The organism is Priestia sp. HNGD-A6 (genome assembly GCF_045784335.1).
GTDB lineage: Bacteria > Bacillota > Bacilli > Bacillales > Bacillaceae_H > Priestia > Priestia zanthoxyli.
Genome location: NZ_CP138621.1, coordinates 3,192,672 through 3,423,357, shown reverse-complemented (window position 1 = coordinate 3,423,357; position 230,686 = coordinate 3,192,672). Strand labels below are relative to the sequence as shown.

Sequence of the window (230,686 nt, the reverse complement as noted above, 5' to 3'; positions counted from 1 at the left end):
ATTCAAATAGAATAAGACTGACTGTGTTAGTCAGCCCTATTCTTTTTAAAAACACTTTTATTTTTTGAATTCAGTCATTGGGATATAGCCCATATCTTCTACTTGCTTAGCAAAGTCTTTACCAGATACATAATCAATGTACTCTTTTGCACCATCTTTTGGCTCACCGTTTGTAATCATGTACTCATAAGACCAGAACGGATATTTTTTAGAAACAATATTTTCTGTTGTTGGCTCCACACCATCAATATTAAGCATTTTTAAACTTTCTTTTTTATCGCCAATTAAATACGACATAGCAAGGTAACTTACTGCTCCTGGAGTTGAGTTTACTGATTGTTCAACCGCTCCGTTTGAATCTTGAGCTGTACCAACGCTGTCATTTACTTTTGCGTCACCCATTAATGTTTTCTCAAATGTAGCACGTGTACCAGATGATGCTGGACGGTTGATTACGTTAATTTTTTCGTCGTTTCCGCCAACTTCTTTCCAGTTTTTAATTTCACCAGAGAAAATCTTTTGAATTTGCTCTTTTGTTAACGATTCTACTTTTACATCTTTATTTACAACAAGTGCGAACCCAATGCCCGCTACTTTCGTATCGACAAGTTTATCTGCTTTTGATTTATCTTCGATTTTATCGGCTGCTGGAACGTCAGAGTTTCCAATGTCAACTGCTCCTGATGCTACTTGGTTAACACCAGTTCCACTACCTCCACCTTGTACCGTTACTGAAAGGTTTGGATATTTTTCCGTAATTCCATTCGCTGCTTCTTCTGCAAGTGGTTGTAAAGCTGTAGATCCCGCCGCTGTTAACGTACCTGACACTTCTTCTTTGCTGCCCGAACCACTGTCGTTGCTTGCTCCGTCTTTACCACATGCTGCTAGTGCTCCTACCATTAAAAAAGCTGCTAATGTTACTTTAAAACCCTTTGTTTTCATTACATTACCCTCCAATAAATATATGTGTAATTAGTACTAGTCCTTTGTACTCGAACAACAGGTACAAGACACATTATACGAGTAGATTGTTGTCTTTATATGAAGTGAATTTTAAGTTACTGTAAACTTACTTATTTGGGGTTTATTTTTTCTTATTTCTATCAAAACCCTTGATATATAAGACTTTCTGAATATTACTGTAGAAGATACAACAGAAAGAAAGCCAAAACGTAAATTTTATGTAAATAAAGCGTTAAATAAATTTACATAAATCTCTTTTTTTACTACAGTGTAAATTCACCATCAAGCCATATTTTTCAATTTATTAGTACTTTTTATACATATCAAACAGAAGATTCCATCCAAAGCATAAATAGAACAGATATTTCCATAAAAAAAAGAAGGCTGCAATAGCCTTCTTTTTATTGATCACCTACGCGGCGAATCTTAATATTACTTAATAATTCATTGATAACATGACCGCCCATAATTAATCCCGCTACAGATGGAACAAAAGCATTAGAAGATGGGGGCATTTTCGCTTTTCGAATTTGCGCTTGATCGTTTCCTACTTCTTTGCGAACTTCTTCGCGAATAACGATTGGACGTTCATCAGAAAAAACGACGTTAATTCCTTTGCGAATTCCTTCTTTACGCAGACGAGTACGAACCACTTTTGCAATCGGATCTGTATGCGTCTTTGAAATGTCTGCAATTTTAAAACGTGTTGGATCCATTTTATTCGCAGCACCCATACTTGAAATAATCGGAATATCACGTTTTAAACATTCTTTCATTAAATGAATTTTATACGAAATCGTATCGGATGCATCCACTACAAAGTCCGGTTTGTAACTAAAGAACTCTTCATACGTTTCTTCCGTATAAAACATTTGAAGAGAAACGACGTCACAGTCTGGGTTAATATCCAAAATACGCTGTTTCATTAATTCTGTCTTGGGCTGACCTACCGTCGAAAGCAGCGCATGAATTTGACGATTTACGTTTGTAATATCAACATCGTCTTTATCTACAAGAATTAAACGACCTACTCCTGACCGAGCCAAAGCCTCAGCAGAAAACGACCCTACTCCTCCTATCCCTAAAATAGCAACCGTGCTGCCTTTTAAAGTAGCTAACCCTTCTTTTCCTATCGCCAGTTCATTACGCGAAAACTGATGCAACATGTTAAAACACTCCTCTATTAAATACACCAACGTGTATGATTAATTCAAATAAACAACGAAATTGACTATACCATATTTTTAGCAAAACGAACATGAGCATTCGATATTTCTCCATAAAAAAACTCTATGCAAATCATTACATAGAGGATTTCTTATATGTATGCTAGTCCCGATCGTGCCGTCTCGAGTGCCTTCGTTTTGAACCCGCTCTCGGCAGGTGGGTGCTCTGCTTTAACCATTGTAAGTCCTCGAGATGAGGCATGTACGCTCGTTAAAAACTCCGAGCTCCCAAGCAAAAAATTGTTCGGTCAAAACTGGATTAAGGACGAACACATCAGGACTATTTAGTTCTTGAAAGTATCTTATCACAGAAAAAATCACTTTGCAATTAATAAGTAAAACAAAAAAAATCGAGCCTGTCGTGCTCCAGTGACAGGCTCGATTTAACAGATGGTTTAATCGATTACGCTTCTGTTTTTTGCTTTTTTACCTGCAAATGCAGCTCATCTAATTGCGCTTCACTTACTTCACCAGGTGCGTTTGTTAATAGACAGCTTGCACTTGCTGTTTTAGGGAAGGCAATTGTATCGCGCAAGTTTGTACGTCCTGCTAAAAGCATAACCAAACGGTCAAGACCTAACGCAATTCCGCCGTGAGGAGGAGTACCGTATTCAAATGCTTCAAGTAAGAAACCGAACTGCTCATATGCTTCTTCTAATGTAAATCCAAGCGTTTTAAACATTTTTTCTTGAATATCACGCTCATAAATACGTAAAGATCCTCCGCCAAGTTCGTAACCATTCAACACTAAGTCATATGCTTGTGCACGGACTTGTCCAGGATCGCTTTCTAACATTGGTAAATCTTCACGAACTGGCATTGTGAATGGATGATGAGCCGCGTAGTAACGGTTGTCTTCTTCGTCATGCTCAAGAAGAGGCCAATCTGTTACCCATAGGAAGTTAAATTTCGTTTCATCAATAATCCCTTGTTCTTTTGCAAGCTTTAGACGAAGAGCGCCAAGTGCATCTGCTACAACTGACTTTTTATCAGCTACAAATAAAAGTAAATCTCCTTCTTCCGTTTGAAGAGCTTCAGCAAATTGCTTTTGCTCATCTTCGTTGAAGAATTTTGCAATTGGTCCTTTTAAGCCGTCTGCTTCAACTTTCAGCCATGCTAACCCTTTAGCACCGTAAATTTTCACGAACTCTGTTAAAGCATCGATATCTTTACGTGAATAGCTAGAAGCGGCACCTTTTACGTTAATCGCTTTTACTTCTCCGCCGTTTTCAACTGCTGCGCTAAATACTTTAAACCCGCAGTCTTTCACAAGCTCTGATAAGTTGACTAGCTCCATTTCAAAACGTGTATCCGGCTTATCTGAACCATAGCGGCTCATCGCTTCATCATATGACATGCGCGGGAAAGGCGTCGTTACATCTAAATCTTTTACGCGCTTCATTACTTTAGACATCATTTCTTCCGTCATTGTCATGATGTCCTCTTGAGATAAAAATGATGTTTCAATATCGATTTGAGTAAATTCAGGCTGACGATCTGCACGCAAGTCCTCATCGCGGAAGCAGCGAGCAATTTGATAATAACGCTCAACTCCGCTTACCATTAACAGCTGCTTAAAGATTTGCGGTGATTGAGGAAGAGCATAAAACTCACCTTCGTGTACGCGGCTCGGCACAAGATAATCACGTGCACCTTCTGGCGTGCTTTTTGTTAAAATAGGTGTTTCAACATCTAAAAAGTCATTTTGATCTAAGAAGTCGCGAATTGTTTTTGTAATGTCATTGCGCATTTTAAGCGTGTTAAACATTTCAGAACGTCGAAGATCTAAATAACGATATTTTAATCGAACATCTTCTGATACTTCGGTTTGATCCGCAATGGCAAAAGGAGGTGTTTTGGCTTTATTCAACACCGTAATTTGCTCAGCGTGAACTTCAATTTTACCTGTTTTTAAGTTCGGGTTAACGGTTCCCTCTTCACGAGCTACAACAGTTCCCTGCACTTCCAGTACGAATTCATTACGTACATCTTCAGCAATTTTTAGCGCTTCAGCAGATTTTTCAGGATTAAATACAACTTGCACAACTCCGCCGCGGTCGCGTAAATCAATAAAAATTAATCCGCCTAAATCACGGCGCTTTTGAACCCACCCTTTTAATAGAACTGTTTCGCCAGTTGCTTGTTCTGTTACATCTCCACAGTAGTATGAACGTTTTGTCATCATGGTTCCCCCTTATACTTGTTCCTGCAAATAGCTAACCAATTGATCAATTGACACTTCTTGCTGTTCGCCAGATTCCATATTCTTTACGTTTACAACTTGTTTTGCTAGCTCATCTTCACCTAGAACAACAACAAATTTTGCTTGTACACGATCGGCTGCTTTGAACTGAGCTTTCATTTTTTTATCTTGATAATCTTTATCTGCTACAAAACCTGCACGTCGAAGCGTATTTACAATTGAAACAGATTTTTCTTTCGCCTCATCGCCCATTGTCACTACATAGCAATCTACGCCAGTTTCTACCGGAAGCTCAATTCCTTCTGCTTCCAATGCAGATAATAAACGTTCAATGCTTAAAGCGAATCCGATACCTGGTGTTTCAGGTCCGCCGATTTCTTGAATCAGCCCATTATAACGGCCTCCGCCGCAAAGAGTTGTAATGGCGCCAAATCCTTCTGCTTCACTCATTAGTTCAAATGCTGTGTGATTATAATAATCTAACCCGCGTACTAGCGTCGGATCTACAACATAGTCAATGTCTAAATCGGTTAAGTACTGCTGTACTTTTTCAAAATATTCTTTTGAATAGTCGTTTAAATAATCAAGAATAGACGGCGCTGTAGCCATCAGTTCATGGTCACGATCTTTTTTACAATCTAAAATACGAAGAGGATTTTTCTCCAATCGGCTTTGACAGTCGCTGCAAAACTCTCCGATGCGAGGTGCAAAGTGATCGATAAGTGCTTGACGGTGAGCTTGACGACTTTCTGTATCTCCTAAACTGTTAACAACCAGCTTTAATTTTTTTAATCCAAGCGATTGGTAAAAGCTCATTAACAGGGCAAGAACTTCAGCGTCGATAGCTGGATCATTTACCCCTAATGCCTCTACGCCAAACTGAACGAATTGACGGAAACGTCCCGCTTGAGGTCGTTCATAACGAAACATAGGACCGATATAAAACAGCTTCGTTGGCTGCGTTGGATTTCCAAACATTTTATTTGAAACAAATGATCGTCCAACTGCAGCTGTTCCTTCTGGACGAAGTGTTAAGCTGCGGTCGCCTCGATCCTTAAATGTGTACATTTCTTTTTGCACGATATCCGTTGTTTCTCCCACTCCGCGCAAAAATAATTCAGTGTGTTCAAACATTGGTGTACGAATTTCTTGGTAGTTGAACGCACGGCAGATTTCTCTTGCTCGCTGTTCAACAAACTGCCAATATTCTACTTTGCCCGGTAAAATATCTTGTGTGCCTCTAGGTATTTGAACTGACATAACGTGATATGCCTCCTATATTTAAAATTTACAATACAAAAAAACTCTCGCCTCTACTATTTTTCCATAGTAGGGACGAGAGTTAATCTCACGTGGTACCACCCTAATTGAAACATATGACATGTTTCCACTCATTTCGTTAACGCACGAACACGTTCATCTCCTACTAAGTTTCCCTTTTCAGAGTGAAGCCTCCTGAGTGTTCTTTCATAAAGTCATCATGTAGAAATGCTTTCAGCCTAAGACATTTCCTCTCTAGCCATGTGTCATCTTTACTACTTTTCTCGATCTTTGGCTTATCAATATAAAAATGTTATACATTCATTTTAATTTAGCAATTGCTTTCTATATTACGAATGAAATGAGCAGTTGTCAAGCACCTTTCATGTTAAGAGCGGTCTAATTGTTTTCTTAGTTTCTGAATATCTCGAAGCGTTAAACCAAATTCAGAAGCCAATTCAAGGGATGAGGCTTCACTTTCTCTATCAATAAAATCATGAAAATGAATGCCAAATACCGGATTTACCTGCTGAAATGATTGTTCACCTTTTTCACTAAACTTCATCGTTTCTTCCTCCCTGCCTACACTTACTTATCCTTTTATTAGCATTGCCCAAAAAAGATGTTTTTACATAAGAGAAAGGATTTTTTTTCTTTTCATCGAATACTCTATTTTGTTATAAAAAGGAGGTCTATCTATTCGCCATCTTAACATGAAGTCTGTATCTGTTTTGGCTGCAAGTATCCTTTTGTTACTGTGCTCTTCCTCATTTGAGCGCCCAAATGTACCGGTGCATCAACCCATTGTTGTAACAGCTGACTCTCTTCATGTACGCAGCGGTCCAGGACGTTCATTTTCAATTACAAATAAATTGACGAAGAATACAAGACTATCCGTTTCAGACCGTCAAGGAGATTGGTATTATGTAGAAAGCTCGGGTATTCAAGGCTGGGTGTTTAAAAAATTCACGAAAACCGTAGCGCTCCGCAGCGTTCAGCCTAGCATGCAAGTAGCGCAGCGCCAGCCTGTTTATACGCTGAGTAAAAGCTTGCAGCACCTAAAGGGCAAAACCATTATTATTGATGCAGGCCATGGAGGAAAAGACAAAGGAGCCATCGGCACACAGGGCACATATGAAAAAGATCTCACTCTCCGAACAGCGCTGATTTTACAAAACAAACTTCAAAAAGAAGGCGCACACGTCATTTTAACCCGCACCCGTGATGAGTACGTTCTGCTTTCACAGCGCACGCTGCAATCGACTAAAGCAGATGCTTTTATAAGCGTTCACTACAACAGTACGAACAGCTCACAGCTAACTGGCCTTATGACGTATTATTATCATCAGCATCAGGACAGTCCACTCACACATTCTATTCATCAGTCACTCATTGAACATGCAAAATTGAAAGACAAAGGAGAACGATTTGGAAACTATTATGTTCTTCGCGAAAATACACGTCCGAGTACATTAATTGAACTGGGCTTTTTAAGCAACGAACGGGAAGAAACGTATATTAATTCCATCAGTTATCAGCAAATGATTACATCCGCTATCGCTGAAGGATTAAATCACTACTTTCAAAGCAAAGAAAAAACGCAGACTCATCTTTGAGCCTGCGTTTTTTCTTTGCTTTCTACAATAAGTGTGACCGGTCCGTCATTCGTAAATGATACGTCCATCATTTCGCCAAATGCGCCGGTTTCTACTCGAATATTTTTTCCTGATAATACTTTATTAAAATAGTTGTAAATCGTTACAGCATGATCTGGCCTAGCAGCTTCCATAAAGTTTGGTCTTCTGCCTTTTCGGCAATCTCCGTAAAGCGTAAATTGAGATACCGATAAAATTTCTCCTTCTACATCTAGAAGCGACAAATTCATTTTGCCAGACTCATCTTCAAACACTCGCAAATTTACAATTTTGTCTGCTACATACTCTGCATCGGCTTCAGTATCCTCGTGGGTAATACCGACTAAAAGCATATATCCGTGCTCAATCTTGCCGACCGTCTCGCCTGCAACAGTTACTTTTGCATTCTTTGCTCTTTGTACGACTACTCTCATGTATAACGACCTTTCTTAATGCATAATTCGGCGAACTGAATAAATGTCTCGAAGCTGCTTAATGCGCTCGACCACTTTATGAAGATGACTGATGTTATGAATAGAAATTGACATATGAATCGTAGCCATTTTGTTTCGGTCCGATTTTCCTGAAACGGCTGAAATATTCGTTTTAGTCTCGTTTACAACCTGCAGAACTTCATTTAGTAAGCCTCGACGGTCGTAGCCCGAAATTTCAATTTCCACATTAAACTCTTTGCCTTCTTTAATATGTGTTTCCCACTCTACAGGAATAAGACGGCTTTCAGCATCATCTGTGTGAACGTTTAAACAATCTGCTCTATGAACAGATACTCCCCGCCCCTTTGTAATAAAACCAACAATCTCATCTCCGGGAACTGGATTACAGCATTTAGACAAGCGAATCAGCATGTTCTCTACACCCGGTACGATAACACCGGAATCTTTTCGTTTATGCTGGCGAACACGTTTAGCCGCAGTGTCGCGTGCAATGTCATCAATTTGGATCTCTTGTTCTTGATCGCGCTGCTTTCTCCACTTCTCGGTTAAACGATTAGCTACTTGAGCCGCAGTTAATCCGTTATATCCAATAGCTGCATACATATCATCTTCATTTGAGAAATTAAACTTCTCCGCTACTCGTTTGATATTATCAGCTGTTAATACTTCTTTTAAGTCAAACTCCATTTGACGAATTTCTTTTTCAACCAGCTCTTTGCCTTTTTCAATATTTTCATCGCGGCTTTGCTTTTTAAAGAATTGGCGAATTTTATTTTTGGCTTGAGACGTTTGAGCAAGCTTTAACCAGTCCTTGCTTGGACCATATGAATGCTTAGACGTCAAAATTTCGATAATGTCCCCCGTTTTCAAACGGTAATCAAGCGTAACCATCTTGCCGTTGACTTTTGCTCCAATGGTTTTATTTCCGATTTCAGAATGAATACGATAGGAAAAATCAATTGGAACAGAACCCGAAGGAAGCTCAATGACGTCGCCTTTTGGCGTAAAAATATAAACCATGTCAGAAAACAAATCAACTTTTAGAGATTCCATAAACTCTTCCGCATCGTTTGCATCATTTTGAAATTCTAAAATTTCTCTAAACCACGTTAACTTTTCTTCAAATGAAGCATGCTCAGCTGTTTTTCCCTCTTTGTAAGCCCAGTGAGCAGCAATTCCATACTCAGCAATTTGGTGCATGTCAAATGTTCGAATTTGAACTTCTAACGGATCACCTTTTGGTCCGATAACCGTCGTATGAAGAGACTGGTACATATTTTGTTTTGGCATCGCAATATAATCTTTGAAACGTCCTGGCATTGGTTTCCAGCACGTGTGAATGATCCCTAACACCGCATAGCAGTCTTTAATGCTATTTACAATAATGCGCACAGCTAGTAAATCGTAAATTTCATTAAACTGCTTGTTTTGCAGTGCCATTTTACGATAAATGGAATAAATATGTTTTGGACGTCCTGAAATTTCAACTTTAATCGACACTTCATCTACTTGCTCACGAACTTCATCAATAACTTCAGCCAAATATTGCTCGCGTTCCGCACGCTTTTTCTTCATCAAATTGACAATGCGATAATATTGCTGAGGATTTAAGTAACGTAAAGCTGTATCTTCAAGCTCCCACTTAATTTTTGAAATACCAAGACGATGAGCAAGAGGAGCAAAAATTTCAAGCGTTTCATTTGAAATGCGTCGCTGCTTTTCCTGTGGTAAATGCTTCAGCGTACGCATGTTATGAAGACGATCCGCAAGTTTAATCAGTATGACTCGAATATCTTGAGCCATTGCCACAAACATCTTGCGGTGATTTTCAGCCTGCTGCTCTTCTTTAGACTTATATTTAATTTTCCCAAGTTTCGTTACGCCGTCTACTAGCATTGCTACTTCTTCGTTAAAAGCTTTTTCTAAATCCTTTAGTGTTATCTCTGTATCTTCGACCACATCATGTAGAAATCCAGCTGCAATTGTTGCTGGATCCATATCTAGATCAACTAAAATTCCTGCGACTTGAATCGGGTGGATAATATATGGTTCACCCGACTTGCGATATTGTTCTTTGTGAGCTTCTTTTGCAAAATCATATGCTTTTTGTACAAAAGCCACGTCTTCTTCATTTAAATATCGCTTCGTATTGTCAATGACCTGTTCCGCTGTTAGGACTTGCTCATTTGCCATGAAATCACCTTTTATCAACTAGCATTTTTAATTCATATTGTAACTATTATCTTGAAAAAATCCAAGGATGTAAAGCCTTTGCGTCTAATTTATGAAATTTACATCATTTCCATTTTACGTATTCACGTTTTTTAACGAAAAAAGAGCACCTGTATCAGGTACTCTTTTTTATGTGATCGTTCTTCTTAATACGTCATTAATGTGAATACATCGTAACCGTCTAGTTTGTCACGGCCGTCAAGGTAAGAAAGTTCAATTAAGAACGCAGCTCCAACAACAATTCCGCCTAATTCTTCAACAAGCTTAATTGTCGCTTCAATTGTACCGCCTGTTGCTAATAAATCATCTGTAATCAACACGCGCTGACCTGGCTTAATTGCATCTTTGTGAATCGTTAATACGTCTTTACCGTATTCTAAACCGTAATCTACTTTAATTACTTCACGCGGTAATTTTCCTTCTTTACGAACAGGTGCAAAGCCGATACCTAACGCATATGCTACTGGACAACCAACGATAAATCCGCGAGCTTCCGGTCCTACGATAATATCAACTTGTTTATCATTGGCATATTTTACAATCTCATCCGTTGCGGCACGGTATGCGTCACCGTTATCCATTAATGTTGAGATATCTTTAAATGTAATACCTGGTTTTGGCCAGTCAGGTACAATTGTAATATAATCTTTAAAATTCATTCTAATGTTGCCTCCTCATTCAATCGAACGCTTAAAAATATCTTGAAATTGATTTTTAAGCTGTACATATGACGTATAAATAAAGTTTTTTTCTATTTCAATCTGCTGCTGCTTTTGGCGATAAGTCGCAGATTCTATTAAATCACGTTTCGTAGAATTTTTCACTAACGAAATTAAGCCATTGTTTATTGTAACAAATTCTAACTCAAAAAACACCTTTGCCATAAAATCAATCGTTTCTTTCGACCAGCCCTTATGAATTGCTAAATCTTCTTTGTAGCGTTTTAAATCAAAAGGACCCTTTTTCGCTAAAAAGCCGTAGAACCATTTAAAGTGATCGCGAGTTGGGATTGTATCAAAATAATGGTCTTCTTCCGTTAAGAAAATAGCGTATATCCTAGAAGGAATACCTTGGACAAACAAAGCTTCAAGCCACTTCTGTGACGGAGGCAAATCTAATAAAACGATCTGTTCCCCTGCAAACATGCATGCTTTTGCCTGTTCTTCATTTTGAATAAGAACAACATGTTCCATCGGCAGCATCGACTTGTATTTATCAATTGTTGAATCGTGAAAAGCAACAACTTTCATTTGATCTGTGAATACCTGTTCAAAGAAACGTTTGACATCAACCGCGCTGCGATAATCAAACATCTGCCACTCATCTACAGAGATATCTTCTACCATCAGCTGCGGTTTGCGCATATTGTTCCACTCATTAATAGATAGTTCACCTACTAATGATACCTTAGCTATAGGAGATACTTCATCTAATATATAGCCTAACCCAAATCCTACTGCATCAACCGATACACCGCTGTCTTCAAATACGAGTTTTAAATGATTTTTATTCGCGCCAATTTTCCGCATAGATGTTGTATGAACATCTTTAATGAGAACTTTTGGCTTCGGATTATGCATACCAAATGGAGCAAGCGCACTCATTTGTTCAATGTTTTCCAGCGTAATTTCCTCTGTTTTGCATACTGTATCAACTGATGTAATTGGAATAAAGTCCTGTTGAGTTAACACGTTGCTTGCTTGTTCATTAAGGCGTCTGCGCAGTTCTTCTACATCCTCGCTGTTTAACGTCATGCCAGCTGCCATTGGATGCCCTCCAAAATGCGGCAAAATGTCACGGCATTTAGATAAGTTCGCGAATAAGTCAAAGCCTTGGATACTTCTTGCTGAACCTTTAGCAATATGGTTTTCAGAGTCAACACTTAATACAATTGTTGGTCTGTAGAACTTTTCTACGAGCCTAGAAGCAACAATTCCAACAACGCCTGCATTCCATCCTTCTCCCTCTACAATAAGAACGCTATTTTCATCCGGAGGATACATACTTTCAACAAATTCAACGGCTTCTTCCGTAATATCATTTACGATTTGCTGCCTTTCCTTGTTTAACGCATCAATTTCTTTAGCTAAACCTTTTGCTTCTTCAGCATTTGTTGTCATAAGCAAATGAACAGCTGGACCAGCATCTTGAAGACGTCCTACTGCATTAATGCGAGGAGCCATGGCAAATCCAATTGTATCTTCAGTAATTTCTTCGCGTTTTACTCCACATACGCTCAGCAGCGCTTCAATTCCAGTACGCTTCGTGAGCTTGAGATAGTCAAGACCTTTGCGAGCAATTAAGCGGTTTTCGTCGACTAAAGGAACTAAGTCAGCAATCGTCCCAATCACTGCTAGTTCTAACAAATGTTCCGGAAGCTCCCCTAACAGCGCATGAGCGAGTTTAAAAGCCACTCCTACACCTGCCAGTTCTTTAAATGGATATGTACTTCCCGGAAGCTTTGGATGAATAATTGCATACGCATCGGGTAAAACCGGACCCGGCTCGTGGTGATCAGTAATAATTAAATCAAAATCTAATTCACGTGCATACGCCGTTTCTTCGACTGCCGAAATACCTGTGTCTACCGTAATCACCAGCTGATAGCCGCCTGCGTTTATTTTATCAAATGCTGCCTTATTCGGCCCATAACCTTCTGTAAAGCGATTAGGAATATAAAAATCAGTATCAGCGCCGAGCTGCTGTAAAGCAGATAACATAACTGAAGTACTGCTGACGCCGTCCGCATCGTAATCTCCATAGATCATAATTTTTTCATTATGATCAATTGCTTGCTGAATACGAGCTACTGCTTTGTCCATATCGTGCAATAAAAACGGATCGTGGAACGTTTGTGCATCAACGTGTAAAAACTCACGTGCCGCTTCTACTGTTGTCATGCCTCTATTAAGTAATAACGAAGCTACTAGAGGTGTAATATTGAGGTTTTCTACAAATTCATTAACAAGTTGTTCATCACATTCTTGAACATTCCAACGTTTTTTTGACTGTAACATGTCTCTTCACCCCTTAACCCACATTATTATACTAGAGTGGATGAAATGGAGCAACGAAAGAAAATAAGCATATTTTTCTGACAGTGCGCCTTAAATTTTCACGTACAAAAAAAACGTGCGAACACTTCGCACGTTTTTGAATTACTTGCTTTCTACTTCTTTTTGTTCCTCACGCTTCAACTGTTTACCTTTCCACACAAGCCATAGCTGCGCAGCAATAAACACAGATGAATATGCACCAAGAATTAAACCTACTAACAGGGCAATTGAGAAGTTTTGAATGGACTCACTTCCGAATACAAGAAGTGCTACAACTGCAATCACAACTGTTAACACGGTATTCATCGAACGAGTAAACGTTTCGCGTAAACTTAGATTTACGATAAATGCCAAATCGTCGAACGTTTTGGATTTGAATTTCTGCATGTTTTCACGAATGCGGTCAAATGTAACGATTGTATCGTTAATTGAGTAACCAACAATAGTCAAGACAGCGGCGATAAACGTTAAATCTACCTCTAACTTTGTTAAGCTAAAGACCGTAACGATAAAGAACGCATCATGCAACAGAGCAAGCACGGCTGCAAGCGCCATGTAAAACTCGAATCGAATCGTTACATAGATGATAATTCCAATTGAAGCAATCACGATCGCCATCATTGCATTTTTCGCCAGTTCTTTTCCAACTGTCGGCGAAACGGTGCTTACGTTTGGTTCAGAACCGTATTTGTCTTTAAAGTGGTCTTTTAAATTGGCAATTTCTTTTTTATTCAAGACCCCAACTACACGTACGACACCCGTATCATTACTTTTTCCTGTAATAACTATGTCATCCGTTTTGATATCAAGAGACTTCATTTCACGCTGTATCTCAGCCTGCGTAACGGTATGATTTGCTGGAATCTCTATACGAGTTCCACTCGTAAAGTCAATACCGAGGTTCAGCCTAAACACAGCAACCGAGATAATACCGATAATCACGAGCACGCTTGAGAATGTGAAGAACGCTTTACGGTATTTAACAAAGTCAATTTTATCCCACGCTGTAGGTAAAACGGTTGTGCCGTCATCTTTGCTTAAATCGTGAATTTGCTCTTTCTTCACGCCAAAGTATCCTGGTTTTTTATCAAACCAGCGGCTGTTTACTAAAAGGCTCATTAGTAAACGAGTACCATAAACAGCAGTTACAAAGCTTAGCACAATCCCGATCATTAATGTTGTTGCAAATCCCTTCACTGAACTTTGACCATAAAAGAACAGTACAAGAGCCGCTAACATTGTTGTAATATTGGCATCAAAAATGGTCGCAAGTGAGCGACGATTTCCTGCCCGGTAAGCCGATATAACAGACCTTCCTGTTTTCAGTTCATCTTTAATCCGCTCGTAGGTAATAATATTCGCATCTACTGCCATACCTACGCCGAGAATAAGAGCCGCAATCCCTGGAAGCGTCATAACCACGTGCATCCAGTCAAATACAACTAAGTTTAAGTAGATATAAAAACTGAGTGTAATAACGGCAATAAGCCCCGGTAAACGGTAGAAAAACAGCATGTAAAGGAAGATAATTCCGATGCCGATAATACCCGCTAGTATAGTCGTATGAAGAGCTTCTTCTCCAAACTGCGCTCCAACGGATGTAGAGTATAGCTCATCTAATTTAACTGGCAGCGACCCGGCATTTAACAATTCCGCCAGCTGCGTTGCACTTTTCACTGTGAAGTTTCCACCTGAAATTTCAACATCTGGCTGTGTTAACACGCTGCTAACAGAAGCTGCAGACAGGTACTTCGGATTTTGTTTTGCTGATTCTTTTTGGTACGAGTCTTTTCCTTCTTCATAATCCAGCCAAATGACAATTAAATTGTTAGGTGCTGGTTTTTGAGAAAGCTCTCGCGTAATCTTTTCAAATTTTTTCGCATTTTTTAACTTTAGTGAGACGCTAGGCTGATTGCTTTGGTCAAACGATTGCTTTGCCCCGCCTTGCGCTAAGTCTGTACCATCCATCAGCACCTTATCGTTCACGTCACGGAACGTTAAGTTTGCTTGAGTTGATAACAGATCCCTAGCTTGCTTTTGATTCGTGACACCAGCTAGCTGAACACGGATGCGGTCGTTTCCTTCAATTTGAATGCTGGGCTCACTAACTCCCAGTACATCGACACGTTGACGCAGCGCTTCAACCGTGCTGTTAAGTGCCTTTTTGTCAATGACATCGCCTTTTTTAGCTGGACTGACTTTATATAAAATTTCAAATCCACCTTGAAGGTCGAGGCCAAGTTTAATATCTTTTGTAATTCCAGTCATCGTTGTTCCGATTGTACTAAACACAAGCAGTACTAAGAGGAAAAAGGCAACGATACGTCCTCTTTTAACCATCGACAGAAAATCCTCCTTCTTATGTAAAAAACATGAAATGATAACAATAGATAAATGACCAATCTAATTATCATTCATAACCTAATGTCTGTCAAATAAAGACCTTATCAAATTTTAATACATGTATTTTACAAACTCTACTTTAATAATTCTTTCCAGTCTTCTCCATTATTAACACTTGAGAACATATCAGATTTATAAGATTCAATGGTTACATAGCTCATCACCTGCGTGATCTTAACAGATAAAATATCATTTACAACTTGATGGAGAGATAGCTCCTTTTCTTTTTTCCATTTTTTCATTTCCAAATAACTCAATAAATCGTTCTCCGTTACTTCTTCATATCCGAGCATATGAAATTCTTCCATTTTGCTGGATACGACAGGCTGTATAAGTTCTTTCGAAGCTGAAATAAATGGATGTGTCATATTGATCCTCCTTTCCGTTTGACATTTTGCGTAAAATTTCTTTCTCGTATGAGGAATACTTGTCATGCTTGGACACCGACGGCGCATATATTCACTGTATAAACCTCAAGAAAGCAGTGAGTATATGTCTAAATTTTTACAGGGAACTATTATTTTAATAATTGCTGGCTTAATTACACGTGTACTCGGGTTTGTCAATCGAATTGTGGTGGCTCGAATGATTGGAGACGAAGGTGTGGGACTTTATATGATGGCGGTCCCCACACTGGTATTAGTAATCACCTTAACACAGCTTGGGCTACCGGTTGCCATTTCAAAGTTAGTGGCAGAAGCAGAAGCTTTAGGTGACAGGCATAAAATAAAAAAAATACTTGTCGTCTCTTTAAGTATTACGTGTACGCTGAGCGTTTTATTTACGCTCGGACTAATATTATTCGCTCCCGTTGTAGCAAAAACCTTCTTTACAGATTCACGTACGATCTATCCGCTGCTTGCGATTATTCCTGTTATTCCGATCATCGCCGTGTCGTCTGTCATTCGCGGATATTTTCAAGGAAAGCAGCAAATGAAGCCCGCTGCTTATTCTCAAATTATTGAACAAGTGGTGCGAATTACGTTAATTGCTGTCTGTACAAAAGCATTTTTACCTTATGGAATTGAGTACGCCGCGGCTGGCGCTATGCTCTCTTCGGTATTTGGAGAGCTCGCTTCCCTGTTTTACATGGTGTTTATGTTCAAGCGAAAGAAGAAAATAACGGTAAGACGAAAATTTTTTGCTTCTTTACATGCGGGCAAAGATACGTTCCTTGACTTAATGCGAATCGCTCTTCCCACGACAGGAAGCCGCATGATTGGGTCAATTTCTTGGTTTTTAGAACCTATTGTAGTAGCTCAAAGTTTAGCAATTGCAGGAGTAGCGACAGCGGTAGCAACGAAGCAGTACGGAGAATTAACAGGCTTTGCACTCCCTCTCCTGATGCTGCCTTCTTTTGTAACGGTGTCTCTATCCACTTCTTTGGTTCCCGCAATCAGTGAATCTCTTGCACAGAATCAAATGAAACAAATCGAATATCGGCTTCATCAAGCTCTCCGCTTGTCGTTTGTAACAGGCGGACTGGCCGTTGTTGTTCTTTATGTATTTGCTAATCCGGTAATGGAATTGATGTATGGTTCTGACAAAGCTGCTATTTTTGTCAAAGTCATGGCGCCTTTTTTTATCTTTTATTACTTTCAAGGGCCGCTTCAAGCTGTTCTGCAGGCGCTAGACCTTGCAAAAGCCGCCATGATTAACAGTTTTATAGGAGCAGCGGTCAAAACGTCTCTTATCTTCTTACTCGCAACTCAGCCCAATCTAGGCATTATGGGAGCTGGCCTTGCAATTGTTGTGGGAATGATGCTTGTCACTCTTTTACATCTGTCTACGGTCATGAAAAAAATCACGTATAAGCTTCATGTGTTTGAGTATCTTCGCAGCTTTGCTGTAATGGGCATATCAGGCTTTATTGGACACTTTGCTTATATGAACCTTTTCACTTCCATCCCGTTAAGCTTACGAACCATTTTATCAATTGCACTGACAAGCTTTGTATATGTACTGTTTTTGCTGCTTTTTAGACTGATAACAAAAGAAGAATTAAATCGCTTTTCTGTTTTACGTTATTTTAAACGAAAATAAAACGCGGAGCACTCCGCGTTTTATTGTTTCACATCTATTAAATCTATAAAAAATTTTCCGTTGTCGTAGCTGCAATATGAAATCTTGTCTAAATTTGAATGCCCCAGTTTCTCTAACTCCTGCCTTAACCATTCCGTTGTTTTATGTTCATGCAACAGATGCTCTTCTTGAATAACGCCGTCAATGATAAAAGGCAAATTCAAATTGCCTTTTTTACCTGATTGCTGATCTTTTTCAAACACGGATAGCCTTCCTGAAGATTCTAAAATAGCAAATTCAACATCAGCTACATTTTTTATATTTTTATCTCGCAGCTGCACAAGCAAATCATTGAAGTTATATCGCTGCCTTTTCATTTCATGTTCATTTATTTTTCCATTTTCAATGATAATACTAGGTTTACCATCAATAAAATTTCGCATTCGATTGCTTTTAAGAGACCATATAGCTAAACCAATTTGAATAATAAGAAGCGTTAACATCGGAAGAATTGAATACAGCAAAGGATCTTTTGGGTTTTCAATAGCCATTACTGCCATTTCAGCAATCATAATAAAGACAACTAAATCCAAAATGCTCAGCTCTCCTATTTCCCTTTTGCCCATAACGCGAAAAATAATTAAAACTACTACATACAAAAGCACGGTTCGCGCAACCATGATTAATAGTTCCACTGCAAAAACCTCCTTTATGTATTCCCTTGTAGTTTGTACCATTTATTTTAAAATAGCCTTACTTTTATGCGTCTATTTTGAAGTCATCCCGAATATGCTCGTACTAAGGGTTCACCTATCTTTTTATTTCATGAGGGGGAAACAAGTTGGGTGCAAAACGAATGAGCAACGCTGTATTTGCAGGGGTAGCAACAATCTTAGTGATGGCTTTAGCGATTAGCATTATCTTTTCGCTTATTTTAAAATTCACATCGCTTGAAGAACAGTCCGTACGTTTATTTTTACTTATTCTCTCATTTATTACACTGTTTATCGGAGGATTTATCGCAGGAGGACGAAACGGTTCAAAGGGACTGCTTGTTGGAGGAGCCACTGGTATTTCTTATTCTTTTTTAATGTTTTTGCTGCAATTCCTCGGCTATAGTCACCTGTTTTCTGCACAGCAGCTTTTATTTCACGCTGGGTTTATTGGAGTCGCTATTCTCGGGGGAATTGTTGGCGTAAACATTGCCGGTTCACGAGAAGCATAAAAAAACGTCACGTACATGTACGTGACGTTTTTTTATTAATCTACGCTTCTTACTTCACGAATAGCATTGCGGTCAAATGTTAATTTTGAACCGTCAGTGCTGCGAACCACAACTTGTGACTCATCGATTGCTTCTACCAAACCATGCATACCGCCAATTGTAACAATCTTATCACCTTTTTTAAGTGCTGATTGCATTTGCTGTACGTTTTTTTGACGTTTTTGCTGTGGACGGATTAACAAGAAATAGAAAATGACAAACATTAAAAGTAATGGCCAAATATTTTGTAAAACACCCATGAAAACTCCTCCTTTTATTTATATTATCAACAGGTACTCATTCATAAATTTGATGAAAATTCCTGTAGTGACCTAGAAATTCTTTGCGTCTGGGCCGTTAAACCCATATTTTTCAAAGAACTCATCGCGGAAATCGCCAAGTCGGTCTTCGCGAATGGCTTCACGGACTTGCTCCATTAAGTTTAGCAGAAAATATAAGTTATGGTAAGATGTTAAACGAATTCCAAACGTTTCATTACAGCGAATTAAGTGGCGAATATACGCTCTTGAATAATTTTGACATGTGTAGCAGTCACAGTTTGGATCAATCGGACCGAAGTCTTCTGCATATTTGGCATTTTTAACAACAAGACGACCTTCACTTGTCATAAGCGTTCCGTTACGTGCAATACGCGTTGGTAATACGCAGTCAAACATGTCAATCCCGCGAATTGCCCCATCAATTAACGAGTCAGGTGATCCTACTCCCATTAAATAACGAGGTTTATCAGTTGGCAAGTATGGGGTCGTAAACTCTAGCACACGATTCATCACATCTTTTGGTTCTCCAACTGACAGGCCTCCCACAGCATAACCTGGGAAGTCCATTGATACTAAATCAGCTGCACTTTGACGACGTAAATCTTCAAACTCTCCGCCTTGAACAATTCCAAAAAGACCTTGGTCTTGAGGGCGGCTGTGAGCCTCAAGGCATCGCTCTGCCCATCGGCTAGTACGCTCTACTGAACGTTTTAAGTAGTCATACTCTGCTGGATAAGGAGGGCATTCATCAAATGCCATCATAATATCAGATCCAAGCGCATTTTGAATGTCCATCGCTTTTTCTGGAGATAGGAAAAGCTTGTCTCCATTCAAATGGTTGCGGAAATGAACGCCTTCTTCTTCAATACGGCGCAAATCGCTTAAACTAAAAACTTGGAAGCCGCCTGAATCTGTTAAGATAGGACGATCCCAGTTCATAAATTTATGCAGACCACCTGCTTTTTTAACAATTTCATGACCTGGACGAAGCCATAAATGGTACGTATTACTTAAAATAATGCCTGCCCCCATTGCTTTTAAATCTTCCGGAGACATTGTTTTTACTGTAGCTAATGTGCCTACTGGCATAAAAATAGGCGTTTCAAATGAACCATGAGGCGTGTGGACAATACCTAAACGCGCTCCTGTTTGTTTACAAGTTTTTATATGTTCGTAACGAATTGCTGTCATTGATGTATTCCTTTCATGTTAAATTACAAAATTAGCATCGCGTCGCCGAAGCTGAAAAAGCGATACTTCTCTGCTACAGCTTGTTCATAGGCAGAAATGACGTTTTCTCTTCCTGCTAAGGCACTTACAAGCATAATGAGCGTAGATTTTGGAAGATGGAAGTTTGTAATCATTCCATCAATTGCTTTAAATTCATACCCTGGGAAAATAAAAATATTGGTCCAGCCTGAAGAAGCAACAAATTTTCCGTTATGCTCAGTTGCAATTGTTTCAAGAGTACGGGTAGAAGTTGTACCTACTGAAATAATGCGTCCGCCTTTTTCGCGTACGCTGTTTAGTAAAGCCGCGGTTCCTTCACTCACTTGATAAAACTCTGCGTGCATATCGTGCTCTTCTAAGTCGTCAACGCTGACTGGACGGAACGTACCTAATCCGACATGAAGCGTTAAAAATGCAATATGCACGCCTTTTGTTTTTAACTGTTCAAGCATCTCTTCTGTAAAGTGAAGACCTGCTGTTGGCGCTGCTGCAGAACCTTGCTCACGGGCAAAAACCGTTTGATAGCGCTCTTGATCATCCAAACGTTCTTTAATATAAGGCGGCAGCGGCATTTCTCCTAACTGTTCAAGCACCTCATAAAAGATGCCTTCATAGTTGAATTCTAGCAAACGTCCGCCTTGATCGCTCGTTTCTTTGCATACAGCAGTCAGACGTCCGTCACCAAACGAAATAACCGTTCCTTCTTTTACTCTCTTAGCCGGTTTTACAAGCGTCTCCCACGTATCGCCTTGCGTTTGCTTTAAAAGCAATACTTCAATATTAGCACCTGTATCTTCTTTTGTGCCAAATAAACGTGCAGGAAGAACACGCGTATCGTTTAAGACTAAACAATCTCCTTCTTGCACATAATCAAGAAGGTCATGAAACATATGATGTTTCACATTTCCTGTTTCTTTGTTTAATACCATGAGTCTTGATGCATCTCGCTGCTCAAGTGGTGTTTGCGCAATCAATTCTTCTGGTAAATGAAAATCAAATAAATCTACTTTCAAAATGTTCACCTGTTTCTACTTAATTATTTAAACCTGCCAATTACATAAAAAATAAGTGATAACACAACGCTTACTAGGATACATGTCACAATCGGGAAATAAAAGGTTGTATTTCCTTTTTTAATAAAAATATCGCCAGGAAGCTTGCCAACGAACTGCCATAACAGCCCGATGACTACTAAAATGCCTCCTAATGTGATCAGCATCTTAGGCATATCATTCACTGATCAGGCACCTCCAGCTGAAAATGATCATAAACCAAAGGAGTCACAATTCGTCCTCGAGGCGTTCGCTGCAAAAAGCCAATTTGTAGTAAATAAGGCTCGTATACATCTTCAATCGTGTGAGATTCTTCACCAATAGTAGCTGATATTGTATCTAAGCCTACAGGCCCGCCTCTAAATTTTTCAATAATCCCTCTTAATAATTTATGGTCAATATGATCAAGACCTAAACGGTCCACCTGTAACATTTCTAATGCTTCAGTAGCAAGGGTTTCAGTTATAGCTCCGTCTCCTTTTACCTGGGCAAAATCTCTGACTCTTCGAAGCAAGCGATTCGCAATACGTGGAGTTCCCCTAGCACGCCTAGCCATCTCAAACGTCGCTTTCTGATCAATCTCTACATCTAAAATAGCTGCTGTTCTTTCTACTATCGAAGCAAGATCTTCTTCTTGATAGTATTCCAAACGGCTTAAAACGCCGAAGCGATCACGTAAAGGAGAAGATAAAAGCCCTGCTCTTGTTGTTGCACCTACTAGCGTAAACGGAGGCAAATCAAGACGGACAGAACGTGCACTCGGCCCTTTTCCAATCACAATGTCCAAACAGAAGTCTTCCATTGCTGGGTACAGTACTTCTTCAACTGAACGATTTAATCGATGAATTTCATCAATAAAAAGCACATCTCCAGGCTCTAAGCTGGTTAAAACCGCGGCTAAGTCGCCTGGACGCTCAATGGCTGGCCCTGAGGTCGTTCGGATTTGCACGCCCATTTCATTAGCGATAATAGTGGCAAGGGTTGTTTTACCTAATCCTGGAGGACCATATAAGAGCACGTGATCTAACGTTTCGCTTCGCATTTTGGCAGCTTTAATAAAAATGTCAAGATGGGATTTTACTTTATGCTGACCAATATACTGCTGTAAGGTTTGCGGCCGCAAACTTTGCTCGATGATTTCTTCTTCACCAAGAACATCTCCCGTTACAATACGATCGTCCATTTTACTCCTCCCTTACTTATTGTTTCAATAATCGTTTTAGCGCTTCTTTAATATACTGATCTGTTGTCATCGTTTCCTTCATTAAAGCTGGAACAATTTTTTTGATTTCTCTTTCCGCGTAACCTAATACTTTAAGTGCTTCAATCGCTTCATCGAGTGCTTCTGAACTTTGAGATTTGACTTCTTGTGCGTCCAAATCTGCAAATAAAGAAGGAACGGCATCTGGCACAATATCATGCAGCTTTCCTTTTAAATCTAGAATCATCTGTCGAGCTGTTTTTTTACCTACTCCTGGAAACTTAACTAAAAACTTCTCGTCTTCCTCTTCCACAGCTTGGACAACCTGCGCTGGATTACCTGACGCTAAAATAGCTAAACCGCCTTTTGGGCCGATTCCTGACACGCTAATTAACTTCATAAATAAATCCTTTTGTTCTCGTGAAGCAAACCCGTAAAGTGCAATTACGTCTTCTCTTACATATTGATAGGTGTAAACCGTTTTTGGTTGTTCATCAATTGAAAACACGTATGGATTCGGCGTAAAGACCTGATAGCCTATTCCGTTGTTTTCAATTACTATATACTCAGGATTTATATATGTAACCGTGCCTTTGATATAATCAAACAATAAGCTCTCTCCTTACTCACGTACGCGCGGGCAGTGACCTTCCATCTTACCTATGAAGAGTCCTGCCCGCATCGTTCTCTATTTTCCTTTACAGTTCCTTTTAAAAAGACGTTCAAGAGAACGTTCGCCTCTTTTCATCTTTGTCAACCCACTTTTACAATAGCTGTAAAAAATAGAACCGCCCACTTTTATTGATGAATGACCTTTTAAGTTATATACAATACTAGACTGCTGAATACCATTTTAACATATCGCCAAAAGCAAATAGAAGCAATTTAGAATGTTGAATTCAATAATTATTTTACCATACTAAAAAACGGCTGCTTGATCGAAAGCGGCCGCTGCTGGAGCTGATAGATTTTATAGAAATTAATGAGGGAAAGATATTCATCTTTTGATTGAACGCGAATACCTTTCTTTAATTGTTCATGCTGATAGCTTTCAAGCCTTTTGATGTCAATTTGAAAAAACGACTGTATAATGTGCTGCGACGAAGCTGGCTTGCCTTCAAATGCTGAGAGAATACCGTTAACAGAAAGCCCTACGTAGCCGTTGTCTTTTAAAATAGGTGAAATATCGTCTATGCTTGTTCTAAAAACTAGCTCTCGATCGGTTTCTTTAAGCAGTCGCCAATTTTTATATTTTTTCATTAATTGTTTTTTTGTCATAGAAGGGCTTTTGATCATCTCTTGACTTACGACTCCATCCACATACACGCGCTCAAGAAATAATGTCATCGGCTCCTTTTCATTCGCATCTGCACGGTATGGCATTATACAAAGCACAATACTTACTAGCATTAAAAAAGCTGCTTGATGAATGACTTTCTTCACTCACCTTCACCTCACACGTTAATCATACTCTTTTTAGTATTATCTAAAAAGGTTTTGTGAAAATCTACACTAATAGTTTGACCTACTTATTTTCTTTTATCCTCTTATTTTATGAAGCGAATCCTTTTCACGATATTATGTTAAGAAAACATGGAGTATTTGTTACATTTGCACACTATTTGTAAAATTTTCTCTTAAACGTTTTAATTAAATTTTCGCAGGGTATGTACATAGTGGAAGTAATTGTAAGGACTTCTATTATCTATTTTCATAAAAAAGGGAGCTGAAGTAATGAGAATGAATAAACGTGTAGTCGGAACTTTTTTTTCAGAAAAAGAAGCTTTAGATGTTATCCATAATTTAAAACGTCAAGGTTATCGAGAAACAGACATCATGGTCATTTCTAATAGTAAAAGCAATACATTTCAAATAGGTCATGATACAAATGTAATTATTGAAGCTGGTTCGCCTGCCGTAAGTTCATTAGCTGGCGTCATGATGGATAACTTTTTTACCATGATGACAGGCGGCATGGGGCTCAAACAAGGAAGCGGCTTGAAATCAAAATTAATCCGCATGGGCATCCCAGACATCTCAGCCGTGCAGTGCGAGACAGATGTAGCTGCTGGTAAAATTCTAATTTTGATAGATGCCGTAAGCTCTGAACAAACTCCAGCGTACGGAACCTATACGGAACACAACGAGCATAGAGCTGTCCAACTGCGTGAAGAAAAATTAGATGTCTTAAAAGAACGCGTTCAAGTAGGTGAAGTAAAACTCCACAAAAAAGTAATAGAGGAAGAAAGAACTGTACACGTTCCTGTTACAAGAGAAGAGTTTTATATTGAACGCCGCCCTGTAATTGACGGAGACTATAACGCTGGCCCACTTACAGAAGATGAAATTATTCGTGTTCCAATCATGGAAGAACGAGTAGAAATAACCAAAAGACCAGTTATTGTTGAAGAAGTAATTATAGGAAAAAAACTTATTCAAGAAACAAAAGAATGGACTGAAACGATTAAGAAAGAAGAAGCAAGCGTAGAACCTGATGGACTCGCGAGCCCTGAAGTATACGAAAATATGATGAACTATACAGACCATACTTACGCTCAAGTTTCTGCAGCTCTAGCAAGCGACGTGGAAGCTGAATACGAAAATAGTCAGACAACTAACAACGAGAAGCCAAACACACAAGCTAATAAGACAAGCTCTTCTGCAAAAAATGTTAAAAATACAAAAAGTGTCGCTACGGCACCAGCAGATACGCAAAAAAGAGAAGGTCGCCTCAAACAAAACGAAACTAACGCTCAAAATGAAGAAGCGGAATCTAAAACAACAAACAAATCTGCTTCTAACAAGAAAAATTAATAGTTACATGTTCGAGGAATAGCTGCCTGGCTTCAATGGCAGCTTTTTTATATGTATTCTCATCAAAAAAACAGCCGTCCTTCACAGACAGCTGCTTCTTCATTTAACGATGTTTATGATTGACATTCTCATCGACTGATTCAAATAGACCATTGAAATTAGTTTGAATCGTATTTCGGTCTTTTCCATTTCGAATATCGTCATCAAGAGAACGAGCATTCATAAATACATCGTGATCTACTTTTACTTGAACATTGTAGTCCTTCGCAATAGGCTTTACTTTATCGAGCACATTTTGTCTTAAACGGCCGTTATTTATGTCTTTGGCAGGATCCACAGCAACTAATAGCTGATCTCCACGGACAACGGCGCGACTATTTTCTACACCTTTAACGCTTGCAGCTCGATCAGCCACTTTTTCCGTAAAGTCTCTTGGATAATCTTCACCATAATACATATTAGCCACGCCATTTGTACGATCATTTGTATTATTGATGTTTCCATAAGGGTTTGTCGGATTGTCAAAACGTCCATCACTTACGTTTAACGGATAATTAGGTGTTCCATTCCCATCTAAAACTTCAGTCATTGGACCTTTCGGATTATCTACGCGATGTTCATTCGCTTTTTCATTTGTATGATACCCAACAGGCTGTGTCGTATCTGTATAGCGTTGTTCCATACCTTGGTCTTTGTTATTGCAAGCGCCAAGTCCCATCATACATGCAAAAGCTAAAGAAGTTGCTACATACCTATTCAACATAATCGCCCCCTAATTTAAGCTCCATTTACTCTGAGCTTACTATTAGGATTAAAAGACAAGCCGTTTCTTATTCGATGAAGTGTTTATAAACTCTTTACATGTCATGTAGGTTTTGTAAGTGCTGGTAAATCACTCGATAAAACCGTGTACGCTGTGACCATTCTTCAACTGATTGCTGCATTAACCTTTGACGGTTTGCCCATGATAAAGCAGAGGGGTTTATATTCCAGTTTCTCATCAGCATCGATGGAAATAGCAAAGAAGCAAGAAAAAAACGCTGCTTGCTTAATTCTTTTATTTTCGAGTGTTGAAGTAGTTCTTTCATCGACCACTGGACGTAAGGCAAAAAGCGCTGGGCCAGCTGAACATAGTCATAAAGAGCAGGAGCTTTAGCCGCTAAGTCAAAATCAATCATAACAATACCCAAGTGGTTTGTTTTCAAGAAATTATGTGAAGCAACATCACCATGAATAATGGAATAGTTCAACCCTCTATCTTTGAAGCGCTCCATTAAGACTAAAGCTTTTTCTCCCCAAGTCACAATATCTTTATATACATGAAATTGATTAAATTCTCTAAATATGTGTGATGCTTCTTGAAAAGAAGAAAGCCGCTTTTTCCATTTTAAAATAAGATCATACTCAGAAAGCTTTGTATACGCGGCTATTTTCTTTTTATGAACTTCTCCATGATAGCGGCTCAATGCTTGTAATACTTCTTCTCGATCCTGAAAACTTTCATACGTTACCTCTTTTACTTGCTTAACAAAGGGCATCATCGCCCAATACAAATGACGGTCCTTTATATAAAGTTCACCTTGTGGGTAAGCTTCGAAATTAACAGCGTACCCTTGTTGAATCTGAGATAAAAAATGATAAACATGTTCAATTTTACCTTTATCTCTGTAAGCTTTTATTACTTTTTTTCCTTTATTCGTATCCGCTATGATGACATGAGGCTTTTTCATACGGTAGGTCTCAACTTGAATATCTCTTTTTTTCAAATAGAGAAAGAGACGATTTAAATTAAAATCGTCTCGTGTATAATAATCAATCCTCATCTTCGTCGTACTCATCATATTCTGGAATACTAAATGCATTTGGGTCAAACGCAGGATACGGAGGTACACCAATCATGCCATATGGGGCTGGATAGGGTGCCCTTGGGTCCTGAAAGCCATAAGGTACCTGCTGCTGGTACTGTGGATAAGGCTGCTGTGGTGCATAGTCGTCAGGTCGTGGTTCACCGCAGCCGCAGTCTCCTTGCTGCTGTGGCGCATAGTGCTGCCCATAATGGTAAGGCGCGTTTCCAAAACCTTCGGAAGAACTTTCATAATGGCCACCTGTCATAGCTCCTTGCACTTGTGGATACATCGGTGCTTGATGATAGGCCGGATAAACGGGCTGCTGATATCCCCATGGAGGCGGACAAGGAGAACATTGTACCGGTCCATAGCAGCTGTGTGGCATCATTGGATACATTGGCATCGGTGCCATGTGAGCGCCCATTGCATGTTCTTCAAACGATTCGTTTTCATAACCGTGATGATACATTGGAGCCTGTTGATACATTGGCATTGGATATGGCTGCGGTGCATACATTGGCGGATGACACGGCATATAATTAAATCCGCAGCCTGGCATCACAGGCGATATTGGCATGATTGGGTAACATGGCATTTGAGGAGGCATTTCTATACTCTCCATCTCAGGACTTTCTGGCGATTCATGCTTGGGTAGTTCTTTTGGTGCTTCTTTTTTTGGAGCCTGCATCGCCATATTAACTGTGTAATAATTGTTAATATCAATCTCAGGTGCAATTGGCTTTAATTTAGGAAGCTTTGGCGCAACTGGCATTTCTTTTTTAGGCTGAACAATTGGTGCTTCTTTTTTAGGCTGGGCGACCGGCGCTTCTTTCTTTGGCTGCGCAATCGGCGCTTCCTTTTTCGGTTGAGCAATCGGTGCTTCTTTTTTAGGCTGGGCAATTGGTGCTTCTTTTATCGGTTGCATAAACGGTGTCTGAGCAGGCTGATTAGCTGACTTTTTCTCATCTGGACTTTCATCAATTTCCGTTACTGGATAAGCTTTTGTGGATTGGTCACTATAAGGGTGTTGAACTTTAGGCATTTCTTTTATCCCAGGTGAAGGAGCTCCTTCTTTTTGAACAGGCACTCCGCTTGTCGGCACTTTAATTTTCATTCCAGGCATGATCATATCTGGATTGCTTAATTGAGAATTCGCTTTTTTTAACTCTTCAAAATTAACCCCATACTTTTCAGCGATTTTCCAAAGGGTATCCCCTTTTTGAACGATATGGATTTTCAACGTCATTCCCCTCCCGAGTAGAGTCTCTGCCATCTATATGTGCAAAATCAAAGTAAGTTCTGTTTGTTCATCACAAGATATGCCTTGAACCATTTTTTTATTCATTTTGCCCACAGTTTGGTTCAAGTTTTTATGATAAAGAAAAAAAGACTTATCAACACAAACAATATGTCAATAAGTCTTCTTTTAGACCTTCTTTGTTTAATTGTCTTAAAAATCTTTATGCTCGTTCTAACATATTCGTTAGGGCTTTGATAGCACCTTCTGCTGTATGTTTATCCACCTTGATTTGATTTACTTCTTTTCCTTCTTCGATGCTTTCTAAAGCCCACAGCAAGTGAGGCAAATCAATTCGGTTCATCGTCAAACAAGGACACATATAGGGATTAAGTGAAACAATTTCTTTATCCGGATGACTATTGATAATCCGTTTCACTAAGTTCATTTCCGTGCCAATGGCCCATTTAGAGCCTGAAGGAGCTTGTTCAATTGTATCAATAATATATTTTGTAGAACCTGCATAATCTGATTTTTGCACCACTTCATGGGAACACTCTGGATGAACAATAATATTCATCCTAGGCTGCTTCTCGCGTAAATAATCAATATTTTTAACCGTGAAATTTTCGTGCACAGAACAGTGACCTTTCCATAGAATCACCTTGATGTTGTTTATATCGCCTTCATATTCAAGTATTTCTTCAATAGGATTCCAAATGGCCATTTCATCTAGTCCAACACCTAAATCATAAGCCGTGTTTCTGCCCAAATGCTGATCTGGTAAAAAGAGAATGCGCTCTTTTTTAGAAAATGCCCACTCCACCATATTTTTTGCATTTGAAGATGTTACTGTTGCACCATCATGTTCGCCTACAAAAGATTTAATTGCAGCTGTAGAATTTACATACGTAAGCGGAATAATCGTATCTCCGAAAAGATCCTGCAAGACAGGCCATGCCTTTTCTGTTTGCTGAATAGTAGCCATATCAGCCATTGAACAGCCAGCTCGCATATCGGGTAAAATGACTTTTTGGTTTTCATCTGTTAAAATATCAGCTGTTTCTGCCATGAAGTGAACGCCGCAAAACACAATATGCTCAGCTTCTCTATTTTCAGCCGCTATTTGAGCCAGCTGTAAGGAGTCTCCTACCGCATCTGCAAACTCGTACACTTCGTCTTTTTGATAATGGTGGCCGAGCAGAAACAATTTGCTTCCCAGTTTTTTCTTGATTTCTAATACTCTTCTTTTCATTTCATTTTCTGTGAGCTCCGTATATTTAGCGGGCAGCGTTTGCTGCTGAAGCGTTTGTAATAAACTCATCATTTTCTGTTCCCCTTTCTGTTAATAAGTCCAAGCTGATATCGATAGACCCTGCTGAATGCGTTAAAGCTCCCAGTGAAATATAGTCCACTCCGCTGTCTCTATAAGAATGGAGCGTGCCAAGCGTAATTCCACCGGATGCTTCTGTGACAATATGAGCGGGAACCAGCGGTATCCAATCTTTAATGACTTCTGGAGAACAGTTATCGAACATAATGACATCTGCTCCTGCCTCTATTGCTTCTAGCAATTGACTTTTATTTTCAATTTCTACTTCCACCTTAACCATATGTCCAAGCTGCTCTCTTACTCTCACAACAGCGTCTAGAATAGATCCTGCATGTGCAATATGGTTATCTTTTAACATGACGCCATCGTACAAGCCAAAACGATGATTATAACCTCCTCCAGCACGAACGGCATACTTCTCTAACATTCGCAGACCAGGGGTTGTTTTTCGCGTGTCACATATGCGGGTATGTGAGCTGCCAAGCATCGCTACGGCTTTGTGCGTCATCGTGGCAATTCCGCTCATTCTTTGAAGTAAGTTTAAAATTACCCGTTCACCGGTCAAAATAGATCGCATGGATCCTGAAACGGCAGCTATTTTATCTCCAGGCTTAAGAACATCTCCATCTTTTTTTTCGAAATCCACTTTCACATTAGGGTCTATTAAATGAAATCCTTCTTTAATCAATTCTACTCCTGCAATAATACCTGATTGCTTTGCCGTAAACACAGCCTTCCCTTGGTCAGACGGAGAAAAAATAGCTTCACAAGTTAGATCTCCATCTCCAATGTCTTCTATAAAAAAAGACTGCAACAGCGTTTGTAATTTCAACGTGTTCATTGTGCTACCTCACCTTTCTTTTTAGATTTCCTTGCTTATAAAATCAATGATTGTTTTGTTGAAGCAGCAGACTGCTTAATAATTCGCTTATGCTCCCACTCTTGCTTTTCATGTGGAAAGTCACTTCGGTAATGACCTCCTCTACTTTCTCTTCTTGCAAGAGAGGACTCGGCAATAAGCAGACCTGCAGTTAGCATATTGCAGATGGTTGCAGCTTCCCTCGAATATATAACTTCTTGATCAAGAGGTATTCCATCCAAATAATTTGTGAATTCATGCACAATGGTAGCCAATTCGTTTTCATGACGAATGATTCCTACACAATCCATCATTTTATGCTGAATTTGTCTTGTGGCAGGCAGTATTTTAGGCATGCCTTTATAGACGTAACGAACGGGAGTATAACGAGATACCGTTCTCGCTTTATGTAAAATATGACGCCCTGCCCGTTTTCCGAATACAAGACACTCTAACAATGAATTGCTTGCTAGACGATTTGCTCCATGAACCCCTGTAGAAGAAACTTCCCCCACGGCATACAATCCTTCAACACTTGTTTGTCCGTAAGCATCTACTTCAATTCCACCCATTAAAAAATGTGCGCCCGGAGTAACAGGTATTCGTTTTTTGTCCAATTGAATTTTATACTTTCGACACAGTGCCGTAATCGTAGGAAATTTTTGTTCAAAATGAGCCACTTTTTCAATGTCTAAAAATACGGATCTTCCTTTTTTCATTTCATTAAAAATCGTCCTTGCTACAACATCTCGCGGTGCTAAATCCTTAAAGAGATGAACGCCTTCCATTATGCGTTCATTCCATTCATTTACCAGTACACCACCTTCACCTCGAACCGCTTCGGATACTAGACCTTTCGCTTCCTTTTGATACAAAAGGGTCGGATGAAACTGAACAAATTCTAAGTCCGCTAATTTTGCTCCAGCCCTGTACGCAAGCGCTAGCCCATCTCCTGTCGCAAGCGGCTGGTTAGATGTATGCTTGTACAAAGCGCCGATTCCTCCGGTAGCAATAATGGTTTGGCGAGCATAATATATAGTAATTTTGTTGTTTTCACCTTGTCCGATAGCACCTCTACACGTTCCATCTACAGTTACTAAATGCTGAATCATTTCGTTTTCAATCACTGTAATATATGGCAGGACTTCTTTTTTCAAAAAAGCGAACAGCGCTTGTCCTGTTGCATCCCCACCTGCATGCAGAATACGATTGACACGATGGGCTCCTTCTTTTCCAAAATGCAGCGTACCATCTGGATTTTTATCAAACTTCATTCCTTTATGAATCAATTCATTTACTACAGCCGCACCTTCTTCCACTAAAGTGCGTACCGCTTGTTCATTGCAATGCTTATTGCCCGCAATCAACGTATCATAGAGATGTTCACTCCAGTGATCGCTGCTTCCAATAGCAGCTGCTACTCCGCCTTGAGCAAGAACTGAGTTATTGCGGTCAATTTTCCCTTTCGTTACCATTACAACTCTGTTATGACGACACAGTTCATAAGCTGCAGAAAACGCTGCTAATCCGCTTCCAATAATTAAAACATCCGTCTCTAACATTTTACACCTCTTTATTTACATGTGTCTTGACACCTATATTTACATATTATTAAATGAAAGACAAGAAGTTTTTTTATCGGGGGGAGAAAATGATTTATCTGGACTATGCAGCAACAACGCCAATGAGACAAGAAGCAATTGAGGTATATACTGAAGCGGCAACGAGCTATTATGGAAATTCCAGCAGTCTTCACACACTTGGAACACAAGCAGAGAATCTGCTTACACTATGCAGAAAAAAATTAAGTCTGTTAGTAAATTGCCGAGAGGATGATCTTTTTTTTACAAGCGGGGGAACAGAAGCTAATTACTTAGCTATTCACTCTCTTTTAAAAGGAAACACTAGCAAACGAAAACATTTGGTTACAACGAAGCTTGAACATTCTTCAGTTCTTCATACGTTGCAGCAGCTTGAAAAAGAAGGCTTTTCCTTATCTTACGTACCTGTAGATCAAAACGGCGTTGTGTCTGTAGACGACTTAAAGAAGACGATTCGACCTGACACTGTGCTAGTAGCCATTCAGCATATCAATCATGAGCTCGGTACAATTCAGCCAGTTGAGGATATTGGCCATTTTTTATCTAAAAAAGAAATTCTCTTTCACTGTGATTGTGTTCAATCTTTCGGTAAGCTTCCTATTGATGTTAAAAAGCTGAAAGCTGATAGCATCTCAGTTTCTAGTCATAAAATTTACGGACCAAAAGGTGTAGGAATGGTATACATGAATTCAAGTTCTTCTTGGAAGCCTATTTATCATAAAGCAACTCATGAAAAAGGCTTTCGCCCTGGGACTGTAAATACCACAGGCATTGCTGCCTTTACTGCAGCAGCTGAATGCGCATATGCAGAAATGAAGACCGCCAGAAGCCATTATGAGCGCTTAAAATCGTACTTACTGGAAAAACTAGAATCTCTTGCTCCTTTTATAGAGGTAGAAGGCCTTGGGAACTCTCATTTTCCTGGAATTATTGGACTGACATTTTCAAACATACAGGGTCAATATGTTATGTTACAATGTAATCGTCACGGAATTGCTATATCTACGGGAAGTGCCTGCCATGTAAATCAGCAGGAACCATTAGCTTCTTTACTTGCGATTGGCAAATCGACTGCGAATGCTAAGAACTTTGTACGTCTTTCATTTAGTCAACATTCAACGTTTAAGCATATTGATCGACTCATATCCGTTTTTCATTTATTACAGCAAGAATTTATGACAGTGTAAAAGGAGGGATTAAAGGTGCCAGGAACTCAAAAGAAAATTCTTGGAGAAGAAAGAAGAGAACTTATTCTACAATGGTTACAAACAGAGAATAAACCAATGACGGGCAGTGAGCTTTCGAAAAGAACAAACGTTAGCCGCCAAGTCATTGTACAAGATATTTCGCTGCTTAAAGCTAAAAATGAGCCCATTATCGCAACAAGCCAAGGATATATTTATATTCAAAATCCATCTCAAACTACCGTGCATCAGCGAATTATTGCCTGTCAGCATACGCCAGAAGATGCTGAAAAGGAGCTTCTCCTGCTTGTTGACCACGGCGTTCTCGTAAAAAATGTAACCGTTGAACACCCTGTGTATGGTGAATTAACGGCTTCCGTTATGATTCAAACACGAAAAGAAGTAGAAACGTTCATAAAAAAAATTCAAGAAACAAACGCAACTTATTTATCTCAGTTAACAGAGGGGATTCACCTTCATACAATTGAAGCAGATACAATTGAAAAACTGAATGCTGCCTGCTTAGCTCTTGAAGCGGAAGGTTATTTAGTTTCGAATGAGTAAAAAGGTGTTATAACAAAAAAATCCCGCTTTAAAGCGGGATTTCTGTTTCAAGTAGTGTATGAGGATAGCTTCCTAACAGCTCTACGCTACAGCCTAGTGCCTCAAGTTCAGCCATAGCCCCAGGAATTAATACTTCATCCATTTTTTGTTCAATATCAACGATAAAGAAATAGTTTCCAAGCCCTGTTTTCATGGGACGGGATTCAATTTTAGACAGATTTAGCTTACGCCAAGAGAAAGCTGAAAGCACTTGATGAAGCGCTCCTGCCTGATCAGATGGAAGTGTAATCATTAACGTTGTCTTGCACCCGTTTCCAGCTAAAAATGGCACCTCTTGTCCTCCATCTTTATGCAAAATAACAAATCTTGTTGTATTATGATCATAATCATGAATGTTCGGGCAAGCAGTATGTAATCCATATTCACGGGCTGCTAATCCATTCGCAATAGCTCCAATATTAAGCTCAGGGTGTTCGCTTACATATTTAGCAGCAAACGCCGTTGATGTCATCTCTTCTACTGCAGTTGACGTACATTCTCCGTGTAAAAATTTATGACACTGCGCAATTGCATGAGGATGAGAATAAATCGTTTCAATGTTTTTCCACTGTTCTGCATGAGATGGATGAACCATTAAATGCTGACGAATTGGAAGCACAATTTCTCCAACAATCGGCAGACGACGTTCGTGAATGAGATAATCAAGTGTTAAATTTACAGATCCTTCAAGTGCATTTTCTAACGGTACAATTCCATACTCAATTTCTCCTTTATCCACTGCATCAATGCATGCTGGAATTGTTTTGTATGGAATATGGTCGTGCTGTTTAAATACGCCTTGGACGGCCACATGTGTAAATGTTGCCTTTGGTCCTAAATATCCTACTTTCCCCACAATCATGCCTCTCCTTATCTATATCTGTTTACCATTATGCCCCTGAACCAAGCACGTCCACTTTATCTACAAACTCTAAGCTTTTCAGTCTTCGCAGCATTTCATTTAACTCAACACTCATACTTGCTGTATCTAATGAAAGAGTTACGTTGGCACGCCCTTGTAAAGGAATGGTTTGGTGAATTGTTAGCACATTGCATCCTGATGATGCAACGGTGCTCAATAAATGTGATAAAGTTCCTGATCGATCTTCAATATGAAAAAATAGTGAAATAATGCGCTGTTTGACAACCGTCTGAAACGGAAAGACCGTGTCGCGGTACTTATAAAAAGCACTGCGACTCAAGTCTACGGCTTGTACAGCATCTGCTACCGACTCAGCTTTTCCCCGTTCAATTAACAGCTTCGCATCCAATGTTTTTTTCATCGCTTCCGGTAATACATCTTCGCGAACTAAATAAAACTGCTTATCGCTCTTATGCAAGTAAAGCCCCTCCCCTTATCCTATGAACAACAATTAGTCGATAAATTCAAATTCATATTCAAACAGCTTTACAATGTCGCCATCTTTTGCTCCTCGTTCACGAAGGGCTTCATCGACGCCCATGCCTCGAAGCTGGCGCGCGAATCGACGAACTGATTCTTCACGTGAGAAGTCAGTCATCTTGAATAATTTTTCGATTTTTTCACCGCTTAATACGTATGAGCCATCGCTATCACGCGTAATAACAAATTCCACTTCTTTCTTTTCATGCTTGTACAGTACGCGGTGCATAGATAGATCTTCCTCTTCTTGCATTGGGAATTCCGGCGTAGTTTCTACAAGATCAGCTACTGTAAATAACAGTTCGCGGATTCCATCACGCGTTGCCGCAGAAATTGGAAAGATTTTCACTTCGTCCCCTACTTTTTCTTTGAATGCAGCTAAATTCTCTTCGGCTTGCGGGATATCCATTTTATTTGCTACCACTACTTGCGGACGTTCCGTTAAACGCATATTATACTGACGCAACTCTTCATTAATAGTTAAGTAATCTTCATATGGATCACGGCCTTCTAAACCTGACATATCGATTACATGGACAATCACGCGGGTACGTTCAATGTGACGTAAAAACTGATGACCTAATCCTACACCTTCATGTGCACCTTCGATTAGCCCTGGTAAATCTGCCATCACAAAACTGCGATTATCTTCTGTCTCAACTACTCCCAAATTCGGATTAATTGTTGTAAAATGATATTCAGCAATTTTTGGCTTTGCAGCAGACGTTACGGATAATAACGTTGACTTTCCAACACTTGGGAAACCAACTAATCCTACATCGGCTAATACTTTTAATTCAAGAATGACATTTCTCTCTTTACCTGGCTCTCCATTTTCTGAAAGCTCCGGTGCTGGATTTGCAGGTGTAGCAAAACGCGTATTCCCACGCCCTCCGCGTCCACCTTTAGCAATCACTGCACGCTGGCCGTGCTCAACTAAATCAGCAATCGTTTCGTTCGTATCTTCATCCAACACAACGGTACCTGGTGGAACTTTTACAATCATCGGCTCAGCGTTACGTCCGTGCTGTCCTTTTGACATTCCATGTTCACCACGGCTTGCTTTAAAGTGACGCTTATAACGGAAATCCATCAGCGTACGTAATCCTTCTTCTACTTCAAAAATGACATCTGCACCGTGACCACCGTCACCACCTGCAGGACCTCCTTTTGGTACGTACTTTTCGCGACGGAAGGCAACCATTCCATTTCCTCCGTCGCCACCTTTTACATATACCTTGACCTGATCTACAAACATTTCTTTTTCACTCCGTTCTATATCTTAGCTCTTGCCATAGCAAAAGCGCTTTTAACTTATTGTGAGCATAAGGCTAAATTCATCTTCAGACATATGCTGTTCAACCAATGCAACTCCTTGAGCGCACTCATAACATTGTAGCTTGTTTTGTAGCTTCTGTATATCTGTTAGTATTCCACTAAAGTCAAAAAAGAAACGAATTCCCTGTTCTTCAATGCATACTGAAATACTCAAATAGTTTTCTGCATGATAATCAACATACTTTTCGAGTGCTTCTGTCAAATAGCAACACCAGTTGTATACGAACTCATCGTATTGTGATAAATCCTTCAATTCTCCAAGCACTTCCACATCTAAGCGAACAGCATGGTTATTCCAATGATAGGTCATAACAAAGCCCGCAAACAGTCGCATATTGATGTTTGTTAACTTGGATTCATGTTTGGATTCATTTACAATTTCTTCAATGATTTCATTCGCTCGATCAAGCCGATTCAACGCTAGATTGCCTTTGATTAATTGCAGCTTATTTAACCAATCATGCCGCGCGTATCTTAATACCTCTACGACATCCCATTCTTTTTCCATCTTAGCACTCCTAACTTTGACTCGAGCATAAGTATTTCACAACGCTGACAAACATCTCGTATCAATCTTCTTAGATATGTTCGATTATAACAAATTCCAATGGGTAATAGGTGAAATATTCTACAAAAAGAAAACTCTAACCTACTTGGGTTAGAGTTTTCTTTTTGTATCTTATGCTTCTTGAGCAACAGGGTATACAGATACTTTTTTACGGTCACGACCGAAACGTTCAAATTTAACGATACCGTCGATTTGAGCGAATAAAGTATCATCTCCACCACGACCTACGTTTGCACCTGGGTAAATTTTAGTACCGCGTTGACGGTATAAAATTGAACCACCAGATACGAATTGGCCATCAGCACGTTTAGCACCAAGACGTTTCGAGATTGAATCACGACCGTTTTTAGTACTACCTACTCCTTTTTTAGAAGCGAAGAATTGAAGGTCTAATCTTACTAACATGACATCCACCTCCTGTTTAGTTGTCGTTAATTTTTATATAATTACTGTAATCTAATTCGATCGTTTTCAGTGAAACAACCATACCTTCTAATAGCAATTGAATCTGTTCCAATGTGAACGAATCCACATCTTTCGGAATCTCACAACGGAGATAGCCACCATCTCCACCTTGCTCTAAGTGCGGTTCAACCCCACTTATTGAAAAGATAGCATTAATTGTTCCAAATGAAACTGCAGATGCTCCCGCACAAACAAGATCTTTTCCGTGTTCGGAAAAGTCAGCATGTCCACTCATCGTGAACCCGTCAACTTTCTTATTTGCATCACGAGAAATCGTCACCTTAATCATTTGTTATAATTACGCGTTGATAGCGTCGATTACAACTTTTGTGTAAGGTTGACGGTGACCTTGCTTACGACGATAGTTTTTCTTTGCTTTGTATTTAAATACAGTGATCTTTTTAGCGCGACCTTGTTTTTCAACTTTAGCCGTAACTGTTGCACCTTCTACGAAAGGAACACCAACTTTCACGCTGTCGCCACCTACAAATAATACTTTGTCAAAAGTAACTGTTTCGCCTTGTTCACCAGCAAGTTTTTCAACGTAGATTGCTTGACCAGCCTCTACTTTAATTTGCTTACCACCAGTTTCAATAATTGCGTACATTCTCTGCACCTCCTCTAAAAACTAAGACTCGCCATCACAGGTGTTCAAGTGAACTTAAAACCTGTTCTGAGCGGTTGTAGCACGGGTGCTACAAACCAACATATTAAATCTTACTACAAATCAAAGGTTAGTGTCAATTGGAATTCATGTTTTCTTCTAAAAATTTATATAGAAGCAGAGACCCTTTTTTGAATCTGCTCTTTCGACCCCAATTGACGCAAAACAAATGCGTTTGTATAATCATCGCTTGGCGTAAGATATACGGTTTTTTTAACCATTTTCTCTAGAGCTTTGAGAAACCCTTGAGCTTTCATTTCATTTATAACATCACTTCGCGTCTCAATCCAAATAGCCTCTTCTTCCGCGCCGCGATGTTCCCAAATTACACGTTCAATTTGAAAAGCAACCGTTTTGGAATCAATCATTTTACCGGTTCCTTCACATACTTCACAAGGCATAGTTAATGTTGACCCAATGCTATTGCGCACTTTCTTCCGCGTTAATTGCAATATGCCGAGCTCTGTAAAGCCAACTACATTCGTCCGCACTTCATCTTGTTCACATAGCTTTTTCATGTACCTTTCTACTTCTGTCCGATCTTCTTTATGAGACATATTTATAAAATCAATTAAGATCATGCCGCCTAAGTGACGTAATTGCATCTGTTTGGACAGTTCATACGCAGCTTCCATATTTGTTTGAAGCATCGTCTTTCGAATATTATCTTTTCCTGAAAACTTCCCCGTGTTCACGTCTACGACCGTCATCGCTTCCGTTTCGTCAATAACGATATAACCTCCACTTTTGAGCCACACGATTCGCTTTAAAAGCTTCTCTATTTGCCGTTCCACATCATAAAAGGAGAAAATATTTTCATTTCCTTTATAGTACTCTATTGACGAGTTAGGGTAGGCAGCTTGAAGATGTTGATATAAGTCAAAGTCATCTACTACTATCCCGTCAATTCCTTGTTGAAGTGCAGCTTGCACTCTTGTTTCGAGAAAATCTTGTCCTTTGCTGACTAGGGCAGGAGCTTTCATTCCCTGTGTCTGTCGTTCAAGGCGCTCATATTTCTTCTGTAGCTCTTTTATTTTGTGTTGGACCGCAGCTTCTGATTTTTCCTCAATCGCTGTTCGAAATAAAAAGCCTTCCATCCCCTGTTTTAACCGCTCGCCAAGCTGTTTCCACTGTTGGCGTTTTGGCTCATCTATTTTTTTGGATACAGCGACATAGTTTCCGTGCGGTAAATATACAAGCTCATCAGAAGAAAATTCAATAATACCCGTCAGCTTCGGCCCTTTTGTTCCAATGCCTTCTTTTACAACTTGAACCAATACTTTTTCTCCTTCACGAATAAAAGCAGACATCGGCTGCTGATCCTTGTGAGGATTATTTGACTGCTGATAGGATACAAGTTCATTTCGATGAATAAATCCGTTCATTGATAAACCAATATCGATAAAGGCTGCTTGCATATGCGGCAGGACTTTTACGACTTTACCCCAATATATATCACCAATAATTTGATTCTCGCTTTGTTCTTCTAAATATATTTTTTCTAGTGTTTTATCGTTTATCACGGCTATACGTTTGGAAGAAGTAGCCGCGTTAATGATACATGCCTTCACATACATTGCCTCACTTTAATCTAAATTCATAGGAAAAAGTTCGGTCAGTGCAACCGAACTTTTTTCATTCTATTCTATGTTACTAGAAATCAGTAAACTGTTACAAGTTCATCTAGTGGGCTATTTGTTCTTTTTTCTACAAAGTAAGCGTGTAAAAGTTCATTTTCATCAATTTGTACATGCTCGCCTGTTTGAGATGTAGCAATAATCATATGCTTACAACCTCTTTGGAATTTTTGCAGGACTTGATGGAGCGTCTCACTGGTTGATACACTTAGCGTTTTTAAAGCTCCAATTGGATGCTCTTTTCCATGATACCTCTCCAACAAAAAGCGCATGTAGACAAATTGCCTGCTCTTCCATTCCAAATATCCGGATATAATTAAAAATGAAATAACAATCCATAAGTGCAGCTGAAAAGGATGCATAATGACGGCGTAGATAATACCGATAGCTAAAAAAAACGTTGATAACCGGAGTGCAAGCTTATGCGCTTCTAAAAATGGTAAAGAACGACTGCACATTAAAAAAAGCAGCTTCCCTCCGTCCAATGGCCAAATGGGCAAAAGGTTAAACAGTAAAATTACTGTGCATTGAAACATAAATTGCTCATACGTTTCCAAAGACAACACATTTATTTTCATTAATAAGAAAGCAGCTCCAAACATCCAAAGATGCTGAAGAGGTCCACTTATTGTCACAATAAACTCTTCTCGAAATGGACGATTACCATGTTCATCTACTTCTGCTACTCCTCCAAAAGGTAAGAGCATAATTCTACGAATTCGCCAAGAAAAACACTGAGCCGCTACGGCGTGGCCCAGTTCATGAATAATTACAATAATAAATAACAAAAAAAGCTGCTTTACCGTAGCCGTTAAGATACCAATTACGAAAATCCCCCAAAACAATGGATGAATGTGAATTTTCATCAATAACGAAAAAGCACTATTCAAATTGAATCACCTGACTAGGATCCACAAACTTATCGCCTTTTTTAATAGCAAAATAAAACGTTCCAGCATCGCCTTTTTTACTGTTTTCCACAATTCCTACTTCTTTGCCTTTATTCACAAAATCATACATGCTAACATTGATTTTTTTGAGCTGTCCATACCAAGTTTCAGTTCCATCGGCATGTTGAATAATAACGGTATTCCCAGTATCATCACGTTTTCCTACATACCTTACAATACCTTCACTCATTGCTTCTACAACAGAATCCACTCCTGTTTGAACCGTCACGCCTTGCTTACTTTGAGCAAATGTTTCCGTTACTTTCCCTGAAGCTGGAGTAGCGTATTCTCCGCTTACACTTTGCTCCGTTTTGCTAGACTCCTTATTCGGCAGGAGCGTTAACGGCTTCCCAAACTTATCTTCATACCAAGAGGAAACAGCCGCAAACTGAAATTCTTTATCCATTGTTTGTTGAACCACCACTCTGGCCTGTTCAAAAGCAGGAGAAGCGTTCTTGAACATAATCCCTACAATTAACACTAAGCAGGCCGAAGCTAAAATTTTAAATAAAAAGCGTTCTTTTCGAAATAACGGGTGATATTCCTTTGCTGATGGTGTGTATTCAACCGCAGAATAATCCATCGATCCATATTTTTCTTCTTCACTCATTAAGGACGTATGAAGAGGTTCTTGAGGAAGACGCTTCGTTGTATTTAATTGTTTTCGCTTGCGCTCAGCAATTCGTTTACGGATTTCATCAGCACGTCGATTCATGATTCATCATTCTCCTTGTTCTTATCGTATAATCAACTATATGACTTGTCCGTAGAGCTTATGACAGCTTGACCCTACAAAATCACACAAATAAAAAAAGCTTCCTCTATCGGAAGCTTTTTAAGAACGAACACCAAAGAATCGTTTAATACGTGCAAACATTCCCTTATCTTCTTCATCTAACGATTGAAGAGGAACCGTTTCACCTAGAATACGTCTTGCAATATTACGATATGCAATTGATGCTTTGCTTGATGGATCCATGACAATTGGTTCACCGTTGTTAGAAGCACGAATAACATTTTCATCGTCAGCAACGATTCCAATTAAATCAACAGCCAGAAGCTGAGAAATTTCTTCCACGTCCAGCATGTCTCCATTTTTCATCATATGACTACGGATTCGGTTAATAACCAGTTTTGGAGATTCGATATCCTCTTGCTCCAATAATCCAATAATACGGTCAGCATCACGAACAGCTGAAACTTCCGGTGTTGTCACAACGAGTGCCTTATCAGCGCCAGCTACGGCATTCTTATAGCCTTGTTCAATACCAGCTGGGCAATCAATAACCACATAGTCATAGTCTTGCTTTAACTGAAGAACTAACTCTCGCATTTGTTCTGGTTGAACAGCTGTTTTGTCACTCGTTTGAGCAGCAGGAAGTAAGTACAAACATTCAAAACGCTTGTCCTTAATCAAGGCTTTTTGCGGTTGGCATCGACCTTCTACCACGTCTACAAGATCATAAATAATACGATTTTCAAGCCCCATTACAACATCCAAGTTGCGTAAGCCGATATCAGTGTCTACTAGACACACGCGCTTTCCAGCTAATGCTAGAGCAGTACCTAAATTGGCTGATGTCGTTGTTTTTCCAACTCCACCTTTACCAGACGTAACAACAATAGCCTCTCCCACTGTCAAATTCTCCTTTCTACCCTGGTCAAATTCGGTCTTAGATGCGGTAAAGCTTGCACGCGATCTATCACCATTTGATCATTATCATCTAAGTATGCACATTCCATTATATTCTCTTCCTTCTCACTGCGCTCTTCTTCTGATCGGGTAATGATATCAGCAATGCGCAGCTGTGAAGGTTTCATTAACGATGCAGCAATAACAGCGTTTTTATTGCCGCGATATCCTGCATGAGCAATCCCTTTTAAAGCACCTAATACAAATAAATTTCCTCCAGCTACAACGGTTCCTCCGGGATTTACGTCTCCGACTAGAAGCAAATCGCCTTCTACATGGAGAACCTGTCCTGAACGAACTACCTTTGTAACAGATACTAATTCACTTTCTTCTCTTACTCGGACTGCATCTTGCTTTAAAATAACGTTACTATCAATTTGTTTAACTACTAAATACTGATTTTCTTCTATGAGCGCCTTCAATTCGGTTTCCTGCTCTGTAGTTAAATAACGATTTCCGATTTTGACATACACTGTGACGATTTGATCGGCATCGCCATGCTTATTTGTCAAAAGCTTCGTCTTAAGTTCCGTCAAAAGCTCTGCAAATGAACATGTATCATTGAGATGCAACGTTAATCCATCTTTTGTTCCTTTAATTGTCACATTTTGTTGCTTTTGTTTATTCAAGACGCTCACCTCAACGAATATATAATTTCGACAGAGACTTACTCAATTCCTTTTTTTCGTTTCTTCAATCAGCATTTTTATCACATCACGAACGAGAAGCTTAATATATTTTCGGATCAGCGTTCATCGATAAATTTAGCGAAATATTGAAAACATCTTTGAAGCGGAAATGCAAAAATGAGTGCAAATATGGCATTTAAAATGATGGTTGCGTAAAATCGCTCTTGCAAGAAGCGACCAATGGTCATATCGGATATATTAATAATGCTATTAATTCCATATACATAAAACTCAATAATGGCTACAGCTAATAGCGACATGCAGATTACGATAAGCGTATTTTGCTGAAAAATCTTCATTAGTTTTGATACGATATAGCATACGGCCGGCAATCCAAGCGCGTATACTCCTAAGACATCCGTAAAGGCAATATCGTACATGAATCCAAGGATTACCCCATATAGCATCGCTTGCTTTGGGTGATAATACACTGCCATAAAAGCCAGTACCACTACAACAAAGTGAGGCGATAGAATCCAGTCTCGCCATGGTGATGCCATGGCGACAAAATTAACAAAGATACTTTCAAACATAAAAACGACAAGCACGAGAATAGGAAGGACAAACCGCTTCATCAGTTAGCCTCCTCCGCCCCTAAATCGTCTTCAGCAGCGGGCGCACTTCTTTTAGCTACAACTACGTTATCTAAGTCATACAAGTCAGCAGCAGGTTTGATATAAGCTTTTTTCGTTAATCCATATTCATCAGGCTCAATTTTTGTGATAACGCCAATTGGAAGATTGCTAGGAAAAATGCCGTCTTCTTGTCCTAGACCGGACGTTACTACTTTTTGCTTTTCTTTAATATCAGCATCAAAAGGAATACGACGCATAACAAGCGCCTGTTCTTTATCATCATAGCCTTCAATTAAACCAAACACTTCTTTTTTAGCCTGAATTTTAGCAGATACACGGTTTGTACGATCTGATGAACTAATTAACTGCACAGTAGATGTGAACTTAGATGCATGCTTCACTTTACCAATCAGCCCTTCAGGAGTCATAACAGCCATATTTTCCTGTACATTATGAACCGTCCCTTTATCAATGGCAATTACCTCATGCCAACGGTCTGGATTACGAGCAATAACTGTTGCTTCGATTGGATTGTATTGACTTAAATCCGTTTTTTTGTCGAGCTGTGCTCTTAATTTTTTATTTTCTTGCTGCAAAGCGTTGGCTTTCGTTTCTAATTGCATGCGTTCGTCTAAACGGGCTTTTAATACCTCGTTTTCTTCGTATGTACGCTTTAAGTCACCTACATTCTGAAAGAAACCCGCTACAAATTGTGCGGGTTCATTAAAGGTAGCCTGAACAAGACCAACCGTATCTTTGACAAACTGTTCAGGCCACGTTACATTTTTACGACCATTTAACGAAAAACCAATCAATGCCACTAATACAATAATACTGACCAATAAAATAACTAAACGTTTATTTAAGAAAAATTGTGGCACGATCTACACCTCTTAATATTTAGCGATATGAATCGCTTGTACGATTTTTAAATAAATCAATGTGTTCTAACGCTTTACCAGTTCCAATTGCAACACAGTCAAGCGGATCTTCTGCGATGACAACCGGCATATTTGTTTCTTCACTAATAACTTTATCTAAATTACGTAGCAATGCGCCACCGCCTGTTAATACAATACCGCGATCCATAATATCTGCCGCAAGTTCAGGTGGTGTTTTTTCTAATGTACTTTTTACTGAATCGACAATAGAAGCCACTGTATCTTTTAGTGCTTCTGCAATTTCTTCTGCTGAAATTTCGATTGTTTTCGGTAGACCTGTTAGTAAGTCACGTCCGCGAATTTCCATGTTTTCAATACCTTCTGGAATTCCGGCAGAACCGACTTCTACTTTTAATGCTTCTGACGTACGCTCACCGATCATTAAATTGTAATTCTTGCGAATATATTGAATAATCGCTTCATCCATCTCGTCCCCAGCGATACGGATTGACTGACATGTTACGATTCCGCCTAAAGAAATAATCGCAACTTCTGTTGTTCCTCCACCAATATCTACTACCATACTTCCCGTTGGCTCCCAAACCGGTAGATTGGCCCCGATTGCTGCAGCAAACGGTTCTTCAATTGTATACGCATCACGCGCGCCAGCCTGACGAGTCGCATCAATAACGGCACGCTTCTCAACAGCTGTAATGCCAGAAGGTACACAAACCATTACATACGGCTTACCCGCAAACAAACTTTTTGTTTTTTGAGCTTGATTGATGTAATATTTCATCATCGTCGCAGTTGTTTCGTAATCTGCAATAACTCCATCTTTCATTGGACGAAGGGCTACTACGTTCCCAGGTGTACGACCAATCATATTTTTTGCATCGTTACCTACCGCAACGATTTGTTTTGTATCAGTTTGCAAAGCCACAACAGACGGCTCACGCACAACAATTCCTTTTCCTTTTACATAAACGAGCGTATTTGCAGTACCCAAATCTATTCCAAGGTCTCTAGTACCGATTCCAAACATGTGTCTCTTCCTTTCTCTTACCAAAATGCAAAGGTAAAAATTCCATAATTCAATTTCTTCATTTCATAAGTAACATTTTTTATTTTCTATACTTTTTTCATAGATGTCAACGCCAAATATTGTATGATAAAAAGTCATACTTTGTCTATTAATAACGAATGATTGTAAAGAACTTGTCATTTAAAATCATGACTACTATTATAACCCAAGGATTTTAAAAAGCATAGCCTTACATGTATCCTTTTTCTTTTAAACTAATATATTTTCGATCTCCGATAATTAAATGATCTAACAATTCAATTCCTATGATAAATCCGCACTCTTTTAAGCGCTTCGTTACCTCTATATCTTCTCTGCTGGGAGTAGGGTCGCCGGAGGGATGATTATGAATACAAATAAGAGATGCAGCTGAACGGCGAAAGGCTTCTTTAAATACTTCTCTTGGATGGACAATAGATGAATTGAGGCTTCCGATAAAAATGGTTTGCTTGTGGAGAACTTGATTTTTCGTGTTGAGGTATAAACAGACGAAATGCTCTTGGGACAGCACGCGCATTTCTTCCATCACATAATTAGCTCCGTCTTCAGGGCCATGAATGGTATATCGCTCACTAGATTTCCGCTGTACAATCCTCTTACCTATTTCAATAGCCGCTATAATTTGAATCGCTTTTGCGGGTCCGATACCTTTAATATTCATCATTTCATCAAGCGATGCATGCTGTAAAAGTTGAAGACCTTCAAAATGCGTTAATATGCGATTGGACAGCTGAAGAACAGATTCATCTTTGGTTCCGGTGCGCAGCAAAATAGCAATAAGCTCGTGGTTAGAAAGACTAGAAGCACCCATTGCCACAAGGCGCTCTCGAGGTCTTTCATCTTGAGGAAAATCTTTAATTAGCAATGATTGATCCAATTTCGTCACTCCTTTTTAGTAGACGAAACCGTATTGTTTTAGCTCACGTATTGTTCGGGAGAGCGGCAAGCCCACCACGGAGAAATAGTCTCCTTCAATTTTTTTAACTAGCGCAGCACCGAGCCCTTGAATTCCATAAGAACCAGCCTTGTCCATAGGCTCTCCTGACTCTACGTACTGTACGATTTCATCTTGTTCAATCGGCCAAAACTCTACATCAGTTTGTTCATAAAACGTATGAACTTTTGCATTTGATACGAACGCTACTCCAGTTAACACCTGATGTTTTTGACCTGACAGCATCGTAAGTGTTTCAATCGCTTCTTGTTTCGTTTTTGGCTTTCCTAAAATACGATTGCCATATACGACAACTGTATCGGCGCCTAGGACCATATCCTCTTTATAATGCGAAGCGACGTCCACTGCTTTTTGCCTAGCTAAATCCATTACTACCTCGGACGGAGTGTATGATGGATTGACGATTTCTTCAATTGTACTAACGTGAACGGTAAAGGGAATGTGAAGCTGCTGAAGTAATTCTTTTCGACGAGGAGAGCCTGAGGCTAAAATTAATGTTTGTTTCATACATCTCACCTTTGCATTTTGATTTTAAAAAAGAAGGACACACCGTTATTTTAGCAATTTCATCTCTAAATGACAATAAACAAGTGAGGCAGCATTACACTACCTCACCTGTTAAGACGTTACAAGGCTTTCATACTGCTGAAGAGCTTTTAACACGTATCGCTGAGCAAGCCAAGCGTCTTTACTGCTTTTATTGTCTTCATATGAAGATAGAGAAGCCGCAGCCTTTTGAAGGGTGCTCACCATGGTTTTAATGTCTTCATTTGACGCTTCTTTCTGAACTTTTGTCAGCTCTTTTTTCAAAGATTTGATATCGGCTACCCGCTCTCCCTCAATCGCTTTAACAGATTGATCTAAGAGATTAGCCATAAACGGCTGCGCTGTTGTTATAACCGTTTGATCTTTTTTCCCTAATTCGCTAGTGGGCTTAATTTCATAAGACTTTACATATACATCTTTACCTTGTTGTTTATACGTTTTACTAAGTGCCTTTGCTTTTTCCTCTCCAGTGGCAGCACCAACGACAAGAGAATAGGTTTTAGGTGAAAAAATCTCGCCTGCTTCGTTCTCTTCTTTCCATTTATCCATTGCTTTATTTGCAGCAGCTTTTGATGAAAAAGCACCTGCTTGCACAATGTAAAAGGAAAAAGGGTCTAAAGTAGAAGCAGCAGCTGACGTATCCTTCGATTCCTGTTCGCTTTTCTTTTCAGCTTTACCAACACTTTCAGTGGCAGACGCTGTTTGAGCAGCTTTTTCTTCTTTCGCTCGCTCACTTGTTTGTGCTTTGCTTACAGGCTGTTCGCTTCCTGTCATCATTTTCACACCAACCATACCAATGCCGCTGCCTATTCCGACTGCTAGCAATACAATCACAGCCGTTCGTTTGATCACACCGCCGTTTACTGTTTTAATCGAAACATTTTTAGGATGTAATCGCGGCTTTTTCTTCTTTTCATTTCTTACATCTTCAATAAACACCACTTTATTTTCTTCCACATGAGAATCTTTGGATGCCGGTTCCGGAAGAACCCACGTAAATTCGTCTTTTTCCGGCGCTTGTTCATCCTTCTCATCCTTAGATTGACCATTGATTTTAATTGAAATTTTTCGTTCCTGCTTGTCCACTGCCCCACCGCCTTTAGTTAACGTAGTCTTAGTACCGGTTGTAAGCTGAGGTAAACCGACATAAAACATACACTTTTTTCCATGCTATCATAGAAGAAAAAAAAAATAACAAGACATTTGTCGTCTTGTTACAAAAGGTTTTCGCTATTTAGTTACAGAAATTTTAACTTTGTCGAAGACTTGAAGCTCAATAAAAATAGTTGCTAACATACCAATCTATCAATTCGTTTCCATGAAAATAAGCAGCGATTGTCCCTATAAAAATAAAAGGAACGAAAGGAATTGGTACACCTACCTTTGCCTTTTTCATTAACAATGCTCCTATACTAACGGTTCCGCCTATTAATATAGCTAAAAAAAGTGATAGCAAAACAAGCTTTACTCCAAGCACAATACCAATCAAACCATACAATTTAATATCTCCTTCTCCAAGGCCTCCTCTGCTGAGAAATGCGATTAGAAAGAGGAGAAAAAATGCGATTCCTCCTCCCATTAAAGAATCACTCCACGAAGTTAATGGAATGAAAAGACGCTCAAGAAGAAAGATAGGCAAAAAGAAAAGCAGCACCTTATTTGGGACAATCATATAGGCTATATCTGAGACAACGATAATTGTTAAAAAAGAAACAAAAGTTAATATGACAATCAGTTCTAACGTCATATTCAATTTTAAAAAAGCATATACAAATAAACTTCCTGTCGAAAATTCTACGAACGGGTAGATGAAGGAGATTTTTTTGCGACACATACTACATTTTCCTGCATTTTTAATGTAGGAGACTACGGGGATTAACTGTTGTGGAGAAAGAACGTATAAACAGTGTGGACAATGAGATCTTGCAGATAAAATAGATTTTCCCTGAGGAATTCTAAGGCCTGCTACGTTGTAAAATGAACCTAGAGTGATACCTGAAACGAATAGATAAAGGTAAATTATACTCATACGACTCCTTCCATTTCAGGGGTATAGAATACTAACTGTAGATTTTCTTTTGAATGGGGCAATGTATCTTTTCCTTTTAAATAGCTGCCAATAAACGGTATGAGAAAAGCTGCTAGAAGACCTATTACGATAACCAGTATAATCACTTGCGTGAGAGAAAGTCCTTTATTCTCTTTTGACAGTTTATTCATTTCCACACCTCTCTTTTATTGATTAGTATCAAACAGCTCCTTCATTAATAAACTGAATCTTAATACCCATAAAAGTCATATTCTGTATGCCTCCTTCCTTAAAACACACCTTTTATAGGTAATAAGGATTATACCACTAAAAAACAAAAACAGCATAAAAAAACGTCTGCAAAAGCAGACGTTTTTTAATAGTAAGGAGCCATAAATAAGTAGACAATTACACCTGTAAGGCTTACATAAAGCCAGATTGGCATTGTCCATCGCACAATTTTTTTATGTTTTTCAACTTGCATTGTCCAGCCCCACACAAGTGCAAACAGTGCCAGCGGAACGATAATCGCTGCTAAGAAACTGTGTGTGATCAAAATAAAGAAGTAAATGGGACGAACAATTCCTTCTCCACCAAACGTAGCTGTTTCCGTTGAGATATAGTGGAACGTTAAATATGAAACTAAAAAGAGCAGTGTAGAAGTGAATGCCGCTAAGATAAACCCTCTATGAGCATTGATGTTTTTTCTAAAGATTGAAATCAACGCTGCAACTAAAAAAATAAACGTAAAACTATTCAAAATAGCATTTAACCGTGGAAAGATAGTCAAATCAAAACTTACTTTTCCTTGATAGCCAATATTCGAAAAGAATAGCAGTAAGATAATAACATTCGCTATCACTGAAAAGGTAAGAATAATACCGGTAAAGTTTTTATTACTTTTCGGTACAATTTTTTCATTATTCTTACTCATGTTAACAATCTCCTTATTTAGTGATGTACATGTTTATTATATATCACTTACCTAGGGGGTGAAAGTGACAATACTTTGAACTTAGTGCTTCCTTATTATTTGTATCCCTTTCTTACATTATGTTAAAAGCAGCAAGATTTCACTTGCTGCTTCTGCTCATTTGAGAAGAAAGGCCCGCACTTCTGATATAAAATACAGAGACCCTGTAATCACGACCATGTCTTGTTCACCTGTCGCCTTTTCCTTTACGTAAGCAATTGCTTTTTTCCACTCCTCGTCCATATGCTTATTACGATGAGTACTCATCTCATAAAGTTCCCCAGCTGCGCGAGCACGAGGAAAGTCAAACGACGTAAATGTAATACTTGCAGCGATTGTTTCAAGTTCTTGGACCATTCGATCAGCGCTTTTATCATTTAAGCAGCTGAAGATTAAATGAATGTTTCGATCTTCATAATGAAGGCGTAAAGTAGATAACAAGCTATCAATGCCTTCTGCATTATGAGCCCCGTCAATAATCGTTAAAGGATGCTCATTTACTATCTCAAAGCGGCCGTTCCACTTTGTATGCTGAATCCCTTTTATCATTTGCTCATTGGAGATAGAAAGCTTTTTCTTTTCTTTTAAATAACAAACGGCCATCACAGCCAAAGCTGCATTTTTAACTTGATGATAGCCAAGCATATTTAATTGCAAGTGTTCAAATATACCATACGGCGTTTTTAACGTAAAGCCTTCTCCATTTGCTAAGGGCTCATAGTTTTCAATTTTAAATTCTTTTCCTAACACAAATAACGAAGCCTGCTTCAAATTTGCCTCTTCTGTAATGACGTCAAGCGCCTTTACTTGCTCTGCACCAGTAATAATAGGGACTTCTTTTTTAATAATCCCCGCTTTTTCTGCTGCAATTTCTTCTACCGTATCACCTAGTATCGCCATGTGATCAAATCCAATGTTTGTAATAATACTCACCATAGGATTCACAACGTTTGTTGAATCATATCGTCCCCCAAGACCTGTTTCAAACACAACATAGTCAACTGAATCATGATAGCCGAAATAAAGAAAAGCCATGATTGTAATCACTTCAAATTCCGTAGCTGACCCTAAGTCCGTATGTTCTAGTCGCTCCACTACAGGCTTTACTTCCTGAACAAGAGCGGTCATTGCTTCATTTGAAATAGGCTGTCCATTCACGCTAATCCGCTCATTAAATGTTTCGATATAAGGGGAAGTAAACGTTCCAACTTTATACCCTGCTTCTTCTAACATATTTCGCAAATACGAAACAGTAGAACCTTTACCATTCGTCCCAGCAACGTGAATAGCATTTATATTTTGCTGCGGAAAATCAAGCTGCTCTAGCATCCATTCCATTCGTTCTAACCCCGGCTTGATTCCAAAGCGAAGTCTGTTATGAATCCAATCAAGCGCTTCTTCATATGTCGTTATCATCTTTTATTCACCTTTCTTTTCCATCGCTATTATTATGTAAAGAAAAAGCGTCGCTATACAAGCCACGCTTTTTCTGTTGGTTTATTAACCCATTGATTATCCGCGTAATTCAGCAATACGAGACTGAACAGCTTCACGTTTTTCAACGTAATCTTGCTCTTTTGCACGCTCTTCTTCTACTACTTTAGCAGGCGCTTTTGCAATAAAGCCTTGGTTGTTTAATTTCTTTTGTACACGTTCTACTTCTTTGTTTAACTTATCGTATTCTTTTTCTAAACGGGCGATTTCTTCTTCGATATTAATTAAACCTTCAAGAGGTAAAATTAATTCTGCGCCTGTTACAACAGCAGTCATCGCTTTTTCATCTAATGAAACATCGGTTGAAATCACAAGCTCACTTGGATTACAGAAACGTTCTACATACGCACGATTCTTTTCAAGCTGACTTTGAATATTTTCATCTTTAGCTTTAATAAATAATTTTACTTGTTTGCTCATCGGCGTGTTCACTTCAGCACGAATGTTACGAACAGCACGGATAATATCTACAAGTAAACGCATATCGTTAGCAGCTTCTTTATCCGAAAGCTCAGCGCGTACTTCCGGCCATTTAGCTACTGTAATTGATTCACCTTCATGCGGCAAGCTTTGCCAAATTTCTTCAGTAATAAACGGCATGAATGGATGTAAAAGTCGCATTGTGTTATCAAGTACATAAGCTAAAATTGAGCGAGTGGTCTTTTTAGCTGCTTCATCTTCTCCGTAAAGAGGAAGTTTAGCCATTTCAATATACCAATCGCAGAAGTCATCCCAAATAAAGTTATAAAGAATGCGTCCAACTTCACCAAATTCATATTTGTCAGCTAATTTTGTTACGTGCTCAATCGTTTCATTTAAGCGCGTTAAAATCCATTTATCCGCAACTGACTTTTCGCCTGATAAATCAAGCTCTTCAAATGTGATGCCGTCCATGTTCATTAATGCAAAACGAGAAGCATTCCAAATTTTATTTGCAAAGTTCCACGTCGCTTCGACTTTTTCAAAGCTGAAGCGTAAATCTTGTCCCGGTGAGCTTCCTGTAGATAAGAAATAGCGAAGAGAATCTGCACCGTATTTCTCGATTACTTCCATTGGATCTACGCCGTTACCAAGTGATTTACTCATCTTACGACCTTCAGCATCTCGTACAAGACCGTGAATAAGTACATCGTCAAACGGACGTTTACCCGTAAATTCAAGACCTTGGAAAATCATACGAGATACCCAGAAGAAAATAATGTCGTAGCCCGTTACAAGCACATTTGTTGGGTAGTAGCGTTTGAAATCAGCTGCATCCACATCCGGCCAGCCCATTGTTGAGAACGGCCATAGCGCTGAACTGAACCATGTGTCTAATACATCTGAATCCTGTTCCCAGTTTTCGATATCTGCTGGAGCCTCATGATCTACGTATACTTCTCCAGTTTCTTTATGATACCAAGCTGGAATGCGATGTCCCCACCAAAGCTGACGCGAAATACACCAGTCGCGAATATTTTCCATCCAGTGTAAGTATGTCTTTTCAAAACGATCAGGCACAAAGTTTACTTTTTCTTCTTGTTTTTGAAGATCTACTGCTTTATCTGCTAACGGCTGCATTTTTACAAACCACTGAGTTGATAAATAAGGTTCAACAACGGCACCGCTTCGTTCACTGTGACCTACTGAATGCATGTGGTCTTCAATGTTGAACAATACGCCGTCTTCTTGAAGGTCTTTAACAATTTGCTTACGGCAAGCAAAACGATCCATTCCTTCATATTTACCTGCTTTGTCATTCATCGTGCCGTCTTGATTCATCACTAAAATACGCTCTAAATTATGACGGTTTCCAATTTCAAAATCGTTCGGGTCATGAGCAGGCGTAATTTTTACCGCACCAGAACCGAATTCCATATCTACATAATCATCGCCTACGATTGGAATTTCACGACCTACAATCGGAAGGACAACCTTTTTGCCGATTAAGTGCTTATAGCGATCATCTTCAGGGTGAACAGCTACAGCCGTATCTCCTAGCATTGTTTCAGGACGAGTTGTTGCGATTTCAATATGTCCAGAACCATCTGCCAACGGATAGCGCATATGATAAAACGCACCTTGTACATCTTTGTAAATAACCTCGATGTCTGAAAGAGCTGTTTTTGTAGCTGGATCCCAGTTAATAATATATTCTCCGCGATAGATTAACCCTTTTTTGTAAAGCGTTACGAATACTTCGCGCACTGCTTTAGAAAGGCCTTCATCAAGCGTGAAGCGCTCGCGTGAATAGTCTAAGCCAAGTCCTAGCTTCGACCACTGCTGGCGAATAAAGCTTGCATATTCTTCTTTCCATTTCCACGTTTCGGCTACAAAATTTTCGCGGCCTAGATCGTAGCGGCTTTTCCCTTCGCTGCGAAGCTTTTCTTCTACTTTTGCCTGCGTTGCAATCCCCGCATGGTCCATGCCAGGAAGCCATAAAACGTCATAGCCTTGCATGCGCTTCATACGCGTTAAGATGTCTTGTAACGTTGTATCCCAAGCGTGGCCTAAATGCAGCTTGCCCGTTACGTTTGGGGGTGGAATTACAATTGTATATGGCTCTTTTTCAGGGTCATTTGTTGCTTCAAAAAACTTCCCGTCTAACCAATACTGATAACGATTTTCTTCAACGGCTTTTGGATCATACTTCGTTGGAAGAGTCACTTCTTTTTCAGACATAATGTATACCTCCATAATATAAAGTTTCAGTCTTTAGAAACTGTGTAAAGCTTTTATAAACATAAAAAAACTCCTTTCCTAATAAAAGGACGAAAGGAGTTGATTTCGCGGTACCACCTTTTTTTATAGACGTATCCCGTTTGATAAGCCTATACACTTCATTTCATAACGGTTGATTAACCGGCTTTTTCTACTGAGCTATGCAGCTGTTCAAAAAAGCTACTCATAGGCGACATTCCGAGTGCACATTCTTAAGAAATCTCACAGCAGCTGATTTCTCTCTCTGAAAGACGAACATCCCGTACTCTTCCTATTCACTGTATTTATGTATGAATTTCTCTTAATTATACTATATGAAAAAATGTTGAATCGTCAATAATCTTCTCCATTTTTTTATGATTATATTCATAATTTTTTTGTTCTGCTCTTTATTTTTTCATTCACTCGCTAATTTTGGAAATAAAATGAAAAGTCCGCTCAAAAAAATGGCACCATTTCTTTCTTTTTTCATATACTTACTTTAACCTGGGCACGTGGATTGAAAGGGGCATGTACAAATGAAGAAACGAATAAATGTAAATTCGTATCAGCTGCAGCGGTGGCTCAAAACAGCAGGAGCGGCTTGTGGACAGTTTATTGTTCCTTTAACAATTTTTCAAGGTATACGTACACTATTCTTCCCCACAACCTTTGATGTACTGTTGTTGGCACTGCTTGCCATACTAGCGGTTGCTTTATATTCGGACTGGATTTAAAAACCCAAGCGCTATTCGTTCGCTTGGGCTTGTGCAGCTGCTTCCGCTGCCATTTTTTTTTGCTGATCTACTTCAAATATTTTAATATTGAGCTGTTCAATGTTTTTCGTCAGCCAGTATGCTCGAATAAATGACTGCATATGTTCAAGCTCCGTTTTACTTTCTTTATGCTGCCTATATTGAACGATACACTGATACAAGGGCTCTGGAAACGCTAAATAACTGTGCAAAAGCAGTCTTTCCTCTTCTCTGAGAGCAAAATGTTTTTCATACGTACTAAACCACTCATAGCTGTCATAGGTAGTTACTGGGTACGTGCGAAGAGTACGGAAATAAAATGAGACCAAATCATAAATCGGTGAAGCATCTTTTGCATGTTCAAAGTTAATAAAAAAACCATTTCCCCGTTCGTCATAGATAAAATGTTTAGCCGATAGCTTTCCATGAGACGTAACTAGCCGGATCTTTTCCTTTTCTTCCATTTCATCGTTCCACTGATCGAGCTTTCCAAAACCAAACTCAAGCGCTCTTGTCATTTCATAATAAAATGTACAGTAATGCAATTCAAACGGGGACATATACACTTTCTTCTCGCATTCTACTACGTACTGTTTCAGCTCTTCCTGACGTTTTTCCCACGTTTCTTTCATCGATGTATAATGATTTTCTATATCTTCTTTTTTTACTTCTACTTCCTGCGCCGAAGCGCCGTGAAGCTTAGCAAGCTCTTGAAATAATTTATGATATCGAATATCACGCTCTTCGGTTGGGTTATTTGGGAGCCACGGCATTAAGTAATACGAGCCGCTTTCATCTGAAACAATGGGCTGAGAACGCTTCGTTTGATAAATAGGGACAAAGCCCATCCACCCTTTTTGATACACGTTCTGCAACTTTTGAATGAAGTTCTGATTTCGCTCTTGATGATTCGCCATTTCTTTAAGCGCAAATACGCCAGTTTTTGTATAGACTTTTTTTACTTTTCCGTAGTCTTCGATAAAGTCAACATCTAAGTCATATTCTTTTAACAATACTTTGTAGTCTGCTACTGTCCGCTGCATCTATATTCTCCTTCCTCGTAAAAAATAAAGAAAACAGTTAAGACATTATATGCGTCAAAACTGTTTTCTTTCCGACTTTAACGAACGGGAATATTTAAGATGCTTCCTTCTTCCAGCTCATATTCATCTCCTAAATTATTCACTCGTAAAATGTTTTGTACATTCGTATTATAGCGGTTTGCTATCGTATCAAGCGAATCTCCGTCTTGAACAATACAAAGCTTCCACGTTGAAAAAGCTTCTTCTTCCCGCGAAAAGAGCTTTGTTAAATAAAGGGCGTTTTCATTTCGGCCGCTTTCATTTTCTTCTTTCCGAAATTCAACAATAATCTTTTCCTTTTCTTGCTCAGCCTCTTGTTGAACGTCAGCATACGTATTTAATTCACTAGCTTGCGATTCTTCGAAGCTTTCTTGCTCTTGACGAAGCTGAAAGAGCTCAATCACGTTGTCTTCTCTTTCTTCCTCGATTGGTGCCTCTTTTTTCACTTCGACTTCAAATGGTTCATATGCTTCCTCTTCATATTCCACGACCGGCTCAGCACGAGATTCTTTTTTAAATACAGATGAAAAATAACTAGGAGGCTTTTCTGAATGATCTTCTTCAATAGCCTCTGCCTCTAAAAGTGCGGGAGCTTCACGATAGCTTACGTCAAACTCTTGCTCCTCTTGTTTCTCTTCTTCTTGAGCAAAGTTTTCAGTATATACCTCTTCAGCATCGTCTGCTTCTTCATAGGAGACGATGTGCTGTTCTTCCGCAAACTCTTCCTCTTCTTCTCGTTCTTGTTCTTCATGCTGTTCCCCGTACAATCCTGTGATGGACAAGTCAGCCATTAGCTGCAGCTGATTTGTGCCTGGTAATTCATAATCAAATAAATCAATAGATACATATACATCTTCAATACTTTGAATACGATTTTTAGGAATGGTAATATCAACAGGAAATTGATGTGATAATTCAGCCGTTCCGTCTTCACGGACAGAGATAGATTGCACTTGATTCTCATTTGTATATTCGCGTAACGAGTGCTCTCCCTCGTACGTTTCGTATTCACCTGTTAATTGTAATGCTCCTCGAATAGACACATATTGGTCATATTCTTGAATAGATACTTGAGGCTCTAAGGAGATAGACAAAAGTTGTGAGACTTCCTGTCCTTTTTGAAACCATACTGATTCTTCTACGGAAAAACGCAGACATGATAAATTATCCTGCGACAAATTGTTCTCCCCCTTCCAACACCCGCCAGGTAATAGCGCGGTCATTAAAGATGTATGAACAAATAAATTAAAATATGTCTTGAAAACTAAAAAAGCTTACGGAATCCTCCGTAAGCTTCTTTATAAAAGTTATTTCTATTTAGCTGTTTATCCACGCAACTTTGAAAAAGCTTTTTCAGCTGCTGCAATTGTATGTTCAATGTCTGCATCTGTATGAGAAGTTGATAAAAACATTCCTTCGAATTGAGAAGGAGGTAAAAACACGCCTTCATTAGCCATTTCACGATAGTAAGCTGCAAAATAATCTAAATTCGATGTTTTCGCTGTTTCGTAATTTATGACCTGTTCGTTTGTGAAGAAGAAACCGATCATTGAACCAGCTCGGTTTACGGTAAACGGCACATCATATTTTTCAGCTGCTGCCATCAATCCTTCTTCTAAGCGATCTGCTTTACGAATGAACTCATCGTAGGATTGAGGTGTCAGCTGTGTTAATGTCTCGTATCCAGCTGTCATCGCAAGCGGATTACCTGATAATGTACCTGCTTGATAAATCGGGCCGCTTGGTGCAACTCGCTCCATAATTTCAGCTTTACCACCGTAAGCACCTACTGGTAAACCACCACCGATTACTTTTCCTAAGCAAGTTAAGTCAGGCGTAATGTTGTAGTAGCCCTGTGCACAGTTGTACGCTACGCGGAACCCTGTCATTACTTCATCAAAAATGAGCAGTGAGCCATATTCTGATGTGATATCACGAAGCCCTTGTAAGAAACCTGGCTGCGGCGGTACCACACCCATATTTCCTGCTACCGGTTCAACGATTACTCCGGCAATGTCATCTCCGAATTCTTTAAAAGCATATTGTACGCTTTCTAAATCATTGTACGGCACTGTAATCGTGTTTTTAGCGATTCCTTCAGGCACTCCCGGGCTATCTGGTAGGCCTAACGTTGCAACGCCTGAGCCAGCTTTAATGAGAAGAGAGTCACCGTGTCCATGGTAACAGCCTTCAAATTTTAAAATTTTGTTGCGGCCCGTATAGCCACGCGCTAAACGCAGTGCGCTCATCGTTGCTTCCGTACCTGAACTCACCATACGGACGATTTCGATTGAAGGAACGCGCTCAATCACAACTTTAGCGAGCTCATTTTCAATTAATGTTGGTGCACCAAAGCTTGTACCAGATTCCGTTACTTTTTTTACTGCTTCAACTACTTGATCGTTGGAATGTCCGTGAATTAAAGGTCCCCATGATAAGACGTAGTCAATATATTTGTTGCCGTCAATATCGTAAATCGTAGCGCCTTTTCCTCGTTCCATAAAAATAGGATCCATATCTACTGATTTAAATGCACGAACAGGACTGTTTACTCCACCCGGCATTAGTTGCTGCGCTTCTAAAAAAGCTGCTTTTGACTTTTCATAACTTCTCATGTGTAAGCCTCCTTAATTACTTGTCAGATAACCAGCGTGCTGCGTCTTTAGCATGATACGTTACAATTAAATCCGCTCCTGCACGCTTCATGCTAATTAATTTTTCAAGAACAATCTCTTTTTCATTTACCCAGCCGTTTTGAGCTGCCGCTTTAATCATTGAATATTCACCGCTCACATTATAAGCCACTACAGGTAAATTAAACGTATTTTTCACATCGCGCATAATATCTAAATATGATAGAGCTGGTTTTACAATTAAGAAATCTGCTCCTTCTTCGACATCAGATTCCGCTTCTCGAAGTGCCTCTAAGCGATTAGCTGGGTCCATTTGATATGTTTTACGGTCTCCAAATTGAGGAGAAGAATGCGCTGCATCACGGAATGGTCCGTAAAAAGCAGATGCATATTTAACAGCATAAGACATCACCGGCACATCTTCAAATCCAGCTTCGTCTAGACCGTGGCGAATAGCTGCCACGAAACCGTCCATCATGTTTGAAGGCGCAATAATATCCGCTCCTGCTTTAGCTTGACTAACCGCTGTACGCGCTAGTAAGTCAAGGCTAGGATCGTTTAAGATTTTTCCGTCTTCAATTACACCACAGTGGCCATGATCTGTGTATTGACACAAGCATGTATCTGCGATAACAACAAAATCTGGAAAATTTTCTTTAATTTGACGAATACCTTTTTGGACAATTCCGTGGTCATGGTATGCCTGTGAGCCGACCGCATCTTTTTCAGCGGGAACACCAAATACCATAGCTGACTTGATTCCTAAATCGACTAACTCTTGGATTTCATCATTCAAGTAGTCTAAAGAAATTTGATCCACACCTGGCATTGATTTTACAGCATTTCTTTTTTGTTCACCTTCTACAATAAAAATAGGATATATAAAGTCTTCCGGATGTAAATGTGTTTCACGTACAAGCGCACGCATATTTACAGAATTACGAAGACGACGATGACGTGTAAATTGTAAATCTTTCATGTTAAAATCCTCCTTTATTATTCAAAACAACTAACCAACATATCTATCATACCATTTATTGTGTATGTGTTAGGAACAAGATGCTTAATTCCATATTCGCTCGCTGTCTGACTCGTAATAGGACCGATGCAAACAACTTTGGTTTCATTTATAAGCTCAAGCCAATTCGGAATATCTTTAACTAACTCGACAAAAAATCTCACTGTAGAAGAACTTGTAAAAGTAATGGCATCAATTCCTGTTTCTAAATGTTGCTTAACCAAGCGTTCAGAGCCTTGATTTCGAATGGTCTGATATACAACTAAATCCGTTACCTCACACTCTTTTAACCCATCTTTTAAAACAGAGCGGGCTAATTGTCCTCGTACAAGGAGAACTCGCTCGTGATGTAACACATTTGCTTTTAACGACTCAAGAAGTGATTCGGCAACGTATTCTTTTGGAACAAGTTGCACGTTAACATCGTATTTTTCCAGCAATTTTGCGGTTTTTTCTCCAACCGCAGCCACTTTTAATCTTTTTAAAGCACTCCGACTGATATTTAACTCTTTTAGCCATTCAAAGAAAAAAGAAATGCCGTTTTGACTTGTAAAAACAATCCAATCAAAACAGTCAATCGACAGCAGGACATCTTCCACTTCTTTTTCATTGTTAGAACGTGCAAACGTGAGGACTGGTAAGCTTAAAGGTATGCCTCCAAGCTTTTTAATCTGTGCTGCAAATGAATGAGCCTGCTTCGCTTCTCTTGTAATCAAAACTTTTTTCAAAAAAAGAGGAGCCTCATGACTCATTATTTGTCCAGCTCCTCTTTTACGCGGTCAATTAAAAGCTTAGCTCCTTGAGATGTTAAGCGACTAGCAGCTTCTGAACCGATAGCAACGGGGTCTTTTCCCGTAATGTGCTCTTTATAAATCGTTTTGCCATCAGGAGATGCGACTAGCGACGTTAGCTCAATATTTCCACCGTCTACTATACGCCCATATCCCGCAATCGGCACTTGGCATCCGCCTTCCATCTCTTTTAAAAATACGCGTTCAGCTCTAACAGCACGAGCCGTTTCATCATGATTTAGAGTTTGAAGAAGCGATAATAATTCATCGTCATTTTCTCGGCATTCGATAGCTAAAGCTCCTTGTCCTACAGCAGGAACACTTATTTCCGGCTCTAGGTACTGAGTGACCGTATCTCTCGACCAGCCCATACGAGATAGTCCTGCAGCGGCCAAGATAATCGCATCGTAATCTTCATTTTTTAATTTCTCTAGGCGTGTATCGATATTTCCTCGAATCCATTTAATTTCGATATCTGAACGCATAGATAGAAGCTGTGCCCCTCGACGCAAGCTGCTTGTCCCAATCACAGCACCGCTTGGCAGCTCCTCAAATCGCTCACCATTTTTTGAAATAAGCGCATCACGGTGATCTTCTCGTAAAGGAATACATCCAATCGTTAATCCTTCTGGCAAAACAGCCGGCATATCTTTCATACTATGAACGGCCATATCAATTTCTTTATCTAACATGGCTTGTTCAATTTCTTTTACAAAAAGACCTTTACCGCCTACTTTGGACAGCGTTACATTTAAAATTTTGTCCCCTTTTGTCACCATTTCTTTAATTTCAAACTCAAAAGGAAGACCTTGTTTTTTTAACTGTTCAATGACCCACTTGGTCTGTGTTAACGCAAGTTTGCTTCGACGAGAGCCGACAATAATTTTTCGCATGTTGTCCTCCTAATTACGAACCCCAAAAGTGAAAATTCGATAAACTGCCAAATAAAAAGAAATTAATAAGTAAGACTAAGAACAATCCAATATTCCACATCGCGATTGCCTTTCCTTGAATACCTCTACGCAGTCTAGCATACAAGTAAGCGCTGTATGCAACAAACATTAAAAATGAACCTAACACTTTTGTATCGTACCAATGAAAATCTACGTATTTAATATAAGCCCATATGATTCCTAAGATTAACGAAAGCAATAACAGCGGTACACCAATTAAAATTAATACATAGGACATGTAATCTAGCTTTGTTAAATCTTCAATTCTTAGCAAGCGCTTGCCCCATTTCTTCTTTTTCAATAAATTATACTGAACAAGATACAGAGCAGAAAAAACAAAAGAAACTGAAAAAGCGCCGTAAGATAAAATAGCCATGGTAATATGGATGATTAATAATTCTGACACAAGGCGCTCCGACTGGACAGCCGTGTATGTTTCAAGTGGAGCAAACGTATGAATAGCCATAATTAAGAAACCAATCACATTTGTAAAAAACACCATAAAATCAACGCGGAACAGGCGATTAATCACAAGTGAAAGAGTAATTAACACCCACGCGTAAAAATACAGCCCTTCAGAAACAGTAAGAATAGGAAACCTTCCCGTCTCAAACATTCGTAAAATTAAAAAGGCTGTTTGCAAAACCCATACAATAGAAAGTAACCAGAAGGCTATCGAGTTTGCCTTCCGGTTATTTTGTACAAAATCAATAAAATATAATAAAACGCTCACCGCGTATAAAATCACAATCAATTCATAGATTCTGGTTAATTCCATATCAACCATTATTCAATCCTCACTTAAGACTGATAAGCTACTGAATGAGACGTAATCGATGTATGAAGCTGCTCTTCTTTTTCTTTTTGCAAAGCAACTTCCTGTTCAATATTAAAAATCTTCATGAACAGCTCTAAAGACTCTTCAGCATGTTTCTCTCCAGCCAATTCTTTCGCGTGTAAAATTGGATCGCGAAGAAGTTGATTAATTATACTTTTTGTATGTTTATTTAACACTTTGCGCTCACGCTCAGATAAATCTGGGAGCTTACGATCAATGCTTTTCATCGTTTCAGCTTGAATGGTAAGTGCTTTTTGACGAAGTGCAGAAATAACAGGTACAACGCCTAATGTACCAAGCCAAGACTTGAAAGCAACAATTTCAGCTTCAAGCATAATTTCAATTTCATCCGCAGCTTTTTGACGCTCTTGCAAATTAGATTCTACAATCCCGTTTAAATCGTCGATATCGTATAAAAAGACCGTCTCTAGCTCATCTAGTTCTGGATCTAAGTCACGCGGAACGGCGATGTCTACCATAAACAATGGACGACCTTTACGCGTACGCTCTGCTTCACTCATCATTCGTTTCGTTACTACATAGTCATTAGCTCCTGTTGAACTAATTAAAATATCTGCTTCGCTTAAAGCATGTTGAAGATCAGCAAATGGTTTGGCTTCTCCAGAAAAACGGTTTGCTAGCTCCTGTGCCTTTTCAAATGTTCGATTCACTACCGTTACTTTTTTAGCTCCGCTGCCATATAAATTCTGCACGGCCAGCTGACCCATTTTTCCCGCACCAAGAATCAATACGTGTTTAGATGATAAGTCTCCAAAAATCTTTTTAGCAAGCTCTACGGCTGCGTAGCTGACAGAAACTGCATTTGCACCAATTTCTGTTTCATGATGAGCTTTTTTGGCTAATGTCACAGCTTGTTTAAACAGCTGATTAAAAACCGTTCCAATTGTTTCTTCTTCTTGAGCAAGCAAAAAGCTTGAACGCACTTGTCCAAGAATTTGTGTTTCACCAATCACCATTGAATCTAATCCACATGCTACTCGGTATAAGTGTTCGATGGCTCCATCATTTTCATAGATCGTTAAATAAGGCGAAAACTCTTCTTTATCTATTCCGAACCATTCAGCTAAAAATGCTTTTACATAATAACGGCCCGTGTGTAATTGATCAACAACAGCATAAATTTCCGTACGATTGCATGTTGAAACAATGATGTTCTCCAAAATGCTTTTTTGGCCGCTTAACGTTTTCATGGCAGATGCTAGTTCTTGCTCATTAAAACTAAGCTTTTCTCTTATTTCAACAGGGGCTGTTCGAAAGTTTAAGCCGACTGCTATAATATGCATTTGTACATACCCCCTATAATTGAAATGTGCTTATTTATCCGAATTTGACGGGCAGTAACCCCTAAATTTCCAAAGAGCTACAGTGAGATAACTGCCCGTAAAATCCGGCGTTCTTCATTCTACTATTCGTAAAAACCGGCGGACATTACACAGATGTAATCTTCGGCTTATCTCTAACTATTATAACATGTTCTATAAGTCATTCGAAAAAAAAATGTGAACAGTCTTTGAAAACATGTGTTAAGATATTAACTGTTATTCCGTAATAAATTGTATCAAAAAAGCAGCGTTTTATCACGTTTTCTGTTTTGAAACACCTGGAGGTTACTATGAAAAAGCAATCAATGTTTTTTGGTGTCTTACTAGTTGGATTTGGAATCTTTTTCTTACTGAATGAACTACATATGAGCATTGCAGCAAAGGTATACACGTGGCCTGTACTGTTAATTTTAATAGGAGCGGCACTGTTAACTGAGTCTGCTTTATCTCAAGATCATTCAAACTTGCTTGCAAGTTACATATTAATCACTTTAGGTATTCATTTCTATGTAAGTGAACAAATTCCCTTTTGGCCTACGAATATTAGCATGGTCGTTTTTATGGTGGCCATTAGCTTTTTACTCAGTGCTAGAAAAGCCAAATCGGGCTTTTTCCAAGGCGGCACCCTTTTAATTATTGCCATTTTAATGATGTTTTCAGACCGTCTTAAACTATTTTTGCCAAAAGTTGAAGACGGCGTAAATTATTTAACAACCTTCTGGCCTATTTTATTGTTACTAGTTGGGCTATATTTATTATTTTTCAAACGAAAGTAATCTATGTAAACAAGTTAAAAAAATGGAACGTTTGACTCACTTCCTGGTAGAGTGATGATAAACGTTCCATTTTTTTAGCTTCTATTCCTTTGTTTAGTGAGTCATGCGATACTGCAAAGATTTCCACGCTTTATCTTTTCCTTCACCTGTTTCAGATGAGAAATGAATTAATTCATCATTTGGATCTAAATCCAGCGTTTCTCTCACTACTTTTAAGTGCTTCTGCCATTTTCCTTTAGGAATTTTATCGGCTTTCGTCGCAATAACCATAACGGGAAGGTCATGGTGCTTCAAAAACTCATACATCATAACGTCATCCTTTGAAGGAGCATGGCGTAGATCAACAATCATTAACACAGCTTTAAGCTGCTCACGATTTGTTAAATACGTTTCAATCATTTTCCCCCATGCTTCACGCTCTTTTTTAGACACTTTTGCAAATCCGTAGCCAGGTACGTCTACAAAGTGAAGGATTTCATTAATTAAAAAGAAGTTAAGCGTTTGAGTTTTTCCAGGCTTAGACGACGTACGCGCTAAGCTTTTGCGATTGAGCATCTTATTAATAAAAGATGATTTTCCTACATTTGAACGGCCTGCTAACGCAAATTCTGGCAGGTTTTCTTTAGGATATTGTTCAGGGCGTACGGCACTGATAACAATATCGGCTTGAGTTACTTTCATTTTACCTCTCCTACTAGCGCATGTTCCAATACTTGGTCCACATGTGACACAAGAACGATGTCTAATTCCTCTTGTACACTGTCAGGGATATCTTCAATATCACGTTCATTATCGTGAGGGATTAATATTTTAGTTAATCCGGCACGGTGTGCACTAAGTGACTTTTCTTTTAAACCACCGATTGGTAATACGCGACCTCTTAGTGTAATTTCTCCTGTCATTCCTACTTCTCTACGCACTGGTTTACCCGTTAGTGCTGATACTAGAGCAGTGGCAATGGTAATTCCTGCAGAAGGTCCATCCTTTGGTACAGCTCCTTCTGGAACATGGATATGAATATCATGTTTTTCATAAAACTTCTCATCAATTCCTAGTTTCTCTGCATTTGAACGCACGTAGCTAAATGCCGCCTGAGCTGATTCTTTCATCACGTCTCCAAGCTTTCCGGTTAGCACTAGTCTTCCTTTACCAGGGGATAAGCTTACTTCAATGGCCAGCGTGTCTCCTCCTACAGTTGTGTAAGCAAGACCTGTAGCAACACCAACTTGATCTTCCGTCTCAGCCTGTCCGTAGCGGAACCTAGGCTTACCAAGGAATTCTTCAAGCGTTTTGGCCGTCACCACCACGCGCTTTTTCTCACCAGAGACTACGATACGAGCTGCTTTTCGACAAATGGAAGCAATTTCGCGTTCAAGGTTACGAACACCAGCTTCTCTCGTATATAAACGTATGATTGCTGTTAAGGCGTCATCGCGAATCTGCAAATTGCCCTTTTGCAATCCGTGATTTTCTAGCTGGCGCAGCAATAGGTGACGCTTCGCGATTTCAAGCTTTTCCAGCTCCGTGTAACCAGCAATTTGAATAATTTCCATTCGATCGCGCAGCGGCCCCGGAATCGTAGCTAAGTTATTAGCTGTAGCCACGAACATCACTTTTGATAAATCATACGTTTCTTCTATATAGTGATCGCTGAAATTATGATTTTGTTCAGGATCCAATACTTCTAACAAAGCAGAAGACGGGTCTCCTCGGAAATCATTTGACATTTTATCGATTTCATCAAGCAGAAATACAGGGTTAATCGTTCCTGCTTTTTTCATTCCTTGAATAATGCGTCCAGGCATAGCTCCCACGTACGTGCGACGATGACCGCGGATTTCTGACTCATCTCTCACACCGCCTAGAGATACTCGTACAAAATGACGATCTAGAGACGTAGCAATTGAGCGGGCTAGGGATGTTTTCCCTACGCCAGGAGGTCCTGCTAAACATAAAATAGGGCCTTTAAGAGATTTTGTCAACTGCTGCACGGCTAGATATTCTAATACGCGTTCCTTCACTTTTTCAAGGCCATAGTGCTCATCGTTCAGCACTTGTTCAGCATTATGAATATTGAGCGTATCTTCCGTTTCGTTTGTCCAAGGTAGCGCAATCAACCACTCGATATAATTTCGAATGACTGAGCTTTCAGCGGAGGTAGCAGGAATTTTTTCATAGCGATCCAATTCTTTAAACGCCACTTGTTTGACATGGTCCGTCATCCCACTTGCTTCAATTTTTTCGCGAAGCGTTGCTACTTCTCCTGTCTTTCCTTCTTTGTCTCCAAGCTCTTTTTGAATCGCCTTCATTTGCTCACGAAGATAATACTCTTTCTGAGTGCGTTCCATTGATTTCTTTACACGCTGTCCAATTTTTTTCTCCAGCTGCAAAACTTCTTGCTCGTCTTGAATATGAGAAATGATCGTATTTAATCTTTCTTTCACATCAGTTGTTTCTAAAATTTCTTGTTTAAGCTGAATTTTTATTGGTAAATGAGAGGCTACAATATCTGCTAATCTTCCTGGTTCTTCAATGTCACTTACGGTTGAAAGAGTTTCAACGGACACCTTTTTGGAAAGTTTTATGTATTGTTCGAAATAGTCTAAAAGCGTGCGCATCAGCGCTTTATCTTCTACATCAACCTGATGTTCTTCATTTTGCTTTTCCACGTGTACAACAAAATATTCTTCGCTGTCTTCAAATTCTGTAACGGTTACGCGATTTAGTCCTTCTACTAAGACGCGCATCGTTCCATTCGGCAGCTTTAGCATTTGTTTAATTTTTGCCAACGTACCGGTTCTATATAAATCCTCTTTTGTTGGTTCATCGATACCCATATCTTTTTGTGATACTAAACAAACTAAGTGATCATCCATCATTGCTTTTTCTAATGCTTGCACAGATTTGTCTCGCCCAACATCTAAATGAAGCACCATTGTCGGATAGACGATCAAACCTCGTAAAGGCAGTAGCGGCATTGTCAATTTTTCTTTTTCTGCCATGCAATGAACACCTCCAATGCTCGTCAATTAAAGTATGTAAAGTGTGAATTCTTTTAACAATTTTATCTCATTTGTATACACATTGTCTAACAATAGTAATTACTAATTGTATCATGAGAAAGAATTAAAAGGCAAAATATATCTTTTTAAGCTCTTTTCATAAAAAAACGCCTTTTTCGTTGGCTGTGTATAAAGGTTTTATACGCGAAAAAGGCGATGAATATTCATCTGACCATTAATTTTTAATTATCATGATAGAGTTAGCTAGATTCTCTATTTGGAATAGCTGGATCTACCGACAAATGTGCAACATGCTCATGTACAGACAATAGTGCTTGTTCAAACACCTCTGTTAAATGATGGACAGGAATAATATCGATACCTTTTACCTTTTCTACCATTGCATTCATATTTTCTTTTGGCACAATCACCGTCTGAACGCCTGCTTGTTTTGCTGCCTTGATTTTTGGAATTACGCCGCCAATTGGCTTTACGTTGCCGTGCAGACCAATTTCTCCTGTCATTGCTACCGTGTGTTTGATTGGGACTTCATAAATTGCTGAGTAGATCCCTGTTGCCATAGCAATACCAGCAGAAGGTCCATCGATTGGCACACCTCCCGGAAAATTCACGTGGATATCATACTCATCGGCTGGCACATCCATTGAGCGAAGAACCGTTATGACATTTTCAATTGAGCTTTTAGCCATACTTTTACGACGAATAGACTTCCCTTGAGTCCCTATACTTTCCTCTTCAACGATACCCGTAATAATAATGTTCCCTTTCTCTTTTGCAGGAATCGCTTTGACCTCAATTTCTAAAAGTGCTCCAGAGTTGGGCCCGTACACGGCTAATCCATTAATAAGCCCCACTTTTTCCTCATCTGCAATTTTCGGATCGTGTCTTGGAGATAGTTGACTAGAATGAACAATCCATTCAATATCTTCATTTTTAATGTCCGTTCGTTCCTCTGATATCGCTAGTCCAGCCGCAATTTGCATCATATTAACCGTTTCACGTCCATTGCGTGCATATGTAGAAAACAGAGATAAACCTTCTTCTGATATATCCATTCTGACTTTATTTGCTGCTTTTTTTGCAACTGTAATAATTTCGTCGCGATCAAGCTCACGGAAAAATACCTCTACGCATCTGGAACGAATGGCAGGCGGAATTTCATTAGGCGTTCTAGTCGTCGCACCAATCAAGCGAAAGTCGGCTGGTAAACCATTTTGAAAAATATCGTGAATATGTGTTGGAATTTGTGTATTTTCTTCGCTGTAATAGGCGCTTTCCATAAACACTTTTCGATCTTCTAGAACCTTTAACAGCTTATTCATCTGAATAGGATGGAGTTCTCCAATTTCATCAATAAATAAAATTCCCCCGTGTGCATCTGTAACTGCTCCTTGTTTTGGCTGCGGAATTCCAGCTTGGCCCATAGCGCCTGCGCCTTGGTAAATGGGGTCATGCACTGATCCAATTAAAGGATCTGCAATGCCTCGCTCATCAAAACGCGCCGTAGTTGCATCTAACTCTACAAATACAGCTGCTTGTTTAAAAGGTGATTTTTTATTTTTCTTTGCTTCTTCTAACACTAAACGTGCTGCTGCTGTTTTTCCTACTCCAGGCGGCCCGTATACAATAACGTGCTGTGGATTAGGACCGCAAAGGGCAGCCTTTAGTGACCGAATTCCATCTTCTTGTCCGACAATATCGGAGAAGCTAGACGGCCTCACACGTTCGGCAAGCGGCTCAGTTAAAGAGATGGCTCTCATCTTCTGCAGTTGCTCCATTTCTTTCTTTGAATCCCGGTCAATTGAGACTTTTTGCGTACGCTGATTGCGTAATAAATTCCAAAAATATAAGCCAATGATGATACCAAAAAAGAGTTGGACCATTAAGGCAATATTCGTCCAGTTCATAGATAAACCTCCTGCGCAGTTTAGTAAGATAATTATCAGTTATTATCTCCCTGCAGCAGTAGGAATAAACAAGATTCTAGTAAAAAGTAAAATTTAGTTGTCCTTCATCAACAGAAAAAAGCCGGGTACTCAAATTGAGTACCCGGCTTTTTTTATGCTGATGTTTTGCTGCCTTCTTGAATAGTAGATCCGTCTTCTAATACGAACTTAGGAGCCGCTTGATCACGAACTGTTTCACCTGTGATAATACATTTTGTAATATCATCACGTGAAGGAAGATCAAACATTACATCTAACATAATACCTTCAATGATTGAACGTAGACCACGAGCACCTGTTTTACGCTCGATTGCTTTTTTAGAAATTTCTACTAAAGCCTCGTCTTCGAACTCAAGTTCAACGTCATCAAGTTCAAGCATTTTTTGATATTGTTTCACTAGTGCATTTTTCGGTTTTGTTAAAATCTCAACTAGCGCTTCTTCATCAAGAGGCACTAAGCTAGCAGTAACCGGTAAACGACCAATAAACTCTGGAATTAAACCAAATTTTAATAAATCTTCCGGTAATACTTTTGCTAGTAACTCTTTTTCTGTAAAGTCTTGTTGTTTTGTTTCTGAACCGAAACCAATTACTTTTTTACCTAGACGGCGCTTAATAATAGGTTCGATTCCGTCAAACGCACCACCGCAAATAAATAAGATATTTGTTGTATCAATTTGAATAAATTCTTGATGAGGGTGTTTGCGTCCACCTTGAGGAGGAACACTTGCTACAGTACCTTCTAAGATTTTAAGAAGAGCCTGCTGCACACCTTCACCTGATACATCACGTGTAATAGATGGGTTTTCAGACTTACGCGCTACTTTATCAATTTCATCGATGTAGATGATACCTTTTTCAGCTTTCTCCACATCGTAATCAGCTGATTGAATTAATTTTAATAAGATGTTTTCAACATCTTCTCCTACATAACCCGCTTCTGTTAGAGATGTTGCATCTGCAATCGCAAACGGTACGTTTAAAATACGAGCCAATGTTTGAGCTAGTAAAGTTTTACCGCTTCCTGTAGGTCCAATTAATGCAATATTACTTTTTGATAACTCAACGTCATCAATTTTACTGTTTGAATTGATTCGTTTGTAATGGTTGTATACTGCAACAGATAACGATTTTTTCGCATCCTCTTGACCAATTACATACTCATCTAAAATGTCACGAATTTCTTTTGGTTTTGGTACATCTTTAAATTCTACTTCTTCTTCTGTACCTAACTCTTCTTCTACGATTTCCGTGCAAAGTTCAATACATTCATCGCATATGTAAACACCTGGACCCGCAACTAACTTGCGTACTTGTTCTTGTGTTTTACCACAAAATGAGCATTTTAACTGCCCTTTTTCATCGTTAAATTTAAACATAATTTTCACCCCTTGTAGTATTTACTAAAGTGCTCGAAGCTGATTTCTATCCGCGCTATAGCCCAACAACATGAACAACTCATCTATTTGTAGGTAAATGCCCCTCTTTATCACATAGTAAAAGCGCTATGAAAAGATTTGTATTGCATTTTACCATACATTTTCTTGAATAGATACTAAAACGTTTTATGTATATGTTGTTGATGAGCATAACAGAATGAAGATCTGCTATTATATAGTGTCCTCTTATTGGGCCTATTTCATAACCACGGATTTCAAACAATGGGTTAAAGCTGCTTCTACGGTGTTGGTTATGATATAAAAAAACTATTGAAGTTTATAAAACAAGGCACGATCAAGTCGCGCCTTGTTTCTTACTTACTATTATGCAACAGCTTTGCTGTTTTCTACAAGAAATTCAACTGCTTTACGTACTTTCATGTCTTCTTTAATGCTATCAAGACTGCCAAGCACTTTCTTAATTTCTTCGACAGGCATGTTGTACATTCCTGCCATGTTTTCTAATTCTTTTTCTACTTCTTCTTCGCTTACTTCAAGATTTTCAGCTTTTGAAATAGCTTCTAGCGTTAAGTTGATTTTCACACGCTTTTCAGCATCCGGACGCATTTGGTCGCGAAGAGCTTTTTCATCTTGACCTGAGAATTGGAAGTAAAGTTCAAGGTTAAGACCTTGCATTTGTAAACGTTGTTCAAACTCTTGCATCATACGATCCATTTCAGTGTTGAACATTGCTTCTGGAATTTCTACTTCAGCATTTTCAGCAGCTTTTTCTACTAAAGTGTCGCGAAGAGCTGATTCTGCTTGGTTTTCTTTATCGCTTTGTAATTTTTCTTTTGTTTTTGCTTTTAATGCTTCTAAAGTTTCTACTTCTTCATCTACGTCTTTTGCAAACTCATCGTCTAAAGCTGGAAGCTCTTTAGATTTGATTTCGTGTAATTTCACTTGGAATTTAGCAGCTTTACCAGCTAGCTCTTCAGCGTGATACTCTTCAGGGAATGTTACTTCCACTTCTTTTTCAGCGCCTACTTCAAGACCAACTAGTTGCTCTTCAAAGCCAGGGATGAATGTGTTAGAACCGATTTCTAAAGAATAGTTTTCGCCTTTTCCGCCTTCAAATGCTTCGCCATCAACGAAACCTTCAAAGTCGATTACAGCTGTATCGCCTTCAGCTACTGTTCCTTCTTCTTTAACAACTAGTTCAGCGTGACGCTCTTGAAGTGTTTTTAATTCAGCTTCAACGTCTTCGTCTGTTACAGTTGTATCTACTTTTTCTACTTCTAAGTTTTTGTATTCGCCTAATTTAACTTCAGGCTTAACAGTTACTTTAGCAGTGAAAACTAGAGGTTGTCCTTTTTCGATTGTTTCAACATCGATTTCTGGACGATCAACCGGCTCGATACCAGCTTCAACAATTGCATTGCTGTAAGCTTCAGGTAATAAGATGTCTAGTGCATCTTGGTATAAAGATTCTACGCCAAAACGTTTTTCGAAAAGTGGACGAGGCATTTTACCTTTACGGAACCCTGGTACGTTTACTTGTTTTACAACTTTTGTGAATGCTTTATCTAAGGCTTTATCAAACTCAGCAGCTTCAACTTCTACTGTTAAAACGCCTTGATTTCCTTCTTGTTTTTCCCATTTTGCAGACATGAATGTTTCCCTCCAAAATCATTTTAAGTAGTGATTTCTAAATTAGATAATGCAGATAGCCTATCAGTTCAAACCTCAATCATTATCTATTTAACTCCCTACTACTTTAAAGTAAGTAGGAATGTAATGTAAAGATGAAATTCTACTATACGTATTTAAGTGCATTTTACAACCATTATATTATAACATACAACAATGACGTTTCAACTAAACACCACATTTTATATAAAAGAAATTTCTTCAATTTCTTTTAGCTCTTTAATTGCCTTTCGTAATTCAGCTGCAGAGAAACTTCCGTCTTCCTCTGCTACAGCTGCATCTGACTCTTCTCCTTGCATCATCAGACTAACAGCATACACCGCTTCTGTCCAAAGTTTTACATTATCACCCGGTAAAAACGGAAATGTTATAAATAAATGACGCTGCCATATTTCAACGGCAACCTGCAGCAATGTAGGATTTTCATGCTCCAGCTTTTCCGTCAGCTGCGCTTCTACTTGCTCGGCAAACAAATACGGTGTTGTTCGTTGAAGCTGAAGCGCATTTACTTTTTTCGTCTCTCCAAACTTACTAATCATAAAATCAATGTCTACTTCTTCTTCCATGACTGTTTTTAAAGCGACTGTTTTTACGATAGGGTGAATAGCTTCAGATGAAAATAGCTGTTCCAGAAAGAAGCGCTGCTTTTCAATTCTCTTTGTTTTTAATGAATGAACCCATTCAAGCTGATCTTGAATATTGTCTAGAGCTGTGAATGATTTAAACTGCTCTATCTGTTCTTCTTCTGTTTGTTCTTCTATGACTTGTTCTTGATTCATTCTATTTTTGCAGAACTCCAATAGCTGATAAAGCTGTTCAGCATGTTCAGAAGGGAGTTTGTGTTCTTGAATAACTGCTTGTAGAGTGACATATCCTTCATGATAATGACCAAGCTGAATTAACACCATGAGGTACATTTGCAAATTATGATAATAATCGCCAATATCTTCTTTCAGCATTTGCTCACATAATTCCTTAGCTATGCCTGCATCACCGAGCTCCACGTGACAAATAACAAGGCCAAGCAAAATTTCATGATGCTTATTATCAAGTTCGTAGGCCTGCTCAAATAAAGGAAGTGCTTCTTGAAATTGCTTGTGCTGCATATGTTCTGTAGCTTTTTCAACCAACCGTTCTTTTAATAGAGGAAAAGCTACAATTTTGTTTTGTTGTTCATTCGACATGTTTTCTCCCCACTTCGCGGTCCATTTGCTTTACAGTTTAGCAATTGAATTAACGGAACGCAAAAAAATCGAGCAAAATCATCATTTTGCTCGATTTTTGGTTAATATCTTACCGTTTTTGCTTCATAAGCAGAAATGTCGTCTTCAAAAGAAAGCGTATAGCCAATTTCATCATATCCGTTAACAAGCATATATTTCCAATGGCCATTGATCTCAAACGTACGTTCAAAACCTGCTTCATCGGTAATTTTTTGCTGATGAAGATCGATTGTACAGGCGTAAGAAGCACTTTGAGACTCTTTCATTAAATAGGAAACATCTTCTTTTGGTAAAATAATAGGTAAAATACCATTTTTTAGACAGTTTTGTTTAAAAATATCCGCAAATGACGGTGCGATAATGGCACGGAACCCATAGTCTAAAAGCGCCCATGGAGCGTGTTCACGTGACGAACCACACCCGAAGTTCTCGTCAGCTACAAGAATTGTTGCTCCTTGATTTTGAGGCTGATTTAGTTCAAACGTTTCATTTAACGTTTCATCTTCATTATATCGCCAATCAAAAAAGAGAAATTGGCCAAAGCCAGTACGCTCAATTCTTTTCAAAAATTGCTTTGGGATAATTTGATCAGTATCTACGTTTGCTCGGTCGAGACCTGCTACTTTTCCTTTATGGATTGTAAAAGCATTCATCTGTGTTCTCCTCCTTATCGCACCGCTTGTTCTTGTAGTTTGCGTACATCAATAAAATGTCCATATACCGCTGCCGCTGCTGCCATTACCGGGCTTACTAAATGCGTTCTGGCACCTTTTCCTTGACGTCCTTCAAAGTTTCGATTAGAAGTGGACGCACAGTGTTCGCCTTGTGGAACTAAGTCAGAGTTCATGCCTAGACACATGCTACAGCCCGAGTCTCTCCATTCAAAGCCTGCTTCAATAAAAATAGCAGATAACCCTTCTTCTTCAGCCACTCGCTTTACTTTTTGAGAACCTGGTACAATCATCGCTCGCACATCTGGTGACACTTTCTTTCCTTTAATAAAGGCTGCCACGTCACGAAGATCAGACAAACGAGCATTTGTACATGAACCGATAAATACATGCTGAACTGGGATCTCTTCTATTGCCATGCCGGGCTGTAAGCCCATATACTCAAGTGCTCGTGACAAAGACTTTTTCTCAGCTTCTGTTGTACACTCTTCTAATGTAGGAACTTGCTTGCTAACATAAGAACTCATCGCCGGGTTTGTTCCCCATGTTACAACAGGCTCAATTGTATCTGCATCAATTTCTAGCGTCTCATCGTATGTTGCACCTTCATCTGTTGCTAAAGCTGCCCAAGCTTCCACTGCTTTTTCAAACTGTTCTCCTTTAGGAGCATACTGACGCCCTTTAATATAAGAGAAAGTAACATCATCTGGACTGATTAAACCAGCTTTTGCACCGGCTTCAATAGACATATTACAAATAGTCATGCGCTCTTCCATTGAAAGGTCGCGAATACATTCGCCCGTAAATTCTACGATTGAACCCGTTCCAAAATTCACGCCGAATTTTTGAATAATTGCTAACACAATGTCCTTAGCATAAACACCAGGCTGTTTTTTGCCATTTACTTTCACTTGTAGCGTTTTTGGTTTCGCTTGCCATAGCGTTTGCGTTGCTAAAACATGTTCTACCTCACTCGTTCCTATACCAAAAGCAAGCGCTCCAAATGCACCGTGAGTAGATGTATGGCTATCTCCGCACACAATGGTTTTTCCAGGCTGCGTCAATCCTAATTCCGGTCCAATGATATGCACAATTCCTTGCTCTTCGCTTGTTAAATCTAAAAGCTTCACGCCAAACTCATGACAGTTTTCAGATAGTTTGTCTACTTGTTTCTTTGCAATCGGATCTTTAATATTAAAACGGTCAACCGTTGGAATATTGTGATCCATTGTAGCAAACGTTAAGTCCGGACGCTTCACTTGACGATTTGCCACGCGAAGACCTTCGAATGCTTGAGGAGACGTTACTTCATGAATAAGATGAAGATCGATATATAATAAGTCCGGCTTCCCCTCTTCTCGACGTACAACATGTTGTTCCCAAAGCTTATCAATAATTGTTTTTGGTTTCATACTGCTCCTCCTTTCTGATTATGAAAAACGTTTCTCACAAAACGTGAGAAACGCATGATTAACTGTAAGCTGTCATAATGCTTGAAATGGCAGAATCGTTGGCAATAACCGCAGTTATCGCATCCACCATTTTATCGGTACCTAAATAATGATTACCGTCTGCTAAGTCAGCTGTTCGATGACCTGCATGTAATACACTTTCAACCGCTTGTTCAATCACCGCTGCTTCTGTTTCTAATCCAAATGAATATCTAAGCAACATTGCTGCAGATAAAATAGCAGCAATCGGATTAGCTTTGTTTTGTCCAGCAATGTCTGGTGCAGAACCGTGAACCGGTTCGTATAAAGATGGACCATCAACCGTTAAACTCGCAGATGGAAGCATCCCTAACGATCCTGTCAGCATAGAAGCCTCATCACTCAAAATATCACCAAACATATTTTCAGTTACCACTACATCAAAATATTTCGGATTACGAATTAACTGCATAGCAGCTGAATCTACAAGCATATGCTCAAGCTCTACATCCGGGTAGTCTTTTGCTACTTCTTCAGCTACTTCACGCCACACTCGACTAGACTCAAGCACATTCGCTTTATCAACCGACGTTACCTTTTTACGTCGATTTACAGCCGTTTCAAACGCTTGGCGAATAATCCTTTCTATTTCTGTACGCTTATAAAATAACGTGTCGACAACTGTCTCTTCATTTCCTTCTGTTCGACGCTCGCTAGGCTGACCAAAATATAAGCCCCCTGTTAGCTCACGAACGATAATGAAGTCAACACCTTCAATGTATTCTTTTTTCAAAGGAGAGGCATCTGCTAAGCTATCATAAAACGTCACTGGACGAAGGTTAGCATATAAATCCAATTCTTTTCGAATAGCTAGCAAACCTTTTTCTGGTCGCAAATGTGAAGGGTTACGATCCCATTTTGGCCCTCCAACGGATCCAAGTAAGACGGCATCCGCCTGCTTACAAATCTCAATTGTACTTTCTGGAAGAGGTGTGCCAGCTTCATCAATTGCAGCTCCGCCAATTAATCCATACGTAAACTCGAATTGATGATCAAAGCGCTCTCCAATTGCTTTTAAAACTTCAACAGCGCCTTTGGTTACTTCTGTTCCTACGCCGTCACCTGGTAATACAGCGACTTTTTTTGTCATGGTGGTCTCTCCCTTCAGTTCACATTACTTCTTGCTTTGTACGATGCTGCTGAATAGCGATTAATCGATTAATGGCATTTAAATAGGCTTTCGCTGACGATTCTAATACGTCAAATGCTACTCCGCGTCCGCTTGCTTCAGTTCCTTCGCTTTCAACCTTCACAAATACTTCAGCCAGTGCATCCGGACCGCCGTTAATAGACTGAATACGATAGTCTAATAGTTTGACATCTTGCTCAACACAGCGCTGCAGCGTATTATAGATAGCTTCCACGCTTCCAGATCCCGTAGCTGCTTCTTGAATCTCTTCGCCGTTTTCTTTGCGAAGCGTAATCGTAGCCGTAGGAATATTGTTCGTACCATACTGAACCTGCAGACTTTCAAGCTTATATTCACTGTCTTTGCTAACTTGCTTTTGAATGACTAATGCCAATAAATCATCGTCGGTAATGTCTTTTTTCTTATCTGCTAAGTCTTTAAACTTCTCAAAAAGCACGTTTGCTTCTGTATCTTCCAATGTGAACCCAAGCTCTACTAAGCGTGTACGGAACGCATGACGACCAGAATGCTTGCCAAGCACAATCGGATTTTGTTTAACACCCACAAGTTCTGGGGAAATAATCTCATATGTTAACGGATTTTTTAAGACGCCATCTTGGTGAATACCTGATTCATGAGCAAAAGCATTTTTTCCGACAATTGCTTTATTTGGCGCAATATTCATTCCGGTAAGCTTACTGATAATGTCACTCGTACGCTTGATTTCGGGCAAGATCAAACCTGTGCTCGCTTGATAGAAGTCTTGACGGACATGAAGCGCAAGTGCTACTTCTTCAAGAGCAGCGTTACCGGCACGTTCTCCGATTCCGTTAATCGTTCCTTCAATTTGAGTAGCTCCTGCTTCAATAGCAGCCATTGAATTAGCAACAGCTAGCCCTAAGTCATCGTGGCAGTGAGCTGACAAATCGACCTTATGAATATTTGATACATGTTCTTTTAAGTAATTAAATACGGATTGATAGTCACCAGGCGTGATAAATCCTACCGTATCTGGAATATTAACGACTTTTGCACCAGCATCGATAACAGCTTCTACAATTCTAGCTAAAAACGGTAAATCTGTGCGACATGCATCTTCAGCAGACCATTGAACAACCGGGAATTTTTTACTTGCGTATTTCACCATTTCCACTGCTGTTTCAAGTACTTCATCAGGTGTTTTTTTCAATTTATGCTGCATATGAATTTCGGAAGTAGCGATAAAAACATGCAGTCTTGGTTCTGCACTTTCTTTTAACGCTTCCCATGCAATGTCAATATCTTTTGTAACAGACCTTGCAAGGCCTGTTACAGAAGAATTTTTGACAATAGACGCAATTTCTTTTACGGATTGAAAATCACCTTTTGAAGAAGCTGGAAATCCGGCTTCAATAATGTCGATACCTAATCGCTCTAACTGCTTAGCAATTTCAAGCTTTTCTTGTAGGTTCAAATTGACTCCAGGTGACTGTTCACCATCGCGTAGCGTCGTGTCAAATAGTTTAATTTTTTGCACTAGCGATCACCGCTTCTTTCTTTTGTTTTTTAACAAATGGCATCATTTCACGTAATTGAGCGCCAACTTTTTCAATTAAATGTTCGTTTTCACGGTTATTGATAGCTGTAAATTCTGGACGATTTGCTTGGTTTTCTAGGATCCAGCCTTTTGCAAATTTACCTGTTTGGATATCTTCAAGCACTTTTTTCATTTGTTCTTTTGAACGCTCATCTACAACGCGTGGTCCTGAAACGAAGTCACCCCATTGAGCTGTATCAGAGATTGAATAACGCATGCCTTCCATTCCGCCTTCATACATAAGGTCAACAATTAATTTTAATTCGTGTAAACACTCAAAATATGCAACTTCCGGTTGGTAGCCAGCTTCTACAAGCGTTTCAAAACCAGCTTTAACTAATGAAGTTAAACCGCCGCAAAGTACTGCTTGCTCACCGAAAAGATCTGTTTCTGTTTCTTCTTTAAACGTTGTTTCTAATACACCCGCACGAGCTGAGCCAATTGCTTTAGCATAAGCTAATGCTACGTCTTTTGCTTCGCCAGTTACGTCTTGGAATACTGCGAATAACGCCGGTACGCCAGCTCCTTCTTCATACGTTCTTCTTACAAGGTGACCAGGACCTTTTGGAGCTACTAAGAATACGTCAACGAATTCAGGTGCTACGATTTGATTAAAGTGAATGTTAAAACCGTGAGCAAATACTAAAGATTTCCCTGGTTTTAATCCTGGAAGAATTTCTTCGTTATAAACTTTTGGCTGATGCTCATCTGGAAGTAATACCATTACTACTTCTGCTTGTTGAACTGCTTCTTTTACAGATAATACAGTGAAGCCGTCTTGTTCTGCTTGATCCCATGATTTACCTTTACGTAATCCTACTACCACGTTTACTCCGCTGTCGCGTAAGTTTTGTGCGTGAGCGTGACCTTGTGAACCATAACCTACGATTGCTACTGTTTTACCTTGTAATAATTGATCCTTTGCATCTCCGTTGTAATATACCTTTGTCATAATAAATCTCTCCTCTTAGTTTATATAGTTTTATATAGTTTACTTTTTTAGTAACTAGCTAGAATTAAATGATTGATGAAAGTTTGGCTGCTGCTTTTTGCGTACCGCGCGGAACAGCTACTGTCCCTGTGCGCGTTACTTCTTTTAATCCATAAGGCTGAAGTAAATCAATCATCGCTTCAATCTTGCTGGATTCACCTGTTACTTGAATAATTAAGCTGTCGCGGCTTACATCAATGATGGTTGCACGGAAAGGCTCAATTACTGCATAAAGTTCGTTACGGCTCGCAGGTGTAGATGCTACTTTCATTAAAGCAAGCTCTCTTGACACCACGGCTTGATCCGTAATATCTTGAACTTTCAACACGTCAATCTGCTTGTTTAACTGCTTAATCACTTGTTCAGCAGCATTGTCATGCTCTACGTTTACGACAAACGTCATGCGTGATACATCTTCAGATTCAGTGTGTCCTACCGAAATACTCTCAATATTGAAATTTCTTTTTGTAAATAACCCCGTTACGCGATTTAAAACGCCCGCACGGTTTAATACAGTTGCTGTAATGATTCGCTTCATGGTTTCACCCCTACCATTTCATGTAATCCTTTTCCAGGTGCAACCATTGGATATACGTTTTCTTTAGGTGCGACAAAGAAGTTTAGTAAAACAGGTCCATCTGTTTCCATTGCTTCTTTCAGAGCCGCATGCGCTTCTTCTTCAGTAGAAGCTTGTAAACCTTTGATATCATAAGCTTCTGCAAGCTTCATTAAATTAGGCTGATTCGGAATTAAAGAGTGCGAGTAGCGTTCTTCATAGAAGATTTCCTGCCACTGACGAACCATTCCAAGCGACTGATTGTTAAGCACAACCACTTTAACAGGTAAGTTTAATTCTCTAATAACCCCTAATTCTTGAAGCGTCATTTGAAATCCACCGTCACCAACGACTGCTACAACTGTTTTATCTTTATTTGCCAGCTGAGCGCCGATTGCAGAAGGTAATCCAAAACCCATGGTGCCAAGGCCACCTGAAGTTACCCATCGATCTGGATTATTAAATGTGTAGTATTGAGCTACCCACATCTGATGTTGCCCAACGTCCGTTGTAACAACGGCATCTCCATTTGTGTATTTGTGAAGCAACTCAACTACTTTTTGTGGTTTCAACACGTCCGCTGAGTTCTGATACCATAATGGATATTCTTGTTTCCACGCCGCTAATTTCTCATGCCATTTCGTATAATCTCCAACTTCTCCTTCTTGCAGAAGCAATTGCTTTAATACTTCTTTTGCATCTCCAACAATTGGAATCTTGGTTGGAACATTCTTTCCAATTTCCGCTGGGTCGATGTCAATGTGAGCAATTTTTGCATTTGGTGCAAAATGCTTTAAGTTACCTGTTACTCGGTCATCAAAGCGCGCCCCGATACTAATGAGAAGATCACTCTCATAAATTGCCATGTTTGCTGTGTACGTTCCGTGCATGCCAGCCATTCCTAAATGAAGCGGATGATCTGCAGGAAAACAGCCTAACCCTAAAAGCGTATTAATAACCGGAATATTTTGACGCTCAGCATAATTTTTTAATTCTTCTGAACCTTTACTCAATAATACTCCCGCACCTGCTAGAATAACAGGTTTCTTTGCAGCTGCTACTGCGTCTGTTAACTTTTTAACCTGCAGCTGATTTGGAAAATAAGTTGGCTGATAGCCAGGTAAATCAATTTCTCCTTCGTAATTAAATGTTCCATCACCCTGTGCCATATCTTTTGGAATGTCGATTAAGACTGGACCAGGTCTTCCTGTTGTCGCAATATGAAATGCCTCTTTGATGATTCTCGGCATGTCGCTGATATTGCGTACTTGATAGCTATGTTTTGTAATTGGCATTGTGATTCCTAATACATCTGCTTCTTGGAACGCGTCAGAACCAATTACACTTGAAGCTACTTGACCAGTAAAAACAACTAAAGGAAGTGAGTCAATCATCGCATCTGCCAAACCTGTTACGATATTTGTTGCACCAGGACCACTTGTTGCGATAACTACACCGGGTTTACCTGAAATTCTTGCGTACCCTTCTGCTGCGTGAATTCCACCTTGTTCGTGACGAGCAAGTACGTGAAACATTCCTGAACCGTATAGCTTATCGTAAATCGGTAAAACGGCTCCCCCTGGGTAACCGAAGATGACGTCAACGTTTTCTCTTCTTAGAGATTCAATCAACATGTCAGCTCCATTCATTTGTGCCCCAGTGCTTACAGGTTCTTTCGTTTGCATATTGGCTCCCACTTTTCTCATCCTTTCGTTTTCTAGATAAAAGAAAAAAGACTTCTCACCCCTAAATAGACCCTATCAAATGATATAGGTCAAGGGGCGAAAAGTCTTTTGTACTTTACGCGGTACCACCCTCGTTTGTAATCGAAATGATTACCTTATGAATGTATACTGTACATTCTTTTTGATAACGAGTGCTTTGGAAGTACACTCGGTCGCCCTTACTGAATTTCAGGGTGACACTCTGAGGTGAGTTCATTTTGAGTTGGTAACGCCGGCTTCCAGCAACCCGACTCTCTGTTGATACCTAAACATCAAAACTACTTATCCTCTTCAACGTTTTAAAACGCTATATGCTTTTTGAACAATGCTTTACACATCATATTTTAATTTAATTACAATTAATTAAAATTTTTAGAAAACTTATATTTGAGGACTATCTTACGCCCATTTCTATGCATAGTCAACCACTTTTCAAGATTTTTTTAGACAATTTAGACTAAACAGAATATTTGAATGCGTTTTCATTATTGATGCAATAAGGGTTTATAGCCACTCAAAAAGTTTTTCTGAAACGTTCATTTGTACACACTGAATGAACAAACATTCACTTTTAAGATAAATAAAAAAATCCCGGCTTTTACTAAAAAGTAAAAGCCGGGATTTTTTTTCTAGACGTCCCAGGAGAGATTCGAACTCCCGACCGACGGCTTAGAAGGCCGTTGCTCTATCCTGCTGAGCTACTGGGACATAATGTTAAACTGTATCAAAGACAATACTTATTATATTCAAATATAATTTAAAAGTCAACGTTTTTTTGAAATTTTATGAGAAGAGAGGTAAAAAACCTTCTCTTCTCCCTATATTTGGCTATATTATGCTGAAAGTGTACAGGTTAACTGCATGCTAGGAATATGTTTACCGCTTATATCGTAAAACTGCACGGTAGCTTCTGTACCATCCATTACTAGTATAGCATACGTACGTTCTTTTCTCATACGAGGAAGTAACATACTTCCTGGATTGATAAATAAAACTCCGTCCATGAGCTCAGCTCCCGCTATGTGAGAATGCCCAAAACAAACAACGTTTGCCCCCACTTCTCTCGCTTTGTAATGCAGATTCATCATAGACATTTTAACATTATATAAGTGACCGTGTGTAACCAGACACGTGGCTTCTCCAAGTGACTCTACTCGATCATTGACGTAAGATGCATCATAATCACAATTTCCTCGAACGCCTAAAAACGAAGACATTTCTTTGCTGTCTTGTGGCAGCTCAGAGTCACCACAATGAATCATCTTATCTACATCAGCATGTCTTTCTCTGATAGTGAGCAGTTCTTCTTGTAACCCGTGGCTATCGCTTACAATTAATAGTTTCACACGTCATCACTCCTTCTAAAATTGCGCATCAATTAGCGGTGCTAGTTTTTCTAACGCATTTGCTCGGTGACTAATTTGATTTTTTTGTTCTTTAGACAATTCTGCCATGGAGCAGTTCCATTTTTCTACAAAGAAAATAGGATCGTATCCAAAGCCGTTCTCGCCTCTTTTTTCTTCCAAGATGCGCCCTTCACACGTGCCTTCTACAAGCTCTGTTCTCTTTCCAGGCACTGCAATAGCAAGCGTACAATGAAAACGTGCCGTGCGCTTTTCAAACGGCACGTCATGTAATTTTTGAAGTACCTTCTCTATATTAGCATTATCATCTTTATTTTCACCAGCATAACGCGCGGAATAAACGCCTGGCTCTCCGTTTAAGGCATCAATAGCAAGCCCAGAATCATCGGCAATAACCGGCTTATTTAATGCTGATGAAATGGTTTCTGCCTTTAGCGTGGCGTTCTCTGCAAATGTAACGCCCGTTTCTTCCACGTCCTCAATTTCAGGAAAATCAAGAAGCGATGTTACTTTAAATCCCTTCGGTGAGAATAGTGTTTCAAAATCCTTTACTTTGCCTGCATTTTTAGTTGCAATAATGATTTCACGCACGTTAATCCCTTACCTTTCTTTAACCGGAATGTAAGCAGCCAGATGATCAAGAACTTTCTTTTGCTGTTCAATCAATTGATAAACACCCTTTTCCCCTAAATCCAGAAGATGGTTTAACTGTTCTCTCGAAAACGTCGATTCCTCTCCCGTTCCCTGTAATTCTACAAACTGTCCGCTTCCTGTCATCACAATATTCATGTCAACTTCCGCTGTCGAATCTTCTTCATAATTTAAATCTAAAATCGAATTTTCTCCATGGATACCTACTGAAGTCGCAGCTAAATAGTCACGAATAGGAATTTCTGTCAGCTTGTTCTCTTCAACCAGCTTTCCAAACGCTAAAACCATAGCCACAAAGGCACCTGTAATGGATGCTGTTCTTGTTCCGCCATCTGCTTGAATAACATCACAATCAATCCAAATGGTCTTTTCTCCGACCTTTTCCAGGTCGACTACAGAACGAAGAGCTCGTCCGATCAGACGCTGAATTTCCATTGTTCGTCCTGTGACTTTACCTTTTGTTGATTCGCGTATATTTCTTTGTGCCGTAGCTCGAGGCAGCATAGAATATTCAGCTGTAATCCATCCTTTTCCTTGTCCACGCATAAAAGGAGGCACTCTGTCGTCTATGCTTGCTGTACAAATAACCTTTGTGTCTCCCACCGAGATTAATACAGATCCTTCTGGATGCTTTAAGTATGAAGTATGAAGAGATACAGGTCTCAATTCATTAAATTCCCTACCGTCCAAACGCATTAAGCATGTCCTCCTATTAATTCATTTATATGTAATAGCTTCTTCCATTTTAACTATAAAACAGCGGAAAGAGGTCGCTATTTCAGCAGACCTCTTTCTACTTAGTCCTTTACTAGTATAACAAAAATTTGTTTTTAAAAACTACCTGTGTTCACATTTTTAGGTCTTGAAACTGGCTCCGTTAGCTTTTTCCCTTTTTCATCTTTTAGCGTTTTTTTGCCATTCACCTTAATGGCAACGCTGTCTACGGCTTTTTGTTCCGTCAGCGATAACACCAAGGAGTCGAGAACATACTGAGAAATTTCCGTTCCTTTTAAATTTCCAAAGATGTTTTTATTAAAGTTCAGCGTTAACTGACCGTCCGCATACTTTGGAGCTGCTACGAGCTTTGCATCAGGATTAAAATCTGTCACTAAACCTGATGCAGGCGCAGGTCCTTCTACAAGCTCGTTCACAATTGCAGTGTACATATCTTTGTCATCAGAAGCAATTCGTTTTGTAACAGGAACATAGTAAGTTTGTTTGCCCTCTTGAGCTAAGTAATAGATCGTAACTGGCTTCGTTTGGGTTACGTCAACTACTCCAGTATTATCAAAGTTAATGCCATCTGCTCTGCTCAACCCTTTACTGATTGGTGTATGATTTACAGGCATCTCATCTTTATCATAGCCGTTAATGCGAATTTTAACTTTATTTACGCCTTCAAACTGCGTCAGCGTCCACGTTACGGCCTGCAGGATACGGAGTTCATCTTCTTTTTTATATTCAGCAAATTCAGGTGAAAAATCTGCTACCATCGTGCCGTCACTTTCCAGCTTTGTCCCTAAAACTCTTGTATCAGCAGGAAGAACCGCTCGGAAATTATTTGGCAATAAGTTTGTGACTGGTCCACCCTCTACTAAATATTCAAGAGACTGTTTAGCGACACCTTTTGATTTAGGAATTTCAAGCGTCTGGGGAACAACGTACCCGTTTTTATCAATTAAGTAAATTTCTCTTTTGGTAGGCGCAGATGTTTCTGCCGCTTTACTTTGTTTTTTATTAGCTTCCGTTACTTTCGCTTCAGTCGCTAATGATTTTTCATCTTTCACATAGGTGACATCCTTTGGCGGATCAATTTCCTTTGCTGCGTTATCCCCTCCGAAAAGTCCACAGCCGGATAACAACACAGATGTGGTCACCACGGCGGATATGAGAACAAATTTGGTCTTTTTGGACATTCCTTTCCCTCCTCAGACTGTTTGTACTACTATGTATACGAGCTTATTTGCATTTTAGACCAGCTCAAACAAGTTTTTGGCCACAAAAAAAACCGAGCTTAATATGCTCGGTTTTAAAGTTTGATATGCTCAACATTATATACAGGGTGTTCAAACCATTTAGATGCAATAGATTGAAACAGTTCTGTTGAGCCTGTTGTATAGAAGTAGTGTTCGGGCTCCATGCTTCTAGGAGCTAGTAAATTGCTATAAGAAAGAATGGCACTTACCTCTATTGCCGTTTCTTCACCAGAACTAATTAACTGAACTCGAGGTCCAATTGCTTCTTGAATAACTGGCTTTAACAACGGATAATGCGTACATCCTAAAATAAGGGTATCCATATCTGTATGATAAAAAGGTTTTAATGTTTCTTTTACAATTCGCTGCGCTTCCGGTCCTTCATAATTACCGCTCTCTACAAGAGGTACAAACAAAGGGCATGCTAAATTTTCCACTTCCACTCTCGTATGAAGAGCGCGGAGTGCATGTGTATAGGCTTGGCTTTTAACGGTTCCGTTTGTGCCGATTACGCCTATTTTATGATTTTTAGTTACTTTAAGCGCAGCTCGTGATCCTGGTTCAATGACGCCTATAACCGGAATATCGAGCTGTTCTTGAATTTCATCTAGTACAACTGCCGTAGCCGTGTTGCACGCAATAACAAGCATTTTAATATCTTTATCTACTAAATAATTAGTCATCTCCCATGTGAAAGCTCGTACTTCTTCACTGGGACGAGGACCGTATGGGCAGCGGGCTGTATCTCCAATGTACATAATTTGTTCTTTCGGAAGCTGTCTCATAATTTCCTTTGCTACCGTTAATCCGCCCACACCTGAATCTATAACACCAATTGGTCTACTCAAAACAATCGCCTCATTTTTCTTTCATTTCATCATGTAATTTTCGTAACGTTACTCGTAAAACTTCTGTTTCACTAGGAGAGAAGTTTGCCAGTACGCCATTTAAATACGTTTGTCGCTTTTCAATTACTTCTTCGATAACACGTGCTCCTTCAGGAAGCAAATGAATACGCACTACGCGGCGGTCTTTCGGATCTTTGACCCGAACCACCAACTTATTTTTTTCCATACGATCTACTAAATCTGTCGTTGTACTACAAGCGAGAAAAATCCGATTTGATAAATCGCCAATCGTCATATCTCCACGTTCAAACAGCCACTGCAAAGCAATAAACTGAGGTGGCGTAATCGTATAGTCTTCTAAAATTTCTCTTCCTTTTTGCTTCACAATAGCTGCAATATGTCGAAGTGACTTTTCTAATTCTGCCACTGTATCCTCATTATTTTTTGCTGTCATACCGTAATCCTTTCCACCTATAAGTCTTATTTTCTATTATTTCTTTCAGTTAAACCCGTCTCTATTGTTTCTCTTTTCTATTTTATATTGTGCTCTTTTTTCGGTGATTTTTCAAGGTTAACATGAGGATTCTACAACGTTCAGCATTAAAAAACAGCTGCTCCATAAAAGGAGCAGCTGTTTCTATTAATTATTGATATACAGCTCGAAAACTGAGCTGAAATCTTTTGTTGTGTAGGCTGTTTTTTTATCTAATAACCAAGAAAACGCGGCTTCGTTAATTTCTTTAAATTCACCAGCAACACTTCCACTTGTATTTCTTGTACTGCTTAGCGTAGAAGAAGCTAGCTGAATGCTTTGTTTAGCAAAATCGAGCGCAATTTCATTTTCACGCGTTATTTCAGACATTTTAAACAGCGCTTTATATAAATCTTTTACCTCTTCTATATGCTTTTTGTGTACATCGATAGAAAAAGTTTCCGAGCCAATTTTAAATTTAATTTCCACATCTAAATCGACAGTTCCAGCCGTTTCTAGCATTACGTTTGAAATGTGATTTGTGCTGTAGTTATAGCGGCGAAGCATTCGCTTTTTACTTGTAGCACTTGTTCCATCAAGGTGAATGAGCGCTTTATTGGTAAAGCAATATTCATCTGACTTTGATTTGATTAGAAAATAAATTTTTTCTTGTTCTTCATGCATAACGTAATCGTCTGCATCTACCTTGTTATAATCAACTGGCTTAATAACAGAACCAATATCACTTAGCCCCAATACATCAGCAGCTACTTTTCCAAACATTTCCCCATCTCCCTTTTAAAAACGATTGTGTTATTTTCATGTTTTAAGTGTACTGTGCAAATGAGGGGGTGTAAATAAAAAAAGGAGCTTCTTTAAAAGAAGCTCCCCATTTATTAAAAGAACAAATTTAAAATCATATAGATAAGTGCAGCTAATGAAGCTGAAATTGGCAATGTGATAACCCATGTAATCACCATGCGCTGTGCAGTTCCCCATTTTACACCTTTCACTCGGTGAGCAGAACCTACACCTAAGATAGAAGATGAAATAACATGAGTAGTACTGACAGGTAGATGAATAAATGTTGCTCCAAAGATAATGGCAGCACCCGTTAAGTCCGCAGCTACTCCATTAACAGGACGAATTTTCATAATTTTACCGCCAACGGTTTTAATGATTTTCCATCCACCAATTGACGTTCCAAGCCCCATTGCGACTGCACAAGCCAGCTGTACCCACCACTGAATCTCAGTACCGCTTTGCATATTGTTAGCAATAAGCGCTAGCGTAATGATACCCATTGCTTTTTGCGCATCATTCGTACCGTGTGTGTAAGATTGTAGAGCTGCAGTCAGGATTTGAACGCGGCGAAAACGCTTATTCGTTTTCGTCAAGTTATGGTTTTTAAACGTTAGCTTGATAATCGTATAGACAATATAACCTACTACAAAGGCTAGAACTGGTGAAATTAGAAGGGCTTCAATGATTTTGATGAAACCTTTGTAATTTAAAGCACCAAATCCAGCAGCTGCAATAGCTGCTCCTGCAATCGATCCAATAATTGCATGAGAAGAACTACTCGGGATACCGAAATACCATGTGATTAGGTTCCACGCGATAGCAGAAATTAATGCTGCTAAAATAACGACAGAACCATTTTGAAGCGTATAAGGATCAACGATATCCTTTGTAATCGTTTTGGCTACGCCCGTAAACGTCATAGCCCCGACAAAGTTCATGGTTGCGGCTAAAAGAATTGCATGTCGCGGTTTTAAAGCTTTGGTTGAAACAGAAGTCGCAATGGCATTAGCTGTATCGTGAAATCCGTTGATAAAGTCAAAACCAAGTGCACCAACTACAATTAGAATGGTTAATATTAGCATTGAATCCATTATACTATAGCCCCGTTACGCATTCTTCATAATAACTGATTCTAAGTTGTTCGCAACCGTTTGACAATAATCCGCGATTTCTTCTAGCGTTTCATAAATTTCTTTATATTGAATAACTTTAATTGGATCTTTACATGTTGCAAATAATTGTTTTAGTGCACGACGATATAATGTATCACAATGTGACTCATACTCTTTAATTTTAATTGCATGCTCACTAATTTGAAGAAGCTTTTTCTCAGACAACAAATTAATAGTAATTAAAATTTCTTCAGCACAGCCTTGAATATTTTTAACAAATTCAGCTACATATTCATCAAATGTCGTAATTGAATGAATTTCCATTAAAGCAGCAAAGCTGTCGATGCCATCAAGTACATCATCCATGCTCATCGCTAGCTGTAAAATATCTTCACGCTCAATTGGAGTAATAAATGCTTTGTTCAACTCAGTAATCACTGTATGCACGTATTTATCACCTTTTGATTCATACGCTTTTAAAACGTTGGCAAATTCCTTTAGGTCAGATACATTTTGAAGTTCAAAGCTGCCTAAAAACTCCGCTGAGTCCTTAATATTTTGGGCAATGTCCATTAACATTTCAGAAAACTTGTCTTTTTTTCTTTTGATCACGTTGCAATCCTCCATCCAATTTATCGAAACTTTACCACTCGTTTTTTCTCTCTATCTTTTTATATGTGTTCTAGTTTCTTTTTTCATTTAAAGTAATGGATAAAACCTAGCTGTTCATTACTATAACGAGAGAAACCACCTCTCTTGTGTATCAAAAAATTCTAAAAAAACAAACGTTTACCAGAGCAAAAGTCCCAAAATGTGGTTCTTTCACCTATAGGTTATGCGATTCATTTTTTTACGCCAAGTCAAAAATTACTCCTATTATTGTTAATTGTCAATAACTTTTCAAACACATTTTTTTAGGCTTCTTTACAATACATTAACAATAATACGTTGATTCCTTTTAAAATAAGGGTTTTCAGAGTTTGTATAAAATTGGGATTTACAAAAACTTAACATTACTCCCCTTGTGTAAATAATAAAAGCCAGCTCTTTTAGAACTGGCTTTTATTATTTACTTATTATATTGCTGAAATACATTTTTTACTTTCGGCACGACGTAATGACTTCCGCCTTTATCCTCTACCCCTTCAACCATCATTGAAACGAGTAAGTTTTTCTGTTTTGTGTCCACAGCTACAAACCATCCGTTTTCCTGCCCTTTTTCACCTTGAGTTTTCTTTAGCTCTGCTGTTCCCGTTTTTCCAGCCAGGGTTAACCCATCTATCTTTGCTGCATGACCCGTACCGTTTTTATCTTCAATGACATCAACTAAATCATTTTGAATTAATTGCGCCGTTTCTTTAGATATTACTTGTTTTTTCCATATTCCACTCTCATCACCGTTCATAAGAATAGGCTTTACTATGTTTCCATCGTTTACAATCGATGTATACATCAATGCCAAGTGGAGAGGATTCACTTGCAGTTTCCCCTGGCCATAGCCAGAGTTTGCTAATACTCCCTCATCTTTAATATCTTGATCACCTGCAATTTTAGACGTTTCAAAAGGATAATTAACAGGCAATTTTTGATTAAACCCAAACTGTTTTAAACCACTGTTAAATTTGTCTAAACCTAGCTTCAAAGCAGTCTGCGCAAAATAAATATTATCAGATGTAACATAAGCATCACGTAAATTAACATTCGGTTTGCTGCCCACTCGTGTTACGTAGAAATTTCCCCAGCTTTTATCTTTCTGCCATTTCTTCCCGCTGATTGATATACTTTCATTTGGATTTAGCACGTCTTCATCAACCGCTAAAGCTCCGGTGACTAACTTAAATGTAGATCCCGGAGAATACGTTTTGGTAAAACGATTCATTAACGGCTTATTAGGATTCGTTGAAAGGGATTGATACGTATTAGCATCGATTCCAAAAGAAAAAGAATTTGGATCAAAAGCTGGCGTGCTTACAAGACCTAATATTTCTCCCGTTTTAGGTTGAAGAGCAGTAGCTACTCCTTTTTCATCTTTTAACTGTTCATAAAGGGATTTTTGAACATTCGTGTCTACCGTAACCTGAATGCTTTCCCCGTCTTTTGGATTCACTTTTGCAATTTCATTCTTTTTATTACCATCTTTATCTACAGTATAAATCGTGACGCCGTCTCGAGCACGAAGCTTATCTTCATACAAAGATTCTAAGCCAATCATTCCAGCTTTAGACTGAGCATTATAACCTTCATCTTTATGCTCTTTTAAATATTCAGCTGTGACAGGCGCAACGTATCCAACTAAATGAGCACACGCTTCTTCACAAGGATATACGCGCGCATTCACCTTTTTTTGTTGAATGCCTTCTACTTTTTTCAAAGAATTCTCTAAATTAGAGGCGTCTTTTTGACTAACTGTTTTAATAGGAACAAATTGATTCTCTTTCACCCAAGAAGCGCTCAGTGCTTGATTAATACTTTTTTCTGAAAGAGCAAGAGTCTTGCTTAATTGTCGTATCGCTTGCTCGCCGCCTTTAGAAAACTGCTGGGGAACAACTCCAACTTGAATCGCTTCTCCGTTTTGAGCTAAATATTTCCCTGAACGATCCATAATTTCTCCACGCACAGCTGACTGAGTAGCTACTCTTACTTGCTCTCCTTGCTCAAGTCCTTTAAAAATCATATTAGGCTTCCAATTAATATACCAATTCTCTGTATCCCCTTGTTTTTCTTGAACCACAGCAGCATTTTCTTTAAATGAGATTTCACCGGCTACAGAGTTCATGTTTACTTCAAAAGGTAAAACAGCTTTATGGTCTTTTATTTCTAAGTCTTCTATTTTACTTGCCTTCACTTTAAGCTTGTCCGCTTCAATTGCATCATAGATATTTTTATATCGATTTACAAAGTCTTTTTCTGAAATCGTCTTTTTAGCATCTTTAGACAAGTATCCATACATACCTTCAAAATCTTCTTTATTCCACATGGCTACATATTTATCAAATCGATCCTGTGCTTTCTGTTGATCATTTGAGCAACCGGCAGTTATGAGTAAGAGAATTGCCATAGTAAAAAATAGCCACCCAATTCGTCTCATGATGATTTTCCCCCTTTTTTCAATACCATTTCTATCATATAAAATTTTACATAAACTTTCCATTAGAAAGTTACATCCAGGAATTAATTGGTATTACAACCCACTTAATTTACATATCGACAAAAAAATCAATAGGTAAATAAGAAAAAAATTGAACATTTTGTGAATATTTTGTGTCTTTTTTGGAAAGTATTTGATATAATAAGTGTAAGAAGAAAAAGAATAGGAGGCGACTAAAATGAGAAGATTCTTACAGTTTTACTTTATGTTTAGTTCTCTGTTCTGTTTTGGAAGCGTTTTCGTCCTACTTATGTCTCAAGAATATTATTTTGCACCGTTATTCCTCACACTGGGCTGTTTAAATATTTTTCTCTTTAAAGTATATATTCAAGAAAGTCGAAAAGATAAACAAGCTGCACCTGAAAAACCAAAACCAACAATTTAACGGACTCGTCTCTCGGCTGAGATGAATGTAAAAGAAGAACCGGTGAATTTTTCACCGGTTCTTCTTTTACGAGGTTGAAGCTTTTGGAAACCTATCGTTTGCAATAATCTCACCGATGCTTTCACTCTTTCCTTCACCCTCATCAATATTTAAAAGCGGGAACAATAACTCTCCTACGTGATAAGCTTCTTCTAAATGCGGATAGCCTGATAAAATAAAAGATTCAATTCCTAAAGCTTCATATTCTTTTATTCGTTTCGCTATATTTTCAGCACTGCCTACCAGGGCAGTTCCTGCACCTCCCCGGACGAGCCCCACACCTGCCCATAAGTTAGGGCTAATCGTAAGTTCCTCTCGGGTTCCTCTATGAAGGCTCGCCATTCGCTGCTGCCCAACTGAGTCATACCTTGCAAAAGTACGCTGTGCAGCTTGAATTGTGTCGTCGTCCAAATGCTGAATTAATCGATCGGCTGCTTCCCAAGCTTCTTCTTCCGTTTCCCGTACAATAATATGCAAACGAATCCCAAACTTAACGGTTCTGCCTTCTGCTTCTGCTTGCTTTCTCACAGCCGTTATTTTTTCTCTTACTTGTTCAGGAGGCTCTCCCCACGTTAAATACACGTCAGAATGTTTTGCTGCAACTTTTTGTCCTGCGGGTGAAGATCCGCCAAAATAAATAGGTGGAGAAGGTTTTTGAACAGGTGGATACAACAGCTCACTGTTCTCTACATGAATATGTTTTCCTTCATAATTAACCGTATCTCCAGCCAATAACCCTTTCCACACATCTAAAAATTCATCCGCAGCTTCATAACGTTCATCATGTGATAAGAAAAGGCCGTCTCCGGCTAATTCTGCTGGATCTCCTCCTGCTACTACGTTAACTAGTAAACGACCGTTTGAAATTCGATCAAGAGTCGAAGTCATGCGCGCTGCCACGGAAGGAGCCATAATGCCCGGACGTACAGCTACTAAAAATTTCAAACGCTCTGTTTCAGGTATAAGTGAAGCAGCCAATAGCCACGGGTCTTCGCATGATTTCCCCGTTGGAATCAGAACTCCTTCAAATCCTAACCGGTCAGCTGCTTGAGCAACTTGCCGAAAATATGAATAGTCTGCTGAACGACCTCCTCGATTTGTCCCTAGATATCTTCCATCTCCATGGGAAGGAATAAACCATAACATTTTCATGATTCAACACTCCTTTTCGTTTGTTCTAGATGATATTCAAGCTCTTTTAATGAACGTTTAATTCTCGCTTCTGCTTCTTCCGCAATAAACTCAATTTCATTTTCTTTCGTATAGGCCACCTCAGAATCAACAATATAAACTCCATGAATAAGAGCAGTAGCTCCTAAAACGGATAATGTCGGCTTAAATACATAATCAAGAGCCAGTAGATGAGCAATGGTTCCCCCTGTAGCTATCGGCAGCACGGTTTTATTGTGCAAACCTTTTTCAGGTATTAAATCTAAAAATGTTTTTAAGATTCCTGTGTAGCTAGCTTTATAGATTGGGCTGACAATAATAACGGCATCAGCATCTGCCACTTTCTTTTGAGCTTCTTGAATCGCAGGGCTAGAAAAGTTAGCATATAGTAAGTCTTCAGCTGGTAGATCGCGGACATGCACGGTTTTTACTTCATGTTTTTCATTTTGCAGATATGCTGCAATATACTCACTTAAAGCAGCTGACCTTGATTGTTTTGAAGGGCTTCCCGTAATAATTGTAAACTGACTCATTATCATCTCTCCTTTTAACTTATAAAACTGATAGATTTACAAGGATTAATAAATATATAAATCCTTCTTTTATTTTTCACCTGCGTAGCTGTCTCTCCATTTAAGAAGACGCTTTTCTAATACTCGGACAAATGAATCAGTTAATTTGCCTACAACAGCAAAAATGATAATTCCGACAAAAACTACATCTGTTTGAGAAAACTGCCTAGCATCCATAATCATATATCCTACACCTTCACTTGCTCCCATCAATTCAGCTACTACCAGTCCGAGCCATGCAATACCTAAAGACAATCGGACACCAAGTAAAATATTAGGAAGAGCGGCTGGTAAAATGAGTTTCGTGATTTGTTTCCATTTACTAAATTGCAGAACACGCGCAACATCAAATAATTTCGAATCAACGCCGCGAATGCCTAAATACGTATTAACATAGATTGGGAAAAACGCACCGTTTGCAATTAGCAATATCTTTGAAATTTCCCCAAAGCCAAACCATAAGATAAATAAAGGAGCCAAGGCAAGGTGAGGAACAGTTCTAAGCATTTGAATGGATGGATCCATATAGTGCTCCGTTTTCTTTGAGAAACCGACAATAATACCAAATAGTAAACCTAGACCAGCTCCAACGGCAAAACCTATGGCAGCACGTAAAATACTGATTTGAAGATTAGCTCCGAGTTCTCCCGATACGATGAGCTGTTTGAAAGAAAGTACAATATCAACAGGTGTAGGAAGAACGGTTTTAGATACATAGCCTGCAGAACCAATGATTTGCCACACGACGATAAGCAAAATTGGCACGACGAGAGAACGAAGGAAAATTCCCTGCTTATTTTTCGCTTCTTCCTTTCTTTTTTTCACTTGTTGCAAGTGAGCTGCTGAAGACTGGACATGTCCTGAAACCACGGATGTTTTACTCATTTTCATCACCTCATTTTTCTTTTAATGCTTTTTCAATAAATGAATTATCAACGACATCTCCCGTATCAATTTTCTTTTTAATAACGCCTAAAGATTGTTGAAAATCAGCTGTTCGCTGTTGTTCTGCAATAATTTCTTTAGAGGTTGGGCGATTATAGGCAGGATTATTTTTTAACACTTGTCTTACTACATCTTTATCTAGATTTTTTTGTTTTGCTAGAATATCCACAGATTCTTCAAAATGTTCGTTTTGCCATTCAAGTGCTTTTTGATAAACTTGTAAAAACTTAACGACTAACTCTGGATGATCTTTTGCAAAGCCTTCTCTTACAATAGTAAAGCCTGGTGAAGCAACCTTTAACGAATCGCCGTCTGCTAAAATACGAGCTTCATTTTTTAAGTTTTGCAGGGAGATAAACGGTTCCCAAATTGACCATGCATCCACTGACCCATTTTCAAATGCTGGCTGAGCTTCGTCTGGCTGAAGCTGAATAATCTTTACGTCACTTGGCTTCAACCCATTTTGATCAAGAGCTCTGTACAATAAGTTAAAACCGCTGCTGCCTTTCGCAACCGCAATCTTTTTACCTTTTAAATCTTTTACGCTTTTAATCTTGCTGTTTTTTCCTACTAAAATAGCATTTCCTTTTAATCCGTCGCTCGAATTAGCAATTTCTAAAAATGGAATATCTGCCCCTTGACCAGAAATAACCGGTGAGTTTCCAACTTGGCCGAAATCCAAGTGTCCAGATGCTAACCCTTCAAATTGCGGAGGACCGCTTTGAAACTCTGTCCATTTAACGTTTACACCTATTTTTTTAAATTCTTTTTCAAACCATTTTTGGTTTTGTGCCAGCATTAAAGGTCCTAGGCTTTGTTGAATGCCAATATTGATCGTAACGTTTTTCGAATCTTCGCCGCTCGCTTTTTCTTTCGTCCCGCACCCAGCCAATGCGAGAACAAGTACAATAGCTGCAGTTAAAAGTAGCTTTTTCATCTGTTCTGTCTCCTTCTCTGTCTGATTGAATCTTTAATGTTCTCCTGCTTCTTCAAATTCTTTCAGCACTTGCTGCCTTAGCTGCTGAAAAGGTAGTTCTGTCTTTTTTCGCGGATGACTAATTTCTACTGGAACAACCCGACTAATTTCTCCTGGTCTGGCACTCATAATCACAATTTTAGTTCCTAAGTAAATGGATTCATCTAAATCGTGGGTAACAAAAATCATGGTTGTTTTTTCTTTTTTCCATATGTCTAACAGCACATCTTGCAGATGAGTGCGAGTAAAAGCATCCAACGCACCAAACGGTTCATCTAACAATAAAACCTCGGGATTTCTTAAAAGAGCACGCGCAATCGCAACTCGTTGAGACATCCCCCCAGATAGTTCTCGAGGATAAGCTTTTTCAAATCCTTTCAGCCTGACAATATCAATTAGCTCATCTACGCGGCGCCGAACGTTCGAATCTTTCAGCGATAAGTCAGCCGCTATATTTTGCTCCACATTAAGCCACGGGAACAAGCGGTGTTCTTGAAAGATCATTCCTTGTTTAATGCTAGGTCCGGCTATGTGCTTCCCGTTGATTTCAATGCGCCCTTCATAATCTATATCAAGTCCAGCGATCATTTTAAGCAGCGTACTTTTTCCGCATCCGCTCGGACCAATAATGGTAATAAATTCACCTTTATTAATCGTAAGATTTACATTTCGCAATGCTTGAGTTACTTGTTCTCCTTTTTGAAATGAGCGGTTAACCGATTGAATCACGACACTCACAGCAATTCCTCCTCCTTGAATTTTTAAATCAAAAGCTATTTCACCTAAAAACATAAAAGCTCCTACCTAAAAAAGGTAGGAGCTTTCGGTTGACCGATCAGCCCGTTGCTATAGTTAACTGATTTGTTATTGGATTATTTTGAATTTTATCATATTAATCCGATTTGTCAACTGTGTTTTATATATTTTATCCATTAGATTCTTGAGGATTTGGTTTTTTCCATTTAAATATTGAGTTTAAAAATCCGTATATATGCTTAGACTCCTTCGTTAACAAAGGACCAATAATAGCTAAAATCAATACATAAAGCGCAGCGAATGGCTGAAGGATGGCCGATAATCCTCCTTCAATTCCGATGTTAGCCATAATGATTGAAAACTCACCTCGTGACATGATTGTTAATCCAATATTGGTAGAAGCCTTGTGTGACAGCCCGCTTTTTCTTCCTGAAATCATACCGGCTGTAAAGTTACCAATAATCGTAAGCGCAACTGCTCCAAGGGCAAGCCAGCCTGCATCCCAGAGCGTGAGAGGATCAATACTTAATCCGAAGCTGAAGAAAAAGATGGCTCCAAAGAAATCACGAAACGGTACGACAAGATGTTCAATCCGATCGCGATGTTCTGTTTCAGAAAATACAAGTCCAAGCAATAAGGCTCCAATTGCTTCTGCCACGTGAATTGTTTCTGAGAAGCCTGCCACAAAAAACAATACCGCAAAAACGACGATTATAAAGATTTCATTCGATGAAATATTTAAAAGTTTATTTAGTAGAGGCGTAGCTTTTCGAGCAATGATAAAGAACAGCATCATATAGCCAAACGCAATTAAAATAGATGTTAAAGATCCAGCAAGCGATCCGTGGTCTCCAAGCACCAACCCTGAAACGACAGAAAGATAAACCGCTAAGAAAATATCTTCAAACATGATGATCCCTAATATCAATTCCGTTTCTGGATTTGCCGTTCGTTTTAAATCAACCAATACTTTTGCGACAATTGCGCTGGACGAAATCGTAATAATTCCAGCGATAATCAGCACTTCAAGAAGAGGATTTCCTGTCAGGTATCCATACAATAATCCTAAGGTAAAGTTAATTAAAATATAAATAGATCCTCCCACCGCGATGGACTTACCTGATTTAATTAACTTTCCAACTGAAAATTCTAACCCTAAATAAAAGAGTAAAAAGAGAACTCCAATTCTCCCCATAAATTCAATAATCTCTTGGCTTTCAATAAACTTTAAACTGAATGAGCCAAACTCAGGAGCATGGGGACCAACCGCCATGCCCAGCAGAATGAGGAATGGAATAATCGTAAATTTAAATTTATGTGCTAGTATAGCCGCTAAAGCGACTAGTAACAAAGCTGTCCCAACTTCAAATACTAAATGATCCAATTATGAACTACCTCCTTGTGAAAGCAATTCTTTAATGAGCGTTTTTAAATTTCCTCTTTCACCAGAGATGACAAGCGTATCTCCTTCTTCAATTAACGTATCTGGTCCTGGGGTGGATAATTTTTTTTGCGTGTTTTTAATGACAGCGATGATTGTGACATCATAGTTGCTGCGAACGTCAATTTCGCCAATTGTTTTACTGTGAGCTTTCGCCTGTTTTTCAACTTTGTACCATTCAATCACTAAGTCATTGAATGCCACTTCAATGGTTTCCATTGCTTTTGGCTTGTAAATCATGCCGCCTAAAATTGCAGCTAGCTGTCTTGATTCCGTATCTGTTAACGTAATGTCAAAAATGCTTTCTTCTAAATCTTTTTGATCGAAGTGGTAGATTTCACGTCGTCCATCATCATGAATAATAACGACCACACGGTTTCCTCCGCTTGTCTCAATTTCAAATTTACGGCCGATTCCTGGTAATTCCGTTTCTTTAATCATCATTGAATGATCACTCCTATAAAATTTTTAAGAAGAATATTAAATTTTCATTGCATTATTTGTATAGAAAATCCCCATGACAAATAAGCCTAAGAATAGTAGGTAATTTTAGGTTTGAAGAAAAGGCTGCTGAAATTTCAACCTTTTTTATTTAATTGAGGTAACTTGATTGAAAGATTTTTGGATAAAAAAGTGTTTTCTTGAGGAAAAAATACGCAATTTGATGCGTCGGAATGATGAGCTTGGTACTCACCCATACTAAAGCAAAAGTTACTATCACACTTTGTATTAGAGATCCTATTTGTTTGACGCTGTGCTTAGCTCCTGGAGACATGTGCACGATATCCGTGTAATGCTGTACCGAACTTTTTGTGACCTTTACTTTTTCAAAGTCATTATCAATAAATTTATCTGGCAAACTCGCAAAAGGCAAGCAGAATATCATGCATAATAATACCCCTAACCATACATTTTTCATCATCTCACCTCTCTTTCTTTTGAAGTAGTATCTCCTTACTTAAAAGTATACGTACTCTGAAATTCAATTTCAAGCAATAAGTTTCTTTTATAAAGATTTACCTTTTTTATAATATTTTCTTAATGATATTCTTTTTAGATACATATGCGATACTTAAAAAAATATACAAAAAGCTGGCTTTCTAAAAAGAAAGCCAGCTCATGTTATAGTTCAAGTTCTCCCATTCGAAGGAGTTCTACGACTGCTTGAGAACGCCCCTTGACTCCAAGCTTTTGCATCGCATTAGAAATATGATTTCGAACTGTTTTTTCGCTAATGAATAGTTCACTCGCGATTTCTTTTGTTGTTTTGTCCTGTACTAAAAGCTCGAATACTTCTCGTTCACGCTTTGTAAGTAGCGGTTTAGGTTGAAACTCTTTTTCTTTCAATGTAACCCTCCTTGCCTGATCCTGAGTTGAACTATCGGATGGGTGTAAATTTAGTCAACATATCTTATGTGCGGTATGCCTACGCGGTTACTAGTTTTAGAAAAAATATGCAAAAAACTCTTTTTTACCTTTGAAAAAGAAAAAAAGCCTGAAGAAAGAGCCTTCAAGCCATTTTTATATAGTCGATAAACACCTTTTCATCTCTTCATTCCAAGGCACGCTTTTTCCTGTTTCTTTAGAAATTTGCACCATTGTTCCTCTCCCCGTGAGTACAACCTCTCCTTGCTCATTTTGAATCATATAGTGTAAATCAACCGAAGAACGTCCGATTTTATGGGCCTTTACAAAAACAGCTAGCACGTTGCCAAAATACACTTGTTTGACATAGTCGCACTGCAAATCAGCCACCACCGGTATCGTTCCCTCATACTCACTCGTCCACTTTTGCATAAAGCCAATATGGTGAAAGAATTCCGTACGTATTTGTTCAAAATAAACAAAAGGAACCGTATTATTTAAGTGCCCAAACATATCTGTTTCCGAAAATCTTACCTTGATTTTCTGCTTAAACGAAAATGACTCTTTCCAGTGATCCATGTCTTCAATATACGAAATATTATTCATCTGTATTTCCTCCATTCGTCATAGACAAAATAAAACCTCTCCACGTGGAGAGGTTTTGAGTGGTTATACTTGATCGCTACCAAAGAAACTTCTGAATGCTTGAATTGTTGTGTCGCGGTTCAAAGCTGCGATTGAAGTAGTCAATGGAATTCCTTTTGGACATGATTGAACGCAGTTTTGAGAGTTCCCGCAGTTCGCTAGCCCTCCATCACCCATAATCGTCTCTAAACGTTCTCCTTTATTTAACGCACCGGTTGGATGGGCATTAAACAAGCGAACTTGAGAAAGCGGTGCTGGACCGATGAAGTTTGACTTGTCGTTTACGTTTGGACAAGCTTCTAAGCAAACGCCGCATGTCATACACTTGGATAACTCATACGCCCACTGACGTTTCTTTTCAGGCATACGCGGTCCTGGTCCTAAATCGTATGTGCCATCGATCGGAACCCAGGCTTTTACTTTTTTCAGTGAATCAAACATACGGCTGCGGTCTACCTGCAAGTCACGAACAACAGGGAATGTTTTCATTGGCTGCAAGCGAATCGGCTGTTCTAGTTTATCAACAAGAGCTGTACATGACTGACGAGGTTTACCGTTGATAACCATTGAACAGGCTCCGCATACTTCCTCTAAACAGTTCATTTCCCAGTTTATCGGAGCAACCTCTTTACCTAAAGCATCAACAGGGTTACGTCTGATTTCCATCAGTGCTGAAATAACGTTCATATTCGGACGATACGGAATTTCAAACTCCTGATTGTAAGGAGCAGATTCAGCTGAATCTTGACGTGTAATAATGAAGCGCACTGTCTTTTGGACTGTTTGTTGTTCACTCATTGATTAACGAACCCCCTCTTGTTGTTTTTTTGGTTTTTCATCTTTTTTCTTTGTGTAGTCGCGCTTACGCGGTTTGATTAACGATACGTCTACCTCTTCATAATGGAAAGAAGGAGCCGTTTTCTTATCAACGAAAGATGCCATTGTTGTTTTTAAGAATTCTTCATCGTTACGATCTGGGAAATCCGGCTTATAATGAGCACCGCGACTTTCGTTACGGTTGTAAGCTCCAAGCGTTACAACACGTGAAAGCTGGAGCATGTTTTGAAGCTGACGAGTAAATGTTGCCGCTTGATTACTCCATTTAGCCGTGTCATTAATGTTAATACGATCATAGCGTTCAATTAATTCTTGAATCTTTTCATCTGTTTTTAACAGTTTGTCATTGTATCGTACGACTGTCACGTTGTCAGTCATCCATTCCCCTAGCTCTTTATGAAGAACGTATGCATTTTCTGTACCTTGAAGATTCATGATATTGTTCCATTTCTCTTCTTCTTCTTTCACATGACGATCATATACGCTTGAAGAAATAGCATCTGCGCTCTTTTCTAAACCATTGATGTATTCAACGGCTTTAGGACCAGCAACCATACCGCCATAAATAGCTGACAATAATGAGTTTGCTCCTAAACGGTTCGCTCCGTGCTGCGAATAATCACACTCACCAGCTGCGAACAAGCCAGGGATATTTGTCATTTGATCGTAATCCACCCATAAACCGCCCATTGAATAGTGTACGGCTGGGAAAATCTTCATTGGTACTTTGCGCGGATCATCGCCCATGAATTTTTCATAGATTTCGATGATACCTCCAAGTTTAATGTCTAGCTCTTTTGGATCTTTATGTGAAAGGTCCAGATAAACCATGTTCTCTCCGTTAATTCCTAACTTCTGCGCTACGCAGACGTCAAAAATTTCACGAGTTGCAATATCACGAGGTACTAAGTTACCGTATGCCGGATATTTTTCCTCTAAGAAATACCAAGGTTTACCGTCTTTATATGTCCAAACGCGCCCGCCTTCTCCACGAGCAGATTCACTCATAAGACGAAGCTTATCATCTCCCGGGATAGCAGTTGGATGAATTTGAATAAACTCTCCGTTTGAATAGTATGCACCTTGCTGATACACGATAGATGCCGCTGAACCTGTATTAATAACTGAGTTCGTCGATTTTCCAAAGACAATACCAGGTCCACCTGTAGCCATAATAACCGCATCAGCTGGGAACGTTTTAATTTCCATTGATTTTAAATTCTGTGCAGAAATTCCGCGACAGCTGCGCTCATCATCAAGAACAGCACCTAAGAATTCCCATCCTTCGTACTTTGTCACAAGTCCGGCAACTTCATAGCGACGAACCTGCTCATCTAATGCGTACAATAACTGTTGACCCGTTGTTGCTCCAGCAAAAGCCGTACGGTGATGCTGCGTTCCGCCAAATCGTCTGAAGTCTAACAAACCCTCAGGAGTACGGTTAAACATAACACCCATACGGTCAAGTAAGTGAATAATACCAGGAGCTGCTTCACACATTGCTTTTACAGGTGGCTGGTTGGCTAAAAAGTCTCCGCCATACACTGTGTCATCAAAGTGTTCCCATGGTGAATCTCCTTCACCTTTCGTATTTACGGCTCCGTTGATTCCACCTTGCGCGCAAACTGAGTGAGATCTTTTTACCGGAACTAGTGAAAATAAATCTACTTGCTTGCCAGACTCAGCAATTTTTATTGTTGCCATCAAGCCAGCTAAACCGCCACCGACTACGATGATTTTTCCGTTACTCATCGGAACCCCACTCCTTCAAAACCTTAATTTTATGCAAATGCGAATAATGTACGAACACCTACAAATGTAAGTGCTAAGAAGATTGCTAATGTCACATAAGTTGAAATTCTTTGAGAACGTGGTGTTACAGTTAACCCCCAGCTAACTCCAAATGACCATAGACCGTTTGCAAAGTGGAAGATCGTAGATACAACACCAACTATGTAGAATGCAAACATTGCTGGGTTGCTTAAAATTCGTTCCATCATTTGAAAATCTACTTCTTTTCCAAGCGCAGCTTGTATTCTGGTTTCCCATACGTGCCATGTGATGAAGATAAGTGTGATTACACCTGAAACACGCTGAAGGATAAACATCCAGTTACGAAAAAATCCATAGTTGTTAACGTTTGTTTTAGCAGTAAATGCGATGTAAAGACCGTATATTGCGTGAAAAACGATTGGTAAGAAAATAATGAAAATTTCTAGAGCATAGCGGAAAGGTAAGCTCTCCATGAAGTGAGCTGCTTGATTAAATGATTCTTCTCCCTTTGTCGCGAAATGATTCACAACTAAATGCTGTGTTAAGAAAATCCCGATTGGTATTACTCCAAGTAGTGAATGGATTCTCCGATATTGAAACTCTCTGTTTGCCGCCATCTGCGTAGACCCCCCTTAGTTAAATGAACATAGTTTGTGAAGAACTTTCTTACTCCCACTAGACAAATAGATTAATCGTGAATACAGGAAATGAAAACCTTTGCATTTCCTAATAAAGTATGTGACAGGTTAATTTTACTCCCATCGATTAAGAGCGTCAAGGCAAGATGTTTAAATCTTCTATAAAATATAAATTTATAAAATTTTATATTTGTTAACGCTTACTGCATTGGTGTTAAAGATTTTTTCTTTCTATTATAATATCGCTTGCCACAGTTAAGTAAGCGTTTACTTTATACTTTTATTGTAAACAAGTTCACAAAACATTTACACAGGTAAAAGTACCCTTTTAAAAGTAATTTTATGGATTTTTCATCTTTACATCTAACTCTTTTTACCATAATAAAGATCCTCTTACATTTTATTAAAAAAATGCGTGAGAGGTTTTTTAGATTTGTATATAATAGTAGTAAAGAAAGAGGGGAAAGCATGAGCAATTTACAAACAGAATCACAGCAAGAACTTGAAGGGACGATGGAAACATTAGAACCTAATGCCGCAGCTGAAACAGAGAGAGCTCTTGATCACGTTCCATATTTCGGATACAGCCTTTTGCGTGACGTGTTAATTCCAGAGCTTCTTGGAGACGAAACGAATACCATCTCATACTGGGCAGGAAAACACCTTGCGCGTAAATATCCATTAAATACAATGGATGAAATCGTCGCATTTTTTAAAGCAGCTTCCTGGGGAACACTGACGCTTGCCAAAAAAGATAAATATTCACTAGAGCTTGAGTTATCAGGTGATGTGGTCAGCAAAAGATTTCAGCAGGAAACTTGTTCATTTCATCTTGAGTCAGGGTTTGTGGCTGAACAGATTCAGCGTCAAAACAACTGCCTAACAGAAGCCTACTTAACACCTAAAGAAAAGAACGGAAAAGTGCTGATTTCCGTGCAGTGGGACCGAAAAGATATCTTACCTACCGAAACCCGTGCGGAGCGTTATAAAAAGTAAGAAATACGTATATATAAAAGACGTGGAGATACCACGTCTTTTTTCTTTTCTTTATACTTGCACTGCCTGCTGCTCTTCTAATTCAAATGCTACGTGAAGCGTCTCAACAGCTTTTACCATATCAGCATGCGGTACAACTGTAGATACTTTAATTTCAGACGTGCTGACCATCTTCACTTCAATTTTCTCTCCTGCCAGCACTTCAAACATTTCGGCTGCAACACCTGGATTAGATATCATGCCAGATCCCACAATCGATACTTTAGCCAGACTGCTTTCATGTTCAATACGCGTATACCCCAAGGTAGATTTATACTCTTTTAAGACGGCAAGAGCAGCTTCTACATCTACAGTTTTAATAGAAAATGAGATAGAGAGGCGATTATTAGCCGTTACGTTTTGAATAATAATATCCACATTTAACTGTTCTTTTGCTAATGCTGTAAAAATAGTAGAAAGAGTTTGTAACTCGTTGTTTAACCCTTCAATTGTCACCCGTGAAATATTATCTTCAAACGCAATTCCTCTTACGACTAAGTTTTGTTCCATTGAAACTTCCTCCTCAACAATCGTTCCATTCTCGTTTTCTAAGCTTGAACGCACTTCTAGCGGTACCTGATAATTTTTTGCAAACTCAACAGCGCGCGGATGCAGCACCCCTGCTCCTAAATTGGCTAATTCTAACATTTCGTCATATGAAATAGAATGAAGTTTACGAGCATCTTCTACGTAGCGCGGATCCGTCGTAAACACTCCTGTTACGTCTGTATAAATATCACATTTTGCAGCTTTTAGTGCCGCGGCAAGAGCTACTGCCGTCGTGTCAGAGCCGCCTCGACCTAATGTTGTAATGCTTCCATCTTCTGAACAGCCTTGGAATCCAGCTACTACTACGATTCGACCTCTATCTAATTGGCTTTGAATACGAGTCGTGTCAATGTGCTGGATTCGTGCATTGCTGTGAACTGCTTCCGTCTGGATACCAGCTTGCCAACCTGTTAGCGAAGTGGCTTCATGACCTTTGAATTGAAGAGCCATTGTTAACAGGGAAATCGTTACTTGTTCTCCAGTTGTAAGAAGCATATCCATTTCGCGTTTACTTGGACTGTCCGTAATATCACTTGCTAATTTCACCAGTGCATCTGTGGTTTTGCCCATTGCCGATACAACAACTACTACTTGGTTACCGCGCTCTGCTTCTTGAATAACACGGTTTGCTACATGTTGAATACGTTCAACAGAACCAACAGATGTTCCACCAAATTTTTGAACGATTAATGCCATAATTTTGTTCATTCCTTTTCAATAAATTTGCATATGCAGGATGATGAGAAGCTAAATTTTTTTACTCAGACAATAAAAAAAGCAATGAGATGAGCTCTCATTGCTTAACGAACGAAAATTATAAAACATAACCGTCCACTGCCGTGAGATAGCTCTCCAAGAATCTACATCTTGACAATCCTACGTTTATTCAACGCAGAACCAGCAATCATTACTATGAGGTAATGTTCACTTCGGCAAATTTCCCTTTCCGCATCGTTCATAAGGGCTCATACCCTTCCTGATGCGTACTGATTAAATTTGCACCTCTATCTTCACTTCATTTGATGAAGTGTCGTATGAAATTAGTTAATAGCTTATCAAATATTTTCTATTATTTCAAGACTATTTTTGTAATGTTTCATAAATTTTTTCAGCAATGTTCTGAGGAACACCTGAATTTCGAATATCTTCAATCGTTGCTTCTTTCAATTTTTTCACCGAACCAAAATGCTTTAACAAAGCTTTTTTACGCTTTTCTCCCACTCCCGGAATGTCGTCCAGAACTGACTGAAAAGCGGACTTAGAGCGCACTTGACGGTGGAAGGTAATCGCAAAGCGGTGAACTTCATCTTGAATTCGCTGAAGCAAATAAAATTCTTGACTATTGCGTTCAAGCGGTATGATTTGAGGAGGCTCACCAATCATCAGATTGGAGGTTCTGTGCTTATCATCTTTGACAAGACCTGCTGTAGGCACTAAAAGTCCCAATTCATTTTCGAGAACGTCCTGTACTGCAGCTAAATGCCCTTTGCCTCCATCTACAACAATTAAATCCGGAAGCGGAAGACCTTCTTTTAACGCTCTGGAATACCGTCTGCGAACGACTTCCCTCATGGAACTGTAATCATCTGGTCCCTTTACCGTCTTAATTTTATATTTGCGATATTCTTTCTTTTCCGGTTTCCCATCAACAAAAACAATCATCGCAGAAACTGGGTCTGTTCCTTGAATATTTGAGTTATCAAATGCTTCAATCCGATAAGGAGCGGCAATTCCAAGCTCCTCTCCTAACCGTTCAACTGCGCCAACTGTACGCTCTTCATCTCGTTCAATTAAATAGAATTTTTCACCGAGCGCAATCTTTGCATTTTTACACGCAAGTTCTACTAATTCTTTCTTTTTGCCTCGCTTTGGATGCTGAACCTCTACTTCTACTAACTTCTCAGCTAACTCTGCATCAATCGTTGCTGGAACCATCACTTCTTTTGGCTTAATATTTTTGGCATAAAACTGACCGATAAAAGTTAAGAAATCTTCTTCTGGCTCTTTATAAAAAGGAAACATAGAAACTTCTCGCTCAATTAATTTCCCTTGGCGAATAAAGAAAACTTGAACACACATCCAGCCTTTATCGTAAGAATAGCCAAACACATCTCGATTAACAAAATCATTAAACGTTACTTTTTGCTTTTCCATTGTCGCTTCGATATGAGCAATTTGATCTCGGTATTCTTTAGCCCGTTCAAAGTCAAGTTCTTCTGAAGCTTTTAACATTTTTTCAGTTAACTCTGTTTTGACATGCTCATATCCACCATTTAAAAACCGCGTGATATTTTCAATAATTTGTTTGTTTTGCTCTTCTTTTACCTCTTTTACGCAAGGAGCTAGACATTGCCCGATATGGTAATACAAACAAGGCCTATCTGGCATAGTGGAGCACTTTCTTAACGGATAAATGCGATCAAGAAGCCGCTTTGTTTCATTTGCTGCTTGAACATTAGGATAAGGACCGAAGTATTTCCCTTTATCTTTTTTTATTTTTCTTGTAATAACAAGTCGGGGCTGTTTTTCAGCTGTAATCTTAATAAACGGATAGCCCTTATCATCTTTAAGCATAATATTGTATTTTGGGTCATGCTTTTTAATTAAATTCATTTCTAAAATAAGCGCTTCTAAATTAGAAGATGTGACGATATATTCAAAGTCAACAATGTCGTTTACAAGTCGAAGCGTCTTTCCGTCATGAGATCCGGTAAAGTAGGAACGTACTCGATTTTTTAATACTTTTGCTTTTCCTACGTAAATGACCGTTCCATATTTATCTTTCATCAAGTAACAGCCGGGCTGATCCGGTAAAATAGCCAGCTTTTCTTTTAAATAATCGTTCATACTTTTCTCCTTCCTCTTCTCTTACTCTGTCCATCTATACAATCGCTTATGAAGCGTAACCTACATTCTTTCCTGTCTTAATACATGTACATAAGCTGGATTTATGGCGATGTTCCTTACATCTAGTATAAAACAAACGAACGCATATTCGCTAAATAAAAGTATTCCCAAAAGAGAAAAAGTGGAGAAAAAGAAAAAAACCTAGCCTGAGCTAGGTTTTGACTTACGCGTGTTTATTAATTAATTCTGTTAATGCTTCTTTTGGTTGGAAACCAACTACTTGATCAACTTTCTCTCCATCTTTGAATAATACTAAAGTTGGGATACTCATAACACCAAATTTTCCAGCTGTTTCTTGATTTTCATCAACGTCTACTTTTACGATTTTAACTTTATCGTTAAGTTCGCCATCAATTTCTTCAAGAACTGGAGCAATCATTTTACAAGGGCCACACCATGGTGCCCAAAAGTCAACAAGCACTAGGCCTGATTTAATTTCATCTGTAAAGTTTTTATCTGTAGCATGTGCAATAGCCATTTTAATTCCTCCTAAATATATGCAATATCCAAATTCTACTCACAGTATATCACCTTCAAATAAGGTTTGCTAACTTTTTGCTTACATTTATACTGTTTATTCTCCGCTCTAGTTTGTACAATTTGCCTAAAAATATGCGTAGAAAATTTCGTTTCCCATGAGGCTGAGACCTGACTAAATGAATCCAAAGACGAACAAATAGTATACATGGGTTGAACCGCTTGCGACACCGCAGTTGATTTCCATGCAAGACTTCGCTTTTCTAGCAGGAGTCTTCACCTTGCCCTCCAATCACCTGCTAGAAAGACCTACCCTGCTTTTACCCTAACAAAAAAACGAACCACTAATCAAAAATCTTGATCAACGGTTCGTTCTTCACTTCGTCTCAAATACTTTTGTCCGAGAATCTTACGCAGACTGTACTTTCAGCTTTTTAAATTCTTCCGTTAGCAGAGGCACTACTTCAAATAAATCTCCAACGATTCCGTAGTCAGCTACTTTAAAAATATTCGCTTCAGGATCTTTATTGATTGCAACAATAATTTTTGAATTTGACATACCTGCCAAATGCTGAATAGCACCTGAAATTCCGCAGGCAATGTATAAATCTGGTGTGACTACTTTGCCCGTCTGACCGATTTGAAGAGAATAGTCGCAGTAATCTGCATCGCACGCTCCGCGAGACGCTCCAACAGCTCCATTTAACACGTCCGCTAGTTCTTGGAGAGGTCCAAAACCTTCCGTGCTTTTTACACCTCGACCACCTGCAATCACGACTTTTGCTTCGGACAAATCAACCCCTTGCGTTGCTTTGCGTACGACTTCTTTTACAACAGTACGCAGGTTTTTGATTTCAACATTTAAATCCTCTACATCACCTGTACGCCCCTCATCTTTTGCAAGCGGTGAAATATTATTTGGACGAATCGTGACAAACGTAAAAGCATCGGTCATGATTTTCTTCTCAAATGCTTTACCAGAATAAATTGGGCGAGTGAAGACTACTTGATCCCCTCCCACTTCTACATCCGTCACATCCGAGATAAGTCCTTTATCTAAGCGAGCTGCCAGTTTTGGCGCTAGATCTTTGCCAAGAGCCGTATGCCCAAATACGATAGCTTCAGGCTGTTCACTTTCAATGATGGCTAATAATGCCTGAGCGTAACCATCCGATGTGTAAGCAGCTAAATCTTCGTGCTCCGTCACAACAACTTTATCTGCTCCGTATGCAATAAGTTCTTCACTTAAAGATTTTACGTCCTTTCCTACTAACGCTGCAATAATTTCTCCCCCGTCAGCTACAGTAGACGCTGCGGAAATCGCTTCAAACGATACGTTTCGTAATCCCCCATCACGTGCTTCTCCAAGAACTAACACTTTGCGTCCCATTACAATACCCCCATTGTTTTGACTTTTGACTTATTAAATGACTTTTGCTTCCTTATGCAGTAAATTGACCAGCTCTGTTACTTGATCTTTTATATCTCCTTGTAATACGCGCCCCGCGTCTTTTTTCGGAGGTAAATAAATTTCAATTGTCTTTGTTTTTGCTTCTACATCATCTTCATCTAAATCTAAATCGTCTAATTCCACTTCAACCAACGGTTTCTTCTTCGCTTTCATAATCCCTGGAAGAGATGGATAGCGAGGCTCATTAAGTCCCTGCTGAGCTGTTACTAAAAGAGGAAGCGACGTTTCAATAACTTCCGAATCTCCTTCCACATCGCGTACAACCGTCACTTTTTCACCTTCAATATCCAGCTTTGTAATCGTTGTAATATATGGGATTTCTAACTGTTCTGCTACGCGCGGTCCCACCTGGCCTGAACCTCCGTCAATCGCTACGTTTCCTGCTAAGATTAAATCAGGAGATTGCTCTTTTAAGTACTGTGCCAGCAGCCTAGAAGTCGTGTACTGATCGCCATCTTCTATGTCATCTTCCGTATTGATTAAAACCGCTTTATCTGCTCCCATAGCCAAAGCTGTTCGGAGTTCTTTTTCTGATTCTTCCCCTCCTACACTCACGACCGTAATCTCTCCGCCATGCTTTTCCTTTAGCTGAATAGCCTCTTCAACTGCATACTCATCGTAAGGATTAATAATAAATTCAGCTCCATCTTCAACAATTTGACCATTTTTTAGTGAAAGTTTCTCCTCTGTATCGAACGTTCTTTTTACTAACACATAAATATTCATTCAATTCCCCTCCTAAGCTTATTTTCCTAAAAATTTAGGCTGGCGCTTTTCAATAAAAGCGGCTACGCCTTCTTGAGCATCACGGCTTTTGAATACGCTTCCAAAAAACTGTGCTTCTTTTTTGATGCCGCTGTAATAAGCATCTGTTTTTACATGTTGAAGCAGCTGCAAGGTAGCTTTAACAGAGATTGGGCTTTTTTTGGCAATTTTTCTAGCAAGTAAAAATGTTTCATTGATAAGCTGACTTTCTTCAAAAGCTGCGTTTGCCAATCCTAACTCCACTGCCTCGCTGCCCGATATTGGATCACTTGTCAGCATCATCTCACAAGCCTTATGAACCCCTACATAACGAGGCAATCGCTGAGTTCCTCCAAACCCTGGTATAATTCCTAACTGAAGTTCAGGCAAGCCCAGCTTAGCATTTTCTGTTACCAAACGGATATGGCAGCTCATAGCAAGCTCTAATCCTCCGCCTAAAGCAGCTCCATGAATAGCTGCAATAACTGGTTTTGGGTAATTTTCAATATACTCAAAGAGCTCTTGGCCGTTAACAGCAAGTTTCTCGTAATTTTTTTCCTGCTGCAGTGATGTAAACTCTTTTATATCAGCTCCAGCACAAAAGAATTTCCCTTCGCCTTTAATGACGATAACCCTTGTCTCTTTGCTATCTTCTAAATGTTTTAAAACACTTGAAAGATCTTTTAATAAATCTTGAGACAAAGCGTTAGCAGGTTGTCTATTCAACGTAATGAAGCTTATTGCATCAACAGTTTCAACCTGGATAATCTCCATTTGTTTCCCCCACCCTTTCTTTCTATTTTCATTACCTTGCGCTTCTCCCCTCGCAAGGGAGCAGCAGGCTCACTTACGATTATGAGCCGCTGCAGCCGTTTAACAGCAGGGAATGGACTTTATCTACCGATTCTATTAGACCATATCGATGATCGTTCATTACCCATGTTGTGACAGTTTCATCAATCGTTCCAAAAATCATCTGTCGCGCAAGACGAATATCTATATTTTCAGAAAACTCACCCGTTTCGATTCCTGTCTGTAAAATAGAATCAATGAGAGTCAGATAATCTTTTAATACATCGTTAATTTTCAATCTTAAATCTTTGTTCGATTGACGCAGTTCAAGCTGTGTCACTGTAGCTAAATGATGATCCTCCGCTAGAAACGAAAAATGCTTGTCAATTAATACGTGAAGTTTTTCTGCCGCAGTTTCAATTCCCGCCAGTTCTTCATAAATTTTTTCTACAAACTGTCCCATCTTCTCTTGAAATAAGGAAATCAAAACATCTTCTTTGTTTTTAAAATATAAATATATCGTACCGTCTGCAACTCCAGCCTGCTTAGCAATTTTAGAAACCTGAGCATTGTGGTATCCGTTTTCTGCTATTACTACTACAGCTGCATCGATAATCTGCTTATACTTTGGCTTATTTCTTCTCAATCTTATACGCTCCTTTAAAATATGAATGATTATTCATTCATATCTTTATAATAAAGAAACCGCAAGTATCTGTCAATTATGTTTCAGCAAAAAAATCAAAGGCGACGATCAATTACGTCGCCTTTTTATGCTTTTCATTTTCTTCTTCAATCAGCGCTCGTCGCAGAATCTTCCCGACCGCTGTTTTTGGAAGCTCATTTCGAAATTCATAAAGGCGCGGAACTTTATAAGCAGCTAAATACTTTCTAGAAAACTCATTTAACTCTTCTTCAGTACATCTTACACCATTTTTTAATACAATGTAAGCCTTCACTGTTTCTCCTCTATATGGGTCAGGAACACCTACCACTACAGCTTCTTGAATTTTTTCATGCTCATATAATACTTCTTCAACTTCTCGAGGATAGATATTATATCCCCCGGCAATAATAATATCTTTCTTTCGATCTACTACATAAAAATAACCTTTATCATCCATATAGCCAACATCACCTGTTAGCAACCACCCGTCTCGCATAACAGCCTCCGTTTCTTCAGGCTGCTTCCAATATCCTTTCATGACCTGAGGACCTTTAACCGCAATTTCTCCTACTTCGCTTACAGCAGCTTCTTTACCTGTTTCAAACGAGAGAATTTTGGCATCTGTGTCTGGCCAAGGCACTCCAATGCTTCCTGGTATTCTCTCTTTCCAAAGAAAATTAGCATGAGTAACAGGAGAGGTTTCCGTCAATCCATATCCTTCCACTAGTTTACCTCCAGTGAGCTTTTCAAACTGCTCCTGCACTTCCACAGGAAGAGGAGCCGAACCGCTCATACATGAATCAATAGAAGATAGGTTGTATTTTGCTAAATCAGGATGGTTTAATAATGCGATGTAAATTGTCGGAGCACCTGGAAATAAAGTAGGCTGCTGCTTATGAATGGTTTTGAGCGTCGTTTTTGCATCAAATTTAGGCAGAAGCACCATCTCGTAGTTTTGCAAAACCGATAGAACAAGAACCGTTGTTAAACCATACACATGAAAAAACGGGATAATTCCAAGCACTTTTTCTTCTCCATGCTTGCAGCGGTATAACCAATGTGAACACATCGTTGCATTGGCTACCAAGTTTTTATGAGTAAGCATGACTCCTTTTGGAAAACCTGTTGTTCCCCCGGTGTATTGCAAAATCGCGATATCTTCGTCTGAAATTCCCTCAGCATTACATACTGCTGGAGAGGATTCACTTATAATGCGTTTAAATAAATGAGTAGTCTCCGTATGACTCACATCCACGCTTATCTTCTGCTGTTTGCGCTGAATAAATGGATAGATTATGTTTTTGGGAAATGGGAGATAGTCTTGAATAGAGGTGATGACTACGTGTTTTACACTTGTTAACGCTTTCATTTTTACTACACGCGGATATAGCAAATCGAGTGCAATAATCATGGTCGCTTCTGAATCATTCAGCTGATACTCTAACTCCCTTTCCGTATACAAAGGGTTTGTTTGAACGACTACTCCTCCGGCAAGAAGAACAGCATAAAAGGAAATGACAGCTTGAGGGCAATTTGGAAGCATAATGGCTACTCTATCCCCTTTTTTTAATCCCAGTTCAATAAGGTAAGATGACAGTTTCAAAGAATCTTGATGCAGTTGGGAAAACGTCATTTTTTTCCCTAGAAAATAGATTGCGTTTTTTTTAGGGGCTTTTTGAACTGCTTCTTCAAAAAGCTGTGCTAAATTTTTTTGCTCATAATGAAGCGTAGCAGATATTTCCTCTGGGTATTGAGAAAGCCATATCTTTTCGGTGGATTCCACACGTATCCTCTCCCTCAAAAAAATAAAAAATTAGAATTTTCTAATTAAAATTATAGTTCATTCTTTTTTTAGATGCAATCGTTATTGAATGTTCTCTTTCCTGTCTAATCACTCTTTCATCCTGCAGCGTAATAAATAAAAATTGAATTTATCCCTGTACATTATCCTAATTTTTTGTATATAATGAAAATTAGATTTTTTTTAAGGAGCTGTATGAATTGATAACAACATTGACTAAAGGACCGTTCAAAGCAGATCACGTTGGAAGCTTTTTGCGTCCTGAGCGTATCAAGCAAGCACGATTACAGGTAGAAAACGGGGAAATGACAAAGAAACAGCTTCGAGCAATTGAAGATGAAGAAATTAGTAAGCTCGTAGAAAAGCAAAAACAAATTGGATTAAAAGCCATAACAGACGGTGAGTTTCGCCGTGCGTGGTGGCACTTTGATTTTCTATCAGAACTTGTGGGCGTAGAACTTTACGAAGCAGAGTCGGGAATTCAGTTTCACGGGGTCCAAACAAAAGCTCACGGTATAAAAGTTACTGGAAAACTAGATTTTAATCACCACCCTATGATTGAAGATTATAAATTTCTTCATCAAGCGGCCGGAAAAGAACACGTGGCTAAGTTCACCATTCCAAGTCCCAATATGCTGTTTTTCAGAGGTCATATTGAAGAGTCTGCTTACTCGGATACGGATGTATTTTTTGCTGATTTAGTTAAAACATATCAAAAAGCCATTCAAGCATTTTATGATGCTGGATGCCGCTATTTACAGTTAGATGATACTGCGTGGGCGGTCTTTTTCTCAGAAAAAGGACAAGAACAAATCGCGTCAAAAGGATTTACGCCCCAAGAATTACTGAAACGTTTTACGGATGCGATCAATGAATCCATTGCGCATAAGCCAGATGACATGGTTATTACAATGCATATTTGCAGAGGGAATTTCCAGTCTACTTATACAGCAAGCGGCGGATATGAAAATGCGTCAAAAGCTATTTTCAGTCAGTTAAACGTAGATGGACTATTTTTAGAATTTGATGATGAACGCTCAGGAGGATTCGAACCTCTTCGACATGTAAAGCGAAATGACCTTCAGATTGTCCTTGGTCTTATCACATCAAAATTTGGAGATTTAGAAGATCCTGAAGCAGTGAAAAAACGAATTGCTGAAGCGGCAGAATTTGTTTCTCTTGATCAAATTTGTTTGAGTCCCCAGTGCGGATTTGCTTCTACAGAAGAAGGAAATTTACTAACTGAAGAACAGCAGTGGGATAAAGTAAAGCACGTGATTTCAATTGCTGAAGACGTATGGAAGTAATCATTAAAAAAGCTGACCTGCTTTAAGGCCAGCTTTTTTGCTGTCATCACAATGTTAGGAAAAGCTATATAGATAAATAGATAAGACCAATAAGCATAAACACTCCGCATAAAATGAGTAAAATTTTCGCTAACTTCTCCATGACTCTCTCCTATCCTATCCCTGCTCCTATTACATAGGACATACCGATTGAAATAACAAGTGAAATAAACCCAACGGCTCTGTTATCTTGTTCAATTTCATCATCGATTCGAAATTTCGGCGTCAAAAATTCGAAAATAAAATAGCTGACTAGTAAAAGAACAAACCCATATATTCCCCATCCAAGCATTCTTAACAAATTGTCGTTGTGCTCAATCGAATAGCGAAAAATATTAGCTAATCCAAATATTTTCCCACCTGTTGCCATCGCAACAGCCATATTTCCTTTTTGAATCTCTTCCCAATTCTTATATTTAGTAACGAGCTCAAACACAACAAGAAAGACGACAATGCTCAAGACAACCACGCTGTAATAAGCGGCGGATTCAATATACGGGTCTTTCCAAAAATCCCTCATTTTTGCATCACTCCTAATTTATATTACACTCCACGTAATGAACTGACAGGTCTCTTTCCTTTACTTGCATCGTTCTTAAAAGAGATAGAAAACCCAACATAGTTCATGAGCCATGTCGGATTTTCCATCTTCATATATGCTTGTTCAGCGCATCGACTGACACCTTTATCTCAGCATTCTTTTACTTAAATTCCACAACCGTAACGCCAGAACCTCCTTCAGAAGCTTCTCCGAAACGAATATTTTTAACAGAACGATGATTTTTCAAATATTCCTGTACACCTTTACGAAGAGCTCCGGTTCCTTTACCGTGGATAATCGAAACGCGCGGATAGTTGGCTAACAAAGCATCATCAATATATTTTTCAACTCGAATCAGCGCATTTTCATAGCGCTCTCCTCTTAAATCCAGTTCTAGATTTACATGATAATCTTTTCCTTTTACCGTAGCAAGCGGCTTTGTTTCTACAGGTTTTGGGGAACTAATATATTCGAGATCTTTTTCTTTCACCTTCATTTTCATGATTCCCATTTGCACTTGCCATTCATTATTACTTACTCGTTCCACAAGCGTTCCTTTTTGTCCCCAGCTTAAGACTTTCACTTCATCTCCAGCTTGAAGAGTGCGCTCTTGTTTTTTCGGCACAGCCGGTTTCTTTTTACTTTTTTCAAGAGTTGGAACTGCATCTTCTAGACGCTTACGTGCTTCAATCAATTCATGCTCTTTTACAAGCGCATGATTTTTTTGACTCATTTTACGCAAATCGCTAATGATTTTCTCTGCTTCTTCAGATGCTGCTTGAACTGTGGCTTGAGCTTTTTCTTCAGCTTTTTCGTACAGCTTATCTCGTTTTTCATTAAACTCAATAATCTGACTCTGTAATTCTTTATGAAGCTTCTGAGCCTCTTTTCTTAGCTGTTCAGCTTCTTCTAGCTCATGTTCTGATTGACGGCGGCTATCTTCAAGAGAAGCGATCATATTTTCTACTTTATTTGTTTCTGAGCCAATATAGCCTTTGGCACGTTCAATTACTTCTGCACTTAAACCTAAACGTTTTGAAATTTCAAAAGCATTGCTTCGACCCGGTACACCAATCAGCAGCTTGTAAGTAGGGCTCAATGTTTCAATATCGAACTCTACGCTAGCATTGACCACTCCTTCACGGTTATAGCCGTACGCTTTTAATTCAGGATAGTGAGTAGTCGCAACTACGCGAGCGCCTCTTTCATATACTTGATCTAAAATCGAAATCGCAAGCGCTGCACCTTCTTGGGGATCTGTTCCGGCTCCCAATTCATCGAACAAGACCAGACTTTCATGATCTACTTTTTGTAAAATATCTACAATGTTGACCATATGAGATGAAAAGGTACTCAGACTTTGTTCAATGGACTGCTCATCTCCAATATCAGCAAATACGTGTTTAAACACAGCCATTTCCGATCCATCCAGCGCAGGAATCTGCAAACCTGCTTGAGCCATCAATGTGAATAACCCAAGTGTTTTTAACGTTACGGTTTTACCGCCGGTATTTGGTCCTGTAATAACGATAGACGTATATTGATCACCTAGCTCAATATCATTTGCAACGACATCTTCCTGGGCAATAAGAGGATGTTTTGCCTTCACTAACTTAATATAGCCTCGATCGTTCATTTTAGGTTTTGAAGCTTTTAGCTCATGGCTATAGCGCCCTTTAGCAAACATGAAGTCCAGCTCACCTAACAAATAAACGTTTTGACGGAGTTCATTTGCCACTTCCGCTACCTGAACGGTTAGAGCAATAAGAATACGCTCAATTTCTTGTTTTTCTTTTACTTTTGCTTCTTGAAGCTCATTATTTAACGTCACAATCGCCTGTGGCTCAATAAATAACGTTGCTCCAGATGAAGACTGATCGTGCACAATGCCTCCATACGCACTGCGATATTCTTGCTTAACAGGAATAACGAAACGTTCGTTTCGAATGGTAACAATCGCATCTGACAACATTTTCTGAGCAGACGAGGAGCGAATAAGACTTTCTAGCTTTTCGCGAATACGAGACTCCGTCGAGCGAAGTTTTTGACGAATGCCTCTTAGCTGGTCGCTTGCACCGTCTAGTACTGTGCCATTCTCATCAATGCTCATTTTAATTGTTTGTTCTACCTCAGGAAGAGGCATTAGTTTTTCGATATGTTCAATTATAATTGGAAGCTGTAAATCTTCGTCTTCTACTACTTGCTCGATAAATTGCTTGACTTGTCTTGCAGCATAAATAGTACTTGCTACATCAAGAAGTTCATTAGAGCTTAGCGTTCCTCCAATTTCAGCGCGCTTTACGCTAGGTCGAACGTCAAAGATGCCTCCTAGCGGTACGTTGCCACGCAATCGCAGCACGGTTGTAGCTTCATCTGTTGCTTCCTGCCATTTGACTACTTCTTCATACTGAGTCGAGGGAATCAAATTCGCTACTTTTTCTCGGCCTAAAGAAGAAGCTACTTTTTTCTGAAGCTGTTCCTTAACTTTATTAAACTCTAGTACATGGAAAATACGTGATTGCAAAACTGATTCCTCCTGTTGCTTATTTATGTCGATTTAAAAAGGCGGTTAATTCTTTGAGGCTATACGTATTTAATACCGTTTCTGGTTTAAGCCAGCCTTTAATTCCCGTAGATATTCCAATTTCCATATGCTCTAGCATGTCTAGATTGTGAGCATCTGTATTAATTGCAATTTTAACTCCTGCCTCTTGTGCTTTTTTTATGTGCTCAGCGGCTAAATCTAAACGGTTTGGATTCGCGTTTAGTTCAAGAGCCGTTTTTGTTTCCTTAGCTAATTCAATTAGCATATCAATATCTACATCATATCCGTTGCGGCGACCAATCAAACGACCGGTCGGATGAGCGATTAAATCTACATGAACATTATTTAACGCTTGCTTTAAACGATTCATAATTTCTTCGCGTGATTGTGAAAAACTAGAGTGAATGGACGCAATAACAAAATCTAGCTCAGCTAGCATTTCATCATCATAATCAAGTGTTGCATCGGGCAAAATATCCATTTCAATTCCTGCTAGTATTGTAAAATCATCGAACTGTGCGTTTAAACGATTAATTTCTTCACGCTGTTTGCGAATGCGTTCAGGCGTTAGACCGTTAGCTACTTTTAAATACTGAGAGTGGTCTGTAATCGCCATGTATTCATAGCCTCGCGCGCGACATGCTTCCGCCATTTCTTCAATTGAATACGCTCCGTCGCTCCACGTGGAGTGCATATGCAAATCACCTTTTACCGCACCGTAGGTCACAAGCGTTTGAGGTTTTATAAATGCATCTACTTCCGTTCCATCTTCACGAAGTTCCGGCGGAATAAAAGACAGCCCAAAATGTTCATAGAATGCTTGTTCAGACTCAAATGTCATAACTTCGCCTGTCTCCGCATTTTCAACGCCATACTCGCTAATTTTTTCACCGCGTTCTTTTGCTAATTGACGCATGCGCACATTATGATCTTTTGATCCTGTAAAATGATGAAGCGTCGTGGCAAACGCTTTATCTTCTACAAGACGAAAATCCACGGACACATCGTACTCATAGGCTAACGTTACCGATACTTTTGTATCTCCATTTGCAATGACATCCTTCACATTTGGCAGCGATACTAGCTGTTCACGGACAGCATGAGGCTCAGCTGTTGAAATAATAAAATCAAGATCTTTTACAGTTTCTCTCATGCGGCGAATGCTCCCTGCTTGAGAAAAACGCTCAATACTATGCATATGTTTAAGGGCTTCTAAAATTTCTTCCGCTATTGGAAGCATAAAAGCAAGGGGCAAACGATCAGGACGTTTCCCAAACTCTTCAATAGCAGCGATAATTTTCTCTTCCGTCTTTTTACCAAAACCGCTTAGTCCCTGCACTCGATTTTCCATACAGGCCTGATGCAGTGATTCCATGTCTTTAATATCTAGCTCTTTATATAATTTAGCGATTTTTTTACCTCCAAGCCCCGGCAGCTTAAGCAGAGGAATAAGTCCTTCAGGAACTTCTTGCTTTAGTTCTTCTAGTACGCTTGACTCATTTGTTTCCATATACTCTGTAATAACTGCGGCCGTTCCTTTACCAATCCCTTGGAGCTTGGTAAAATCCTCAATCTCTGTCAGCGTTCTCTCGTCCGTTTCTAGCGCTGCAGCTGCTTTTCGAAAAGCAGAAATTTTAAAAGGGTTATCTCCTTTTAATTCCATATATGTGGCAATTGTTTCTAACAATTTAATAATATCCTTTTTATTCATCTCTTTTCACCAGCCTATTATCATAATAACGAAACTTTCAAAACATGATGAGTGACATATGTACTCTCTCAAATTTTTATCTAGACATACTTTTATCTCCGTGAAAACCGCAGAACAGACTGCGATAAAAAAAGAGGGTATCTCAAAAGTATTATGACACTTTCGACACACCCTCTCAACAAGCTATTGTAATTTCATTACATTACACCATACTGAGTCCACAAATCTTGAATGGCAGACGATAAGTATGGAGTATTTTGTACGATATTGATTGCAATTGAAGACTGTTGAATTGGCGTTTGAATTTCACTTACAGGAATCACGGCTCCAATGTATAACAAAATAAAAACGATGATATACACTTCAACGAATCCAAGTGCACCTCCGCCCCATTTATTTAACTGGCGCAGAATTGGCAGTTCGGTTAAAGCCGTTAAAACAGAGCCTGCAAGGCGAAGTACAATGTGAGTAGCAAAAAATAAAATCGCAAATGCAATCATTCGATAAAAAGCGTCTTCTATCGTTCCAGAATCAAATACAAACGATGCGACACTTTGCTGCTGAATATTGTCTGGAAACGGAATCAACAAGCGAAGTCGGCTTGCCAAATCTCCACTAAACATATAAGCGACGATAAACGAAACCGCAAAACTGACAATATGAATGAGCTGCAAAATAAATCCCCTTTTAAGACCTGTTACAAAGCCTAAAAGAAGCAATATAATTAAAATGATATTAAGCATTGACTCAGTCATTCCTCTTTTCCATAAAGTTTTTGTTCAAGTCTCTCATAGTCTTCTTTCAGTTTTATATATTCGTGTACAGCATTCACAGCTGTTAATACTGCTAATTTATTGATATCTAAAGAAGGGTTTTTAGTACTGATTTCACGCATTTTTTCATCCACTATAGAGGCGACAAGTCGAATATGGCTTCTACTTTCGCTACCGACGATGCTGTACTGCTGACCAAAGATGTCAACTGTCGCACGTGTTTTATCTTGTCTTGACACGAGAAAATCCTCCGTTCCACGAAAAATCCTAATCCCTATCATACCACGAAGAAGACTTCAATGGAAACATATCTATATTTAAGCTATCATAAGGGATAGTGCTTATAAAGTAAACTAAAATACCCCGAAAGGAGTGAAGCATTATGTCACATGCTGTTATTAAGGTATCAGCTGATCAGATAGCTAAAATGAAGCTTCATTACACATCCTATTTGCAGCCTAAATTGCCGCAGGGAAGTATTTTTTCGGCTAAAACTCCCGGCTGTTCTATCACTGCATACCGCTCTGGAAAAGTACTTTTTCAAGGAAAAGAAGCTGAAACAGAAGCAGCTAAGTGGGGAGGTCCTTTAGATGCTGCTAAAAAGGCTCCCGTCTCACACCTCCCATCAAACTTCAGTTCACTATCGGTCATTGGTTCTGATGAAGTAGGAACGGGAGATTATTTTGGTCCCATGACCGTAGTTGCTGCCTATGTTCAAAAAGAGCAGCTTCCTTTGTTAAAAGAATTAGGAGTACGAGATTCAAAAGAGTTAACGGATGCTAAAATCATTGAAATTGCCAAGCAGCTTGTTTCGTTTATTCCTTACAGTTTGCTTGTCTTACATAACGAAAAGTATAATGCATTTCAAGAAAAAGGCATGTCACAAGGTAAAATGAAAGCTCTGTTGCACAACAAAGCTTTATCCAACGTGTTAAAAAAATTGGATCCTGAAAAACCTGATGCGATTTTAATTGACCAGTTTGTTGAAAAAAACACCTATTATAAACACATCGTAAAGGAAAAAGAGATTATCAAAGAAAATGTCTTTTTCAGTACAAAAGGAGAAAGCGTTCATTTATCTGTAGCCGCTGCTTCCATTATTGCCAGATACGCATTTTTAAAACAAATGGATTTACTAACGGAAAAGACCGGGATGGTCATTCCTCGCGGAGCTGGAGCACAAGTTGATATCGCCGCTGCTAAAATTATTAAAAAACATGGCGTCAATGCGCTGAACTCTTTAGCTAAAATCCATTTTGCTAATACAGAAAAAGCTTTAAAATTAGCTAAAAAATAAGAGATGTGGAAATCCACATCTCTTTTTTTATTCTTATGAACGAAGCGTTGCACCAAATTCTTTTTCAACAGCTTCTAAAACTGCACCATGTGCTTTTGCTACTTCTTCATCTGTTAATGTACGTTCAGGATCTAAGTAACGTAAAGAGAAAGCTACAGATTTCTTGCCTTCTTCCATACGCTCGCCTTCATATAGATCAAATACTGTCACGTCTTTTAAAAGTTCTCCGCCCGTCGTATAGATGACGCGCTGAACTTCTCCTGCAAGAACGTTTTTATCTACAACAAGTGCAATATCACGTGTAATAGATGGGAATCTTGGAATAGCTGAATAACGAACTTCTTCGACATCTGCAGCTAATAGCTCTTGAAGGTGTAATTCAAACACGTATGTTTCACGAAGGCCGTACTGTTTCTGAGCAACAGGATGAACTTGACCCACGTATCCAATTTCTTTTTCATCTAACCATACAGCCGCTGTACGTCCAGGGTGCATACCGTCTTTTTTAACGGGAGCATATGAGATTCGTTTCTCTAAACCAAGCTGTGCAAATAACCCTTCTAGTACACCTTTAATCACATAGAAATCAACGACTTTCTTTTCACCTTGCCAACCGTGAGCATGCCATAGACCCGTGATTGCACCAGCTACGCGCTCCTGCTCATCCGGTAATTCCCCTTCACCTTTAGATAAGAACACTGAGCCTGTTTCGTATAGCGCAATAGAATCCGATTGACGAGCATTATTGTGCTTCACTGCTTCAAGTAAATGAGGCACTAAGCTTTGACGAAGGATGCTGCGATCTTCACTCATCGGCATTGCTAAACCAATCGTACTTGTTGCATTGAGTGCAAACTGAGTAGCTTTTTCAGCGCTCGTTAACGAATAGGTTGTTGTTTGCGCTAGCCCTGCTCCCTCTAAGAAACGGCGAACTTTACGGCGTCCAAGCTGATACTCTGTTAATTTTCCTGGAGTTGCCACTGTTACAGGAAGCGTTGTAGGAAGGTTGTCATAGCCATACATGCGCGCTACTTCCTCCACGATATCTTCTTCAATTGTAATATCGCCTCGACGAGTCGGTACCGTTACAACGATTGTTTCATCTTCGACTTTGCTTTCAAATTGAAGACGGTTCATAATATCTTGTACTTCTTCCATCGATAGTTCTGTACCAAGCACATTGTTAATACGTCCAAGTGACACAGCTACAACAGCAGGTTCCACAGTTAGTGTATCTACTTCTACAGTACCGCTTACCACTTCACCTGAAGCGTATTCAGCCATTAATTCTGCTGCGCGGTCAGCAGCTACACGCGTACGGTTAGGATCAATTCCTTTTTCAAAACGAGCACTTGCCTCACTGCGAAGACCGTGGTCTTTGGAAGCTTGACGAACTGTTAAACCTTTGAAGTAAGCTGATTCAATAAGAACATTTACCGTATCGTCTTTTACTTCAGAGTTTGCTCCCCCCATTACACCTGCAAGGGCTACCGGTTCACTGCCGTTTGTAATAACAAGCTGATTGCCTTTTAATACGCGCTCTTGATCGTCAAGCGTTACAAACTTCTCGCCTTCTGATGCGTGACGTACAACAATTTCTTTTGAACCAAGACGATCATAGTCAAAAGCATGCAGCGGCTGGCCGTATTCAAGCAAAATATAGTTGGTAATATCAACAACGTTGTTATGAGGTCGAATACCAGCTGCCATTAAACGCGTTTGCATCCATAATGGTGACGGAGCAATTTTTACGTTTTTCACAACGCGCGCTACGTAAAGGGGATTGTCTTCTTTTGCCTCTACTTTAACGGAAATATAATCAGCTGCTTGCTCATCAGACGTTTGCACGTTTACTGACGGATACTTCACTTCACGACGTAAAATAGCAGCCACCTCATGTGCTACACCTAACATACTTAAGCAGTCTGAACGATTTGGTGTTAGCCCTAGTTCTAATACTTCATCGTTTAAGTTTAATGCATCTAGCGCATCCGCTCCTACCTCAGCATCACTTGGGAAGACGAAGATGCCTTCTTGATAATCTTTTGCCACAAGCTTGCTTTCAATGCCAAGCTCTTGAAGAGAACAAATCATACCGTTCGATTCTTCACCGCGAAGCTTAGCACGCTTGATTTTAAAGTTACCTGGAAGTACAGCTCCCACTTTTGCAACCGCTACTTTTTGACCTTGTGCCACGTTAGGTGCTCCGCACACGATTTGAACGATTTCTCCTCCGCCAAGATCTACTTGACAGCGGCTTAATTTATCCGCATTTGGATGCTGTTCACGTTCTACAACGTGACCAATTACCACTCCGCTGATGCCTTTATTTAAGTTTTCTACACCTTCAACTTCAATTCCACTTTTTGTGATTTTATCAGCTAACTCTTCTGCCGTTACGCCTGATAAGTCAACATACTCTTGTAACCAACGATAAGATACAAACATCGTAGTCCCTCCTTTATACTTGTTTAAATTGATCTAAGAAACGAACATCATTTGTATAGAAATGACGAATATCATCCACGCCGTGTTTTAACATAGCAATACGCTCTACACCGATTCCAAAAGCAAAACCACGATATTTAGTTGAATCGTATCCAGCCATTTCAAGAACATTTGGATGAACCATACCGGCTCCTAAAATTTCAATCCAGCCTGTTTGTTTACATACATTACAGCCTTTACCTCCACATTTTGCACACGATACGTCTACTTCTACAGATGGCTCAGTGAATGGGAAGAAACTTGGACGAAGACGAATTTCACGGTCTGCACCGAACATCTTTTTCACAAATACTTCAAGCGTGCCTTTTAAATCGCTCATACGAATGTTTTCGTCTACTACAAGACCTTCAATTTGCATAAATTGATGTGAATGCGTAGCATCATCGTCATCGCGGCGGTACACTTTACCTGGGCAAATAATTTTAACAGGTCCTTTGCCTTCATTCTTGTTCATAACACGAGCTTGAACAGTTGATGTATGCGTACGAAGAAGCGTTTCTTCCGTAATATAGAACGTATCTTGCATATCACGTGCTGGGTGACCTTTTGGCAAGTTCAGAGCTTCGAAATTATAGTAGTCCTGCTCTACTTCTGGTCCTTCTGCTACTTCATAGCCCATTCCTAAGAATAAATCTTCTACTTCTTCAACCACGCTTGTGAGCGGGTGATGCGTACCTGCTTTAACCGGGCGTCCCGGCAGCGTTACGTCAATTGTTTCTGAAGCAAGTTTACGCTCTACCTCGGCTGCTTCTAACGCCGTTTGTTTTTCTTCAATTTTAGATGCAATCGCTTCACGTACTTCATTTGCAAGTGCTCCCATTACAGGACGCTCTTCAGCTGAAAGTTTTCCCATACCGCGAAGTACTTCTGTGATAGGGCCTTTCTTTCCTAAATAAGCTACGCGTACGTCGTTTAATTCTTTTAAAGCACTTGCTGCTTCGACTTTTGCAATTGCTTCTTGTTGAAGTTCTTGTAAACGTTCTTTCATCACTTATTCCTCCTTTTAACGTAAAAAATGACAAATAAAAAAACCTCCTCCCAAAAAAGGGACGAGGATTAGTCGCGTTACCACCCTTGTTAACTATATACACAGACGTATACAGTTCACTTCATTCAGGTTAACGGAATCTCCGGAACACCTTTACATCTATGTAAGATGGTCTAAGTGTCAACTCAAGAGGTGAATTCACTTATTACATTTATAAAAATGCTTTCAGTCATGGCATTTTCTCCCTGCATAAACGGACATAAGCTACTGCTCTCTTTCATCGTTTTTTACATATGTAACTATTGTATTATTATAGTGAAAACACGTTCTCGATGCAACTACATTCCGCGTAAATAATAAAGTAAGATTCCAGAAGCGATGGCAACATTTAACGACTCGCTCTTTCCATAGATGGGAATGTACAGATTCTGATCCGTTTGTTCCAACACTTTCTCGCTTACGCCATTTCCTTCATTTCCCACAATCAGCGCAAATTCGTTTGAAGGTTTTACGTGTGTGTAGACCTTTCCATTTTGTAACGACGTGCCGTAAACTGCTATTCCTCTTTCTTTTAACAATGAAATTATTTCGAGTAAATCGCCTTTTACAATTGGAAGGTGAAAAATAGCTCCTTGCGTTGAACGAACGACCTTTGGGTTGTACACATCCACGCTGCCCTCTCCAATGATAATAGCCTCCACTCCCGCAGCATCAGCGGTTCGGATAATGGTACCTAGGTTACCTGGATCTTGCACGGCATCTAAAAGCAATACTTTCTGTGCTGTATGAATAATTTCCGCATGCTTTGTTTGAAAACACACGGCAATAATTCCTTGAGGTGTTTCTGTGTCAGATAATAACTTACTAATTGCTTCGTTTACAACGATTATTTCGATACCGTCTATATCCCACTGTGCAGGCACTTCGGTCGATTCGCGTATAATTAGTTCCTTTACGCAATCCTTATTTTTGATAGCCTCTTCGACTAAATGAAAGCCTTCTACCATAAAAAGGCCCTGCTTATCACGGTCTTTTTTATTATGCAGTTTTTTCCACGCTTTTACCTGCGGATTTTTAACTGAATCAATTTGTTTCACAAACATAACTCCTTTATCTATACAAAAATAAATAGTTCGATTACATTTTGTTCAATAATCATTAGATAAGTTTCACTTTATTGTACATAGAAATCGCAAAGAAAACAAAAACTATTGGTAACTTTACGATAGCTGAGGTGAAAATGATGGATCTTAATTTACGAAATGCTGTTATTGCAAACGTTTCAGGAAACTCAAAAGAAGAGCTTGAGGCTACAATTTCTGACGCTATTCAAAGCGGTGAAGAAAAAATGCTCCCTGGACTTGGTGTTTTATTTGAAGTGCTTTGGGAAAAGTCTCCGGAATCAGAAAAAGAAGAAATTCTGACAACGCTTGAAAACGGTTTAAAATAAATAACCTTTTCCTATGTACAACAAAAAGCTCATTCTCCTAGGAGAATGAGCTTTTTTCAATTATACGTAATGGCATTAACCGTATCTCGGTCTAAGCGCTTAATGACTTCCGCAATTAATTTAACTGCGTTTTCATAATCATCACGATGAAGCATTGCTGCATGAGAATGGATATAACGAGTTGCAATTGTAATCGAAAGTGCTGGCACCCCGTTAGCTGAAATATGGATAGAACCCGAGTCCGTACCGCCTCCAGCAATTGCATCAAATTGATACGGAATATTTAATTCATCTGCCACATCTACCACTGTATCTCGAAGTCCTTTATGAGAGACCATGGAAGCATCATATAAAATGATTTGCGGACCCTGCCCCATTTTAGAAGAGGCTTCTTTATCAGAAACACCAGGTGTATCTCCAGCGATACCGACATCAACAGCAAATGCAATATCCGGTTCAATAAAGTTAGCAGATGTTTTTGCACCTCGGAGTCCAACTTCTTCTTGCACCGTTCCTACACCATACACAACATTTTCATGTTTTTCATTTTTTAAAGCTTTTAATACATCGATAGCGATTGCACAACCAATACGGTTATCCCAGGCTTTCGCTAGCAGCATCTTTTCATTGTTCATAACCGTAAATTCGAAATAAGGTACAACCTGATCACCAGGTTTTACTCCCCACTCCGCTACTTCTTCTCTGCTAGAAGCACCAATATCGATGAACATATCTTTAATGTCAACTGGCTTTTTGCGAACTTCTGGAGGCAAGATATGAGGTGGCTTTGAGCCAATAATCCCCGTTACCTCTCCTTTAGATGTCACGATGGTTACGCGTTGAGCAAGCATAACTTGAGACCACCATCCGCCTACCGTTTGAAAACGAATAAAGCCGCGTTCATCAATTTGAGTCACCATAAAACCAACTTCATCCAAGTGACCGGCTACCATAATTTTAGGCCCTTGTTCGTTGCCTACTTTTTTTGCAATCAAACTGCCTAGCCCATCCGTCGTTACTTCATCTGCATAAGGTGCAATATATTTCTTCATAACCTCACGCGGTTCACGCTCATTTCCAGGAATTCCTTTTGCATCTGTTAGTGCTTTAAGCATCGTCAATGTTTCATCTAACTTTGTCATATGGATTACCCCTTTCATATGTATACCTCTATTATAGCTAAAAAGAGGTTGAAGTAAAATTTCCCATCCCTTTATTTCTAGTATCCTTGTTCTTGGCGTTTAAAATTCACTTCATTTTTTGACATGTACGCCTCTTCAATATGTTCAGCAGAAAAACCAAACATATCGCCAAGCTTCATGTAAGATGCAAACATGTTCACATAGTTTTCTTTTGACAGGTCCTGCTCGAAAGCAGAAACTTGTGCAAATACCTGTAAAAATTGTGTTGTTTTTGAATCAGCTGCTTTTACTTTTGGCAGCTCAGTTAAATCATCGTATCCTTTTTCAATACCTAAAGAAAGAATGAAATGTACGCCGTCCACAAATTCTTCTAAAATAACAGCATCTTCAGCCGGAGGTTTAACGCTCCAAAATTTGAAGCAGCGCGTTTCGTTTGCCAGCTCTCCCATTTCAACAAGCAGAGCTAAAAGTTTTCTTGGAACCAAGTCTTCCTTATGAAGCTGATGCTTGTCCTCTATATGCTGATCCAGCTGGCGCTGCATGGTAAATAGCTGTTGTAAATTCAATGTAATCACTCCTGTAATTATGTATATCTTCTTCTTTTTAAACCAATAAAGAAATTATATCAAAAATCGTGAAACTTTTTAGAGACTGAAACGTAAAGTAAGAAAACTGTGCCTTGTAAAGGAGGGAGCGTTATGTTTGTTATTGTTATCGTTCGCGTGTTCATTTTCGCGCTTGTTGCTTACACACTATTAAAGCTGGTTCAGCATTTTCGCAGTCCAAAGCGGAAGCTTGTAGCAGCTCAGGAACATCAGCAATTTTTTGTCGTTGACGAAAAAACGAATATCCGCAAAAATTTTCTACTAACGTATAAAGGTATTTTATTTGAAGGAGAAAAATACAGCAATCCCAATGAACCAGAGTCTTTGTCGATTACAATGGTGTTAACAGATCCATCTCGATTGCATGAACTGCAAAAACAAGATTTCAAGCTGCTGGAAAATCACGTACACAACATGTATCCAAATGCTCCTATTCGCTGGAAAAGCCCCGTTCGAGAATTTTTACACTGAGCACAAAATCATTTGTGCTCAGCTGATAACAAAAAAGAAAAGTAAATCAAGAGCGGCAAGAATAGGAAAACCTACTGTAAACGATGTGTGCTTCGTTTTATGACGATAGCAATACATACCAATCAGTCCTCCAATGGCTCCTCCGATAGCAGCTACCGTCCACAGTGTGCTTTCGGCAATTCTCCACTCATGTCTTTTCGCTTTTTGTTTATCTCTATACATCATTCCTATCCCTATTATATTAATAACAATAAAATAGGTAAGCAGCAGTTCATTCATGATATGTCCTCCGATAGCAAAAAAGCCTCATCATCTAAAGATGACGAGACTTTATATTCATTACTTATCTAAGCCTTTTTTAGCAGCAGTTGCTAATTCAGCAAATGCTTTTTCATCAGCTACAGCTAAGTCAGCAAGCATTTTGCGGTTAACTTCAATACCTGCTAATTTTAAACCGTGCATTAAACGGCTGTAAGAAAGACCGTTCATACGAGCAGCTGCATTAATACGTGTGATCCATAATTTACGGAAGTCACGTTTTTTCTGACGACGGTCACGATAAGCATACATGTGAGATTTCATAACTTGCTGATTAGCAACTTTATATAATCTATGCTTCGAACCGAAGAAACCTTTAGCTAATTTTAAAACTTTTTTACGACGTTTGCGTGTTACTGTACCGCCTTTTACGCGTGGCATAATTGTTTACCTCCTGTATTGTTTCTATCTCAACCCAAATTACTTAATGTTATCTAATAAGTGACGGATACGTTTGAAGTCACCTTTGCTTACTAAAGAACCTTTACGTAATTTACGCTTTTGTTTTGTAGATTTGTTAGCGAATAAATGGCTTGTGTAAGCACGAGCACGTTTTAATTTACCGCTTCCAGTCTTTTTGAAACGCTTTGCAGCGCCACGATGTGTTTTCATTTTTGGCATGGGGTGTTCCTCCTCGTTCTATTACTTTTCGTTTTTAGGTGCCAAGACTAAGAACATGCTGCGGCCTTCCATTTTAGGAGCCGATTCAACTGAACTTACATCTTCGCAAGCTTGTGAAAAACGTTCAAGTACTTTTTGGCCAATCCCTTTATGAGTAATGGCACGACCTTTAAAGCGAATAGACGCTTTCACTTTGTCACCTTTTTCAAGGAACTTGCGTGCGTTACGAAGTTTAGTGTTAAAATCATGTTCATCAATTGTTGGACTTAAACGAACTTCTTTTAAGTTTACAACTTTTTGGTTTTTACGAGCTTCTCTTTCTTTACGTTGTTGCTCATAGCGGAATTTACCGTAGTCCATAATACGACATACCGGCGGTTTCGCATTTGCAGCAACCATTACTAAGTCAAGATTTACTCGTGAAGCAATTTCTAATGCTTCATTTTTTGATTTAATTCCTAATTGTTCACCATTTTGATCAATTAGACGAACTTCGCGAGCTCGAATGCCCTCGTTTACCATCATGTCCTTGCTAATAAGTAGCCACCTCCAAGGTTTAATGAGCGAATACGCTTGCTTAGACCGATTATTAACTCACACAAAAAAGTGTGAGTACATACTGCACCCACACTTCTATCGTTTTAATTAAGATACGATGTACCTGCTAACTGCTTTATGCGTCACTCAGGTGAGAAGCGGGTGCTTCTTCTTCTGTATAAACAAGTATTCAATTACTTAAGCTATTATAGTATCAACAAAGACAAAAGTCAATGATTTCGTTCTTTTTTCACAACAAAAGTTATTGTATCAAAGGAAAACCATTTATGCAACAGTTTTTTATAAATGTTAGATAAAAAAGCAGAGAATTTCAATTCTCTGCTTTTTTCATTAACGAGATGCTTCTGCTTTTACATTTTGTAAAAAGGCTTGGAAATCCACTGTTTCTGAATTCTGCTCACCATATTTACGTACGTTTACTGCTTTATCTTCTACTTCTTTATCCCCTACAACAAGCATGTAAGGAATTTTTTGCATTTGAGCCTCACGGATTTTATAGCCAATTTTCTCATCGCGAGAATCAAGTTCCACACGAATACCCGCAAGCTGAAGCTGTTCTTGCACTTCTTTTGCATACTCAAGGTGAACCGTAGGTGATACCGGAATCACTTGAACTTGTACAGGTGCTAACCACGTTGGGAAAGCTCCTTTGTATTCTTCGATTAAGAAAGCTACAAAACGTTCCATTGTTGACACCACGCCGCGGTGAATAACAACAGGTCGATGCTGTTTTCCGTCTTCCCCTACATACGTTAAATCAAAGCGTTCAGGAAGTAAGAAATCCAATTGAACCGTAGATAGCGTCTCTTCTTTACCAAGAGCTGTTTTAACTTGAACATCTAGTTTTGGACCGTAGAATGCCGCTTCGCCTTCAGCTTCATAATAATCGAGGTCAAGCTCATCCATTGCATCTTTTAACATGCTTTGTGCTTTTTCCCACATTGCATCATCATCGAAGTATTTTTCTGTATCTTCAGGATCACGATAAGATAGACGGAATGAATAATTTTCAAATCCAAAATCTTTATAAACCGCTTCAACTAAGCGAACCACACGAATAAATTCTTCTTTGATTTGATCCGGACGTACAAAGATATGTGCATCATTTAACGTCATGCCTCGAACGCGCTGAAGTCCTGATAATGCTCCTGACATTTCGTAGCGGTGCATTGTTCCAAGTTCAGCAATACGGATTGGAAGCTCACGATAGCTGTGAATACCTTGTTTGTACACCATCATGTGATGAGGACAGTTCATTGGACGAAGAACCAGGTCTTCGTTATCCATTTCCATTGCAGGGAACATGTCATCTTGATAGTGCTCCCAGTGACCAGACGTTTTGTAAAGTTCTACACTTCCAAGCACCGGCGTGTAAACGTGCTGATAACCAAGGCTTACTTCTTTATCTACGATATAACGCTCGATAATACGGCGGATCGTCGCACCTTTTGGAAGCCATAAAGGAAGACCTTGTCCTACTTTTTGAGAATTTGTAAATAAGTTTAACTCTTTACCAAGTTTACGGTGGTCACGTTCTTTTGCTTCTTCAAGAAGACGAAGATGCTCGTCTAAATCTGCTTTTGTAAAGAATGCTGTACCGTAAATACGCTGCAGCATTTGATTGTCGCTGTCTCCGCGCCAATAAGCACCTGCTACGCTTAATAGTTTAAACTCTTTAATTTTGCCTGTTGACGGCACGTGCACACCTCGGCAAAGATCAAAGAATTCGCCTTGTTGGTAAATCGTCACCTTTTCACCTGCTGGAATCGCATCAATCAATTCAAGCTTTAGTTCATCGCCAACTTCTTTAAAAAGTTGAATGGCTTCTTCACGAGAAACTTCTTTTCGTTCAATTTCAATATTTGAATTAACGATTTTTTTCATTTCTTTTTCAATTCTACCTAAATCTTCAGGAGTAATTGATTCTTCCATATCGATGTCATAGTAAAACCCATTTTCGATAACCGGGCCTACACCTAGCTGTACTTTTACATCTTTGTATAAACGTTTGATTGCTTGAGCCATTAAATGCGCTGTACTATGGCGCATAATTTCAAGCGCTTCAGGAGCATCTTGCGTAATGATTTCAAGACTGCCATCTTGTTCGATTGGCGTACGTAAATCCAGCAGCTCGCCGTTTACTTTACCTGCTAATGCTTTTTTCTTTAATCCCGGGCTAATAGAAGCCGCAATATCTTCTGTTGATGATCCTTTTGGATACTCTTTAACAGCTCCATCAGGAAATGTCATTTTGATTACTTCTGACACAACTTTCCACTCCTTTAACATAACTAATAAACTTTTTGTAAAAACAAAAAACTCGTCCCTTATAAAAAGGGACGAGTTGTGTATACACGCGGTACCACCCTTGTTTCCTCTTCGTATCTTGGATAACCCAAATAACCCGAAGCGGCTCGAGGTTTTATAACGGAAATTCCGTCAGTAATTACTAGAGACGCTGCTCGTTTACTACTGAAGTTTAGAGGTGGTAAGAATATATTCCGTGTTAGGAGATTTTCAGCCTAGATCTCCCTCTCTATAAACCGTAAATATACACTCATGTCCTCATCATAACTTGTGACATATAGCTGTTTTTCAATATGCATTTATTATATTCATTTTCAAAATAGAAATCAACCTTTCACGTTATATTTTGCTTTTGATCAAACGGAAATTCATTTTTTTCGTATAACATCACTTTTTCTTGAAAAATATTTTGAATGGTATAAACAAAATCATGATCATGCTGGTCGCTATACAGATGAATAGCAGCTGGAGATAAACTCAGCAAAGGCGCGATGATAGTTGAGTCTATGTATACTGATTCTTGTTCAGATAGAAAGGCCTCTGCTAGGGCTGCACATTCACGCTCCGGAACATATCTACTGCTTTGGTCGTACAATACAAACTTGTTTTTATTCAAATGCATTACATACACATCGCCTGTAGATGACTGTCTTTCATTAGCTGCTTGACGCAGCTGATGAATAAGAATTTGATAGTCTTGTTCAAGCTTATATTCATCAATCGCCAGCTCAGCATAATAGCGCAGCCGCTCTTGATATTCTTTTAAACGGAATTGGAGAAAAGACTCAAAGGTGAATGTTACATTATGAATGAAGAAGTCTTGAAGAGCCTGGCGGATAAGTAATTCTCTTGGAAGGGAAAATGTTTTTTGCGGAATTTCGCCTCTCTCTCCTTCCATAATCCCCCTCATAATTTGAAGCAGCAAATCTTGTTCTTCCTCTTCTGAATAGAAAAATTGTTCTTTTAATATGTTTACCATCATCTTTTTTTCTTTCTTTTTTAAAATCACGTGCGTTAATACCGGTATCACCATGTCTTGTAAAATGGCCTCTCGATTGTATGTCTCATCAATAACTAAAAGCTGATTATTCACCAACTTCAAGCACTGTGAACCATATGATAAAGCGCTTCGCTTCGCGCATAAAGACTCATATACAATGACTGCGTCTTCTACATATTTAAAGAATATTTTCATTCCTCATAGCCCCCCTTTGGACACGCTTTATTAATGTATATGGGGCAACATGCAAAAAAATGAGCAAGTCGTTACAAGAAATGTAAAACGACCTGCTCATCTATTTCGTTTATTCTCTCCATTCATTTCAACGGGAATGGCTAGAGACTTAATTCGTTCCATGACACGAGCGGCTTTGAGCTCTTCCTGCTCGCCTCGTTGGGTATAAGTCAAATGATGTTGAAGCTCTTTAAAATTTAAATTCGAGCTGAAAAATGTCGGCAAATTTTCGAGCATGCGGAATTGTAAAATGGTTCCGAGCACATCGTCTCGCATCCAGCTCGTTACAGATTCTGCTCCGAGATCATCAAGCATAAGAACCGGTACTTTTTTGACATACTCTATTTTCTCATTGAAGCTTTGATCTTGAAACGAACCTTTTAACTCACGCAAAAACTCCGGGACATACAGAATCGTAGATTTCACTTTCTTTTCGGCTAACGCATTGGCAATTGCTCCAAGAAAATACGTCTTCCCCACACCAAACGAACCGTGTAAATATAAAGCTTTCATTTTCTTATTTGGCTCATATTCTCGCACAAAATCTCTTACTAATTTAATGGCTTCAAATCTTCCCTGCTCAATTTCAATATCAGACATCGTTGCCTGTAAAATTTCTTTGGGCACGTACATACACTGAATAAAAGATTCTTGTTCTTTTCGCTCATCTTCTTGTACTTTTCTAGGACAGCGTTCATACTGTAAATCAATATTACGGCCTTTTACAACCAGCTGAGGGTGATACCCCTTCACCATATTGACACAGCTTTGCAGAGAAGGGCATTTGTCACAGCATTTGCTCTGGTCGATGAATTCATGCATCTTCATCAAGCCTCGGTCGACCATTTGCTCATCTAACTCATGGCGATGCTCTTGCAGAAACGTTTTAACTTCGGGATTAGACAGAATACTGTTTCTTAATGCTTCTAAACGTGCTTTAAAATCCTTTTTGTTCACTAACTGATTTAGTGAATCATTGATAGGCTTCATCTTTTTCACCTCATCTCTATCATACCTGCTTTTTATTCTTTATGCTTTTGTTTTAGCTCTTGATCTAACTGCTTGAGCTCTTCTTGTAGCTTTCGTTTTTCTTCTTCAAATTCATCCGCTTCTTTTGAAGGCTGCTTTTTCTCTTCTTTTTCTTCATCGCTCAACCACTCTGGCACCATTTCTTTACGCACAATTTTTCGTCCGGCCGTTTTTTTATTTTGCTTTGCCTCAGTCCAGTTCTGATATTCTTTCTGTTCATTTTTAGCTAAATTCATGGCATCTTGAACAGTTTGTACCTTTTTGCGCGCCCAGTGTCCAGCAATTTTCTCTACATAGCTCTTAGATAATTTCATATCGGATCTTAGCATAACATAGTAAATCAGAACATTTACTACCCCTGGTGAAAGCTTTTGATTAAACATCACTTCTTCAATCATTTGTAAATCTGCTTTTGATGGCTCTGCCCCCCCTGAAAACTCGATCAATAGCTGTCGAGGAGAGGTGACTTCTAGCTGTTGAATGAGCTGCTCTTCCTTAGTCTGAGGCTGCTTTTCCTGCATGGTACGAAGCATAGGAGGCTGAATTTGTTCGCTTAGATTGGGAAGTGCTTCTCCATTTTCAAATTGGTAAAAGGACTGTGCTGCTTTTCTAAGCAATTCAATATCAACTTGATCATTCTCATTTAGCGAATCGAGCACTACATTTTTCATTTGAAGAGGATCAATGCCGTATAAAAAAGCTAACTTTTCAATCGCTTGTTTTACTTTAGATGTAATTGACCTTTTCGAAATCATTGAATCTGTTAGGCCTGCTAAAAATAAATCAAAATCAAAGGAATCCGGGCTCATCTCAATAGAAGCACGGTTTGAAGAATCTATAAAGTCCGTTTGAGCATCAGGAGAAAATACATCCTTGCTTTCAGACTGAAAACTTGGAGCCAGCTCCGTTGCTTTAACTGATTTAAATACATCGTTAAATGAATGCGTCACATCTTTGAACGATTGATCATCCACGAGTGAATCCGAAAAATAATTTTTTATTTTTTGAAAGATGGATTTTCCTAGTCGGTTATATAAATATACATTTAACACGCCATCGTTAAAGAACTGATGGGGCGTAAGAGGAGGAATGAGCTCATAAATGAACACACGAACATCATCTTCTTCCTTAATATATGTTTTTAACAAACCAATACCTTCTAATTTTAACCGCTCATGGTAAATAGCTTTCAAATTAATTTGCATCATTGACATTAGGTGATGATGCGTAGACTCTTTTCCCCATAAACGATCTTGTTCCAGCTCGCTCCATAGCGTCATATACAAACCAAAACACGTCGTACCCACCAACGGCTGATAGAGCATTGTTAAAATCTTTCGGTCGTATTCCTGCAGTATGCCGCTCGAACGAACAACATAACGATCGACCGGTATCATTTCTTTCCAATGTTGTTCTTTCATGTCGTTCCCTACCTACTTTTAAAGTAATAGAAATGACAAAAAAAGAGCCTAAAGAATACTTCAATAGCTCTTTTACAGTCGTTCCTTCTTAATTAAATCTTTTAATTCATCAATAAATACATTGATGTCTTTAAATTGTCGGTATACCGAAGCAAATCGAACATAAGAGACTTCATCGATAGCAGCTAATCGCTCCATCACCATTTCTCCTACCACATCTGACTGCACCTCTGATGTACCCTGACTGCGCAGCTCTGTTTCAATATCGTGTACGGTATCTTCCAGTTGTTTTAAGCTTACTTGGCGTTTTTCACACGCCTTAATTAACCCTCGAAGGATTTTGTCTTTGCTGAACTCTTCTCTCGCTCCATCTTTTTTTACAACAATTAACGGAAGTTCTTCTACTTTCTCAAAAGTTGTAAAACGATAGTGACACTCTTCGCATTCACGTCTTCTACGAATAGAGCGGCCTTCTTCTACAGGGCGCGAGTCCAGCACTCTCGTTCCATTGTAATGACAGGATGGGCACTTCATATTCTCAGCTCCAATAATAAACCTTGTTTTTCTTTTTATTTTCTCTCATATAAGTTAATTTTCATCTATGTTAGCCGGCTATTCGCCATTTATTATGATTGTCATCATCATTTCCTTTATCAAACACGATGCTATATTAAAGGATTTACTTTATTCCATCTTATAGAAAACAAGGCTTGAATACAAGTAAAGGAAAAGGAATTTCCCCATTTTATTTCCTGAAATTCAAAAATGATAAGGAACTTACGAAGAAAGAGGAATAAGTTTTTGATCAAAGCTCTTATAAAGCGTACGTACAAGTTCTTTGCTAAAACCAAAATCAACTGGCACCACTTTTGACTCTGTTGTAGCAGAAAAATCGATAGCGGTTTCAAGAGGACGTACGCTAATAATGGTAATCACAACAAAAGCTTTTCTTCCTTTTACAACGTTTAAGCTAATTTCTCCTCGCTCTTCATACGCAGCAAGTATCTCTATCCCTTGCATATGCTTCAACATTTCATGAACTTGCTTAAATGCATTCCCAGCCGTTGTTTTGTAATAATGCGTTTTTAGAGTCGGATCTGAATGACGATCGCTTGTTTCTACATGATTAGAAAATAAAGATTTAACTACTTGTACTACCCCCATGTTGTTATCCCCTTTGTTTTTGCATATTAAAAATTTATATACTAAAAAGAGGTGTGTAATACACCTCTTAACTTACGTAATCAATCGACACTATTAAAGTGCATTCGCTTTAGTTTGTTTTACCTGAACAGGACCCATTCCACGTGGTAATTCAATTGTTTCACGTGTCTGTGCACTTAGAGCATCTGCAATATAATCTGCTGCGATTGTAGGATCTAAATGACCACAAGTATAAACATCGATACTTGCATAACCATGCTCTGGGAAGCTGTGAATCGTTAAATGTGATTCTGAAATAATAACAACGCCACTTACACCTTGAGGTGCAAATTTATGGAACGCTACTTCGCGAACTTCCGCACCAGATTTTAAAGCTGCATCAACAAACGTTTTTTCAATATAATCAATATCATTTAACTTATCGAAATCGCATCCCCATAATTCTGAGATGACATGACGACCCATTGTTTCCATAATGATATTTCCCCCTTTAACAATTTTTAATCGTTAAACATGAAGTTCTTTCGCCATATAGCATGTTAACTACCACGGGGGAAAGTTAGTCCAAAGAGGTCCTAACCCTTTAAGTAGCCACATCACCGAAAGGTACACAAGAAGTTCACGAAACATAGTATACTTTGTTTACATTTATTTTGCAATACGTGTTTTGATTTTATTAAAGATTGTTCCCGCAGATAGACCTATACAAATTACCCCTGTATTCTCGTGAGACAGTGTGTAAAAGCTGCTAAACGACTATTCATTTTTTTATTAAAATTGAGGAAAAGAAACACTCCTTTGCATGATTATCTTATTGCTTTTCCCTATTCTTTTGAATAAAAACAAAAAAAACAGGGCGATAGCTCCCTGTTTTTTTAAAAAGCAATCTATAGCTTTCTTAGCTTACTCTTATCTTTGATCCATTACGCATTTCTGCAGCAATATATCTTACCAAATCGACTACGCGCTGAGAGTAGCCCCACTCGTTATCGTACCAAGCTAACACTTTAATTTTATGATCTTCCATTACGATAGTCGATAGTCCATCTACAATCGCTGAATGAGGATTTGTATTAAAGTCAATTGATACGAGTGGTTCCATTGTTAAATTTAAAATATTCTTTAATGGTCCTTCAGCAGCTTTAATGAACGCTAGATTAACATCTTCCATCGTCACAGGTTTCCTTACATCCACAACTAAATCGACAAGCGATACGTTCGGCGTAGGAACGCGCAGCGCCATTCCATGAAGCTTTCCTTTTAAATGAGGAAGAACTAATGAAAGCGCCTTGGCTGCTCCAGTTGTTGTAGGAATAATTGATTGAGCACACGCACGGGCTCTTCGCAAGTCTTTATGCGGGTTATCAATATTCTTTTGATCATTTGTATATGCGTGAACGGTCGTCATTAAACCGTTTTCAATTGTGAACGCTTCGTCTAACACCTTGACAACTGGAGCTAGACAATTTGTCGTACAAGAGGCATTAGAGATAATGTTATGCTGATTCACATCAAACTCTCGTTCGTTTACGCCCATCACAATAGTAATATCTTCTTGTTTACCCGGTGCCGTTAAGACAACTTTTTTAGCACCTGCTTCAATATGTAACTGCGCTTTTTCTCTTGAATTAAATTTCCCTGTTGCTTCAACAACTAAATCAATCCCAAGCTCTTTCCAAGGCAAATTCAGCGGATCGCGTGAATTTAATAGCTGGATTCTTTTACCGTTAACAATTAGCGCATCATCATCACATTTAACATCTCCATTAAATGGTCCGTGTATAGAGTCATATTTGATTAAATGTGCTAATGTTTCTGCTGGATAAGATGCATTTATAGCAATAATATCTAAATTCTCCTCTATAATCGCTGTGCGAAAAACCATTCTTCCTATTCTCCCAAAACCATTAATGGCAATACGTGCTTTCATGGCTATACCCCTCTCTATATGTGTTATACTATTTAACTTTTTATATTGAATAGTATAACATAAATATTTAAAAAGTGAATAATATTAATTTTTTTTAATAAATTATTTTAATTAAGTTTTACTATATGTATATAGCGAGAACAGATATTTAACACATTCTTTTTTAGAAGCTCGTAAATATTCTCAATAAAAAAATCCGAACGAGCTTGATTCTACCTCAAGAATCAAGCTCGTTCGGATTTCCCTTCAGCTAACATACGTTTATCTCAGCCTCTTTAATCTAGCCATAGGGCTAATATACTTAAAAGCTGTTGTTTTGTTTCCTCTACAGGTCCGTTGTTATTGATCACCGCATCGGCTAAGGCTACTTTTTGAATCAAAGGCAGCTGTGCGTGGATACGTGCATAGGCATCTTTCGTCGAGAGATCATTACGAGATTTTAACCTTTCTAGCTGCACAGGCTCATCGACATATACAACCACTACTTTATCGACTAAATGCGTCAAATCACTTTCAAACAGCAGCGGAATATCTAATACCACAGCATCGTATCCTTCCTCGATATACCTTTCCTTTTGAGAAAGCATTTCTTTTCTTACCGCAGGGTGTACAATTGCATTCAACTTTTTACGTTCTTCCTCTTGAGAAAACACAATTCCCCCTAAAGCAGCTCGATTGATCTCCGCATTTTCGTGAAGAATGGCACGGCCGAACGTCTCTACGATTTGGTTATATGCTTCTTTTCCTGGTTCGACGACTTCTTTTGCAATGTGGTCAGCATCGATTACTGGAATATTAATATCTCTCAGCATTCCGGTTACCGTACTTTTTCCACTAGCAATTCCGCCCGTTAATCCAATTACAATTGACATTGGCCTCTCCTTTATCGCTTTATTTAAAATCTAAAAATACCTAAAATAATAAGCAGAACTCCCGGTAAAAAGGAAAACATTTTCATCCATGATAAACGTGAAAAAACTTTGCCAAACTGTATGCCCGCACTTAAAAAAAGTGAACTCATAAGAGCTACAGCAATTGCTAAAGCATACGGCGAATAACCTAATAAAGCTGCTCCAAACCCTGCTCCAAATGCATCAAGAGATAATGCAATTCCAAGTATAAATGCTTCAATCCCAGTGATGGAACCTGAATTATCTAAATCTGCTGCCGTTGGTTTTTTCAATACGTTAATGACTAAGCCAATTGACTTAATTTCAATTTTCACTAATGTTTTTTCTTCTTTCACTCGAGATGAATCTGCCGGACAAAAAAACTGGTATAAAATCCACATTCCAAGTAGAACAAGAATACCTCCGCCTACTTTATTTAGTACATCCACTGAAAATAGATGCGTAAGTACCTTTCCTAAAAACATAGAAAACATTAAAGAAAATGCTGAGCAACATGAAATAATAAAAATGGATTTCAGCGGGATTTTCACCTTTCGAAGTCCGTATGTCAGGCCAACGCTAAAGCTGTCAAGACTTACGGCAAAAGCAAGAATAAGTAAAGAAAATGTTATCATGATGAGAGGACTCCTTTCCTTTCTGTCTATACGTAGTATATGAAAGGAGCCCATCCATTGTTATTTTTTAGCCGGCTGACAATTTGGGCAGATATGTGTTCCTCTACCGCCTACAACAAATTTTTCAATTGGGGTACCGCAAATTTTACAGGATTCGCCTTTTCTTCCGTACACGTAAAGCTGCTGCTGAAACATGCCTATTTGCCCCTGTGTGTTTACATACGTGCGAATTGTGCTTCCCCCTTGTTTCACCGCTTCTTGAAGGGTCGCTACAATTTCTTCGTACAATTTTTCATACTCTTCGTCTGTTAATTGGCTGGCCACTCGTTCAGGGTGAATCCCTGCGCGAAATAGTGCTTCATCTACATAAATATTCCCTAGCCCAACCACGACATTTTGATCGAGTAAAACCGGCTTGATTTTTCGAGAGGTTTTGCCGATTCGCATTTTTAACTGACTTGGATTAAATGTTTCGTCAAACGGTTCAGGTCCAAGGCCAATAAGAGGAGGAAACAGATCTTCCTCTCCCTTTTTAAATAAGTGCATGGTACCAAATTTCCTTACATCCCGGTATCGTAATTCTGTTCCGTCGGTGAAGTGAAAAAAGACGTGTACATGCTTATCTGGTTCGTCTGCATTTTCATGGAGAGCATATTTTCCTTCCATACGCAGATGAGAAACCATCGTATAATCATCGAGTACAATTTTCAAAAACTTACCTCTGCGTTCAACATCTCGAATGGTTTGTCCAACAAGCGCGTCACAAAACTGCTCAACTTGCTCAGGACGTTTGATAATATTAGGCCATTTAACGGTTACACGCTCAATGGTCTTACCACTGGCTAATTCAATCAACGTACGTCTGACGGTCTCAACTTCTGGTAATTCTGGCACGTTTGTCACATCCTTTTTCCACTACTTTGCTTCGTACCAAGTCTTTCCGTAAGAATAATCTACTTTCAACGGAACTTCTAGCTCTAAAGCATGCTCCATTACTTCTGGTACGATTTTCTCTAAAATTTTAATTTCTTCTTCTGGGGCTTCAAAAATCAGCTCATCGTGTACTTGAAGCAGCAGCTTAGCCTGAAGATTTTCATCTTTTAAGCGCTTATCCATTTCAATCATTGCTTTTTTAATAATGTCAGCTGCTGTCCCTTGAATAGGCGTATTCATAGCTGTACGCTCAGCGAAGCTGCGGAGGTTAAAGTTTCGGCTCGTGATTTCAGGCAAGTAACGGCGGCGGTGCAAGAGCGTTGTTACGTATCCCTTTTCTTTTGCATCGCGCACAATCGTATCCATATACTCCTGTACACCCGGGAAGCTTTTTAAATAGCGTTCAATAAAAGTAGCCGCTGCTTTTCTTGTAATTCCTAAACTTTGCGATAAACCGTAATCACTGATGCCATAGACGATTCCAAAATTAACTGCTTTAGCCTGACGGCGCATATTCGACGTTACTTCTTCTCTTTCGACGTGGAACACATCCATCGCTGTTTTCGTATGAATATCTAAGTCATGCTTAAACGCATCAATTAGCTTTTCATCATTTGCAATATGAGCCAGTACGCGCAGCTCAATTTGTGAATAATCCGCCGCAAATATTAACCAATCAGGCTGTGAAGGCACGAACGCACCTCTTATTTTTTTACCTTCTTCAAGACGAATCGGGATGTTTTGCAAGTTAGGATCTACTGAGCTTAACCTTCCCGTTTGAGTTAACGTTTGATTAAAGCGGGTATGAACTTTTCCATCGCTTTCATGAATAACCTTTTTTAACCCTTCGATATACGTAGACTGTAATTTTCCTAGCTGACGGTATTGTAAAATCTCTGGGATAATATCATGGGCGCTAGCTAATTGCTCTAATACATCAGCTGATGTGGAATAGCCTGTTTTTGTTTTCTTTATGACTGGAAGCTGCATTTTTTCAAAAAGAACAACTCCTAGCTGCTTTGGTGAATTAATATTGAATTCTTGTCCAGCGTATTCGTAGATTTTCGCTTCAATTTTTTCAAGCTGTTCTCGAAGATCTTCGCCCATTTCATCCAAACGCGCCCGATCAATTTTCACCCCTTGATATTCCATATCGGCAAGGACAATGGCAAGAGGCATTTCAAGCTTTTCAAACAGCTCAAACTGTTCATTTTCAACCAATTCTTTTTCCAACACTTCTTTTAAATAAGCTACGGCGGCGGCTTTTCTTATAACATGCTCAGCTAGCTGAGCAGCTTCCGCAATGCTTCGCTTAGCTCCTTTTCCATACACAGCTTCATCTGATTGCACTTGATGATATCCTTTTAATTTTGCAATTGTCGCTAGGTCATCATTTGCTTCAGCGGGATTTAAGATGTAAGAAGCAATCATTACATCATGTTCAATTCCTTTAATTTCATGCCCCGCCCATTTTAACGATACAATCGTACGTTTTCCATTAAATACCGTCTTTTTTACATCTTCATCTTCTAGCCATGCTGTAAACTTGGAAGATGAAAGAGCTGTGTCTTTATCAATAAAATAGTGGCCGTTTTTGTTGCTGATTCCAAAACCGAGCAGCTGATTGTGATGATAGTTTTCTTCATAACCTTCTACGATCAGAGCTGCTTCGCTTGTTAACATATCATCGTGAACTTCCTGCACTATTTCAAACGTCAGTTCTTCAAAATCTGCTTCCTCTTCTGCTGATTCACCAAATTTAGCAAGCAGAGAATTAAACCCAAGCTCTTTAAATAAAGAGATGACCTTTGAAGATTCAAACCCGTCATATTTCGCATCTTCTACAGATACTTCAAGAGGCGCTTCGCAATAAATAGTTGCAAGCTTTTTACTCATGATGGCTGATTCACGATTATCTTCCAGCTTTTCTTTTAATTTTTTACCGCTGACTTGATCGATAGATTGCAATACATTTTCAACGGTTTCAAACTCTTTTAATAGCTTTAAGGCTGTTTTTTCTCCAACTCCAGGCACACCTGGGATATTATCTGAGCTGTCTCCCATAAGACCCTTCATATCAATGATTTGCGCAGCCGTGATTCCATATTTTTCATCAATGGCTGCAGGCGTATAGGAATCCACATCCGTAATTCCTTTTCTCGTAATATCTACGGTTACATGCTCTGACACAAGCTGAAGTAAATCTTTATCACCGGAAATGACTTTCACGGCCATTCCTTTTTGTTCTGCTTGTTTTGAAAGTGTACCGATAATATCATCTGCTTCGTACTCAGGCAGTTCATAGCGCTTAATTCCATATGCATCTAATAACTCACGAATAAAGGGAAACTGCTCTGAAAGTTCAGGAGGCGTCTTTTGTCTGCCTCCTTTATACTCTGTAAATGTTTTGTGACGAAACGTTGTTTTCCCTGCATCAAAAGCCACCAGTAAATGCGTTGGCTTCTCTTCCTCTAAAATACGTGTCAGCATTGTAGTAAAGCCGTATATGGCATTTGTATGTATTCCTTTATCATTGTTTAAAAGCGGCAAAGCAAAAAATGCACGGTAGGCAATACTATTCCCGTCAATTAATACTAGTTTTTGTGTCATTCATGTTCCTCCATTTCGCTCTCTTCTTATCTTACCTTTATTTTAGCAAACAATAAGCTTTAAGGACAAAAAGTACTCTTGAATTCAACGTTTTATTTTCATATGGTGATAAGATCTATACATCATAAAATAAAAAACACCGCCTGGTTATTTTAGGCGGTGTAGCATGTGAATGGATAGAAATTGTCAAAAAGAATCGGCGAAAATAGCACGGTTAAAGCTATTTTCACCTTACATATTGGCTCCTTGGATGAAGGGGTTTCCATGAAAAATTGTATCAATTAATTATTAAGCTACATTAAATAAATTGTAAAAGGAACGTAAACATTTTACATCTGCAGCAAATACTTGTGCAGCTTCACCGAAAAAGTTGTCCCTTTATTGACTTCACTTTTCACTTCAATTTCCCCTTTATGAGCTTCAACAAGATGTTTAACAATTGCTAATCCAAGACCTGTTCCTCCGGAATTGCGGCTTCTTGCTTTATCTACTCTGTAAAAACGCTCAAAAATACGTGAAATTTCATCAGAATCAATACCGATACCTGTATCTTGAACATGAACCGTAATCGTTTCTTCTTCCTCTTCAAGCGAAACGTGAACGGTTCCTCCAGGCATTGTATACATGAGCGCATTGCCAATTAAGTTAACGAACACTTGCATAAGGCGCTGACTGTCACCATCAATCCACGCTTCTTCAGGAAGCGTATCTAACGTTAGAGTGATTTCTTTTTCATTCGCTCGGTTCGATAGCACTGTTATGACCTCATAGAGAAGGGTATTCAAATCTACTGAATGAATGCTTAGTTTAAAACCTTGCTGTTCAACTTTAGATAAATCCAAAAGATCTTGAATCAGGCTCTCCATGCGCTGGCTTTCCGTTAGAATAATAGATAGAAACTGCTCTCGCAGCTTTGGATCTTCCATGGCACCGTCTAACAATGTCTCACTAAACCCTTTAATGGACGTAATAGGTGTTTTTAGTTCATGAGACACATTCGCTACAAAGTCACGGCGCACTTGTTCTAGTTTTTTTAGCTCGGTAATATCATGGAAAACAAGCACAATGCCTTTCCATTCATCGTTTAAGCCAATAATCGGCGCTCCGTAAACATCAAAATATCTTCGTTCAATATTTAAAGGCAAAACGACTTGTTTTCGAACCTTTACTTCGGTCATAAATATTTTTTCCACAAGTTTAATGATTTCTTTGTGCTCAAATACCTCATAATACAAGTGATAAAGGAAGTCGTCCGGATGTATATGAAACTGCTCTTTATAAGCTCGGTTCACTAAGTTTATATAGCCCCGACTATCGATAAGAAGCATACCGCTTCCCATATTTTCAATTAGCGTGCGCAGCCTGTCCTGCTGCATTTCTTGATTAGTGATAGACTCTTGCAGATTACGAGCAAGTGCGTTAATAGACTGACTCAGCATCCCTGTTTCATCTACATAATCTTCATATGTACGAGCTTTATAATTCCCTTTTGCAAGTTCCATAGCCACCTTGGTTGCCGATTCAATAGGACGGGTATAGCGCCCCATAATCTTTACACCTAAGAGTAAAATCACAATCAAAGCTAGACCTAAGCTTCCAATAAGAAGCCCCCAGATTTGCTGATTTACTTGTTTTAATGAATCAAACGATGTACTCAAAACAACAAATCCCTCTTGCTTACCTTCTATAATAAGCGGGATACCATAGTAATATAAGTCGTAATCTTCTTTAATTTGATCAAAGCTTTTTTTGCTGTTTAACTGCTTTTTTAATACTTGTTGGATTACAATACTTTTTTCGATTCTTTGCTGCTTGCTACCTGGATTTGAGTCAACTAATATTTTTCCATCTTTTTGAACGACAGTCGTTCGTACACTTAGCGAATGACTGATTTGATCAACTTTAGATTTTAAAGCAGGACTTGTGATGCCTTCTTCACTAATGTACATTTCCACAAGCTTTGCTTCTTTTTCCATTCGCTCTTGAAACGTTTGAAAATAAAAGTTTTTAAACAACTGCCCCAGCAGCAGGCCAAGACCTACTAATACAATAATAATAAGTACTAATAGAGCCAAAAGTAGCCTTGAACGAAATTTATTCATCTACCTTTGGTTCCTCCAGCTTATATCCTAATCCTCTAATCGTTTTTATATAAACCGGTTTTCGCGTATTATGTTCAATTTTCTCACGCAGATGGCTGATGTGCACATCTACAATTCGCGTATCTCCGGCAAAATCATAATTCCACACTGCACTTAGCAGCTGATCACGAGTTAATACCCGTCCTTTGTATTTTGCCAAATATAATAATAACTCGAATTCTTTCGGAGTAAGCTCAAGCTGCTCTTGATTAAAGTAGGCCTCATAATGATCTGGAAGAATTTTTAAATCACCAATCATGATGCGTTCGCCATCTTCCTCCTGTTCATTTTCCTGAGCAATAATTTGTGTTCTGCGTAAAATGGCTTTTACACGGGCTACTACTTCTCGAGGACTAAATGGTTTCGTCATGTAGTCATCTGCGCCAAGTTCTAGCCCTAATACCTTGTCAAACTCATCGTCTTTTGCAGTTAACATTAAAATAGGCGTCATCACTTTTTGCTGACGAAGCTTTTTACAAACTTCAATTCCATCCATTTTAGGAAGCATCAAGTCTAACACAATTAAATCAGGTTTTCCTTCTAATGCCTTGTTGTATCCTTCTTCCCCGTCTTCAGCTGTTTCTACTGTAAAGCCAGCTTGTTGTAAATTATATTGTAATAATGTTGAAATTGATTGTTCATCATCTACGACTAATAATTTCTTACTCATATTAACGATATAAGCCTCCATCTAGTTAAATTAAACCGCAGCTTCACCCAAATGATATTATTTTCTATTTATCTTCTCTTATCATACAATGTTTTAGCCTCGTTCTCCAATACATTTCAACATTTTCAGAAAATATGGCTAAAGAGCTTCTTCTATATTTATCAATATTTAGGCCGTTTTAAAAATTTTCAAAGTCATGTGTCTCTACTGATGGAAGTCTAAGCGGCGGATACACAAGAAACCGAGCCGTTACTACTTTCTCTTTTTGTTCATTGACCGCTTCTACTTCAATCGTAACAGTTTTAGAAGAAACATCTACCTCTGTGACTTCAAATAAAAATTCAATCGTACTATAATGATGAATTTTTTTGGGAAAGGCAACCGTATGTTCTGCAACATGGCTTCCAGGTCCGGGCAAATACTTTGAAATGGCTGCTGTCATAATACCGGTAATCATAATGCTTGGCACAATAGGTTTCTTAAAAGGTGTCTGAGATGCATAATCATGCTGAATGTATAAAGGGTTAGAATCATTTGTCAGCCCTAAGTACAATAAGATATCTTTATCTTCAATTCGTTCAGTTAGCGTTAATTTTTCTCCAACTTTTATATCTTCAATACTTCGACCTATTTTTTGTTTTTTACCTAATACCATCATCATTCCACCTTTTGTATAAAGTAATAGTTTTTCTTTATATACAAGAAAAATTCGAGGTTTCCCTCGAATTTTCCTTGTGACTATTGTTTGAATATCTATAAAAACCTATACTCAAACCTACTTTATTGTATTAAGCTAATACACCCATGACAGTTTTGACTGATTTTGCTGATTGATCTAACGCAGCTTTTTCAGAATCAGTAAGTTCTAATTCAATTACTTGCTCAATTCCTGCAGCTCCTAATACGGTCGGAACACCTAAGTAGATGCCGTTATAACCATATTCACCCTCTAGGTAAGCAATCGCTGGTAAAATACGACGCTGATCTTTTAAGATCGCTTCTGTCATTTCCACTAAAGAAGCAGCAGGAGCGTAGTACGCACTTCCGTTGCCTAATAAGTTAACGATCTCGCCGCCGCCTTTGCGTGTTCTTTCAACAATTGCTTCAAGACGCGCTTTTGGAATAAGCGTTTCAAGAGGAATACCGCCAGCATATGAGTAGCGTACAAGAGGTACCATATCGTCGCCATGTCCACCAAGTACAAAACCTGTGATATCTTTCACTGAAATGTTTAACTCCTGCGCTACGAACGTACGGAAACGTGCAGAATCTAATACGCCTGATTGACCGATTACGCGGTTTTTAGGAAAACCAGATTCTTTAAATACTGTGTACGTCATAGCATCTACCGGGTTTGTTAACACGATAATGTGACAGTTTGGCGAGTATTTAACAACTTCTTGAGTAACAGACTTCATAATTTTTTGGTTCGTTGTGACTAAATCATCGCGACTCATACCTGGCTTACGCGCGATACCAGCTGTAATAATGACAATGTCAGAATCAGCTGTGTCTTCGTAGTTGGCTGTTCCTGTAATGTTAGCGTCAAAGCCTTGTACAGGACTTGCTTCTAACATATCCAGCGCTTTACCTTTAGCTGGATTTTCTAATTGCGGAATATCAACTAATACAACATCAGCTAATTCTTTTTGACCAATTAAAAAAGCAGTTGTAGCTCCCGTAAAGCCCGCTCCGATAACAGATACTTTTTTACGCATATTTGCCATTATAATTCCTCCCCTAAATGAATAGCTATTAAACTGTTACTTGTTTTCCTAGATTGCTAATTAATTCATCAGCAAACTCTGAACACTTCACTTCTGTTGCGCCGTCCATTAAACGTGCGAAATCATATGTTACTACTTTTGAAGCAATTGTTTTTTCCATTGATTTCATGATTAAATCCGCTGCTTCATTCCAGCCAAGGTGTTCAAGCATTAACACACCTGATAATAATACAGAAGATGGGTTTACTTTATCTAAACCAGCATATTTAGGTGCTGTACCGTGAGTTGCTTCAAAGATAGCATGTCCAGTTTCATAGTTGATGTTTGCTCCTGGAGCAATTCCGATACCGCCAACTTGTGCTGCTAATGCATCTGAAATGTAATCTCCATTTAAGTTCATTGTTGCTACTACATCGAATTCACGTGGACGAGTTAAAATTTGTTGTAAGAAGATATCTGCAATAGAATCTTTTACAATAATTTTTCCTGCTGCTTCCGCTTCTGCTTGAGCTTTGTTTGCAGCTTGTGCACCTTCTTTTTCAACGATGCGGTCATATTGAGCCCAAGTAAATACTTTATCGCCGAATTCTTTTTCAGCTAGCTCATAGCCCCAATTTTTAAATGCGCCTTCTGTATATTTCATAATGTTACCTTTGTGTACAAGCGTAACAGACTTGCGGCCCTGTTCAATCGCATAGTTGATTGCTGCACGCACAAGACGCTCTGTTCCTTCAGAAGAAATAGGCTTAATACCTAATCCAGAAGTTTCAGGGAAACGGATTTTATTTACACCTAATTCCGTTTGTAGGAATGAAACAAGTTTTTGTACTTCTTCAGAACCCTTCGCATATTCAATACCAGCATAAATATCTTCAGTATTTTCACGGAAGATAACCATATCTGTATCTTCTGGGCGCTTAATTGGAGAAGGTACGCCGTCAAAGTAGCGAACAGGACGTAAGCATGTGAATAAGTCTAATTCTTGACGCAATGCCACGTTTAGAGAACGAATTCCACCGCCTACTGGTGTCGTTAATGGTCCTTTGATTGCAATTATGTATTCGCGAATTGCATCTAACGTTTCTTCCGGTAACCATTCGCCAGTTTGATTAAATGCTTTTTCACCTGCTAATACTTCTTTCCAAACGATTTCTTTTTCACCACTGTATGCTTTTGCAACTGCTGCTTCTAATACGCGGGAAGCTGCTGCCCAGATATCCGGACCAATTCCGTCACCTTCGATAAATGGAATAATTGGGTTATTTGGTACGTTTAAAATGCCGTTTGCTACAGAAATTTGTTCACCTTTTGTCATGAGAATGACCTCCTTAAAAAATTGTCTACTTTCACTTATGGAAAAGTGCTCAACGAACGTGAGCACCTTCGTCACATTGTTTAGCTGCGCTCTTCAAGCGGAATGTACGTTTGTTTTCCAGGACCGATATAATCAGCTCTTGGACGAATCAAACGATTGTTTGAATACTGCTCTAAAATGTGAGCAATCCATCCTGATACGCGGCTTACGGCAAAAATCGGAGTAAATAAATCGTGATCAATACCTAAGCTGTGGTATACAGAAGCTGAATAGAAATCAACGTTTGGCGGAAGCTTTTTCTCGCCTGTTACGATTTCCTCAATTTTCACTGACATATCGTATAGCGTTGTATCTCCTGCTTGTTTTGTAAGTTTTTCAGACATTTCTTTCAAGTGCTTGGCACGAGGATCACCCTGCTGATACACACGATGTCCAAATCCCATAATCTTTTCTTTTTTCGCGAGCTTTTCGCGAATGTAAGGTTCTGCGTTTTCAACTGTTTGAATGTCAGACAACATTTTCATAACAGCTTCATTCGCTCCCCCGTGAAGAGGACCCTTTAACGCCCCAATAGCGGCTGTAATCCCTGAATAAATATCGGATAACGTTGCCACACAGACACGCGCTGTAAAAGTTGAAGCATTTAGCTCATGGTCAGCGTGTAAGACAAGTGCTTTATCAAACGCTTCTACTTGGATATCAGTTGGCTCTTCGCCGGTTAACATATATAAAAAGTTAGCGGCAATGCTATAATTTTCGTTTGGCTCAATTGGCTCTAATCCGTTGCGAACTCTTGAAAAAGCCGTCACCACTGTTGGTAATTGTGCTTGCAAACGAACAGCTTTGCGATAATTTGCTTCTTCATCCATTAAATCAGCTTCAGGATCGTACAACCCCAATAGTGATACGACTGTTCTTAAAGCTGCCATTGGATGAACATCTTGAATTGGATAAGTTTTGAAATGATTTAAGACTTCTTGGGGTAATTTAGCGTTTTCTGCTAGTAATCTAGAAAACACAGATAATTCTTCTTTATTAGGTAATTTTCCGTGCCATAGTAAATACACCACTTCTTCAAATGTTGCATAATTCGCTAAATCATCAATATTGTAGCCTTGATATGTTAAAGTGTCATCAATAATTGAACTTACTGCTGACGTTGTAGCGACTACCCCTTCTAGACCTCGAGTTGCTGTCATAAATCTCCACTCCTTTACAGAAAAAATTCCCCATACCTTTCTGTGTAAAACGTGAAAAACAAAATTGAGCTTCTGCTCAACTAGACATTAAATGATATACGAAGCGCCTCTTTTGAATATATATCTTGGAAGAACATTCCTTCACCCCACGTAAAGAAAATGCTTACATTTCCATTTGTTTCAATAACACACAAAATTAAAACATCTGCATGTGTCATTGCTTTGTTACAGCCCTATAGGTAAAACATACAATTGTATGTAAAAAGATGCGGCCTCAAAATATATTATAAACAATTATCTGACTTTTGTGAATCAAAAGAGAGAAGAAATTTTAAAAAAATTATTATTATACAAAAATTTCTACGAAAAGAGTTCAGTTAATTTCATAAATAAATAAGCAATTCCAGCACCGATTAACGGACCTACTGCTACCCCTTGAAACAGCGCCACAGCAAGAATTGTGCCAAAAACTAAAGCGGTCGTAATATGCGGATCATCTTCCAAGAGCGTAAGCCCATATTTGGCAATAATTGCTACAGCAATACCGGCTCCTAGAGCAATCCAGGCATAAGAAGATTTCACAGCTTCTCCTAATTGTTTAAACCCTATGTCTCCTGTTGCAATTGGCACAAGAACGGCAATTGTAATCACCGTTACCCCAATATTAATTCCTTTTGATTGTAGAAAAGGAAAAACCTTACTGTCTAACCCGATTAATTTTAAAATAAGTAAAAATGCAACTGCAATGATTAATGATTGATTTTTAGCCACTAATCCAATTACGAGTAAAACAGCTAAAAAAAGCATCGGTTGTGAAAACATTTTACTCATCCTTTCTTTTTTTATTGTGATAATTCTAAAGCGTATTACGTAACTATTTTATGAGTAGCTTTTTCTTTTGTTGACTATCGTTTACAAGGAGGCCTCTATTTATTGTGTACAAGCTTCATTTACATCGCCTATTTCGCTTAGCTTGTGTGTTGGTAATTATTGCAGCAGCTGTATTTCTTAGTTATTATGTCTCTTCTCTCCTCTATCCATTTATTATCGCCTGCTGCATCGCTTTTTTTATAAATCCTATGGTTAATCTATTTGAATTAAAGCTGCGCTTACCACGCTACTTAGCTGTTTTACTGTCAATGGTTCTTATCTTCTCTCTTTTGGCTGGACTTATTACGTTACTTATCACAGAAATTATTGCAGGAAGTACGTATTTAGCGAAAGTTGTTCCCACAAATTTCAAAGAAGTGGTCATATTTATTGAAAATATTGCTACAGAACAAATACTTCCGTTTTATGAACGCATTACTTCTATGTTTAATAACTTAAATACCGGTCAGCAAGCAACTATTTTATCGAACATTAAAGGGGTAGGCAACCATATCGCTCAAACGGTGGGAGATTTTCTGCAAAATGTATTGCAAAGCATCCCAGGATTTTTATCCGTATTGCCTAATGCAGCTACTGTGATTATTTTTTCATTGCTGGCTACTTTTTTTATTAGTAAAGATTGGTACAAGCTGATGGCTAAAAGCAGCGTGTTTATTCCTAAAAAAGTAAGAGAAAATGGACAGACAGTTGTTATGGAGCTTAAAAATGCACTGTTTGGTTTTATTAAAGCTCAGCTTACGCTTATTTCGATTACCACCATCATCGTTCTTTTTGGTTTACTTGTTCTTAAGGTTGATTATGCTATTACAGTCGCTTTATTAATCGGCTTAGTAGATATTCTTCCTTACCTCGGAACAGGACTGGTTTTTGTTCCCTGGATGATTTATGCGTTTGCAACAGATAATGTGTCATTTGCTGTAGGACTTTCGGTACTATATGCTGTAGTACTTGTGCAGCGACAAATTATGGAGCCCAAGATTCTGTCATCGAGCATTGGTCTTGACCCTCTTGCTACATTAATTGCTTTATTTGTAGGATATCAATTGATTGGATTTTTTGGATTAATAGTTGGCCCTGTTATTCTTGTTATTCTAAAAACACTTCATACAACGGGAGTTTTTAAAGAAACGTGGCAGTTTATTATAGGAAAATGAAAAAGTGTGTGAAAGAAGCTTCTTTCACACACTTTCTAGTTAACGTATAATCGGCATTCGATTACGCCCTTGAAAAAATCTTCTTAACCACGTTAAAAGAAAAGGCTTGACGATTTTGCGTGTAAACGGCAGCAAAAAGATAAAGCCTACAACATCTGTCAAGAAGCCTGGAAACAGTAGAAACAAACCGCCAAATAGTACACACATACCATCAAGGATTTCACCGCTTGGAACATGTCCTTGGCTCATCTGACGCTGTGCTTTTTGAAAAAGAGATGTTCCTTGTTTTTTCGCTAGAAACGCACCAATAAAACTGGTAGCAATAATCAGTAAAAATGTTGACATTACACCAATGAGATGACTTGAATAAATCAAAATCATTACCTCAACAGCAGGTACAATAAGAAGGAGCGGAAGAAGCTTCCTCACCATCATCACCTCTTCGCTTATTGAATTGCCTAAACAAAAAGAGAAGGATTTCCCCTTCTCTTTTTTTCAATCATCTACGTGTTTCTTACAGTACGCTTGCGTGTCCGTTGTATACAACACCACGTGAAGCATCGACTGTAATATCTTGATCTTCTGAGAATACGCTTGTTGCGTTTTCTACACCTACAATGACAGGAATGCTTAAGTTTAATCCTACTACAGCTGCATGGCTTGTTAGACCGCCTTCTTCCGTAATAAGAGCCCCTGCTTTTTCGATTGCACTGATCATATCGCGATCTGTGCTGTTTGTAACAAGGATAGCACCTTCAGTCATTTTTGCATTTGCTTCTTCAGCAGTTTTAGCAATAACTACTTTACCAACTGCTGCTTTACGACCAATTCCTTGTCCTTTAGCCAGAACGTCACCTACAACTTGAACTTTCATTAAGTTCGTTGCACCTGATTCTCCAACTGGAACACCAGCAGTAATAACAACTAAATCACCGTGTGCTACAACGCCTGTTTTTACTGCGTCATTTACAGCGTAATCTAACATATCGTCAATTGTACTTACGCGCTCACCAACAACTGGTGTAACACCCCATACTAGAGAAAGACGACGTGCAACAGAATCGTTTGCTGCAACAGCTACGATTGGAGATTGCGGACGATATTTAGAAACGATTTTCGCTGTATAACCACTTTCTGTTGGCGCTACGATTGCACTAGCGTTTAAGTTAAGCGCTGTGTGTACAACAGATTGTCCGATTGCATCTGTAATAGATGGGCCAACTTGCTTGCTGCGCTGTTGTAAAATCTCAGAGTAGTTTAGAGCTTGCTCAGCACGAGAAGCGATTGAATGCATTGTTTGTACAGCTTCAACTGGGTAAGAACCCGCAGCTGTTTCACCAGATAACATAATTGCATCTGTACCATCAAAAATAGCATTGGCAACGTCACTTGCTTCCGCACGAGTCGGGCGCGGGTTGCGTTGCATTGAATCAAGCATTTGTGTAGCTGTAATAACTGGTTTGCCAAGTGCATTACATTGTTTGATTAGATCTTTTTGTACTAATGGTACTTCTTCAGCAGGAATTTCTACTCCTAAGTCACCACGAGCAACCATTAAGCCGTCTGAAACTTCAAGGATTTCTTTGATGTTATCTACGCCTTCTTGGTTTTCGATTTTTGAGATGATTTGAATGTGAGCTGCATTATGTTTTTCTAGTAGTTCACGAATTTCTAATACATCAGATGCGCGACGCACAAAAGAAGCAGCGATAAAATCAATGCCTTGTTCGATACCAAATACAATATCGTTTGCATCTTTTTCAGTGATACCAGGAAGGTTTACACTTACGTTTGGTACGTTTACACCTTTTTTATTTTTTAATGTACCAGGGTTAAGTACTTTCGTTTTGATTTCACCATCAGTTTTATTGACATCTAGTACTTCAAGACCGATTAAACCGTCATCTAAAAGGATTTTTGATCCTACGTGTACGTCATCAATTAGACCTGGATATGTAATTGAGAATTTTTCAGTTGTTCCCACTACTTCTGTCATAGAAACAATGATTTCAGCGCCTTCTTCTAACTCAATTGCACCATTTTCCATTGTGTTTGTACGAATTTCAGGTCCTTTTGTATCAAGTAAGATACCTACTGTTTTACCTGTTTGTTTCGCAGCTTCACGAATGTTAACGATACGTGCACCATGCTCTTCAAAGTCACCGTGAGAGAAGTTTAGGCGACAAACGTTTAAGCCTGAGTTAATTAGTTCAACTAATTTTTCTACACTTTCACTCGCTGGTCCAATAGTACATACAATTTTAGTTTTACGCATTCAAATTTCCTCCTATATATTTACTATTTACTCTTTAGGTAGAGCAAACAGCTATTTCCTTTACTAACCTTTTACAAGCAGGCTGTGAACAAATATTTTGTTGCCTTAACCTGTTCACCTTGCTTTACGTGTAACTTATGAAATACCTACATAGCGCTGAATCAAATAGCAAACAAATACACAGCACTTTAACGATGAATTTCTTCATCGTTTGCTTCTTGTTTTACTATTCCCTGCAATTCATACAGCAATACTTGCTGCCTGATTTGTCTTATATATCTCACGTTTTAGAGAAAAGACAAACGCTCGCACAGCTGCTAATAACCATAGGAATTTTTTTGAAAACACTCTTTTTCTACTTTTACTTAAAGGTTTTTGCTGTCTATAAAATACCACGAAGAACTTGTAAACACAATAGAGAAGGGCTATACAAACCGCACAAAAACGCGCACCCTTATTTTTCAAGAGTGCACGTTTCTTTATTTTATAGTAATGGCATCGTTTTCAGCTGCAAATTGTCCGATTTTTTTGTATTTTAAATAACGCTCTTCCACTAGCTCTTCTTTTGATAAATTCATCAGTTCTTTTAATGACTTCTTAATAATGCTTTCCATGTATCCAGCTTGTGCATCGATATCTCGATGAGCTCCGCCTTTTACCTCTGAAACCATTTCATCTACAATACCCAGTTCTTTCAAATCTGGTGCTGTAATCTTCATCGTTTCAGCAGCTTTTTTCGCAAGAGAAGAATCTTTCCAAAGAATGGCAGCCGCTCCTTCTGGAGAAATAACTGAGTACGTCGAGTTCTCAAGCATATGAAGGTGATTTCCTAAACCTAATGCCAAGGCTCCTCCGCTTCCTCCTTCTCCAATGACAATACAAATAACAGGTACAGTTAAGCCAGCCATTTCGAAAAGATTTTTCGCAATAGCTTCGCTTTGTCCGCGTTCTTCTGCCGCCTTTCCTGGATAAGCTCCTTTTGTATCAATAAAGCAAATAATTGGGCGGTTAAATTTCTCCGCTTGCTTCATCAGACGCAGTGCTTTACGGTAGCCTTCAGGATGTGGCATACCAAAATTACGACGAATATTTTCTTTCGTATCTTTACCTCTCTGATGTCCAATCACGGTAACAGGCACGCCATTAAACTTGGCAATTCCTCCTACGATTGCTTCATCATCTCCATAAAAGCGATCTCCATGACACTCTAAAAAGTTTGTAAACAAGCGAGTAATATAATCGAGTGTTGTAGGACGCTCAGGATGACGAGCAATTTGAACACGGTTCCACGGGCTTAGATGATTGTAAATATCGTTTTCTACTTTTTCTAAGCGCTTTTCCAACTTATCAATTTCGCTAGATAAATCCACTTCTGTATTTTTAGCAAACTCTTTCAGTTCTGCAATCTTGTCGCGTAACTCAACAATTGGACGTTCAAACTCTAATTCACTTACCACTCGATGTCACCTCCTGCTACGTGTATATCTAAAATAGTTGTTAACGTGTCTTTTAAATCGTGACGGTCAATAACTCCATCTAATTGACCATGCTTCAACAGAAATTCAGACGTCTGAAAATCTTCTGGAAGCTCTTCTCTAATTGTTTGTTCAATAATACGTCTTCCAGCAAAGCCAATTAACGCGCCCGGCTCGGCTAAATTATAATCGCCTAGCGAAGCAAAGCTTGCTGACACTCCTCCCGTAGTAGGATGTGTCATGATCGAAATGATTAAGCCGCCTTCGTCACTGAACATTTTAAGGGCTGCGCTAGTTTTAGCCATTTGCATCAAGCTCAGAACACCTTCTTGCATACGTGCACCGCCTGAAGCTGTAAAAATAAGGAATGGGACATGCATTTCCTTTGCTTTTTCAATGGCGCGAGTAATTTTCTCACCTACTACAGAACCCATGCTTCCCATACGGAAATGTGAATCCATAACAGCAACCACTACTTTAATTCCTTCAATATCTCCTTCACCCGTAACAATCGCTTCACTTAAATTAGTTTTCTCACGATCTTTTTCGAGCTTTTCAAGATAATCCGGGAATCCAAGAGGATTTTCTGACGTCATATCTTTGTCGTATTCAACAAACGTACCGCTGTCAATCAAGCTTTCAATACGCTCTGGTGCTGTCATTTGATGATGGTATCCACAGTTTAAGCATACTTTTAAGTTTTTATTTAACTCTTTTGTATACATGATTTTCTTACACTTTTTACACTTGGTCATAATCCCTTCAGGTACATCTTGTCTCATATGCTCAGAAGGAATCGTAGCATATTTTCGTTTTTTTGGAGTTTTTGTGTTTTTTGTAAATAAATCTCGTAACAAGGTGTAACCTCCTTTTGGTTCTTTTCTTTAACATAAGAACCTTTCTTCTTCCTCTTCTTCTACTTTACACGTTATGAAAGCCCGTCTCAAACGCAAAAACAAGCGACATATAAGAAAAAATTGGATGAATTATTCGCTTCACTTTATTAGTTGCTATTTACTTTACTAGATGACGGTTTGATTTTGTGTAGAAAGATGGCATGTCTCTTTCGACAAATTCCTTCTTTCACACTTGTTTGTAGCACTGATGGTGAAGATTTAATACAGCTGCTTCATCTTTTTTAACTAGCGCCTCTACTAATTCATTTATAAGAGTGTCGCTTGGCGGTGAGTTTTGTTGAAAGGTTTGAGAAAAACGGCAAATAATCAGCCAAATTCGGTGCAATAGCCGATTAGGCTGCAAAGAAAACAAATAGTCAAACAAGTTCTTTAAGCGATCGTCATTCTGCTTTTGAATTACTTTTGAAACATTGATTTTGTTCTGTTCCGCTAAAACAGAAAACAAACAGCTTTTTTCCAGAATATATCTCGTCTGAATTAAGTCTGACTTTGTTTTGCCGTCTTGTATTAAAAAAGTAGCTAATAAATCAATAAATTGATGATCTCCCACTTCTTTAATAAACGTACCTTCACCTCTTCTAGTTTCAATCAATCCAATTAGCTCTAACGCTCTGAGCGCTTCTCGAACGGAAGAACGTCCTGCGCCTAACCGTTCAGAAAGCTCTCGTTCTGACGGGATTTTATCACCCGTAGTTAAACGATCATCTTCCATTAGCTGGCGAATTTGTTTTAGAATTTCTACATATACTTTTGAACGTTCATTCTTCAAGTTTATTACCACTCACTTTACATTACTTTAACAGGCATGCTTGAAGCATCATGCCTGTCAAAGAACAGTTGATGTAACCTTATTCAATAATCGCTAAACGGCGTGTATTTTCAGCTACGGCTTCTGGCTTTACTTTTATTCGGGCAACGCCTGTTTCCATAGCTGCTTTTGCAACAGCTGCGGCTACTGCCGGAGCCACTCGTGCATCAAATGGCCCTGGAATCACATAGTCTGTATTCAAGTCCTCTTCCGTAATTAAATTAGCAATGGCCTCAACTGCAGCCATTTTCATTTTTTCATTAATATGAGTAGCACGCACATCCAGTGCACCTCGGAATATCCCCGGAAACGCTAAGACATTGTTCACTTGATTAGGAAAATCTGAACGTCCGGTGCCGATTACTTTCGCGCCAGCTTTTTTAGCTTCTTCTGGCATAATTTCAGGCACTGGATTTGCCATTGCAAAAATGATTGGGTCTGGATTCATCTTTCCAATCATTTCCGATGTGAGTGCTCCTTCAACCGAAACTCCAATAAATACATCAGCTTCTTCTAACGCATCGGCTAACGTACCTTCTACTTTGCTTCGATTTGTATAGGCTGCAACTTCATCTTTTATACGGTTCATGCCGTGAGGACGCTTGTCATAAATCGTTCCTTTGGAATCACACATAATAATATCGCGCACTCCATAGCTGTATAATAATTTAATAATAGCAATGCCAGCAGCTCCTGCTCCATTCGCTACTACTTTGATTTGTGACATTTTTCTTCCTGTCAGCTTCAGGGCATTAAGAAGACCCGCTACCGTAACAATAGCCGTCCCATGCTGATCATCATGAAAAACCGGGATATTTGTTTCCTTTTTCAACCGCTCTTCAATTTCAAAACAGTTAGGAGCCGCAATATCTTCTAAATTAACGCCTCCAAAAGTTGGTTCTAGCAATTTAACAGTTTCTATAATTTTGTCCACATCTGTCGTGTTTAAACAAATTGGGAATGCATCTACGCCGGCAAAACTTTTAAAAAGGACAGCTTTCCCTTCCATTACTGGCAGAGCAGCTTCAGGGCCTATATTGCCCAAGCCCAATACGGCAGTGCCATCAGATACAACAGCTACCATATTTCCTTTCATCGTATATTCATATACATTGTTTACATCATCATATATTTCTTTGCAAGGTTCTGCTACACCAGGGGAATAAGCAAGGCTTAAATCCTCTGCGTTTCGAACAGGAATTTTGGACTTTGATTCTAGTTTACCTTTGTTAATGCGGTGCATATGCAATGCTTCTTCACGTAAAGACAATGAATTTCACTCCCAATAAACAAAATGATAACAAATACTGCGCCTGAACCATGTTCTTTCCCACACTCATATGATGTTATAAATCCAATTGCATTTCATTTCAAGAAAAACGCATCTAATTCGTATATTTTATAAAAAAACGGTGGTCAGACCACTTTTTTAACTATTTTACCATATAACATCACATGAAATCTGTAAAGACTATATCTTCTTGAACACAACGTGCTTCTCTCCAAGCATTGCTTTTAACGTTTTGATCAACTCATCGCTTCGCTCAACAGAATAGTGAACAGGAAGCTTGACCAATTGGCGTTCTGCCTCATAATAAATTTTCACGGGGATTTTCCCTCTATGAGACTGAAAATGCTGATAAATAGTATGAAGCAGCTTTTCCGTACCTTGCTTTGTTTCTATACGTAAGTACAATTCTTCTGACGGTAATTTTTGAACCGCTTCGCTAGCAGCTTCAGCACGTTGACAAACAATTTGCTGCTGCCCATTTCTTTCATCTATCTTTCCATGTATCAGTAAAACCTTACCTTGTTCAAACAGCAGACGATTCTGCTCAAATACGCGGGGAAACGCAACAACTTCTCCTTCTCCACTTTCATCCGTAATGCGCAAAAAGGCCATTTGCTCTCCTTTTTTCGTGCGAATGACGCGAATTTCCAACACAAATACTAAAAGAGAGACCGCTTTTCCTGAAGCGTGTTCTTTCATATCGTGAAGAGAAACAACAGAATAAAAGGAATTCAGTGCTTCATACTGAGAAGCAGGGTGGCTTGATAAATAAAAACCTAGCATATCTTTTTCATACTGAAGCCGATCTTCTATTTTCAGTTCCTCTTTTTCCATATATTTAGGCTTTAACGAAAATTCAGCTCCAAATCCAAAGTCATCATCAGGGAGCACCAAGCTTGCATGTTCAAATGCTACATCAATGGTTGCTAATAAAGTTGCTCGATTTTCTCCAAATTCATCAAAGCCTCCGGACAAAATCAAAGCTTCAAGCGCTTTTTTATTCACGGCTTTTGGTGAAACACGTGCACAAAAATCAAATAAGTCTTCAAATCTTTTTTTCTTTCTCTCTTCTGTTATTTCCTGCATAGCTGCCGCACCAATATGTTTAATCGCTGCAAGGCTATATCTTATTCTTTCACCTTCTACATTAAACGAATACATGCTCTTGTTAATAGAAGGTGGGAGAACTTGTATTTTTTTTCTTTTGAGTTCATTAATATATTGAGCAATTTTCCCTTCGTTTCCAATAACGCTCGTTAACAACGCTGAAAAGAACTGTAGCGGATAATGTGTTTTTAAATAAGCTAACTGATAGGCCACCATACTGTAAGCAACGGCATGGCTCCGGTTGAAGCCATAATCAGCAAAGCGCACAATAAGGTCATAGACCCGATTAGCAACGGATAGGTCATATCCTTTCTTCTCGCTTCCTTGAACAAAATGTGCTCGTTCACGATCAAGCACGGATCGTTCTTTTTTACTAACTGCTCTTCTCAATAAATCTGCTTCTCCAAGAGAAAAACCGGCCATCTTTGAAGCAATCTGCATAATTTGCTCCTGATACACGATAACGCCATGGGTGGATTGTAAAATGCCTTGAAGCGTGGGATGGTCATATATGACGCTCTCCACTCCGTGCTTGCGCTTAATATAAGTTGGAATATTTTCCATCGGACCGGGTCTATACAGCGCGTTAACTGCTACAATATCTTCTAGCTCTGTAGGTTTTAATTGCTGAAGAACCCTTCTCATTCCATCTGACTCTAGCTGAAAAATCCCTGTCGTATCTCCTTTGCTCAGCAGTTCAAAAGTTTTCTGATCGTTAAATGGAATACGAGACAGTGACAGCTTTTGGTTCATGTCCCGCTCAATTTTCTTTAAAATGTGATCTAAAATGGTTAAGTTACGCAAACCTAAAAAGTCCATTTTCAAAAGCCCAACGTCTTGCAGAGCTTCCATTGGATATTGAGTCAGATATACATCATCATGTCCTTCTTGTACAGCTATAGATTGCGTCAGCGGCTTCTCACTGATCACAACGCCTGCTGCGTGTGTGGAAGTATGCCTTGGCAGTCCTTCTATCTTCATCGCAATGTTATACCATTGTTTTCTGGCTTCATTTTCAGATAAATAGTCTTGAAGAACTCTTGAATCACGAAGGGCACTTTTTAACGTTGTACCTGGTTTAGTTGGAATCGCTTTGGACATTTTGTTTAACGCCTCTTGATCAAATCCCATCACTCTTCCTACATCACGTACGGCTGCTTTAGCCGCTAATGTTCCAAATGTAATAATTTGAGCTACATGCAGCGCTCCATATTTTTGAGCCACATACTGAATGACTTGATCCCGTTTATTATCAGGAAAATCGATATCAATATCAGGCATCGAAATACGTTCAGGATTTAAAAAGCGCTCAAAGAGAAGCTGATGCTGAATTGGATCAACATTTGTAATTCGTAAGGCGTATGAAACTAGTGAGCCCGCCGCTGAGCCACGACCTGGACCTGTTAAAATACCATGTTCATGAGCATAATTCATAAAATCCCACACGATAAGGAAGTAATCGCTAAAGCGCATACTTTCAATAATGTTCAGCTCATAATCTAAGCGTTTCTGGTATTGTTCCGTGATCACTTGAACTCTTTCTTGCAGTCCTTTCTCGCAAAGAGTGCGTAAGTAGGTTGATGATGTAACGGACGGAGGAACAGGGTATTTTGGAATAGACATGACGCCTAGAGAAATTTTAAGCTCGCATCGTCTTGCGATTTTTATACTTTCTTCTATTAAAAAATGCTGATCATGAAAGAGAACTTCCATTTCATGAGGTGACTTGAAATAGTACTCGCTGCTTTCTTCTTGCACCTGTTCACCGCTATGTAATTTCTCTCCGTCTCGAATAGCCGCTAAGCAATCATATGCGTCCCGATCTTCTTGTTTTAAATATTTCACTTGATTCGTTGCTACGAGCGGGACATTTTCTTCAGCAGCAAGCTCCGTTAACTGCTGATTTATCAAAGCTTCATCCTGTCCGTGGCGCTGTATAGATATATACAAAGACTGAGAATATACTTTTTTAAAGAATTGAAGCACTCGCTTTGCATCTTGAAGCTTGTTTTCTGCTAGCAGAGTTTCTACTTCTCCCCTTACGCCAGGTGTAATAGCAATCAGCCCGCTGCTATAATGCTGGAGCCATTTTTTCTTTACACCGTGTTTTTCCTTTGTTTGAACTAAACTGCTTAGTTTTAATAGATTTTCATAGCCTTTATCATTTTCTGCTAGCAAAACTAAAGGATACGCTTGCTCGCTTTCTTCATGTTCCAAAATTGATAGTGTAAGCCCAATAATCGGCTTAATCCCCGCTTTCACGCAGGCTTTATAAAAAGGAATGACTCCGTACATTACATTTTCATCGGTCAAAGCAATCGCTTCATAGTTCATTTTTTTAGCTGTTTCTACAAGTTCATGAATACGAACGGAACTGCTTAGTAAGCTATAAGAACTTTGAAGCTGTAAGTGAACAAAAGGCACAGGACTTCCCACCTTTCTTTAATTCTTTATTCTCATTATAAATTTTGTTGCGGGCGTAGACAAATTACATAACTCTGAACGTTTGTCCATATATATGTAGGAAGCATGAGTTATCAATAAAATAGTAAAGGAGGACGCGTCATGACAAAAGAGCCTTTTATGTCTCTTTTCATTTGGAGTTACTTTACTTCATTAGGTATTATTTTAGGCGGTTCATTAATCGGAGCATTTGCGGGGTTTTTAATTGGAAAATCTCCCCTGTACGTTATGCATACCCTCAGCAATAGCTTAAAAATCTGGGCAATTGTCGGAGCCATCGGAGGAACATTTGATACGTTTTACAGCTTTGAGCGAGGACTCTTTGAAGGAGCGACAAAAGATGTATTCAAACAAATTCTTTTAATTCTATCCGCTATGGGAGGAGCTCAGACCGGGGCTCTGATCATCAAGTGGTTAACGCAGGAGCACTTTGTATGAGAGTACCCAGCGAGCGAATGTTCAAGCGCTCCGACTGGCAGCGTTTTTTCGCCGGTATTGTCATTGGAGCAATTGTCAGCTGGGGAGTGTTTTTAACAATTTACGGCGTTTCAAGAGATAGAGAGCTAGAGGAGATTCGAATTGCTAATGATAAGCTAAAAAAAGCAAATTTGCAAATTAGCGCATGGCAAGAAGATGTAAAAGCATTAAACAAGGAAATGAAGCAGCATTTGATTATTCAAAATGTGAAAGTAAAATTAGTGAACGGCCATCGTTATAAAGTAAACTCTGTGGTGGAATACAATATTCAAAAAAGCGTCGACGAAGAAGCGCAGCACTTAATTGCCCAAGATATTGAAAGTGCGTATCGAAGCAGGGATATCTTAAAAAAAGCAATTGAAAACAAAAAATACGAATTCGATAAAACGATTTATGAAGTTGAAGTTCATCAAATTTATTTTTATACAACGCTTTCGATTGAAGTTCGAATTAAAAAGATGGAAAAAGTACTATAAAAAGCCGCTGATTTAAAATCAACGGCTTATTTTACAGATTACTCCTGACTGCAGAGCTCTTCTAAATCAAGTAGTAAAGGCTCTACTTCTTCCCATGAGTCAATGGAAGCGCCGGACGCAAGAGGATGGCCTCCTCCGTTGTATTTTCTAGCAATTGTATTAATCACAAGCTCTTTTGAACGCAGGCGGACCCGAATCTGATTTTCTTCTTCTACAAAAAATACCCACGTTTTCACTCCATCAATTTGTCCTAACGAGCCGACTAGCTGAGAGGCATCAGCAGGTGTCACATCATATTTGCGAAGAATTTCATTCGGAATTTTCATGTGAGCAACTCCCGCTGGAGACATCGTGAAGTTTTGCAGCACATATCCATGTAAGTGAGCGACGTTTTCTTTTGTTTTGTATAGCTGATCATATACATCCTTAAAATTGAAGCCATATTGAATCAATTCACTTGCATAGCAAAACGTTTTCGGCTTTGTATTTGGAAATAAAAATCGGCCCGTATCACCGACAATACCAGTGAAAATTAACTTTGCTCCTTCATCATTAAGAGCTAACCCCTTTTCTTTTCCTTCCAAGTAAAATTCATAAATCATTTCACTTGTTGAAGAAGCAGACGTCTCAACCCAAAGTAAATCACCGTAAGGAGTTTGATTCGGATGGTGATCGATTTTAATGATCATTTTTCCACTTGCGTAGCGCTGATCTGATACACGCGCTTCATTCGCCGTATCACAAACGATGACAAGCGCATCTTCATAGGTGTCATCGGCGATATCATCCATACGGTATAAAAATTTTAACGACTCCGCTTCTTCTCCCGTTACGTATACCTTCTTCTCCGGAAAAGATGTTTTTAACAATTCCGCTAATCCGCACTGAGATCCGTATGCATCTGGATCTGGACGAATGTGCCTGTGAATAATGATGGTGTCAAACTGCTTAATAGCTTCTAATATTTGTGCTTTCATTTTCTCTCTCCTGTCAATACTGTTCTTGTTTTATGTACGTACCACATGCACTTATATTTCCACAGCGCTGTATCCATAATCTTTATTAAATCATATCTCTTCTCCTTTTTAAAAGAAGAATCAATCAATAGTAGAATTTTCTGTTATTGACCTGTAAAATAATAGATACTACTGTAAACACTTTCAACACTACGCATTACTAGCATCTAGAAATATTACGGATAGAAATACACCGGACTGGAGGGGCGTCTGTGCCATTTTTTATGATTTTAATCGTTGTGTCCTTTGTTTTCTACATGTATTTAAAAGTAAAATACGTACGTTCAAAACGCCCAATGGAACGAAAGTGGATTTCCGCTAAGTCGAGTATTTGTCTTGGCTCTTTTGTATTATTTTTTGGGATCAATCAATGGTTTATTTACGAAACAAACCTTTCGCTTATCATCGGCATATTATTTGTATTATTCGGTTCAGGTAGCATAATAGCAGGTGTCAAAGCTTATAAGTACTATCAGCCTTATGCAATAAAAGAAGCAGATCAAATGTAAAAAAGGCTGAGGCATAACGAGAGGAATCCAATCTAAAGACGAACAAATGGGAGACATGAGCTGAACCGCTTGAGACACCGCCGTTGATTTCCGTGCAAGACTTCGCTTTCCGCGGGAGTCTTCGTCTTGCCCTCCAATCAATGGCTAGAAGAATCTCAACAGGTGAAACCTACGTTTACCCTAACAAAAAAAACGAACCAATCATCAACATGGTTGATAAGTGGTTCGTTTTTCACTTCGTCTAACATACTTTTGTCCCAGCTTCTTTTTTTATACTCTGTCCAATAACTGAGCCATCATCATCGCTTTTCCCACTACAACTCCGGCGTTGTAGACTTCTACATCTAATTTAGCAAACTTCCGACCAAGTTCTAATAGCTTAGGGCGAATTTCAATTACACTTTCAATTTGAACCGGTTTAATAAAATAAACGGTAATGTTTTCAATAACCAAATCACCTTTTTTATATAAGCGCAGAACACGATTGGCAGCTTCCGTCACAATAGTAGTAAAAACTCCGTATGAAATAGTTCCCATATAATTTGTCATTTGTGGCGTTACTTCACAGCGATAGACAGGTGCTTCCTTTGTCTCTTGTACGTCCATAAATTGATTCGTTACAATGTCATCAATGGTTTCTCCTACCTGTGGTTGACGCTGAATCATTTGCAGCGCTTTTAAGACATCTTGACGGCTGATAATGCCTTCTAGTCGGTGGTAATCGTCCACTACAGGCAGCACTTCAATCCCTTCCCATACCATCATATGAGCGGAAGAAGCGACCGATGTTTTCCCGTGAACGGTCATCGGATTTTTCGTCATCACTTTTTCAATCGAAGTGGAAAGATCATATCCAATAACATCTTTTGAGGTAACCATTCCATGAACTTTCATATGCTGATCTACTACAGGAAAACGACTGTGGTGCGTTTGATCGTTACATTCGTGCCATTTTTCAATCGTATCGGTTAACTGCAAGCTAACCGCTTCAGAGACGGGTGTTAAAATATCCTCTACAAGCACAATTTCTTTTTTTATCAACTGATCATAGATAGCCCGATTAATCATCGTTGCAACTGTAAATGTATCATAGCTCGTTGAAATAATAGGAAGCTTAAGATCATCCGCAAGCTTCTTAACCCATTCTTCCGTATCAAAGCCGCCCGTAATTAAAACGGCTGCGCCTGCTTCAAGGGCTAATTCATGAGCGTTTACTCGATTCCCTACGATAAGAAGGTTTCCAGCCTCGGTATACCTCATCATAGCATCAAGCTTCATCGCTCCAATAACAAACTTATTTAACGTTTTATGCAAACCTTCACGTCCGCCCAGCACTTGTCCATCTACAATGTTTACTACTTCGGCAAACGTGAGCTTTTCAATGTTTTCTTTCTTCTTTCGTTCAATTCGAATAGTCCCTACTCGTTCAATCGTTGAAACATATCCTTTATTTTCCGCATCTTTTATTGCTCGGTACGCCGTGCCTTCACTGACAGTCAGTTCTTTGGCAATTTGGCGCACTGAAATTTTTTCACCAATTGGAAGCGAATCGATATACTGTAAAATTTGCTCATGTTTTGTCGCCACGTGTACTTCACCCTTCTAAAACGTTTTTACGTTTCATATGTCTTTTCTTTTATTATACGGGGGAAGTGAAATGGATTCAATCTAACCTCTTTGACGCAAAGGCTTTCTCGCACTATTTTTTTGAATACCTGTCTTTTTACGGCGCGGTGCATAAAGTAGTGATGACAAATTGCCTCCGGCTACAAAAAGAGCAAAGGTAAGCCAGCTTATACTAAAAATCCCTTGCAAACTCGCAGTTGTTAACACTAAGTGCGGCATTGCATAGTAAAGCATCACTCCGCATAGTAAAAGCGATAAAATAACTCGATTTTTTTCCATAACTCTCCCTCCTTATTATTACTATCGTATGCGGGAAAGTAAAAAAAGCAGAACGTTTCTTTGCAAATAAAAAGAGATTAAGACATAACTGCATCGATTCAATCTAAAGATGAACAAATGTGAAACCTACGTTCACCTTAACAATAAAAAAAGAACGAGTGATCGATATTATCAATCACTCGTTCTTTTTTAACTTTAACTGAAATCGTTTTGTCCCAGCCTTTATTTATGATTAAAGATCCAATCCTTCTCCAACTTTTAATACTTTTCCTTCAATACCAGATAAAGACTCAACAAATTGATGAGGATCTTGCTTAATTACAGGAAATGTATTGTAGTGAATTGGCACAACAAGCTTTGCCTGCACCCATTCCGCTGCGATAGCCGCATCTTCAGGTCCCATTGTAAAGTTATCTCCAATTGGAAGAAATGCTACGTCAGGCTCATGGCGACCAATTAACTTTAAATCAGAAAATAAAGCCGTATCTCCAGCATGATAAATTGTCTTTCCTTCAATCGTTAAAAGCAAACCAGCCGGCATTCCTGTATAAATAATTTTCTCATTATTTTCTGTATAACTTGAACCGTGGAAAGCTTGTGTCAATTTTACCGTACCAAAATCAAATGTATAGGCTCCGCCTATGCTCATTGGATGTACGTTTAAGCCTTGCCAGCTAAGATATGTAGCTAATTCTGCTACTGCCACAACAAGTGCACCGCTGCGCTTAGCAATTTCCACCGTGTCGCCTACATGATCATTATGGCCATGAGTCAGTAAAATCACATCTGCTTTTACATCTTCAGCATGTAAATCTGTTAATTCATTTCCAGTGATAAACGGGTCAATTAAAATTGTTTTTCCTTTTGTTTCAATTTTAACAACAGAATGTCCATGATAAGAAACGTGCATCATATATTCTCTCCTTTTACACTAACCTTTTCTATATTCTACCCGTCTGTTTTGGTTACAAAACAAGTGAATACGCGGCTATCATATCACAAACTGCGCAAAAACATGCCTTATTATGCTTGCTCTAATAAAGTTGTTGCATCAGCGTAAGTTAGACCGTGTGCATCTGCAACAGCCGCGTAAGTGACAAACCCATTTAGGGTGTTGATGCCTTGAAGAAGGGAAGGGTTTTTTAAGCACGCTTTTTTATATCCCTGATTTGCTATTTGCAGAGCATAAGGAACCGTTACGTTGGTCAGCGCTAAGGTCGACGTGCGGGGAACAGCCCCTGGCATATTAGCAACAGCATAATGCAAGACCTCATGCTTCGAGTAAGTCGGGTTATCGTGAGTAGTAATACGATCAGTTGTTTCAAAAATTCCGCCTTGGTCAATGGCAATATCAACTACAACTGACCCTTTTGACATCGTTTGAACCATTTCCTCGGTGACAAGCTTTGGCGCTTTAGCTCCCGGTATGAGAACCGCTCCTATCACTAAATCTGACTCTTTTACAGATTGTGCGATATTGTAGTGATTTGACATTAATGTTGTCACTTCTTTACCAAACAAATCATCCAGCTGGCGAAGGCGATCAGCGTTTAAATCAATTATTGTGACATCAGCCCCTAATCCGACCGCAATTTTAGCAGCGTTGGTTCCCGCTACTCCTCCTCCAATAATTGTTACTTTTCCTCTTTGCACGCCTGGCACCCCACTTAACAAAATCCCTTTGCCACCTTTGGTTTTTTCTAAAAATTGAGCTCCAATTTGAGAAGACATTCTTCCTGCAACTTCGCTCATCGGCGTTAACAGAGGCAAGCTTTTATTTGGAAGCTGTACCGTTTCATAAGCGATACCCACTACCTTTTTATCAATCAATGCTTTCGTTAACGCTTCTTCAGCTGCCAAATGTAAATACGTAAACAAAATAAGTCCTTCACGAAAATATCCGTATTCTTCTGAAATCGGTTCTTTTACTTTCATAACCATTTCAGCATCCCATGCTTCTTTTGCAGTATTTACAATAGAAGCTCCTGCATTTGTGTAATCTTCATCATGGAATCCAGAGCCTTCTCCTGCCTGTGTTTCAATATATATATCATGCCCACCGTTAACTAAAGCTGTAACACCAGCTGGAGTAATAGCCACGCGATTTTCATTATTTTTTACTTCTTTCGGCACTCCAATTTTCACCTTTATCCCTCTTTTCTTATATCAGTGATTAACTGAAAAAAAGAACGCCACACCAAATCCTTTAGAAAACCGGATTTACTATGACGTTACCTTTCGATAGAGCTCAGCATAATCCTGCTTTTCTTAGTCTATATACAGTATATGCATGTAGTTATTCATATAGTTCGTTATCACTCTGTGCTTCTGGATTTTCAACTACGGAAGCCATAGCATCGCCAATAACGCCGCTTGAATAAGAATCCATTAGCTGTCTTGATGTCTCTTTTTCTCCTTCAAAATCATATTCATATACATGCTGCGGATGTTTTTTGTCTTTCATATGTCACTTCTCCTTTTTCACTCTATTTTCTTTACGAATGTGAACTTTATTTCATAATCTCTTACATGATCTTTTCTATTTTCTTCTTTATTGCTCTAGTTATACCATTTATCTCACATCAAAAAACGCCCGCAGAATTTTCTGCGGACGTTTTGAAAACTGTTTTATATTGAAGCTTTTTCATGCAATTCATCTTTAGCTAGCTGAATTGCTTTTTTCACTTGTTCAAACCCTGTTCCTCCCGCGCTATTGCGGCGATTAACAGCTGTTTTTGGACTTAATACATGGTAGATGTCTTCCTCAAATAAATCTGACGCTTCTTTATATTGCTCGAGCGGCAAATCCATTAGGTAGATATTTTTCTGAATACAAACGAGAACTAGTTTCCCAACCACTTCATGTGCTTCACGAAACGGCATACCTTTTGCAGCAAGATAGTCAGCTAACTCCGTTGCATTTGAAAAATCTTGTTTCGTAGCTTTTTCCATAACATTTGTTTTTACTGTCATTGTTTCAATCATGCCAGCAAAGATTGTTAAGCAGCCTTCAATCGTTGTAACCGTATCGAACATGCCTTCTTTATCTTCTTGCAAGTCTTTGTTGTATGTTAAAGGTGTGCCTTTTAACACAGTCAACAAGCTAAATAAATGACCATATACTCGTCCTGTTTTACCACGAATTAACTCTGCCATATCAGGATTTTTCTTTTGAGGCATAATACTGCTGCCAGTTGCATACGTATCATCCATTTCAATAAATTGAAACTCTTGACTAGACCATAAAATTAACTCTTCACAAAAACGAGATAAATGCATCATTAAAATAGAACTGTTGCTCAAAAACTCTAAAATAAAGTCACGGTCGCTGACAGCATCCATACTGTTTTGATAAATTCCATTAAAGCCTAGAAGCTCCGCGCTGTAATGACGATCAATTGGAAATGTCGTACCAGCTAAAGCTCCTGCTCCTAAAGGAGATAAATCAATACGCTTTAGTGATTCCGCATAACGCTCAGCATCACGCTTAAACATTGAAACATAAGCCATTAGATGATGAGCAAAAGAAACCGGCTGCGCGCGCTGTAAATGTGTGTAGCCTGGAAAAATAGTTTCGACATGCTGATCTGCTTTTGTAAGCAGCACATCTTCTAGATTTTCGATCAGTCCTACAATTTGCTGAACATGCTTTTTTAAATATAAGTGCATATCTGTAGCAACTTGATCATTACGGCTTCGACCCGTATGAAGCTTACCTCCAACCGGACCAATTTCATCAATTAATAGCTTTTCTAAATTCAAATGAATATCTTCATATTGAGCAGAAAATGTTAATTCTTTCTTCTTAGCTTTTTCAAGCAGTGTTTGAAGGCCTTTTTTAATTTGTGACGCTTCATCTCCAGAAAGAATGCTGCATTTCTCAAGCATTGTTACATGTGCTAAACTGCCTTCAATATCTTCTTCTACAAGATGCTGATCAAATGAAATGGACGCACCGAACTCGTCAATCCATTGTTCAGGGCGTTTCGTAAAACGCCCTCCCCAAAGTTTGGTCATACCGTTGTCACCTTCTTTTGATTTACCATGCTGCTCACTTGTGTTGGAAGACCCCATAATGAGATAAAACCAACTGCTGCATTGTGATCAAATTCATCTTCTTTTGTATATGTTGCAAGTTTTTCATTGTATAAAGAATTAGGAGATTTACGTCCCTCTACGATAGCATGCCCTTTAAATAGTTTTACTCTCACTGTTCCGTTCACATATTGCTGCGTGTCTTTTAAGAATGCAAGCAGGGAATTTGTTAATGGAGAGAACCATAAACCCTCATAGATAACTTCTGTTAATTTTTTCTCAATCACTGGTTTGAAGTGCGCGACTTCTTTCACTAATGTTAAATCTTCAAGCTCTTTGTGTGCTTTGATTAATGTCATAGCAGCTGGACACTCATATACTTCACGTGATTTGATTCCCACAAGACGGTTTTCTACATGATCAATACGTCCTACTCCGTGCTTACCTGCAATTTCATTCAATTCTAGAATTAACTGAGCTAGCGTATAAGATTGACCATTTAATGCTACTGGAACACCTTCAACGAATTCAATTTCTACTACATCGGCTGTGTCCGGAGTATTTTCAAGAGAAGCCGTTAGGTCATATGCTTCTTCAGGTGGAGCTGCCCAAGGATCTTCAAGAACGCCGCACTCGTTACTTCTTCCCCATAAGTTTTGGTCAATTGAAAATGGGCTGTCTAAGTTAATTGGAATTGGAATATTCTTTTCTTTTGCATACTCGATTTCTTCTTCACGAGACCATTTCCAGTCACGAACAGGAGCTAAAACTTCTAAGTGTGGATTTAATGCTTTAATTGATACTTCGAAACGCACTTGGTCATTTCCTTTTCCCGTACATCCATGTGCGACAGCTACTGCATTTTCTTGTTCTGCTACTTCTACAAGCTTTTTAGCGATTAGCGGTCTAGATAGTGCAGATACTAATGGATATTTTCCTTCATATAACGTGTGTGCTTGAAGTGCTGCTAATGCAAATGTATTAGCATATTCTTCTTTTGCATCAATCACATATGACGATACCGCTCCAACTGTTAAGGCTTTTTCTTTAACGAATTTCAGATCTTTTCCTTCGCCTACGTCTAAACAGCAAGCTACCACATCGTACCCTTTTTCTTGTAACCATTTAATTGCAACTGATGTATCTAAACCTCCGGAATATGCTAAAACAACTTTTGGATTACTCATCATCTATTCCTCCTACAAATTATATATATATTAATACAACCGTTTTAATTTTTATTCATTTAATCTACTATTACTTTAACAACTTTTTAATCTATTTTCAATAGTTATTCAAAAAAAAGTATATAAATTCACGTTTTTTTAATTTAATAGGATAAAAGCTTTTAAAATACTGTAAAAATAGACGTGAATGAATATTCCTGCCTTAAATGCATTGTATATTTATATGCATAAATCAAGTATAAATGATTTATTTTTCACTTAAAGTAGCTCTGGCTTTTGTCATTGTATAAAATGGAAGGGAAGAGGTGAAAAAATGGAGCGCTTTTTTACTTATGACAACAGACTCGGTATAAAAATTCCTGCTCTTGAAAGAGAATGGACATTCTATTCTGAAAAAGTTCAGCAGGATATCCTCTTAACATGGGAATCCATTCGAGGGCAAATTCCAGACAAAATTCAATCTGTAGAAAAGAGGATTAATCAAAAACAAGCGGCGTTAGAAGATGAGACTAATTTTATCCGCTCCTGTGAATTAAATAGCGAGATAGGAGAACTTGCTTCTATTATTAATGATTTGTGGCTTTGGTATCGAACAAATGAGGAAATATCAGAAAAAGTTCACGGATAGACAAAAAAACGAGTCTCATGAAAAATTAATGAGACTCGTTTTTCTTATCCAGCAAATAGCGGTATTGGTAAAAGCGCTTCGCATAATCTGTCACTTGTTTGGCCATTCGATAATTCATCCCTCCGCCAACCATCATACTCACAATTGGCAAACGATTATAAACTTTTCGCTTCGCAGAAAATATAGCTAGCGTTTTTCCAATTTGCACAACGATTTTTTGCAGCCACGTCTTATCTACAATTTGATCAACACCTTCATAAAAATACGGGTCAAATTCTTGGCTTAGCTCACTCTTTAATTGATGCCACCCCTCAGCCTGAAGGTGTCTAGGTAACGTTGCTGCATGAAAAACTTTTAGCGTTAGCATAAGCTCTGAAGGAGTCTGGATATGATAGCCGTAGCTCATTGCTGCCTGTTGCACCGCTTGAATATTCATGCATAAAACAGCGGGTATATCAATACCGACTAGCAGCGATTGGCCGGTTCCTGAAAGTGCTCCTTGACTCAGCGCATACAACCGCAGCTTGGCCATTTGCTGTTCGCATATATAAGAAAGCTGATCTACTTGAAGGGAATTCATTTCTGACAGATCTGTGATATCTTCTTTGAATACACGGGCGGTTTCAATAATTCGTTTTGTCGCTTGAGTTTGCATTTCCGTACCTTGAATTAATGCAGTTAACTGAAAGAGTCCCTCATCAATTTTATGTAAATAGGTCTCACGAACAGAAGCAGGAATTAAGTTAAGGCCTTTTTCTAACCATTCTTCGTACAATAACTCCATCTCAGTTGCTTCTACGCTCTGTAAGCTCTCTTCCCATTTATAGATTTCTTCCAAAAGCTGTTCTTCGCGATTCGTTAATATCATCATGTCACCCTTTCAAGAAATAAGTAGTTTTATTTTTATTATAACAAATAATGCATCCGTTACATTTTGCTTCCTATATTATTTCTTTCTTCTATACGTTGTAAACCTTCTTTCAACCGTCAGCTCCTTACGCTATATAAAAAAGCTGATTTCCTAACAAGGAAATCAGCTTTTCGTTAGTTTGCCTGACAATTTATGAGAATTCATGCATTGAAGAGGCACTTTATGAACTTAAATATTCGCTAAACGAGTAACGTCACGTGCAATCATAACTTCTTCGTCTGTAGGAATAACCATAACTTTAACTGGAGAATGAGGGTAGCTAATAAATGCTTCTTCTCCTTGTACACTATTTAAAGCTGGATCCCAATAAACGCCCATGAACTCTAAACCACGAAGAACGCGAGCACGTACAACATCACTGTTTTCTCCAATACCTGCTGTGAAGATGATTGCATCTACACCAGACATACGAGCAGCATAAGAACCGATATATTTATGAATACGGCTAGCAAATACTTCAAGTGCTGTTTCAGCGCGTTCATTGCCTTCAGCGCTTGCTTTGATTAGATCACGTAGGTCACTAGAAATACCAGATACACCTAAAAGACCACTTTCTTTATTTAATACATTTAATACTTCGTCAGCAGTTTTTCCTGTTTTCTCCATAATAAATGGAATTAATGCAGGGTCAATGTTACCTGAACGAGTTCCCATTGCTACACCAGCTAATGGTGTGAAGCCCATTGATGTATCAATTGACTTTCCGCCTTCAATTGCAGCGATACTTGCACCGTTACCTAAGTGACAAGAGATTAAGCGTAATTGTTCAATTGGGCGTCCAAGAAGCTCAGCTGCACGCTCAGAAACATATTTATGAGATGTGCCGTGGAAACCGTATTTACGAACGCCATACTTTTCATAGTACTCGTACGGTAAGCTGTACAAGAATGATTTTTCTGGCATTGTTTGATGGAATGCTGTATCGAAGACTGCTACAGCTGGAACATTTGGAAGAATATCTTGGAACGCTTTAATTCCCACAATGTTTGCTGGGTTGTGAAGCGGTGCTAAATCAGATAAAGCTTCAATTTCCGCTAGTGTTTCATCTGTGATTAAAACAGAGTCAGCAAATTTCTCTCCGCCGTGTACGACACGGTGACCTACACCAGTGATTTCATCGTATGATTGAATGATGTTTTGAGAAAGTAACTTTTCAACTAAAATTTTAACTGCAACAGCATGGTCAGGGATTTCTGTAATATCCGTTTGTTTTTCACCATTTACCGAGATCGTGAAAACAGCGTTATCTAAACCAATTCGTTCTACTAAACCTTTTGTTAATACCGTCTCACTTGGCATTTCAAATAATTGAAACTTAAGTGAAGAACTGCCGGCGTTGATTGCCATGATTTTTGACATAAAAAAACAGCTCCTTCTTTATTATACGTGCATCATAAACATAACGAACAGAACATAAAAGTGTAATCTCTACAATATTCTATGCATTTCGACACGATTTCTATCCTTATTCATTTAATCATTCACGACAATAGATTTCAAGAGCTATACATCATGAAAACGCTACCGGCAAATATTCATTATTTTCGAAAAAGACTTACTTTTTATTAACGCGAAACCATTGGTCCATTTGAGCCATAATATCACTCATTGCTTCTCGATTACTGAACTTCGGCAAATTCACAAGCAGCGCGTTCTCAGGTGCCGTTACCCCTTCTCCTTGCTTTTGAAGAATGATAATACTCTTAGCAGCCTGCTCTTGTTTGAACATTGAAAGCGGCAGCTGAACGATTCCTTGAACGATTGCTTCCTCTTTTAGCAGCGGCTGTAATAAATGAGACTGTTCAGATTCGAACAAGTTATTTGGAATAAGAGCTACTACGTATCCTCCGTCTTTTACATGGCGCAAGCTTTGTTCAATGAATAAGTGATGAGCATAGGTATGACCTTCTTCAGCTCTTACTTTATACTCTTTTGCCCCTTCATCGTTTGGATAATAACCAACCGGCAGGTCACAGACAACTAAATCAACAGGATCAATAAAAAGCGGCTGTAAGCTGTCTTGATTAAATAATTGAACGCCGTGCTTCTGTAAGTTTGCATTTACATATGTCAGTTGAAGTAATAAATCATCCACATCTACACCGTATACATGTTCAATTGACGCAGCGTGTGTATTTAAAATGGTTGTTAATAAGTTTCCAGCTCCTACTGCTGGATCTAAAAGCGTATACTTATCTTTTCCTGCCATGAATTTTCCAACTAAGTAGCTGACAAATAGTCCTACAGCATCAGGGGTCATTTGGTGGTTAGGCTGAACTGCTTCTTTCATCCCTTTTAAAATAGCTAGCTGATATGCTTTTCGAATCGTTTCTTTTTCAAAATGATCAAGCGTGATTGAATCGTATTCTTTTTTTAAACGTTTTTTGGTTACCTCATCTAGCTCTTCTTGCAAAATAGTTCCTTGAAACAAGTTTTCTCCCGTTTCAGCTACTGCTTCTAAATATACGCAGTTTAGTTCTTTTCTTAAAATAATAGCTGTTTGATCAATTACACCAAATAGCTTTTCCATACTAGCTAATTGACTCATATTCTGCCTCCTGTGTAATGAAATGATATCTATATAAATGAGTAAACGTCCTATTTGGAACATCATATTTTATCATAAAAGCTTCTTAAAACACAAAGAAGGCGAAAAACATTGTTTTCCGCCTTCTGCCGAACGCCATCGACAATCTTACTTAGCTGCTTTAGCTGCTTCGATTGCTGCTTCGTAGTTCGGATGCTCAGTTACTTCTGGTAAGTACTCAACATACGTTACGTTGTTATTTGAGTCTACTACAAAGATTGAACGAGCCAATAAGCGTAATTCTTGAATAGCTACACCATATGCTTCGCCGAAAGATAAGTCGCGGTGGTCAGATAATGTTTGAACATTATCAATGCCATTAGCACCACACCAGCGCTTTTGAGCAAACGGTAAATCTACGCTCACTGTTAATACTTTTACGTTATCTAATTTAGCTGCTTCTTCGTTGAAGCGGCGAGTTTGCGCATCACAAACTCCAGTATCAATAGAAGGAACTACACTGATTAGGCGAACAGAACCCTTTGTACTGTCAAGCGTTACTTCTGATAAATCATTTGCTAAAACGGTAAAGTTTGGCGCCTTGTCTCCAACCTTTACTTGATTTCCTAATAATGTTACATCGTTACCTTTAAATTTAGTCACGAATAATTCCTCCTTTAAATAAGTATGTACACTGTTCATATTAGCTTGTCTGTCTCTATATTGCAATTAAATGACATACATACTATAACGCTATATGCTAGAAAACATGCCCAATAAAAAAAGGCTTTGCTTGCTTCTTTTATCGTTCAAAGAAGCAAGCAAAGCTTTATTTTATCCCTACAAATTAAAATCATTTGCACCGTCATGATGCTGATTTTGTTGATTATGATGATCCTGCTGATGGTTATTTCGCTTGAACATTTGCTGCACGCGTTCAATTGCTTGAGGTGCTGTATCTAAAATCTTTTCATATAAATGTGTACTTTCATTAAGGTGAAGCATTTTAATTCCGCTTCCACTCACAATTAAAAAGGCAATTGGCGTAATTGATACACCGCCACCGCTACCTCCGCCAAATGGATGACCTGATTCTTGCTGATGCTGCCCTGGAGAAGATGGCGCATGCCCTTCTACTCCAAACTCGCTTCCGCCCGCTGCAAAGCCAAAACCTACTTTTGAGACAGTTAAAATAACGCTGCCATCAGGTGTTTCTACGGGATCACCAATGATTGTATTAACATCAATCATTTCCTTTAAATTTTCCATAGCTGTCGACATTAAACTTTTAATTGGATGTTCTGCCATTAAGATAACCTCCTTATGTTTTCACAGAGTGTGTCTTGTTCTTATTTGACGACTTCCATCTTTTGCGACGCTTTTTGGACGTATGCCGCCAGTATCTCAAGGTCCGTAAACCTACTAGAATAGCTTGACCAACTCGAAAAGAAATTATGCACTCAAATACCGTTTCTGACCAAAGATGTTGAAATACAGGAGTAACGCTCATTACAGGCATATCTTTTAGTTTCATATAACGGCTGATTATACCAACTATGCCCCCCTTTGCAGACCATACCGCCCCGGTAAGTACGCCTGTTAGCGCAGCATCACCTAAGCCGAAACGGCTGTGCCATTTAATATCCCTTACCGTCACTTTCTGTAAGAAACGACGAAAAATTTTATGAAAACCGACTACCTGTTCAAGGAATTGCTTCGCATTTTCTAACATGCTTAACCCGTCTTCTACAGAATAATCACTCCATGAATTCTCGTCTTCTTTTCCTTGATCACCCATTCCTTTCTTCTTTTCAACAAGCAAACGAGGAGAATCTTTTTTTACTTTCACTACCGGAATTTCATATGTATAGCGAATAAGACCAAACCAAGCCCTGAGTCTCACTCTGTAATAATCGTTATCTCGGACATGATGAAGCTCTACAAATAGCGTGATTTTTGTCCATACAATAAGTACAATAACAATTAAAAGTGCTAGCAATATCCATAAAAGCCATAGCACATCCTTCACTCCTTCTTAGCTTCACATTATCTCCAAAACAGAGAATATTAAACCTTATGAAAACAATAAAAAGAGGTTGAGACATAACGAAATGAATCCAATCAGCTGCTAGAAAGATCTACATAAATGAAACCTACGTTTACCATAACCCAAAAAAACGAACCACTAATCAAACACCTTGATCAATGGTTCGTTTTTCAATTCGTCTAAATATTTTTGCCCCAGCCTCTTTTTATTATCTGCTTATTGTACCTTCATGTATAACGGTTGTATCTGCGTAGTAATCATGCGCTCCTTGCTTTTTAGGTAAAAAAGCAACTAACAAATAGCCAAGAAAAAAAACTGTTTTAGAAATATAACGTCCAATTCCTTCACGAAACAGCACAACAGGCCAAGTTAAAGTGGAGTCTTTCAGTGATACTACTTTAAGCCCAAACACCATCTTTCCAAGCGTTTGTCCAAAATACTTGGTCATTAAAACAAAATAACCATAAAAGATAATCACCGTCACAATCGTATAGGGAGAAAAAAATCCATCCCCTTGAGGAATATCTGCTAAATGGAAAATGGGTTTGATCAGCAGGGAGTTCAAGCTAGCTACTACAGCTAGATCCAAAAGATATGCCCAAAAGCGCATCCAAAAGCCTGCATAATGGAATTCACTACCTATTGGAGCACTTACCGCTGGCTCATGTTTTATAGTGTCGTTTGATTCGGTTGAATGAGATTGATTTTCCATGTTCCCACCTCTATTCTGCATATAAATACATCAAGCGCGGAGAGCTTGGCTGCGCAAATGTTTTTAACATTGCGGTAACTTGTTCATCTCCACCAATTACTTTTTGCATGCTCATTGAAAGCCAAGAAGGCAGTCCGAATCCTTGATTGTATTGAATTACTTGTGCACCTTTTAACTTGTAATCTTTCTCCATTCCTTTTACCGTATCTTCAAAATAGCCTAGTTGATCGACCAGCTTCAGCTCTTTAGCCTGACGTCCATCGTACACTCGTCCATCTGCAATAGAACGCACTTTTTCTTTAGAAAGGTGACGTCCTTCAGAGATAACATTGACGAAACCATCATACGAGTTGTCTACAAGTGTTTGCATAATTTCTTTTTCTTCTCCGGTCATTTCTCTTGTTGGAGACATAATATCTTTATGAGCCCCGCTTTTAATAACAACAGATTCTACTCCTAGTTTATCCGCCAGCTTGCCATAGTTAACGCTTTGCATAATTACACCTAGTGAACCTGTTAAAGTGTCAGGGATTGCATAGATTTTAGTAGCAGCTGTTGAAATGTAATAGCCTCCTGAAGCAGCCATTGATCCCATTGAAATATAAACTGGCTTTTTCGTGTCTTTCTTCAGCTCTTCAATTTTTTTATGTATTTCAGCACTTTCAACGACGCCCCCGCCCGGTGAATTCACCTTAATAATGACTCCTTTAACTGCCTTATCATTTTTTGCAGCCTCTAGCTGCTTTAAAAATGCTTGGTGGTTATAACCATTCTGAGACATAAGCGGAGAGGAACCGCTTCCTGTATCTTGAATCGTTCCATTGACCTCTAGTACTGCAATTTTCTTAGCTGCATTCCCTTTTTCGATAACTGTTTCTGATAGTTCACTGTCGTCTCCTCCAAATATGCCTGCCAGACCGTCATCTTTTTCTTCTTTGACTGAAAAACCAACATTAACAATCGCAGAGAAAATGAATAAGCAGGCCGCAATCAAAAGAGCAATCCACCTTTTTTTGTTCATGAAAATCCTCCTTTTTAGGTGTCAGAATTAAAAGATTATTCTTTTAATTTTTAAAGCAATAATGCTATAATTATTGTAACAAACTTTTTTTAAAAAGTTTACTTTATCGCTAATATTTTACATATCAGACAAACAAGGGGGAACTATCTATGCCAAATCGTCGCAACGTTTATTTCTTTCATCCAAAAAACCAGGAAACAAAGGCGCTCGTAAGTCCACTTATTGAACTTGCAAAACAATATGATTTTCATGTAGTAGACCATTTCGACAGCGCTAACATCATTGTAAGTATTGGCGGTGACGGAGCTTTCTTGCAGGCTGTCCGTCAATCTGGCTTTCGAGATGACTGCTTATATGCTGGTGTCACAACTTCAGATCAGCTAAGCTTTTACTGCGATTTTCATATTGATGAAACGGATAAAATGATTGAAGCTATTACAACAGAAAATATAGAAGTACGTCGATTTCCCGTTTTACAAACTCAAATTGATCAAGGAACTTCTTTTTATTGCTTAAATGAATGTTCCATTCGATCAGGTGTTATAAAAACATTCAGTCTAGATGTTTTTATTAACGAAAATCACTTTGAAACATTCCGTGGGGATGGGATGATTATTTCAACACCAACAGGCAGTACGGCTTATAATAAATCAGTAAATGGAGCCGTAGTTGATCCGTTAATTCCTTGTATGCAAGTCAGCGAATTGGCATCGTTAAATAATAATAACTATCGTACATTAGGATCTTCATTCATCCTAAGCGCTGAGCATACGCTCACTTTAAAACTATCCAATGACAACAACCACAATCCAATTATTGGAATAGATAACGAAGCATTAAATGCACGTCAAGTTGATCAAGTTCAAATTCGTTTAAGCGACCGTCAAATTAAAACGGTTAAGCTGAAAGATAACTCTTTCTGGCAACGAGTTAAGCGTACATTTCTATAACAAAAAGCGCCCTTGGGCGCTTTTTATTTTTGATATACAATTTCTCCATCAATAGCAGTCATCTGCACCCGTACCCCTGGAATATCATCTGCAGGTATCTCAAACAGATCTCGTTCTAATACGGTAAAATCAGCTACATAACCCTTTTGAACGTATCCTTTTTTATGCTCTTGATGAATGGCCTGCGCGCTTCCTAACGTAAACAGCTGAACAGCTTCAAACACAGTCAGTCGCTCAGAAGGTATGTAAACGACCGAGCTGTTTGGAGAAGTTTTTCTTGAAACCGCTGCATGAATCGTTAACATTGGATTGATAGGTTCAATAGGCGCATCCGATCCACCTGCACACATAACGCCCTCGTCCAATAACGTTTTCCACGCATAGCAATAATCCAAATGCTCTTCTCCAATTTTTTCAATAACCCATGGAAAATCACTGGCTAAAAACCGAGGCTGAATATCCAATACAACAGGAAGATTTTTTACACGATCAACTAAATCTTTTCGTAAAATCTGCGCATGAATGATACGATCTCTTTGCCCTGTTTGAGGAGGGTATTGCTCGATGCTTTCTACTACGTATTGAAACGCTAAATCACCAATCGCATGAATTGCAACGGTCATGCCCAATTCTCTCGCTTTCCTCACTAGCTGCTTTAATTCATCTAGTGATTGAATAGCTATACCTCTTGTAGAAGGCTCGCTTTTGTAGGGAAAGCTTAAAAGCGCAGATTGACTGCCAAGCGAACCATCAGCAAAAATCTTCATTGGTCCTATTTCGATAAAATCGGATGTGTCTTTCTTTTCTTCACAGTATGTATACATATCATCTACAACTTCATGATGAACAAGTAAATGAGCACGAAACAGCTGCTTTTTTTTATGAATAACGTCTTGAAATGCTTGATATGTACGCAAAAAGCCTCCATAATAATTTAAATCCTCCGTATGTCCACCCGTTAATCCGTGCTGAACACAATCTTTTATGGCCACTGAGAGCGCTTGTCGAATGTATGCTTCTGATACTTGAGGAATATGAGCCGTTACTAATTCTTGCGCTTGATCAGCCAAAAAACCGGTAGGATTTCCAGCTTCATCTCTTTGGATAACACCTCCTTCCGGATCACGTGTTTCAGCTGTAATTCCGGCTATTTTAAGAGCTGTTCCGTTCGCTACTAATCCGTGACGACAAACTCGCTTCAACATAATAGGATGTTCAGTTGAAAGCTGATCAAGATCTTGATACTGAATCAATGAGGAATTTTTCCACTGATTTTCATCCCAGCCTTCCCCGATCACCCATTCTCCTTTTGGCGTACTCTCTACTTTTTGCCGAACACGCCTCAACACATCTTCCCGAGAAGTAGCTTGAGACAAATCAAGCCGAAGAAGCTTTTCACCGTGACCAATTAAGTGAAGATGGCTATCTACAAAGCCAGGGTACATTGTATATCCTTTGAGGTGTACTTCGTTTTCAATTACAGGACCCCATTTGATTCTTAACTCTTCTTCTGCACCTATATCTTCAATAAATCCTTTTTCAACATATACGCTTTCTACATGCTCATCTTCTTTTCGCATCGTATATATTTTGCCGCCGTAAAATAAAGTTCCCATCGCCAACATCTCCTTTACTTTATAAAGCTTGACCTTTTCTCTATTATACGTGACAAAACAAACAAGACAAAAGAGTGGGGTTTCCCCCACTCTTTTTAGCCATCATTATTTAGTTAATATGACTTATTTACCACCAAGTTGTTGCTCAGCTAGTTGAACTAAGCGTTTAGTGATTTCTCCACCAACAGATCCGTTAGCGCGAGCTGTTGCTTCTGGTCCAAGATTTACACCGAATTCAGAAGCGATTTCGTATTTCATTTGGTCGATAGCAGCTGCTGAACCAGGAGCTACTAATTTGTTTGTGTTTGCCATGTGTTTTCACCTCCTTGTTGAATATAGATTGTGTCAAAACACATGGCATCATACATTATTTTTTTGGTAATTTTATGAAATTTTACTTTTAAAACAAATCTTCTACGCTGTCTGCGGTATTTGTAGCCGAAGAAGCTGTCATCTCAAGCGTTTCTACATTATTTACCGCTTCTTGAATTAATGTTTCAAAATCATAAAATTGTTCGTATCGATTTATTTTTTCACGCTTTGGCTTAGTTTTTGGTGAGCTTGGCGTAAAAATGGTACAGCAGTCTTCATACGGACGATTCGAAATTTCATGCGTATCAATCTTACGGGCAATTTCAACAATCTCCGTTTTATCCATTGTCACAAGCGGACGCAAAATTGGCGTATTCGTCACTTCATTAATCGCATACATGCTCTCAACAGTTTGGCTAGCTACTTGCCCTAAGCTGTCTCCAGTTACGATAGCTAACGATTCATTTTTTTCACGAATAAGGTCCGTAATTCGAAGCATCATACGACGTGTAGAAGTCATCGTATAATTCTCTGGAATTTGTTTTTGAATCGCTTGCTGTACAGCTGTAAACGGTACAATGTGAAGCTTTACTTTTTCGTGATAAGCCGTTAATTTTTGCGTTAAATCAATTACTTTTTGCTTAGAACGTTCACTTGTAAAAGGCGGACTATAAAAATGAACCGCTTCTATTTCTAAACCGCGCTTCATAGCTAAGTATCCTGCAACCGGGCTGTCGATTCCTCCAGAAAGCATGAGCATCGCTTTTCCACTCGTACCAACTGGAAGACCCCCTGCTCCGCGATAATCAAAACATGTAATATACGTTGCTTCACTTCTCACTTCTACTCGTACATTTACGCTTGGCTCTTTTACATTTACTTGTAGATGCTCTGTATTTCGTAGAATATGACTTCCTACTGCATAATTTAATTCGTTTGTATCAAGAGGAAATTGTTTGTACGCTCTTCGAGTAGATACTTTGAACGTTTTTCCTTCTATATCAAATTCTTTCATTGCTTCTAGCGCTGCTTCTTGAATGGCTTCAAGTTCATTTTCAACTTTTAATGCTAAACTAAAACTTTGAATACCAAAGATTTGCTGAAGACGTTCAATGATAGGCTCGTGATTTTCACCATTTAAGTGAATATACATGCGGTCTCTTGTGTATTTTACGTGAATGTTTTGGAATGCACTAAGAGCCGTTACAATATTTTTTCTTAGCTGCGCAACAAATTTTTTTCTATTTTGTCCTTTAGTGGAGATTTCTCCGTATCGAATTAAAATATGGTTATATATCATAGTTATTTACCTCATTACTTTCTTTAGATCTTCAATTACTGTGAAAATAGCATTTATAATGGGCGTTACTTCATTATAGTCATTTAATCCTGACAAGCTCAAACGAATGGACTGATCGGCTTCTTCGTAATTTTTACCGATAGCTAAAAGCGTTTTACTTGGCTTTTTTCGTTTTGATGAGCAGGCAGATGTAGTTGATACAAACACTCCTTTTTCTTCAAGAGCGTGAACAAAAACCTCACCTTTAATACCTTGCGCTGTAAAATTTATAATATGGGGAGCTGAATGCTCATTCGGCGTATTAATCGTGATTCTTTCGTGAGCAGAAAGTTTGTCCATCAGTTCTGCTTTTATTTTCTGCATTTTTTGCTGATTCTGAGCTGCATGTTCAAGTGTTAAACGAAGTGCTTTAGCAAATGCTACGATTCCCGGAACATTTTCCGTGCCTGATCGATGCTGCATTTCCTGAGAGCCTCCGCTAAGCAACGGATGAAGCTGAACTCCATTTCGTTTATATAAAATTCCCGTTCCTTTTAAGCCGTGAATTTTGTGTCCTGATAATGTGCATAAATCAATTTTATGATTTGCTAAAGAAAGCGGAACTTTTCCAACCCCCTGCACATGATCGACATGAAAAAGCACCTTCGAATAGTTCGTGAGCATCTGTCCAATTTCTTCAATTGGCTGAATGGTGCCAATTTCATTATTTACATGCATAACAGATACTAAAATGGTTTCATCCGTAATAGCTGATTCAATAGCCGCAGGTGACACAAATCCACTTGAATCTACCGGAACATACGTAACGTTAAATCCTAGTGCTTCTAACTGCTTAAATGGTTCATGAACGGAATCATGTTCAATATTTGTCGTAATGATATGCTGACCTCGGCTTTTATATTGCATCGCTACGCCTTTAATAGCCAAATTATTCCCTTCTGTTCCTCCTGATGTAAAGATAATTTCATTTGACGATACGTGCAGCAATTCTGCTACTTGCTCACGTGAACGGCTCAACAAATTCTCCGCCTGTACGCCAAATTGATGGAGGGACGATGGATTGCCATAATAAGTTGTAGCTACTTTGGTAAAAGATTGTATGACTTCATTATAGGGTTTTGTTGTAGCGCTATTATCTAAATAAATCAAGGATGCGCGCCCCCTTCTTCATTTTTTCGGAACAACGTATTATCATACCACACCTTGGTATTTTTTTAAATTAGGCGTTCCTTTTATTATTAATAAACTATTTAGATTTTTTCGAAAAAACCTATATATGATTCCATAAATGTGGTAGTATGTATCACGTACTTTTAGTTTTTAAAAAGTCAGAAAATTTAATCATCAACATAAGAAACACTAGGAGGCATTATGAAAACCAAAGCACTCACTAACAAAGAAATACTTGCCATCGGTCTTATGCTGTTTGCTCTCTTTTTTGGAGCGGGAAATATGATTTTCCCTCCTTTGCTCGGACAGCAAGCCGGAACACACACTTGGAGTTCCATTATCGGTTTTCTCATTACAGGTGTAGGACTTCCGCTTATGGGGATAATCGCTGTTTCTAAAAGTAATGGAAACTTTACCGAAGTAGCTAAAAAAGTTCACCCTATTTTCGGGATTTCTTTTACTATATTGCTTTACTTAGCAATTGGCCCTTTTTTTGGTATACCCAGAACGGATACGGTAGCGTTTGAAATCGGTGTGACCCCATTTTTATCAGAAAATGCGGTTGCAAGCAAGATTCCTTTAATGGTCTATACCGTTATTTTCTTTGGCCTAACACTTTATTTATCATTGAATCCAACTAAAATTGTTGATCGCATAGGAAAAATTCTAACTCCTTTACTGCTCGCAGTATTAGCTCTTTTAGCTATCAAAAGTTTAATGACACCTATGGGTTCTTTTCAAGAACCTCACGCCAAATATATAGCCTCTCCATTTACGGGCGGCTTTATTGATGGATATTTGACAATGGATACAATTGCAGCTCTCGTATTTGGCATCGTTGTTATCAACAGTATTAAGGAAAAAGGCGTAACGGACGAACGAACACTTGCTTCGGTATGTATCAAAGCCGGGTTGATTGCTGCTGCTGGGTTAGCTATCGTTTATCTTTCTCTCGCGTATGTCGGCGCTTCAAGCGTAGAAGCAATTGGTATGAAAGAAAATGGAGGAGCTATTTTAACAGCTGTAGCTACAACATTATTCGGTTCGTTTGGCACCATTATTTTAGGACTCGCTATTACATTTGCTTGTCTAACGACAGCCATCGGATTAACTTCTGCTTGCGCACGATTTTTCACGCAGCTGGTGCCAAGCATGTCATATAAAACATTTGTTGTCATTTTAATGCTGTTTAGTGCTGTTATTTCAAATGTAGGGCTTACTCAATTAATTTCTATTTCCATACCTATTTTGACCTTTGTATACCCTATTGCCATTACGCTAATTGCTTTATCATTAATTGAAAGAGCCATTTCGTTTGGTCGAGAAGTATATGTGACAGCCGTAATCATTAGCTCGATTCTGAGCATTTTTGACGGGTTAAAAGCAGCAGGAATTATCCTAACAAGCATAGACAATTTTTTCAAAAACTATTTGCCGCTTTATAGCCAAGGCCTTGGCTGGCTTATTCCAACAGTTGCTGCTGCCTTCATAGGCTATATTATTAGTATTGCAAGAGGTACACATCACACAGATAGTATACAAAGAAAAGCGTCATAAAAAAGCTCGTGTCCTTTGGACACGAGCTTTTTAACTCTGTGAAGATACAATACGCTGTATACGATCCAGCGCACCAGGATCTACTTGCTCAATAGCTGCAGATGCCTGTTTTAATGCTTCTTTGTATTCGTAATGACGAAACGCTTCTTCTGCTTCTTCTAAAGACTGTGCAATCGAGTGATGAGTACTTCTATAACGGTTACCGTATTGAATCACTCTTTCAACGAGTCGCGCCTCTTCTAACATTGCCTCTGTTTCATCAAATGTATCCTGAACAAAACCAACAGCATCTTCAAGTAAAGATTGAACAGCTTGAATATTAAGCGGTTTTTCTTTCAGCTTAGCGGTTACTTCATTTAAGATATGAACCGTTTTTTCAAGCTGCACTTTGTATTCTTCAGGAACACCGGGAAGGTTGCTTTTTTGAATAAGGCGTCTTGCTTCAATCAACTGAGATTTCAGTTCTTCTATTTTGTCCTTAGCCGAGAGCTCATCTTTGCGAAGAGCTTGTAGCATATCGCTATAGGATTCCTGAGATTCTTTTAATTGATTAAGCTGTTTGGAAACGTCTTCGAGTTCTTCTTGGATCACACTGTAGGCTAAATTGTGCTCCGCCACCTTGTCCGAAATATTATAGTACAAGTTAGTCAATCGTTTTAGTTCGCGGTCCATTTTATAATATACGTCTAAATCGCGCTCTTTAAAATGATAGCTCTGCTGTACAAATAGCGTTTCTTCACGAAGTTCACGGTTTCGTTCTTGAAGCATACGAAGGAAGTTAGATACCGTATGAGATTCACGGTTCATTTTATGATAGGAGAAAACCTCATGCTCAAGTGAGTCATATAACTGCTCTAAGCGTTCGTTCACATCATCTAGTTTTGTAATCGCTTCTTCCACATATAATTCTTCAATATCTGCAATAATTTCAGCAGTTTCTTGTTTTAAAAGCTCTACCGTTTCTTCTACTTGCAGATGATCTAACACATATCCCTGCTCACTCATTTCGCGGAACCCGTCAAGCAGTTCATTGAACTGAACAGGAAGAGTGGTCTGACACTCAACTAACACTTTTGGAATTTGTTCTAAATACGAATCAATAGCTGTTAAATCAGTTTTTAATTGAAGAACAATCTCACGTGCTTGAAGATAGTTTCCGTTAATCGTCTCTTCCTCGTATTTTTTAAACTGCTCTTTAGATGTATTAATTGCGTATTCTAACGTTTTTTCAGCATTTCCATAGGAATACCGATGTGCGAGCAATTTTTTCTTCACGTGGCGGTGAAGCTGATTTAATTCCTCAATATCATATCGATTATCTTGTTCGCTACCAATTAAATTTTGAAGTTCAGTAAGTATGTTTTCAATATCTATCTTGGTTTGTTCTAAGGCTTGATCAATATGTATAGATAACTGCTTCGCTTTTTTAAACCGGTATTTATCTGCTGCTTCTTCCGTTTCAAACAGTTCTTTATCAATTTTCGGGAGATTAGTTGATATAATTTCATCCCACTGCTCACGCCAACGTTCAAATAGCTCTTCAGTTTGACCTGTCATGTTCAATTCTTTTACTTTTGAAATTTCCTCTGCAACTGGCGTATTTGCTAATTCGACTTTGATCGTTTCCAGGCGATCAATTTCTTGATAAATCTTTTTACGTGAAAACATTCCGTACACAACTAATCCGATAATAAGTATGATTAGTGCTATAATGAATTCCATACTAAGCCCCCTTACAGTGCGTTCTACATGACAAGTTTCTTATTTATAAAAAGGGTGAATTTAATCCTTTAAATTTTTTTGCGTCAATGTTTTTATGATACCATGTAAAGTCCAACTTTTGAGCAAAAAATTAAATTTTTTTATACAAAATATTGGCATGGAGTCACTTTGTGTCGTTACAATGGAAAAAGAAGAAAAAAGGAGGCATTTTTTATGAAAGTTGACAAACATATTCATACTCCATTTTGCCCACACGGTTCACCTGATTCATTGCAACAATATGTTGAACAGGCGATTTCCCTGAACTTTGGCGAGATTTCGTTTACAGAGCATGCTCCATTACCAAAAAGCTTCAGTGATCCGACGCCTGATCGCGACAGCGGAATGGATCCTGACAAACTTGATCGCTACATTCAAAACGTACAGCAAGTTAAAAAAGAATTTGAGCGCGATATTCGTATCAATGTCGGATTGGAAGTTGACTTTATTGAAGGATTTGAACAAGAAACAACAGCTTTCTTAAACGAGTATGGTCCTTGTCTCGATGACAGCATCCTTTCTGTCCATTTCTTAAAACATGAAGAAGGATATGACTGCCTGGATTTTAGCGCTGACGTATTTGCACATATTGTACAGAAGTTTGGCAGCGTAAGCAAAGTATATGATAAGTATTACAACACGGTATTACGCTCTGTACAGGCCAATTTAGGCGTTTATAAGCCTAAGCGCATTGGTCATATGACACTCGTACATAAATTTCAAGCTCAATTTCCATATGAAGACACACTTTCCCCTATTATTTTATCAATACTCGATGAAATAAAAATGAAAGATCTGGCGTTGGATTATAATGGTGCAGGATTGTTTAAGCCTTTGTGCAAGGAAGCGTATCCAGCTCCCTTTGTCGTAAAGGCAGCCCAACAGAAAAAAATCCCTCTCGTATATGGGTCAGACGCCCACTGTGCGAAGGATTTAGGCCAAGGCTATAGAGAGCTTCATTTAAGATAATTGAACGCGAAGTTTGTTTGTCCGTTCATATGGCAAACATACCGTTGTGTGCACCCATCGCTCAAGCTCAATCGCATATTGCTGAACAAAATACGGTTCGTGAGGCAATATATGAAGAACTTCACTTAGGTACTGAGGATGAAGATAAGGCATAGACAGCATGCCCTTAAGCTCAATGATTGTAAAGGAAACGTGCAGCTTTCGAAACTCCTTTTCTTTCATCCCTCTTTCAAGGATTGTTTTTAAGTAGTATTTTTCCTTGGTTAAATACGTAGTCATAACTTCTCGAATTAAAATCGTGTCAAGAGAGATTTCTCTATATACGAGCCGGGCAATATGCCTATTTTCGTGCTGGTAATGTAAGATAGCTCGAATCATTACGATCATACTTTCTGTTGAAGACAGCTTTTTCATTTCTTGAAATGCTTGCTCCAGCACCCCAATATAACCTTCAAAATAAGAAATCACTAAACTTTCAAGCAATCCTTCTTTGCTATGAAAATAATATGAAATATTCGCTACGTTCACTTTCGCTTTTCCTGCAATCTCGCGCACCGACGTACCATCAAAACCTTTTACGTTAAAAAGAGAAACGGCCGCATCAATAATTTTCTCTTTCGTTTTTGACTGTACAGCCATCTATCTACACCTCATTTCGATTTATTTTTACAAAACACATATGATTGCAAAATTGTGTAGAAATCGTTACAGTATTTAAAAAGGATTTTAGTAGCCTCTCTACATAATTCGTGATAGGCTTTTTAGTTCCTGTAATCTTTTATCGACAAAGTAGCGTTAAAACTGACGTTTCCTGATAAAAATTCATTAAATCTTATGTTGAATGGAGGAGAATACATTGTTTAATGTCGAAAACTACAGCGGCTCAAAACAAAAGGATTATGAATTAGTAATTAAGCAATTACGCGCCTTATTAGAAGGAGAAAGCAATACGATTGCTAATCTAGCAAATGCTTCAGCTTTGCTAAATCAATTTTTAAATGAAGTAAACTGGGTAGGTTTTTATTTAATGGAAGACGGGGAGTTAGTGCTTGGACCTTTCCAGGGACTGCCGGCTTGCGTTCGTATTCCACTTGGAAAAGGCGTATGCGGTACAGCAGCTCAAAATCAAAAAACAGAGCGAATTGAAGATGTTCACGCCTTCCCTGGCCACATTGCATGTGATGCCGCTTCTCAATCTGAAATCGTTGTACCAATTGTAAAAGACGGTCAGCTTTTAGGTGTTCTTGATATTGACAGTCCAATCAAAAATCGCTTTGATGAAATCGATCAACAGTATCTTGAAGAATTCGTCAAAGAACTCACTTCTTTTCTTTAAATATGAATAAGCAAAAAAACCGCTGCAAATCAGCGGTTTTTACTTATTAAACAAACGTTTGATTAGCCATCACCACCGTTTTCTTACGTTCTTTCTTCTCTTTTCATACTTCAAATGAATATATCCTTTCTTTTACAATCTTTTAATCTTCAATCTTCCTTGACTTTATACGAGGAAACACCTATAATACTCGTTGTGTGAAATATTGCAGCTTATACAATCTTCTTTATGTTTTTTCATTTTGTTCCTCATTAAAAGGTTGTTTTACAGAAGTAGCAATTCTTTTAAAAAGATGGTGTATCGTGTAACTCTCTGCTGCTAGAGCGATGGTACATGAAAACAAAATGAGCATATCGCTAGAATGTGTCTGTTTTTGTTTTGCATAAAATAAAAACACAAACAAGGAGGAGTCATCATGGCTCGTTATACAGGTCCAAGTTGGAAAATCTCTCGTCGCTTAGGTCTTTCTCTAAGTGGTACAGGTAAAGAATTAGAAAAACGCCCTTACGCTCCAGGTCCACACGGCCCAGGTCAACGTAAGAAAATTTCTGAGTACGGTTTACAATTACAAGAAAAGCAAAAATTACGCCACATGTATGGTGTAACTGAGCGTCAATTCCGTAACTTATTCGTTGCTGCTGGTAAATTAACTGGTAAGCACGGTGAGAACTTCATGATTCTTTTAGAAGCTCGTCTTGATAACTTAGTATACCGTATGGGTCTTGCACGCACTCGTCGTCAAGCTCGTCAATTAGTTAACCACGGTCACGTTTTAGTTGACGGTAAACGCGTTGACATCCCATCTTACCGTGTACAACCTGGTCAAGTGATCGGTGTTCGCGAAAAATCTCGCAACCTTTCAATCGTGAAAGAAGCGCTTGAAGTTAACAACTTCGTACCAGACTACTTAACAGTAGACGCTGAGAAATTAGAAGGTACATTCACTCGCTTACCTGAGCGTTCTGAATTATCTGCTGAAATCAACGAAGCACTAATCGTAGAGTTCTACTCTCGTTAATAGTAAAAAGCCGTTCCCTATGGAGCGGCTTTTTTACTTTCTTTATACAAAAAAAGGCCTTTCGGCCTTTTTTTATGCGTATTGAATAAGCGTATATTTTTTCTTGCCTCGACGAATTACTGTAAATTGACCTTCAATACGGTCTTCTGCTCCTACTGTTTTTTGCAAATCTTGCTCACGCTCACCGTTTAAGTAAATCGCACCGTTTGAAATATCTTCACGCGCTTGACGTTTAGAAGGAGAGATTTTACTTTCTACAAGTAAATCGATTAAACCAATATCTTCACCTGTATGCGTGTAAGAAGGAACATCCTTGAATCCTTGCTTAATTTCTTCTGCTGTTAACTCTGAAATACTTCCGTTAAATAAAGCTTGCGAAATACGAATGGCTTGCTCAAGAGCTTCTTCACCGTGTACAAGCGTAGTCATCGCCGCTGCTAGTGCTTTTTGTGCTTCGCGTTTTTCAGGCGCTTCTTTTGCAGATGCTGCTAATTCATTAATTTCTTCATGTGATAAGAATGTAAAGTATTTTAAATATTTTATAACATCACGATCATCTGTATTAATCCAGAACTGGTAGAATTCATACGGACTTGTTTTTTCAGCGTCTAACCAAATTGCTCCGCCTTCTGTTTTACCGAACTTCGTGCCGTCTGCTTTTGTTACAAGCGGAACTGTTAATCCAAATGCTTTTGCATCTTCTTCTGATTTACGAATTAATTCTAAGCCAGCTGTAATATTTCCCCATTGGTCGCTGCCGCCAATTTGAAGCTTACAGTTATACGTTTGGTATAAGTTCAAGAAATCATATGATTGTAAAATCATGTAGCTGAATTCCGTAAATGAGATGCCTGATTCGATACGAGATTGAACAGAATCCTTTGCCATCATGTAGTTAATACCAAAGTTTTTACCGATATCTCGTAGGAATGTAATAACATCTAACGTGCCAATCCAGTCATAGTTATTCGCAATAACCGCTGCATTTTCACCTTCTTCAAAATCTAAGAAGCGTGAAAGCTGACCTTTAATACGCTCACTAAACATAGCAACCGTTTCTTTTTCATTTAACGTACGCTCTGCTTTTTTACCGCTTGGATCTCCAATAAGACCCGTACCTCCACCAACTAACGCAATCGGTTGGTGTCCAGCTTGTTGAAAGCGACGCAAAATTAAAACAGGAAGCATGTGGCCAATGTGAAGGCTGTCGGCTGTTGGATCGAATCCACAGTACAAACGAACAGACTCTTTACTCAAAAGTTCATTTAAACCTTTTTCATCCGTTTGTTGATTAATGAGCCCTCGAAACTCAAGATCTTGTAAAATATCCATGTTATATTCTCTCCTTTATCTAATTGCTCGTTACAATTTGTTGAACAACATAAAAAACGCCCCTTCTTAAAAAAGAAGGGACGAAAATATCGCGGTACCACCCTATTTGGAAATAAATTATTTCCCACTTAAATGATGTAACGGTCTACCCGTCTTTTGCTACTGTAAGTTCACAAAAGATGCTCAAGGACGTATTTCATATTTGTCTATGTACTGATTTTCAGCAACCATCAGCTCTCTTAAACAGGGAGACAAGTATTACTTCTTCCTATCACTGCAGTTTATTTTATTTAAAAGTTTACACCCCACAATTATGAATGATTTCATTTTAAAATTCAAGTCCAAAAAAAAGTTCAAACAGCTGGCTGTTTGAACTTTATAAAAATCACTTATTTTCCCTACAAAGATTGAAACGTTTACTCCTTAGTCTTCCATCGTCGACAAATCGCCCGTTGGCAAATCTAATTCCCACGCTTTTAAAACGCGACGCATAATTTTACCGCTTCGTGTTTTAGGTAGCTTATCTTTAAACTCGATTTCACGTGGAGCTGCATGAGCAGCTAACCCTTTTTTCACAAATTGACGAATATCTTCAATCAGTTCATCTGAAGATTCATACCCATCTCTAAGTGCGATAAACGCTTTAATAATTTCCCCACGCACAGGATCAGGCTTACCAATGACACCCGCTTCTGCTACAGCAGGGTGTTCAACAAGCTTACTTTCTACTTCAAATGGACCAACTCGTTCTCCTGCGGTCATAATAACGTCATCAATTCGACCTTGGAACCAAAAATAACCGTCTTCATCCATATACGCGGAATCACCTGATACGTACCAGTCGCCTGGCATAAAGTATGACTCATACTTTTCCTTGTTGTTCCAAATTGCATGCATCATAGATGGCCAGCCTTTTTTAATTGCTAAGTTACCCATTCGATAAGGTGGAAGCTCTTGTCCTTGATCGTCAACGATTGCTGCTTGTACACCCGGAATAGGTTTTCCCATAGATCCTGGTTTAATTTTCATAGACGGGTAATTACAAATCGTCTGACCTCCAGTTTCAGTCATCCACCACGTGTCATGAATACGTTTTTGGAAAACCTTCATTCCCCAGCGTACCACTTCAGGATTTAATGGTTCTCCCACGCTTAATACATGTCTGAGGCTGCTTAAATCATAGCGTTTAACTAAGTCATCTCCAGCACCCATTAGCATACGAAATGCTGTAGGCGCACTGTACCAAACCGTTACGCCAAAATCTTCAAGTGCTTGATACCATGCATCTGGACTAAAGCGTCCTCCTACAATCACATTTGTTGCTCCAGCAAGCCAAGGACCAAAAATTCCGTAGGAAGTTCCCGTTACCCAACCCGGATCTGCTGTACACCAATACACATCGTCATCTTTTAAGTCGAGCACCCACTTAGCAGTTTGATAATGCTGAAGCATTGCATTATGAACGTGAAGCACCCCTTTTGGTTTTCCAGTTGAACCTGATGTATAATGAAGCAGCATACCATCTGTTCTATCTACCCACTCAATCTCCACCTCTTTATTCGCCGCTTCTAATCGCTTCAGAAAATCTAGTTGAATGCCTTCTTCTGCTACATTTTCCCCTACAAGGAGAATGTGTTTTAAAGCTGGCAAATCCTTCACCGGAACGCGGCTCAGCAGTTCAGGCGTTGTAATTAACACTTTTGCATCACTGTCTTGCAAACGATCTTTTACTGCACCTTCCATGAATGCTTCAAACAAAGGCCCAACAATAGCGCCAAGCTTCACCGCGCCTAACAATGCAAAATAAAGTTCCGGAGAGCGAGGCATAAAGATAAACACACGATCTCCCTTCTCTACGTCTGCTTGTTTTAGCACGTTTGCGGCTTTGTTTGACCATTCTTTCATTTCTTTGAATGTATATTTTTCATTGCGCTGCGCATCTCGATAATAAAGCGCAACTTTATTTTTACGCGTAGAGTTTGCGTGCTTATCAATTGCTTCATAAGCTGCATTTAATTTACCTGTTTCATGCCATGAAAATTCCTTCTCCACTTGTGACCAGTCAAAGGTTTGATACGTTTTATCGTAGTCCTGTAAGTTGTATACCCCTTCAATTACAGGAAGCGCTTCCACCTTCATCACAAACTCCCCCTTATGTATAAAATTTACAAACCTATTATATAACAAAAATAGACTTTTCACAATTTTATAAAAATTATTTGTCGGAATTGGGATAATAGTCTCCCTTGTTATATGACAACCTTTGTTATATAAGTGTCGAATTAACAAGAATCTCTTTTAATTTCCTATTCTATGTTTTTGAAAAAACTCCTTTTCTTTTATTTAATTTTTTGAAAACGCTTTAATGTAGAGTTTTTTTTGTATTATAATACAGATAAGACTGCTTGAAGGTGGTGATTCATGTGAAACATTCCCAAACATACAATATGAAAGAACTAAAAACAGCGATTGGAGCAATTGTTATTGAAGGACCTGTCTCCTCACAAACCTTGCAACAACTTGATTTTCATGAGCAACTAACGGCCTTTCGTCCACCTGAACAGCAAAAAGAAGCATTGATCGAAATTGCCAACTTGCCTGAAGGTAGAATCATTATTGCTCGTCATCATCATACAATCATTGGTTATGTCACCTTTTTATATCCCGATCCTCTAGAACGATGGTCGGAAGGAAATATGGAGAATTTAATCGAATTAGGAGCTATAGAGGTAGCTGCCCCGTTTCGCAGCTACGCTGTTGGCAAAAACTTGCTTATCGTATCTATGATGGATGATGCAATGGAAGATTATATTGTTATTACGACAGAATACTACTGGCATTGGGATTTAAAAGGAACAGGGCTAAATGTGTGGGATTACCGCAAAATTATGGAGAAAATGATGAATAAAGGCGGACTGACGTGGTTTGCCACAGATGATCCGGAGATTAGCTCCCACCCTGCTAATTGTTTGATGGTAAGAATCGGGAGCAGAGTCCCTCAAGAAAGCATACAAGAATTTGATAGCCTGCGCTTTCGAAATCGCTTTATGTATTGAGCTGACCTTTAAGAAAAGGAGCTGTGTCTGATGATTGTTGAAGAGATGATGAAAACCGATCTCGTTACCTTAACCCCCGACCATACGATTGCTGAAGCTATGAAACTTTTAGATACACATAAGATTAGACATATTCCTATCGTTAATGACCTTCATCACGTAGTTGGCATCATTTCTGATCGAGACGTAAGAGATGCAAGTCCATCTATTTTAGATAATACTTATACATCTGTTCTTCTATCCGAACCCGTGCGGATGATTATGAAAACAGAAGTCATTACAGCTCACCCTCTTGATTTTGTTGAAGAAATTGCAAGCATTTTTTATGAACACCAAATCGGTTGTATTCCCGTCACAAAAAACAAGCGGTTAGTAGGAGTTGTTACCGAAAGAGATCTACTACATACGTTTATTCAGCTTACCGGCACTAATAAGCCAGGTTCACAAATTGAAATAAAAGTAGAAAATAAGGCTGGCGTGCTCGCTGAAGTTACATCCCTCTTTGGTTCAAAGAGAACAAACATCTTAAGCGTACTTGTCTACCCTGATGTAGATGAACGATATAAAATCCTTGTGCTTCGCATTCAAGCTATTAATCCATTGATTAGTATAAATACATTAAAAGAAAACGGCTATGAGGTGCTATGGCCTAAATTACCGGAGATGACGTAATGACTAGTAATGCTGTATTTATTTATTCAGATGATATTCTTTCGTACAAATTCAGCAATAATCATCCGTTTAACCAGCTTCGTGTTCAACTAACATATGAACTGTTACGGGAATTTGGCGCTTTAGGCAATCAAGATATTGTATTACCGCGGATGGCATCTGATGAAGAACTTCAGCTTGTCCATGATACTAGCTATATTCAAGCGGTAAAATTAGCAGGAAGCGGCGAGCTTTCTGTTGAAAAAGCAGCAGATTTTGGTCTTGGAACAGAAGATACACCTATGTTTCCCAACATGCATGAAGCCAGTGCGTTTTTAGTTGGGGGTACACTTACGGCTGTAGATTATGTGATGACTGGAAAAGCTAAGCATGCTCTAAATTTAGGAGGAGGATTGCACCACGGCTTTCGAGGAAAAGCTTCCGGCTTCTGTATTTATAACGATAGCGCGGTAGCCATCAAATATATGCAGCAAAAGTACAACGCGCGCGTCCTCTATGTCGATACAGATGCTCACCATGGTGACGGCGTGCAATGGACATTTTATGACGATCCTTCCGTTTGTACTCTTTCCATTCATGAAACGGGACGCTACTTGTTTCCAGGCACGGGAAACGTTAACGAACGCGGGCACAGTGAAGGCTATGGTTATTCATTTAATGTGCCTGTTGATGCTTATACGGAAGATGAGTCTTGGCTCGACGTTTATAAGACCTCTTTAAAAGAAGTAGCTGCTTTTTTTAAACCAGATGTTATCTTGACACAAAATGGAGCCGATTCTCATTATTACGATCCGCTCACTCATTTATGCGGCACCACGAAAATATACCGTGAGATTCCTAAAATTGCTCATGAAATTGCCCATGAATACTGTCAGGGAAGATGGATTGCGGTTGGCGGAGGAGGTTATGATATTTGGCGGGTTGTTCCTCGGGCTTGGTCATTCATTTGGCTTGAAATGATTGAACGAAAGGCAGAAGGCATGCTTCCTCTATCATGGCTTGAAAAATGGACAAAAGTATCGCCTCACCCCATTTGCACGCAGTGGGATGATGAACCTAATATCTATCAGCCAATTCCAAGAAAACCAGAAATAACAGAAAAAAACGCTCAAACTCTTGAGCGCGCTCTTTATCCTATTCGTTCTCATACATCTCATTCTTAAAAAAAGGCTATACAAACGTATGGCCTTTTTCACTGTGCTTCGGGATCTGAAATAATAATTTCGACGCGTCTATTTTTTTGTAAATTGTCATTAGACGTGTTCGGAACAAGCGGCTTTGTATCTCCGTATCCAAGTGCTTCAAAGCGGTTAGCAGAAAGAGAAAAGTGGTTCGTTAAATAACGTATGACGCCGCTGGCACGCGCTGCCGATAGTTCCCAATTAGATGGATAACGATAGGTTTGAATAGGTCGATTATCGGTATGACCTTCTACTTTAATATCATTTGGAATAGTACTGAATAACCTTCCTAATTCATCCAGGAAAGGGGTACCTTTCTTCAAAATGTCTGCCTGTCCTGTTTCAAACAGCACCTGTTCTTGTAAAATAAGCACAACTCCGCGTTCATCTCGCTTAGCAGTAATAACATTCTGAAGCTTATTTTCCTTCAGGTAATTTTGCACTTTCGCTAAAATGTTATCCAGCTTTTGAGACTGCTGGCTCTTTTCTACAGAAGCTAATGAGCCACCGCTTGTAAGCGAATTGACAACGGTCTGAAACTTTTGATTATCAACGCTAGACATTGAAAATAGTAAAATAAAAAAAACTAATATTAACGTCACCAAATCAGCAAATGTTACCATCCATTTTGGCGACTGTGCCGAATACCTTTTTCTTCTACGCTTCACGAACGTGTTCTCTCTTTTCTTCCAGCTTTCGTTTTTCAACAGGGGCAAATACTTTTAGCTTTGCTTGCACAAAGCGAGAATTTTGCCCCGCCTGCAAGCCGATGACACCTTCAATAATCACTTCTTTAACAAAAAGCTCATGCTCCGTTTTACCAGCTAATTTAGCTGCGATTGGCTGAAAAAACAAGTTTGAAAGCAGCGCCCCGTAGAAAGTCGTTAAAAGAGCAATTGCCATGTTAGGCCCAAGCGATGAAGGGGTATTAAGGCTTTTAAGCATTAGCACTAGCCCAACGAGCGTCCCAATCATTCCCCAAGCGGGGGCATAATCGCCTGCTTTTTCAAACATACTTCGACCTCTCGCATGTCTTTCTTCTACTGCAGCTATTTCAGCTTCAAGCAGCTCCCGAATCATTTCTGGTTCTACTCCATCAATGGCTAGCAAAATACCTTTTTTCACAAATGAATCATCGATTTGTTCAAGCTCTGCTTCTAGCGATAGAAGCCCTTCTCGACGCGCTTTTTCCGATAAATGTACAAATGTTCCTACAATTTCTTCTACGTTTATTTCTTTCGATTGAAACGCTTGTTTCCCTACTCTTCCCATATTTTTTAATTGTTTTAACGGAAAGCTCACGCACAGCGTACCAAAAACGCCTCCCAGTACAATTAAAATCGATGGCACATCAATAAAAGCTAAAAAACCGCTCATTCCTCCACTTGAAATAACCCCAAACACAACCATAGAGATACCAATTAGTATCCCTATAGGTGTGAGCATATCAATTTTTTTCATATTCTATCTCCCCGTGTCTGAACTTTGGATTCGTTCTTATTCATTCACAGGTATTATTTTGTTGATTGTCTGAACTCGATGCGGTGAGGAAGCTGTACAATGCTGCTGTCTACCGTTTCTTTGTTCATGTATTTCGTTAAGAGACGCATCGCTACTGCACCAATATCATACATTGGCTGTACAACAGATGTTAACTGAGGACGAACCATTGTTGAAAGTCTTGTGTTATCAAAACCGATAACTTCTAGATCGTTTGGTACATTCAACCCGCGATCTTGTGCCCCGTGAATAACGCCTAATGCCATTTCATCCGTTCCAACGAAAATAGCAGTTGGCTTTTCATCTTCTTCTAATAGTTTTTCAACTGCTTCAATACCTGAATCGTACGTGTAGTCTCCTTCTACAATATAAGAATCGCGTACAGGCAATCCGCTTTCAGTAAGAGCACGCTTGTACCCTTTTACTTTTTTCGCATGATTGATCGGTTCTTCTAGCGTACCTGAAACGAATGCAATATTTTTATGACCGCTGTCAATTAGTGATTGCACTGCATCAAAAGCTGCTTGTTCATAATCAATAGTTACAGATGGGATTTGGTTAGTTGATTCGATTGATGCTGCAAGTACAACTGGAACCGGTGATTTTTTTAACTCTTCTACGTGTTCTTCCGTTACATTCCCACTCATGAAGATGATTCCGTCTACTTGTTTACCAAGCATGTTATTTAAAAGATGAAGTTCTTTATCTTGATTTTGGTCGGAGTTACTTAAGATGATATTATACTTGTACATTGTTGCAATATCTTCGATTCCACGCGCTAACTCTGCATAGAAAATATTTGAAATATCAGGAATGATAACTCCTACTGTCGTTGTTTTTTTACTGGCTAATCCACGCGCTACTGCGTTCGGACGATAGCCTAGTCTTTCAATTGTTTCTAATACTTTTTTTCTAGTTGATGGTTTTACATTTGGATTTCCGTTTACCACACGAGAAACCGTTGCCATCGACACGCTTGCTTCCCTTGCTACATCATAAATTGTTACGTTCACAACAAACACTCCTTATCGAAAAACATTTCGTTTATTTTATCCTTATTTCATTTCTTGTATTTACGTATATAAATCCATCTTCCTTTATAGAATGGCTATTTCTAGCTCCTTCACTCTTACATACAGCTTAGATACCCTGTATGCATCTAAATCATTCCTGTTATGCCCTTATTATTACGTGTGCAAAGACAATTTTACCAGTTTATATGTAACAATGTAAAAGACGGTGTATAGTAAGTAAATAAAAAAAGTGAATCGCGAATTTATATCATATGCACTCACAGAATGATAGCGAATATCTGTAACTACTATACGATACTATGTGCTTCACCGCAACGTATTTACCGCCTTTTTCCGACAAGTTTCACGAGAATTTCATAAATTCTTGTTTTTTGGATTTGCACTTATTCTTTCCTATTTTGACAAAAGTTATCGACTGTTTTCAAAATACGTGATAATTTCGCTTATCTTTATTATAACGAAAGGCAAACAAGCTTGAAACCATTAAGTGCCTCAAACTTGTCATAAAAGTATACGAATTTTTCTTTTTTACGTTTTTTTATAAATTTAAGTTACATATAGGTTTTAGCTGCTTCATAAATTCTGTAAATTGTGGAATATCCATTTGCTGAGCTGAGTCAGAAAGTGCTACCGCCGGATCTGGATGAACTTCTGCCATAATTCCATCCGCACCAATGGCAAGAGCCGCTTTAGCCGTTGGAACAAGCAAATCTCGTCTTCCTGTTGAATGCGTGACGTCGACTAAAACAGGTAAATGAGTTTCTTGTTTTAAAATGGGAACGGCTGAAATATCCAGCGTATTTCGCGTTGCTCGCTCATACGTACGAATTCCTCGTTCACACAAAATCAGCTGATCATTTCCTTTTGATACAATGTATTCAGCAGCATTAATAAACTCATCAATCGTAGCGGCTAAGCCCCGCTTTAATAAGACAGGCTTCTTCACCGCACCCGCTTCTTTTAACAGCTCAAAATTTTGCATATTACGAGCACCAATTTGAATCACATCTACGTATTCTACAGCCGTTTCAATATCAGCGGGGTCGACAATTTCACTAATAACGGCTAAATCATATTCGTCAGCTACTCTTTTTAAAATTTGCAGTCCTTCTAAGCCAAGGCCTTGAAAATCATAAGGAGATGTTCTTGGCTTGTAGGCTCCGCCTCTAAGCATCCCCACACCCTGCTGCTTTACGGCTTTTGCTACGGCTGCTACTTGCTCATAGCTTTCAACGGAACAAGGTCCTGCTACAAAACGCTGAAGTCCGTCACCAATTGTTTCTCCTTTTACCGTAACGATTGTATTTTCCGGCTTCTTTTTACGGGATACAAGAAGTGCTTTACGATGATCATCTTCTTGAAGCTCTAAATGAGCTTTGAAAATCTCTTTGAAAATATGTTGAAGCGTAGATGTTTGAAACGGTCCTTCATTCTTGCTTAAAATCGCATCAAGCATTGCTCGTTCACGAACAGGGTCAAACCGTTTGGTTGACTGCATTCCTTTTAATTTTCCTATTTCTTGAACAAGCTCGCCTCGCTCATTAATAAGCTTTAACAGTTTCATATTTACTTCGTCAATTTGAGATCGCAAATGCTGAAGATCTGAATTCGTCATGTACGTCCACCCTTTCACTGATTTAAAAAAATCCGTTTAGCAGGGTTACTACATAAGATGATAGGTGATGGAGGATATATGTAAGGGGCTTCTCTGCTTTTATGTGCTAAACTACATCTATTGTACGAAAAAGTGGATGAAACCGCAATCAGCTTACAAAAAAAACCGAACGATTAATCGTTCGGATCTTCCTTCACCTAAACTGCTTTTGTCCCAGCCTCTTTCAATTAATGAGCTACATTTTTCGCTAATTCTTCTTCGTTAATGTTCCAGTGAGAAGCGTGCCACTTCACTTTTCCATCTTCAAACAGAAGCGCTTGAGGTGATTCATGCTTCACTTCATACGTTTCAGCAATATAGTTGGATACGTCTCGTGAATCTTGCACATGAAGATAATAAGAAGGAATGTCTTCATGACTAGAAGCAAACGCTGAAAATGCCTCATGACCAGCTGCACTAATTGGACACGTCGTGCTGTGCTTTAAAAATAAAAAGCGATGGTTTTCCTTAATAACTTGTTCGAACTCTTCAACTGTTGAAATCTTTTTCATTTTTTTCACCCTTTCTGTACTTACTCTTAAGTTTACATGGTTTGACCGTTTCCATACAAAAAGAGTGCTCAGCTTTATGTATAATGCTAATGAATTTATTTATAAGGTGAAGTTATTTTCAGCATAGAAAGAAAAGAACTTGTTAAATTAAAATCCCTCTGATGAAACTAACATTTACTTGCCGTTCAACCTAAATTACATACAAAAAAAGCGTTCACCCTATAGGTTAAACGCTTTTGATTCTTTATTATGGTCGTGGCACTGTGCTTTCCACTTCATCTAATGCTTTTTGAGCTTCTGTTAGCTTCTGTTGAACGTCTTCGTTGCTTTGAGACTCCACTTCATCAGCAAGCACTTCTAAGCTCGTTGGAGGTAATGCTTCGTGTTCAGGATCTACTTTACGGAAGTTTTTCACTTTGTCCACTACTTGTGAAGATTGCTCAGATAATGTTTGTGATAAACCAGCCGTTTTTTCTTTAGCCGTTTGAGCAAACCCTTGTCCTTTTTCAACAGCGCTGTTTTTCGCTTGCTCTGTTTTTAAACGAACGTAAGCTGCCTGCTCATTTAAATCCGAACGGAACTCTTTACCTGATTTTGGAGCAAGTAATAATGCCGTTGCAGCTCCTACAACTCCTCCAATCACTGTTCCTACTAAAAAGCCTTTATTTGAAGTGTTGTTTGGTTTATTTGGTTTGTTTGACATATGCGTCTCCTCCTTTAAAGTTCATCCTTATGAAAATGAGCGTGAGCGTTGAACCGCTTTTTCTTTTACTTCAACAGGTACAGGCTCCGCGTCAATTTTTTTCTGTTTTCTTAATTTTATACGTTCCCATACGTCTAATGCAACATTGCTCCATTGAACGACTTGAGCAACAGTTTCTTTATTTTCTTCTACTTTCTCTGAAACGCTTGATGATACGCTTTTAATCGACTTATTTAGGTCTTGGATTGAGTCACCTACGCCTTTAACAGAATCCACGACTGTGTTCAGCGCTTCGGATTTACGCTGAATATCTTCAGCTAACAGATTAGTCTTATGTAAAAGTGCAGTTGTTTCAGCTGTGATTCCTGTCATTTGCTTTTCTACACCGTCTAAAGTACCTGCCACTGAATTTAATGTGTGCTGAACGGATTTCAATGTTTTTGACACGGAAACCACCAGGTAAAAAATCGCAATGGCAACAATAGCAGCGCTTAAATAAAGAATAATAACCATCTGTGCAAGGCACCTCCTATTTTTATCTCTCTTGTTATAACTACTTTCCCAATTTTATAAACAATTAAACCTTCTATTCCCTATAGACTCTTTAACTTTACCATATTCTCTCTGCATTTATTCATAAAAAGGGAAGATTGCTACATTATTTCGCGATATATGAGTTATTTCTCTTCCTAAAGAAAAAAAGGATTTTAAAGCATAAAAACAAACAAAATAAGCTCAGTGGGGTACAATAGAAAGTGAATCATCAATCATTGTTATTTTAAGGAGGCACTATTTATGAAAGACCCTAGAATTGCAACATTAGCTAAAAATTTAATTAATTATTCTGTTCGCCTTCAAAAAGGAGAAAAAGTATTAATCGAAAACTTTGGACTTCAGCGCGAGCTTGTGACAGCACTTGTAGATGAAGCGTACAAGGCTGGTGGCTACCCGTTTGTACTGCTAAAAGATCATTCGGTAGACCGAGCTCTTTTAAACGGTGCACAAGAAGAGCAGTACAATATGATGGCAGACTTCGAAGCAAATGTGATGAAAGAAATGGATGCTTATATTGGCTTACGTTCTGGTTCAAACATTTTTGAACAATCAGATGTTCCGGCAGATAAAATGAAAATCCAAGGGAATACGATCGGTAAAAAAGTACATAGAGAAATTCGCGTTCCAAAAACAAAATGGGTCGTTCTTCGCTACCCAAACGATTCAATGGCGCAGCTTGCTAAAATGAGTACAGAAGCATTTGAAGATTTTTATTTCGATGTATGCAACTTAGACTATGGCAAAATGAGCAAAGCGATGGATGCTTTAGTTGAGCTCATGAACCGTACGGACAAAGTGCGTTTAACGGGTGAGAATACAGACTTAACGTTCTCTATTAAAGATATTCCTGCAGTGAAGTGTGCCGGAGAAATGAATATTCCGGACGGTGAAGTATACACGGCTCCTGTACGTGATTCTGTAAACGGAACAATTTCTTACAACACTCCTTCTAACTATCAAGGCTTTACGTTTGAGAATGTATCCTTAACATTTAAAAACGGTAAAATTGTTGAAGCAACCGCTAATGATACAGAACGCATCAACGGCATTTTTGATACAGATGAAGGCGCTCGTTTTGTTGGCGAATTTGCGATTGGCGTAAATCCGTATATTCAACATCCAATGCAAGACATTTTATTTGATGAAAAAATTGACGGAAGCTTCCACTTCACTCCTGGCGAGTGCTACGAAGATGCGTATAACGGAAACAAGTCAAATATTCACTGGGATATGGTGATGATTCAGCGCCCAGAATACGGCGGCGGTGAGATTTATTTCGATGACGTGTTGATTCGTAAAGACGGGCTATTTGTCATTGAAGAATTAAAAGCGTTAAACCCTGAAAATTTAAAATGAGTTTTGAAATAAAAAAAAGGCACTCAGGAGAGTGCCTTTTTTTTATGATACGGTTTGCTGATATAGTTTTTCAAACTTTTGAATGTCTCCAGCACCCATAAATACTAATACAGCTTCATTATGGTCTTTTAACGATTCAATTGTTTCTTCATTAATTAATTCAGCTCCGCTGATTTTGCTTCGTAGATCTTCAATTGATAATTTACCTTGATGCTCACGGGCTGATCCAAAAATGTCACATAGATATACTTTATCAGCGTGCTGTAAGCTTGCTGCAAAGTCCTCTAAGAACGTTTGTGTACGCGTAAACGTATGCGGTTGGAAAACAGCCACAACTTCACGGTTTGGATACTTTTGACGAGCAGCTGAAATCGTTGCATTAATTTCCGTTGGATGGTGTGCATAATCATCGATTAGCACTTGTTTGCCAACGTTCTTTTCGCTGAAACGACGCTTTACACCTTGATATGTTTTAAAACGCTCTTGCAGCACAGCAACGTCAATTTCTTCATAATGACAAAGTGCAATAACGGAAAGTGCATTTAAGATGTTATGGTCGCCATACCCTGGAATCTCAAATGATGCGTGGAATGTATTTCGAACGAACACGTCAAATGTTGTGCCTGTTGTGCTTTTTACGATATTACGTGCTTGGAAATCATTTTCTTCGCCTAATCCGTAATAAAGAACAGGTACCTTCGCTTGAATTTGCTGAAGATGTTCATCGTCACCACAGGCAATAATTCCTTTTTTGACTTGAAGTGCCATCTCTTGGAACGCGCTAAATACATCATCGATATTGGCAAAATAATCAGGGTGATCAAAATCAATATTCGTCATAATTGCATAGTCTGGCGTATAAGATAAGAAGTGGCGGCGATACTCACATGCCTCAAACGCAAAATACTTGCTGTCTTTTACACCTTTACCCGTACCGTCTCCAATTAAATATGAAGTAGGTTCAGCTCCTTGAATCACATGCGCTAACATACCCGTTGTGGATGTTTTTCCGTGTGCTCCTGTTACGGCTACACTCGTATACTGTTTCATAAAGTCACCTAAGAAACGGTGATAGCGTACAAGCTTGACTCCTTCTTTTGAAGCTGCTTCTGCAATTTCTTCATGCGTATCAGGAAAAGCATTTCCTGCAATTACAGTCATGCCGTCTTTAATATTATTTTTATCAAATGGTAAAACAGGAATTCCCTGCTGTTCTAGTGCTTTTTGCGTAAAAATTTCTTTTTCAATATCCGATCCTTGAACTTGAAAGCCCATATCGTTTAGGATTTGCGCAAGCGCACTCATTCCTGTTCCTTTAATACCTACAAAATGGTAAACTGTCATATAAAGAACCTCCAACATTCGTCTATCTGTAAGACAGTATATGACGGTTATCTAGAATTGCTCTTACAAACGTATATAAATGTCGTTTGATTGCTGATTTCACGATAACATTCGTACATTATATCACTTCTTATAACATAACTCCATGACTCCATTTCTACTCTCTTCCATTGCGAAACGGCCTTTTATTTTGGCTTCATCACATAGTATATAGCCTGCTGTTTTAAAAACGATCGCCATGTCATTGCATTTTTTTTGTCATTATATTGGGTTACTAACTGTTCAATGCGTTGTTTATGTCCTAAAAAGAAAGAGTCAATTAACACGTCATATCCGATTGATTTTATTTTTCGAATCCAAATTACTTGTTGTTCCTCTAAATTTGCAAATCTTCCTCTTACATCTTTGATGATAACCTGCTCATTTGTCAATGGGGTATATCCTTTTAAGAAAAACGAATTAGGTACTTTAGACACAATAATTGGCTCTAGTACACTCGTCAAAAAAAAGGCTCCTTGAATTAAAAACGACTCTGTTTTCTGCTTCGCCTGATCAGCTAAAAACAGCTGCAGCAGGGTTTTCCCCTGAATGGTTACATATTCAAATGCAAACCACTGAAAAAATAATTGTTCATGGGAATCAGATAGAGCCGCCTCATGAGGCAAGTTTACTAACTCTTTAAATAGATGTGAAGCCCGCACTTTTTCTCGTATATTCGTATAGCGGTTCACAAAAAAGAAATATTGATTGTAAAAGTCGCAAATAGCATTATCAGACTGAAGCTGCTTTTGTTCACGAATTTCATTAAAGTTAATCAGTTCATGATTTTCTTCTGTCATTACTCTTCACTCGTACTCTAATTATTTTGGTTTGTCCTCTTTAAACGCCTTCAGCTCATATGTTTCAGCTGGTGAGAAATGATAGCAAACTATCACATGCTAAAAAAGCAAAACACACATTATCCTTACATATAGTAAATCATTTTACTAGTTCTGACAAACCTTTTCCTTTTTTTCCTGATGGATTTCTTCCAAAATCCCTACTCAAATTCTGTATAAACGAACTTAAAGGAGGAAAAAAAGAGGCGGCGGATACAGTGACAGAGCGTTAGCTCACATAAAGCTGTATCCTGCTGATTTTGCATAGCCTCTTTTTTTAACCTACATGCAGAAAAACAGCTTAAAATGTAGAAGTGGCTGTTTGACTTTCCATTTCCTGAAGCTCGTTTTCGGTAATGAGTACATCTCTCGGCTTGCTTCCTCTTGCTTCTGAAATAATTCCTTGCTGCTCCATCATATCAATTAGGCGCGCTGCGCGATTGTACCCCATTCTGAAGCGTCTTTGCAGACTGGAAGTAGATGCACCGCCTTGGTCTAGCACAAACTCGCATGCTTCATAGAAAAGCTCATCTTCTTCATTTGAAGCAAAGCTTTGCTGCTTTTTCAACAAATCTTCTTGATCAAATAAGTATGTTGGCTTCATTTGCTTTTTGACATGATCTACAACGCGATCAATTTCTTCATCTGAAACAAAGTTCCCTTGAATTCGAACGCTTTTAGAAGATCCGTTTTCAAGAAGCAGCATATCACCTTTACCTAATAGCTTCTCTGCTCCTCCTGTGTCGATAATTGTACGTGAATCAACTTGCGAAGAAACAGAAAATGCGATACGCGTTGGCACATTCGCTTTAATTAAACCTGTAATAACATCTACGGAAGGACGCTGCGTTGCAAGCAATAAGTGAATGCCACACGCTCTTGCCTTTTGTGCAATACGGCAAATAGCTTCCTCTACTTCCCCTGGAGATACCATCATCAAGTCGGCAAGTTCATCAATAATAATAACTAGATACGGCAGCTCCCCGCTTTTTTCATTATGTTCTTTTACACGTTCGTTGTATTTTGTAATATCACGTACGCCCGCATGTGCAAACAGTTCGTAACGGCGCTCCATTTCCTCTACTGCCCACTTTAAAGCTGTAGTAGCTGCTTTCGCATCCGTGATAACCGGGCTGACTAAATGCGGAATGCCGTTGTAAGGAGCTAGCTCAACCATTTTAGGGTCAATTAACATAAGCTTGACTTCGTGTGGCGCAGCTTTATAAAGCAAGCTGACGATAATGGTATTAATACACACACTTTTACCAGACCCCGTCGCTCCAGCAATTAAACCGTGAGGCATTTTGTTCAAGTCAGTCACAACCGGCGTTCCTGAAATATCTAACCCTAACGCCACCGTTAAAGGAGAGTTATCTTTTCTAAAAGAAGGATGCCTCAAAATTTCGCGAATTAACACCGGCTTACTTTGACGATTTGGCACTTCAATCCCAATCGTATTTTTCCCTGGAATTGGCGCTTCAATTCGAATATCACGCGCGGCTAGGCTCAGTTTAATATCATCTGTTAAATTCGTAATTTTGTTCACTTTCACACCGGGTTCAGGATGTACTTCAAATCTGGTCACGGTAGGACCTTGCGTGACGTTTACGACCTTAGCTCGAACGTTAAAGTTTTTTAATGTCATATCCAAAAGCTCACGCTGCTCATCCGCCCATTGATTATCTTCTTCAATAGCAGCTGGAGGAATGTTAAGCAAGTTCATTCCAGGAAATGCATAAGGAGAAGAAGCCTTTACATTTACAGGTTCTTCAGCTTTTAACGAAGCCTGTGGAACCACTTCTTTGGATTTTTCACCGTGAACTTCTTCTTGCCTACTTACTTCCGTTTTTTTTTGCAGAGCTTCTGCCTCCTGCCTTTGGTATGAACCTTGAGACGGCTGACTTTTTTCTCGAGCGCTGTTATCCATCTTTGTACGGTCTTTTTTCAGCATCATTACGTTAAAAGGCACTAATCGCTTACCGCGAGCTCGTTCAGCATTTCCTGGCTGTTCTGCAGGTACAAGAGGTTCTACAGCTGACTCTTGCTGTACTTGTCCTTGTAACTCTTGACTTTCTTGCATCCTGCTCTCTTCCTCTTTTATCACTGAATTTTCAAGCTCTCGGTGCACAACAGCGGATACCGCTTCTGGTTGCCATTCATCAGCTGCGGGTTGCGATGGATGTAAACTTTCAGAATTCAGCTCATGTTCTGCTTCAACATGAACACTGTTTGTTGGCTCTTCTAGAACGACGTCACTTTCTTTTTCAGCGGCTGGAACTTCTTCTCTCTTTCTAGGCTTTAGTGCTTCTACTTCTTCTGCTTGTAAAAACGCTGGGCTTTCTTCCATCAACGTTTCTGCTTCTGCCTCTTCAGCTTCATTTCCGATCTCTTGTTGGAAAGAAACGGATGATTCAAACGGAGGCGTTTCCTTTGAAATTGGAGCCTCTTCAGCTACTGCTGTTTCTTCCGCCAAATCCCAGTCGGTAGCTTTCTCTTTTGCCACTAACGGTTCGACCGCATGTGATTCTTCAAAAGTTGGAACCTCTTCCTGTTCTTTTACGGCTACTGAAGAACTTGGCTTTTCTTCAGGAAATGATATCTTCTCTTTTTGATTTTCCTCATATTGCTTCCACTGAGCAAAACGCTGAGAAGACAGTTGCATCATTTCTTCCGTTTCTTGAATCTGTGCTTCTTCCGCTATAGGCTTAGAAACTGGTTTTCTTAACGGCTCTACAACAGACGTATTCATCGCTCGTCGGTAAATTTCATCTTCAAACGCTGCTTTTGATAACTGTGTACTCGGAAGCTCATATTCTACTACTTCCTCACTTCCGTTTTGTACAACATTAGAAGGCCGCTTATTAAACCCATAAACAGGTGAAGGGATTTCAGTCGGACGGAACGGACGTTTTCTTACTTGCGGAATCGCTTCTTTCTTTTCAGATACCGCTTTTAACGGCTGAGATACTGACTTAGGCTGCGTTAGCGCCGACTTGCGAACAGGCTCTTGATAAAACGGAGCCGGTGCCTTTTTTGCTACAGGCCTTGGTTCATTTTTAGGAGCTGCTGCCTTTTTTGCTTCTCCCGTATCATCAATTAAAGGGAAACGAAACGTTCCTTTTGGGTATTGATAAGCTACTTTTGTATGAACATCTTGCTGCTCTTCACTGTAATTCCGCTTTTGCGTTCTGGCCGAGTGTGGAACAGAAGGTTTTGGCGCTGCTTTCATCACTGGCTTTTGATGAACTGACTGCATTTGTTTAGGCTTAGTAGCCTTCTTTTTAGGAATTGTTTTTTCTCTATTTAAAGGGTATTCTTCCGTTGTATTTCCATGTTCGTCTACAACGATTTCTTTCACTTCGTATCCTAGTAAATAATCCATTACTTTTCGTACAAAACCCATTTTTATCACTCTTTCTATCAGACTATCTTACTTCGTTTAGCCTCTTATATCGCAGTGCTGCGACATCTACAAAAAGCTATCCATGCATCCTTTATTTACCTTTGGCCTCAAAGTATTCTCTGAGATGGATATATATACTATCTTTTCATTTATCATTCTATCACGTATGCTTGAACTCTTACTATAAAATCTACTATTTTGCTTCCCTTATTTATACAGTAAAATTCCTCTTTGCAAAAATATTTTTTCATGTTTAATTAGCACTCATAATTAAACGCGAAAAAAGCCACTAGTCTATACTAGTGGCTTTTAATTTTATCAAACCTTTTTAAGAATTGACAATTGCTTTTCAGCAACTGTAACGCTTTGAAATATACGTGTAAAAAAACATCCTGCTTTTGCCCTATAAATTAGTATCACACTCTGCTTTTATGCTTGAAAAGGCTGACCTACTTCATATTTGTCTTCAAGTACTAAAATCCCTTTTTCTTGAGGAGCGTTCGGAAGCGCCAGCTCTTTAGCAGAGCAAATCATGCCTGAAGAAGGTACACCGCGCAGCTCTGCATCTTTAATGATCATACCGCTTGGCATAACCGCTCCTACTTTTGCTACGACGACTTTTTGACCTGCGTCTACATTTGGTGCTCCACATACAATTTGAAGTGTTTCTGTGCCAACATCTACTTTACAGATGTTTAGCTTATCTGCATTTGGATGCTTTTCTTTTTCTTGAACATATCCAACTACAAACTTAGGAGATAAATCCACTTCAAGTTTACCTTCAAAACCGCTTTCGCTAAGTACACGATTTACTTCTTCCACCATTTCTTCTGTTAATTCAAGAGAACCATTTCCCTCTACTTTTAACTTAGAAGAAGCATGAAAGATGTTATAGCCAGCCGTTGTATTTGATTTTTGATCAAAGATACGCACAACGTCGCTTTTTGTTTCAAACGTGCGATTTTCAATTGCAATATCTTCTAGCTTGACGATTAACGTATCGCCGATACCTTCTTTATTATAAAAAAGATTCATAATTAGTCCCGTCCTTTACTGCGATTTTTTCCTAGAATAAAAATAGGTTCTAGCTCACCGTTTTCGTATAAAAATGAAAGAGCTGTGATGGGTACACGTCCACTTGCAAAAAAGCTCATGGTCATTTGCGCAAGAATATCATAACCCGTTTCGTTTTGGATATCAGCTAGAATCAGCACATCTTGATGAGGTACTGCTACAGCCATTGTGCCCGAAACACTAGAAGCAAAATCTTGCAAAAATGCCTCGTTAAGAATTCGGCTTGCATCGTATCCATCGTTCTGATTTACAAAATAAAAGTCATTGCCTGCTACCGTATCTTTTTTATGTGAAATCGGCAAAGAGCGAAGATTAAATTTAGCCATTTCCCGCACTGCGGATAGATCTAAATTTTCCTTACGAATTAGTTTCTCATCTAATAGACGATATGTATTGCCTAAATCAAGCGCATAATAAATGCGTGTTTCAGCTGTATGTTCATCATAAATCAACGGCACGTCTTCATTCGATTTATCCGGAAAAGACGTTGAGCGAATAACTGGATAAATGCGCTTTTCTTTTCCCGTTACCTGCTGTTCATCGTTCATAACACGAAGAGCTTCTTTTATATAATATACCATTTCATCTAGAGCCGCTTCCTTTTTTTCTTCCCATTTTGCAATTAGCCCGGGTAAAGAAATGGTTACACCTTTTTTCGTTTCCTGATGTTCAACGCGCAGCGTATCTTTTTCACGATCAAATAAAAATGACCAATCCGCACCCGTTAATCGCTCTTCTAGTAGTTTTCTCATCTTTTGACTATTCATTTTCGCCATATTTACGCCTCCTTTTCTCATTTTTATGTATGAAGACTGATAGCAATTTATCGCTATCAGTCTTCACTTGTTTTATGCATTTAAGCCGTTAATGAACTCTTCAATTTCTTCTTTTGTTTTACGGTCTTTGCTGACAAAACGTCCTGTTTCTTCTCCGTTGCTGTAACCAACAAAGCTTGGAATACCAAAGATGCTTAATTCTGCACAAAGATCGATAAAGTCGTCGCGATCCACATAGTGAAATGTATACTCGCTATGATTCGCCTCAATTTCTGGAAGCACAGGCTCGATTACTCGGCAATCTGGACACCAGTCTGCTGAAAACATCATGATATGCTTTCCCTCTTTAATGACTTCTTTGTATTGTTCAATTGTTTGCATTTTTTCCATTTTTCTTTCCTCCACTTTTTCTTTTACTTTCGTATTTAAACGGCTAAAGCCCCATACATTTTTTAATCCTTCTACATCAAAACATAGTATATGAGTTGTTGCAACTATCATACACTGATGCTTTTCTATTATAAAGGGTTACAAAGGAATTTCCTATTGAACAGCTTGATTTGTCCTAAAATCTAGCTGTCCTTTTAGCATTAAAACAACCTGATAAAACATAGAAGTCCGATCTAAATTCCCATTGGTGAAAATGCCGATTGCTCCTTCTTTTTTTCGAATATTTTTTTTGTTTGTATACACTTCCATAGCTTCGGCTAATTCTTTTTTATCATGACGAAGCATGTCGGCTACCGCTTCAGGAAGCCGAATACGAGCTCCTCCACCTAAAATCGGTTCAAGGTCCTTAGAGGTAACAAGACTTCCCCAATTGCAAAGGAATAAGCCATGAGGTGTTTCCTGTACCCCTCCTTCGAGCCCAATGCCGATATCAGCACCTGTCTCTTTAACAGCAGCACGCGCGCGGTTAATCGCTCCTTGGATGGTTTCTTCATCAGAAAAAGGCTGTGGTGACACCCCGGACTGCACGTCTACCTCTACATATGTAAAAGTATCTCCAAATACTTTTTTTACTGCATTTATTTTTGTTGGATTCTTCGTTCCGATTGCAATTTTCATTTTTTTCTCCTGTCATGATGAAACAAAGCAACCGCAAAAGCAGCTGCTTTGTTCTTCTTTATCCGTTTTGTTTAATCGTATCAAGCGTTGTTTGGTCTGTAGAGCGTACAAGTTTGACTAATAATTCTTTTGCAGCTGCATAGTCATCCACATGAATCATAGATGCATGGGTATGAATATAACGTGAACATACGCCGATCACTGCAGAAGGAACTCCGTTATTAGAAGTATGAACGCGCCCTGCATCCGTACCTCCTGGAGAAACGAAGTATTGATAAGGGATGCTGTTTGTCTCCGCTGTATCTAAAATAAATTCTCTCATTCCTCTATGTGTGACCATCGTACGGTCAAAGATACGAAGTAATACGCCTTTTCCTAATTGTCCAAATGCATTTTTATCGCCTGACGTATCGTTAGCAGGACTAGCATCTAGTGCATAAAACAAATCCGGTTTAATCATATTCGCAGCTGATTGAGCACCGCGAAGTCCTACTTCTTCTTGAACAGTAGCTCCAGAATATAAGATATTTGGCAATTTTTCATTTTTTACTTCTTTTAATAATTCAATCGCAAGTCCGCACCCATAGCGGTTATCCCATGCTTTTGCCAGTATTTTCTTTTCATTTGCCATTGGCGTAAACGGACAAATCGGTACAATTTGATCGCCAGGACGAATGCCCATTTCTGCTACTTCCTGCTTGCTATCTGCGCCCACATCAATCATCATATTTTTAATGGCCATTGGCTTGTTGCGCTGTGATTCGTCTAATAAATGGGGAGGGATAGAAGCAATTACGCCGGTGATAGGACCTTTTTTTGTCACAACATGGACGCGTTGAGCTAGAAGTACTTGACTCCACCATCCTCCTAGAGTTTGAAAACGAAGCATTCCTTTATCAGTTACAGACGTAACCATAAATCCTACTTCGTCCATATGTCCTGCTACCATTACTTTAGGACCTTTTTCTTCATTATAGCGAACGCCGAATAAACTTCCTAACCCATCTTGAATGACTTCATCTACAAGGGGTTCAATTTGCGAGCGCATAAATGAACGTACTTGATGTTCGTTTCCAGCGGCACCTGGTAACTCCGTTAATGTTTTAAATAGAGATAGCGTTTCATTGTTCATATATACTCTCCTTTATGTATCATTTTCTTTATTGTATCGAAAACCGGAAATAGTTGCTAGTTCCGTCCTTCTCTTCTATGACTCAATTTAACAAAGCATTCGACAATTTGATATAATGATGAAAACATATCCTTAAAAAGCAGGTGAATAACGTGAAATGGACTCAACTAATAGCAGGAGCTGCAGTCGGATTTGCAAGCGCTTATATTATTCAAAAAAGAACGTCGTCAATTTCCTCATCGGAAGCCCTTACGATTGTTAAAAGCGCTTTTAAACAAAATGGGGCAATCGACGGCTCATGGATTGAAACGACGACTAAGGTCATTCAAAAGCATGGTCTCTCTTTTTATGGTTATACAGGTGGAATTATCAGAACACGTGATGCAAAACAGGAACATTACGAGTTTTTCATTGATAAAAAAAGCGGTGCTATTATTGAATTGACGCTGAATACACCCGTTTAATTTCGTCAACTATTTCTCCTTTGTTATCCCATTTTACAGCTCGATAAAAAGCATCATGATAAAAACTTAGCCAAGCTTGATGCTCATAGGCATAAGCTAACCACTGCTGCTTTTGTTCAATCGAAGTCATTGGATAGTCATCATATGCCATTACCCATAAGACATTTTGATGTGCATGTGTTGGCAAAAGATCGCCCATGTGCACTAAGATGTCATTGTTTCCTTTTAATATAACTACAGCATGACCATCGCTGTGACCGCCGGTATGATGAACCGTTACTCCAGGCACAATTTCATCTTTGTCGCTAAATGTTATTACTTGATGCTGAATAAATTCCCAATTTTGTTTCCAATACGTATTTTTAGAACGTATATTAGGATTCCTCATTTCATTCCACTCGATGTCACTAACAAAAATTCTTGCATTTGGAAAAGCAGAGGAAAAGTTTCCGTTGATACATTTTGTTAAGCCTGACACATGATCAAAGTGGAGATGCGTCATAATGATATGAGTAATATCTTCGCACGTGAACCCTAACTTTTGTAAGTCTTCAGCAATAAATGATTCTTCCGTTACGCCAAAATGACGCTTTTTTTTCTCATCCAACATCCCATTTCCTATACCTGCATCAATTAACATGAGGTGTTTTTCAGTTTGAACGAGCAAAGGATCAGTCCTCATGGGAATTCGATTCCCGTCTGAAATGGGATATTTTTTTGTCCAAAGCTCTTTTGGAACAACACCAAACATTGCCCCTCCATCTAAATGATTATTCCCTCCACGAAGCCATGTAACTTTTAATTCGCCTATTGTTAGCGTTTCCATTTTACACCTCCATTATATTCCTTTTTATTTTATCACTATCCCCTTCTCTTTTTGAACAAAAAAAGACTGAGGAACTCAGTCTTTTTCATTCAGGTATTTTACTTCACAGCGGTAAATGCGGCTGCCTTTTTGTGAAAATTTCTCTTCATATTCCGTCATAACATTGCCTTCAAAATCGCTTTTATGCAAATCTAAGCTAATGTACTTGAGAAGAAGTCCATATTCTGAAAAGCTTGTCAATGAATACTCAAATAGCCCTTGATTATCTGTTTTAAAGTGAATTTCTCCACCATCAACCAGCAGATTTTCATACATGCTTAAGAACGTTTTGTATGTTAAGCGGCGCTTGGCATGTCTCTTTTTTGGCCATGGATCAGAGAAATTGAGATAAACGCGACCCACATCATTTTTTGCAAAAAACTCACTAAGATGGTTAGCATCTACATTCAACAACTTTAAATTTGGAAGCTCTTCTTCAATCAATCGTTCTAGAGCACTTAAGATGACACTTTCATACATTTCAATTCCAATATAGTTGATATGCGGATTTTGTTTAGCCATCCCTACTAAAAATTGGCCTTTTCCTGTTCCTACTTCAATATGAAGAGGATTTTCATTTCCAAAAACTTCTTTCCAGTTTCCTTTATACTCCGCTGGATTTGGAACCACGTATTGGGGATTTTCAGCAATTTTATCTTTTGCCCAAGGTTTGTTTCGTAATCTCATGTTGCACCTCTTTAATTTATTTTGACGCATTGAAAATGTCGGTTATTCGAAACAACCGACATTTTCATGCATAATTGTGTTTAGATAGAAAAAAATAAGAGCATCATACGAGAAAGGATGATGCTTAATGCCTTTAAATGCCGAACACCAAATGAATATAGTAAAAGATATTTTATCTAATCATCAAAGTGATTGCTGCGGAACGGTTGCGGAATGTGAACAGGTTGAACGTTTAATTCAATCAATGTTAGCAAAAGGATATGCTAGCACAGACGTACAAGCAACACTACAAAACGTTTATAAATACACGCAAGATGCAAAAAGTGCTGCTCATTTAGACGAACATATTCAAACCAATCAACAAAATTTATCACAATGGGTCCAAGAACTATCTACCTTGTCATAACCTTTGCTACTGTGCTTGAATGTCGTTGACGAGCAACATCCGAAGATATTCAAGCCAGTAATTCATTTCAGAATGTTCATTTTTCGAACGATGCCATTCAATGAATAAAATGGTTTGACTTATCACATACCACTTCATTCTCGTTTTCAAGTTCTCAGTTAGTTCAACCCCATAATGCTCAAGCCATTCTTCCCACTGAGATGGATTGATGTACCAATAAAGCAATAAACCTAAATCAATAGCAGGATCTGCAATCATCGCTCCGTCCCAATCGATTAAATATAGCTGCGTATTCTCTCCAAGCATCCAGTTATTGTGGTTCACATCACAGTGACATACCACATATTTATCTGTCTGAATGGACGGAAGCTCTGCTTGTAAATAGCTGATTCCCTGCTCTACAATACTCTCTTTTTGAAGTCGCTCGTCCACGTTCTCTAGAATATCGGCTAGCACGTCTCCGGGAAGAAGCGGTGTTTTCCCTAACCTTTTCAACATATCTAATAACTCGTTTGAATGATGAATTTTACTAAGCAATTCTGTCACTCGACTCGAATTCATATCTTTTGGTTTTAATTCTCGACCATCTAGCCAGTGCTGAGCTGTGATCACATCTCCATTTTCCATTCGTCTTGTCCACACGAGCTTCGGTACAATTCCTTCAGCTGACAATACTGCTAAAAAAGGTGATGAATTACGCTTTAAAAAAAGCTTTCGGTCTTGAAATTTTGCAAAATAAGCTTCTCCTGTCGCTCCGCCAGCAGGAGTAATTTCCCATTCGCTTCCTAATATATCTTCCAACCAATTCACCTTCAATTTCAACACACACATTTCGTTTAAAAATTTCACTCAATAAAGCAATCTATTAAGACATCATGACGTTATTTTCTTAGTAAATAAAAAAGACGGCTATTGAGGATATGTATCAATAGCCATCCTTTATAAATATTATCTCCATCACACTTTTTTCGTCAAGTGGTTGAAGACAATAATTACGTTTGAAATAAAATAAGAACGCTAAGCTTTGGAACATTTATAGCATTATCCTCTATAGTAGGATACCCATTTTTATATACTTTACAATGATCAAGTGCTATTTTCCATGGTCCTTCTGGCAAAACTACTTTTTCTTCCATTAGGCCTTGATTAAAAAACACAATAATATTCTTCCACGGACCGTAAGCCAATACGTTTGATAAGCAATAGCCAATAACGGATTGCGGCGTGTTTAGAAAAGAGACATGCTGCCTAATCGCTGAAGCATCCCCCAAGCGAAATGCATCGTGCTGTTTGCGAATACGAATCAGCTCTTGAACCCAATTCACATCAGAAGAAAATTCCCTTCTTCGATTCCAATCGAGTGCATTAATATCATCGGGTGAATTATAGCTGTTCTCTACGCCTTTTTTAGTGCGGTAAAACTCTTGACCACTATGAAGAAACGGTATGCCTTGTGAAAGAAGCACAATAGCAGTAGCAAGGCGATGACGACTTCTACGAGTGTCTTCGTCTTCTTCTCCGTTTGAATTCGTTAACTTATCCCACAGCGTATGATTATCATGTGATTCAACATAATTAATTGACTGTGCTGGATTTATAAATAAAGCGGGACTGTCTTCTTTATCCAGAATGCTACCCGCTATCACAGATTGCACTGCTTCTTTTTGATGAATATTCCCGCTGATAAAACCTTTTTCATACACATCGAACGTGCTTCCTTTTACAGAATCTCGAAAGCGGTCATTAAAATAGCCGATTTGAGGTGTTTGGCGGGCATTCGCCATCATTGCTTTTTGAGTGTGGGGAAGAGGCGTATTTAAATCCCAGCCTTCGCCAAACACCAAAATAGTAGAATCAATTTCATTTATTTTTTCCCGAATGATTTTCATCGTTTCTATATCTAAAATCCCCATGAGGTCAAAACGAAAACCATCAACATCGTACTCTTTTATCCAAAATAATACTGAATCGATAATAAACTTTTGCGCCATTTTCCGTTCAGAAGCAAAATCATTTCCTACTCCCGTCCCGTTCGAAGGCATCCCAAACTCATCATGTCGAAAATAATAGCCCGGAACAATTTTTTCAAAAGGTGATTCTTCTCGTACAAATACGTGATTATAAACTACATCTATAATAACACGGAATCCCTGTTGATGAAGCGTTGATATTAATTGCTTCACTTCAACAATACGAGTGGTGGGATTTGAAGGGTCAGCAGAGTAGCTTCCTTCCGGCACATTAAACAACAATGGATTATACCCCCAATTATAAGAAGCATGAGGATTTAATTCATCTACTCCGCCAAAGTCGTTAATAGGAAGAAATTCAAGATGGGTCACTCCTAGCTCTTTTAAATAATGGAGGCCTGTTGGTTTGCCTGGCTGACCGCTTGATTCAGTAACAGCTAGGTACGTACCTTTTTTTTCTATCCCGCTTGAAGGATGAATAGAAAAGTCTCGAACATGCATTTCGTAAATAACGGCATCCGTTGGCTGAAGGAAAGGCGGCTTTTCATGGGGATGAACATAGGCTGTATGAAGATTTATCAGAACTCCGTATTCACTATTTGCTGTAGCTGCAACGGCATAAGGGTCCACCGCTTCATTTGTCCGACCGTTTACATCTATTAAAAATCGATAATAATACCCTTCTTTATCTAAGGGAAGTTCCTTTTCCCATACGCCTTTTCTTTGACGAGTCATAACGTACAGTTCTTCTTCTCCGCTATTTGCATGTATTAATTTTAAAACCACTGCTGATGCAGTCGGGGCCCAGACTTTTATCATAATATGATCTGAATAAAAGGCTGCACCCAAATCATTTTGATTATAATAAAATCTTTCATCAAACTCTTTTGTTCGTATAACAGCCCCTACCTGCAACGGAACTTTCTCCCCGTGATTATCACAGATAACGTACGAATGTCCAATTTCTATGCTCTCTTCAACCTTACCTTCATATTTGATAAAACCTTCTAATTCATGTACGTTTTCAATAGAGATGGTCTCATGCATTTGTGCACCTTTAATCACAAAAAAATCAATTTGACCTTCATGATAAGAAGTTGGAACTAAAACAGTAATATGATCTATTTGATCTAAATAAGCCTGAAACTTATTATCACCAGTCATCCTTTTCTCCTCCTTATGCCAATTACCTCTTTAGTAGCATTATATGTAGCAAACGCAAAAACGAAAGCACTTTCATAGCATGAATGTTCGGATTATTCACCTGCTTCGAATTCCCGGTCAAAATAAATACTCTGGCTGTGTTCGAGCAGTACCTGAGCTGCTTTCATCTGTTTAAACTTTAAAGGCGCTTTAGATTTCCTAAGTTCATAAAACCATTCTTCATACTTTCTAGCATCTACAAATTCAACCTGATAAGGCTCCGCAGCGTAGTCAATGTATCCATTTCTGCTTAGTAATATTTTCTTTACGCTATGTTCAATATCGTGAGTACGATAGATACTTCGGACAATTTGCTCCATTCGATTTAACCCAATTAACGGATTTAATATCTTTTTTTGATCTCTTCCTCTTAACTCTGTCCAAAAATTTTCTTTTGAATACTGAAAAACAGCACTTTTATATGTTTCTATTAAACAAATACAGAGGGTTTCCGTTGGAGTAACAATAATGATATCCCCTTCTACCGGAGCTTTATTAATCAGGAAAACAGGCTTGTACATCACGAGATACGTATCAGGAAAGCGCTGAATAAAATAACGGAGAGCTTCATCATGGTAATATTTACGATCTGCTTGCGAGAACTCAAATAAAGTGGATGTAGCCCATTTCATTTGAAGATCAAATACATTTTCTAAAAACAATATTTTCAAATCTTCCGCTGTTTGTGGAAGAGTTGTAAACCTCAATAGCTCTTGATTTTCCACGCTATCGCTAGAGAACGCTTCTTCCACTTCAAGCGTTTCTTTTTTCCTTGTAAACCGCTCTTTTGCTTTTTGCAAAAATGAACGTTGAGCTTTTGTTTCTTCTTTTACAGGAGGGCCATGTAATAGCCCTTGTTCAAACAATTGCTTTGCTTTCTTCCAATTATGTTTTTTTAAATGATTAAACTGAGACGTGTAGTGATAAACGTCTTTTTCATAACGGGAAATATAATCTTGCACCTTAAGTAGCTGCGCCACGTTTACATCAATCCCCTAATTAAAATTCCTCTAACACTTGGTTCACCGATTGTTTCTCTATTATCATCGGCGTTTTCTTTCCTTTAATAAGAGTGATCTTTAAATAACCTCTCTCCATGCTTGTATGTTCATATGCTACTGTGACTGCAATGAAAAAGATAGTATTTTTTTATATTTAGGTTTGCTAGCAGGATGAACTTCAAAAAGGGCAAATGAACTTACTTGAAACTGTTCTTCAACCGACGTTTGCTTTAACTGCTCTTCCGAAAGCCCGGCTTCCCCTCCCCACTTCTTTGCAATCGTAATATGAGGACGATAAGGACGTTTTTCGTATAAGCCGCTTAGGTCTCCCCATACAGCTTGTATATCCCTTTGTAGATTCACAAGCTTATCATTTGGCTTAAGGCTTACATAAAGCACTCTAGGCTTGTTATACGCACCGAACACATCGTACTGAACGGTCTGCAGTGAAAAACTTGAATGACGGGAGGCTACTTCTTTTAAGCGGTTAATCAGCTTTTCCTTTTTGTTATCTACAAATCCTAAGAATTGTAGTGTTATATGATAATCGTCAGGGTATGTCCATTGTTTAAAAGGAAAAGGTGTTAATTCTTTTGCCCAATTTTCTGCCTGATATGCAATGGAGACTGGCACGTTGATTCCAATAAAATAGTGTTGATCACTTTTCATCAAATCCCTCCTTTTCTTTTCATTATCTTTCCCCAATTTGTCATGTTCAAAAAGAGCTAGATTTATTTTAAAGGTTTTCTGGATCAAATAGAGAGGTTTTTCTGAAAATTTGTCATGTGCTTAAAAAATAAGAAATTGTGTTATCATAGAAATAATACAGAGAATTTTTATAAGAAAAGGATGAGAAAAATGAAAGTTGTTAACAATATGGCTGATTTGATTGGCGAGACACCTCTTGTTAAATTAAATCGTCTTCAACCAGCAGATGGAGCATCCGTTTACTTAAAACTAGAATTTTTTAATCCGAGCCGTAGTGTAAAAGACCGTGCTGCTTTTAATATGATCGTGGAAGCTGAAAAAGCAGGCTTGCTCAATGAAAATTCCACCATTATTGAACCAACGAGCGGAAATACAGGTATTGGCTTAGCTATGAATGCAGCAGCAAGAGGGTATCGTTCTATTTTAGTCATGCCCGATACGATGACTCAAGAACGAATTAACTTGTTAAAAGCATATGGTGCTGAAGTTGTTCTAACACCTGGCGATGAAAAAATGCCTGGCGCAATCCGCAAGGCAGAAGAGCTTACAAAAGAAATTCCAAATGCATTTATGCCCATGCAGTTTGAAAATAATGCAAACCCTGACGCACATCGAAAAACGACTGCTAAGGAAATTATTGAGGCAATGAACGATTTAGGAAAAGACCTATCTGCTTTTGTTGCTACTGCTGGAACAGGCGGAACGATCACGGGCACAGGTGAAGTCCTAAGAGAAAACTACCCAAATATGACCGTTCATGTTGTGGAACCAGCTGGGTCTCCTGTATTATCTGGAGGAAGACCTGGAAAGCACAAGCTTGTAGGAACAAGCCCTGGATTTATTCCTGATACGCTTAACATAGAGGTTTACGACGAAATTTTAAAAATTAAAGATGAACAAGCCTACGATATTACGCGACGCCTGGCTTCTGAAGAAGGAATTTTAGTCGGTCCTTCATCTGGCGCTGCCTGCTATGCTGCTATCGAGGTAGCCAAAAAATTATCTCCTGATCAAGTGGTCGTATGTATTGCTTGCGATACAGGTGAACGTTATTTATCAAGCGACCTATTCTCATTTGAATAATAAAGAGGCTGGAACAAAAGGATTTTAGCCCAAATGAAAAACGAACCATTGATCAACATGTTTGATTCATGGTTCGTTTTTTTGTGATGGTGAATATAGGTTCATCGGTTTCGTTACTTCTAGCAGTTGATTGGAGGGCAAGGCGAAGACTCCTGCGGGAAAAGCGGAACAGGTGAGACCCCGCAGGAGCCCAGGCGACGAGGAGACTCAGCGGCCGCCCGCGGAAAGCGAAGCCTTGCATGGAAATCAACTGCGGTGTCACAAACAGTCCAGCTCATGTATCCTAGTTATTCACCTTTAAATTGGATTCGTTTCGTTATGTCTCAACCTCTTTTTATTTAGCCAATTCGTAAATAGCCTGTGCATAAATAGCTGTTGCACGAAGCAAATCTTCAATTACCATGTACTCGTCTTTTTCGTGCGCTACTTCTTCACGGCCTGGGAAAAGAGGTCCAAATGCCACACCCTCTTCTAATGCTCTGGCATATGTTCCTCCTCCAATTGAAATAAGCGTAGGTTCTTCATTTGTTTGTTCTTGGTAAACCTTTTGAAGCGTTTGAATAAGCTCATGTTTTTGATCGACGTGATGTGGTTTAGAATCTGTAAAATGTTTGATAGTCATTTGATAAGATTCACTTTTTTCTTTAATCGTATCAATAATATCGTCAATATGAGCTGATACAGGATAGCGAATATTTAAGCCAAAGTGCCCCGCTTCTTCTTGATTATAAGACATGATTCCCACATTTATCGTTAAATCACCCGTGACCTCATCTTTGCGATTTAAGCCCATTTTTTCTCCTAGTGCATCTTGGATTAAATACGCATTTGCATAACCTACAAACTGATTAGCTTGTTCATCAAGTTCTAATGTGTGTAAAAAGCGAAGAAGTGTAAGCCCAGCATTTTTCCCTTTATCAGGCACGCTTCCATGTGCTGAAACTCCTTCTAGAGTAAGTGTATACGCACCGCTCTTTTCGGTTATTGAACCTTTTAAAGACTTATCTTTTAAAAATTGATCATATTTATTTTTAATATCCGTTTCACTATGGAATTCAAGAACAGCTGTTGCAAGATCAGGAACCATATTGTAGCGTCGCCCAGAGACAAATGATGTAAGCTGGACGCTTCCCTTTGTTCCTTCAATGGGCTGCTGGCGAATTTCTACATCTGTAATGCCTTTTTCAGCATAAATGATAGGAAAATCCGCATCCGGCGCAAATCCCATCGTTGGCATCTCTTCATGATTGAAGTAGTGGTCCACACATCTCCAGTCACTTTCTTCATCCGTTCCAATAATCATTCGAACCCGCTTAGATAGAGGAAGCCCTAAATCTTTCACAATTTTCATCGCATAATAAGCAGCCATCGTCGGGCCCTTATCGTCGATTGCTCCTCTAGCAAAAATTTTCCCGTCTTTTATTTCACCGCCGTATGGATCAACCGACCACCCGTCTCCTTCAGGAACGACGTCTACGTGACACAAAATGCCAAGAAGGTCTTTTCCTTCTCCCGCTTCAATATGACCTGCATATCCGTCTACGTTCTTGACGGAAAACCCGTCATTTTTTCCTTTGTTTAAAAGAAAGTGAAGCGCTTGAGCAACTCCAGGTCCAAATGGCTCTTCTTTTTTTTCTGTGCTTGTCAAAACACTTTTAATTTGCAAAAAACGCTGCGTCTCAGCTAGAATTTCAGCTTCTCTTTTTTGCACTTCCTCTTTCCAATTAATTGCTGTCATCTGTGTGCCTCCTTTGCCTGCTTTTACAGATTGTATCTATCATTACTATTGGTAAATTTAACTTTATCATACCTTTATATAGAAAGAAATAATTGTCTCTTTCCTTTCATATCAAAGGTTTACAGAGTCAAAATTCCGGGAAATAATTTGTAGGCACAATCGATAAAAACGGATTCTATTTGTTTATTGTTTACATATACTATAAAAAATGTGCAAATAGAGGAAGGAGATGTTACGAAAGGATTACATATTTATATCATTTTTTGTAAATATTGTGTTAATTTGCGTTTTCTCTTTTATTTTTCTGTCGATTTTGTGTACAATAAGGATAAGGACTGAAATAGTGCTTGACATCTCAGAGTTATAAAGAAGTTGTGCCTTACGAAAAACGAATAAGGAAGTGGTTTTTTGAAACCTTCAACTAATCGAATGCTAACTCGTATCAAATCGGTCTATATGTTCATTTGTAAAAATGGAACAGTTACAACGCAAGAGCTCGTAGACGAATTTGGTATTACACCAAGAACCATTCAGCGTGACTTGAATGTGTTAGCATATAATGATTTAGTTCGCAGCCCAAGTCGCGGTACATGGACGACTACGCAAAAGAAGGTCAAGATGTCATCCTAGTAAGTTTATTTCAAGGGTAGTAAGTGATTTATATATAGAGATAAAATTCTACGCAGTAGAAAGTCAAGACTTGGACGAGTGCATAGTCCCCCGCTCCATTTGCACGTCAAGCAGAGTTGGTACTCGTTTAAGTGCTTTAACGTGAAATGTTTCACTTGTCGAATAAAGTGGACAAAAAAAGGAACCATTTTAGACTTAGGTTCCTTTTTCTTTCGCCTCTTCTTAGGCATTTGATTTTTGTAATAAAGCTAGTTCTTCTTCCGTTAACTCCCTGTACTCTCCTAAATCTAACGACTCGTCTAATAGCAAAGCTCCCATAGATAAACGTTTTAAATACGTTACTTTTTTTCCTCTTGCTTCAAACATACGCTTCACTTGATGAAATTTCCCTTCAACGATCGTTAATTCAATTTCTGATTCCACACCGCTTGTTAGTACCTTTAACTCTGCTGATTTTGTTACGTATCCATCATCAAGAGTGACACCCTGTCTAAATGCTTTAGCATCTTCTTCAGTCACCGGCGCATTAATTTTTGCAAAATACGTTTTAGGAACGTGCTTTTTAGGAGATAGCAGCTGATGTGCAAGCTGACCGTCATTTGTCAGCAGCAAGAGCCCTTCTGTATCTTTGTCTAAACGCCCTACCGGAAATGGGTCATACACAGCATCGTCAATTTCCAATAAGTCCAAAACTGTTTCATGAAGAGAATCTTCCGTCGCTGATATGACACCTTGGGGCTTATGCAGCATAAAGTAAACAAATTCTCGGTAAGAAACGGCTTCGCCATGCACAGTTATTTCTTGTTCATCTGGATTAACATGTACCTTAGCATCTTTAACCGCTGTACCGTCTACCTTAACAGCTCCAGTCTTTAAAAGACCTTTAACTTCTTTTCGGCTTCCGTACCCAATGGTAGAAAGCAATTTATCCAAACGCATGTAATATCCTCCTTTTTTTGAAAAGAAGATGACTCTAACGAGTCATCTTCTTATGCACTGCGCTGTTTATTTCGGCGCAGTATCTTTCGTTCAATTGCACCTGTTACCCTCGCTCCCATTACTTTTTCAAGCAAGCTTGAACGATAGGTAATAATAAAGTAAATAAGGCCGCCTACTGCTGCTCCTATAATCGTAATAACCGTGGCAGAGAATCGTCCTGGGGTTGTAAACAGACCAATTACTACTGAAACAATTTTTACGCTGATTCCCATAATCGCAACAAAAATGAGAATGAGCACAGAGCGTTTTATAAACTCACTGTAGTTATATTTTGCGTGTTTTTGAATAAGCGCAAACATATAAACAAGAGATACGATATAGCCTAGTGCTGTCGCTAAAACTGAACCGATCTCGTGGAACATAAGAATAAATGGCACGTTCACGACAATTTTCACAATCAATCCAAATAATAGACTTAAAACAGCATATTTTTGTTTGTTAATCCCTTGTAAAATAGCTCCATTAACCGTGAAAAACGAGAACAATAAAGCTACGGGTGCATAATAAAGCAAGACATTTCCACCCGCATCCGATGCATCTGTTCCAAAGAAAAACGTATATGCTGGACCAGCTAAAGCCATTAACCCTACAGATGCTGGCAGCACAAGAAACATAATCGTTTGATATGTTTGATCAATTTGCTTTTGCAATACATTATAATCTTTATTCACAAATGAACGTGTAATCGTTGGTACAAGAGTCAAACCGAATGCAGTAGCTAATGAAACAGGAATCATCACAAGCTTTGGAACATAAGACTGAACAATTCCGTTCATGGACTCCGCTATTTCTTTTTGTCCAGCCGCTACCATCGCACGGTTAAATGTGAATTGATCCACATACTGATAAAGCGGAATAGCTAAGCTGACAAATACATAGGGCAATGAATACGTAAGCAGCTCTTTAAAAATGGATACGGTAGAAATACGCGTAGGCGTTACCGTCTGCTCGTTCACCATTTTATCGAGATGAGGCTTTCGTTTTTTCCAGTACCAAATTAATACGGCAAGTCCAGCAAGAGCTCCTACAAAAGCACCCATTGTAGCAAATCCAACGGCTAGTGCAAGACTTCCATGCACAATTTTGATCACAATATAGGTAGATACCAATAAAAAGACAACCCGCACAAGTTGTTCAACTACCTGTGAAACGGCTGTTGGACCCATAGACTGGTGACCTTGGAAAAATCCTCGCATTAAACTCATCATCGGTACTACAATTAACGCAACACTA

The 230,686-nt window shown here is 38.8% G+C and carries 221 protein-coding genes, 1 tRNA gene, 1 other RNA gene, 1 riboswitch and 8 other annotated features (1 of these 232 running past the window's edge); of the genes, 33 read left to right on the top strand and 190 right to left on the bottom strand.

Annotated elements, in window-relative coordinates; all coding sequences use genetic code 11:
• Positions 1-57: 57 nt before the first annotated feature.
• The 6 genes from SCI76_RS17420 to SCI76_RS17395 all read right to left on the bottom strand — a co-directional run bounded on the left by SCI76_RS17420 (position 58) and on the right by SCI76_RS17395 (position 6,217).
• A complete protein-coding gene (locus tag SCI76_RS17420; protein WP_033579664.1) occupies positions 58-942 on the bottom strand; it encodes a phosphate ABC transporter substrate-binding protein PstS family protein in 885 nt (294 codons plus the stop codon).
• Between the two features lie 422 nt (positions 943-1,364).
• The gene (locus tag SCI76_RS17415) at positions 1,365-2,129 is read right to left on the bottom strand and encodes a ThiF family adenylyltransferase (protein WP_028411687.1); all 765 of its coding nucleotides are present in this window, start codon (positions 2,127-2,129) and stop codon (positions 1,365-1,367) included.
• A 162-nt stretch (positions 2,130-2,291) separates the two neighbouring features.
• A non-coding RNA gene (gene ssrS / locus SCI76_RS17410) (6S RNA) lies at positions 2,292-2,473 on the bottom strand.
• Between the two features lie 119 nt (positions 2,474-2,592).
• On the bottom strand, positions 2,593-4,371 hold the full coding sequence (gene aspS, locus SCI76_RS17405; RefSeq protein ID WP_013059303.1) for an aspartate--tRNA ligase: 1,779 nt from the start codon (positions 4,369-4,371) through the stop codon (positions 2,593-2,595).
• A 12-nt stretch (positions 4,372-4,383) separates the two neighbouring features.
• Positions 4,384-5,652 (bottom strand): histidine--tRNA ligase, encoded by a 1,269-nt coding sequence (gene hisS / locus SCI76_RS17400; protein ID WP_028410586.1) that lies wholly within the window; start codon positions 5,650-5,652, stop codon positions 4,384-4,386.
• A 68-nt stretch (positions 5,653-5,720) separates the two neighbouring features.
• Positions 5,721-5,953: a binding site (T-box leader), on the bottom strand.
• A gap of 87 nt (positions 5,954-6,040) precedes the next feature.
• Complete coding sequence (locus SCI76_RS17395) at positions 6,041-6,217, bottom strand: hypothetical protein (RefSeq protein ID WP_013059305.1); 177 nt, start codon at positions 6,215-6,217, stop codon at positions 6,041-6,043.
• Positions 6,218-6,383: 166 nt separating this feature from the next.
• Between SCI76_RS17395 and SCI76_RS17390 the strand changes: the two genes are divergently transcribed.
• Complete coding sequence (locus tag SCI76_RS17390) at positions 6,384-7,268, top strand: N-acetylmuramoyl-L-alanine amidase (protein ID WP_231099272.1); 885 nt, start codon at positions 6,384-6,386, stop codon at positions 7,266-7,268.
• Here SCI76_RS17390 and dtd read toward each other — a convergent pair.
• From dtd to SCI76_RS17360, 6 genes are all read right to left on the bottom strand, one after another.
• Complete coding sequence (gene dtd / locus SCI76_RS17385; protein ID WP_063248665.1) at positions 7,259-7,720, bottom strand: D-aminoacyl-tRNA deacylase; 462 nt, start codon at positions 7,718-7,720, stop codon at positions 7,259-7,261. The two genes, SCI76_RS17390 and dtd, sit on opposite strands and share 10 nt — an antisense overlap.
• 15 nt (positions 7,721-7,735) lie before the next feature.
• A complete protein-coding gene (locus SCI76_RS17380; RefSeq protein WP_013059308.1) occupies positions 7,736-9,934 on the bottom strand; it encodes a bifunctional (p)ppGpp synthetase/guanosine-3',5'-bis(diphosphate) 3'-pyrophosphohydrolase in 2,199 nt (732 codons plus the stop codon).
• A 185-nt stretch (positions 9,935-10,119) separates the two neighbouring features.
• Positions 10,120-10,632 carry an adenine phosphoribosyltransferase gene (locus SCI76_RS17375; protein WP_013059309.1) on the bottom strand — a complete coding sequence of 171 codons (513 nt, stop codon included), beginning with the start codon at positions 10,630-10,632 and terminating at the stop codon, positions 10,120-10,122.
• 15 nt (positions 10,633-10,647) lie between these two features.
• A complete protein-coding gene (gene recJ / locus SCI76_RS17370; RefSeq protein WP_221831966.1) occupies positions 10,648-12,990 on the bottom strand; it encodes a single-stranded-DNA-specific exonuclease RecJ in 2,343 nt (780 codons plus the stop codon).
• Positions 12,991-13,131: 141 nt separating this feature from the next.
• The gene (gene secDF, locus SCI76_RS17365; protein ID WP_063248663.1) at positions 13,132-15,369 is read right to left on the bottom strand and encodes a protein translocase subunit SecDF; all 2,238 of its coding nucleotides are present in this window, start codon (positions 15,367-15,369) and stop codon (positions 13,132-13,134) included.
• 137 nt (positions 15,370-15,506) lie between these two features.
• Positions 15,507-15,800 carry a post-transcriptional regulator gene (locus SCI76_RS17360; protein ID WP_028411692.1) on the bottom strand — a complete coding sequence of 98 codons (294 nt, stop codon included), beginning with the start codon at positions 15,798-15,800 and terminating at the stop codon, positions 15,507-15,509.
• Between the two features lie 64 nt (positions 15,801-15,864).
• On the opposite strand from SCI76_RS17360, the gene spoVB reads away from it, so the two are divergent.
• Positions 15,865-17,475, top strand: a complete 1,611-nt coding sequence (gene spoVB, locus SCI76_RS17355) for a stage V sporulation protein B (RefSeq protein ID WP_028411693.1) — start codon at positions 15,865-15,867, stop codon at positions 17,473-17,475.
• Between the two features lie 20 nt (positions 17,476-17,495).
• On the opposite strand, the gene SCI76_RS17350 is transcribed toward spoVB, so the two are convergent.
• Positions 17,496-18,149 (bottom strand): DUF421 domain-containing protein, encoded by a 654-nt coding sequence (locus tag SCI76_RS17350; RefSeq protein ID WP_028411694.1) that lies wholly within the window; start codon positions 18,147-18,149, stop codon positions 17,496-17,498.
• A 146-nt stretch (positions 18,150-18,295) separates the two neighbouring features.
• On the opposite strand from SCI76_RS17350, the gene SCI76_RS17345 reads away from it, so the two are divergent.
• On the top strand, positions 18,296-18,679 hold the full coding sequence (locus SCI76_RS17345) for a TIGR04086 family membrane protein (protein ID WP_014458132.1): 384 nt from the start codon (positions 18,296-18,298) through the stop codon (positions 18,677-18,679).
• A gap of 35 nt (positions 18,680-18,714) precedes the next feature.
• Here the strand turns inward: SCI76_RS17345 and yajC are convergent, their stop codons facing one another.
• From yajC to SCI76_RS17310, 7 genes are all read right to left on the bottom strand, one after another.
• Complete coding sequence (yajC, locus tag SCI76_RS17340) at positions 18,715-18,978, bottom strand: preprotein translocase subunit YajC (protein ID WP_028411695.1); 264 nt, start codon at positions 18,976-18,978, stop codon at positions 18,715-18,717.
• A gap of 72 nt (positions 18,979-19,050) precedes the next feature.
• Positions 19,051-20,190 (bottom strand): tRNA guanosine(34) transglycosylase Tgt, encoded by a 1,140-nt coding sequence (tgt, locus tag SCI76_RS17335; protein ID WP_013059317.1) that lies wholly within the window; start codon positions 20,188-20,190, stop codon positions 19,051-19,053.
• A gap of 23 nt (positions 20,191-20,213) precedes the next feature.
• Positions 20,214-21,242 carry a tRNA preQ1(34) S-adenosylmethionine ribosyltransferase-isomerase QueA gene (gene queA / locus SCI76_RS17330; protein ID WP_048019724.1) on the bottom strand — a complete coding sequence of 343 codons (1,029 nt, stop codon included), beginning with the start codon at positions 21,240-21,242 and terminating at the stop codon, positions 20,214-20,216.
• Positions 21,243-21,265: 23 nt separating this feature from the next.
• A complete protein-coding gene (locus SCI76_RS17325) occupies positions 21,266-21,466 on the bottom strand; it encodes a DUF2905 domain-containing protein (protein WP_028411697.1) in 201 nt (66 codons plus the stop codon).
• Positions 21,463-22,464 carry a Holliday junction branch migration DNA helicase RuvB gene (gene ruvB / locus SCI76_RS17320; protein ID WP_028411698.1) on the bottom strand — a complete coding sequence of 334 codons (1,002 nt, stop codon included), beginning with the start codon at positions 22,462-22,464 and terminating at the stop codon, positions 21,463-21,465. Before ruvB ends, SCI76_RS17325 begins: the two co-directional genes overlap by 4 nt.
• 16 nt (positions 22,465-22,480) lie before the next feature.
• Positions 22,481-23,092, bottom strand: a complete 612-nt coding sequence (gene ruvA / locus SCI76_RS17315) for a Holliday junction branch migration protein RuvA (protein WP_028411699.1) — start codon at positions 23,090-23,092, stop codon at positions 22,481-22,483.
• A 296-nt stretch (positions 23,093-23,388) separates the two neighbouring features.
• Positions 23,389-23,925: a BofC C-terminal domain-containing protein gene (locus SCI76_RS17310; RefSeq protein ID WP_028411700.1), complete on the bottom strand. Its 537-nt coding sequence runs from the start codon at positions 23,923-23,925 to the stop codon at positions 23,389-23,391.
• Positions 23,926-24,216: 291 nt separating this feature from the next.
• Between SCI76_RS17310 and SCI76_RS17305 the strand changes: the two genes are divergently transcribed.
• Complete coding sequence (locus SCI76_RS17305) at positions 24,217-25,296, top strand: YsnF/AvaK domain-containing protein (protein ID WP_221831964.1); 1,080 nt, start codon at positions 24,217-24,219, stop codon at positions 25,294-25,296.
• Between the two features lie 103 nt (positions 25,297-25,399).
• Here SCI76_RS17305 and SCI76_RS17300 read toward each other — a convergent pair whose 3' ends face one another.
• The 6 genes from SCI76_RS17300 to nadB form a co-directional block, all read right to left on the bottom strand.
• Complete coding sequence (locus tag SCI76_RS17300) at positions 25,400-26,059, bottom strand: YhcN/YlaJ family sporulation lipoprotein (protein ID WP_033579658.1); 660 nt, start codon at positions 26,057-26,059, stop codon at positions 25,400-25,402.
• 94 nt (positions 26,060-26,153) lie between these two features.
• Positions 26,154-27,119 (bottom strand): aminoglycoside phosphotransferase family protein, encoded by a 966-nt coding sequence (locus SCI76_RS17295; protein WP_260505737.1) that lies wholly within the window; start codon positions 27,117-27,119, stop codon positions 26,154-26,156.
• Positions 27,109-28,389, bottom strand: a complete 1,281-nt coding sequence (safA, locus tag SCI76_RS17290) for a SafA/ExsA family spore coat assembly protein (protein ID WP_033579657.1) — start codon at positions 28,387-28,389, stop codon at positions 27,109-27,111. The genes SCI76_RS17295 and safA overlap by 11 nt, the downstream gene beginning before the upstream one ends.
• Positions 28,390-28,603: 214 nt before the next feature.
• Positions 28,604-29,704 (bottom strand): quinolinate synthase NadA, encoded by a 1,101-nt coding sequence (gene nadA, locus SCI76_RS17285; protein ID WP_048019978.1) that lies wholly within the window; start codon positions 29,702-29,704, stop codon positions 28,604-28,606.
• Positions 29,661-30,554 carry a carboxylating nicotinate-nucleotide diphosphorylase gene (gene nadC / locus SCI76_RS17280; RefSeq protein WP_221831942.1) on the bottom strand — a complete coding sequence of 298 codons (894 nt, stop codon included), beginning with the start codon at positions 30,552-30,554 and terminating at the stop codon, positions 29,661-29,663. Before nadC ends, nadA begins: the two co-directional genes overlap by 44 nt.
• Before the next feature lie 35 nt (positions 30,555-30,589).
• Positions 30,590-32,134 (bottom strand): L-aspartate oxidase, encoded by a 1,545-nt coding sequence (nadB, locus tag SCI76_RS17275; protein ID WP_063248659.1) that lies wholly within the window; start codon positions 32,132-32,134, stop codon positions 30,590-30,592.
• A gap of 89 nt (positions 32,135-32,223) precedes the next feature.
• Here nadB and SCI76_RS17270 point away from each other — a divergent pair, with 89 nt between their 5' ends.
• Together SCI76_RS17270 and SCI76_RS17265 are read left to right on the top strand one after the other, a co-directional pair.
• Positions 32,224-33,360: an IscS subfamily cysteine desulfurase gene (locus tag SCI76_RS17270; RefSeq protein ID WP_028411708.1), complete on the top strand. Its 1,137-nt coding sequence runs from the start codon at positions 32,224-32,226 to the stop codon at positions 33,358-33,360.
• 15 nt (positions 33,361-33,375) lie between these two features.
• The gene (locus SCI76_RS17265; protein ID WP_028411709.1) at positions 33,376-33,921 is read left to right on the top strand and encodes a transcription repressor NadR; all 546 of its coding nucleotides are present in this window, start codon (positions 33,376-33,378) and stop codon (positions 33,919-33,921) included.
• Positions 33,922-33,949: 28 nt separating this feature from the next.
• Here SCI76_RS17265 and pheA read toward each other — a convergent pair whose 3' ends face one another.
• The 23 genes from pheA to SCI76_RS17150 form a co-directional block, all read right to left on the bottom strand.
• Entirely contained in the window at positions 33,950-34,822 is an 873-nt protein-coding gene (gene pheA, locus SCI76_RS17260) for a prephenate dehydratase (protein WP_221831940.1), read from the bottom strand.
• Between the two features lie 28 nt (positions 34,823-34,850).
• A complete protein-coding gene (locus SCI76_RS17255; RefSeq protein WP_028411711.1) occupies positions 34,851-35,300 on the bottom strand; it encodes an ACT domain-containing protein in 450 nt (149 codons plus the stop codon).
• Positions 35,301-35,333: 33 nt separating this feature from the next.
• The gene (gene obgE, locus SCI76_RS17250) at positions 35,334-36,620 is read right to left on the bottom strand and encodes a GTPase ObgE (RefSeq protein WP_028411712.1); all 1,287 of its coding nucleotides are present in this window, start codon (positions 36,618-36,620) and stop codon (positions 35,334-35,336) included.
• A 51-nt stretch (positions 36,621-36,671) separates the two neighbouring features.
• Positions 36,672-37,208, bottom strand: coding sequence for a Spo0B C-terminal domain-containing protein (locus SCI76_RS17245; protein ID WP_013085118.1), 537 nt, complete (start codon positions 37,206-37,208; stop codon positions 36,672-36,674).
• Between the two features lie 171 nt (positions 37,209-37,379).
• On the bottom strand, positions 37,380-37,673 hold the full coding sequence (rpmA, locus tag SCI76_RS17240) for a 50S ribosomal protein L27 (protein ID WP_013059335.1): 294 nt from the start codon (positions 37,671-37,673) through the stop codon (positions 37,380-37,382).
• A gap of 16 nt (positions 37,674-37,689) precedes the next feature.
• The gene (locus SCI76_RS17235) at positions 37,690-38,022 is read right to left on the bottom strand and encodes a ribosomal-processing cysteine protease Prp (protein ID WP_013059336.1); all 333 of its coding nucleotides are present in this window, start codon (positions 38,020-38,022) and stop codon (positions 37,690-37,692) included.
• 9 nt (positions 38,023-38,031) lie between these two features.
• On the bottom strand, positions 38,032-38,340 hold the full coding sequence (gene rplU / locus SCI76_RS17230; protein WP_013059337.1) for a 50S ribosomal protein L21: 309 nt from the start codon (positions 38,338-38,340) through the stop codon (positions 38,032-38,034).
• A gap of 14 nt (positions 38,341-38,354) precedes the next feature.
• Positions 38,355-38,426 (bottom strand) — a sequence feature (ribosomal protein L21 leader region).
• 78 nt (positions 38,427-38,504) lie between these two features.
• Positions 38,505-39,974, bottom strand: a complete 1,470-nt coding sequence (locus SCI76_RS17225) for an Rne/Rng family ribonuclease (protein ID WP_221831938.1) — start codon at positions 39,972-39,974, stop codon at positions 38,505-38,507.
• Between the two features lie 83 nt (positions 39,975-40,057).
• Complete coding sequence (locus SCI76_RS17220) at positions 40,058-40,924, bottom strand: M50 family metallopeptidase (protein ID WP_033579652.1); 867 nt, start codon at positions 40,922-40,924, stop codon at positions 40,058-40,060.
• A complete protein-coding gene (locus SCI76_RS17215; protein ID WP_028411716.1) occupies positions 40,917-41,699 on the bottom strand; it encodes a M23 family metallopeptidase in 783 nt (260 codons plus the stop codon). Before SCI76_RS17215 ends, SCI76_RS17220 begins: the two co-directional genes overlap by 8 nt.
• A gap of 120 nt (positions 41,700-41,819) precedes the next feature.
• Positions 41,820-42,620: a septum site-determining protein MinD gene (gene minD, locus SCI76_RS17210; RefSeq protein ID WP_013059341.1), complete on the bottom strand. Its 801-nt coding sequence runs from the start codon at positions 42,618-42,620 to the stop codon at positions 41,820-41,822.
• A 2-nt stretch (positions 42,621-42,622) separates the two neighbouring features.
• Entirely contained in the window at positions 42,623-43,306 is a 684-nt protein-coding gene (gene minC / locus SCI76_RS17205; RefSeq protein ID WP_028411717.1) for a septum site-determining protein MinC, read from the bottom strand.
• A gap of 116 nt (positions 43,307-43,422) precedes the next feature.
• A complete protein-coding gene (mreD, locus tag SCI76_RS17200; protein ID WP_014458115.1) occupies positions 43,423-43,941 on the bottom strand; it encodes a rod shape-determining protein MreD in 519 nt (172 codons plus the stop codon).
• Positions 43,941-44,822, bottom strand: coding sequence for a rod shape-determining protein MreC (gene mreC / locus SCI76_RS17195; protein ID WP_013059344.1), 882 nt, complete (start codon positions 44,820-44,822; stop codon positions 43,941-43,943). Before mreC ends, mreD begins: the two co-directional genes overlap by 1 nt.
• A 19-nt stretch (positions 44,823-44,841) precedes the next feature.
• Positions 44,842-45,867 carry a rod shape-determining protein gene (locus SCI76_RS17190; protein ID WP_013059345.1) on the bottom strand — a complete coding sequence of 342 codons (1,026 nt, stop codon included), beginning with the start codon at positions 45,865-45,867 and terminating at the stop codon, positions 44,842-44,844.
• A gap of 229 nt (positions 45,868-46,096) precedes the next feature.
• Positions 46,097-46,783: a DNA repair protein RadC gene (gene radC, locus SCI76_RS17185; RefSeq protein ID WP_028411718.1), complete on the bottom strand. Its 687-nt coding sequence runs from the start codon at positions 46,781-46,783 to the stop codon at positions 46,097-46,099.
• Positions 46,784-46,798: 15 nt separating this feature from the next.
• Positions 46,799-47,368, bottom strand: a complete 570-nt coding sequence (locus tag SCI76_RS17180) for a nucleoside triphosphate pyrophosphatase (RefSeq protein WP_033579650.1) — start codon at positions 47,366-47,368, stop codon at positions 46,799-46,801.
• Positions 47,369-47,479: 111 nt separating this feature from the next.
• Positions 47,480-48,562 carry an SPOR domain-containing protein gene (locus SCI76_RS17175; protein ID WP_221831936.1) on the bottom strand — a complete coding sequence of 361 codons (1,083 nt, stop codon included), beginning with the start codon at positions 48,560-48,562 and terminating at the stop codon, positions 47,480-47,482.
• Between the two features lie 118 nt (positions 48,563-48,680).
• The gene (locus tag SCI76_RS17170; protein WP_063248654.1) at positions 48,681-49,436 is read right to left on the bottom strand and encodes an A24 family peptidase; all 756 of its coding nucleotides are present in this window, start codon (positions 49,434-49,436) and stop codon (positions 48,681-48,683) included.
• Positions 49,433-49,627, bottom strand: a complete 195-nt coding sequence (locus tag SCI76_RS17165) for a hypothetical protein (protein ID WP_048019715.1) — start codon at positions 49,625-49,627, stop codon at positions 49,433-49,435. Before SCI76_RS17165 ends, SCI76_RS17170 begins: the two co-directional genes overlap by 4 nt.
• Before the next feature lie 185 nt (positions 49,628-49,812).
• Positions 49,813-50,370: a DUF420 domain-containing protein gene (locus SCI76_RS17160; RefSeq protein WP_028411723.1), complete on the bottom strand. Its 558-nt coding sequence runs from the start codon at positions 50,368-50,370 to the stop codon at positions 49,813-49,815.
• 156 nt (positions 50,371-50,526) lie between these two features.
• Complete coding sequence (locus SCI76_RS17155) at positions 50,527-51,825, bottom strand: folylpolyglutamate synthase/dihydrofolate synthase family protein (RefSeq protein WP_047749802.1); 1,299 nt, start codon at positions 51,823-51,825, stop codon at positions 50,527-50,529.
• 96 nt (positions 51,826-51,921) lie between these two features.
• Positions 51,922-54,564 (bottom strand): valine--tRNA ligase, encoded by a 2,643-nt coding sequence (locus SCI76_RS17150; RefSeq protein ID WP_034265552.1) that lies wholly within the window; start codon positions 54,562-54,564, stop codon positions 51,922-51,924.
• Between the two features lie 82 nt (positions 54,565-54,646).
• Positions 54,647-54,891 (bottom strand) — a binding site (T-box leader).
• A gap of 230 nt (positions 54,892-55,121) precedes the next feature.
• On the opposite strand from SCI76_RS17150, the gene SCI76_RS17145 reads away from it, so the two are divergent.
• Entirely contained in the window at positions 55,122-55,319 is a 198-nt protein-coding gene (locus tag SCI76_RS17145; RefSeq protein ID WP_013059354.1) for a hypothetical protein, read from the top strand.
• Positions 55,320-55,330: 11 nt separating this feature from the next.
• Here the strand turns inward: SCI76_RS17145 and ysxE are convergent, their stop codons facing one another.
• From ysxE to hemA, 8 genes are all read right to left on the bottom strand, one after another.
• Positions 55,331-56,380 (bottom strand): spore coat protein YsxE, encoded by a 1,050-nt coding sequence (gene ysxE, locus SCI76_RS17140; RefSeq protein WP_013085128.1) that lies wholly within the window; start codon positions 56,378-56,380, stop codon positions 55,331-55,333.
• A gap of 77 nt (positions 56,381-56,457) precedes the next feature.
• Positions 56,458-57,597: a stage VI sporulation protein D gene (spoVID, locus tag SCI76_RS17135; protein WP_028411727.1), complete on the bottom strand. Its 1,140-nt coding sequence runs from the start codon at positions 57,595-57,597 to the stop codon at positions 56,458-56,460.
• Between the two features lie 147 nt (positions 57,598-57,744).
• Positions 57,745-59,034, bottom strand: coding sequence for a glutamate-1-semialdehyde 2,1-aminomutase (hemL, locus tag SCI76_RS17130; RefSeq protein WP_013059357.1), 1,290 nt, complete (start codon positions 59,032-59,034; stop codon positions 57,745-57,747).
• Between the two features lie 16 nt (positions 59,035-59,050).
• Positions 59,051-60,031 (bottom strand): porphobilinogen synthase, encoded by a 981-nt coding sequence (gene hemB, locus SCI76_RS17125; protein WP_014458109.1) that lies wholly within the window; start codon positions 60,029-60,031, stop codon positions 59,051-59,053.
• Between the two features lie 17 nt (positions 60,032-60,048).
• Positions 60,049-60,822 (bottom strand): uroporphyrinogen-III synthase, encoded by a 774-nt coding sequence (locus tag SCI76_RS17120; RefSeq protein ID WP_407544054.1) that lies wholly within the window; start codon positions 60,820-60,822, stop codon positions 60,049-60,051.
• Positions 60,822-61,754 carry a hydroxymethylbilane synthase gene (gene hemC / locus SCI76_RS17115; protein WP_028411729.1) on the bottom strand — a complete coding sequence of 311 codons (933 nt, stop codon included), beginning with the start codon at positions 61,752-61,754 and terminating at the stop codon, positions 60,822-60,824. Before hemC ends, SCI76_RS17120 begins: the two co-directional genes overlap by 1 nt.
• 13 nt (positions 61,755-61,767) lie before the next feature.
• Complete coding sequence (locus SCI76_RS17110; protein ID WP_013059361.1) at positions 61,768-62,601, bottom strand: inner membrane protein YpjD; 834 nt, start codon at positions 62,599-62,601, stop codon at positions 61,768-61,770.
• 14 nt (positions 62,602-62,615) lie between these two features.
• The gene (gene hemA / locus SCI76_RS17105) at positions 62,616-63,956 is read right to left on the bottom strand and encodes a glutamyl-tRNA reductase (RefSeq protein ID WP_033579644.1); all 1,341 of its coding nucleotides are present in this window, start codon (positions 63,954-63,956) and stop codon (positions 62,616-62,618) included.
• Between the two features lie 329 nt (positions 63,957-64,285).
• On the opposite strand from hemA, the gene SCI76_RS17100 reads away from it, so the two are divergent.
• A complete protein-coding gene (locus tag SCI76_RS17100; RefSeq protein WP_013059363.1) occupies positions 64,286-64,771 on the top strand; it encodes a LiaF transmembrane domain-containing protein in 486 nt (161 codons plus the stop codon).
• Between the two features lie 93 nt (positions 64,772-64,864).
• Here SCI76_RS17100 and yihA read toward each other — a convergent pair whose 3' ends face one another.
• The 24 genes from yihA to SCI76_RS16980 all read right to left on the bottom strand — a co-directional run bounded on the left by yihA (position 64,865) and on the right by SCI76_RS16980 (position 92,504).
• The gene (gene yihA, locus SCI76_RS17095) at positions 64,865-65,452 is read right to left on the bottom strand and encodes a ribosome biogenesis GTP-binding protein YihA/YsxC (RefSeq protein WP_013059364.1); all 588 of its coding nucleotides are present in this window, start codon (positions 65,450-65,452) and stop codon (positions 64,865-64,867) included.
• Entirely contained in the window at positions 65,449-67,773 is a 2,325-nt protein-coding gene (gene lon, locus SCI76_RS17090; protein WP_014458105.1) for an endopeptidase La, read from the bottom strand. The genes yihA and lon overlap by 4 nt, the downstream gene beginning before the upstream one ends.
• A 260-nt stretch (positions 67,774-68,033) precedes the next feature.
• Positions 68,034-69,701, bottom strand: a complete 1,668-nt coding sequence (gene lonB, locus SCI76_RS17085) for an ATP-dependent protease LonB (RefSeq protein WP_028411731.1) — start codon at positions 69,699-69,701, stop codon at positions 68,034-68,036.
• A 152-nt stretch (positions 69,702-69,853) separates the two neighbouring features.
• Positions 69,854-71,119, bottom strand: a complete 1,266-nt coding sequence (gene clpX / locus SCI76_RS17080; protein WP_013059367.1) for an ATP-dependent protease ATP-binding subunit ClpX — start codon at positions 71,117-71,119, stop codon at positions 69,854-69,856.
• A gap of 384 nt (positions 71,120-71,503) precedes the next feature.
• Entirely contained in the window at positions 71,504-72,790 is a 1,287-nt protein-coding gene (gene tig, locus SCI76_RS17075) for a trigger factor (RefSeq protein ID WP_028411732.1), read from the bottom strand.
• A gap of 221 nt (positions 72,791-73,011) precedes the next feature.
• Complete coding sequence (locus SCI76_RS17070; protein WP_033579642.1) at positions 73,012-74,013, bottom strand: tetratricopeptide repeat protein; 1,002 nt, start codon at positions 74,011-74,013, stop codon at positions 73,012-73,014.
• 101 nt (positions 74,014-74,114) lie between these two features.
• Positions 74,115-74,705 (bottom strand): 3-isopropylmalate dehydratase small subunit, encoded by a 591-nt coding sequence (leuD, locus tag SCI76_RS17065; RefSeq protein ID WP_407544053.1) that lies wholly within the window; start codon positions 74,703-74,705, stop codon positions 74,115-74,117.
• A gap of 14 nt (positions 74,706-74,719) precedes the next feature.
• The gene (gene leuC / locus SCI76_RS17060) at positions 74,720-76,135 is read right to left on the bottom strand and encodes a 3-isopropylmalate dehydratase large subunit (RefSeq protein WP_407544052.1); all 1,416 of its coding nucleotides are present in this window, start codon (positions 76,133-76,135) and stop codon (positions 74,720-74,722) included.
• 58 nt (positions 76,136-76,193) lie between these two features.
• Entirely contained in the window at positions 76,194-77,303 is a 1,110-nt protein-coding gene (gene leuB, locus SCI76_RS17055) for a 3-isopropylmalate dehydrogenase (RefSeq protein ID WP_407544051.1), read from the bottom strand.
• Between the two features lie 19 nt (positions 77,304-77,322).
• The gene (locus SCI76_RS17050) at positions 77,323-78,858 is read right to left on the bottom strand and encodes a 2-isopropylmalate synthase (protein WP_025750618.1); all 1,536 of its coding nucleotides are present in this window, start codon (positions 78,856-78,858) and stop codon (positions 77,323-77,325) included.
• A complete protein-coding gene (gene ilvC, locus SCI76_RS17045) occupies positions 78,845-79,870 on the bottom strand; it encodes a ketol-acid reductoisomerase (RefSeq protein WP_028411737.1) in 1,026 nt (341 codons plus the stop codon). Before ilvC ends, SCI76_RS17050 begins: the two co-directional genes overlap by 14 nt.
• A gap of 64 nt (positions 79,871-79,934) precedes the next feature.
• Positions 79,935-80,447, bottom strand: a complete 513-nt coding sequence (ilvN, locus tag SCI76_RS17040) for an acetolactate synthase small subunit (RefSeq protein WP_013059375.1) — start codon at positions 80,445-80,447, stop codon at positions 79,935-79,937.
• Positions 80,444-82,171, bottom strand: coding sequence for an acetolactate synthase large subunit (gene ilvB, locus SCI76_RS17035; protein ID WP_237758409.1), 1,728 nt, complete (start codon positions 82,169-82,171; stop codon positions 80,444-80,446). The genes ilvN and ilvB overlap by 4 nt, the downstream gene beginning before the upstream one ends.
• A gap of 68 nt (positions 82,172-82,239) precedes the next feature.
• Positions 82,240-82,493 (bottom strand) — a binding site (T-box leader).
• 330 nt (positions 82,494-82,823) lie between these two features.
• A tRNA-Arg gene (locus tag SCI76_RS17030) sits at positions 82,824-82,897 on the bottom strand.
• Between the two features lie 125 nt (positions 82,898-83,022).
• The gene (locus SCI76_RS17025) at positions 83,023-83,535 is read right to left on the bottom strand and encodes a metallophosphoesterase (protein WP_028411739.1); all 513 of its coding nucleotides are present in this window, start codon (positions 83,533-83,535) and stop codon (positions 83,023-83,025) included.
• Between the two features lie 15 nt (positions 83,536-83,550).
• The gene (locus SCI76_RS17020) at positions 83,551-84,144 is read right to left on the bottom strand and encodes an XTP/dITP diphosphatase (protein ID WP_028411740.1); all 594 of its coding nucleotides are present in this window, start codon (positions 84,142-84,144) and stop codon (positions 83,551-83,553) included.
• A gap of 9 nt (positions 84,145-84,153) precedes the next feature.
• Positions 84,154-84,900, bottom strand: a complete 747-nt coding sequence (gene rph, locus SCI76_RS17015) for a ribonuclease PH (RefSeq protein WP_028411741.1) — start codon at positions 84,898-84,900, stop codon at positions 84,154-84,156.
• 134 nt (positions 84,901-85,034) lie between these two features.
• Entirely contained in the window at positions 85,035-86,120 is a 1,086-nt protein-coding gene (locus SCI76_RS17010) for a GerMN domain-containing protein (protein ID WP_033579640.1), read from the bottom strand.
• A gap of 113 nt (positions 86,121-86,233) precedes the next feature.
• Positions 86,234-87,028: a glutamate racemase gene (gene racE / locus SCI76_RS17005; protein ID WP_028411743.1), complete on the bottom strand. Its 795-nt coding sequence runs from the start codon at positions 87,026-87,028 to the stop codon at positions 86,234-86,236.
• Between the two features lie 10 nt (positions 87,029-87,038).
• Positions 87,039-87,482, bottom strand: a complete 444-nt coding sequence (locus tag SCI76_RS17000; RefSeq protein ID WP_013059382.1) for a MarR family winged helix-turn-helix transcriptional regulator — start codon at positions 87,480-87,482, stop codon at positions 87,039-87,041.
• A gap of 186 nt (positions 87,483-87,668) precedes the next feature.
• Positions 87,669-88,283 carry a PH domain-containing protein gene (locus tag SCI76_RS16995; protein WP_407544050.1) on the bottom strand — a complete coding sequence of 205 codons (615 nt, stop codon included), beginning with the start codon at positions 88,281-88,283 and terminating at the stop codon, positions 87,669-87,671.
• Between the two features lie 113 nt (positions 88,284-88,396).
• A complete protein-coding gene (locus tag SCI76_RS16990) occupies positions 88,397-89,395 on the bottom strand; it encodes an inorganic phosphate transporter (protein ID WP_028411744.1) in 999 nt (332 codons plus the stop codon).
• A gap of 15 nt (positions 89,396-89,410) precedes the next feature.
• Positions 89,411-90,043: a DUF47 domain-containing protein gene (locus SCI76_RS16985; RefSeq protein WP_029711160.1), complete on the bottom strand. Its 633-nt coding sequence runs from the start codon at positions 90,041-90,043 to the stop codon at positions 89,411-89,413.
• A gap of 442 nt (positions 90,044-90,485) precedes the next feature.
• Entirely contained in the window at positions 90,486-92,504 is a 2,019-nt protein-coding gene (locus SCI76_RS16980; RefSeq protein ID WP_047749796.1) for a penicillin-binding transpeptidase domain-containing protein, read from the bottom strand.
• Between the two features lie 238 nt (positions 92,505-92,742).
• Here SCI76_RS16980 and SCI76_RS16975 point away from each other — a divergent pair, with 238 nt between their 5' ends.
• Positions 92,743-92,949, top strand: a complete 207-nt coding sequence (locus tag SCI76_RS16975; protein WP_013059387.1) for a hypothetical protein — start codon at positions 92,743-92,745, stop codon at positions 92,947-92,949.
• Between the two features lie 66 nt (positions 92,950-93,015).
• Here the strand turns inward: SCI76_RS16975 and ssuD are convergent, their stop codons facing one another.
• The 13 genes from ssuD to SCI76_RS16910 form a co-directional block, all read right to left on the bottom strand.
• On the bottom strand, positions 93,016-94,140 hold the full coding sequence (ssuD, locus tag SCI76_RS16970) for an FMNH2-dependent alkanesulfonate monooxygenase (protein WP_033579638.1): 1,125 nt from the start codon (positions 94,138-94,140) through the stop codon (positions 93,016-93,018).
• Entirely contained in the window at positions 94,137-94,691 is a 555-nt protein-coding gene (ssuE, locus tag SCI76_RS16965; protein ID WP_028411747.1) for an NADPH-dependent FMN reductase, read from the bottom strand. The genes ssuD and ssuE overlap by 4 nt, the downstream gene beginning before the upstream one ends.
• A 69-nt stretch (positions 94,692-94,760) precedes the next feature.
• Complete coding sequence (locus SCI76_RS16960) at positions 94,761-95,615, bottom strand: ABC transporter permease (protein WP_033579636.1); 855 nt, start codon at positions 95,613-95,615, stop codon at positions 94,761-94,763.
• Between the two features lie 10 nt (positions 95,616-95,625).
• Positions 95,626-96,612, bottom strand: a complete 987-nt coding sequence (locus SCI76_RS16955; RefSeq protein WP_028411749.1) for an aliphatic sulfonate ABC transporter substrate-binding protein — start codon at positions 96,610-96,612, stop codon at positions 95,626-95,628.
• A gap of 33 nt (positions 96,613-96,645) precedes the next feature.
• Positions 96,646-97,443: an ABC transporter ATP-binding protein gene (locus SCI76_RS16950; protein ID WP_080754460.1), complete on the bottom strand. Its 798-nt coding sequence runs from the start codon at positions 97,441-97,443 to the stop codon at positions 96,646-96,648.
• Between the two features lie 133 nt (positions 97,444-97,576).
• Positions 97,577-98,791, bottom strand: a complete 1,215-nt coding sequence (locus SCI76_RS16945; protein ID WP_028411751.1) for a cation:proton antiporter — start codon at positions 98,789-98,791, stop codon at positions 97,577-97,579.
• A complete protein-coding gene (locus tag SCI76_RS16940) occupies positions 98,792-99,292 on the bottom strand; it encodes a cation:proton antiporter regulatory subunit (protein WP_013085158.1) in 501 nt (166 codons plus the stop codon).
• Between the two features lie 148 nt (positions 99,293-99,440).
• Complete coding sequence (locus tag SCI76_RS16935; protein WP_028411752.1) at positions 99,441-99,767, bottom strand: hypothetical protein; 327 nt, start codon at positions 99,765-99,767, stop codon at positions 99,441-99,443.
• 203 nt (positions 99,768-99,970) lie between these two features.
• A complete protein-coding gene (gerE, locus tag SCI76_RS16930; protein WP_013059396.1) occupies positions 99,971-100,195 on the bottom strand; it encodes a spore germination transcription factor GerE in 225 nt (74 codons plus the stop codon).
• 174 nt (positions 100,196-100,369) lie between these two features.
• Positions 100,370-100,819 (bottom strand): thioesterase family protein, encoded by a 450-nt coding sequence (locus SCI76_RS16925; protein ID WP_028411753.1) that lies wholly within the window; start codon positions 100,817-100,819, stop codon positions 100,370-100,372.
• Positions 100,820-100,882: 63 nt separating this feature from the next.
• Positions 100,883-101,656: a succinate dehydrogenase iron-sulfur subunit gene (sdhB, locus tag SCI76_RS16920; RefSeq protein ID WP_048019703.1), complete on the bottom strand. Its 774-nt coding sequence runs from the start codon at positions 101,654-101,656 to the stop codon at positions 100,883-100,885.
• 3 nt (positions 101,657-101,659) lie between these two features.
• Entirely contained in the window at positions 101,660-103,447 is a 1,788-nt protein-coding gene (sdhA, locus tag SCI76_RS16915) for a succinate dehydrogenase flavoprotein subunit (RefSeq protein WP_013059399.1), read from the bottom strand.
• A 29-nt stretch (positions 103,448-103,476) separates the two neighbouring features.
• Complete coding sequence (locus SCI76_RS16910) at positions 103,477-104,085, bottom strand: succinate dehydrogenase cytochrome b558 subunit (protein ID WP_028411754.1); 609 nt, start codon at positions 104,083-104,085, stop codon at positions 103,477-103,479.
• Positions 104,086-104,574: 489 nt separating this feature from the next.
• Here SCI76_RS16910 and SCI76_RS16905 point away from each other — a divergent pair, with 489 nt between their 5' ends.
• On the top strand, positions 104,575-105,102 hold the full coding sequence (locus SCI76_RS16905) for a YslB family protein (protein WP_168761330.1): 528 nt from the start codon (positions 104,575-104,577) through the stop codon (positions 105,100-105,102).
• Between the two features lie 51 nt (positions 105,103-105,153).
• On the opposite strand, the gene SCI76_RS16900 is transcribed toward SCI76_RS16905, so the two are convergent.
• From SCI76_RS16900 to SCI76_RS16865, 8 genes are all read right to left on the bottom strand, one after another.
• Positions 105,154-106,386 (bottom strand): aspartate kinase, encoded by a 1,233-nt coding sequence (locus tag SCI76_RS16900; RefSeq protein ID WP_048019702.1) that lies wholly within the window; start codon positions 106,384-106,386, stop codon positions 105,154-105,156.
• A gap of 141 nt (positions 106,387-106,527) precedes the next feature.
• Positions 106,528-106,705: riboswitch (Lysine riboswitch) on the bottom strand.
• Between the two features lie 65 nt (positions 106,706-106,770).
• Positions 106,771-108,537, bottom strand: a complete 1,767-nt coding sequence (gene uvrC, locus SCI76_RS16895; RefSeq protein ID WP_028411757.1) for an excinuclease ABC subunit UvrC — start codon at positions 108,535-108,537, stop codon at positions 106,771-106,773.
• Positions 108,538-108,760: 223 nt separating this feature from the next.
• Positions 108,761-109,075: a thioredoxin gene (gene trxA, locus SCI76_RS16890; RefSeq protein ID WP_013059404.1), complete on the bottom strand. Its 315-nt coding sequence runs from the start codon at positions 109,073-109,075 to the stop codon at positions 108,761-108,763.
• Positions 109,076-109,483: 408 nt separating this feature from the next.
• Positions 109,484-110,464: an electron transfer flavoprotein subunit alpha/FixB family protein gene (locus SCI76_RS16885; RefSeq protein WP_033579632.1), complete on the bottom strand. Its 981-nt coding sequence runs from the start codon at positions 110,462-110,464 to the stop codon at positions 109,484-109,486.
• A gap of 33 nt (positions 110,465-110,497) precedes the next feature.
• Positions 110,498-111,271 (bottom strand): electron transfer flavoprotein subunit beta/FixA family protein, encoded by a 774-nt coding sequence (locus tag SCI76_RS16880; RefSeq protein ID WP_016765685.1) that lies wholly within the window; start codon positions 111,269-111,271, stop codon positions 110,498-110,500.
• A gap of 18 nt (positions 111,272-111,289) precedes the next feature.
• Entirely contained in the window at positions 111,290-112,063 is a 774-nt protein-coding gene (locus tag SCI76_RS16875; protein WP_407544049.1) for an enoyl-CoA hydratase, read from the bottom strand.
• Positions 112,064-112,142: 79 nt separating this feature from the next.
• A complete protein-coding gene (locus SCI76_RS16870; protein ID WP_013059408.1) occupies positions 112,143-112,727 on the bottom strand; it encodes a TetR/AcrR family transcriptional regulator in 585 nt (194 codons plus the stop codon).
• Between the two features lie 112 nt (positions 112,728-112,839).
• On the bottom strand, positions 112,840-114,531 hold the full coding sequence (locus SCI76_RS16865; protein ID WP_098626995.1) for an AMP-binding protein: 1,692 nt from the start codon (positions 114,529-114,531) through the stop codon (positions 112,840-112,842).
• A gap of 218 nt (positions 114,532-114,749) precedes the next feature.
• On the opposite strand from SCI76_RS16865, the gene SCI76_RS16860 reads away from it, so the two are divergent.
• Entirely contained in the window at positions 114,750-115,856 is a 1,107-nt protein-coding gene (locus SCI76_RS16860) for a 5-methyltetrahydropteroyltriglutamate--homocysteine S-methyltransferase (RefSeq protein ID WP_028411761.1), read from the top strand.
• A 151-nt stretch (positions 115,857-116,007) separates the two neighbouring features.
• Here the strand turns inward: SCI76_RS16860 and SCI76_RS16855 are convergent, their stop codons facing one another.
• The 5 genes from SCI76_RS16855 to zapA form a co-directional block, all read right to left on the bottom strand.
• Entirely contained in the window at positions 116,008-116,415 is a 408-nt protein-coding gene (locus SCI76_RS16855) for a DUF350 domain-containing protein (RefSeq protein ID WP_013059411.1), read from the bottom strand.
• Positions 116,416-116,596: 181 nt separating this feature from the next.
• Positions 116,597-118,960: an endonuclease MutS2 gene (locus SCI76_RS16850; RefSeq protein WP_033579629.1), complete on the bottom strand. Its 2,364-nt coding sequence runs from the start codon at positions 118,958-118,960 to the stop codon at positions 116,597-116,599.
• A gap of 19 nt (positions 118,961-118,979) precedes the next feature.
• On the bottom strand, positions 118,980-120,692 hold the full coding sequence (gene polX / locus SCI76_RS16845; RefSeq protein WP_028411763.1) for a DNA polymerase/3'-5' exonuclease PolX: 1,713 nt from the start codon (positions 120,690-120,692) through the stop codon (positions 118,980-118,982).
• 197 nt (positions 120,693-120,889) lie between these two features.
• Entirely contained in the window at positions 120,890-121,447 is a 558-nt protein-coding gene (locus tag SCI76_RS16840) for a CvpA family protein (protein WP_014458067.1), read from the bottom strand.
• Complete coding sequence (gene zapA, locus SCI76_RS16835) at positions 121,444-121,704, bottom strand: cell division protein ZapA (RefSeq protein WP_168761332.1); 261 nt, start codon at positions 121,702-121,704, stop codon at positions 121,444-121,446. Before zapA ends, SCI76_RS16840 begins: the two co-directional genes overlap by 4 nt.
• A gap of 143 nt (positions 121,705-121,847) precedes the next feature.
• Between zapA and rnhC the strand changes: the two genes are divergently transcribed.
• The gene (gene rnhC, locus SCI76_RS16830; protein WP_033579627.1) at positions 121,848-122,762 is read left to right on the top strand and encodes a ribonuclease HIII; all 915 of its coding nucleotides are present in this window, start codon (positions 121,848-121,850) and stop codon (positions 122,760-122,762) included.
• Between the two features lie 33 nt (positions 122,763-122,795).
• Here rnhC and pheT read toward each other — a convergent pair whose 3' ends face one another.
• From pheT to SCI76_RS16815, 3 genes are all read right to left on the bottom strand, one after another.
• Entirely contained in the window at positions 122,796-125,210 is a 2,415-nt protein-coding gene (gene pheT / locus SCI76_RS16825) for a phenylalanine--tRNA ligase subunit beta (RefSeq protein WP_028411765.1), read from the bottom strand.
• Between the two features lie 13 nt (positions 125,211-125,223).
• Positions 125,224-126,258 (bottom strand): phenylalanine--tRNA ligase subunit alpha, encoded by a 1,035-nt coding sequence (pheS, locus tag SCI76_RS16820; protein WP_014458064.1) that lies wholly within the window; start codon positions 126,256-126,258, stop codon positions 125,224-125,226.
• Between the two features lie 54 nt (positions 126,259-126,312).
• Positions 126,313-126,548, bottom strand: a binding site (T-box leader).
• Between the two features lie 48 nt (positions 126,549-126,596).
• Positions 126,597-127,361 (bottom strand): RNA methyltransferase, encoded by a 765-nt coding sequence (locus SCI76_RS16815; RefSeq protein WP_176343388.1) that lies wholly within the window; start codon positions 127,359-127,361, stop codon positions 126,597-126,599.
• Positions 127,362-127,501: 140 nt separating this feature from the next.
• Here SCI76_RS16815 and sspI point away from each other — a divergent pair, with 140 nt between their 5' ends.
• Positions 127,502-127,708 carry a small acid-soluble spore protein SspI gene (sspI, locus tag SCI76_RS16810; RefSeq protein WP_013059420.1) on the top strand — a complete coding sequence of 69 codons (207 nt, stop codon included), beginning with the start codon at positions 127,502-127,504 and terminating at the stop codon, positions 127,706-127,708.
• A 56-nt stretch (positions 127,709-127,764) separates the two neighbouring features.
• Here the strand turns inward: sspI and SCI76_RS16805 are convergent, their stop codons facing one another.
• Both SCI76_RS16805 and SCI76_RS16800 read right to left on the bottom strand, forming a co-directional pair.
• The gene (locus tag SCI76_RS16805) at positions 127,765-128,850 is read right to left on the bottom strand and encodes a M42 family metallopeptidase (protein WP_028411767.1); all 1,086 of its coding nucleotides are present in this window, start codon (positions 128,848-128,850) and stop codon (positions 127,765-127,767) included.
• Between the two features lie 77 nt (positions 128,851-128,927).
• Positions 128,928-129,416, bottom strand: a complete 489-nt coding sequence (locus SCI76_RS16800; protein ID WP_033579626.1) for a dUTP diphosphatase — start codon at positions 129,414-129,416, stop codon at positions 128,928-128,930.
• Positions 129,417-129,548: 132 nt separating this feature from the next.
• Between SCI76_RS16800 and SCI76_RS16795 the strand changes: the two genes are divergently transcribed.
• On the top strand, positions 129,549-129,926 hold the full coding sequence (locus tag SCI76_RS16795; RefSeq protein WP_028411769.1) for a hypothetical protein: 378 nt from the start codon (positions 129,549-129,551) through the stop codon (positions 129,924-129,926).
• 18 nt (positions 129,927-129,944) lie between these two features.
• On the opposite strand, the gene SCI76_RS16790 is transcribed toward SCI76_RS16795, so the two are convergent.
• The 23 genes from SCI76_RS16790 to SCI76_RS16680 all read right to left on the bottom strand — a co-directional run bounded on the left by SCI76_RS16790 (position 129,945) and on the right by SCI76_RS16680 (position 153,450).
• Complete coding sequence (locus SCI76_RS16790; protein WP_028411770.1) at positions 129,945-130,205, bottom strand: DUF1294 domain-containing protein; 261 nt, start codon at positions 130,203-130,205, stop codon at positions 129,945-129,947.
• 60 nt (positions 130,206-130,265) lie between these two features.
• A complete protein-coding gene (gene rplT / locus SCI76_RS16785) occupies positions 130,266-130,625 on the bottom strand; it encodes a 50S ribosomal protein L20 (RefSeq protein WP_013059425.1) in 360 nt (119 codons plus the stop codon).
• 39 nt (positions 130,626-130,664) lie between these two features.
• Positions 130,665-130,865 (bottom strand): 50S ribosomal protein L35, encoded by a 201-nt coding sequence (gene rpmI, locus SCI76_RS16780; protein WP_013059426.1) that lies wholly within the window; start codon positions 130,863-130,865, stop codon positions 130,665-130,667.
• Between the two features lie 21 nt (positions 130,866-130,886).
• The gene (infC, locus tag SCI76_RS16775; protein ID WP_013059427.1) at positions 130,887-131,390 is read right to left on the bottom strand and encodes a translation initiation factor IF-3; all 504 of its coding nucleotides are present in this window, start codon (positions 131,388-131,390) and stop codon (positions 130,887-130,889) included.
• 69 nt (positions 131,391-131,459) lie between these two features.
• Positions 131,460-131,582: a sequence feature (ribosomal protein L20 leader region), on the bottom strand.
• A gap of 171 nt (positions 131,583-131,753) precedes the next feature.
• A complete protein-coding gene (gene thrS, locus SCI76_RS16770; protein ID WP_217915987.1) occupies positions 131,754-133,712 on the bottom strand; it encodes a threonine--tRNA ligase in 1,959 nt (652 codons plus the stop codon).
• 43 nt (positions 133,713-133,755) lie between these two features.
• Positions 133,756-134,004 (bottom strand) — a binding site (T-box leader).
• 60 nt (positions 134,005-134,064) lie between these two features.
• Positions 134,065-134,925, bottom strand: a complete 861-nt coding sequence (gene ytxC, locus SCI76_RS16765; protein ID WP_048019697.1) for a sporulation protein YtxC — start codon at positions 134,923-134,925, stop codon at positions 134,065-134,067.
• A gap of 96 nt (positions 134,926-135,021) precedes the next feature.
• Positions 135,022-135,954, bottom strand: a complete 933-nt coding sequence (dnaI, locus tag SCI76_RS16760) for a primosomal protein DnaI (protein ID WP_013059430.1) — start codon at positions 135,952-135,954, stop codon at positions 135,022-135,024.
• 32 nt (positions 135,955-135,986) lie between these two features.
• Complete coding sequence (locus tag SCI76_RS16755) at positions 135,987-137,414, bottom strand: replication initiation and membrane attachment family protein (RefSeq protein ID WP_048019696.1); 1,428 nt, start codon at positions 137,412-137,414, stop codon at positions 135,987-135,989.
• Positions 137,415-137,486: 72 nt separating this feature from the next.
• Positions 137,487-137,948, bottom strand: a complete 462-nt coding sequence (gene nrdR, locus SCI76_RS16750) for a transcriptional regulator NrdR (RefSeq protein ID WP_013059432.1) — start codon at positions 137,946-137,948, stop codon at positions 137,487-137,489.
• A gap of 243 nt (positions 137,949-138,191) precedes the next feature.
• Positions 138,192-138,578, bottom strand: coding sequence for a hypothetical protein (locus SCI76_RS16745; protein ID WP_028411774.1), 387 nt, complete (start codon positions 138,576-138,578; stop codon positions 138,192-138,194).
• Positions 138,579-138,671: 93 nt separating this feature from the next.
• Positions 138,672-139,052 carry an adenosylmethionine decarboxylase gene (speD, locus tag SCI76_RS16740; RefSeq protein ID WP_013059434.1) on the bottom strand — a complete coding sequence of 127 codons (381 nt, stop codon included), beginning with the start codon at positions 139,050-139,052 and terminating at the stop codon, positions 138,672-138,674.
• A 424-nt stretch (positions 139,053-139,476) separates the two neighbouring features.
• Positions 139,477-140,508, bottom strand: coding sequence for a glyceraldehyde-3-phosphate dehydrogenase (locus SCI76_RS16735; RefSeq protein ID WP_013059435.1), 1,032 nt, complete (start codon positions 140,506-140,508; stop codon positions 139,477-139,479).
• Positions 140,509-140,783: 275 nt separating this feature from the next.
• Positions 140,784-141,380 carry a dephospho-CoA kinase gene (gene coaE / locus SCI76_RS16730; protein WP_033579624.1) on the bottom strand — a complete coding sequence of 199 codons (597 nt, stop codon included), beginning with the start codon at positions 141,378-141,380 and terminating at the stop codon, positions 140,784-140,786.
• 23 nt (positions 141,381-141,403) lie between these two features.
• Positions 141,404-142,033 (bottom strand): sporulation membrane protein YtaF, encoded by a 630-nt coding sequence (gene ytaF, locus SCI76_RS16725; RefSeq protein ID WP_033579623.1) that lies wholly within the window; start codon positions 142,031-142,033, stop codon positions 141,404-141,406.
• A gap of 60 nt (positions 142,034-142,093) precedes the next feature.
• The gene (gene mutM, locus SCI76_RS16720; RefSeq protein WP_028411775.1) at positions 142,094-142,927 is read right to left on the bottom strand and encodes a DNA-formamidopyrimidine glycosylase; all 834 of its coding nucleotides are present in this window, start codon (positions 142,925-142,927) and stop codon (positions 142,094-142,096) included.
• A 21-nt stretch (positions 142,928-142,948) separates the two neighbouring features.
• Positions 142,949-145,576 carry a DNA polymerase I gene (gene polA, locus SCI76_RS16715; protein ID WP_034265607.1) on the bottom strand — a complete coding sequence of 876 codons (2,628 nt, stop codon included), beginning with the start codon at positions 145,574-145,576 and terminating at the stop codon, positions 142,949-142,951.
• 329 nt (positions 145,577-145,905) lie between these two features.
• Positions 145,906-147,678 (bottom strand): two-component system histidine kinase PnpS, encoded by a 1,773-nt coding sequence (pnpS, locus tag SCI76_RS16710; protein ID WP_407544048.1) that lies wholly within the window; start codon positions 147,676-147,678, stop codon positions 145,906-145,908.
• A complete protein-coding gene (locus SCI76_RS16705; RefSeq protein WP_013085192.1) occupies positions 147,671-148,387 on the bottom strand; it encodes a response regulator transcription factor in 717 nt (238 codons plus the stop codon). The genes pnpS and SCI76_RS16705 overlap by 8 nt, the downstream gene beginning before the upstream one ends.
• Positions 148,388-148,565: 178 nt before the next feature.
• Positions 148,566-149,042 (bottom strand): MaoC/PaaZ C-terminal domain-containing protein, encoded by a 477-nt coding sequence (locus tag SCI76_RS16700; RefSeq protein WP_028411778.1) that lies wholly within the window; start codon positions 149,040-149,042, stop codon positions 148,566-148,568.
• A gap of 133 nt (positions 149,043-149,175) precedes the next feature.
• Complete coding sequence (gene mdh, locus SCI76_RS16695; protein ID WP_013059443.1) at positions 149,176-150,114, bottom strand: malate dehydrogenase; 939 nt, start codon at positions 150,112-150,114, stop codon at positions 149,176-149,178.
• A 28-nt stretch (positions 150,115-150,142) separates the two neighbouring features.
• Complete coding sequence (gene icd / locus SCI76_RS16690) at positions 150,143-151,435, bottom strand: NADP-dependent isocitrate dehydrogenase (protein ID WP_308012821.1); 1,293 nt, start codon at positions 151,433-151,435, stop codon at positions 150,143-150,145.
• A 74-nt stretch (positions 151,436-151,509) separates the two neighbouring features.
• Positions 151,510-152,628, bottom strand: coding sequence for a citrate synthase (gene citZ, locus SCI76_RS16685; protein WP_033579621.1), 1,119 nt, complete (start codon positions 152,626-152,628; stop codon positions 151,510-151,512).
• A gap of 360 nt (positions 152,629-152,988) precedes the next feature.
• Positions 152,989-153,450 carry a DUF441 domain-containing protein gene (locus SCI76_RS16680; protein ID WP_033579620.1) on the bottom strand — a complete coding sequence of 154 codons (462 nt, stop codon included), beginning with the start codon at positions 153,448-153,450 and terminating at the stop codon, positions 152,989-152,991.
• A gap of 113 nt (positions 153,451-153,563) precedes the next feature.
• On the opposite strand from SCI76_RS16680, the gene ytvI reads away from it, so the two are divergent.
• Complete coding sequence (gene ytvI / locus SCI76_RS16675) at positions 153,564-154,673, top strand: sporulation integral membrane protein YtvI (protein WP_168761339.1); 1,110 nt, start codon at positions 153,564-153,566, stop codon at positions 154,671-154,673.
• A 39-nt stretch (positions 154,674-154,712) separates the two neighbouring features.
• Here the strand turns inward: ytvI and SCI76_RS16670 are convergent, their stop codons facing one another.
• The 7 genes from SCI76_RS16670 to dnaE all read right to left on the bottom strand — a co-directional run bounded on the left by SCI76_RS16670 (position 154,713) and on the right by dnaE (position 164,970).
• Positions 154,713-155,105 (bottom strand): FxsA family protein, encoded by a 393-nt coding sequence (locus tag SCI76_RS16670; RefSeq protein ID WP_205827011.1) that lies wholly within the window; start codon positions 155,103-155,105, stop codon positions 154,713-154,715.
• A gap of 82 nt (positions 155,106-155,187) precedes the next feature.
• Positions 155,188-156,948 (bottom strand): pyruvate kinase, encoded by a 1,761-nt coding sequence (pyk, locus tag SCI76_RS16665; RefSeq protein WP_168761340.1) that lies wholly within the window; start codon positions 156,946-156,948, stop codon positions 155,188-155,190.
• Between the two features lie 479 nt (positions 156,949-157,427).
• Positions 157,428-158,405: an acetyl-CoA carboxylase carboxyl transferase subunit alpha gene (gene accA, locus SCI76_RS16660; protein ID WP_047749772.1), complete on the bottom strand. Its 978-nt coding sequence runs from the start codon at positions 158,403-158,405 to the stop codon at positions 157,428-157,430.
• Positions 158,399-159,280 carry an acetyl-CoA carboxylase, carboxyltransferase subunit beta gene (gene accD / locus SCI76_RS16655; RefSeq protein ID WP_028411784.1) on the bottom strand — a complete coding sequence of 294 codons (882 nt, stop codon included), beginning with the start codon at positions 159,278-159,280 and terminating at the stop codon, positions 158,399-158,401. Before accD ends, accA begins: the two co-directional genes overlap by 7 nt.
• Positions 159,281-159,506: 226 nt before the next feature.
• Positions 159,507-160,109: a FadR/GntR family transcriptional regulator gene (locus SCI76_RS16650; RefSeq protein ID WP_168761341.1), complete on the bottom strand. Its 603-nt coding sequence runs from the start codon at positions 160,107-160,109 to the stop codon at positions 159,507-159,509.
• Between the two features lie 79 nt (positions 160,110-160,188).
• Positions 160,189-161,418: an NADP-dependent malic enzyme gene (locus SCI76_RS16645; RefSeq protein ID WP_028411786.1), complete on the bottom strand. Its 1,230-nt coding sequence runs from the start codon at positions 161,416-161,418 to the stop codon at positions 160,189-160,191.
• Positions 161,419-161,619: 201 nt separating this feature from the next.
• Positions 161,620-164,970, bottom strand: a complete 3,351-nt coding sequence (dnaE, locus tag SCI76_RS16640; protein ID WP_047749766.1) for a DNA polymerase III subunit alpha — start codon at positions 164,968-164,970, stop codon at positions 161,620-161,622.
• A gap of 141 nt (positions 164,971-165,111) precedes the next feature.
• On the opposite strand from dnaE, the gene SCI76_RS16635 reads away from it, so the two are divergent.
• On the top strand, positions 165,112-165,447 hold the full coding sequence (locus tag SCI76_RS16635; RefSeq protein WP_013059455.1) for a YtrH family sporulation protein: 336 nt from the start codon (positions 165,112-165,114) through the stop codon (positions 165,445-165,447).
• Positions 165,444-165,962, top strand: coding sequence for a sporulation membrane protein YtrI (gene ytrI, locus SCI76_RS16630; protein WP_014458035.1), 519 nt, complete (start codon positions 165,444-165,446; stop codon positions 165,960-165,962). Before SCI76_RS16635 ends, ytrI begins: the two co-directional genes overlap by 4 nt.
• A gap of 38 nt (positions 165,963-166,000) precedes the next feature.
• Here the strand turns inward: ytrI and SCI76_RS16625 are convergent, their stop codons facing one another.
• Positions 166,001-166,939, bottom strand: coding sequence for a bifunctional oligoribonuclease/PAP phosphatase NrnA (locus SCI76_RS16625; protein ID WP_033579614.1), 939 nt, complete (start codon positions 166,937-166,939; stop codon positions 166,001-166,003).
• A 251-nt stretch (positions 166,940-167,190) separates the two neighbouring features.
• Between SCI76_RS16625 and SCI76_RS16620 the strand changes: the two genes are divergently transcribed.
• Positions 167,191-167,487, top strand: a complete 297-nt coding sequence (locus SCI76_RS16620; RefSeq protein ID WP_028411789.1) for a YtpI family protein — start codon at positions 167,191-167,193, stop codon at positions 167,485-167,487.
• A gap of 270 nt (positions 167,488-167,757) precedes the next feature.
• Here SCI76_RS16620 and SCI76_RS16615 read toward each other — a convergent pair whose 3' ends face one another.
• From SCI76_RS16615 to SCI76_RS16585, 7 genes are all read right to left on the bottom strand, one after another.
• Complete coding sequence (locus tag SCI76_RS16615) at positions 167,758-169,074, bottom strand: CBS domain-containing protein (protein WP_028411790.1); 1,317 nt, start codon at positions 169,072-169,074, stop codon at positions 167,758-167,760.
• Between the two features lie 81 nt (positions 169,075-169,155).
• Positions 169,156-169,392 (bottom strand): hypothetical protein, encoded by a 237-nt coding sequence (locus SCI76_RS16610; protein WP_033579613.1) that lies wholly within the window; start codon positions 169,390-169,392, stop codon positions 169,156-169,158.
• Positions 169,393-169,624: 232 nt separating this feature from the next.
• Positions 169,625-170,302 (bottom strand): metal-dependent hydrolase, encoded by a 678-nt coding sequence (locus SCI76_RS16605; protein WP_033579823.1) that lies wholly within the window; start codon positions 170,300-170,302, stop codon positions 169,625-169,627.
• Positions 170,303-170,415: 113 nt separating this feature from the next.
• On the bottom strand, positions 170,416-171,537 hold the full coding sequence (gene ald / locus SCI76_RS16600) for an alanine dehydrogenase (protein ID WP_328180114.1): 1,122 nt from the start codon (positions 171,535-171,537) through the stop codon (positions 170,416-170,418).
• A 151-nt stretch (positions 171,538-171,688) separates the two neighbouring features.
• Positions 171,689-171,856, bottom strand: a complete 168-nt coding sequence (locus SCI76_RS16595) for a hypothetical protein (RefSeq protein WP_013059463.1) — start codon at positions 171,854-171,856, stop codon at positions 171,689-171,691.
• A gap of 164 nt (positions 171,857-172,020) precedes the next feature.
• Positions 172,021-173,409, bottom strand: a complete 1,389-nt coding sequence (gene argH, locus SCI76_RS16590; RefSeq protein WP_014458026.1) for an argininosuccinate lyase — start codon at positions 173,407-173,409, stop codon at positions 172,021-172,023.
• On the bottom strand, positions 173,406-174,614 hold the full coding sequence (locus tag SCI76_RS16585; protein ID WP_033579611.1) for an argininosuccinate synthase: 1,209 nt from the start codon (positions 174,612-174,614) through the stop codon (positions 173,406-173,408). The genes argH and SCI76_RS16585 overlap by 4 nt, the downstream gene beginning before the upstream one ends.
• 313 nt (positions 174,615-174,927) lie before the next feature.
• Between SCI76_RS16585 and SCI76_RS16580 the strand changes: the two genes are divergently transcribed.
• Positions 174,928-175,242 (top strand): hypothetical protein, encoded by a 315-nt coding sequence (locus SCI76_RS16580; protein WP_099331323.1) that lies wholly within the window; start codon positions 174,928-174,930, stop codon positions 175,240-175,242.
• Between the two features lie 25 nt (positions 175,243-175,267).
• Here the strand turns inward: SCI76_RS16580 and SCI76_RS16575 are convergent, their stop codons facing one another.
• The 8 genes from SCI76_RS16575 to sppA form a co-directional block, all read right to left on the bottom strand.
• Positions 175,268-176,113: an EcsC family protein gene (locus SCI76_RS16575; protein WP_231099269.1), complete on the bottom strand. Its 846-nt coding sequence runs from the start codon at positions 176,111-176,113 to the stop codon at positions 175,268-175,270.
• 228 nt (positions 176,114-176,341) lie between these two features.
• A complete protein-coding gene (locus SCI76_RS16570; protein WP_013059468.1) occupies positions 176,342-177,532 on the bottom strand; it encodes an acetate kinase in 1,191 nt (396 codons plus the stop codon).
• A 196-nt stretch (positions 177,533-177,728) separates the two neighbouring features.
• The gene (locus SCI76_RS16565; protein WP_034271473.1) at positions 177,729-178,721 is read right to left on the bottom strand and encodes a class I SAM-dependent methyltransferase; all 993 of its coding nucleotides are present in this window, start codon (positions 178,719-178,721) and stop codon (positions 177,729-177,731) included.
• 147 nt (positions 178,722-178,868) lie between these two features.
• On the bottom strand, positions 178,869-179,402 hold the full coding sequence (tpx, locus tag SCI76_RS16560; protein WP_407544047.1) for a thiol peroxidase: 534 nt from the start codon (positions 179,400-179,402) through the stop codon (positions 178,869-178,871).
• 138 nt (positions 179,403-179,540) lie between these two features.
• The gene (ytfJ, locus tag SCI76_RS16555) at positions 179,541-180,008 is read right to left on the bottom strand and encodes a GerW family sporulation protein (RefSeq protein WP_028411798.1); all 468 of its coding nucleotides are present in this window, start codon (positions 180,006-180,008) and stop codon (positions 179,541-179,543) included.
• A 13-nt stretch (positions 180,009-180,021) separates the two neighbouring features.
• Positions 180,022-180,720 carry a DUF2953 domain-containing protein gene (locus tag SCI76_RS16550; RefSeq protein ID WP_028411799.1) on the bottom strand — a complete coding sequence of 233 codons (699 nt, stop codon included), beginning with the start codon at positions 180,718-180,720 and terminating at the stop codon, positions 180,022-180,024.
• A 235-nt stretch (positions 180,721-180,955) separates the two neighbouring features.
• Positions 180,956-181,459 carry an RDD family protein gene (locus tag SCI76_RS16545; protein WP_099331324.1) on the bottom strand — a complete coding sequence of 168 codons (504 nt, stop codon included), beginning with the start codon at positions 181,457-181,459 and terminating at the stop codon, positions 180,956-180,958.
• Between the two features lie 10 nt (positions 181,460-181,469).
• The gene (gene sppA, locus SCI76_RS16540; RefSeq protein ID WP_028411801.1) at positions 181,470-182,480 is read right to left on the bottom strand and encodes a signal peptide peptidase SppA; all 1,011 of its coding nucleotides are present in this window, start codon (positions 182,478-182,480) and stop codon (positions 181,470-181,472) included.
• Positions 182,481-182,629: 149 nt separating this feature from the next.
• On the opposite strand from sppA, the gene SCI76_RS16535 reads away from it, so the two are divergent.
• Positions 182,630-183,430: an NAD kinase gene (locus SCI76_RS16535; RefSeq protein WP_028411802.1), complete on the top strand. Its 801-nt coding sequence runs from the start codon at positions 182,630-182,632 to the stop codon at positions 183,428-183,430.
• A 23-nt stretch (positions 183,431-183,453) separates the two neighbouring features.
• Here SCI76_RS16535 and SCI76_RS16530 read toward each other — a convergent pair whose 3' ends face one another.
• From SCI76_RS16530 to SCI76_RS16515, 4 genes are all read right to left on the bottom strand, one after another.
• Complete coding sequence (locus SCI76_RS16530; protein ID WP_168761344.1) at positions 183,454-185,046, bottom strand: amidohydrolase; 1,593 nt, start codon at positions 185,044-185,046, stop codon at positions 183,454-183,456.
• 123 nt (positions 185,047-185,169) lie between these two features.
• Entirely contained in the window at positions 185,170-185,358 is a 189-nt protein-coding gene (locus tag SCI76_RS16525) for an alpha/beta-type small acid-soluble spore protein (RefSeq protein ID WP_028411804.1), read from the bottom strand.
• An 88-nt stretch (positions 185,359-185,446) separates the two neighbouring features.
• Positions 185,447-186,658 (bottom strand): tRNA uracil 4-sulfurtransferase ThiI, encoded by a 1,212-nt coding sequence (gene thiI, locus SCI76_RS16520; RefSeq protein WP_014458016.1) that lies wholly within the window; start codon positions 186,656-186,658, stop codon positions 185,447-185,449.
• Between the two features lie 6 nt (positions 186,659-186,664).
• Complete coding sequence (locus SCI76_RS16515) at positions 186,665-187,807, bottom strand: cysteine desulfurase family protein (protein WP_014458015.1); 1,143 nt, start codon at positions 187,805-187,807, stop codon at positions 186,665-186,667.
• Between the two features lie 222 nt (positions 187,808-188,029).
• Between SCI76_RS16515 and brnQ the strand changes: the two genes are divergently transcribed.
• Positions 188,030-189,385 carry a branched-chain amino acid transport system II carrier protein gene (gene brnQ / locus SCI76_RS16510; protein ID WP_014458014.1) on the top strand — a complete coding sequence of 452 codons (1,356 nt, stop codon included), beginning with the start codon at positions 188,030-188,032 and terminating at the stop codon, positions 189,383-189,385.
• Between the two features lie 30 nt (positions 189,386-189,415).
• Here brnQ and ezrA read toward each other — a convergent pair whose 3' ends face one another.
• On the bottom strand, positions 189,416-191,107 hold the full coding sequence (gene ezrA / locus SCI76_RS16505) for a septation ring formation regulator EzrA (RefSeq protein WP_013059480.1): 1,692 nt from the start codon (positions 191,105-191,107) through the stop codon (positions 189,416-189,418).
• A 213-nt stretch (positions 191,108-191,320) separates the two neighbouring features.
• On the opposite strand from ezrA, the gene hisJ reads away from it, so the two are divergent.
• Complete coding sequence (gene hisJ / locus SCI76_RS16500; protein ID WP_168761346.1) at positions 191,321-192,115, top strand: histidinol-phosphatase HisJ; 795 nt, start codon at positions 191,321-191,323, stop codon at positions 192,113-192,115.
• Here the strand turns inward: hisJ and refZ are convergent.
• The gene (gene refZ / locus SCI76_RS16495; protein WP_014458012.1) at positions 192,107-192,754 is read right to left on the bottom strand and encodes a forespore capture DNA-binding protein RefZ; all 648 of its coding nucleotides are present in this window, start codon (positions 192,752-192,754) and stop codon (positions 192,107-192,109) included. The genes hisJ and refZ overlap by 9 nt on opposite strands.
• A gap of 217 nt (positions 192,755-192,971) precedes the next feature.
• On the opposite strand from refZ, the gene SCI76_RS16490 reads away from it, so the two are divergent.
• Together SCI76_RS16490 and rpsD are read left to right on the top strand one after the other, a co-directional pair.
• Positions 192,972-193,451: a GAF domain-containing protein gene (locus tag SCI76_RS16490; protein ID WP_014458011.1), complete on the top strand. Its 480-nt coding sequence runs from the start codon at positions 192,972-192,974 to the stop codon at positions 193,449-193,451.
• 415 nt (positions 193,452-193,866) lie between these two features.
• Positions 193,867-194,469 carry a 30S ribosomal protein S4 gene (gene rpsD, locus SCI76_RS16485; RefSeq protein ID WP_013059485.1) on the top strand — a complete coding sequence of 201 codons (603 nt, stop codon included), beginning with the start codon at positions 193,867-193,869 and terminating at the stop codon, positions 194,467-194,469.
• A 72-nt stretch (positions 194,470-194,541) separates the two neighbouring features.
• On the opposite strand, the gene tyrS is transcribed toward rpsD, so the two are convergent.
• Together tyrS and acsA are read right to left on the bottom strand one after the other, a co-directional pair.
• Entirely contained in the window at positions 194,542-195,801 is a 1,260-nt protein-coding gene (gene tyrS, locus SCI76_RS16480) for a tyrosine--tRNA ligase (protein ID WP_028411808.1), read from the bottom strand.
• Between the two features lie 73 nt (positions 195,802-195,874).
• Positions 195,875-196,085 (bottom strand) — a binding site (T-box leader).
• 139 nt (positions 196,086-196,224) lie between these two features.
• Positions 196,225-197,940 (bottom strand): acetate--CoA ligase, encoded by a 1,716-nt coding sequence (gene acsA / locus SCI76_RS16475; protein ID WP_028411809.1) that lies wholly within the window; start codon positions 197,938-197,940, stop codon positions 196,225-196,227.
• A gap of 284 nt (positions 197,941-198,224) precedes the next feature.
• On the opposite strand from acsA, the gene SCI76_RS16470 reads away from it, so the two are divergent.
• From SCI76_RS16470 to SCI76_RS16460, 3 genes are read left to right on the top strand one after another with little or no spacing between them, the layout of a single operon-like run.
• Positions 198,225-198,857, top strand: coding sequence for a hypothetical protein (locus SCI76_RS16470; RefSeq protein ID WP_063248631.1), 633 nt, complete (start codon positions 198,225-198,227; stop codon positions 198,855-198,857).
• 30 nt (positions 198,858-198,887) lie between these two features.
• Positions 198,888-199,529, top strand: coding sequence for an acetoin utilization AcuB family protein (locus SCI76_RS16465; RefSeq protein WP_063248630.1), 642 nt, complete (start codon positions 198,888-198,890; stop codon positions 199,527-199,529).
• Positions 199,529-200,692 (top strand): acetoin utilization protein AcuC, encoded by a 1,164-nt coding sequence (locus SCI76_RS16460; RefSeq protein WP_028411812.1) that lies wholly within the window; start codon positions 199,529-199,531, stop codon positions 200,690-200,692. Before SCI76_RS16465 ends, SCI76_RS16460 begins: the two co-directional genes overlap by 1 nt.
• A gap of 29 nt (positions 200,693-200,721) precedes the next feature.
• Here the strand turns inward: SCI76_RS16460 and motS are convergent, their stop codons facing one another.
• The 7 genes from motS to SCI76_RS16425 all read right to left on the bottom strand — a co-directional run bounded on the left by motS (position 200,722) and on the right by SCI76_RS16425 (position 206,626).
• Positions 200,722-201,378, bottom strand: coding sequence for a flagellar motor protein MotS (motS, locus tag SCI76_RS16455; RefSeq protein ID WP_081214034.1), 657 nt, complete (start codon positions 201,376-201,378; stop codon positions 200,722-200,724).
• The gene (gene motP, locus SCI76_RS16450) at positions 201,368-202,171 is read right to left on the bottom strand and encodes a flagellar motor protein MotP (RefSeq protein ID WP_014458004.1); all 804 of its coding nucleotides are present in this window, start codon (positions 202,169-202,171) and stop codon (positions 201,368-201,370) included. The genes motS and motP overlap by 11 nt, the downstream gene beginning before the upstream one ends.
• 53 nt (positions 202,172-202,224) lie before the next feature.
• On the bottom strand, positions 202,225-203,223 hold the full coding sequence (ccpA, locus tag SCI76_RS16445) for a catabolite control protein A (RefSeq protein ID WP_013059493.1): 999 nt from the start codon (positions 203,221-203,223) through the stop codon (positions 202,225-202,227).
• A 559-nt stretch (positions 203,224-203,782) separates the two neighbouring features.
• Positions 203,783-204,859: a bifunctional 3-deoxy-7-phosphoheptulonate synthase/chorismate mutase gene (locus SCI76_RS16440; protein WP_028411815.1), complete on the bottom strand. Its 1,077-nt coding sequence runs from the start codon at positions 204,857-204,859 to the stop codon at positions 203,783-203,785.
• Positions 204,860-205,086: 227 nt separating this feature from the next.
• Positions 205,087-205,410 (bottom strand): bacillithiol system redox-active protein YtxJ, encoded by a 324-nt coding sequence (gene ytxJ, locus SCI76_RS16435; protein WP_028411816.1) that lies wholly within the window; start codon positions 205,408-205,410, stop codon positions 205,087-205,089.
• 247 nt (positions 205,411-205,657) lie between these two features.
• The gene (locus tag SCI76_RS16430) at positions 205,658-206,113 is read right to left on the bottom strand and encodes a YtxH domain-containing protein (RefSeq protein ID WP_013059496.1); all 456 of its coding nucleotides are present in this window, start codon (positions 206,111-206,113) and stop codon (positions 205,658-205,660) included.
• A 27-nt stretch (positions 206,114-206,140) separates the two neighbouring features.
• On the bottom strand, positions 206,141-206,626 hold the full coding sequence (locus SCI76_RS16425) for a DUF948 domain-containing protein (RefSeq protein WP_028411817.1): 486 nt from the start codon (positions 206,624-206,626) through the stop codon (positions 206,141-206,143).
• Positions 206,627-206,908: 282 nt separating this feature from the next.
• Between SCI76_RS16425 and SCI76_RS16420 the strand changes: the two genes are divergently transcribed.
• Positions 206,909-208,024, top strand: coding sequence for an aminopeptidase (locus SCI76_RS16420; RefSeq protein ID WP_028411818.1), 1,116 nt, complete (start codon positions 206,909-206,911; stop codon positions 208,022-208,024).
• Positions 208,025-208,066: 42 nt separating this feature from the next.
• Here SCI76_RS16420 and murC read toward each other — a convergent pair whose 3' ends face one another.
• The 8 genes from murC to SCI76_RS16380 all read right to left on the bottom strand — a co-directional run bounded on the left by murC (position 208,067) and on the right by SCI76_RS16380 (position 217,699).
• A complete protein-coding gene (gene murC, locus SCI76_RS16415; protein ID WP_013059499.1) occupies positions 208,067-209,368 on the bottom strand; it encodes a UDP-N-acetylmuramate--L-alanine ligase in 1,302 nt (433 codons plus the stop codon).
• A gap of 185 nt (positions 209,369-209,553) precedes the next feature.
• Positions 209,554-210,207, bottom strand: coding sequence for a hypothetical protein (locus SCI76_RS16410; RefSeq protein WP_028411819.1), 654 nt, complete (start codon positions 210,205-210,207; stop codon positions 209,554-209,556).
• A gap of 340 nt (positions 210,208-210,547) precedes the next feature.
• Positions 210,548-213,649 (bottom strand): DNA translocase FtsK, encoded by a 3,102-nt coding sequence (locus tag SCI76_RS16405; protein ID WP_168761348.1) that lies wholly within the window; start codon positions 213,647-213,649, stop codon positions 210,548-210,550.
• A 429-nt stretch (positions 213,650-214,078) separates the two neighbouring features.
• Positions 214,079-214,684: a YtpR family tRNA-binding protein gene (gene ytpR, locus SCI76_RS16400; RefSeq protein ID WP_028411821.1), complete on the bottom strand. Its 606-nt coding sequence runs from the start codon at positions 214,682-214,684 to the stop codon at positions 214,079-214,081.
• Positions 214,685-214,686: 2 nt separating this feature from the next.
• Complete coding sequence (locus SCI76_RS16395) at positions 214,687-215,499, bottom strand: DUF1444 domain-containing protein (protein ID WP_014457994.1); 813 nt, start codon at positions 215,497-215,499, stop codon at positions 214,687-214,689.
• Between the two features lie 72 nt (positions 215,500-215,571).
• Positions 215,572-215,889 (bottom strand): thioredoxin family protein, encoded by a 318-nt coding sequence (locus SCI76_RS16390; RefSeq protein WP_028411823.1) that lies wholly within the window; start codon positions 215,887-215,889, stop codon positions 215,572-215,574.
• A 153-nt stretch (positions 215,890-216,042) separates the two neighbouring features.
• Entirely contained in the window at positions 216,043-216,567 is a 525-nt protein-coding gene (locus SCI76_RS16385) for a DUF84 family protein (RefSeq protein WP_048019682.1), read from the bottom strand.
• A gap of 58 nt (positions 216,568-216,625) precedes the next feature.
• Complete coding sequence (locus SCI76_RS16380) at positions 216,626-217,699, bottom strand: M42 family metallopeptidase (RefSeq protein ID WP_013059506.1); 1,074 nt, start codon at positions 217,697-217,699, stop codon at positions 216,626-216,628.
• 152 nt (positions 217,700-217,851) lie between these two features.
• Here SCI76_RS16380 and SCI76_RS16375 point away from each other — a divergent pair, with 152 nt between their 5' ends.
• A complete protein-coding gene (locus tag SCI76_RS16375) occupies positions 217,852-218,163 on the top strand; it encodes a PepSY domain-containing protein (protein ID WP_028411825.1) in 312 nt (103 codons plus the stop codon).
• On the opposite strand, the gene SCI76_RS16370 is transcribed toward SCI76_RS16375, so the two are convergent.
• Both SCI76_RS16370 and trmB read right to left on the bottom strand, forming a co-directional pair.
• Entirely contained in the window at positions 218,132-218,989 is an 858-nt protein-coding gene (locus tag SCI76_RS16370) for an MBL fold metallo-hydrolase (protein WP_028411826.1), read from the bottom strand. The genes SCI76_RS16375 and SCI76_RS16370 overlap by 32 nt on opposite strands.
• A gap of 75 nt (positions 218,990-219,064) precedes the next feature.
• A complete protein-coding gene (gene trmB, locus SCI76_RS16365) occupies positions 219,065-219,715 on the bottom strand; it encodes a tRNA (guanosine(46)-N7)-methyltransferase TrmB (protein ID WP_028411827.1) in 651 nt (216 codons plus the stop codon).
• Positions 219,716-219,842: 127 nt separating this feature from the next.
• Between trmB and SCI76_RS16360 the strand changes: the two genes are divergently transcribed.
• The gene (locus SCI76_RS16360; RefSeq protein ID WP_028411828.1) at positions 219,843-220,121 is read left to right on the top strand and encodes a YtzH-like family protein; all 279 of its coding nucleotides are present in this window, start codon (positions 219,843-219,845) and stop codon (positions 220,119-220,121) included.
• Between the two features lie 6 nt (positions 220,122-220,127).
• Here the strand turns inward: SCI76_RS16360 and SCI76_RS16355 are convergent, their stop codons facing one another.
• From SCI76_RS16355 to thpR, 4 genes are all read right to left on the bottom strand, one after another.
• Positions 220,128-220,952 carry a phosphotransferase family protein gene (locus SCI76_RS16355; protein ID WP_176344694.1) on the bottom strand — a complete coding sequence of 275 codons (825 nt, stop codon included), beginning with the start codon at positions 220,950-220,952 and terminating at the stop codon, positions 220,128-220,130.
• Positions 220,953-221,113: 161 nt separating this feature from the next.
• Complete coding sequence (gene pulA / locus SCI76_RS16350; RefSeq protein ID WP_328180118.1) at positions 221,114-223,255, bottom strand: type I pullulanase; 2,142 nt, start codon at positions 223,253-223,255, stop codon at positions 221,114-221,116.
• Positions 223,256-223,347: 92 nt separating this feature from the next.
• Positions 223,348-224,274, bottom strand: coding sequence for a hypothetical protein (locus tag SCI76_RS16345; protein ID WP_028411831.1), 927 nt, complete (start codon positions 224,272-224,274; stop codon positions 223,348-223,350).
• 135 nt (positions 224,275-224,409) lie between these two features.
• Positions 224,410-224,964: an RNA 2',3'-cyclic phosphodiesterase gene (thpR, locus tag SCI76_RS16340; RefSeq protein ID WP_028411832.1), complete on the bottom strand. Its 555-nt coding sequence runs from the start codon at positions 224,962-224,964 to the stop codon at positions 224,410-224,412.
• Positions 224,965-225,153: 189 nt separating this feature from the next.
• On the opposite strand from thpR, the gene cysK reads away from it, so the two are divergent.
• Entirely contained in the window at positions 225,154-226,086 is a 933-nt protein-coding gene (gene cysK, locus SCI76_RS16335) for a cysteine synthase A (protein ID WP_168761351.1), read from the top strand.
• Between the two features lie 126 nt (positions 226,087-226,212).
• Positions 226,213-226,428 (top strand): hypothetical protein, encoded by a 216-nt coding sequence (locus tag SCI76_RS16330; RefSeq protein ID WP_165635093.1) that lies wholly within the window; start codon positions 226,213-226,215, stop codon positions 226,426-226,428.
• Here SCI76_RS16330 and pepV read toward each other — a convergent pair.
• Positions 226,421-227,824: a dipeptidase PepV gene (gene pepV, locus SCI76_RS16325; RefSeq protein WP_168761352.1), complete on the bottom strand. Its 1,404-nt coding sequence runs from the start codon at positions 227,822-227,824 to the stop codon at positions 226,421-226,423. The two genes, SCI76_RS16330 and pepV, sit on opposite strands and share 8 nt — an antisense overlap.
• Before the next feature lie 408 nt (positions 227,825-228,232).
• Between pepV and SCI76_RS16320 the strand changes: the two genes are divergently transcribed.
• A complete protein-coding gene (locus SCI76_RS16320) occupies positions 228,233-228,454 on the top strand; it encodes a DeoR family transcriptional regulator (RefSeq protein ID WP_013059517.1) in 222 nt (73 codons plus the stop codon).
• 222 nt (positions 228,455-228,676) lie between these two features.
• Here the strand turns inward: SCI76_RS16320 and SCI76_RS16315 are convergent, their stop codons facing one another.
• Positions 228,677-229,393, bottom strand: a complete 717-nt coding sequence (locus SCI76_RS16315; protein WP_221831918.1) for a pseudouridine synthase — start codon at positions 229,391-229,393, stop codon at positions 228,677-228,679.
• A 50-nt stretch (positions 229,394-229,443) separates the two neighbouring features.
• Positions 229,444-230,686, bottom strand: partial view of an oligosaccharide flippase family protein gene (locus SCI76_RS16310; protein ID WP_407544046.1) — the 3' portion only. Its footprint extends 401 nt past the window's final position; only the last 1,243 of its 1,644 coding nucleotides appear in the window; its start codon lies off the right edge, out of view; it ends in the stop codon at positions 229,444-229,446.

Excerpts from the sequence above, each read along its gene's own strand:
- SCI76_RS17420 (WP_033579664.1), bottom strand. The coding sequence starts at position 942 with ATGAAAACAAAGGGTTTTAAAGTAACATTAGCAGCTTTTTTAATGGTA.
- SCI76_RS17415 (WP_028411687.1), bottom strand. The coding sequence starts at position 2,129 with ATGTTGCATCAGTTTTCGCGTAATGAACTGGCGATAGGAAAAGAAGGG.
- aspS (WP_013059303.1), bottom strand. The coding sequence starts at position 4,371 with ATGACAAAACGTTCATACTACTGTGGAGATGTAACAGAACAAGCAACT.
- hisS (WP_028410586.1), bottom strand. The coding sequence starts at position 5,652 with ATGTCAGTTCAAATACCTAGAGGCACACAAGATATTTTACCGGGCAAA.
- SCI76_RS17395 (WP_013059305.1), bottom strand. The coding sequence starts at position 6,217 with ATGAAGTTTAGTGAAAAAGGTGAACAATCATTTCAGCAGGTAAATCCG.
- dtd (WP_063248665.1), bottom strand. The coding sequence starts at position 7,720 with ATGAGAGTAGTCGTACAAAGAGCAAAGAATGCAAAAGTAACTGTTGCA.
- SCI76_RS17380 (WP_013059308.1), bottom strand. The coding sequence starts at position 9,934 with ATGGCAAATGAGCAAGTCCTAACAGCGGAACAGGTCATTGACAATACG.
- SCI76_RS17375 (WP_013059309.1), bottom strand. The coding sequence starts at position 10,632 with ATGAATTTTAAAGATTATATTACAATTGTACCTGACTGGCCAAAACCA.
- recJ (WP_221831966.1), bottom strand. The coding sequence starts at position 12,990 with ATGTTACAGTCAAAAAAACGTTGGAATGTTCAAGAATGTGATGAACAA.
- secDF (WP_063248663.1), bottom strand. The coding sequence starts at position 15,369 with ATGGTTAAAAGAGGACGTATCGTTGCCTTTTTCCTCTTAGTACTGCTT.
- SCI76_RS17360 (WP_028411692.1), bottom strand. The coding sequence starts at position 15,800 with ATGACACATCCATTTATTTCAGCTTCGAAAGAACTTATACAGCCTGTC.
- spoVB (WP_028411693.1), top strand. The coding sequence starts at position 15,865 with ATGCTTGGACACCGACGGCGCATATATTCACTGTATAAACCTCAAGAA.
- yajC (WP_028411695.1), bottom strand. The coding sequence starts at position 18,978 with ATGGGTGTTTTACAAAATATTTGGCCATTACTTTTAATGTTTGTCATT.
- tgt (WP_013059317.1), bottom strand. The coding sequence starts at position 20,190 with ATGACAGCAATTCGTTACGAACATATAAAAACTTGTAAACAAACAGGA.
- ruvB (WP_028411698.1), bottom strand. The coding sequence starts at position 22,464 with ATGGACGATCGTATTGTAACGGGAGATGTTCTTGGTGAAGAAGAAATC.
- SCI76_RS17305 (WP_221831964.1), top strand. The coding sequence starts at position 24,217 with ATGAGAATGAATAAACGTGTAGTCGGAACTTTTTTTTCAGAAAAAGAA.
- SCI76_RS17300 (WP_033579658.1), bottom strand. The coding sequence starts at position 26,059 with ATGTTGAATAGGTATGTAGCAACTTCTTTAGCTTTTGCATGTATGATG.
- SCI76_RS17295 (WP_260505737.1), bottom strand. The coding sequence starts at position 27,119 with ATGAGGATTGATTATTATACACGAGACGATTTTAATTTAAATCGTCTC.
- safA (WP_033579657.1), bottom strand. The coding sequence starts at position 28,389 with ATGACGTTGAAAATCCATATCGTTCAAAAAGGGGATACCCTTTGGAAA.
- nadA (WP_048019978.1), bottom strand. The coding sequence starts at position 29,704 with ATGAGTTTATTACAAACGCTTCAGCAGCAAACGCTGCCCGCTAAATAT.
- nadC (WP_221831942.1), bottom strand. The coding sequence starts at position 30,554 with ATGAACACGTTGAAATTACAAACGCTGTTGCAGTCTTTTTTTATAGAA.
- nadB (WP_063248659.1), bottom strand. The coding sequence starts at position 32,134 with ATGTTAGAGACGGATGTTTTAATTATTGGAAGCGGATTAGCAGCGTTT.
- SCI76_RS17270 (WP_028411708.1), top strand. The coding sequence starts at position 32,224 with ATGATTTATCTGGACTATGCAGCAACAACGCCAATGAGACAAGAAGCA.
- pheA (WP_221831940.1), bottom strand. The coding sequence starts at position 34,822 with ATGATTGTGGGGAAAGTAGGATATTTAGGACCAAAGGCAACATTTACA.
- obgE (WP_028411712.1), bottom strand. The coding sequence starts at position 36,620 with ATGTTTGTAGATCAGGTCAAGGTATATGTAAAAGGTGGCGACGGAGGA.
- SCI76_RS17245 (WP_013085118.1), bottom strand. The coding sequence starts at position 37,208 with ATGGAAAAAGAATGGGATGTCGTAGAGGTATTAAGATACGCGCGGCAT.
- rpmA (WP_013059335.1), bottom strand. The coding sequence starts at position 37,673 with ATGTTAGTAAGATTAGACCTTCAATTCTTCGCTTCTAAAAAAGGAGTA.
- SCI76_RS17235 (WP_013059336.1), bottom strand. The coding sequence starts at position 38,022 with ATGATTAAGGTGACGATTTCTCGTGATGCAAATAAGAAAGTTGACGGG.
- rplU (WP_013059337.1), bottom strand. The coding sequence starts at position 38,340 with ATGTACGCAATTATTGAAACTGGTGGTAAGCAAATTAAAGTAGAGGCT.
- SCI76_RS17225 (WP_221831938.1), bottom strand. The coding sequence starts at position 39,974 with ATGTATGTGAAGGCATGTATCATTAACGCGGCTACTTCTTCCAAACGT.
- SCI76_RS17215 (WP_028411716.1), bottom strand. The coding sequence starts at position 41,699 with ATGAATCGACGTGCTGATGAAATCCGTAAACGAATTGCTGAGCGCAAG.
- mreD (WP_014458115.1), bottom strand. The coding sequence starts at position 43,941 with ATGAAGCGGTTTGTCCTTCCTATTCTCGTGCTTGTCGTTTTTATGTTT.
- SCI76_RS17190 (WP_013059345.1), bottom strand. The coding sequence starts at position 45,867 with ATGTTTGGAATCGGTACTAGAGACCTTGGAATAGATTTGGGTACTGCA.
- SCI76_RS17180 (WP_033579650.1), bottom strand. The coding sequence starts at position 47,368 with ATGAAACAAACATTAATTTTAGCCTCAGGCTCTCCTCGTCGAAAAGAA.
- SCI76_RS17175 (WP_221831936.1), bottom strand. The coding sequence starts at position 48,562 with ATGTTTTATGTCGGTTTACCTCAGCTTACAACCGGTACTAAGACTACG.
- SCI76_RS17170 (WP_063248654.1), bottom strand. The coding sequence starts at position 49,436 with ATGAGTATAATTTACCTTTATCTATTCGTTTCAGGTATCACTCTAGGT.
- SCI76_RS17165 (WP_048019715.1), bottom strand. The coding sequence starts at position 49,627 with ATGAATAAACTGTCAAAAGAGAATAAAGGACTTTCTCTCACGCAAGTG.
- SCI76_RS17160 (WP_028411723.1), bottom strand. The coding sequence starts at position 50,370 with ATGAGTAAGAATAATGAAAAAATTGTACCGAAAAGTAATAAAAACTTT.
- SCI76_RS17155 (WP_047749802.1), bottom strand. The coding sequence starts at position 51,825 with ATGATAACGACATATGAAGAAGCGCTTGATTGGATTCATAACAGACTT.
- SCI76_RS17150 (WP_034265552.1), bottom strand. The coding sequence starts at position 54,564 with ATGTCTGAAAAAGAAGTGACTCTTCCAACGAAGTATGATCCAAAAGCC.
- SCI76_RS17145 (WP_013059354.1), top strand. The coding sequence starts at position 55,122 with ATGAAGAAACGAATAAATGTAAATTCGTATCAGCTGCAGCGGTGGCTC.
- ysxE (WP_013085128.1), bottom strand. The coding sequence starts at position 56,380 with ATGCAGCGGACAGTAGCAGACTACAAAGTATTGTTAAAAGAATATGAC.
- hemL (WP_013059357.1), bottom strand. The coding sequence starts at position 59,034 with ATGAGAAGTTATGAAAAGTCAAAAGCAGCTTTTTTAGAAGCGCAGCAA.
- hemB (WP_014458109.1), bottom strand. The coding sequence starts at position 60,031 with ATGAAAGATTTACAATTTACACGTCATCGTCGTCTTCGTAATTCTGTA.
- SCI76_RS17120 (WP_407544054.1), bottom strand. The coding sequence starts at position 60,822 with ATGAGTCATGAGGCTCCTCTTTTTTTGAAAAAAGTTTTGATTACAAGA.
- hemC (WP_028411729.1), bottom strand. The coding sequence starts at position 61,754 with ATGCGAAAAATTATTGTCGGCTCTCGTCGAAGCAAACTTGCGTTAACA.
- SCI76_RS17110 (WP_013059361.1), bottom strand. The coding sequence starts at position 62,601 with ATGGTTGATATGGAATTAACCAGAATCTATGAATTGATTGTGATTTTA.
- hemA (WP_033579644.1), bottom strand. The coding sequence starts at position 63,956 with ATGCATATTATAGCAGTCGGCTTAAACTTTCGAACAGCCCCTGTTGAA.
- SCI76_RS17100 (WP_013059363.1), top strand. The coding sequence starts at position 64,286 with ATGAAAAAGCAATCAATGTTTTTTGGTGTCTTACTAGTTGGATTTGGA.
- yihA (WP_013059364.1), bottom strand. The coding sequence starts at position 65,452 with ATGAAAGTAACTCAAGCCGATATTGTTATCAGTGCCGTACGCCCTGAA.
- lon (WP_014458105.1), bottom strand. The coding sequence starts at position 67,773 with ATGGCAGAAAAAGAAAAATTGACAATGCCGCTACTGCCTTTACGAGGT.
- lonB (WP_028411731.1), bottom strand. The coding sequence starts at position 69,701 with ATGAACTGGACGAATATTGCCTTAATGGTCCAACTCTTTTTTGGTATC.
- clpX (WP_013059367.1), bottom strand. The coding sequence starts at position 71,119 with ATGTTTAAATTTAACGATGAAAAAGGGCAGTTAAAATGCTCATTTTGT.
- tig (WP_028411732.1), bottom strand. The coding sequence starts at position 72,790 with ATGTCTGCAAAATGGGAAAAACAAGAAGGAAATCAAGGCGTTTTAACA.
- SCI76_RS17070 (WP_033579642.1), bottom strand. The coding sequence starts at position 74,013 with ATGTCGAATGAACAACAAAACAAAATTGTAGCTTTTCCTCTATTAAAA.
- leuD (WP_407544053.1), bottom strand. The coding sequence starts at position 74,705 with ATGAATGCTTTTACAATCCATAAAGGAAAAGTAGCAGGTCTCGACCGA.
- leuC (WP_407544052.1), bottom strand. The coding sequence starts at position 76,135 with ATGAAACCAAAAACAATTATTGATAAGCTTTGGGAACAACATGTTGTA.
- leuB (WP_407544051.1), bottom strand. The coding sequence starts at position 77,303 with ATGACAAAAAAAGTCGCTGTATTACCAGGTGACGGCGTAGGAACAGAA.
- ilvC (WP_028411737.1), bottom strand. The coding sequence starts at position 79,870 with ATGACAAAGGTATATTACAACGGAGATGCAAAGGATCAATTATTACAA.
- ilvN (WP_013059375.1), bottom strand. The coding sequence starts at position 80,447 with ATGAAGCGAATCATTACAGCAACTGTATTAAACCGTGCGGGCGTTTTA.
- ilvB (WP_237758409.1), bottom strand. The coding sequence starts at position 82,171 with ATGAGAAAAGTGGGAGCCAATATGCAAACGAAAGAACCTGTAAGCACT.
- rph (WP_028411741.1), bottom strand. The coding sequence starts at position 84,900 with ATGCGTTTGGACGGTAGGGAATTTAATGAATTGAGACCTGTATCTCTT.
- SCI76_RS17010 (WP_033579640.1), bottom strand. The coding sequence starts at position 86,120 with ATGTCCAAAAAGACCAAATTTGTTCTCATATCCGCCGTGGTGACCACA.
- SCI76_RS17000 (WP_013059382.1), bottom strand. The coding sequence starts at position 87,482 with ATGACAGCAAAAAATAATGAGGATACAGTGGCAGAATTAGAAAAGTCA.
- SCI76_RS16995 (WP_407544050.1), bottom strand. The coding sequence starts at position 88,283 with ATGTTTGGAAAAGTAGCTGCTGATGTATTGGGGCTAAGTGATATTGGT.
- SCI76_RS16990 (WP_028411744.1), bottom strand. The coding sequence starts at position 89,395 with ATGGATTCAATGCTAATATTAACCATTCTAATTGTAGTTGGTGCACTT.
- SCI76_RS16985 (WP_029711160.1), bottom strand. The coding sequence starts at position 90,043 with ATGGAGGATTGCAACGTGATCAAAAGAAAAAAAGACAAGTTTTCTGAA.
- SCI76_RS16980 (WP_047749796.1), bottom strand. The coding sequence starts at position 92,504 with ATGAGACGAATTGGGTGGCTATTTTTTACTATGGCAATTCTCTTACTC.
- SCI76_RS16975 (WP_013059387.1), top strand. The coding sequence starts at position 92,743 with ATGAGAAGATTCTTACAGTTTTACTTTATGTTTAGTTCTCTGTTCTGT.
- ssuD (WP_033579638.1), bottom strand. The coding sequence starts at position 94,140 with ATGAAAATGTTATGGTTTATTCCTTCCCATGGAGATGGAAGATATCTA.
- ssuE (WP_028411747.1), bottom strand. The coding sequence starts at position 94,691 with ATGAGTCAGTTTACAATTATTACGGGAAGCCCTTCAAAACAATCAAGG.
- SCI76_RS16960 (WP_033579636.1), bottom strand. The coding sequence starts at position 95,615 with ATGAGTAAAACATCCGTGGTTTCAGGACATGTCCAGTCTTCAGCAGCT.
- SCI76_RS16955 (WP_028411749.1), bottom strand. The coding sequence starts at position 96,612 with ATGAAAAAGCTACTTTTAACTGCAGCTATTGTACTTGTTCTCGCATTG.
- SCI76_RS16950 (WP_080754460.1), bottom strand. The coding sequence starts at position 97,443 with ATGTTTTTAGGTGAAATAGCTTTTGATTTAAAAATTCAAGGAGGAGGA.
- SCI76_RS16940 (WP_013085158.1), bottom strand. The coding sequence starts at position 99,292 with ATGATGATTAAAGAAACGGAATTACCAGGAATCGGCCGTAAATTTGAA.
- SCI76_RS16935 (WP_028411752.1), bottom strand. The coding sequence starts at position 99,767 with ATGAAAAATGTATGGTTAGGGGTATTATTATGCATGATATTCTGCTTG.
- SCI76_RS16925 (WP_028411753.1), bottom strand. The coding sequence starts at position 100,819 with ATGAATAATATTTCGTATATTGAAGACATGGATCACTGGAAAGAGTCA.
- sdhB (WP_048019703.1), bottom strand. The coding sequence starts at position 101,656 with ATGAGTGAACAACAAACAGTCCAAAAGACAGTGCGCTTCATTATTACA.
- sdhA (WP_013059399.1), bottom strand. The coding sequence starts at position 103,447 with ATGAGTAACGGAAAAATCATCGTAGTCGGTGGCGGTTTAGCTGGCTTG.
- SCI76_RS16910 (WP_028411754.1), bottom strand. The coding sequence starts at position 104,085 with ATGGCGGCAAACAGAGAGTTTCAATATCGGAGAATCCATTCACTACTT.
- SCI76_RS16905 (WP_168761330.1), top strand. The coding sequence starts at position 104,575 with ATGAGCAATTTACAAACAGAATCACAGCAAGAACTTGAAGGGACGATG.
- SCI76_RS16900 (WP_048019702.1), bottom strand. The coding sequence starts at position 106,386 with ATGGCATTAATCGTTCAAAAATTTGGTGGAACATCTGTTGGTTCTGTT.
- uvrC (WP_028411757.1), bottom strand. The coding sequence starts at position 108,537 with ATGAACGATTATTTAAAAGAAAAGCTGGCTATTTTACCGGATCAGCCC.
- trxA (WP_013059404.1), bottom strand. The coding sequence starts at position 109,075 with ATGGCTATTGCACATGCTACAGATAAAAACTTTACAGATGAAATTAAA.
- SCI76_RS16885 (WP_033579632.1), bottom strand. The coding sequence starts at position 110,464 with ATGGGACGCAAAGTGTTAGTTCTTGGAGAAGCACGTGATGGGGGATTA.
- SCI76_RS16880 (WP_016765685.1), bottom strand. The coding sequence starts at position 111,271 with ATGAATATTTATGTGTTAGTAAAAAGAACGTTCGATACAGAGGAGAAA.
- SCI76_RS16875 (WP_407544049.1), bottom strand. The coding sequence starts at position 112,063 with ATGGAGATTATCCAGGTTGAAACTGTTGATGCAATAAGCTTCATTACG.
- SCI76_RS16855 (WP_013059411.1), bottom strand. The coding sequence starts at position 116,415 with ATGAGGGATTTTTGGAAAGACCCGTATATTGAATCCGCCGCTTATTAC.
- polX (WP_028411763.1), bottom strand. The coding sequence starts at position 120,692 with ATGAATAAAAAGGATATTATTAAATTGTTAGAAACAATTGCCACATAT.
- SCI76_RS16840 (WP_014458067.1), bottom strand. The coding sequence starts at position 121,447 with ATGACTGAGTCAATGCTTAATATCATTTTAATTATATTGCTTCTTTTA.
- rnhC (WP_033579627.1), top strand. The coding sequence starts at position 121,848 with ATGTCACATGCTGTTATTAAGGTATCAGCTGATCAGATAGCTAAAATG.
- pheT (WP_028411765.1), bottom strand. The coding sequence starts at position 125,210 with ATGTTTGTATCTTATCGTTGGTTACAAGAGTATGTTGACTTATCAGGC.
- pheS (WP_014458064.1), bottom strand. The coding sequence starts at position 126,258 with ATGAAAGAACGTTTACAAGAACTTCAACAAGAAGCAATTGCAAAAGTC.
- SCI76_RS16815 (WP_176343388.1), bottom strand. The coding sequence starts at position 127,361 with ATGTTTGTGAAACAAATTGATTCAGTTAAAAATCCGCAGGTAAAAGCG.
- sspI (WP_013059420.1), top strand. The coding sequence starts at position 127,502 with ATGGATCTTAATTTACGAAATGCTGTTATTGCAAACGTTTCAGGAAAC.
- SCI76_RS16805 (WP_028411767.1), bottom strand. The coding sequence starts at position 128,850 with ATGACAAAGTTAGATGAAACATTGACGATGCTTAAAGCACTAACAGAT.
- SCI76_RS16795 (WP_028411769.1), top strand. The coding sequence starts at position 129,549 with ATGTTTGTTATTGTTATCGTTCGCGTGTTCATTTTCGCGCTTGTTGCT.
- SCI76_RS16790 (WP_028411770.1), bottom strand. The coding sequence starts at position 130,205 with ATGAATGAACTGCTGCTTACCTATTTTATTGTTATTAATATAATAGGG.
- rplT (WP_013059425.1), bottom strand. The coding sequence starts at position 130,625 with ATGCCACGCGTAAAAGGCGGTACAGTAACACGCAAACGTCGTAAAAAA.
- rpmI (WP_013059426.1), bottom strand. The coding sequence starts at position 130,865 with ATGCCAAAAATGAAAACACATCGTGGCGCTGCAAAGCGTTTCAAAAAG.
- infC (WP_013059427.1), bottom strand. The coding sequence starts at position 131,390 with ATGATGGTAAACGAGGGCATTCGAGCTCGCGAAGTTCGTCTAATTGAT.
- thrS (WP_217915987.1), bottom strand. The coding sequence starts at position 133,712 with ATGTTAAAGGAGTGGAAAGTTGTGTCAGAAGTAATCAAAATGACATTT.
- ytxC (WP_048019697.1), bottom strand. The coding sequence starts at position 134,925 with ATGAAAATATTCTTTAAATATGTAGAAGACGCAGTCATTGTATATGAG.
- dnaI (WP_013059430.1), bottom strand. The coding sequence starts at position 135,954 with ATGAAGCCTATCAATGATTCACTAAATCAGTTAGTGAACAAAAAGGAT.
- SCI76_RS16755 (WP_048019696.1), bottom strand. The coding sequence starts at position 137,414 with ATGAAAGAACAACATTGGAAAGAAATGATACCGGTCGATCGTTATGTT.
- nrdR (WP_013059432.1), bottom strand. The coding sequence starts at position 137,948 with ATGAAGTGCCCATCCTGTCATTACAATGGAACGAGAGTGCTGGACTCG.
- SCI76_RS16745 (WP_028411774.1), bottom strand. The coding sequence starts at position 138,578 with ATGGGGGTAGTACAAGTAGTTAAATCTTTATTTTCTAATCATGTAGAA.
- speD (WP_013059434.1), bottom strand. The coding sequence starts at position 139,052 with ATGGAAACAATGGGTCGTCATGTCATCTCAGAATTATGGGGATGCGAT.
- SCI76_RS16735 (WP_013059435.1), bottom strand. The coding sequence starts at position 140,508 with ATGAAAGCACGTATTGCCATTAATGGTTTTGGGAGAATAGGAAGAATG.
- coaE (WP_033579624.1), bottom strand. The coding sequence starts at position 141,380 with ATGTCAATTGTAATTGGATTAACGGGCGGAATTGCTAGTGGAAAAAGT.
- ytaF (WP_033579623.1), bottom strand. The coding sequence starts at position 142,033 with ATGATAACATTTTCTTTACTTATTCTTGCTTTTGCCGTAAGTCTTGAC.
- polA (WP_034265607.1), bottom strand. The coding sequence starts at position 145,576 with ATGACACAAAAACTAGTATTAATTGACGGGAATAGTATTGCCTACCGT.
- pnpS (WP_407544048.1), bottom strand. The coding sequence starts at position 147,678 with ATGAATAAATTTCGTTCAAGGCTACTTTTGGCTCTATTAGTACTTATT.
- SCI76_RS16705 (WP_013085192.1), bottom strand. The coding sequence starts at position 148,387 with ATGAGTAAGAAATTATTAGTCGTAGATGATGAACAATCAATTTCAACA.
- SCI76_RS16700 (WP_028411778.1), bottom strand. The coding sequence starts at position 149,042 with ATGGTATTAGGTAAAAAACAAAAAATAGGTCGAAGTATTGAAGATATA.
- mdh (WP_013059443.1), bottom strand. The coding sequence starts at position 150,114 with ATGGCAAATATGCGTAAAAAAGTATCTGTTATCGGAGCGGGCTTTACG.
- citZ (WP_033579621.1), bottom strand. The coding sequence starts at position 152,628 with ATGACAGCAACTCGAGGTCTAGAAGGGGTAGTCGCTACAACGTCAGCA.
- SCI76_RS16680 (WP_033579620.1), bottom strand. The coding sequence starts at position 153,450 with ATGTTTTCACAACCGATGCTTTTTTTAGCTGTTTTACTCGTAATTGGA.
- SCI76_RS16670 (WP_205827011.1), bottom strand. The coding sequence starts at position 155,105 with ATGGTGAGGAAGCTTCTTCCGCTCCTTCTTATTGTACCTGCTGTTGAG.
- pyk (WP_168761340.1), bottom strand. The coding sequence starts at position 156,948 with ATGCGTAAAACTAAAATTGTATGTACTATTGGACCAGCGAGTGAAAGT.
- SCI76_RS16635 (WP_013059455.1), top strand. The coding sequence starts at position 165,112 with ATGACAAAAGAGCCTTTTATGTCTCTTTTCATTTGGAGTTACTTTACT.
- ytrI (WP_014458035.1), top strand. The coding sequence starts at position 165,444 with ATGAGAGTACCCAGCGAGCGAATGTTCAAGCGCTCCGACTGGCAGCGT.
- SCI76_RS16625 (WP_033579614.1), bottom strand. The coding sequence starts at position 166,939 with ATGAAAGCACAAATATTAGAAGCTATTAAGCAGTTTGACACCATCATT.
- SCI76_RS16610 (WP_033579613.1), bottom strand. The coding sequence starts at position 169,392 with ATGGAAAAAAATCGAGTTATTTTATCGCTTTTACTATGCGGAGTGATG.
- SCI76_RS16605 (WP_033579823.1), bottom strand. The coding sequence starts at position 170,302 with ATGCACGTTTCTTATCATGGACATTCTGTTGTTAAAATTGAAACAAAA.
- SCI76_RS16595 (WP_013059463.1), bottom strand. The coding sequence starts at position 171,856 with ATGAAAGACAAAAAACATCCGCAGCATGTATATGAATATGATTTTGAA.
- argH (WP_014458026.1), bottom strand. The coding sequence starts at position 173,409 with ATGACCAAACTTTGGGGAGGGCGTTTTACGAAACGCCCTGAACAATGG.
- SCI76_RS16585 (WP_033579611.1), bottom strand. The coding sequence starts at position 174,614 with ATGAGTAATCCAAAAGTTGTTTTAGCATATTCCGGAGGTTTAGATACA.
- SCI76_RS16580 (WP_099331323.1), top strand. The coding sequence starts at position 174,928 with ATGGAGCGCTTTTTTACTTATGACAACAGACTCGGTATAAAAATTCCT.
- SCI76_RS16575 (WP_231099269.1), bottom strand. The coding sequence starts at position 176,113 with ATGATGATATTAACGAATCGCGAAGAACAGCTTTTGGAAGAAATCTAT.
- SCI76_RS16570 (WP_013059468.1), bottom strand. The coding sequence starts at position 177,532 with ATGTCAAAAATCATGGCAATCAACGCCGGCAGTTCTTCACTTAAGTTT.
- SCI76_RS16565 (WP_034271473.1), bottom strand. The coding sequence starts at position 178,721 with ATGAGTCAATTAGCTAGTATGGAAAAGCTATTTGGTGTAATTGATCAA.
- tpx (WP_407544047.1), bottom strand. The coding sequence starts at position 179,402 with ATGAACAGTGTACATACTTATTTAAAGGAGGAATTATTCGTGACTAAA.
- ytfJ (WP_028411798.1), bottom strand. The coding sequence starts at position 180,008 with ATGGCAGAACATCCAATTAAAAGTTTAATGTCGACAGCTATGGAAAAT.
- SCI76_RS16545 (WP_099331324.1), bottom strand. The coding sequence starts at position 181,459 with ATGGAAAATCAATCTCATTCAACCGAATCAAACGACACTATAAAACAT.
- sppA (WP_028411801.1), bottom strand. The coding sequence starts at position 182,480 with ATGAACAAAAAAAGGTGGATTGCTCTTTTGATTGCGGCCTGCTTATTC.
- SCI76_RS16535 (WP_028411802.1), top strand. The coding sequence starts at position 182,630 with ATGCCAAATCGTCGCAACGTTTATTTCTTTCATCCAAAAAACCAGGAA.
- SCI76_RS16530 (WP_168761344.1), bottom strand. The coding sequence starts at position 185,046 with ATGGGAACTTTATTTTACGGCGGCAAAATATATACGATGCGAAAAGAA.
- SCI76_RS16525 (WP_028411804.1), bottom strand. The coding sequence starts at position 185,358 with ATGGCAAACACAAACAAATTAGTAGCTCCTGGTTCAGCAGCTGCTATC.
- thiI (WP_014458016.1), bottom strand. The coding sequence starts at position 186,658 with ATGATATATAACCATATTTTAATTCGATACGGAGAAATCTCCACTAAA.
- brnQ (WP_014458014.1), top strand. The coding sequence starts at position 188,030 with ATGAAAACCAAAGCACTCACTAACAAAGAAATACTTGCCATCGGTCTT.
- ezrA (WP_013059480.1), bottom strand. The coding sequence starts at position 191,107 with ATGGAATTCATTATAGCACTAATCATACTTATTATCGGATTAGTTGTG.
- hisJ (WP_168761346.1), top strand. The coding sequence starts at position 191,321 with ATGAAAGTTGACAAACATATTCATACTCCATTTTGCCCACACGGTTCA.
- refZ (WP_014458012.1), bottom strand. The coding sequence starts at position 192,754 with ATGGCTGTACAGTCAAAAACGAAAGAGAAAATTATTGATGCGGCCGTT.
- rpsD (WP_013059485.1), top strand. The coding sequence starts at position 193,867 with ATGGCTCGTTATACAGGTCCAAGTTGGAAAATCTCTCGTCGCTTAGGT.
- tyrS (WP_028411808.1), bottom strand. The coding sequence starts at position 195,801 with ATGGATATTTTACAAGATCTTGAGTTTCGAGGGCTCATTAATCAACAA.
- acsA (WP_028411809.1), bottom strand. The coding sequence starts at position 197,940 with ATGAAGGTGGAAGCGCTTCCTGTAATTGAAGGGGTATACAACTTACAG.
- SCI76_RS16465 (WP_063248630.1), top strand. The coding sequence starts at position 198,888 with ATGATTGTTGAAGAGATGATGAAAACCGATCTCGTTACCTTAACCCCC.
- SCI76_RS16460 (WP_028411812.1), top strand. The coding sequence starts at position 199,529 with ATGACTAGTAATGCTGTATTTATTTATTCAGATGATATTCTTTCGTAC.
- motP (WP_014458004.1), bottom strand. The coding sequence starts at position 202,171 with ATGAAAAAAATTGATATGCTCACACCTATAGGGATACTAATTGGTATC.
- SCI76_RS16440 (WP_028411815.1), bottom strand. The coding sequence starts at position 204,859 with ATGACGAATTCAGATCTTCAGCATTTGCGATCTCAAATTGACGAAGTA.
- ytxJ (WP_028411816.1), bottom strand. The coding sequence starts at position 205,410 with ATGAAAAAGATTTCAACAGTTGAAGAGTTCGAACAAGTTATTAAGGAA.
- SCI76_RS16430 (WP_013059496.1), bottom strand. The coding sequence starts at position 206,113 with ATGTCAAACAAACCAAATAAACCAAACAACACTTCAAATAAAGGCTTT.
- SCI76_RS16425 (WP_028411817.1), bottom strand. The coding sequence starts at position 206,626 with ATGGTTATTATTCTTTATTTAAGCGCTGCTATTGTTGCCATTGCGATT.
- SCI76_RS16420 (WP_028411818.1), top strand. The coding sequence starts at position 206,909 with ATGAAAGACCCTAGAATTGCAACATTAGCTAAAAATTTAATTAATTAT.
- murC (WP_013059499.1), bottom strand. The coding sequence starts at position 209,368 with ATGACAGTTTACCATTTTGTAGGTATTAAAGGAACAGGAATGAGTGCG.
- SCI76_RS16410 (WP_028411819.1), bottom strand. The coding sequence starts at position 210,207 with ATGACAGAAGAAAATCATGAACTGATTAACTTTAATGAAATTCGTGAA.
- SCI76_RS16405 (WP_168761348.1), bottom strand. The coding sequence starts at position 213,649 with ATGGGTTTTGTACGAAAAGTAATGGATTATTTACTAGGATACGAAGTG.
- ytpR (WP_028411821.1), bottom strand. The coding sequence starts at position 214,684 with ATGAATCTTTTTTATAATAAAGAAGGTATCGGCGATACGTTAATCGTC.
- SCI76_RS16395 (WP_014457994.1), bottom strand. The coding sequence starts at position 215,499 with ATGGCGAAAATGAATAGTCAAAAGATGAGAAAACTACTAGAAGAGCGA.
- SCI76_RS16390 (WP_028411823.1), bottom strand. The coding sequence starts at position 215,889 with ATGGAAAAAATGCAAACAATTGAACAATACAAAGAAGTCATTAAAGAG.
- SCI76_RS16385 (WP_048019682.1), bottom strand. The coding sequence starts at position 216,567 with ATGAAAATTGCAATCGGAACGAAGAATCCAACAAAAATAAATGCAGTA.
- SCI76_RS16380 (WP_013059506.1), bottom strand. The coding sequence starts at position 217,699 with ATGAACAATGAAACGCTATCTCTATTTAAAACATTAACGGAGTTACCA.
- SCI76_RS16370 (WP_028411826.1), bottom strand. The coding sequence starts at position 218,989 with ATGGAAACGCTAACAATAGGCGAATTAAAAGTTACATGGCTTCGTGGA.
- trmB (WP_028411827.1), bottom strand. The coding sequence starts at position 219,715 with ATGAGATTACGAAACAAACCTTGGGCAAAAGATAAAATTGCTGAAAAT.
- SCI76_RS16360 (WP_028411828.1), top strand. The coding sequence starts at position 219,843 with ATGCCTTTAAATGCCGAACACCAAATGAATATAGTAAAAGATATTTTA.
- SCI76_RS16355 (WP_176344694.1), bottom strand. The coding sequence starts at position 220,952 with ATGTGTGTGTTGAAATTGAAGGTGAATTGGTTGGAAGATATATTAGGA.
- pulA (WP_328180118.1), bottom strand. The coding sequence starts at position 223,255 with ATGACTGGTGATAATAAGTTTCAGGCTTATTTAGATCAAATAGATCAT.
- thpR (WP_028411832.1), bottom strand. The coding sequence starts at position 224,964 with ATGAAAAGTGATCAACACTATTTTATTGGAATCAACGTGCCAGTCTCC.
- cysK (WP_168761351.1), top strand. The coding sequence starts at position 225,154 with ATGAAAGTTGTTAACAATATGGCTGATTTGATTGGCGAGACACCTCTT.
- pepV (WP_168761352.1), bottom strand. The coding sequence starts at position 227,824 with ATGACAGCAATTAATTGGAAAGAGGAAGTGCAAAAAAGAGAAGCTGAA.
- SCI76_RS16315 (WP_221831918.1), bottom strand. The coding sequence starts at position 229,393 with ATGCGTTTGGATAAATTGCTTTCTACCATTGGGTACGGAAGCCGAAAA.